Here is a 223,522-nt window from a genome sequence, read left to right on the forward strand (position 1 = left end):
CATCCGGGGACATATCCCCTCGGCCAGAGCGTCGCACGAATATGAGCCCCGCTGTCCCTCTCTTGCACCGTCTTCTCAGGCGCTTCTCCCGCGCCGATGATGGCGTGACCGCCGTCGAGTTCGCGATAGTGGGGCCGGTTTTCTTCGCCCTGCTGATCGGCATCTTCGAGACCGCCTTCTTCATGATGGCCAACCAGATGATCGAGACGGCGACGATCGATTCAAGCCGCCTCATCCTCACCGGTCAGGCCCAGGACGAAGGCTTCGATGCCGCGCGCTTCAAGGGCGAAGTGTGCGCCCGCGTGCCGTCGATGATCGACTGCAGCGGCAAGGTGTGGACCGATGTGCGCACGCTGAGCACCTTCGACGAAAGCGTCGCCATTCCGACCGACGACGACGGCAATTTCGATTCGACGCAACTCATCTACTCGGCGGGCGGCCCCGACGACATCGTCATGGTCCGTCTCTACTACAAATGGACCGGCGTCATAGCGGAGGCGGCGCGGAACGTCGGCCTCGATTTCGGGAACCAGCCCGACGGATCCACCCTCATGGTCGCCACCATGGTGTTCAGGAACGAGCCCTACCAATGATCGCTTCCACTCGGGCTTCCCGGCGTCCCCGCCGTTCGCTGCGCCGCTTCGGGCGCGACAGCCGTGCCATGGCCGCCGTCGAGTTCGCGCTCATCGCGCCGGTCATGTTCCTGCTTTATCTCGGTGGCACCGATCTGACCCAGGCGCTCGCCATCGACCGCAAGGTGAGCCTCGCGGCGCGCGTCGCCGCGGACCTGATCGCGCGCCAGTCCACGCAGACCCTGACCGATGCGACGCTCGCCTCGATCTGCCAGGGTACGGTCGCGATGATCGCGCCGCACGACCGCACCAAGATGACGGTGGTGGTGAGCAGCATCGCGACCGACACCTCGGGTGTCTCCAAGGTCGCCTGGAGCCGCAAGTTCGCCGGTGGAGACTGCACCGCTGGCGCCAGCGGCACCTCGACCGGTAGCGTCGTCAGCATGCCGGCGGGCATCACGGTCAACGGATCGACGCTGATCATGGGCGAGACGTCGTATGACTATAATACGATGTTCGATATCGTGGTGAAGACCGGCCTGATTCATCTCGACCAGATCGCCTATACCCGGCCGCGCCTGTTCGAGAAGATCTGCTACAAGTCCTGCTGAACTGTCGGAATGCCTCGACGGCGGCCGGGATTTGCCGGTGCGCTCTCAGCGCTCGAGCTCCAATACGCTGCCGCTGACCTCGAACCTCGCCAGCCGGCGCAGGAACGTCATGCCCAGAAGATTGATGCCCAGCGCGCCCGGGGCCGCGACCAGCGCGTCGACGTCGTTCACCGTCACCGGACCCACCTTCACGCTCGACAGCCGCACCAGCCGGGCGCGCGCCACGCCGTTCGCCGTGCCGACGCGCTGGTCGAACGCGTCCGAGGGCTTGATGAGCCCCATCTGCCGGGCGTCCTCATAGCGCAGCGCCACCATGGTGGCACCGGTGTCGACCACGGCGTCGACGGAACGCCCGTTAATGCGCGCGTCGACCAGGAAATGGCCCGAGCGGTCCGCCGCGACGCGGAACCGGTTGCCGATGGTCTTCAGGTCCGGCGCCGGCTCGGGAGCGCGCGCGGATGCGGCCCGCGGCGGGGCCGCACTGTCCGCTCCGCCGTCGGTTTCGCCAATGCCCTGCAGCGCCGTCGGCGCGACATAGGCGAAGGCGAGCATCGCGCCCGCGAAGATCAAGACGATGCGGATCATGCCGCGAGGATAGACGCGGCGGGTGAAGCAATGCTTGCGGCGGTCCGTGAAACCGACGGTAACGCGCAGGCGTCGAGGCTTAGCTGCCGCGTGGCTTGGCGCGCCGCGTCGGCTCGGCGCTGGCCGGATCCTCCGGCCAGGGGTGCTTCGGATAGCGCCCGCGCATGTCGGCGCGCACGTCGCGCCAGGAGCCGCGCCAGAAGGCGGGCAGGTCGCGGGTGAGCTGGATCGGCCGGTGCGCCGGCGAGAGCAGAGCGAGGGTGAGCGGCACCCGGCCCTGCGCGATCGCGGGATGGATGCCAAGCCCGAACAGTTCCTGCACCCGCACGGCGAGCAGCGGGCCACCCTCGGCGGCATAGTCGATCGGCAGGCGCGAGCCGGTCGGCACCTCGAAATGCGTCGGCGCCTCCTCGTCCAGCCGCCGCGCCAGCTCCCACGGCAAGAGCGCGGCGAGGGGGCGGCCGAGACGGTCGGCATCGATGGAGTCGAGCGAGGTGATCCCGTCCAGCGCCGGCGCGAGCCAGTCCTCGGGATGCGCGGCGAGCCACGCGTCGGACAGGTCTGGCCAGACGTCCGGCGCGCTCGTATGCAGAAAGCGTATGCGGTCGAGCCATTGCCGCTGTGCCGTCGAGAAGGGCAGCCGGTCGATGCCGCGTGCCGCCGCAGCGCGTGCCAGCACCGTGGCGGTGTCGACGCCCGGCTCGACCTTCGCCGGCCGCTCGCTCAGCACCAGCGCGCCGAGCCGGCGGACATGCCGCGCCCGCACCGCGCCGGCCACAGGGTCGAAGGCGGTCTCGACGCCGGAGGTGATCGCATCGGTGAAATGCCCGATCAATTCCTCCTCGCCGAGCTCGGCGGCCGAGAGGATGCGCGCCTCGTCCGCCGTGCCGGCAAGCTCGGCGACGGCGAGGAAGCGCGCGCGGGCGAGTGGCAGGGCCGGGTCCATCACCGCGCCTCGCCCGTTCGCCAGCACGAAGCGCCGACCGTCGCCGCGCGCGCGGGCGATCCGGTCGGGAAAGGCGAGGGCGAGCAGCAGGCCGGGCGAAGGCGCCCCCGCCCGATCCGCGGCCGCGCCGTCGCCAGTCTCGCGCGCCCAGCGCTCCGCCAGGCGCCGTGCCTCTTCGGCCCGCCGCGAACGGTCGCGGGCGAAATCGTCGAGCCGATGCGCGAGATCGACCGCATCCCCACCGAGCCCGCGCTCCGAGACCAGCACGGCGAGCCGCGCCGCCGCCCCGCCGGCGCCGAGCGCAGCGCCCTCGATCACCATGCGCGCGAGCCGGGGTTCCAGCGGCAGCCGCGCCATGCGCCGGCCGAGCGCCGTCACCCGCCCGTCGCCGTCGACCGCGCCGAGCGCCGTGAGCAGCACGCGTGCCTCCTTGCAGGCGGCCGCCGGCGGCGGATCGAGGAAGGCGAGGGCGCCAGGATCGCCGACGCCCCAGACCGCGAGGTCGAGCACCAGCCGCGAGAGGTCGGCGGCGAGGATTTCCGGCGTCGCATAGGCGGGCAGGCTCGCCGTTTCCGCCTCGTTCCACAGCCGCCAGCAGATGCCGGGCTCGGTGCGGCCGGCGCGGCCGCGCCGCTGGTCGGCCGCCGCGCGCGACACCCGCACCGTCTCAAGCCGCGTCAGCCCCACCGCCGGCTCGAAGCGCGGCACGCGGGCGAGACCGGAATCGACCACGATGCGCACGCCCTCGATGGTGAGGCTGGTCTCGGCGATGGAGGTGGCGAGCACCACCTTGCGCCGCCCGGCCGGCGCAGGAGTGATGGCGCGGTCCTGCTCGCGCGGCTCCATGGCGCCATAGAGCGGATCGATGTCAACGGCGGGATCGCTCACTGCCTCGCGCAAGAGCCGCTCGGTGCGGCGGATCTCCGCCGTGCCGGGCAGGAAGGCGAGCACGGACCCTCGATCCGCAGCAAGCGCGCGCAGCACGGCGTCGGCCATCTGCCGCTCGATCGGCGCGCGCGGGTCGCGCCCGAGATAGCGCGTCTCGACCGGAAAGGCGCGGCCCTCGCTTGCGATGACCGGCGCGTCGCCGAGCAGGCGCGCCACACGCGCCCCGTCGAGCGTCGCCGACATGACGAGGATGCGCAGCTCCTCGCGCAGCCCGCCTTGCGCGTCGAGCGCGAGGGCAAGGCCGAGATCGGCGTCGAGCGAGCGTTCGTGGAACTCGTCGAACAGCACGGCGGCGACACCAGAGAGCTCCGGGTCGTCGAGCACCATGCGGGTGAAGATGCCTTCGGTGATCAACTCGATACGGGTGCGCGGGCCGGTCTTCGAGCCGAAGCGCACGCGATAGCCGACTGTGCCGCCGGCCACCTCGCCCAGCTCCGAGGCCATGCGCTCGGCCGCCGCCCGCGCGGCGATGCGGCGGGGCTCCAGCACCAGGATGCGACGGCCCGCGACCCACGGCTCGTCGAGCAGCGCCAGCGGCACCCGCGTCGTCTTGCCCGCTCCCGGCGGCGCAACCAGCACGGCGTTCGGGCTGGAGGCGAGCGCGGCGCGCAGGGCGGGCAGGGCATCATCGATGGGGAGGGCGGAGGCGGCGCTCATGCGCCGTTGCTTACCGGCAGGCAGCGGCGATGGCCAGTCGCGGCCGATCGATCCACGATCGATCTACAACTTGAAGGAGATTTTGAATAGATATACAACTTAAAGAATATTCTAAGGCCGGCATGCGCGCGCCGCGCGAACGCCACCCCTCCGAACCCGCACCGGGAGGGGCGATGCGGTCGCGCGCGTGAATGCGGTCCCGGCCGGTTGTCGTCGAGGTTTCGCAAACAGGCGCCGCGACAGGGGGGAACAATGACCGACCGCGCCATCTACATCTGGAAATTGCAGCCGATCATCAACGCCGAGGGCAGCGTACCGAAGATCATCGAAAAGGCCCGCCGCGCCCGACTGAGCCAGCTCTGGGTCAAGATCGCCGACGGCGCGCAGAAATATGCGAACGTCACCGGTGCGACGGGCAACCGTTTTGCCGACCTCATCCAGCGAGCTCACGCAGCCAATATCCAGGTCTGGGGCTGGCACGTCCCTTATTGCGAGACCACGGCGGACGTGAACGCGGAAGTCGCGGTCGTCTCCGGCCTCGTCCAGCAATTCCCGCTCGACGGCCTCATCATGGATGCCGAAGGTGGTGCCGAGTTCTTCCGGGGCGATGCCACCCGCGCCGACCAATATGGGGACGCCATGCGCACCCTTGCCAATGCGAACAACATCCCGCTGGCGATATCGAGCAACGACATTCCGCAGAACATCGGCGGCTGGCTGCCGCGCTTCAACAAGATCGCGGCCCACGCCACGGTGAATTTTCCGCAGGTCTATTATGGTGGCAGCCCGAGCGTCGAGCACCGGCTCGATCGCGCCGTGGCCGGCAACGCGCATGTCACGATCCCGTTCTGTCCGGTCGGTGCGGCGTGGATCGGCGACGGCGGCGGCTGCGCGTCCGCCTCGGCCTCGGCCGAGCGGGCACGCCAGTTCATCCGGCTCGTCCACGATCGCGGCTATCCGTCCTACAGCTTCTGGCACTGGGCGGGCGCGCCGATGGCGTTCTGGGAAGTCCTTAACACGACGTCGCCGTGACGCGTGCCGGGCGAAGGACGGCGCGGGCTGGCCGCGGCGCGCCGTCCTTTGAGGCTCAGAAGATCTTGTCGAGCGTCCGGCCGATCTTCTCGACGATCTGGCCGATCTCGCTCTCGCTGACGATCAGCGGCGGCGAGACGGCGAAGGTGTCGCCGGCGGTGCGCACCATCATGCCTTCCTCGTGGAAGAGGTGCTCCATGCCGTCATAGGCGCGCCGGCCGACGCCGTCCTCGCGCGCGGCGAAGTCCACCGCGCCGACGAGGCCCACCGTGCGGATGTCCAGCACGCCCGGCTTGCCGCGCAGCGTGTGGAACGCGTCAGCCCAGACCGGCTCCATGGCGCGCGCCCGCTCGAACAGCCCTTCCTCGCGATAGAGGTCGAGCGTCGCCAGCGAGGCGGCGCAGGCCAGAGGATGCGCGGAATAGGTGTAACCGTGGAACAGGTCGATGATCGGCTCGTCGCTCTTCACGAAGGTGTCGTAGATGTGCTTGCGCACCAGCACGCCGCCCATCGGCACCGCGCCGGAGGTGACGCCCTTGGCGAAGGTGATCATGTCCGGAATGACGCCGTAGCGCTCGGCGGCGAAGGCGTAGCCAAGACGGCCGAAGCCGGTGATGACCTCGTCGAAGATCAGCAGGATGCCGTATTTGTCGCAGATCTCGCGCAGCTTCTTGAGATAGCCCTTTGGCGCGGGAATGGCGCCGGTGGAGCCCGACATCGGCTCGACGATCACCGCCGCGATGGTCGAGGCGTCGTGCAGCGCAACAAGGCCTTCCAGCGCGTCGGCGCGCTCGGCGCCCCACTCCGGCTCGCCCTTCGAGAAGGCCTGCTTCTCGCGATTGTAGGTGTGCGGCAGGTGGTCGACGCCCGGCAGCAGCGAGCCGAACATCTTGCGGTTCGGCGACATGCCGCCGACCGAGATGCCGCCGAAGCCGACGCCGTGATAGCCGCGCTCGCGGCCGATCAGGCGGGTGCGGGTCGCGTTGCCGCGGGTGGCGTGATAGGCGAGCGCGATCTTCAGCGCGGTGTCGCCGGCTTCCGAGCCGGAATTGCACAGGAACACATGGTCGAGATCGCCCGGCGCCAGCGCCGCGATGCGGGCGGAAACCGCGAACGACTTCGGGTGGCCGTACTGGAAGGGCGGGGCGAAATCCATTTCCGCCGCCTGCTTCTGGATCGCCTCGACGATCGGGTCGCGGTTATGGCCGGCATTGGCGCACCACAGGCCCGCGGTCGCGTCGAGGATCGGGCGACCCTCGGGCGTGTAATAGTGCATGTCCTTCGAGCGCGAGACCAGGCGCGGCCGCTTCTTGAAGGCGCGGTTCGGGGTGAAGGGAATCCAGAACGCTTCAAGGTCGTTCGGCACCGCGTCGGGGGCACCGCTGTGATCATAGGCGAGGGACATTCGGGTCTCCGGTCATCGTCGGAACGGGCAGGATGTGCTTTTAGTCATGTACAATAAAACGGCAGTTTCCGGCACGCGAGAAATTGTGATGATGTGATCACTTTCCCTTCTAACCCTACAGCGCAGCGCCGTTGGCATACCGGGGTCGGTCATCAACTCGCCCCAAGCGTGCTGCATTCCCCTTACGTCATCGGCTAGAATGACGATATGACAGCGCGGCACGGCGGCGTGCCGGAGCCCCGTCGGCCTAGGCAAGGCAGAGCAGGACGCGAGAGTGCCACAGAGCGACATCGTCGAGCGGGCTGAGACCGGTTCCGGCACGTCCGACGCAGCCGGGGAGGCCATCGCCCCGGAGGCGGTGCGCGAAGTGCTCGCGCGCGTGCTCGACGCCGATGAGCTGCGCTCGTCCCCGCAACTCTCCAACATACTGCGCTTCGTGGTCGAGGCGACGCTGGACGGGCGCCGCGAGGCGATTAAGGGCTACACCATCGCGGTGGAGGCGCTCGGCCGCGATCCTTCCTTCGATCCGCAGGCCGATCCGATCGTGCGCGTCGAGGCCACCCGGCTGCGCCGCGCGCTGGAGCGCTATTATGCCGGTGCCGGCGCCAATGACGAGATCGTCATCCTGGTGCCGCGTGGCAGCTATGTGCCGCAGTTCCGCCTGCGCCGCGACGGCTTGCCGCCGGTCGAGGAGAATGGCGAGGGCGCCGTCGATCCAGCGGTGGATTCGCCGCCTCTTCCCGCGCCAGACCGGCTGCCGGTTCTTCCCCCATCGGCGCATGCGGGAAGGCGCGTGCCACCATGGCTAATCGTCACGGCGCTCGCCCTGTTGGCGGTCGGGCTGCTGGCGGCAGGCCTGTTCGAGGGCTTCGGCACGGCGGCGCTGCGGGCTCTGGTCGCCGGCTCGGCGCTGCAGCCGGTCGAGCGCGCCGACCGGCTCGGCATCCCGATGATCGAGGTGCGTCCCTTCGAGCAGACCGGGGCCTCGCTGCACGCCGCCTCGGTAGGCAAGGCAGGCGGCGCCTCCGCCGATGCGGGCGCCGACACCGCCGAATTCGACCCGCTGGCGATCGAGGTGCGCGTGCGCGACGCGCTGGCCCGCTTCGATCTGCTCGACGTGCTGGCGACGCCCGATGTCCGCCCGGCCAGCGACTGCGGCGCGGGGACCGACCGCGTCTTCTCGGCCTTCTCGCTCGGCGGCCTCGTGGAGAACCACGAGGACGGAAGCGTCGCCGTGCTGCTGCGCCTGGTCGATGTGTGCGACGGCACCATCGTCTGGTCGCGCGAGTTCGAGAGCCTCAAGCGCAGCGGCGATCCGACCGCCACCGAGATTGCGCTGGTGCGCGACATCATGGCCGCCATCGCCGAGCCCTACGGCATCATCCAGGCCCGTGCCCGCGCGCGCATTGCAGCGGCCGGCGGTGGCACGGCGACGGCGGGCGCCTATGGCTGCGTGCTCGAGGCCTATGGCTACTGGCGCAGCTTCATTCCCGCCGAGCATGCGAGCGCCCGCGCCTGCCTGGAGCGGGCGGTGGCCGCCGATAGCGGCTTTGCGCTCGGCTACGCGCTGCTTGCGGAGCTCTATCTCGATGAGGTGCGCAACGGCGTGAACCCGCGCACCGATACCCCCGCGCTCAACCGCGCGCTCGCCGCCGCCGAGCAGGCGGTCGAGCTGGCGCCGACCAGCGCCTATGCCCGCCGGGCGCTGATGGACGTGCATTTCTTCCGCGGCGAGCGGGGCCAGGCCATCGCCGCCGGCGAGACCGCGCTGGAGCTGAACCCCTACGATGTCGAGGTGATCGCCGATGTCGGCGGCCGCCTGATCACGCTCGGCCAGGTCGAGCGCGGCGAGGCGATGCTGGCGAGCGTGCGGCAGGTCGCGCCGGGCATGCCGCCCTGGGTGGACTATCACCGCGTCATCGCCGCCTATCTCAAGGGCGACGCGCCGGCCGCCTCCGCCGCCGCCGACCATCTGATGGGCGAGGGCTATGCGCCCGGCCTGCTCGCCCGTGCGCTGGCGAGCCACCTTGCCGGCGAGGACGAGGCGGCGCGCGCCGACCTGCGCCGGCTGGTCGAGCTCTCGCCCGCCTGGGCGGAGCAGACCGACGCCATGGTGGCGCGCTTCTTCCCCGATCCGGCCATCGCGCGGCGCGTGCATGCCGATCTCGCCGCCGTCGGACTGCCCGAGCGCCGAGCGGCATCGGTGGCGACGCCCTGAGTCATTCCGCAGCCAGCTTCAACTCGGACGCGAGATGCTGTATTGGTACATCCGGTCGCCGGTAAATGGGTGTTGTCATGATGCGCCTGTCGATGATCGTGCTTGGCGTCTGCGTCAGCTTTGCCGGCGGTGCCGAGGCCAAGAACCAGGCCGCCAAGCCCATGAAAAACCGTTCGGCGGCCGATCAGGAAAAGCACGCGCGATGCGCGGCCGACGCCAAGGCGAAATATGGCGATATGCCGAGCGCCCGCGCGCAGCGCGACAAGGCGACCGCCGCCTGCGACGCGAAACCCTGAACGGGCATTGCCCCTCGTCTCCTACCTGCCGGTTCTTATGCCCGTCGCTCAGGCCAGGCCGTGGCGGCGAAGCACCTCGCGAGCTTTGGCTTCCAGCCCATCGCGGCCTCGGTTCCCTAGGCGCGCCGAACGCCTCGCTGTGGCGGTGCGCTCCGCTCCTGACAAACGCTCTGGAACGGACGCGTCCCGCGACCTATCTGAGCCGGCGGCCATCCAACGGAAGGGGAGAGACGATGAAGGCTGCCGTTCGGGAGTTGCGCGACTGGCTGGAGGCACAGGGCCTCAATGCCGCCGATTTCCGCCTGCGCGTCGAAGCGAAGACCATTGCCGCGCAGCGCGACGTGCTGCGGGCCTTCAAGGAGGAAGTCGAGCCGGCCCTGACGCCCGCCGCCGCGGGTCACCTCAAGCCGACGCTGGAGGGCATCGAACTGTCCATCGAAGGGCCGCTGCCGCGGTTCTAGCGCGGGACGGACGAGTACGGGTCTCCGCTCATCCGATGCCGTGGTGGCGCAGCACCTCGTGGACCTTGGCCTCCAGCTCGTCCTCGGCGCAGGAGAATTGCGCCGGGCGGCTCTCGCGCCACTCCGTATTGTCGGTGATCGCTTGCGCCGCCTTCGCGCCCTCGATCAGGTCCTTGATCTGCACCTGACCGGCGGCTTTCTCGTCCGAGCCCTGGATCACCACGCAGGGCGAGTTGCGGCGGTCGGCATATTTGAACTGGTTGCCGAGGTTCTTCGGATTGCCGAGATAGACCTCGGCGCCGAGCGGGATGTTCTCGCGCTGGAAATAGTCGCGCAGCCGCTGAGCCAGCTTCATGTAGTCGGCCGTGCGGTCGCGATCCATCACCAGAACGACGACGGGACCATAGGCCGGCGCGGCCTCCTCGGCCTTGAGGTGCGCCAGCGCTGCGGCGAGGCGCGATACGCCGATCGAGAAGCCGGTCGCCGGCACCGGCTCGGAACGGAAGCGCCCGACCAGCCCATCATAGCGCCCGCCGCCGCCCACCGAACCGAAGCGCACCGGGCGACCCTTCTCGTCCTTCACCTCGAATGTCAGCTCGGCCTCGAAGACCGGGCCGGTGTAATATTCGAGGCCGCGGACCACGGAGGGGTCGATGCGGATGCGGTCGGCGAAGTAGCCAACCTTTCCGGCGATCACCTGCAACTGCTCCAATTCCTCGAGGCCTTCCAGTGCTAGTGCATTGTCGAAAAACTGGTTCTTCAGTTTTTTAACAGTCCATGCGTTGTTGACCAGAAAGTCTCGACTGACTTCACCCCAATCCTGACCTAGCCAGCTTTCCTGATGCGTTTCCGTCCACGACGTAACATCACCGGTTTCGGCGTCGGTGCCGAAAGGATCATCTTCCCAAGCCGGAATGCCCGCGTCCACGTAGGCAAGCACGCGATCCGCCTGCTCCTTGACTAGCCCCGCACCCTTGGTGAAGTCGCCGCTCTTGGCCTCCGGGTTCTCCCAGCGGCCGGGACCGAGCAGGTCGCGCACGCCGTTGACGCCAACTTTGTCGAGTTTGTCGATCGCCCGCAGCACCGTCAGACGCCGCCCGGCGTTCTCCTCGCCGCCGAGGCCGATGGCCTCCAGCACGCCGTCGAGCACCTTGCGGTTGTTGACCTTGATCACATAGTCGCCGCGCTTGATGCCGAGCGCCTCCAGCGTGTCGGCGGCCATCATGCAGATCTCGGCATCGGCGGCTACCGTCGGAGCGCCCACCGTGTCGGCATCGAACTGCATGAACTGGCGGAAGCGGCCCGGCCCTGGCTTCTCGTTGCGGAACACCCAGCCGGCGCGATAGGAGCGGAACGGCTTGGGCAGCCGGTCGAAATGCTCGGCGACGTGGCGGGCAAGCGGCGCGGTGAGGTCGTAGCGCAGCGACAACCACTGCTCGTCGTCGTCCTGGAAGGAGAACACGCCCTCGTTCGGCCGGTCCTGGTCGGGCAGGAACTTGCCGAGCGCGTCGGTGTATTCGATGAACGGCGTCTCCAGCGCCTCGAAGCCGTAGCGCTCATAGACCTGCCGGATGGTCTCCAGCATGGTGCGCGTCGAGGCGAGCTCGACCGGGCCGCGATCGGCCAGCCCGCGCGGCAGGCGGGCCTTGAGTTTGCTGGGTTTGTCCTTGGCCATGGTGGCGCCGTTCCTGAAAGTGGTCCGGCGCGGTTTAGAGGAAGGGGCGCGGCGCGGCAATGGTGCGGGCGCGGAGGTTTGCCGAAGAGTCTTCGCTGGGTCCCGGATCGGCGCTCCGCCTTCGGCGTCGCTGGCCCGGGACACGCCCACCCTACGTTTCCCGGACAAGCGGCACGCAGTGCCGCGCCGATCCGGGACCCAGCGGAGACTCCGCCGAAGGCGACACTAGACTATTCTTTCAGCCCACGGCTGCATCCCTGCCGCCTGCCGCCTGCCGCCTGCCGCCTGCCGCCTGCCGCCTGCCGCCTGCCGCCTGCCTCGTTGGGTCCCTCAGGGTCGAAGCCCCGCTGCCAGCCTCGCCTCGATGGCGTCGAGTACCGGCAGCAGGTCGGCGACGCTGTCGATGACGAAATGCGCGCCGGCGCGGGCGAGCTTGTCGGTGGCGCGGGCGCGCAGGGCGGCGCGCTCGTCGGGGGCGAGCCCGTCGAGCTCGGCCTTGGAGAGGCCCGCCGCATTGCCGGACAGCGCGAGGCCGACCGTCCAGGTGCCGGCGGCGAGGCCCTCGGCGATGCCGGGCTCGGTGTCGTCGAGCTTCACGCAGGCCGACGCAGGCCACACGCCGAGATCGGCGAAGGTGCGGTACATCATCAGCGGGCTCGGCCGTCCGGCGGCGAGATCGCCGGCGCACACCACATTGTCCGGCCTGTAGCCGGCCGCAGCGGCGAGCGGCATCAGCCGCTCCATGATCGGGCGGGTATAGCCGGTGGTGGAGCCGATCTTCATGCCGCGCCGGCGCGCCTCGGCGATCACGTCGAGCAGACCGGGGATGAGGTCGGCATGCTGGGCGATCACCTCGACGTTCAGCGGCTCGAAGATGGCGAGCACATGGTCGATGTCGTCCTCGGTCGGCTCGCGCCCCTGCGCCGTCTGCCAGCGGGCGGAGATCGCCTCGTCGCGCATCAGCGCCGCGATGTGGTCGCGCTTGGGCAGGCCCATCGGCCCGCGCGCCTCCGCGATGCTGATCGTCACGCCGACGCGGGCGAACGCCTCGACGAAGGCGCCCATCGGCGCGCGTGAGCCGAAATCGACCGCTGTGCCAGCCCAGTCGAGGATGAGTGCCTTGAGCGCCATGCCGTTTTCCCCCTCTATGATTCGTTCAGTCGAACAGTTCGGCCACCGCTTCTTCGGCGATGGCAAATCCGGTGGAAGCGCCGGTGCCGCTCGTCACCACCACGAGGCGGATCGACGGGTCCGGGCGGTCGATGAAGGCGAGCCGGTCGGGCGCCGAGGCATAGGTGCCGGTCCAGCGCTCGACGATGCGTTCCGGGCGGGCGCCGAACACGGCGGCATATTCGTCGAGGATGAGATCGTCGACATGCTCCGGCGCGAAGGGATCCGGGGTCGCCGCATAGTGATGGCTGTCGCCGACCACCAGCGAGCCGTCGGCCGACTGCACGACGATGAGATGCACGCCATTGGCGAGATGGTCGCCCTGTTCGGCGGCGAGCAGTTTCTTCAACGGCGCCGCCTCGGGCAGCTCGGAATAGCCGAGATAGCGGCCGAGCGAGAGATCGCTCATCACCGAGCCCGGCAGCGTGCCGATCGAGGGGTCCATCACGCGCAGCATGTGCAGCTTGCAGCGAGTGAGATTGTAGGCCTTGAAGCGCTCGGGCAGCAGCGTGGCGAAATCGTCGCCCGGCGCCACCACGACGCGCGCCGCCTCGACGGTGCCGTCGGCGGTGTGCACGCGCCCCGGCTCGACGCCGGTGACCACGGTAGCGCGACGGAATTCGACCCCCTTCGCCTCTTCCAGCCAGCGCGCGAGCTTCGGGATCGCCTCGCGCGATTCGACCCGCATGTCGTGCGGGCTCCACAGCGCAGCGAGCTGGTTGCCGCCGAGCGCGGGTAGCCGCTCACGCGCCTGCTCGGCCGTGAGCAGGGCGCAGCCCTCGCCCATCTCGGTCTTCAGGAACGCCTCCAGCACCGCCACCGATTCCGGCCGGCGCACGCTGACGAGGAGGCCGCGATGGATCACCTCGATGCCGGCCTGCGGCGCCACCTCGGCCCAGATGTCGCGCGAGCGGCGGGCGCGGTTCCAGCATTCGCCGCGCTGCTGGCCGGTGACGGTGACGAAGCCGAAATTGCGCACCGAGGCACCGTTCGCCTGCGCGTCGCGGTCGATGACAACCACCTTCAGCCCGCGCCGCACGGCAGCCAGCGCATGGCCGAGCCCGACCACACCGGCGCCGACCACGGCGAGATCATAGCTGTGCGGCATGGGCGGCCCCGGCGGATATGAGGAAACGATGGGCTCATAGGCATGTTCCGCGAAAGTTGAAAGACTTTCGCGATGAGAACATGCCCGATGTACTGAAATAGAGCACTTTCTCGTCGATCAGGTGTTTCACCTGATCGGAAAGGGCTCTAGCCGGTTCGCGCGCCGCCCGCTAGCGCGACGATAAGCGGCTACGCCGCCTCCGCCCTCGTCCCGGCATCGAAGCCGTCGATCGCCCGCAGCGCCGGCACGACGAAGTCGATGAAGGCCCGGATCGCCGGCCGCATGAAGCGGACGGAAGGGAACACGAGGAACGCCTCGCTCGGCCGCATTTCGTGACGTGGCAGCACCCGCACCAGCCGCCCGTCGGCGAGCATGTCGGTGACGAGCAGTTGCTGCACCGGGCCGGCGGCGCGGCCGGACACAAGCGTCGCGGTGATCACCTCTGCATTGTTGGTCCTCAGAACCGGCCGGACCGGCACCTCGACCGTGCCGTTCGGGCCGTTGAGCGTCAGCATGTCGCGCGGCGCCAGCGCCGTCGTGGTGGTGACGAGAGGCACGTCCGTCAGATCGGCGGGCTCCAGCATCGCGCCATGCCGGGCCAGAAAATCCGGGCTGGCGACGACGATGCGCCGCACGGCGCCGAGCCGGCGAATGATCAGGTCCTGGCCCTCCGGCCGCCCATAGCGGAGCGCGAGGTCGAAATTCTCGTAGACGAGGTCGACGCCGCGATTCTCCAGGATGAGGTCGACCGTCACCGCCGGATAGCGCTCCTGAAAGGCGAGGATGATGGGGTGGATGTGGGAAGCGCCGATGCAGGACGGCGCATGGATGCGCAGCGGCCCTTCCACCGCGCCCATGTCGCGGCGCACGCCCTCGATCGCCGAATCGATGGTCGCCAGCGCGCCACGGCTGGCATCGTAGAGCGCCTGCCCCTGCGGCGTCGGGCGGACGATGCGGGCGGAACGCTCGAACAGCCGCGCGCCGACATGGCGTTCCAGGTTGCGCAGATGCTTGGTCACCGCAGGTTGCGACACGCCGAGATCGCGGGCCGCGGCGGTGATCGAACCGCGCTCGACCGTTCGCAAGAAAGCCCTGAGGGCGATGGCGAGGTCCATCCATTCCATCCGGTTATGATCTTGATTACTCCATAACATATGGAGGTCTTCGGTGCCAAAAGGCTCTATGCGGATCCGATCCACCGTTTCGAGCCAAGATCGTCGATGAGCCTCCACAGACGTGCGTTCCTTCTCGCCGCCCCGGCCGCGCTTGCTGGCTGCGCCGCCCGCCGAAGCACCGACTCCGCCGCAATAGCCGCGCCCGTCGCCACGGACCGCCACGCCGCGCTCTATGCGGCGGTGGAGGGCGAGCCCTTTCCGGTGCCAGCGGTCGACCTCGACGAGATCGACCCGAAATTCCTGCGCCGCGAGGTCGCCTATGCGACGCGCGAGCCCGCCGGCACGGTCGTCGTCGACCCGAGTGAGCGCTTCGCTTATCTGGTGCTGGAGAAGGGCCGGGCGCTGCGCTACGGCGTCGGGGTCGGCAAGGAGGAAGCGTTCAACTTCCGCGGACCGGCGGTGGTCGCGCGCAAGGCGGAGTGGCCGCGCTGGACGCCGACGCCCGCCATGATCCGCCGCGATCCGGAGCGTTACGCGAAATATGCCGGCGGCCTGCCGGGCGGGGAGGGCAATCCGCTCGGGCCGCGCGCCCTATATCTCTATCGCGACGGGCGCGACACGCTCTACCGGCTGCACGGCACGGTCGAGCCATGGACCATCGGCACCATGGTGTCCTCGGGCTGCGTGCGGCTGATCAACCAGGACATCATCGACCTCTACCGCCGCGTGCCGGTCGGCAGCCGCGTGGTGGTGCTGCCGGCCTGATGGGGTGACATCGGCCACTCCCTGCAAACCATGTCGCGCGGCGTGCATGGACCCCCGCACTGCCCTTTGGTAGAAGCCGGCACCATTTGCAGGAACCACCCGCGCGTGACCCTACCGCCCACCTTGCCTGCCGCCGCCCCGGCGCATGCCGAGGAACTGCTCGCGCTCTATGCGCGGGCCGGCTTCGCGCGCGTCGATCCGCCCTTGCTGCAGCCCGCCGACGCCTTCCTCGACCTCTCCGGCGAGGAGATGCGCCGGCTGATGTATCTGACCACCGACGCCGAGGGACGGGAGCTGTGTCTGCGGCCCGACCTCACCTTGCCGGTGTGCCGGCTCTATCTCGAATCCGGCGCGCGCACGCCGGCCGATTTCGCCTATCTCGGCCCGGTGTTCCGCTCCAACGAGCCGACCGGCGAGTTCCTGCAGGCCGGCGTCGAGTCCTTCGGTCGCGCCGACCGCGAGGCGGCCGATGCCGACCTGCTCTCGCTCGGGCTGGAGACGGCGGCGCTGTGGGGCATCATCGCGCCGACCATCCGCATCGGCGATGCCGGCCTGTTCGCCGCGCTGCTCGACGCGCTCGACCTGCCGCCCGGCTGGCGCCGGCGCCTGGTCAAGGATTTCGCCCGTGCCGGCAGCCTCGGGGCCGATCTCGCCGTGCTGAAGCAACGCCCGGAGGGCGGCGGCGTGTCCGATCATGCCGGCGTGCTCTCCGCGCTTGCGGGCTCCGACCCGGAGGCGGCGCATGCCCTCGTCACTGACCTTTTGTCCATCGCCGGCATCTCTACGGTTGGCGGGCGCACCGTGTCGGAGATCGCCGAGCGCTTCCTCGAGCAGGCGGCCTCGGGCGACGCCGAGGGCCTGCCGGCCGAGAAGGTCGCGGTGCTGGAACGCTATCTGGCGATCGAAGGCGATCCGGACGCGGCGGCGCGCGCCCTGCGTGCGCTGGCCGGCGATGCCGGGCTCGATCTTTCCGCCGCGCTCGACGCCTTCGAGGTGCGCACCAATTTCATCGCCGCGCAGGGCGTCGAGGTGGCCCGGCTGAACTTCGCCGCCGCCTTCGGCCGCCCGCTCGACTATTACACTGGCATGGTGTTCGAGCTGCACGAGAACGGTGGCCCGGTGCCGCTGGTGGCCGGCGGGCGCTATGACGGGCTGCTCGCCCGGCTCGGCGCACCGGAGCCGATCCCGGCGGTCGGTTTCGCGGTCTGGCCGGCCCGGCTCGATGCGCTGGAGGCCAGGCTATGAGCATGACCGCGAGCGCCCCGCTCATCCTCGCCGTCCCCTCCAAGGGCCGGCTGCAGGAGAACACCAGCGCCTTCTTCGCCCGCGCCGGCATGACGCTGACGCAGTCGCGCGGCTCGCGCGACTATCGCGGCGTGCTTTCCGGCGTCGAGGGGGTGGAGGTCGCCTTCCTCTCGGCCTCCGAGATCGCTGGCCAGCTCGCCTCCGGCGCCGTGCATCTCGGCGTTACCGGCGAGGATCTGGTGCGCGAGAGCATTCCCGACGCCGATTCCAAGGTGCTGCTGGTCGAAGGCCTCGGCTTCGGCCACGCCAATGTGGTGGTGGCGGTGCCGCAGGCCTGGATCGACGTGCGCACCATGCGCGACCTCGACGACGTGGCGACGCATTTCCATGCGAGCCGCGGCCGGCGGGTGCGGGTGGCGACCAAATATCTCAACCTCACCCGCGGTTTCTTCGATCGGCACGGCATCGTCGACTATCGCATCGTCGAAAGCCTGGGGGCCACCGAGGGCACGCCGGCGGCCGGCACGGCGGAGCTGATCGTCGACATCACCACCACCGGATCGACGCTGGCGGCCAACGCGCTGAAGGTGATCGACGACGGGGTGATCCTGCGCTCGGAGGCCAACCTCGTCGCCTCGCTCGGCGCGAGCTGGAGCGAGGCCGCGCGGGCCTCGGCGCGCGCGCTGCTCGACCGCATCACCGCGGCGCGCAGGGCGGCGACCATGCGCGAGGTGAAGACGCGCTTTTCCGCCTGCGACACGGCGGTGGTCCGGGAGGCCGTGGAGCGCTTCGGCGCGCTCGCCCCCTTCGGCGCGCCGACCTCCTCCGGCATGGTGACGCTGCACTGCCCGCCGGAGACGCTGCACGGCCTCGCCGTGTTCCTGCGCGAGCAGGGCGCGGCGACCGTCTCGGTCGGTCCGCTGGACTATGTCTTCGCCGCCGAGAACCCGCTCTACGAGAAGCTCGCTGCGCGGCTGGGGTGAGGCTTGGTAGCACCTGCGTGCTTCGAGGCTCGCTGGCGCTCGCACCTCAGCATGACGACGGTTGCAACAGATGAAGCCACGTCATCCTGAGGTGCCCGGCGCAAGCCGGGCCTCGAAGGACGCACAACGCCGCCGCCACACGCCGGCTTAGCTGCGGGCCGCCTGCGCGTCGCCGTCCGCGGCGGGCTCGGTCTCCGCCACCTCCACGGCCTCACCCATCGCCCAGCCGAACAGGATGAGACAGGGGCCGGTCACGCCGTCCTCGCTTGCGCGGGCGAGCCCGTCGGCGAGCGTCGCGACGGTGCCGAAGACGCGCTTCTCCTCCGGCCGCGTCGCGGAGAACACGGCAAGCGCCGGCGTCGCCCCGTCGAGCCCTACCGCCATCGCCTTCGCGGCGAGCTCGGCCCAGGTGCGCTGGGGCATGTAGACCACCGTGGTCGCCGCCGGATCGGCCAATGCCTGCCAGTCGAGGTCGCGCGGCAGCCTGCCGTCGCGGGCATGGGCGGTGATGAATTGCAGCCGCCGGGCGTGGTCGCGATGGGTGAGCGACACGCCGATGCGGCTTGCCGCGCCCTGCGCCGCCGAGATGCCGGGCACCAGCTCGACCGGGATGCCGGCCTCGCGCGCGGCGGTGATTTCCTCGCCGGCGCGCCCGAAGATCAGCGGGTCGCCGCCCTTGAGCCGCACCACGCGCTTGCCCTGTTTCGCCAGCGAGACCATCAGCGCGTTGATGTCGTCCTGCTTGCAGGAGGGCCGGTAGCCGGTCTTGCCGACCAGCATCTTCTTTGCCTCGCGCCGCGCCACGTCGAGCACGGCGGGGGCGACGAGGTCGTCATAGAGCACGACGTCGGCCGATTGCAGCACCCGCACGGCCTTCAGCGTCAGCAGCTCGGGATCGCCCGGCCCGGCGCCGACGAGGGCGACCGAGCCGCGATGAGCCTCGCCGCGCTCGCGCTCGGCCTGCACCAGGAGCTGGTCGCGCAGCGCCGAGGCGGGCGCCTCGTCCGGCGCCTCCAGCGCCCGCGCCGTGAAGCGCTCCCAGAAGCGCCGGCGGCCGTGATGGGAGAGGTCGAGCGCGGCGACCGAGGGGCGCCAACTGCGCGCCGCTTCCGCCCAGCGCTTGAAGCCCTGCGGGATCACCGCCTCGATCTTGGCGCGCACCGCCTGGCCGAACACCGGGGCGGCGCCGTCGGTCGAGATGCCGACGACCAGCGGCGAGCGGTTGACGATGGCGCCAAAGGCGAAGTCGCAATGCGCCGGCTTGTCGACCACGTTCACCGGCACGCCGGCGGTGCGGGCGGCCTCGGCGAAGCGAGCCGCCTCCTCGTCCGCCTCGAAATCCCCGATGGCGAGCGCGGCGCCGGCGAGGTCCGCGGCCGTCCAGTCGCGGGCGACGAGGGCGAGGGAACCACCCGGCGGGGCGTCAGCCAGAGCGAGGATGTCGGCGCATGGCGCGGCGGCGTAGAGCGCGACCTCGGCGCCGGCGGCCAGCAGCAGCTCGGCCTTCCACGCTGCGCCCGCCGAGCCGCCGGCCACCACCACGCGCCGGCCCTTCAGCGCGAAGAACACCGGCAGCCTGGCAAGCGGCTCCATGCGCGCCCCCGCGTGGTCGGCGGGGCGGCGCTCGAAATCGGCAGTGGAAGCGGGCTCGTTCTCGGGGCGCGCCATAGGGTTCTTCGATCCGGAATGCGTGAGTTTAGGAACCGCAGATCGGTCCGTCGCGCAAGGGGCAACCACCTAATAACGGAATTATTTCGTCATTTGAATATAAGGACATCAGGAATGTGGTTATTTAGGGTCCCGCGAGCCCCGCCGTCTCCGGTCGGCGGCAGTTATTTCAAAGATCGATAAAATTTTAACGTTTCGGTTAAGCGGCAGCGAACCAATGCCGGCCGATTCTGATCGGGTCGAATCACGGCTGATCGCATCGCCCGGCCCGTAGATTCGCAGCGTCGTCAAACAACGGGGAGACGCGCGAACAAGGTTCCGCGAACAAGGCGGCCTTCGCGCGCAGGTCACGAAACGAAAACATGAGTGTGCTCGATCGACGGGGGGCGTTGATGCTGCCTGCGCGACTGGTGGAACGCGTCGCCATTGCCTCGCACCGCTTCGCGTGCCGCTGCTTTCCACTGCTTCAGCCATGGGAGAGACTGACTCGCGAGCGGCGGACCTATCAGCTCGACGTGGCCGCCCACGGCATCTCGGCGCTTACCCCGCTCGACGTGGTGCTGCTTGCCGAGAAACTGCTGCCGGATTTCGCCCTCGTGCCCCGCGCGCCGGATGCGCGCCTCCTCGCCGAGCTGCAGGAGGCGGCGGTCACCGATGCCGGCACCTCGGCCGACGCCCGCCGGCGCTACCGCGCCCTGATCGAGGTCGGCATCAACCGCCTGCACCGGCAGATCGTCCACCGCGGCCGGCACGACGGCGCGCGAAGCGGCTGAGGCCGGCTTCGCGTGTGCTTCTCGGTCAGTGGTCGCCCTTGTCGGCGATGCGGTCCGACCATGCGAGCACGATGCCGGAGACCACGAACACGACATGGATGACGACCAGCCAGTAGAGCTGCTTCTCATCCACCCCCTTGTCGAGGTTCATGAAGGCTTTGAGCAGGGCGATCGCCGAGATGGCGATGATCGAGGCCAGCAGCTTCTGCTTGAGGCCGGAGAAATCGACCTTGGTCATCCATTCCGGCCAGTCCGGGTGGCCGGCGCCGTCGATCTTGGAGACGAAGTTCTCGTAGCCGGAAAAGATGACGATGATCACCAGGCTGCCGGTGAAGGTGAGGTCGATCAGCGCCAGAATGCCCAGAATGGTGTCGCTTTCGGTGAAGCTCGGCGCATAGGTCACAAAGTGCCAGAGCTCCCTGACGAATTTGAACAGGAGCACGCACAGCGCGACGATGAGCCCGACATAGAAGGGCGCCATCAGCCAGCGGCTGACCAGGATCAAGCGCTCGATCACTCGTTCAACAATCATCGCCGGCCCCGATGTTGCGCTGCAAAGGATAGCGCGATGGGTGCCACGGCGCGTGACGCAGGGCAAGCCCCGGCGAGGCGAGCGACGTCGCCTCGAGGGGTGAGGTGCGGTGCCGCACTCACCCGCTTCCTTGCCTGGCGATCCCCGGGGCGCACCCCGGGGATGAGAGAGGCGAGTGGAGGGTTGAGGAGCCTCAGGCGCTGACGGCGACGCCGACCGGGCAGGAGACGCCGGTGCCGCCGAGCCCGCAATAGCCCTGCGGGTTCTTGGCGAGATACTGCTGGTGGTAGGCTTCGGCGAAATAGAACTCCGGCGCCTCGACGATCTCGGTGGTGATCGTCGGGAAGCCCTTGGCCTTCAGCGCCGACCCATAGGCCGCCTTGCTCGCCTCGGCCGCCGCCCGCTGCGACGGGTCGGTCAGGTAGATACCGGAGCGGTACTGCGTGCCGACATCGTTGCCCTGGCGCATGCCCTGCGTCGGATCGTGGCTTTCCCAGAACAGCTTGAGCAGCTTCTCGTAGGAGACGACCTTCGGGTCGAACACCACCAGCACCGCCTCGGTGTGGCCGGTGCGGCCGGAGCAGACCTCCTCATAGGTCGGGTTCGGGGTCGGGCCGTTGATGTAGCCGACGGCGGTCGCCCATACGCCGGGCGCCTGCCAGAACTTGCGCTCGGCACCCCAGAAGCAGCCGAGCGCGAAGATCGCCGTCTCGAAGCCTTCCGGATAGGGTCCCTTGAGGGCATGGCCGTTGACGAAATGGCGCTCGGCGGTGGGGATCGGGGCGGCGCGGCCGGGGAGCGCCTCGTCGGCGGTGGGCAGATCGAGAGTCTTCTTGAAGAAGAACATGGTGCATCCCTTCGCTTTACACGCGCAGATATGGGGATTGCCCGCCCGATCCGCCAGCGCGCGACGCCGCGCGTTAGCGGCGCGACGGCCGCGAGGCGTGTTCAGCGATAGGACGGCTCGCGCCGGCGCCGGGCGCGGCCGAGCAGCAGCAGCAGGACCCCGGCGATACCCAGCACGGCGAACAGCGGCGCCGCAAGTAACGGCACGCCGAGCCGCTCCCAGACGTCGGCCGAGAGCTTCGTGGTGACGAGTTCCTGGAAGCGCGCCAGCGTGCCCGAGCTCACCGCGAACCACGCCTCGCCGAACGGCGTCATGACGATCTCGGACGAGGCGATTGAGCGGGTGCCGTCGACCACGAAGGCGACGAAGCCGCCAGCGAGCAGCCAAAGGCCGACAAAGCGCAACACGAACCGGATCATGCCTTCCCCATCCCCGTCCTGCCTCACGGTCTAGAGCCGTTTCCGATCGGGTGGAACCACCTGATCGATAAGAAAGTGCCCTCGATTCAAAATACTGGAGCATTCTCCGACCGCGAACGTCGGTCAACTTTCGCGAAAAAATGCTCCACGCGGGAGCGGCGGAGGGCGCAAGCGGGCCAGCCCGGCCGCGACGATTCGGAACTGGCGGCGGTGCGCTGCGCCGCCCCCTTCAGGACCCGTCACCGCGTGCCGGAACGCCGCCCCGCCGCCCGCGATGCCGCGGCGCGGATCGCGCGGCCACACGCCGCACCGCTCGCGGCTCCGTGAAGACGCGTAGGCTTGACGTGGATCAAGGCCCCGACCCGCCGCTGACCAGATGGTCCGCTCGAAACTGGAGCGATTTCAGATTACGGCCCGTGGCGTCTCGCGCGGGGCCGGGTCGGCGGGAGGACACCATGGCGCAACCGGGCAGCGGCACCGTCACATCGGGCGGCGCATCGAAGAAACTGAGCTTCGGGGAAGGCGGCATGGCCGGCGTCATGGCGCTGCTGACCATTCTGTCCATCACCGTGGCCGCCAAGGCGTTCACGGCGGAATACGCCTTCCATGCCTATCTCTTCGCGCTGGGAGCCATCGTCACCCTGTTCGCGGTGATCAACAACTATGTCGACCGCCCGGCCACGCTGCCGCCGCTCGAGATCGACGGCAAGCCGAACTACAATTTCGCGCCGGTGAAGTTCGCGACCATCGCGGCGCTGTTCTGGGGCATCGCCGGCTTCCTGGTCGGCGTCGTCATCGCCTTCCAGCTCGCCTTCCCGATGCTGAACTTCGACCTGCCCTGGATCGCCTTCGGCCGGCTGCGGCCGCTGCACACCTCGGCGGTGATCTTCGCCTTCGGCGGCAACGTGCTGCTCGCCACCTCCTTCTACGTCGTGCAGCGCACCTGCCGTGCCCGCCTCGCCGGCTATCTGGCGCCGTGGTTCGTCGTGCTCGGCTACAACTTCTTCATCGTCATCGCCGGCACCGGCTATCTGCTCGGCATCACCCAGTCCAAGGAATATGCCGAGCCCGAGTGGTACGCCGACCTGTGGCTCACCGTGGTGTGGGTGACCTATTTCCTGGTCTTCCTCGCCACCATCTGGCGCCGCAAGGAGCCGCACATCTACGTGGCGAACTGGTTCTATCTCGCCTTCATCGTCACCATCGCCGTGCTGCACCTCGGCAACAACGCGACCATCCCGGTCTCGCTGTTCTCGCCCAAGTCCTACATCGTCTGGTCGGGCGTGCAGGATGCCATGGTGCAGTGGTGGTACGGCCATAACGCGGTTGGCTTCTTCCTGACCGCCGGCTTCCTCGCCATCATGTACTACTTCATCCCGAAGCGGGTGAACCGGCCGGTCTATTCCTACCGGCTCTCGATCATCCACTTCTGGGCGCTGATCTTCCTCTACATCTGGGCCGGCCCGCATCACCTGCACTATACGGCGCTGCCGGACTGGGCACAGACGCTCGGCATGACCTTCTCGATCATGCTGTGGATGCCCTCCTGGGGCGGCATGATCAACGGCCTGATGACGCTCTCCGGCGCCTGGGACAAGCTGCGCACCGATCCGGTCGTCCGCATGATGGTGGTGTCGGTCGCCTTCTATGGCATGTCGACCTTCGAAGGGCCGATGATGTCGGTCAAGGCGGTGAACTCGCTCAGCCACTACACCGACTGGACCATCGGCCACGTGCATTCCGGCGCGCTCGGCTGGGTCGCCTACATCTCCTTCGGCGCCATCTACTGCCTGGTGCCGTGGCTGTGGAACAAGCGCGAGGTCTATTCGCTCAAGCTCGTCAACTGGCACTTCTGGATCTCGACGCTCGGCATCGTCTTCTACATCTCGTCGATGTGGGTCGCCGGCATCCTGCAGGGCCTGATGTGGCGCGCCTACACCTCGCTCGGCTTCCTCGAATATTCCTTCATCGAGACGGTCGAGGCGATGCACCCCTTCTACGTCATCCGCGCGATCGGCGGGGTGCTGTTCCTGGCGGGGGCCCTGCTCATGGCCTTCAACATCTGGATGACCATCCGCGAACCCGAGGCGGAGGAGGCCGGCGACCGCCTGGCCCCCGCCATGGCCCCGGCCCAGTGAGGACGCCCGATCATGGCTAGCGTTTCGACCGGCAGCGTCGCTGCAAAGAAGTCCCTCTGGTCCCGCCACGCCTTCTTCGAGAAGAACTCGATCTGGCTGGTGTTCGGAATCCTGATCGTCATCGCCATCGGCGGCCTCGTCGAGATCGTGCCGCTCTTCTACCTGAAGAGCACGATCGAGAAGGTCTCGGGCGTGCGGCCCTGGTCGCCGCTCGAGCTCGCCGGACGCAACATCTATGTGCGCGAGGGCTGCTACAACTGCCACTCGCAGATGATCCGCCCGCTGCGCGACGAGGTGGAGCGCTACGGCCACTACTCGCTCGCCGCCGAGAGCATGTATGACCGCCCGTTCCAGTGGGGCTCCAAGCGCACCGGGCCGGACCTCGCCCGCGTCGGCGGCAAGTATTCCGACGAGTGGCAGCGCCAGCACCTCGCCGATCCGCGCTCGGTGGTGCCGGGCTCGATCATGCCGGGCTACCCGTTCCTGGCGCAGACGCCGCTCGACGCCCAGCACATCGCCGACGACATGAAGGTCAACGCCACGCTCGGCGTACCCTATTCGGAGGCGATGATCGGCGATGCGAGCGCCGACCTGCACACCCAGGCGACCACCGACGCCGACGGCTCCAAGGCCTTCCTCGAGCGCTATCCCGGCGCCCAGATCCGCGACTTCGACGGCAATCCGGCGGTGATCAGCGAGGCCGACGCGCTCATCGCCTATCTGCAGGCGCTCGGCACCATGGTCGACTTCAAGCTCTACGACGACAAGGCGAACATCAGGTGAGGAGGGGACGATGAACGAGACCTATCGCGCCTTCGCGGAGTTCGCCCAGACCTGGGGCCTGCTCTACTTCGTCGGCATCTTCCTGTGCGTGCTCGTCTATGCGCTGTCGCCGAAGCGCAAGCGTGAATTCGACGAAGCCGCCCGCCTGCCTCTGAGCGAGGACTGAACCATGGCCGACACGACGCATCACACCGAGGTCGACGCCGTCAGCGGCGTCCCCACCACCGGCCATGAATGGGACGGCATCCGCGAGCTGAACAACCCGCTGCCGCGCTGGTGGCTATGGACCTTCTACGCCACCATCATCTGGTCGGTGGCCTATTGGGTCCTGTTCCCGGCCTGGCCGCTGGTGACCAGCTACACCTACGGCGTGCTCGGCTGGAAGTCGCGCGACGCGGTGCAGGTCGAGCTCGCCGCCCTGCGCGAGCAGCGCGCCGCCTTCGCCGGCAAGCTCGCGAGCGCCTCGCTTGCCGAGATCGAGCAGAACCCGGAGCTGCTGGCCTTCGCCCGCGCCCAGGGCCGCGCCGCCTTCGGCGACAATTGCGCGCCCTGCCACGGAGCCGGCGGCGGCGGCGCCAAGGGCTATCCGAACCTCAATGACGACGACTGGCTGTGGGGCGGCACGCTCGACCAGATCCACAACACGGTTCTGCATGGCGCCCGCTCGGCGGATGCCAAGGCGCATGTCGGCGACATGCCGGCCTTCGGACGTGACGGCATGCTGCAGCGGCCCGAGATCGTGGCGGCGGCGGATTATGTGCGCTCGCTCGCCGGCCTGCCGGCAACGCCCGACGCGCAGATCGAGAAGGGCAAGGAAGTGTTTGCCGCCAACTGCGCCGCCTGCCACGGCGAGGACGGCAAGGGCAACCAGGAGCTCGGCGCCCCCAACCTGACCGATGGCATCTGGCTCTACGGTCCCGACCGCGAGACCATCATCCAGGGCATCGTCAACGGCCGCGGCGCCGTCATGCCGGCTTGGGCGGGCCGTCTCGACGAAGGCACCGTCAAGGCGCTGACGGTCTATGTGCACACGCTCGGCGGCGGCCAGTAGGCCGCTGCCGACCTCTCCGTGCTGGGGGCGGAGAGGCGCCTGCGCCGGTTTCGTTCCCGGAGACGGGTGGGATCGCGCGGGCGGGTGAGGCGCGCGGCGCTGCGGGGCGCCGCGTGCCTTCGCCTAAGAGCATGTACTCATCGGCGAAAGTGACCACTTTCGCGATGAGAACATGCTCTAAGCTATTGAATGAGAGCACTTTCTTCTCGATCAGGTGATTCCACCTGATCGGAAAGGGCTCTGGCCGGGTCCCCGTCGGGGAGCCGGAAGGTGGCCTGTGCCCCGCTGCCGCATAAGCATTTTTCCGCCCGGCATGGACCGGATGAACGCGCGCATATTGCGGGGGTAGGAGTAACGAACGGGGCGCCGGCTGCTTGCATCGCCCCGCGAGGGAAAGTTCCGATGGACACCGCCGCCCGCCCGAGCCAGGTCGTCGAGGAGATCGCCGACGACACGCCGCTCTATGAAGCTCGCCGGAAGATCTATCCGATCGCCGTACACGGCACCTTCCGCCGCATCAAATGGGCGCTGCTGATCGTCACGCTGGGCATCTACTACCTGCTGCCCTTCGTGCGCTGGGACCGCGGCCCGAACGCCCCCTCGCAGGCGGTGCTGATCGATTTCCCCAATCGGCGCTTCTATTTCTTCTTCATCGAGATCTGGCCGCAGGAGATCTACTATCTCACCGGCCTGCTCATCCTCGCCGCGCTCGTCCTGTTCCTGATGAACGCGGTGGCCGGGCGCATCTGGTGCGGCTATCTCTGCCCGCAGACGGTGTGGACCGATCTGTTCCAGGCGATCGAGCGCATGGTCGAGGGCGACCCGCGCGAGCGCCGCGAGAAGCTCAAGCACGCCTCGAAGCTCCAGCGTGCCTTCGAATCGGCGGCCAAGCACGTGCTGTGGCTGATGGTGGCGTGGTGGACCGGCGGCGCCTGGGTGCTCTATTTCGCTGACGCGCCCACTCTCACCATGCAACTGCTGAAGGGCGAGGCGCCGCTGGTCGCCTATGCCTGGATCGGCATCCTCACCTTCACCACCTATGTACTCGCCGGCCACATGCGTGAGCAGGTCTGCACCTATATGTGCCCCTGGCCGCGCATCCAGGCGGCGCTGACCGACGAATACGCGCTCAACGTCACCTATCGCTACGACCGCGGCGAGCCGCGCGGCTCCTTCAAGAAGACCGAGGCGCTGAAGCTGCAGGGCCTGCCGGCCGGCGACTGCGTCGATTGCCATCAATGCGTCGCCGCCTGCCCGACCGGGGTCGACATCCGTGAGGGCCTGCAGCTTGGCTGTATCCAGTGCGGCCTGTGCATCGACGCCTGCGACACGGTAATGAAGAAGATCGGCCGGCCGGCCGCGCTCATCGCCTACGATACCGACATGAACGTGCGCGCCCGCATGGAGGGCAAGCCGGAGACGCGTCGCGTGCTGCGCCCGCGTACCATTCTCTATGCCGCGCTCATCGCCCTCGTCGGCGGCATCATGGTGGCCGCGCTGGTCGGCCGCGGCTCGGAGACGGTGTCGGTGATCCACGACCGCAACCCGCTCTTCGTCCGCCTGTCGGACGGCTCGATCCGTAACGCCTACACCGTGCGCATCGTGAACAAGCAGCTCGTGCCGCGCCGCTTCGCGATCACCGTCGAGGGCGTGCCGGATGCCGTCGTCGAGGTGGTTGGCGAGCCGCAGGCGGCCGGTAGCGCGCCGGTGATCCCGGTCGGGCCGGACCAGACCTACGAGGCGCGCGTGCTGGTCTCCACCCACGCCAAGCTGCCGCCGAGTGCCTCGCTCGGCGTGACCTTCCACATTGCCGATATCGAGGGTGGCGAGACCGCCACCGCGCCGGATCACTTCAAGGGACCGTAGGGAGGCGAGGGAGATGGACAGGACGCGTTCCGCCTATGCCGGCACGACCGTCGACGCGATCCCGCCGGGTGGCCGGCCGATCACCGGCCGCACCGTGCTGGTCTGGTTCGTCGGCTTCTTCGCCGTCGTCTTCGCCGCCAATTTCTTCCTGGTGCGGGCCGCCATCACCAGCTTCGGCGGTGTCGAGACGGAAAGCGCCTATCAGGCCGGCGTCGCCTTCAAGGGCGACGAGGCGGCCGCCGCCCGTCAGGCGAGCCTCAACTGGAACGTCACCGCCCACGTCACCCGCGACGTGCTGGAGGTCCGCGCGCTCGACGCCGACGGCGAGCCGCTAGCCGGGCTCGATCTCGTGGCCCGGCTGCACCACCCGACCGACCGCCGCTTCGACGTTGAGATCGAGACGCGCCGCACCGGTCCCGGCGAATGGCGCGGCGTGCCCTGGGCCGGCGCCGGGCAGTGGGAGCTGGTGATCGACCTGTCGCGCGACGGCGAGCGGCAGTTCCGCTCAATGAACCGCGTCGTCCTGAAGTGAGGCGGCGATGGAAGCGAACGCGCCCGCCCGCATCCCCGCCGCTTCCCGCAGCGCGGCGCGCGCGCCGCTGCCCGCGCCTCCGTCCGCCGACTATTCCAGTTTCCTGCACCGCGACGATGCCGGCCGCGCCGGCATGGACTTCGCGATCGAGGGCATCGACTGCGCCGCCTGCATCGACGAGATCGAGGACACCGTCGAGGCGCTGCCGGGCGTCGAGACCGGGCGGCTGAACTATTCGAGCCACCGCCTGCATGTCGGCTGGCGCGCCGGCGCCGAGGTGCGCCCCGAGGCGGTGGTGGCCGCGCTGGCGCGGGCCGGCTATCGCGCCCACGCCTTCGAGCTGAACCGCGCCGAGGCGCTGGAGGCCGAGCGGGCGCGGCACCTGCTGCGCTGCCTCGCGGTGGCCGGCTTCGCGGCGATGAACATCATGCTGCTCTCGGTCTCGGTGTGGTCGGGCAACATCACCGACATCACCCCCGAGACGCGCGACCTGTTCCACTGGGTCTCGGCGCTGATCGCGCTGCCGGCCTGCGCCTATGCCGGCCAGCCGTTTTTTAACAGTGCCCTGCGGGCGCTGAAATCCCGCGCCCTCAACATGGACGTGCCGATCTCGCTCGGCGTGCTGCTGGCGCTCGGCATCTCGGTGTTCGAGACGCTGAACCACGCCGAGCACGCCTATTTCGATTCGGCGGTGATGCTGCTCTTCTTCCTGCTCACCGGCCGCTATCTCGACCACGCCATGCGCCGGCGTACCCGCGTCGAGGCCTCGAACCTCGCGGCGCTGAAGGCGGAGATCGCCTATCGCATCGAGGCGGATGGCGAGGTGGTGGCGGTGCCCGCGAGCGCCGTGCACCCCGGCGAGGTGGTGCTGGTGCGCGCCGGCGAACGGGTGCCGGTCGACGGCACGGTGCGGGCGGGCCGCGCCTCGGTCGACGAGAGCCTGATCACCGGCGAGACGCTGCCGCGACCCTTCGCGGCGGGCGACGTCGTCCATGCCGGCAGCCTCGTGCATGACGGGGCGCTGCAGATCGTCACCACCGCGGCCGGCACCGGAACCTTCCTCGACGAGATCGAGCGCCTTTTGGAGCGCGCTTCCACCGCCCGATCCGGCTATGTGCGGCTCGCTGACCGTGCCGCGCGGATGTATGCGCCCGTCGTGCACGCAACCGCGCTGCTGTCGCTGGTCGGCTGGCTGGTCGCCGGGGCCTCGCTGCACCAGGCAGTGCTGATCGCCGTTGCCGTGCTGATCATCACCTGCCCCTGCGCGCTGGCGCTCGCCGTGCCGGCGGTGCAGGTCGTGGCGTCCGGCGCGCTGATGCGGGCGGGCGTGCTGATCAATTCCGGCGACGCTCTGGAGCGTCTCGCCGATATCGACACCGTGGTGTTCGACAAGACCGGCACGCTGACCCTGCCCGAGCCGAGCCTTGCCAATGCCGAGGCGGTGCCGCCGGATCTACTCGACATCGCCGCTCGCCTCGCCGTTTCGAGCGCGCATCCGCTCGCCCGCGCCGTGCGCGCGGCGCGCCCGGAGGCGGTGCCTTATGACGAGGTTCGCGAGTTTCCCGGACAGGGCGTCGAGGCGCAGCTCGGCGCTATGACCGCGCGGCTCGGCAGCCCGGCCTTCTGTCTCGCCGACGATCTCGCGCAGCAGGCGCTGACCGACGAAGCGATGGACGAGGCCTCTCTCGTCGCCGTGCGTTACGGCTCGCGCTGTGCCTTGCTGGTGGTGCGCCAGCGGCTGCGGCCGGACGCGGTGGAACTTGTTACGCGGTTGCGCGCGGCCGGCAGGCACATCGCCATTCTCTCCGGCGACCGCGCCGCCGCCGTCGCGCCGATCGCCGTCGCGCTCGGCATTGGCGATTGGCAGGCGGGCGTCACGCCGGCCGGAAAGATCGCCGCGCTGGAGGCCTACAAGGCGGAGGGGCGCCGGGTCCTGATGGTCGGCGACGGCGTCAATGACGCGCCCTCGCTGGCCGCCGCCTCCGTCTCCATGTCGCCGATCACCGCCGCCGAGGTGACGCAGGCGCAGGCCGACGCGGTGTTCCTCGGCGAGCGCCTCGCCCCGGTGGGCCGCGCGCTCGCCATCGCCGGCCGCGCCCGCGCGCTGATGCACCAGAACCTGTGGATCGCGGTTCTCTACAATCTCATCGCCGTGCCGCTGGCGATCGCCGGCTATGTCACGCCGCTGGTGGCGGCCCTCGCCATGTCCGGCTCCTCGGTGATCGTGACGCTGAATGCGCTGCGCGCCCGCCCGGCCGGCGGCGGGATGATGCCCGCCGCTCCGTCCGCCGATGCTGATGGTCCGCTTGCCGCGGAAGGAGCACCCGCATGACCGTGCTCGTCTATCTGCTGCCGATGGCGCTGCTGCTCGGGCTCTCCGGGCTCGCCGCCTTCCTGTGGTCGCTGCGCTCCGGCCAGTATGACGACATGGAGGGCGCGGCGCTCCGCGTGCTCAACGACGATGATATGAAGGAGTGACGCCGCCATGCTCGCCGAGGCGCGCCGCACTGCCGAGCTTCCCGACGCCGCCCGCGCCGGCCGGCTCGCCTGCGCCTGTCCGGAGGACGAGGCGCGGGTGCTGCGCCGCGCACCGGGCGAGGGGATGCTGCTCGGTGGCTTCGCGCTGGTGGTGCTGGCGCAGGCGCTGACGCTCGGCGCGCTGCCGCTGGCCGGCGCACTGCTCGCCGCGCGCCCCATGCAGGCGGCGTGGCCGATGACAGCCTTCCTGATCGGTGCGGCCCTCGCCAGCCTTCCCGCGAGCTTCCTGCTCGACGCCTTCGGCCGGCGCGCCGGCTTCGCGCTCGGCGCCGCGCTCGGCGTGGCGGGCGGGCTGCTCGCCGCCTATGGCCTCGTCGTCCGCGCCTTGCCGCTCCTGCTGATCGGGGCGCTGTGGCTCGGTGCTGCGCAGGGCTTCGGCCTGTTCTATCGCCATGCTGCCGCCTTCGGGGTGGGGGCGGTCGGCAGGGGAGGGGCCATCGGCCGGCTGGTCGCGGCCGGCGCGCTGGCCGGGCTGATTGGCCCGCTGGCGGCGGGCGCTGCCGAGGCCGCCTTCGCGCCCTATACGCTGGTCGGCACGCTCACCCTCGCCACGCTCGCCCAGCTCGGCGCGCTCGCCTTCGCGGTGGCGCTGCCGGAAGCGCGCTTCTCTCATGCGGACGTCGAAGCCGAGGTTGCAGCGCCGGTCCCGCTCGCTTGGCCTGCGCTGGTCCTGCCGACGCTGATTGGCGCGCTCGCCTGGGCCGCCATGACGGCGGCGATGGTCGGCGCGCCGCTGGCGCTGGCCGAATGCGGCGTCGCCGTTGCCGGCATTACCGGTGTCGTCGCCTGGCATGTGGTAGCGATGTATGCGCCGGCGCTCATCGGCGGCGCACTGGTGAACCGCGTCGGCGCCATCCCGCTCGCGATCGCGGGCGCCGTGCTCGCCGTCATCGCCGCCGTGCTCGCCCGCTATGCGGGAGAGGCGGTGCTGATCGGCGGTGCCTTCCTCGCGGTCGGCACCGGCTGGTCGTTGGCCCTCGTCGGCGCCACCGCGATGGTCCACCGCGCCGGCGCGCCTACCCGCCTCCAACTCGGTCTCCACGACGCCCTGCTCTTCGCCGCCGCGCTCATAGGCGCGGTGCTGGTCTGAGGTCTCGCTGCTCAATCGCCGAGCGGGCTATCGTCACCACGTCAGCCTGAGGTGCCCGGCGCAGACGGGCCTCGAAGGATGGTCCTAGAGGAGGCGCAAAACGAGCATCCTTCGAGGCCGGCTGTCGCCGACACCTCAGGATGACGGCGTGCCCGGGAGGGCGAGGAGACGCAATGACGATGGCGGCATGCTGGATTGCCGTTGACACGACTCGCGCGCTGTTTTATGTGAGTGATCGTTCACTTACATAAGCCGCCATGGAGCGGCGAGGAAAGCGCCCGATGTTCACCCGCCTGATGACCGCGCGACGCTTCGCGCCGCTGTTCTGGTGCCAGTTCTTCAGCGCCTTCAACGACAATTTCGTGAAGAACGCGCTCGCTCTGCTCATCCTCTACCAGCTCGGCGAGGAGCATGGCGGCGCCATGGTGACGCTCGCCGGCGGCGTGTTCATCCTGCCCTTCTTCCTGTTCTCCAGCTTAGGGGGCGAGCTCGCCGACCGCTACGACAAGGCGCTGATCGCCCGCCGGCTGAAGTTCATCGAGATGTGGGTGGTGCTGCTGGCGAGTGCCGGCTTCGTGCTGCACTCCATCGAGATGCTGTTCGTCGGCCTGTTCCTGATGGGCACGCTCGGTGCGCTGTTCGGGCCGCTGAAATACGGCATCCTGCCCGACCAGCTCGCCAGGGACGAGCTCGTCGCCGGCAATGCGCTGGTCGAGACCGCGACCTTCCTCGCCATCCTCGCCGGCACGGTGTTCGGCGGCATCGCGGTGGCGGAGGCGGGCGGCTGGGCGGTCGCCGCGCTTACCTTCGGCTTCGGCATCATCTCGTGGATCTCGGCGCGGCTTATCCCGCCGACCGGCGAGCGCGCTCCCGACCTCAGGATCGACCCGAACATCGCGCGCGGCACGGCGGCGCTGCTGCGCGAGCTCAAGGCCAACCGCGCCACCTGGGTCGGCTCGCTGATCGTCTCCTGGTTCTGGCTGGTCGGTGCGGTGATCCTGTCCCTGCTGCCGACGCTGGTGAAGGAGGACATCGGCGGCTCGGAGAGCGTCGTGACGCTGTTCCTCGCCCTTTTCACCATCGGCGTCGCGATCGGTTCGACGCTGGCGGCGAAGCTCTCGGAGGGCCGCATCATCCTCGCTCTGGTGCCCTTCGCCGGCGTGATGATGGGCGTGTTCGCCATCTATCTCGGCGGCGTGATGGGCACTGCCACCCCTCCGGCTGCGCCGGTCGGCTGGTACGAGGTGCTGACCTCGGGGCTCGGCGCGCACGCGCTCATCGGCCTCACCGGCCTCGCGGCGGCGGGCGGCATGTTCGTCGTGCCCACCTTCGCCTATGTGCAGGCGGAGGCCGGCGAGGACCGCCGCGCCCGCGTCATCGCCGGCAACAACGTGCTGAACGCCGCCTTCATGGTGGTCGGCGCGGTGATCATCGCGGCGCTGCAGATGGTGGGCTTCGGCGCCCCGGGGCTGCTTGCCGTCATCGGCGGCGCCTGCATCGTGGTGGCACTGCTGGTCGGGCACGCCTTCCAGGGCCATGTCCTGCGCGATCTCATCCGCCTCGTCTTCCGCGTCGCCTTCCGCGTCGAGGTGACCGGCGCCGAGCATCTGAAGGCGGCCGGCCCGCGCACCGTCGTCGCCATCAACCATGTGAGCTTCCTCGACGCGCCGCTGGTGATGGCGCTGCTCGACAACGACCCGATCTTCGCGGTCGATTCCGGCATCGCCCAGCGCTGGTGGGTGAGGCCGTTCCTGAAGCTGGTGCGCGCCTTCCCGCTCGACCCGACGAGACCGCTGGCGACCCGCGATCTCATCAAGCTGGTGAAGGACGGCGAGCAGCTGGTGATCTTCCCGGAGGGGCGCATCACCGTCACCGGCTCGATCATGAAGATCTATGACGGCTCGGCCCTCATCGCCGACAAGTCGGATGCGCAGGTCGTTCCCGTACGCATCGAGGGGCTGGAGCAGACCTATTTCTCGCGCCTCTCGCCGGACCAGACGCGCAAGCGCCTGTTCCCCAAGGTGCGCGTCACCATCCTGCCGCCGACCCGGCTGGAGGTCGATCCGGAGCTGTTCGGCCGCAAGCGCCGTCAGGCCGCCGGCGCCGCGCTCTACGACGTGATGAGCGACCTCGTCTTCGAGACCAGCCACACCGACCGCACGCTCTACCAGGCGGTCGACGAGACCGCGACGCGGCTCGGCCGCAGCCGGGTGATCGTCGAGGATCCGCTCGGCACCCAGCTCAGCTACCGCAAGCTGCTGATGGGCGCGACCGTGCTCGGCGAGAAGCTGGCGCATGAGACGCAGGAGGGCGAGACCGTCGGCGTGCTGCTGCCCAACGCCGCCGGCATCGCCGTCGTGCTGCTCGGCCTCATCCGCCACGGCCGCATTCCGGCGATGCTCAACTACACCGCCGGCAGTGCCAATCTGGTCGCCGCCTGCAAGCTGGCGCAGGTGAAGACCATCATCGCAAGCAAGACCTTCATCGAGAAGGCGCGGCTGGAGGACGAGGTCGCCGCCCTCGGCCAGCACGCCCGCATCCTGATGACGGAGGACATCCGCGCCGGCATCGGCACCATGGACAAGGCGAAGGCGCTGTTCGCCGGCAAGCCGGTCGCCGCCGATCCGGACAGCCCGGCGATCGTGCTGTTCACCTCCGGCTCGGAGGGCACGCCGAAGGGCGTCGTGCTCTCGCACCGGAACCTCTTGTCGAACGTCGCGCAGATTGCCGCCCGCATCGACTTCTCGCCGGCCGACATCGTCTTCAACGTGCTGCCGGTGTTCCATTCCTTCGGGCTCACCGGTGGGCTGGTGCTGCCGCTGGTCTCCGGCACCAAGACCTATCTCTACCCCTCGCCGCTGCACTACCGGATCATCCCGGAGCTGGTCTACGGCACCAACGCCACCGCCATCTTCGGCACCGACACCTTCCTCGCCGGCTATGCCCGCACCGCCAACCCCTACGACTTCCGCTCGCTGCGCTTCGTCGTCGCCGGCGCCGAGCCGGTGAAGGCCGAGACCCGCAAGGTGTGGATGGAGAAGTTCGGCCACCGCATCCTCGAGGGCTACGGCGTCACCGAATGCTCGCCGGTGGTGGCGGTGAACACGCCGATGTTTAACCGCGCCGGCACGGTCGGCCGGCTGCTGCCCGGCATCGCGCATCGCCTCGATCCGGTGCCCGGCATCGAGGAGGGCGGCCGTCTCGTGGTGCGCGGCCCCAACGTGATGCGCGGCTATCTGCGCGCCGAGGCGCCGGGCACCATCGAGCCGGCCGAGGACGGCTGGTACGACACCGGCGACATCGTCGCCATCGACGCCGACGGCTTCGTCGCCATCCGCGGGCGCGCCAAGCGCTTCGCCAAGGTGGCCGGCGAGATGGTCTCGCTCGCCGCGGTCGACGCCATGGTGGCAACGCTGCGTCCCGACGCCGCCCATGTCACCGTCGCGGTGCCGGACGCCAAGAAGGGCGAGCGGCTGATCCTGATGACCACCGCCAGCGATCTGACGCGCGCGGCGCTGCAGGCGCATGGCCGCGAGCTCGGCGCCACCGAGCTGATGATCCCGGCCGAGATCCTGCCGATGGACGCGCTGCCGCTGCTCGGCTCCGGCAAGGTCGACTTCATGGCGGCGCGCCGGCTGGCGCTGGAGGCGCTCGCCGCCCGCGCCACCGTGGCGGCGGGGAGCACCGCATGAGCGCGGCGGCACCGAAAGCGCGGCGCGGGCGCGACGGCGCCGAGACCCGCGCGCGCATCGAGCAGGAGGCGCTGCGCCTCTTCGCCGAGAAGGGCGTCGACGGCACCTCGGTGCGCGACATCGCCCAGGCGGTCGGCGTGGCGGAAGGGGCGCTCTACCGGCATTTCGCCTCCAAGGAGGCGCTGGCGCGCGACATCTTCCTCGCCCGCTATGCCGAGCTCGCGGCCGCCATCGGCGCCATCACGGCGCAGGTGCCGGACCTCGCCGGCCGCGTGCGCGCGCTGGTCGCCCACGCCTGCGCGCTGTTCGACGCCGAGCCGGCGCTGTTCGCCTATCTGCTCGTCACCCAGCACGACCACCTCACCGCGGTGGCGGCCGACCCCTCGGCCAATGTGGCGGAGGCGATCGCCGCGATGATGCGCGAGGCGATGGAGAAGGGCGAATTGCCGGCGCAGGACGTCTCGCTCGCAGCCGCGCTGGCGCTCGGCGCGGTGGTGCAGCCGGCAGTGTTCGTGCTCTATGGCCGCCTGCCGGCGCCGCTCGCCGCCTATGCCGGCCGCATCGCCGAGGCGGTGCTGGCCGCGCTCGGCGCCCGGGACGTCACAGCGGCAGGCTGCGCCGGTACTGAATGAAGCCGGAACGCTGGGCGACCTGCTCGTAGAGCCGGATCGCGGTCTCGTTGCTCTCGTGCGTCAGCCAGTAGACGCGGGCGCAGCCCTTTCGCTGCGCCTCGACATAGACATGCTGGATGAGCTTTCGCGCGATGCCGCCGCCGCGGGCTTCCGGCGACACGAACAGGTCCTGCAGGTAGCAATAGTCGCCCTCGGTCCAGGTCGAGCGGTGGAAGATGTGGTGCGCCAGCCCGACCGCCTCGCCGTCGCGCCATGCCAGCGTGCCGTGCATCGGTTCGACGGGGTCGAGCAGGCGGGAGAAGGTCAGCTCCGAGACCCGCGCCGGAATGTCGACCTTGTAGAACGCCTGATAGCCACGCCACAGCGGCAGCCATGCCTCATGGTCGCTCGCGGCGAGCGGGCGCAGCTCGATGGTGGCGTCGGTCATTGGAGGTCTGCTCCGTAGGGCCTTTTCCGACGACGTCATCCTGAGGTGCCCGGCGTAGCCGGGCCTCGAAGGATGCCGTCCGGGTGCACCAATCCGACATCCTTCGAGGCTCGACCTTCGGAAGAGCACCTCGGGATGACGTTGTCTTGCCGCCGCTTCCCGCGATCGAGGTCGACCACCTCAGAACAGCTTCAGCCCCGGCGGGATGGGCAGGCCGGCGGTGAGCGCCTGCGTCTTCTCCTGGATCACCCGCTCACCACGCGCACGCGCCTCGGCATGGGCGGCGATGATGAGGTCCTCCAGCATCTCGCCCTCGTCCGGGTTGAGCAGCGTCGGGTCGATGAAGAGCTTCCTCAGCGCGCCCTTGGCGGTGAGCGTCACCTTCACCATGTCGCCGCCGGCGGCGCCCTCGACCTCGGTGTCCTCCAGCTCCTGCTGGAGTTGCTCCATCTTGGCCTGCATCTCCTTCACCTTCGACATCATGCCGAGCAGGTCTTTCATGGATCGCTCTCCTCAAAACTCGATTTCGTCGTCCGGGCCGGGGCCGTCGTCCAGCGACGCCGCGAGACCCTCGATCTCCTCGGCCGACAGGGTCGGCGCCTCGTCGGCCTCGCGCGTGGTGACATTCACGATCTGCGCGCCGGGGAACTTCGCGAGCACGGCGGAGACCAGCGGGTCGGCGCGCAGGCCCGTCATCATCTCCTCGCGCTCGGCCTTGGCCTGATCGGCGAGCGTCGGCTCGCCGTCCTCGTGCGAGAGCGCGACCAGCCAGCGCCGGCCGGTCCATTCCGAGAGCTTGTTCTGCAGCTCCTGCACCAGCGCCGGCGAGGCGCCGGAGATGAGCGCGATTTCGATGCGGCCGTCCTCGAAGGCGACCGGGCGCACCTGCGTCTCCAGCGCGAATTTGAGCCTGAGGTCGCGCCGCGTGGCCGCCAGCGCCACCACTTCGGCGAAGCTCGCGAGACGCGGGCCGGCCGGTTCGGGCGCCGCCGGGCGTGGGGCCGGAGCGGCGGCCGGTCGCGGGCTTTCCGCCGCCAGCGCGAGCCGCGCGCCGGAAGACGAAGGGCGTGCGAGCGGCGCCGCCTGCGCCGTGGCGCCCGGGCCGCCCGAGGGCGCGGAAGCGGCCCCGCCGGTGCCGGCGCCGCTCTCCTCCAGCTCCTTCAGGCGCCGCAGCGCCTCGTCGGGGGTCGGCAGGTCCGCCGCATAGGCAAGGCGCACCAGCACCATCTCCGCCGCCTGCACCGGCTTGGCTGCCTGCTGCACCTCGGAAAGCCCGCGCAGCAGCATCTGCCAGGCGCGCGACAGCACGCGCATGGAGAGCCGGGAGGCCAGCTCGCCGCCCCGCACACGCTCGGCCTCGACGAGGGAGGCGTCGGCTGCGGTGTCCGGCAGGATTTTCAGCCTGGTGACGAAATGGGTGAATTCGGCGAGATCGGCGATGATCACCGCCGGGTCCGCCCCGGCGTCGTACTGGGCGCGCAGCTCGGTCAGGGCGGTGCCGACGTCGCCCTTCATCAGCGCCTCGAACAGGTCGATCACCCGCGCCCGGTCGGCGAGGCCGAGCAGGGAGCGCACCTCTTCCGCCGCGACGGCACCGCCGCTCGTGGAATGGCCGCCTGAATGCGCGATCGCCTGATCGAGGAGGGAGAGCGCGTCGCGCACCGAGCCTTCCGCCGCGCGGGCGACGAGGCCCAGCGCCTCGGCCTCCGCCGCCACGCCCTCGGCGTCGCAGATGCTCGACAGATGCCCGGCCAGCACGCCGGCATCGACGCGGCGCAGGTCGAAGCGCTGGCAGCGGGAGAGCACCGTCACCGGCACCTTGCGGATCTCGGTGGTGGCGAAGATGAACTTCACATGCTCGGGCGGCTCCTCCAGCGTCTTCAACAGGCCGTTGAAGGCGGCGGTGGAGAGCATGTGCACTTCGTCGATGATGAACACCTTGTAGCGCGCCAGCACCGGCTTGTAGCGCGCCGCCTCGATGATCTCGCGGATGTCGCCGATGCCGGTGTTCGACGCCGCGTCCATCTCCTGCACGTCGACATGGCGCGATTCGATGATGTCGCGGCAGTGCCGGCCGAGAGTGGGCATGTCGAGCGTCGGCGCGCCGCCACCGGGAGGGCCGTCCGCCGGCTCGTAGTTCAGCGCGCGGGCGAGGATGCGGGCGGTGGTGGTCTTTCCCACCCCGCGCACGCCGGTGAGGATATAGGCCTGCGCGATGCGCCCGGAGGCGAAGGCGTTCTTCAGCGTGCGGACCATCGCCTCCTGGCCGATCAGGTCGGCGAAGGTCTGCGGGCGGTATTTGCGGGCGAGCACGCGATAGGGCGCGGCATTGGCCGACCCGGCAGGCGCGGCGGGCGCCGCGCCGAGATCGAAGCCGGGCGTGGTGTCGGGCGTGTCGAAGCTGTCCGCGCTCATGGCCCCTTCATATCATCGCCGGGCGGCGGGGAGGCAATGCCCGTCCGCCCGCCTTCGGAAAAATCGACCGCCGAACCGAGCGCGCCGGCGCGCGGAGGGCCAACCGTCGCCGCCTGCTCTCGCGGTGGTGAAAGGCAGGAAAGCAGCCTAGAATTGCAATGAGGAAGAGAATGGGTGCGCCGCGACGGGAGCGTCCCTGCGCGGCGATCATTTCGCTGGGGAGGAAAGGCCGATGACCGCGTTCAATGTCGTGCGTTTTCGAGTGAAGCCCGGCCGCGATCAGGAATTTCTGGACGCCCACAAGACCGTGGAGGCGTCCTGGCCGGGCCTGAGGCACGCCAACATCATCAAGACCGGCGAGCGCTCCTATTGCATTATTGCCGAGTGGGGCGAGATGGAGGATTGCGTCGCGGCGCGGCCGAACATGATCGCCACCCTCGATACGTTTCGCGACACGCTCGAGGACCTCGGGAACGGCCTGGGCGTCACCGATCCGGTGGCCGGCCCGGTCGCCCTGGCGCTGAAGTAGCCGCCCTCCTGCGAGGGGCAGCACGACACATATGGGGGGAAGGTGGGAGGCTGACATGCGACCCGAGACGGGCTCGTTGGGGCTGCTTCCTTCCGGACCTGACCCGGTTGGCGAGTGGCTCGTCCACCGCCAACCTCCCGCCGCCTATATCGGGCAGATGCGCCGGCGATGCAAGGGGAAGCCGCCGGGCCGGCGATGCCCTCACGAAACGTGATGCGCCCGGAATGTCGCGCGGGCGCGGATCGGAGTAAGGTGGCGGCGGATTCCGTTCCCCGACTGTATCGTCCTCGGCGCCCGTCGCCCGAGGCCTTCCGCCTGAGGTTGCGTCATGCGAACCGTGCTTCTCGCCCTTCCCCTCGCCCTCATGGCCTCGGCGGCTTCCGCCCAGCCGATGCCGAACTCGCTCTCCATGAGCTGCGCCGGCGCGCGCGATCTGGTGAGCCGCAGCGGCGCCATCGTCATCGGCACCGGGCCGCATTTGTTCGACCGCTATGTGACGAACACCAGCTACTGCTCGATCACCCAGGTCACCGAACCCGCCTGGGTCGCCACCGCCGACGACCCGCAATGCCTGATCGGCAAGCTGTGCAAGGACCGACGGTACAACAAGCGGAACCGGTGAGGGGCGATATTCTAAGAGATATTGTCTAGACAAGGGTAGGGATGCCATGGAGGAAAATATATCTGACGAATCGAAGCTTGTTGCTGCCCTTGCTGATTTAGGGGGGCGTACAAATAATGCAAAATTGAGAGAAAAATTAGGCTGGTCGACTGAAGAGTACTTGCCGATCAGAAACTCAGCGAGAACAAAAGGCCTGATAGGTATCGGAATGGGTAGGGGAGGGGTAGTTTTTCTTATAGACGCCTCTCAACAAGTGCCGGAAGTGCAGCAGAATATCACTTCTGATGGGGATCAATTAGAAGAATCGACAGAATTCAAGAAGGAGTCGGTATATTACAATAGGATTTATAAAGTACTAAATGAGGCGTGGGTGGATAGCCAGGGCCTAGATGATTATTATATTGAGATAACTGCAAGTAAGAGAGTAAGAAATTCTGGAAGGTGGACTGTTCCAGATATCGTTGTGGTGGGAAGGACGATTTGGCAGTATGTTCCTGGATTTGAATATACGATTCAAACATTTGAGATAAAAAGGTATGAGGCATTGGATAATCTGGCTGTATTTGAAGCCCTGAATCATAAGAGATCCGCTAATTATAGCTATCTAGTGGTCGTAAATTCCCCCGTTCCTAATGATGCTGATAGTATGTTGTCAAAAGAATATAAGGACAAGATAAACCCAATTAAGCAACTGTGTGAAGAAAATAATATAGGATTGATAGTTATTGGGAGAGAAAGAGAGGAAGATTATGATTCTTGGAGGTTTATTTTTGACGAGGCTGTAAAAAATAATCCTGATCCAGAAAATATAGACGGATTCATCAAGCAGTATATTAGTAATAATGGCAAGGAGGTGATTTCAAAAATGATAAGATGAAAATTTGAATATTTAAGTATTTGGCTCACCCAAGCCCATCCGTCGCCCGGATCAGCCGGTCCAGTATCCCCGGCTCGGAATAGGCGTGGCCGGCGCCCTCGATGAGGTGGAACTCGGCCTCGGGCCACGCCTTGTGCAGCGCCCACGCATAATGCGCCGGGCAGGGCATGTCGTAGCGCCCGTGCACGATCACCCCCGGAATGCCCTTCAGCCTGTGCGCGTCGCGCAGAAGCTGGCCTTCCTCCAGCCAGGCATGGTGGAAGAAATAGTGGTTCTCGATGCGCGCGAAGGCGAGCGCGTAGTGGCCGTCGGCGAAGCCCGCGAGCAGCGCGGGATCGGGCAGCAGGGTGATGGTGCTGCCCTCCCAGATCGACCACGCCTTGGCGGCGGCGAGCTTTGCCGCCTCGTCCTCGCCGGTGAGCAGGCGCCGATAGGCGGAAACCGGGTCGGCGCGCTCCTCGGCGGTCTTCAGGGGGCTGAGGAAGCCTTCCCATTTGTCCGGGAACATCTGCGACACGCCGAAGCGGTAATACCAGTCGAGCTCTCCTTGAGTGAGCGTGTAGACGCCGCGCAGGATCAGCTCGGAGACCCGCTCGGGATGGGTTTCGGCATAGGCGAGCGCCAGCGTCGAGCCCCAGGAGCCGCCGAACACCTGCCATTTCGCATGGCCGAAGCGTTCGCGCAGCCGCTCGATGTCGGCGACGAGGTGCCAGGTGGTGTTGGCCTCGAGCCCGGCATGCGGCGTCGAGCGCCCGCAGCCGCGCTGGTCAAATAAAGTGACCTCGTAGCATGCGGGGTCGAACAGCCGCCGGTGGTTCGCCGAGAAGCCGCCGCCCGGCCCGCCATGCAGGAAGACCGCCGGCTTGCCCCCCGGCGTGCCGGAGCGCTCGAAATAGATCGCATGCCCGTCGCCGACATCGAGCATGCCGCTCTCGAAGGGCTCGATGGCGGGGTAGAGGCTGCGTAGCTCGGTCATGACGGGCGATTCCGGGAAGGGCGGGGAGGAGGGGGCGACTCAAGGCGCCCAGTCTAGCGCGCGCGGGCGCGGCGTCATTCGGCGACGGAAACAGGGTGCGCAGGCCGGCGCCGTCCGATAGGGTGCGGCCGCCCACCCGCCGGCCGACCGGCCAGATACAGCGTCATATTGCCCCCGTGTCCGATTTCCTGCTCGACCCCCGCCTCGAAGCCGACACGCTGCCCGTCGGCGATCTCGCGCTCAGCCGCGTCCTGCTGATGGACGATGCGCGCTTCCCCTGGCTCATACTGGTGCCCCGGCAGCCCGGCCTCGCCGAGCTGATCGACCTGCCCGAGGCGCAGCGCCTCGTGCTGACGCAGGAAATCGACCGCGCGGCGCGGTTCCTCAAGGAGCTGACCGGCGCCCACAAGCTCAACGTCGCGGCGCTCGGCAACATGGTGCGGCAGCTCCACGTGCATGTCATCGCGCGCTTCGAGACCGACGACGCCTGGCCCTCGCCGGTCTGGGGCCGGGGCGAGCGGCGGCCCTATGGCGCCGGGGACGGTGCGGCGATGGTGGCGCGGCTGCGCGCCGGCTTTGGATTCTGAACCGATGGCGACCACCACCCTCGGCCCCTGGCCGCATCTCGGCTATTCCGGCTTCCGGCTCGACCGGGTGAGCGAGCGGCGCAAGGAATACGGCGCCTTCCTCGCCGATCCGCGCGCCCGTGCCTGCCTCATCGCCGGCGACACGCTGGTGCTGCGGCGGCAGGGCTCAGGTCTCGACGCGCTGTTTTCCGTTTCGGATGCGCGCGCGCTCGGCGGCCTCACCGAAGGGTCCTGCCTGCTTGGCCTCGACGGCGAGGTGCCGCATGCCGTGCTGCCGCTCCACGCGGCCGCCGCCGGCCAGCTCACGGAGCGCGACGATCTCGTGCTGACCGACCTGCGTACGCTGGCGGTCGAGGGTCTGGTGCCTGCCGACCAGCTCGGCCTGCTCGCCTGTGCCAAGGCGATGCTCGCCTGGCACGCGCGGCGCACCTTCTGCTCCAATTGCGGCGGGCGCCTGCGCGCCGCCGAGGGCGGCTGGCGGCGCGACTGCCCCGAGTGCGGCGCCCAGCACTTCCCCCGCACCGATCCGGTGGTGATCATGCTGATCGTCGACGGCAACGATTGCCTGCTCGGCCGCTCGCCGCGCTTCGCGCCGAATGTCTGGTCGTGCCTCGCCGGCTTCGTCGAGCCGGGCGAGACCTTCGAGGCGGCGGTGCGGCGCGAGACGAAGGAGGAGGCGGGGATTGCGGTCGGCGCCGTGCGCTATCTCACCTCGCAGCCCTGGCCGTTCCCGATGTCGGTGATGATCGGCATGCACGGCGAGGCGCTCAGCCGCGACATCGTGATCGACGCCGTCGAGCTGGAAGGCGCCCGCTGGTTCTCGCGGGAGGAGGCGGGCGAGCTGCTCTCCCGCACCCATGCGCAGGGCCTGATCGCGCCGCCGCCCATGGCGATCGCGCACCACCTGATCCGAGCCTTCGTGGAAGGACGCGACCCGCCGGCGGGGTGATCCGCCGGATCAGGCCCAGGGCCGGAAGTGCTTCGACAGCTTCAGCCCCTGCGCCTGATAATTGGAGCCGAGGCCCTCGCCATAGAGCACCTGCGGGCGCTCCAGCATGCGCTCATAGATCAGCCGGCCGACGATCTGCCCGTCCTCGAGGATGAACGGCACCTCGCGCGAGCGCACTTCCAGCACCGCGCGCGCGCCGCGCCCGCCGGCCGCGTCATGGCCGAAGCCGGGGTCGAAGAAGCCGGCGTAATGCACGCGGAACTCGCCGACCAGCGGATCGAACGGCACCATCTCCGCCGCATAGTCCGGCGGCACGTGCACCGCTTCCTTGGAGGCGAGGATGTAGAAGGCGTCGGGATCGAGCACCAGCTCGCGCCGCCCGCGCGTCACCAGCGGCTCCCAGTAATCCTCGACGTCGCAGGCCGCGCGCTTGTCGACGTCGATCAGCCCGGTATGGCGCTTGGCGCGGAAGCCGAGCAGCCCGCCGAAGCCTTCGCCGGAGAGATCGACGCTGACCGCGATGCCGTTGCCCGCGACGTCCGCCCGCGAGGCCTCGACCAGCCGCTCACGGGCGTTCAGCGCGGTGAGCGCGACCTCGTCGAGCCGGGCGTCGCCACGGCGGAAGCGGATCTGCGAGAGCCGCGAACCCTTGCGCACCAGGATCGGGAAGGTGCGCGGGCTGATCTCCAGATAAAGCGGCCCGTTATAGCCCGGCGCGATGGTGTCGAAGGCGCGCGCGCGATCGGTGATGACGCGGGTGAACACGTCGAGCCGGCCGGTCGAGCTCTTCGGGTTTGCGGCCGCCGCGATGCCGGGCGGCAGAGCGAGGGCCTCCTGCAGCTCGACGAGATAGACGCAGCCGGTCTCCAGCACCTCGCCGTCGGTGAGGTCGAGCCGGTGCAGGGCCAGTTGGCCGAGCCGGTCCTCCACCGTCGAACCGGGGCCGGGCAGGAAGCTCGCGCGGATGCGCCAGGCGACCGTGCCGAGCCGCAGGTCGAGGCTCGCCGGCTGGATCTGGTCGCCGTCGAAGGCGTCGGCCGTGCGGATCGCCCCGGCACGGGCGAGCGCGGCAATGGCATGCCCGGGCAGGATGCCCTCGCCTTCCTTCGCCAGCCCTTCCACGGCCACGCCTCTCACGGTTACGCCCGCCTCCGCCAAATACCGGTCCGTCATGACGTTCGCGCAATGCGCATCTGCGTTCGGTTTAACGGACGCGCCTCTTGACGCCAAGCCGGGCGCGGGAGTAATCCCCGGCCGTCCCGTGGTCAATTTGAGCCGACCGGCTTGCCGCCACGCTAAACAAGGTTGCTAAAAGGTCGGGGCCGCGCAGCGTTCGCGCGATGGCGTCCCCGGTCCGTCCACAAGGTACCGGAGCCGCCGATGAACGCCCCCACGCCGAAGCTGCCTGAACCGAAGCTCTCGCCCGCCGAGATCGCCGGGCTCAGGCCCGACACCCGCCTCGTGCACGGCGGCATCCTGCGCTCGCCCTATGGCGAGACGGCGGAGGCGCTCTACCTCACCCAGGGCTATGTCTACGAGACCGCCGAGCAGGCGGAGGCCCGCTTCAAGGGCGACGATCCCGGCTTCATCTACACGCGCTATTCCAACCCGACCAACGCGATGTTCGAGGAGCGCCTCGCGCTGCTCGAAGGCGCGGAAGTGGCGCGCTCGACGGCCTCCGGCATGGCCGCGGTGACCGCCGCGCTGCTCTGCCAGCTCAGGGCCGGCGACCATGTGGTGGCGGCGCGCGCGCTGTTCGGTTCCTGCCGCTATGTGGTGGAGGAGCTGCTGCCGCGCTTCGGCATCGCCTCGACCCTCGTCGACGGCACCGATCTCGCCGCCTGGGAGGCGGCGGTGCGGCCGGAGACCAAGGTGTTCTTCCTCGAGAGCCCGACCAATCCGACGCTGGAGATCATCGACATCGCCGGTGTCGCCGCCATCTCGAAGGCGGCCGGCGCGCTGCTCGTCGTCGACAACGTGTTCGCGACGCCGATGCTGCAGAGCCCGCTCGCGCTCGGCGCCGACATCGTCGTCTATTCCGCCACCAAGCACATAGACGGGCAGGGCCGCTGCCTCGCCGGCGTGGTGCTGTGCTCGCAGCAGTTCCTGACCGACCATCTGCAGACCTTCCTGCGCCAGACCGGCCCCTCCTGCGCGCCGTTCAACGCATGGGTGATGCTGAAGGGGCTGGAGACGCTGCCGCTGCGCGTCGAGCGCATGCAGGCGAGCGCGGCGGCGCTGGCCGACCGGCTGGCGGGCGAAGAGAAGATCGCCAAGGTGATCTATCCCTTCCGCGACGACCACCCGCAGCATGCGCTTGCCAAGCGCCAGATGCGCGGTGGCGGCACGCTGGTGACCTTCGAGGTCGAAGGCGGCAAGGCGGGCGCGTTCCGCTTCCTCAACGCGCTGAAGGTGGCGCGCATCTCCAACAATCTCGGCGATGCCAAGAGCCTCGTCACCCATCCGGCGACCACCACCCATCAGCGCTTCACACCCGATGCGCGGGCCGAGATGGGCATCAGCGACGGCATGGTGCGGCTGTCGGTCGGGCTGGAGCATGTCGAGGACCTCGCCGACGACCTCACGCGGGCGCTGGCGGCGGTGTGACGCTCAAAGCGCTGCCCTGAAGCTGTTCGACGCCCGGGCGCCCTGAAGCGCCCGGGGGTCGAGGCTGTCAGAAGCTCAGCCCGCAGGCCTCGCGGATCGCGAGCTGTACCGGCGACGGCGGCAGGCCCGGATCGAACTCGCCGACCGGCAGCAGCGGCGGCTGCGCCAGGAAGCGCGGGTTGCTGCCGCGATGCGGCTGCGCGGCGTGGACAAGGAACGGATGGCACAGATAGACCGTGCCTGCCGCTCCCGTGGCGAGCTCGACCTCGCACTCCGCACTCGAGGCGAAGCCATCCGCCGAGAGCTGCCTCAGCGTCGTGCCCGCGCTGCCGAAGCGCAGCAATTCCCGCGCGATGACGGCGTGCGAGCGCTTGCGTATCCGAGTCGGGGCATCGTCCGGCCCGACGTCCGAGAGAAGGAAGAGCATCAGCAGGGCGCGCCCGCTGCTCGTCACATTGGCCCGCCACTCCATGAAATCCAGGCTGTCGCCGAAGCTCATATCGACGTGCCAGCCGTCGTCGCCGGGCGTTTCCGGCGCGGGGAAGCGGATCGGGAAGGTGCCGAGGCCGCCGGGAGCCAGCCAGCGGCCCTTGCCGACGAGCCGGTCATAGGCGGCGTGCAGCCGCCCGGTATTGGCCGCCTCGACGAAGGGAGCAGACGCCTTGAACCCCACCCGCACCACCGGCCGAACCCAGGCTTCGGGTGCATCGGGCGACAGGCCGATATCGGCCCACAGCTCGTCCCTGCATCGCCGGGCGAGATCAGCGCTGAAGGCATCTTCGATCCTGACAAAACCGTCGCGGATGAAGCTTCGCACCTGACCGTCGGTCAGGCCCGCATCGTCCATTTTGGACATTGCACATTCTCCGTTCGGCTGCCGCATGCGCGGAGCCGCATTCTGATCTGATGGCGCGATGGCGCCGCGGAACGACGAGACGTCGTTCAGATCAGCGGGAAGAATGTGGACATGAACATCATGCCCTGAACCTACAGCAGCTGGCCGCCAGATCAACCACCCGGCGCGGGCAAAGCGGGACGGCGCCGTCGCTCACCCCGACGCTCTTGCTCTTCGGTGTCGAAGCAGTTTCACTGACCACGCGCGAACGCGGAAGGTTTTGATGTACCGAGCGACCACCAGGGGCGTGCAGGTGACGGTGACGCCCCGCTTCGCGCCGGAGCGCTCGGATCCCGAGCGCGGCCAGTTCTTCTGGGCTTACACCGTCGAGATCGTCAATCTCGGCATCGAGACGGTGCAGCTCAAGACGCGGCACTGGATCATCACCGATGCGCTCGGCAGGGTGCAGGAGGTGCGCGGCGCCGGCGTCGTCGGCGAGCAGCCCATCCTGCCGCCGGGGGCGCATTTCGAATATACCAGCGGCGTGCCGCTGCCGACCGCAACCGGCATCATGGAAGGCAGCTACAGCCTCGTCACGCAGGCCGGCGAGATCTTCTCGGCCGAGGTGCCGGCCTTCTCGCTCGACGTGCCGGATCCCACCCGCACCCTGAACTGATCGGCCGCCCACAGGCGGCCGGCGCGGCGCTTCCGGCGGCGGCGCGAAGCGGTTATGGTCGGGCCAGCCTCCATGCCGAACCGCGCGGTTCCTATCCGTGATCGACCTTCGCCCGATCGCCGCCGTTCTCGGCGTCCTGCTTGCCATCCTCGGCACCACCATGATGATACCGGCGCTGGTCGATCTGGTGGCGGGCCAGCCGGATTTCGTCGTCTATGTCGCGGCCTCCGCCGTCACCATGTTCGTCGGCTTCTCGCTGTGGCTCGCCGGCCGCTCCAGCGAGGTCGAGCGGCTGGACCTCCGGCAGGCCTTCCTGCTCACCGCCGCGAGCTGGGTGGTGCTGTCCGCCTTCGCCTCCATCCCCTTCATGTGGTCGCAGACCCAGCTACCCTTCGCCGACGCCTATTTCGAGGCGATGTCCGGCCTCACCACCACCGGCGCGACGGTGATCTCCAACCTCGACACCCGCCCGCCGGGCATCCTGATCTGGCGCGCCTTCCTGCACTGGTATGGCGGCATCGGCATCATCGTCTTCGCCATCGCCTTCCTGCCCATGCTGCAGATCGGCGGCATGCAGCTCTTCCGCGCCGAATCGTCGGACAAGTCGGAGAAGCTGCTGCCGCGCGCCGCCCAGATGGCCAAGAGCATCCTTGGCACCTATCTCGTGCTCTCGCTCGCCTGCGCCATCGTCTACGCCATGTGCGGCATGAGCATCTTCGATGCGGTCGCCCACGCCATGGCGACCATCTCGACGGGGGGCTTCTCCACCCACGACGCCTCGATCGGCTATTTCCACAGCGCCGCCATCGACTACGCGGCGGTTGTCTTCATGATCGCCGGCTCGCTGCCCTTCGTGCTCTATGTGCGCGTGCTGGCCGGCGACTTCAGCCGTCTGGTCGCCAACACCGAGGTCCGGCTGTTCCTGGCCCTCGTCCTGCTGTTCACGCTGATCTCCTTCATCGAGCAGGTGCGCGGCAACATCGCCCAGGGCGAGACGGCGCTGCGCTACGCGCTGTTCAACGTCGTCTCGATCATGTCGACCACCGGCTTCGTCACCGTCGACTTCACCCATTGGGGGACGCCGACCGACACGCTCTATTTCATCCTGCTGTTTCTCGGCGCCTGCACCGGCTCGACCGCCGGCGGCCTGAAGACGTTCCGCCTCGCCATCGTGGGCTCGGCGCTGGTGCAGCACTTGAAGCGCATCGTCTATCCGAACGGGGTGTTCCCGGTGCGCTATGGCGGCGCCCCGATCGGCGACGACGTCGTCGCTTCGGTGCTGTCCTTCATCTTCCTCTATCTCGGCACCTTCGCGGTGCTGGCGCTGGTGATCAACGCCCTCGGCTTCGACATGGTCACCGCCTTCTCGGCGTCGGTGACGGCGGTCGCGAATGTCGGCCCCGGTCTCGGGCCGGTGATCGGTCCGGCCACGAATTTCGTCGCCCTGCCGGATTCGGTGATCTGGATCCTGTCCTTCGGCATGCTGATGGGGCGCCTCGAGCTGTTCACCGTGCTGGTGCTGTTCCTCCCCCGCTTCTGGATGCGCTGACGATCATGCGAGTCGCGGGCTTGGCGGTGCTGCGACGCACAACTATGCTCGGCGCAGGGATGGAGGACGCATGCTGACCCCGCGAACGAGCACCGAGGAAATGCTGGCCCGACTGGTCGCCTTCGACACGACCAGTCGCCGGTCCAACCTCGATCTCATCGGCTTCGTGCGCGACTATCTGAGCTCTTTCGGGATTGAGAGCGTCCTCGTCCCCAACGCGGAGGGCGACAAGGCCAGCCTGTTCGCCACCATCGGCCCGGGCGACCGGCCCGGCATCTGCCTGTCCGGCCACTCCGACGTGGTGCCGGTCGACGGACAGGTCTGGGCGAGCGAGCCTTTCGAGCTGACGCCGGTCGGCGACCGGCTCTATGGCCGCGGTAGCTGCGACATGAAGGGGTTCGTCGCCACCTGCCTCGCGATGGTGCCGGAGATGGTGGCGGCGCCTCTGGTGACGCCGGTCCACCTCCTCGTCTCCTATGACGAGGAAGTCGGCTGCGTCGGCGTGGTGCCGACCGTGCGCAGGCTCGGCGTCGATCTGCCGCTGCCACGCGCCTGCATCGTCGGCGAGCCGACCAGCATGCGGGTGGTCGACGCGCACAAGTCCGGCGTCGCCTACACGACGCGGGTGAAGGGCCGCGAGGCGCACGCCTCGATGCCGCATCTCGGCGCCAACGCCATCTTCGCCGCCTGCGAGCTGGTCGGCGAGCTCGACCGCTACCGGCAGGAGCTGATCGCCTTCGGCGACCCGACCGGCCGCTTCGATCCGCCCTTCACCAGCCTGCAGGTCACCGTCATGGAAGGCGGCACCGCCGGCAATATCGTTCCGAAGGACTGCGCCGTCCGCTGGAACATGCGCGGCCTGCCCGGCTTCGACGAAGAGGCGCTGCTGGCGCGCTTCGAGCGCTTCGCGCAGGAGGTGGTGCTGCCGAAGCTGCGGGAGACCGCGCCCGAGGCCTCGATCGTGAACGAGTTCATCTACAAGGTGCCCCCGCTCGCCCCGGAGCCGGGCTCGGAGGCCGAGACGCTGGCACTGAGGCTCGCCGGGCAGAACCGCACCTACACCGTCGCCTATGGCACGGAGGGCGGCCATTTCCAGGCCCAGGGCGTTCCCACCATCATCTGCGGGCCGGGCTCGATCGACCAGGCGCACAAGCCGGACGAGTTCATCGACGTGGAGCAGTTGCGCGCCTGCGAGCGCTTCCTGCGCGGGCTTGTCGCCGAATGCGCGGGTTAGGAGAAAACGTCATCCCGGCCGAGCGTCAGCGAGAGCCGGGATCGCTCTCCGATTGGCACGCGATCCCGGATCGGCCTACGGCCGTCCGGGATGACGCTTCAGTCATTGCGCGTCGGCGCCCTTGTCCTCCGGCCCGACGACCTCTTCGGCCTTGAACTCGTAGCTGCGCCCGCAGAACTCGCAGGTCACGGTGACCTTGCCGTCCTCGACGAGGTCGGCGCGCTCCTCCGGCCCGAAGCTCGCGAGCACGTTCATCACCCGCTCGCGCGAGCAGGAGCAGCGGGCCGCGATGGCCTCTGTGTCGAACACGCGCACGCCGCGCTCGTGGAACAGCCGGTAGAGCAGCCGCTCGCTGGACAGCTCGGCATCGACCAGTTCGAGGTCCTCGATCGTCCCCACCAGCGACTGCGCCTCGACCCAGGCGTCGTCCTCCGCCGTCTCGGGCAGCACCGTGCCCTCGGGCGCATCGCCCGGATCGAGATCGACCGGCGTGACGCGCCCGCCTTCGGTCGGCAGGAACTGCACCATCAGCCCGCCGGCACGCCAGGACGAGGCCGCGCCGCCCGGGCGCACCTCCTCGGCGACGGCCAGGCGCACCCGCGTCGGGATCTGCTCGGACTGGCGGAAATACTGGTGCGCCGCGTCCTCCAGCCCGCCGCCCTCGAGCGCGACGACGCCCTGATAGCGGTTAACGTGAACGCCCTGGTCGATGGTCATGGCGAGATGGCCGCGCCCGAGCAGGGCGCCGCTGTCATGCGCCTTCCCGTTGAGCGCGGCGAGGCGCTCGGCGTCGAAGCGGGCATAGGCGCGCACGTCGTGAGGGGCCGAGAAATCGACCACCAGCAGGTCGACCGGCCCGTCGGTCCGGGTCTGCAGGATGAAGCGCCCGGCGATCTTCAGCGTCGAGCCGAGCAGCACGGTGAGCGCCACCGCCTCGCCGAGCAGCCGTTTGACCGGCGCCGGATAGGCGTGATGCGCGAGGACGGCATCGAGCGAGGGGCCGAGCCGCACGACGCGGCCGCGCACGTCGAGCGCGTCGATGTGGAAGGGCATCACCCGGTCGTCGATCGCGTCGGCGCGGGGTGAGCGGGCGGTGAAATGTTCTGCTGTCATGATGGCTCCGCCGCCCATATAGGTGCGCCGCCCTCGATTGCGAGGGGCATGTGCGAGGGGCCTGTGAAGCCCCTCGTTTCAGATGCTGGCGCCTTCGAGGCACCAGGCGAGGATGCCCTTCTGCGCGTGGAGGCGGTTCTCCGCCTCGTCGAACACCACCGACTGCGGCCCGTCCATCACCTCGTCGGTGACCTCCTCGCCGCGATGCGCCGGCAGGCAGTGCATGAATATCGCCCCCGGCGCCGCGCGCTTCATCAGCGCCGCGTTGACCTGATAGGGCTTCAGCAGGTTGTGCCGCCGTTCCGCTTCCTCGTCCCCCATGGAAACCCATGTGTCGGTGATGACGCAGTCGGCGCCCGCGACCGCCGCATCGGCGTCATTGCCGAACTGCACGCGGGCGCCGGTCGCGCGCACCCAGTCGACCAGCGCGGGGCGCGGCGCCAGCTCCGGCGGCGTGGCGACGTTCAGCGCGAAGTCGAAGCGCTGCGCGGCCTGCACCCAGGAGGTCAGCACGTTGTTGGCGTCGCCCGTCCAGGCGACCGTGCGCCCCTCGATCGGCCCCTTGTGCTCCTCGAAGGTCATCAGGTCGGCCATGATCTGGCACGGATGCGAGTCGCGCGTCAGCCCGTTGATCACCGGCACGGTGGCGTGCTCGGCGAGCTCGGTCAGCGCCGCATGGTCGAGGATGCGGATCATGATCGCGTCGACATAGCGCGAGAGCACCTTCGCCGTGTCGGCGATGGTCTCGCCGCGCCCGAGCTGCATCTCGGCGCCGGTCAGCATGATCGTCTCGCCGCCGAGCTGGCGCATCGCCACGTCGAAGGAGATGCGGGTGCGGGTCGAGGGCTGATCGAAGATCATCGCCAGCACCTTGCCGGCGAAGGGCTTCGCGCTCGCCACCGCCTCGCGCCGGCTCTTGAGGTCGCGCGAGAGGTCGATGAGCTTGCGCAATTCGCCGGCAGGCAGGGCGTCGAGGTCGAGGAAGTGCTTCACGCCATTGACGCTCATGCGGCGGCTCCCTTGACCGCCTCGGGCTTCAGCGCCGCCTCGAGCTTCGCGCAGGCCGCGTCGATGCGCTCGAAGGCGCCGTCGATCTCCGCTTCGCCGATGTTGAGCGGCGGCAGCAGGCGCACGACATTGTCGGCTGCCGCCGGCGCCAGCATCCCCTCCGCGCGCATCGCCGCGATCAGCTCGCCATTGGGCACCAGCGTGCGCAGGCCGAGCAGCAGCCCTTCGCCGCGCACCTCGGCGATGATCGCCGGGTGGCGGTCCTTGAGCTCGGCGAGGCGCTGGCGCAGGCGCAGCGCGGTGTCGCGCACGCGTTCGAGGAAGCCGTCCTCCAGCACCACGTCGAGCACCGCATTGGCCACCGCCATGGCGAGCGGATTGCCGCCATAGGTCGAGCCGTGCGTGCCGGCGGTCATGCCCTTCGCCGCTTCCGCGGTGGCGAGGCAGGCGCCGACCGGGAAGCCGCCGCCGATGCCCTTGGCCACCGCCATGATGTCCGGCGTGATGCCGGCCCATTCATGGGCGAACAGCTTGCCGGTGCGCCCGACGCCGCACTGCACCTCGTCGAGCACCAGCAGCAGGCCGTGCTCGTCGGCGAGCGCGCGCAGCTCGCGCAGGAACGGCCACGACGCGCCGCGCACGCCGCCTTCGCCCTGCACCGGCTCGATGAGGATGGCCCCGGTCTCCGGCCCGATCGCCGCCTTCACGGCCGCGAGGTCGCCGAACGGCACCTGGTCGAAGCCGGGCATGGCCGGCCCGAAGCCTTCGAGATATTTCGGGTTGCCGCCGGCCGCGATGGTGGCGAGCGTGCGACCGTGGAACGCGCCCTCGAAGGTGATGATGCGGTAGCGCTCCGGCTGGCCGTTCGCCGAATGATATTTGCGCGCCATCTTGATCGCGCATTCGAGCGCCTCGGCCCCCGAATTCGTGAAGAACATCGTGTCCGCGAAGGTGGCGTCGGTCAGCCGCCTGGCGAGGCGCTCGCCGCCTTCGATGCGGAACAAATTGGACAGGTGCCAGAGCTTGCCGGCCTGCTCGGTCAGCGCCGCGACGAGATGGGGATGCGCATGGCCGAGCACGTTGACCGCGATGCCGGCCGTGAAGTCGAGATATCGCTTGCCATCCTTCGTGAAGAGCCAGGCGCCTTCGCCGCGCTCGAAAACGAGGTCAATCCGGTTGTAGGTCGGCAGGACGGGGTCGATCATATCCCCTCCCTTTCTCTGGCAGGCCAATGACGATGGCGTTGGGTGGCGGCGTGTCGGGATGGCAGGCTTACTCGGAACAGTAGGCGTAACGGCAGTCCAAAATGAAACGTGCCGCCCCGGCCGGGGCGGCACTCGATGGTCCGAATTTTATAGAATCGGCTTCGCCGGTCAATATTGAACGACCGGCGCCCGTGCGCGCCCGCAGATGGCGGTCCGGCGCCGTCCGCGCCCGGCCTACTCCTGCTCGTCCTCGAAGATCCAGAGTTCGAGGGTCGGCTGCGGCTTGCCGGCGACGTCGGTCATGCCGAGGAAGCCCGGCACGCGCCGCTTCTGCTCGGGGTTCAGCGCCGCGACCAGCGGCCTGGCGGCCGCGATGACCGTCTTGAGGTCCTGCGCCCGCGCCGCTTCGGCGTCGGCGAGGCGTTCCAGCACGACGAGGAAATCGCTCGCCGGCTCGGCCTTGGCGCGATCGGCGGCGCGGGTGGCGGCGTTCTTCGCCGCCTGCCGGATGGCGGCCTCCACCGGGTCCCACAGCTCCGCCTGGTCCGGTGTGAGGCCGATCACCGTCTTCAGGGCGATCAGGCGGGCATCCAGTACCGCCTGCGCGTCCTCGGCGGTGTAGATGTCGACGACCGGCGGCGGCGCGGGCGGCGTGGTCTGCGCGCGCGCCGGAGCGGCCAGCAGGGTGGCGGCGAGGGCGGACAGAAGGACGAGACTGCGTGTCATGACGGGGCTCCGCTCGGTCCGCATTCAGGGCTGATATCCGCCGCCGGGCAGCGGGCCGACATAGGGGGTGTCGCGGCAATGGCCCCAGGGTCCGCGCCAGAAGCCGGGCGGGCAGCCATTGCCGTAATAGACGGGCGCGCCCGAAGGCACGGCATAGCCACCGCCGGGCAGCGGCCCGACATAGGGGGTGTCGCGGCAGCCGCCCCACGGCCCGCGCCAGGCGCCGGGTCCGCAGCCCTGGGCGACGGGGGTCGCGATTGCGCCGGGCTCCGGCAGCGCCGGCGCGATCGGTGCCGCGGATGCCGGCAGGGCGAGGAAAGACAGGAAGGCAGCGAGAACGGTGCCGGCCAACAGGCGGCCGGCGGGGACGCGGAGGACAAAGGGGGTAAGGGCCTGGGGATGCGGCTTCATCAGCTTCTCCATCGGGGCTCGGATGACGCGGCGCCATGGATGCATGCCGCACCTCGCCTGAACATGCCCCTAAGGGGTAAGAAGCCTCTTTCAGAGCCGTTCCAAAGCGCAGGCCGGGGATCGCCGCACGCGGGCGGCGATTCAAGCCATTGATCCGACTCGTCTCCGCCCGCAAGTGTTGCGCCGCGGACTCTCAATTGGGGAAAACAATCGTTTCGGGGCCGAAGCTACTGGGCGGGAGTCAACGCATATTGTAGCCTCCGGTTCGTCAGATACGACATCTCGTGCGGCGGACCTATTTCCCAAGTGGCGTCGACGGTGAGTTAACCGGACGGGCTCGCTCGGCCGGCGGGAGAGGGATTCTGCCCTCGGTCGATGAGCTCAAGGAGGCACAGCGATGAACTGGACGGACGAGCGCGTCGAGCTTCTCAAGAAACTCTGGGCGGAGGGGCTGTCGGCCAGTCAGATCGCGGCCGAGCTCGGCAACGTCACGCGCAACGCGGTGATCGGCAAGGTCCACCGCCTCGGCCTGTCGGGCCGCGCGAAGACGGTGACGAGCGCCGCCCCGCGCCCGCGCAAGCCGCGCCCCGCCACCGTGCAGCCGGCGCGTCCGCGCCCCATGGTCCACGGCAACACCGCGCTCGCCCCGGCCTATGCGCCGGTTCCCGAGCCCGAGCCGGAGGACCTGCCGGATCCGGTCGCCAACGTGATCCCGATGGCGGAACGCTGCACCATCCTCGACCTCACCGAGTTCACCTGCCGCTGGCCGGTGGGCGATCCCGGCAAGCCGGACTTCTTCTATTGCGGCAGCCGGACCAAGACGGGCCTGCCTTATTGCGCCTATCACGCGCGCATCGCCTATCAGCCGGTGCACGACCGCCGGCGCGACCGCCGCGCCGTGCGGATTTGACCGGCGCGGGGACGATCGGGGGCGCATAAGCCGCGCAAAGGTCATCGTCCGATGGCAAAGTGGGGCGATTCCCGTTGAGTCGCCCCTGATGCTGTTTCGCGCGCGCCGCCCCACGCCCATCGATATCGACGGTCCGCTCGGCACCGATCGTTTCGTGCTGCGCATCGACGAGCGCGACGTCGTGGTCGGCCTGCGCCGCAACCCGCGCGCGACGCGCTACACGCTGCGTGTGCGCACCGCCGAGCGCGACGTGATGCTCACCATGCCGCCGCGCGGCTCGGTGAGCGAGGCCCGCGCCTTCGCGCTGCGCTATACGGGCTGGATCGCGCAGCGGCTCTCCCGGCTGCCGGACATCGTCGTCTTCGTGCCCGGCGCGCTGGTCCCGCTGCGTGGCGAGCCGCACCGCATCGTGCATCGGCCGGCGAGCCGGGGCACGGTGTGGTCCGAGGCGGGTCCTGATGCCGAAAGGCTGCTCTGCGTCGCCGGCGGGGGCGAGCATGTGGCGCGCCGCATCGGCGACTTCCTGAGGCGCGAGGCCCGCCGCGACCTTCTGGAGGCCTCGCGCCGGCACGCCGCCGCCCTCGGCGTGAGCATCGCCCGCGTCACCCTGCGCGACACCGCGAGCCGCTGGGGCTCCTGCGCGGCGAACGGCGCCCTGTCCTATTCCTGGCGGCTGATCCTGGCGCCGCCCTTCGTGCTCGACTATCTGGCCGCGCATGAGGTGGCGCATCGCCGCGAGATGAACCACGGCCCGCGCTTCTGGCAGACCGTCGACCGGCTGTTCCCGGAGCGCGAGCGGGCCGAGCGGTGGCTCAAGGTGCACGGCGCCAGCCTGCACCGCTACGGCGCGAAGAGCGACTGACCGGCCGAGATCAGGCTCAACGGCGGCCGAACAGCTTGTCCATCAGCCAGTTGTCGAGCCCGGCGCCACCGCTGTTGCCACCATTGTCCCCGCCGACATCCCCCGGCGGGCGCATATAGCCCGGCCCGCTGGTGACCACCGGCTCTTCCGGCACCTCGCCCTGCGGCGCCACGCTCGGCGCATAGTCGCTGCCCGCCAGCGGGGAGACCGGCACCCCCTCATGGGCGGTGCGCATCACCCGGCTCCAGATCTCCACCGGCAGCCCGGAGCCGGAGGCCTTTTTGGTCGGCGAGGAATCGTCGTTTCCGAGCCAGACGCTGGTGACGAAGCGGCTCGTATAGCCGACGAACCAGGCGTCGCGATAATCCTGGCTGGTGCCGGTCTTGCCGGCCGCCGGCCAGCCCGGAAGGTCGGCGCGCTTCGCCGTGCCGGTGATCAGCGTTTCCTGCAGCATGCGGTTCATCATCGCCACATGGGGCGGGGCGACGACCTGGCCGCGGCTCGGCTCGGCGAAGGAGTAGAGCACCTTGCCGCGCGCGTCGCGAACCTGCTGGACGATGTGCGGCGTCACCCCGTAGCCGCCATTGGCGAAGGGCGCATAGGCGCTCGCCATCTCCAGCGCCGAGACCTCCGACGTGCCGAGCGCGATCGAGGGGTTCGGGTCGAGCTTGGAATGGATGCCGAGCCGCTGCGCGGTCTTGGCGACCTCCGCCGGCCCGACCTCCAGCGCGAGGCGCACCGCCACCGTGTTGAGCGAGAGCGACAGGGCGGTCGTCAGCGTCACCGGCCCACGATACTCCTTCGAGAAGTTCTCGGGCTTCCAGCCCTTCAGCTTGATAGGTGCGTCGTCCCGCACGCTGTCCGGGGTGAGGCCGCGTTCCAGCGCGGTGAGGTAGACGAACGGTTTGAAGGACGAGCCCGGCTGGCGGCGCGCGGTCACCGCGCGGTTGTACTGGCTCTCCTCATAGGAGCGCCCGCCGACCAGCGCGCGCACCGCGCCGTTGGTGTCCATCACCACCAGCGCGCCCTGCTGGATACCGAACTTCTGCCCGTTGCGCGCCAGCGTCTCGGACAGCGTCTTCTCGGCGACGCCCTGCAGCCTGGTGTCGAGGCTGGTCTGCACCGTCACGTCGCTTTCGATCGGGCCGATCAGCGTGTCGAGCTGGTCCATGATCCAGTCGGCCGCGTAGCCGGCGGAATCGGTCTGCTTCTTGGTGAGCGTGGCAGGTCGGGCGAGGGCGGTGGTCTTCATCTCGCCGCTGATGAAGCCGGCATCCTGCATCGCCGCGAGCACGATCTCGGCACGGTCCTGGGCACCCTTGAGGTTGCGGGTCGGGGCGAGGGCGGAGGGCGACTTCACGAGGCCGGCCAGTATCGCCGCCTCCGAGAGCGTCACCTGCCGGGCGGACTTGCCGAAATAGCGCTGCGCCGCCGCCTCCACGCCATAGGCGCCGGCGCCGAAATAGACCCGGTTCACGTAAAGCTCGAGGATCTGGTTCTTGGAGAACTTGGCCTCCAGCCAGATCGCCAGGATCAGCTCCTGGATCTTGCGCGAGAGCGTGCGGTCCTGGGTGAGGAACAGGTTCTTGGCGAGCTGCTGGGTCAGCGTCGAGCCGCCCTCGCGCAGCCGGCCCGAGGTGAGATTGACGAAGACGGCGCGGCCGAGGCCGATGAGATCGATGCCGAAATGCTCGTTGAAGCGCCGGTCCTCGATCGCGATGAAGGCCTGCGGCAGATAGGGCGGCATGGCGCGCAGCGGGATCGCCGCCCCGCGCATGTCGCCGCGCGTGGCGATCGTCTTGCCGTCCTCGCTCTGGATGATGACGGTCGGCGGGCGCTCGGGGATGGCCAGATTCTGGATCGGCGGGAGCTGCGTCGCCTCGTAGCCGATCAGCCCGATGACGCCGACGACCGCCCACAGCCCGAGCACGAAGCACCAATAGACCAGCCGCCCGAGCAGCGAGCGGCGCGGCGGCTTGCGCCGGGACGAGCCCGAGCGCCCGCGCGAGGTGGTTTTCGCGGCGCGGCCGGAAGATTTGGAGCCGGAGGAACGGGCATAGGTCGGCCGGTCGTCAGGCCCGAGACGCAGATCGGCCGCGGCGCCGGACATGCCGAACACCGGCTCGCGCCGCCCCTCGCCCTTGCCCCAAGCTGCCATTCGCCGAATACCCCACGCCGACGCGGTAAACGAACGCTAAATCGTGGCGTTTAAGGGGGCGTAAATGGACGGATTTGGGCACGGAAGGCGGTTCTTGATGCTAACCCGCCCGCGCCGCGTCCGCCTCGTCGTCGGCGTCGAGCACGTGCAGCAGGGCCCGGCGGATGGCGGAATGGCGCGCCGCGCCGACGATCTTCGCGCCCATCAGGTCGGTGACGTAGAACACGTCGACCGCCCGCTCGCCGAAGGTCGCGACATGCGCGGAAGCGATGTTGAGGTTGAGGCGCGAGAGGGTCTGGGTGAGGCCGTAGAGCAGGCCCGGCCGGTCGAGGCCGGAGACCTCGATCACCGTATGCCGGTTCGACCAGGCATTGTTCAGCGTCACCTCGGACTCGACCGAGAAGGCGCGCGGGCGCTTCGGCACCTTGCGGGCGACCACTTCCGGCAGCTTGATCTCGCCGGAGAGCGACTTCTCGATCGCCCCGGAGATGCGGTCGGCCCGGCGCAGCTCGTCGGAATCCTGTTCGAAGGCGCGGGTGAGCGCGATGGTGTCGAGCGCCCAGCCGTCGGTGGTCGTGCTGATCTGCGCGTCGACGATATTGGCGCCGGCGGCCGCGCAGGAGCCGGCGATCACCGCCAGCAGCTTGGGATGGTCCGGCGCCAGCACGGTGAGCTCGGTGGCGCCGCGGGTGACGTCGGTGCGGCTCGCGGTGGCCAGCGCCCGGCCCTGCGCTTCCGCCTCGGCGATGAAGCGGGCATGTTCCAGCTTGTGGGCAAGGTCCACCCTCAGCCAGTAGGCCGGGTAGTGGCGCGCCATGTAGCGCTCGATCGCCTCGCCGCTCCATTCGGGGAGCGCGGCGCGGAACTCGGCCTGCGCCCGGGCGACGCGCTGCGCCCGGTTGCTCTCCGAGAAGCCGCCGGTGATCACCGGCTCGGTCTCGTGATAGAGCGTGCGCAGGAGTTGCGACTTCCAGTTGTTCCACACGCCCGGCCCCACCGCCCGGATGTCGGCGGTGGTGAGGATGAGCAGCAGCTTCATCCGCTCCAGGTTCTGCACCACCGCGGCGAAGTTCTCGATGGTCTTGCGGTCCGACAGGTCGCGCGACTGGGCGACGCTCGACATCGTCAGATGCTGCTCGATCAGCCATGCCACCGTGTCGGTGTCGGCCGCCGACAGGCCGAAGCGGGGGCACAGCTTGCGGGCGACGCGGGCGCCGGCGATCGAGTGGTCCTCCGGGCGTCCCTTGGCGATGTCGTGCAGGAATACCGCCACATAGAGCACCTGCCGGTTCTTGATCTGGCCGATCAGCTCGTTGGCGAGGCCGAGGTCGGCGCGCTGTCCCCGCTCGATCTCCGACAGCGCGCCGATCGAGCGGATCAGATGCTCGTCGACGGTGTAGGAGTGGTACATGTTGAACTGCATCATCGCCACGACATGCCCGAATTCGGGCACGAAGCGGCCGAGTACGCCGGCCTCGTTCATGTGGCGCAGCACGATGTCGGGCGTGCGCTTGGAGCACAGCATCTCGAGGAAGAGCCGGTTGGCCTCGGCGTCCTCGCGGACCCGCTGATCGATCAGCTTGAGCGAGCGTCGCGCCAGCCGCACCGCGTCAGGGTGCAGCGCCAGATCGTGCCGGTCGGCCAGATGGAACAGCCGGATGAGGTTCACCGGATCGCGGCCGAAGGCGCTGGAATCGGCGACGTTGAGCCGGTCGTGGTCGACGACGAAGTCCGGGCTTTCCTTCAGCGTGCGGCGCGGCGAGCGGCGCAGCCGCGCCATCATGCGGTTGAGCCGCGGCACCGGCTTCTCGTTGCGCTCCTCCAGCGCCGCCGAGACGATGGCGGTGAGGTCCCCGACATCCTTGGCGACAAGGAAGTAGTGCTTCATGAAGCGCTCGACATCCTTGAGGCCCGGATGCTCGGTGTAGCCGAGGCGCTCGGCCATCTCGCGCTGGAGATCGAAGGAAAGCCGCTCCTCGGCCTTGCCGGCGAGGAAATGCAGATGGCAGCGCACCGACCAGAGAAAATCCTCGCAGCGCTGGAAGACGACGGCTTCCTCGGCGGTGAACACGCCCGCGGCGATGAGCTGGCGGGTGTCGTGGACGCGATAGACATATTTCGCGATCCAGAACAGCGTGTGCAGATCGCGCAGGCCGCCCTTGCCGTCCTTGACGTTCGGTTCGACGAGATAACGCGACTGGCCGGCGCGCTTGAGGCGCTCCTCGCGTTCGGCGAGCTTGGCGGCGACGAATTCGGCGGCGGTACCCTCGACGACGTCGCGCTCGAACCGCACCGTCATTTCGTCGAACAGCGCGCGTTCCCCGACGATCAGCCGCGCCTCGAGCAGCGCGGTGCGGATCGTCATGTCCCCGCGGGCCTGCCGGATGCACTCGTCGACCGAGCGCGTGGCGTGACCGACCTTGAGGCCCATGTCCCACAGCACATAGAGGATGGCCTCGGCGACGCTCTCGCCCCAGGCGGTCTGCTTGTAGGGCAGTAGGAACAGGATGTCCGTGTCGGAGCCCGGCGCCATCAGGCCGCGGCCATAGCCGCCCACCGCGACGATCGCCATATGCTCGGCGGTCGAGGGATTGTCGGTCGGATAGAGAAGGGTCACCACGAGTTCGTGGATGACGGAGATGATCTCGTCCTGGAGGCGCGAGAGCCGCTCGGCGCAGCGGCGCCCGGAGCCGTCCTCCATGAGCCAGCGCTGCGCCGTCGCATGGCCTTCCGCATGGGCCTGCTTGAGACGCTTGGCGAGCGCCGTGCGTATGGCCGCTTCGCCCCCGGCGGTCGGGTCCGAGCGCAATGCGCGCACCAGCGTCGTGAGTTCGCCGCGCACGGCATCGATGTCGAACAGTTCCCGGAAGGGGAATTCGGAACGGCGGCGACGGCGAATCTCGTTCATGGGGCGGTCCGGCTCACAAGCTTCTCGCTTTAGCCGATCACGCGCCGCGCGTCATCGTGCGGCGCGCTCCTTCGAGCATCGAAGCGGCGCCGGAAACGAAACATGCCCGGCGCGAGGCCGGGCATGTTCCTGAGGGAGAAGGGGGCGGACGCCCATTCGTTCGCTTCTGCCTCGGAAGCGGGCTACTGCGTCTTCGCCGCCCCGGTCGTCGCGTCGGTCGCCGTGCGCGTGTCCGCCAGCGACTTGAATTCCGGCGCCTGGTTGAGATCTTCCTTCGTCATGGCGACGACGATCTTCGGTTCGCCGTCCGTCGGCGCGAGCGTGAGGGAGTCGAACGACACCGCCACCGGCTTGGCGCCGATGCCGAGGAAGCCGCCGACGTCGATCACCGCGGCGATCACGCGGCCGTCCTTTTCCATCACCACATCGCTGATCTCGCCCAGCGACTCGTCATTCGCCGTCACCACGTCGGTGCCGATCAGATCGCTGCCGAGCCACTGATCCGCACCCTGCGCGCTGACGAATTTCGGCGTCGCGGGCACGGTCGTGGTGGCCGCGTTGCCGGGCGCGGACGGCATCTTTTCCGCCGGCATGTTGGGCGCGGTGGTGTCCGGCGTCGCCGGGTCGGTGGCGGCCGGAGGCGTGGTCGGGGCCGGCGTCGGGCTCTGCGCAAGCGCCAGTGTCGGGCTGAGGGACAGAGCGGCGAGTGCCGTGAGCGTCACGAATTTATTGGTCATCACAAATCTCCCGGTGGAAGTTCTGGATAAATTCCGCAGCGTCACCGCTGTCTGCGGTAAGAACTCGCACCGGAAAGCATTGTTCCAATAATTTGATCAGCGCGCCGATACTGAGGTGGTAGTGCTATATCGAGCCTAATCTTGAATCATCGAAGAATCTGCTACGCAGATCGCGAACATCTCGCTGGAACGGCCGGACGTTACACCGCCGATGGAGGAGAGGCAGCCGCGCGGCATCACGTTTCCCGTGCTCGGCGCGCGCCGGCTCATGTCGTTGCCCTTGGCGGCGATCGTCGTCTCGGCATCGCTGCGAACATCCGCGAGCTGGGAGGCCCCCTCGCGACCCTTGAGCGTCAGGCGATCACCCTTCGCGGAGCGGTCCACCGGCGTGACGGTGATGCGCGGCGCCGCCGATGCGGGCGGTGCCGGAGCGGCTGTCGCAATCGGAGCTGGAAGGTCGATCGGGCGGCTGATGGCCAGCGTGCCGGTGAAGCCGATCAGCAGCGCGCAGGCGGCCGAGCCACAGACCATGCGCCGCGAGAACGGATATTTGGAACGGAGCACGCGCACCATGGTCAGTCTCCACGAGCTGCCGCACAGACGCCCGCGCCCCGGCGCCGGCGATCTCATCGCGGACGTTGACTGAAAGCTGCTCGGCTACCCCGGTAGCGGGAAGCGACAGCCGTAAACGTTCCGGCAGGAATTTGGTTCCGGAGGTTCGCCGCGCCTCAGCGGTTGGCGGTCAGGTGCTGCTCGGACATCTGGATGTGGCAGATCACGCCGTCCGGCGCGAAATCGAGCGAGACGTTGCCGTCGAGGGTGCGCGAGAGGTTGCGTTCGATGACGAGCGAGCCGAAGCCGCGCGCGTTCGGCTCCTCGACCCGCGGACCGCCGGCTTCCTGCCAGGTCAGCTCGATGCCCCCGCCGTCGGCCGCCAGCCGGCGCTTCCAGGCGATGTCGACATGGCCGCTGGGAACCGACAGGGCGCCGTATTTGGCGGCGTTGGTCGAAAGCTCGTGGAGCGCGAGCCCCAGATTCTGCGCGGCATCGGGCTTCAGCAGGATATCCGGCCCGGCGATGCTGACCTGGCTGTTCTCGCGGTCGAGATGGTGGCCGAGCTGCGAGCGCACGAGCTCGCCGAGCGAGGCGCCGTGCCAGCTCTCCTGGACCAGCAGGTCGTGCGAGCGCGCCAGCGCCTGCAGGCGCGCATTGAACTGCTCGACGAAATCGTCGGTCGTGCCCGCGTGGCGCGCGGTCTGGCGGGCCATGGCCTGGATGACCGCGAGCAGGTTCTTCGAGCGGTGGGTGAGCTCGCGCATCAGCAGGCGCAGATGTCGCTCGTTCTCCTTGCGCTCGGTGACGTCGACGGCGGCGCCGGTGAGGCCGACCGTATTGCCCGAGAGGTCGCGCAAGGGTTCGATGTGCAGGTCGTACCAGCGCGGCTCGCCGTCTTCGAGCACTTCCACCTCGCCCTTGCGGGTCTCGCTCGCCTCCAGCGCGGCACGCTTGAGCGCCTCGACCTGCGGCCACTGGTCCGCGCCCAGAAGCTGCCGGTCGCTGGAGCCGAGAACCTTGTCGATGGGAATGCCGAACAACGGCTTGCTGACCGAAGTGTAGCGCAGGTCCGGGTCCTGCGAGAAGATCGCGACATTGGAGCCGCGCAGCGCCATCTCGTAGCGCTGCAGGACGGTGGCCAGCTCCAGCGTCAGGCGCCGCTGCTCGCTGGCCACGTGGCCGGGCGAGGGCAGTTTCAGCAGCCAGTCGAAATTGTACCAGAGCACCACCGCGCCGCAGAGCGTGAGCGCGCTCACCGCGAGGCGCACGATCGACTGCAGCCATGACAGCCGACTGCCCGCCGGGTCGAGGATCACGAGGATCGACAGGATGCCTACCGCCATGACCAGCCCCGCCAGCAGCAGGGCGAGCCGGGAAGAGCGCCGGGACAGGTCCTTGCGCACATAGAGGAAGCGCACCAGGCCGAGGACGATCGCCAGCGAGGCGATTCCCGTAGCGAGGCGGGCCGCGTCATCCAGGCTGATCATGGCAGCGGGCATAGGTGCTGATCAGGCGGTCTTGCGCTGCTCCCGCGGCCGTGCCTTGCGCTCGAAGAATAGTGCCTGGCTGATGACCGCCGCCACTGTCGAAGGCTGGAAGGGCTTGGCGATGAGGAAGGCCGGCTCGGGGCGGACACCGGTCAGGAAGCGCTCAGGATAGGCGGTGATGAAGATGACGGGAAGCTCGATGCTTTCGATCAGCTCGTTCACGGCCTCGAGGCCGGAGCTGCCGTCGGCGAGCTGGATATCGGCGAGGACGAGGCCCGGCGTCTTGCTCTGCGCGAGGGCGATGGCCTCGTTGTGCGTGCGGGCGATGCCCGTCACGCGATGGCCGAGGCTCTCGACCAGCCCCTCCAGATCGAGCGCGATGAAGGGCTCGTCCTCGATGATCAGCACGTCGGTGGCGATCTCGTCGGCGAGCTCGCGGCCGGCCTGCTCGACCAGAGTGCGCAGGCGCTCGACATCCATGTCGAGGATGGTCGCGGCGTCGTCCTCTTCGAAGCCCTCGAGCGAAACCAGAAGGAACGCCTGCCGCGCCAGCGGCGTTATGTGGCCGAGTCTCTGTTCACCGCGCACGGCAACGGCACCGGGGTCCGTGTCGTTGTTGATGGAGACCGAGTTCCAGAGCTGTGTCAGCAGCTTGTACAGGGCCACGCGCGGTTCCACGTCGCGCGGCAACGCGGTCGGATCCTGGATCAGCGTCTCGAGAAGGGCGGCGACATAGGAATCGCCGGCGGACTGAGTGCCGCACAGGGCGCGGGCATAGCGACGAAGAAAGGGCAGATGCTGCGCAACGAGTTGCGATGTATTCACAGACGACTCCCCAATCTGCACATGAGCATGGGGCCTTAACGCAGGCGGGCACGACCGGGTTCCATCCAGATACCGGAAAAAACTTCGATAGTGTTCCCTTCGATTGGAACCGTTTGCCGATGAGGCGGTTAGTGTTCGCACCCGGCGATACGCGCGATGAGGCGGCGAGCGCTTGGAGGCTCGATGTCAGGAAGAAGACGAATGGAAGACGATCAGGCAGAAGCGGGGTCGGCGAGCACCGGCAACGAGGGCGGGGCCGCTGGGTCTGTCGTGCGGCCGCTTGGTCGCTCGGGATCGACGCTGGGCCGGGATGTGCAGACACGGATCGGACAGCATCTCCGTGCTATGTATGACGACGTCGTCCGGCAGGGCGTGCCGGACCGTTTCATGACGTTGCTCGCGCGGCTCGACGAGCGCGAAGAGGACGGCGGTGAAATCCGTGACAAGGGAATGGGCGGGTGAGCAAGGTCGATCCCAGCCTGCGCGACGAGATCATTGCCGCAATCCCGAATCTGCGGGCCTTTGCCATATCCTTAAGCGGCAGCGTGGATCGGGCGGATGATCTCGTGCAGGAGACGCTGCTGCGGGCATTCGCCAACATTGCGAGCTTCCGGCCGGGCACAAATCTCTCGGCGTGGCTGTTCACCATCCTGCGCAACCTGTTCCGCTCGGAATACCGCAAGCGCCGCCGCGAGGTGCCGGATTCCGACGGCCTCTTCGCTGCGACGCTGGCGACCAATCCCGACCAGACGACGCATCTCGACTTCGAGGATTTTCGCGCCGCGCTCGACCGGCTGCCGGCCGACCAGCGCGAGGCCCTCGTGCTCGTCGGCGCCTCCGGCTTCTCCTATGAGGAGACGGCCGAAATCTGCAATTGCGCGGTCGGCACGATCAAGAGCCGTGTGAACCGGGCGCGGCGCCGGCTCGGTGAGATGCTGGCGATCGAGACGGCCGAGGATTTCGGGCCGGACCAGCCGACCCGCGCCGCGCTGGGCGCCGGCCACACTTAAGCGTTCACCGAAGCGCGCCGAAATCAAAGGAAACGCCCCCGCGAGGGGGCGTTCTCGTTGTTGGCCGGCGTCGTCAGGGTGCGCCGCTCGATCGGCCGCGCAAGAGGCCCATGACGGCCGAGATGACGAACAGGATGATCGCGACGAAGAAGATGATCTTGGCGATCTCCATCGCCGTCCCCGCGATGCCGCCGAAACCGAGCACGGCGGCGATCAGCGCGACGACGAGAAAGGTGAGAGCCCAGTTGAGCATTTGCATGTCCTCCGTTTCGGCGGCGATGCCGCGCCCGGTGGACCAACGGTCGAGGACGAGGACAGGTTCCTTCCGGCGTTGCGGCTTTGCGCGCCGGCCTTCAGAATCGCCGGCTGAGCTCCGGCCCGAGCAGCCGCGCCTCGGCGACGAGCGCCGCCGTGATCGGCGTCATCGGCTCGCGATCCAGGACGACGAGGCCGATCTGGTGCAGCACTTCCGGCTCGACGATGGGAATCGAGCGGATGGTGCCCGGAAAGGCGAAGATGTCGGCCAGCGTCGTCGGCACCACGCTGGCCCATTGCCCGGTACGCACATGGGCGAGCAGAGCGATGGTCGAGTTGGATTCGAGCCGCGGCGAGACCGTGAGGCCCGTCGCCTGCAACTGACGGTCCACGATGCGCCGGTTCTGCATGTCGGGCGTCAGCAGGCACAGCGGCACCTCGCCGATCTCCGCCCAGGTCACGCTCTGCCGGTCGCCGAACGGCGCGCCGACCGAGGTGAGGAAGCGGTAACCCTCGCGGTAGAGCGGAACCGCCTTGACCTTTCCGAGGGGGTCATTGTCGAGATAGGTGACGCCGGCATCGATCTCGAGATTCTCGATCAGCCGCATCACCTCGTTCGACGTCGCCGAGGTGAGGGTGAAGCGCACATCGGCATGCTTCTGGCGGAACGGCGTCGTGATCTCGGACAGCATCGGCATGGCGGTCGGGATCGCCGCGATGCGCACATGGCCCGAGAGGCCGCGCCGGAGCGAAGCGATCTCCTGCCGCATGGCCCGCGCATCGCCGACGATGCGCCGCGCCCATTGCAGCGCCCGCTCACCCTCCGGCGTGAAGCCGATGAAGCGCGAGCCGCGTTCGACGAGACGCACGCCGAGCGTCTCCTCGAGCTGCTTCAACCCCGCGGAAAGAGTCGGCTGCGTCACGCCGCAGGCCTCGGCCGCGCGGCCGAAATGGCGTTCCTTGGCGAGCGCCAGCAGAAGTTCGAAACGGTCGAGCACGCAGACGCTTCCCGGCGCTTGTGACAATTAGGCTTTCTACCAGAAAGCGTTTTCCGCGATCGATTGCAATGATCGAAATTCCGGATCGTCTGATCGGAAAGCGGATATCGGGCACCGCGGCACCATCTGCGATGGGCAGCGGCGCTATTCCGCGGCGCCCCGCTCCAGTCCGAACGGAAAGCGCGGCGCGGCCTCGCTTTCGGCGGGGCCCGCCGGTGGCGTTCCGTCGAACTCGAGCGCGTCGATGCGGGCACCGCGCCGGGCGATCTTGTCGGCCGATATCAGCGCCTGTGCGACATCGTCGCCCACCTGCGCGAAATGCTTCTGCAGATTGCCGACGCGCTCGCGCAGCCGCACGACATCGGCGACCAGCGCGCCGCATTCGGCGCGGATCAGGTCGGCCTGCTCGCGCATGCGCGCATCCTTGACGATCGCCTGCACAACCTGGATCGCCAGCATCAGCAATGAAGGCGAGACCAGGATCACGCGGGCGCGGAAGGCGCGCTGGATGACGTCGTCGAAATGCTCGTGCAGCTCCGCATAGACCGACTCGGAGGGCACGAACATCAGCGCCACGTCCTGCGTCCGGCCGGCCACCAGATAGCGCTCGGCGATGTCGCCTATGTGCTTGCCGACATCCTGCTTAAGCCGCGCTTCGGCCTGCTTGCGCGCCTCGGCACTCGCCGACTCGCGGAAGGCGGTGACGGCCTCCAGTGGAAACTTGGAATCGACCAGCAGCGGCCGGTGGTCGCCGGGCAGGAAGATCGCGCAGTCCGCGCGCCGCCCGTTCTCCAGCGTGTGCTGGAAGGCGAAGCTGTCGCGCGGCAATCCGTCGGCGATGATCGCCTGCAGCCGGCCCTCGCCGAAGGCGCCCCGCGCCTGCTTGTTGGCGAGCGTCTCGCGCAGGCTCAGCACCTGCCCCGACAGCTCGCCGAGGCTGGCGCGCGCCTGATCGACCAGCGCGAGGCGCTCATTCAGCTTGGCGAGGTTCTCGTGCGTCGCCTCGCTGGCGCGGGCGAGGCTCTCGCCCATGCGGTGCGTCGAGGCGTCGAGCCGCTCGGCGACCGCCCGGGCGAGCTCGCCCTGCCGCTGCGCCAGCACCTCGGCCATGGACTGCACGCGGCCCGTCGTCTCCGACTGCACGCGTGCCAGATGCACCAGCCGTTCTTCGAGGTCGCGGGCGCGGCGGGCCTGTTCCTCCGCCTCCGCGGCCCGCTCGCGGGCGCCGCGCGAGACCGCCGACAGCAGCACCACGAGCAGCAGGATCACCAGCCCGGCGCCGGCGACGGCGAGGTGCAGGACGGTGACGGGCTGACCCCCGAGAATGAAGACGGCGTGCTCCATGCCGGAACTCTTAGCCTGATTCAGACATCGAGACGAACGAAAAGTGAACATCGCGATATTGGCGACGTTGACCCGCGCGCGGGGCTCGCTTATCTCGCAGGCATGTCCACGCGCCCGCTCGTCATTATCCCCGATTCGCGTCTGCGCCTCGTTTCCGATCCGGTCGGCCGGATCGACGCGAAGACGCGCGCGCTGGTCGAGGACATGTTCGAGACCATGTACGACGCCCCCGGCATCGGCCTCGCCGCGATCCAGATCGGCGTGCCCGAGCGCGTGGTGACCATCGATACCGCCCGCGAGGGCGAGGAGAAGCACCCGCTCGCGCTGATCAACCCGGAGATCGTCTCGGCCTCCGAGGAAATCTCCGTCTATCAGGAGGGCTGCCTCTCCATCCCCGAATATTACGAGGATGTGGAACGGCCGGCGCGGGTGCGCGTGCGCTATCTCGATCTCAACGGCGAGCCGCAGGAGATCGATGCCGACGGCCTGCTCGCCACCTGCGTGCAGCACGAGATCGACCATCTCAACGGCGTGCTCTTCATCGACCACATCTCCAAGCTCAAGCGCGACCGCGTGGTGAAGAAGTTCACCAAGGCGCTGCGCGAGAAGGAGCGCGACGGCAAGGCCTGACGCCGCCGCCGGGACGCCCAGCCGCCGAGAGGCCCTATGCGCATCGTCTTCATGGGCACGCCGGATTTCGCGGTGCCGACGCTGGCCGAGATCGTCGGGCGCGGCCACGAGGTCGTGGCCGTCTATACGCGCGCACCGGCGCCGGGCGGGCGGCGCGGCCTCGATCTGGTGCCCTCGCCCGTGCATCGCGCGGCTGAGCGCTTCGGCCTTGCCGTGCACCACCCGAAGACGCTGCGCAGCGAGGAGGCGGCCGCCCTCTTCGCCGGCCACGAGGCGGATGTCGCCGTGGTCGTCGCCTATGGCCTGATCCTGCCGCCGGTGATCCTTGCCGCGCCGCGGCTCGGTTGCCTCAATCTCCATGCCTCGCTGCTGCCGCGCTGGCGTGGCGCGGCGCCGATCCAGCGCGCCGTCATGGCCGGCGATGCCGAGAGCGGCGTCGCGGTGATGCAGATGGAGCAGGGGCTCGACACCGGCCCCGTCGGTCTCGTCGAGCGCGTGGCGATCGGGCCGGACATGACCGCCGGCGAGCTGCACGACCGGCTGATGGTGATCGGCGCCGATCTGATGGGGCGGGCGCTTTCGGCGCTGGAGCGCGGCGGCCTCGTCTTCACGCCGCAGCCGGCGGAGGGCGTCGTCTACGCCGCCAAGATCGACAAGACGGAGACTCGCATCGACTGGAGCCTGCCGGCCGCCGAGGTGCACGACCGCATACGCGGGCTTTCGCCTTTCCCCGGCGCCTGGTTCGAGCTCGACGGCGTGCGCGTGAAGGTGCTGCGCACCACCCGTGCCGAAGGCGCCGGCGCGCCGGGCGAGGTGCTGGACGATGCGCTGACCATCGCCTGCGGCACCGGCGCGGTTCGTCTGATCGAGGTTCAGCGGGCCGGTGCCAAGGCGATGGCGGCGGCCGAGTTCCTGCGCGGTAACGCGCTGGAAGCGGGCACCCGGCTCGCCTGAGCCGGCCGGGCGCCCCTTTTTTCGGTCCGTTACTTCGTCACGCCCGGCTGCGGGACGACGCGCAGATAGGGCTTCAGCGTCGTCCAGCCCTCCGGGAACTTCTCCTTCGCCGCCTCGTCGCTGACCGAGGGGACGATGATCACGTCCTCGCCCTGCGTCCAGTTCGCCGGGGTGGCGACGGAATGCTTGGCGGTGAGCTGCAGCGAGTCGATCACCCGCAGGATTTCGTCGAAGTTGCGCCCGGTGCTGGCCGGGTAGGTGAGCGATAGCTTCAGCTTCTTGTCCGGCCCGACGATGAACACCGAACGCACCGTCATGGTGTCGGAGGCGTTCGGGTGCACCATGTCGTAGAGGTCGGAGACGGTGCGGTCCTGGTCGGCGATCAGCGGGAAGTTCGGTGCGTAGCCCTGCGTCTCCGCGATGTCGGCCGACCATTTCGCGTGCGCGTCGAGCGGGTCGACCGAGAGGCCGATGACCTTGACGTTGCGCCGGTCGAATTCCGGCTTGAGCCGGGCGACCTGGCCGAGCTCGGTGGTGCAGACCGGAGTGAAGTTCTTCGGGTGGGAGAACAGCACGCCCCAAGAAGAGCCGAGCCATTCATGGAACTTGATCGGGCCTTCGGTCGTCTGGGCCTCGAAATCGGGCACGACATCGCCAAGACGGATAGCCATCGGAGTTCTCCGGTTTTTATCAACATCAAATTGATGTTATATATATCATAATACGCATTTTATTCCGTAGGAAGTGCGACGGACGGGCTCGCTGACCGGACGGAACCGGCGCAGGCCTCGGACGTTGTGCCGGCACGGCCGGAGGTTCCTCCGCGTCGCCCAACGGAGGAGAGACCGATGCTCAAGATCGTCGCCATTTCGGCAGTGGCCCTCAGCCTTGCGGCATGCACCACCACCGAGCGCCGGGCGGGCGCCGGAGCGCTGATCGGCGGCGGCACCGGTGCCGTCATTGGCGGCATCGCCGGGGGCGGCAGCGGTGCCGCCGTAGGCGCCGCCGTGGGCGCGGGCACCGGCGCGGTGATCGGCGCGGCGACTTCGCCGCGCGAATGCTACGCGCGCGACGCCTATGGCCGCACGGTCATCGTCCGCTGCTGATCCCGAAAACAGAAGAGGAGAGGGAAGGGCGGCCCGTCCGGGCCGCCTTTTTCATTGGCTCGCCCACAGGATGCGGGCGATAAAGGCGATCTCCGTCTGCTGCAGCGAGCGGTCGGGATGATCGGGGTTGAGCGAGCGCAGCTCGACCGTCTTGGCGGTGCGCCGCTTCAGCTCCTTGGCCAGCACCTCGCCCTCGCGGGTCTTCACGATGACGCGGTCGCCGCGGCGGATCGGCGCGGCGGGCGAGACCACCACCACGTCGCCGTCGCGATAGAGCGGCAGCATCGAATCCCCGGATATCTCCAGCGCATAGGCATGCCCGTCGGCAACATTGGGGAAGTCGATCTCCTCCCAGGAGCCGCCGACCGGGAAGCCGGCATCGTCGAAATAGCCGCCCCCGCCGGCCTGGGCGAGGCCGATGAGCGGGATATGGCCGCTCGGCCGCGTGCCTTCGACCAGATGCATGAAATCGTCGAGATTGGCGCCGGTCGCCGCCAGGATCTTCGCGACGCTCTCGGTCGAGGGCCAGCGCGCCCGCCCGTCCGACGTCACGCGCTTGGAGCGGTTGAAGGTAGTGGCGTCGAGCCCCGCGCGCTTGGCGAGCCCGGACGGGCTGAGGCCGTGGCGCTCGGCCAGTTGATCGATCGCCTTCCAGATCTGCGTGTGCGTCAGCATGGCGATTGGGATGGTGTGAATCAGAATTTTATCTGATAATAGGAATTATAACCTAAATCTTGTGCTGTCCAGCCCCTTATGCGCCAGTATCTTGCGCCGGAGGAAGGCGCCCCTTTAGAGCCCTTTCCGTTCGGATGGAAAAATCCGAACGACAAGAAAGTGCTCTCGAATTCAATATGCTGGAGCATTTCCTCTTCGATCAGATGATTCCATCTGATCGGGAAATGCTCTAGTGCTCCGCGCATGAGCACGCATCCGCATCCGGCCGTCGTCTACAAGATTTGCCCGCTCGCGCTCTGGCGGGCGGCGGAAGCCGAAGGGCGTTTCACCGGCGCGCCGGTCGATGTCGCCGATGGCTACATCCATTTCTCCACCGCCGCGCAGGTGAAGGAGACGGCGCGCCGGCATTTTCGCGGGCAGGACGATCTCCTGCTGATCGCCATCGACACGGTGAAGCTCGATCCGGTCGCCCTGCGCTGGGAAGTCTCGCGCGGCGGCGATCTGTTCCCGCACCTTTATTCCGATCTGCCGCTCGACAGCGTCGTCTGCATCCGCCCGCTGCCGCTCGGGCCGGACGGCGTCCATGTCTTTCCCGAACTGCCCTTCGCGGAGACGTCATCCCCGGAGCCGTCATGAGCGCGCTGCTCGACCTCGCGCTTCCCTTCGCGCGGCTGCTCGATCCCGAGACCGCGCACCGCCTTAGCATACGCGCGCTGGCCTGCCTGCCGCCTCGGCCGGCTCCGGCGGAAGATGCGCGCCTCGCGGTCGCGGCGTTCGGGCTCACCTTTCCGAATCCGGTTGGCCTCGCCGCCGGCTTCGACAAGGAGGCCGAGGTGCCCGACGCCATCCTCGGCGCCGACTTCGGCTTCGCGGAGGTCGGCACCATCACTCCGCGCCCGCAGCCCGGCAATCCGCGCCCGCGCAATTTCCGCCTCGCGGAAGATCGCGCGGTGATCAACCGCTACGGCTTCAACAGCGGCGGCCATGGCCCGGCCCGCGCGCGTCTCGCCGCCCGAAAGGGCCGGCCGGGCATCGTCGGGGTGAATGTCGGGGCGAACAAGGATTCGACCGACCGCGCCGCCGACTATGTGGCCGGCGTCAAAGCATTCGCCGGCCTCGCCAGCTACTTCACCGCGAACGTCTCCTCCCCCAACACGCCCGGCCTGCGCGACCTGCAGGAGGAGCGGGCGCTCGACGATCTGCTGGCCCGCGTGCTCGACGCGCGCGACAGGGCGGCGCCCGGCGTGCCGGTGCTCCTGAAGATCGCTCCCGATCTTGCCCTCGCGCATCTCGATGCGGTGGTCGGCGTTGCCCGGAGGCGGCAGATCGACGGCATGATCGTCTCCAACACCACAATCGGCCGGCCGGCGACCCTGCGCTCGCCGCACCGCACTGAATCCGGCGGCCTGTCCGGCCGACCGCTCTTCGCGCTCTCGACCCGCATGCTCGCCGAGACCTTCCTGCGGGTGGAAGGTGCCTTCCCGCTCGTCGGCGTCGGCGGCATCGACAGCGCGGAGACCGCGATTGCCAAGATCGAGGCCGGCGCGACGCTGGTGCAGCTCTATTCCGCACTGGTCTATGAGGGGCTCGGCCTCGTGCCGCGCATCAAGGCGGGTCTTCTCGCGCGGCTGGAGCGGGAAAGCACCACGCTCGCCTCGCTCATCGGCCGCGCCGCCGCGCGCCTTGCCGCCGAGCCGTTCCCGGCCTAGCCGAAGGTCTGGCGCATCAGCGCCGGCATGCGCAGCGCCAGGAACAGGCCGCGCCCGGCCATGAAGGCGAGATAGGCGCACCACAGGCCGAGATTGCCGAGCGGCAGCGTCAGCCACCAGACGATGAAGAAGGTGGCGACCGCCGGGATCATCAGGTTGCGCATGTCGCGCGACCAGGTCGAGCCGGCATAGATGCCGTCATAGGAGAAGGCCGCGACCCCGAGCAGCGGCGTCAGCGCGGCGAGCGGCAGGAAATGCCGCGCCACCTCCCGCACCGCCGGGTTGGCGGTGAGCACGTCGACCAGCGCGCCGCCTCCCGCCAGCAGGAGCAGCGTCGAGGGCAGGGCGAAACCGAAACCCCAGGCCAGCACCATGCGGACCGCGCGGCGGAAGCCGGTCCGGTCCCGCGCGCCGACGCTCTGGCCGCAGATCTGCTCGGCGGCGGTCGAGAAGCCGTCGAGGAAGAAGGCGGTCACCATCACCACGTTGTAGAGCACGGCATTGGCGGCGAGCGTGACATCGTCGGCGCGCGCGCCCTGCGCGGTGAAGAACAGCAGCACGCCCATCAACAGGCCGGTGCGGATCATGATGTCGCTGTTGACCGCCACCGTCTCGACGATCTTGGCGCGGTCGAGGACGGTGCGCCACGGCACGCGCCACTCCCGCCCCAGCAGCCGCGCCGCGATGGCGAGCCCGGCCAGCGTGCCGGCCGCCTCCGCCGCGAGATTGGCGAGCGCCGCGCCGGCGATGCCGAGGTCCCAATGCAGCACCAGGGCCAGCGTCAGCACGGCGTTCACCGCCGCGATCAGCACCTGCAGCCCGAGCCCGAGATCGGTGCGGGCGATGCCGACCAGCCAACCCAGCACGGCGAAATTGCCGATGGCGAAGGGGGCGGAGAGAATGCGGATCGAGAAATAGAGCGAGGCGGCCTCGCTCACCCCCGGGCTCGCGGCCATGGCAGCAAAGGCGAAGCGCGCGACCGGCACATGCACGGCGATGAGGCCGAGCCCGATCGCCGCCGCGATGGCCAGCGCGCGGAACAGCACGGCGCGGATCTCGATGCGGTCGTCGCGCCCCAGCGCCTGCGCGGTCAGCCCCGCCGTGCCCATGCGCAACGAGCCGAACACCCAGAAGGCGAAATCGAACAGCAGCGCGCCGACCGCCACCGCCCCGAGCAGCACCGCGTCGCCCAGCCGCCCCACCGCGCCGGTGGCGACGAGGCCGAGCAGCGGCGTCGTCATCTGCGCCAGCGTCGCCGGCAGCGCGATGGCGAGGAAGCGGCCATGCGTGACGCCGATGCGCCCGCCGGCGGCAGCGATGCTCATGGGTCTATCGGTTGCCGCGGGCGAAACGCAGGATGAGCCACAGCGGGATCACGATCACCGCGCCGAGCAGGAAATAGCGCCACAGCCGCTCGATCGCCTCGAAGGAGAAGCTGAACAGGTTGCGCACCAGCCGTTCCAGGCTCTGCAGGATGTTCAGCGGATCGAGGCCGAGCGCGCTCAGGATCACCCCGACCACCACCGACAGGATGACCAGCCGGATGAGCACCCAGGCGGGCGAGCCGCCCATGAAGCGGGTGAGCTGATTGTCGGACATGACGGCATGCACTCCAGTGGCGTCGGGGGCCTCATCTAGCACGCCGCGCCGCCGGCCGGGAGGCGTCTTCCGGCGCACCCAGCATGCGTTCCAGCGTCTCCAACCGGTCGGCCTCGCCCGGCGGCTTGTCCCAGCGCAGCCGGGCGATGCGCGGAAAGCGCATGGCGAGGCCGGAGCGGTGCCGGGTCGAGCGCGCCAGCCCCTCGAAGGCGACCTCCATCACGAGGCCTTCCTCCGGCGTGTGCGTCACCTCCCGCACCGGGCCGAAGCGGTTGACGGTGTTGCGCCGCACGAAGCGGTCGATCTCGGCGAGCTCGGCGTCGGTGAAGCCGAAATAGGCCTTGCCGACCGGCACCAGCTCGCCGTCCGGCGCCCAGACGCCGAAGGTGTAGTCGGAATAGAAGGAGGAGCGCTTGCCGTGCCCGCGCTGGGCATACATCAGCACGGCGTCGACCGTGTGCGGGTCGCGCTTCCACTTCCACCACGGTCCCTTCGGCCGGCCCGGTAGATAGGGGCTGTCGGCGCGCTTCAGCATCACCCCTTCTACCGCCTCGGCATCGGCGCCCGCGCCATGCGAGGCCGGGTCGGCGCGCGCGGCCGCCAGCTCCTCCCAGCTTGCGAAAGGCACCAGCGGCGACAGGTCGAAGCGCATGCCCGGATGCGCGGCGGCCAGCGCCTCCAGCCGCGCGCGCCGCGTGGTGAAGGGCAGGTCGCGCAGATCCTCGCCGGCCTCGATCAGCAGATCGTAGGCGCGGATATGCGCGGGGAACTCGGCGATCAGCTTCGGCGACACCGCCTTGCGGTTCAGCCGCTGCTGCAGGACGTTGAAGGACTGCACCCGCCCCTCGCGCAGGATCAGCAACTCGCCGTCCAGCGCGCCGTCGAAGCCGAGCGCCTCGGCGAGGTCGGGGAAGGCGGGCGAGATGTCCTCGCCGGTGCGGCTGTAGAGCCGCGTGACGTGCCGCCCGTCAGCGCCGGCCGCGCGCACCGCCTGCACGCGGATGCCGTCCCATTTCCATTCGGCGCGGAAATCGGCCGGGTCGAGCGCGGCGAAATCGGCGTCCTCGATGGCGTGCGCCAGCATCACCGGGCGGAACGGCGCCGGATCGTCGGTCTGCGGGCGCTCACCGCGCCCCTCCGCCCAGGCGAACAGCTCCTCATAGGGGGGCGCGAGGCCCGGCCACACCAGTTCCACCTCGTCGGGGGTGAGTGTGCCGAGCGATGCCACCGCCGTCTTGGCGAGCCGCGCCGAGACGCCAATGCGCAGCGAGCCGGTGATCAGCTTCAAGAGCGCCCAGCGCCCGGTTTCGTCCAGCCGGTCGAGCAGCGAGGCCAGCACCGCCGGCAATTCGCTGCGCCCCATGGTCGAAAAGGCGTCGACGATGACCGAGAGGGGCGGCGCAGCCATGTCGTTGCGCCCATGCGGCGCTGGCCACATCAGCGCGACCGTCTCCGAGAGGTCGCCGACATAATCGTAGGAGAGCGCGAACAGCACGGGATCGGTGCGCTCAGCGATCAGCTCGCGGATCAACCCGGCCTTGGCGTGGCGGAAGGTCAGCGCTCCGGTCATGGCGGCGAGCGCCCAGCCGCGCTCGGGGTCCGGCTCATGGCGGAAATAGTCGGCGATCAGCCGGATCTTGCCGTTGCGGCGCGGCTCATAGGCGAGGCGGTCGAGCAAAGCGGCGAAGCGGTTCATACGAGCCGCTCCGGAGCCGAAGGCTCGACTGCTACGTCTGCGCCTGTCTCCGCCTCCTCCTCGCCATAGCCGACCATGTGCAGCGGTCGGGCGCGCAGACCCGCGAGCAGCGCCCAGTGCACCAGCGCGTCCTCCTGGCCGTGTGTGACCCAGAGCTCGGAGCATCCGGTCGCCAGCACGGCGTCCTGAAGGTCGTCCCAGTCGGCATGGTCGGAGATGATCAGCGGCAGCTCGACGCCATGCTGGCGGGCCCGCGCGCGGATGCGCATCCAGCCCGAGGCAAAGGCGGTGACCGGGTCGGGGAATTTGCGCGCCCAGAGGTCGGTCATCGCGCTCGGCGGGCAGACGATGATAGCGCCGGCGAGATCGGCGGGCTTGGCCTCGCGGGCGAGCCGCACCTCGCCGAGCGCGATGCCCTGTGCCGCGTAATAGGCGGTGAGCCGCTCCATCGCGCCATGCACATAGATCGGCCGCTCGTGGCCGCCGGCGCGGGCGAGCGCGATCACCCGCTGCGCCTTGCCGAGCGCATAGGCGCCGACGAGATGCGCCCGCTCCGGGAACAGCGCGAGCGAATCGAGGAGCTTGCGCGTCTCTTCCGCCGGATCGGGATGGCGGAACACCGGCAGGCCGAAGGTCGCTTCCGAGATGAAGACGTCGCAGGCGACCGGCTCGAACGGCGCGCAGGTCGGGTCAGTGCCGGGCTTATAGTCGCCCGAGACGACGATGCGGCAGCCCTTATAGTCCAGCGCCACCTGCGCCGAGCCGAGGATATGGCCGGCCGGATGCAGCGTCACGCCGACGCCGTTCACCTCGATCCGCTCGCCATAGGGGAGCGCCTGCGTCGAACCCGCGAAGTCGTCGCCATAGCGGATCGCCATGATGTCGAGCGTCTCGCGCGTCGCCAGCACCGCGCCGTGGCCGGCGCGCGCGTGGTCCGAATGCCCGTGGGTGACGATGGCGCGCTTGACCGGCCGGGTCGGGTCGACATGAAAGTCGCCCACCGGCGAATAGAGCCCCTGAGGGGTGGAATGAAGCAGCTCTTCCGGGCGCATGTGACACGAGATATAGGGCCTGCGCGATAATGCGCGAGACGGGAAGAGGGTCGCGGACCAAGAATGAGCACGGGCCCTTTGCATCTGTCCTCCGGCGACCCGGCCATCGACCGCCGGCTCGAATGGGCGCGGGCACTGCTGGACGAGGGCAACGCCGCCGATGCCGTCGAACTGCTCGCCGAGGCGGTGAAGCGCGCGCCGCAATTCCTTTCCGGCTGGTTCCTGCTCGGCGAAGCGCGTGAGGCGATGGACGATCGGGCTGGCGCCGCCGCCGCCTATGAGCGGGCGCTGGCGCTCGATGGAGAGGATCGCCTCGGCGCCGGCGCGCGGCTTGCCCGGCTCGGCCAGCAGACCGGCATCGGGGGCAGGGCGGGACTCGGCGCCGGCTATGTGCGTACCCTGTTCGACCAATATGCCGCGCGCTTCGACGATGCGCTCGCCCGGCTCGGCTATCGCGGCCCGGAGCTGGTCGCCGGCGCGCTGGAGGCGGTCTGCGCGGCGCAAGGCCGCCCGTTCCACTTCGAGGCTGGCCTCGATCTCGGCTGCGGCACCGGCCTCGTCGGCGTGGCGCTCGCATCTCAAGTCGAGCGGCTGGAGGGGGTGGACCTCTCGCCCAACATGGTGGCGCTGGCGCAGGCGCGCGGCGTCTATGCGGCGCTGGAGGCCGGCGACATGGTGGATTTCCTCCGGGCGCGGGAGGGCGGCGTGGCCGATCTCGTCGTTGCGGGGGATGCTTTCTGCTATCTCGACGCGCTGGATCCGATCCTCACTGAAAGCCACCGCGTGCTGCGCGCCGGCGGGCTCGTCGCCTTCACCGTCGAGACCCATGGCGGCGAGGGCGTGATCCTGCGCGACACGCTCCGCTACGCTCATGGCGAAGCCTATGTGCGGGAGGCACTGGCCGAAGCCGGCCTCGCGCTTCGCCTGTGCGAGGCGCAATCGACCCGCATGGAAAAGAACGCGCCGGTGCCCGGCCTCATCGTGGTGGCGGAGAAGAGCTGAGCGTCATCCCGGCCGAAGCGCCATGGGCGCGCAGAGCCGGGATCGCGCGCCGACATTACTGGCCGATCCCGGATCGCCGCGGGGGCGGCGTCCGGGATGACGGCTCTCTCCGGCCACGACCCTCGCAATTCGCGCGCGACGCATTAGCTTCTCGCGGGTGTCCAGCAACGCACTCCTAACCGACGATCCACTTGCGCACGACCTGCCGCCGCGCTTCCGCGACTGGTTCGCCGCGCGCGGCTGGGCGCCGCGCCGGCATCAGCTCGAACTGCTGGAACGGGCGCGGGCGGGACGCTCGACATTGCTCATCGCTCCGACCGGCGCCGGCAAGACGCTGGCCGGCTTCCTGCCGACGCTGGTCGAGCTGTCGCGCACCCGCAACGAGCGGCGCTCCCTGCACACGCTCTACATCTCGCCGCTGAAGGCGCTGGCCGTCGACGTCGCGCGCAATCTGGAGCGTCCCGCCGCCGAGATGAACCTGCCGGTGCGCATCGAAACCCGCACCGGCGACACGCCGGCCTCGCGCCGCCAGCGCCAGCGCCGCGACCCGCCGGACATATTGCTCACCACGCCGGAGCAGATCGCGCTGCTGCTGGCCTCCGCCGATGCCGAGCATCTATTCAAGGGTCTGAGGCGCATCGTGCTCGACGAGCTGCACGCGCTGGCCGGCTCGAAGCGCGGTGATCTTCTCTCGCTCGGCCTCTCCCGCCTGCGCCGCATCGCGCCGGAGGTCCAGACGGTCGGCCTCTCCGCGACGGTGGCGGACCCGGACACGCTGCGCCGCTGGCTGGTGCCGCAGGACGGTACCGAGGAGGCGCTGGGCGATGTGGTGATCGCCGATCCCGGCGCGGCGCCCGATCTCTCCATGCTCGACAGCGCCGAGCGCCTGCCCTGGGCCGGGCACACGGCGCGCCATGCGCTCGGCGACATCTACCGGATGATCGGCGAGAACACGACGACGCTGGTCTTCGTCAACACCCGCATGCAGGCCGAGCTGCTGTTCCAGGAGCTGTGGAAGATCAACGACGACAACCTCCCCATCGCGCTGCACCACGGCTCGCTCGACGTCGGCCAGCGCCGGCGGGTCGAGGCGGCGATGGCGGAAGGGCGGCTGAAGGGCGTGGTCTGCACCTCCTCGCTCGACCTCGGCATCGACTGGGGGGCGGTCGACCTCGTCATCAATGTCGGCGCACCGAAGGGTTCCTCGCGCCTGATGCAGCGTATCGGCCGCGCCAATCACCGGCTCGACGAGCCCTCGCGGGCGGTGCTGGTGCCGGCGAACCGCTTCGAGGTGCTGGAATGCCGTGCCGCGCTGGAGGCGGTCGAGGCGGGGGCGCAGGATTCGAAAGTGGAGCGCTCCGGCGCGCTCGACGTGCTGGCCCAGCACGTGCTCGGCATGGCCTGCGCCGCGCCGTTCGCGGCCGACGATCTCTATCGCGAGGTCATCACCGCCGAGCCCTATGCGCAGCTCCCGCGCGCCGATTTCGACGATGTGGTCGATTTCGTCGCCACCGGCGGCTACGCGCTGCGCGCCTATGAGCGCTTCGCCCACATCCGCCGCATGAAGGACGGCCGCTGGCGGGTCACCAACCCCTTCGTCGCGCAGCAATATCGGCTGAACGTCGGCACCATCGTCGAGGCCACCATGCTGAAGGTCCGCCTCGTGAAGGCGGGCAAAGGCGGGCGCCCGCGCTTCGGCGGCCGGATGCTGGGCGAGGTGGAGGAATATTTCGTCGAGACCATGAGCCCCGGCGACACCTTCGTCTTCGCCGGCGAGGTGCTGGAATATCAGGCCATCGTCGAGGACGAGGTCTATGTCTCGCGCACCGCCTCGAACGACCCGAAGGTGCCGTCCTATGCCGGCGGCAAGTTCCCGCTCTCGACCTTCCTCGCTGCCGGCGTGCGCGCCATGCTGGCCTCGCCGGAGCGCTGGAAGAGCCTGCCCGGGCAGGTCGAGGACTGGCTCGCCATGCAGCGCCGCCGCTCGCGCCTGCCCGGCCGGGAGGACCTGCTGGTCGAGACCTTCCCGCGCGGCGGGCGCTACTACATGGTCGCCTATCCCTTCGAGGGGCGGCTCGCCCACCAGACGCTCGGCATGCTGCTCACCCGCCGGCTGGAGCGCGCCCGCCTGCGTCCGCTCGGCTTCGTCGCCAACGACTATGCGATTGCGGTCTATGGCATTTCCGACCTGTCGCTGGCGATCCGCCAGGGCCGGCTCTCGCTCGACGCGCTGTTCGATTCGGACATGCTGGGCGACGACCTGGAGGCGTGGCTCGCCGAATCCGCCCTGATGAAGCGCACCTTCCGGCAATGCGCCGTCATCGCCGGGCTGATCGAGCGCCGCTTCCCCGGCAAGGAGAAGAATTCCCGCCAGGTGACGATGTCGAGCGATCTCGTCTATGACGTGCTGCGCTCGCACGAGCCGGATCACGTGCTGCTGCGCGCCGCGCGGGCGGATGCGGCGACCGGCCTCTTGGACATTCGCCGGCTCTCCGACATGCTGATGCGCATCCGCGGGCGAATCGACCATGTCGCCCTCGACGGCGTCTCGCCGCTGGCGGTGCCGGCGATGCTGGAGATCGGCCGCGAGGCGGTGGCCGGCGAGGCGGCGGAGGCGCTGCTCGCCGAGGCCGAGGCGGAGCTGGTCAGGGAGGCCATGGGGTCAGGTGGAAGCGACGGAGGCCGGACAGTACATTGACGCCGACGAGATCGGCCTCGCCGGCGCGCGCCTCCTGCTCGACGCCGCCGGCGCCCTGTTCTGGCCCGCCGAGCGCATGCTGATCGTCGCCGACCTGCATCTGGAGAAGGGCTCCGCCTTCGCCGCGCGCGGCGTGCCGCTGCCGCCCTATGACAGCCGGACGACGCTCGCGCTGCTCGCCCGCCTCGTCGCGCGCTGGCGTCCGCGCACCGTGGTTGCGCTGGGCGACAGTCTGCACGACCGCGGCGCCGGCACCCGGCTGGGGAGCGAGGAGCGCGCGGCGCTGTCCGATCTCGGGCGCGGGCGGGAGATCGTCTGGGTCGCCGGCAACCATGACCCCGACCCGGTGCCGGAGCTCGGCGGTATGCACATGCACGAAGTCACGGTCGGCCCGCTGGTGCTGCGGCACGAGCCGGCCCCGCGCGGCGGGGAATGCGGTGCCGGCCGGCAAGCTCATGGTGAGATCGCCGGCCATTTCCATCCTGTCGCCCGCATCGTGCGGCGCGGGCGCGGCATCCGCCGCCGCTGCTTCGCCACCGACGGCATGCGCCTCGTGCTGCCGGCGCTCGGCGCCTATGCCGGCGGACTGAACGTGCGTGATCCCGCGCTGGCGGGCCTGTTCGCCGGGGCGTTCAACGCGCACCTCGTCGGCGCCGCCCGCACCTATCGCCTGCCGCACCACGTCTGCCTGCCGGATTGGTAGGGCCGGCTTTCGGCGTCGATCCGATCGTCTGTCAGCGAAGGGTTCGGCCAAAGACCATCTGTTTCAGCCCACCGTCCGCGCGCCTTGGGACGAACGTCCCGAAATGCAAATGGCCGGGTCATACCCGGCCATTGCGAAGCTGCGCGAAGGGACGTCGCCTCACGTCTTGGCGCCGGCCTTCTTCTTGGCGGCGGGGGCGTCGGGGCGGTCCCAGTCGGGATTGGCCAGCGCCACATTGGCGCGGTCGTCGCTCACCACCGGCATCCAGGTCTGCACCGCGAAGCGGATCGCCACCAGCGCCTTCTGGTCGAGCCGCGCGGCGATCTCGTCGCGCTTGCGCGCGGCGTCGCCGTCGCCCTGGCTGGCGGCCAGCGCGAACCATTTCCAGCTTTCCGCGAGGTCGGCCGAGACGCCGAGCCCGCGGGCATAGAGCACGCCGAGATTGTACTGGCTGTCGCGCAGGCCGCGCTCGGCCGCCTTGCGGAACCAGCCGGAAGCCGCCCGGTAGTCGGGCTGGCCGTCGACGCCCTCGGCGAGCAGCACGGCGAGATTGTGCATGGCGCGGATGTTGCCGGCCTCCGCCGCCCTCTCATAGAGCTGGCGGGCGCGCTCGACATTGCGCGGCAGCCCGTCGGCGCCGTTCTCGAGCAGCGCGGCGAGGCGGTACATGGCCGGGATCGAGCCCTTCGCCATCGCGAACTCGAACCAGCGGGCGGCGAGCGCCGGGCTCTGCGAGGGACCGCGCCCTTCCGCGAGCCGCGCGCCGACCTCGTAGGCGGCCGCCGGATCGCCGGCCACCGCCGCCGAGCGCAGGGCCGGGCCGCCGACGCTCGCCGGCAGATCGGCCGGCGGCGTGGTCGAGGAGGAGGACGAGGAACCGGGCGCCGAAATCGGCGCGGGGGCCGGTGTCGCGGCAGTGCCGGCGGGGGCGCCGATCGAGCCGGTGATGTCGGCGGCCGAGCCGGACGGATCGCCGCTCGCGCTCATGCCGGGCGCCAGCGGCTGCTCGGCGCCGACCACGCCGGAGGAGGGCACGTTCGGCACCGGGCCGGCCATGCTCGGCGACGGCGTCGGGCTGATCGAGGAATTGCCGGGCGCCTTGGTGGTCTCGCTCGCGGGCGTGGCCGCCGGCTTGGCCGTGCCGCCCAGCATGCGGGCGAGCTGGCCGTCGCGCATCGAGCCGGCGATCTGCCACGAGCCGAGCGCCAGCGCGGCGCCGCACACGCCGACCAGCAGCGTGACCCGGCTGCGCGGCGAGAGCAGGCGCTTGAGGCGCGAGCCCTTGCCCTTGGCGCTGGCCTCGCTGGTCTCCGGCTTGGCGGTGCCCTGCGCGGCGCGGCGGGCGGCGGCGATGAAGGCGGTGCGGCTCGGCACCTGCGCCTCGTCCTCCGTCTCGATCGGGGGCGCGCCATCGTCGGCGAGCGGCGAATCGAGGCGGCTTCCGCGCATCGGCGAGCCGGAGCCCGGCTCCAGCGGGAAGTCGTCCGGCAGCTCCGGCTCCTGCGGCACCGGCCGGTCGGCGGCGGAGATCGCCGGCGCGGCGGGCGCTTCCGCCTCCGGCTCGTCGATCAGCTCGAAGCCCGGCGCGGGCTCGAACGGCGCGTGATAGGCGCGCGCGGCATCGTCCTCGGCCGGCGTCGGCGCCTGGCCCAGCGCCTCCAGCGAGGCGATGCGCTCGACCATGCGCCCGAGCGTCTCGTTGACCGCCTCCAGCGTGTCGTAGGTGCGACGCTCGGTGGTGTCCTGCCGCGCCTCGAGATCGGCGAGGCCGCGCGTGATCGAGGCGACGCCCTCGCCCGGCGCGCCGGTGCCGGCGAATTCGGCGGCGGCGGCGCGGGCGCGCTCCTCGGCGGCGCTGATGGCGCTGGCGCGCGTCTCCTCGATCTGCACGAACAGGTCGCCGAGCGCCCGCTCGATGCCGGCGAGCTGGGTGAAGCGGCTGTCGGTGGCCTCGATCTTCTCGGCGATGCCGGCGACCTGCCGGCTGAGCGCCTCGATGGAACCGTCGCCGACGCCGCGCGGCATTATCCGCGCGATGCGCTCGACGAGGCCGTCGAACATCGCCTCCATGCCCTTCGGCGCGGCGTCGGCGGCGTCGGTGACGGCGACCTGCAGCTCGCCGAGGCGGCGGAGGATGTCGTTCGCCGGCGCCGGATCGGCCGGTTGGCGCAGCGTCGCGACGAGGCGGTCGCCGAGCGCGTCGAGCCGGTTCTCCAGCGCCGCGACGACCTCGCGCACCATCGGTTCGGGATCGGCGACCTGGTTGATCCGCTCAACCAGCAGCCCGACCTGTTCGGCCAGCATGCGGACCGCGTCGTTCGACAGCGCGCGGCCGAGCAGTTCGCGGATTTCCCCGGTCTGCGCCTGCAGGCGGGCGATGGTGGCGCCGTCGACCGTCTTGGCGCTGACCACGTCCAGCTTGCGCGACAGCGTCTCGACCTTGTCGACCAGTACCGCCGGGCTCTCCGGGGGGGTGAGCTCGCGCATGGTGTCGCGCAGCTCGGCGAGGCCGCGCACGATCTCGCCATTGACGCCGTCATCCTGCGAGAGGCGCTCGGTGAGCAGGCTGATGGCGCGCTCCAGTTCGGTGACGGCGCTGCGGGGGGCGAGCTCGCCGAGCGAACGCTTCATCTCGTCGAGATCGCGGCGCAGCGCGGTGACCGTCTCGCCCATCGGGGCGGCGCGGCGCAGCTCCTGCATCTGGTCGGAAATGATGTTGAGCTGGCGCTCCAGCCCGGAAAAGTCGAGCGAGGGCTCGCGGATCCGCTCCGCGGCCGGCGGCGGCGGCGCCACGCTGGCGGATGCCATGGCGGGAGGCGACACGAAGGGCGCCGCGGCGCGCGCCTCCGGGGCGGCGGCCGGGCCGGGCTGCGGACGCGCCGAGGCCGCCGCGAGATCGAGGCTGCGCTGGCGGGCGGCGATCTCCGCCACCACCGCGTCGAGCGGCGGCGGCGCGATCGGGCTGTGGCGCGGCTCGGGCGCCTTGGCCGCTGCCGGCTGGGGCGCGGGAGTGCGCGCCGCCTCGGGGGCGGCGACGCGCTCCAGCTTCTTGTTCAACGCCTCGACGGTGCGGGCGATGTCGCTGACGCGCCGGTCGAAGGTATCGGCCGGGCGCTGCTCGGCCCGCTTCTCGACGGTGAGCGCGTCGAGCCGGTCGTTCAGCCGGCGGATGGTGTCGTCGAGATGCGTCGCGGCTGCCGCCGTGCCCTTGTCGGGGTCCTGCAGCAGCTTGCCGATTCGCCCGTTCAGCGCGTCGAGCGCGGTGATCAGGTCGTCGCCGCGCGCCGAGACGGCGCGGCTGCCGCGATGCGGCGGCGGCGGCTCGCTGCTGGCCAGCCGGTCGATCTCGCCGGCGAGGTCCTGGACCTTGCGCTGCAGGTCGCCGACCATGCCGCTGCTGCTGCTCGTTCCGCCCGCCCGTGCAGGCGTCGCCGCGGCCGCTGGCGGCTGGGGCGAGTCGCGATAGGCGGCGCCGAGCAATGTCGTCCTGAGCCACTCATTGAGGGGGACGCCGGCCTCGCGTGCGGCTTCGCGCATCGCGGTCCACGCCTCGGCATCCACCTGTTCCGCATTGGATGGCGCGCCTTGCCTCACCTTCGTCTCCGTTGCGGTGGGCGCTGCGTCGGTTGTGGAAAGAATCACCGACGCAACGCGAAGTGGCTAATGAATGAACAGACTTTTGCTTTTCTTGGTAAACGCCGCGTTAACGAACTACCGCCGGTTAACCATGGCCGGAGCCGCCAGCGCCCTGCGTCGGGCTCGATCCGCACCCGCGGCGAGCGCGTTGGACGGCGGGCAGGCACTTAGCGGGGGCGGCGTCGGGGTGGCGCCACGGCTGAGGTAATCCGATACAAATAATTATATTTCAATAACTTGAACGCATTACGCAGCGTCATTTAACAGTAAGTTGCCCTAACGTCCGGTGCGACTTTCTCCCCTAGCGGCAACTGGTCAGCGACACTGGCTATCAAGGTCCCCTGACGGCCCTGCCCCTAGCCGGAGTTGACGACATGGATTTCACGACCTTCGAGGCCGACCGCGCTGCCGACGCGCCCACCCGCGGCGCGGGTGACACGCAGTTCTTCACCATCGGCGACCTCGCCCGCGAGTTCGGCGTCACGCTGCGCGCGCTTCGCTTCTACGAGGACAAGGGCCTTCTGGAGCCCCGCCGCGAGGGCCTGACCCGGCTCTACAGCGCGGTCGAGCGCTCGCGCCTCAGCACCATCCTCAAGGGCAAGAAGCTCGGCTTCACCCTCGCCGAGATCAAGAGCATGGTTGCCCTTCGCGAGGGCGGTCCGATGCCGAGCGGCGGCCTCGCCCTCACTCGCGAGAAGTGCGTTGAGCAGGTGAGCCTGCTCGAGCGGCAGAAGGCCGACATCGAGGAGGCCATCGCCGAGCTGCGCCAGATGGTGGCGGCGTTCCCGGCGCGCAGCGCGGCCTGAGCGCCGATCTTCATCTCCTGAGCGAACTGACCAGACGGCGCCCTCGCGGGCGCCGTTTCTGTTCGACGTCTGGGCCGATCGGACTTGGAGCGGGCGGCCGGCTCCGGTAACAAGGGCGCCATCCCTCCCGGCGCGTCGCGCCCGAGCCGATGGCCCATCCCATGCCCGACCAGTCCCGCACCATCGACTATTACTTCTCGATCCACAGCCCCTGGGCCTTTCTCGGCCATGCGCCGTTCAGCGCGCTGGCCGGGCGCTACGGGCTGAAGGTCAATTATCTGCCGGTGCTGCTCGGCGATCTGTTCGCCGAGACCGGTGGCCTGCCGCTTGCCCGCCGCCACCCGGCCCGGCAGCGCTACCGCACGGTGGAGCTGAAGCGCTGGCGCGAGGCGCGCGGCATCGACTTCCACCTGAAGCCGGCCCACTGGCCCTTCGACGTGGCGCTGGCGGACAAGACGGTGATTGCGGCGACGCTCGCCGGAGCCGATGCCGGGGCGCTGGCGGCGCGGCTCTTCGCCGGCGCCTGGCAGCGGCAGGAGAACATGGCCGATCCCGAGGCGCTGCTCGGCGCGCTGGCCGAGCTCGGCCTTTCCGGCGACCTCCTGGTGGAGGCGACCGGCGCGCGCATCGCCGATATCTATGTCGGCAACCGCGAGCGGGCGATCGCCGCCGACGTGTTCGGCTCGCCCTCCTATGTGCTCGACGGCGAGGTTTTCTGGGGGCAGGATCGGATCGATCTTCTGGAGGCGGCGTTGTCCTCCGGCCGGCCGCCCTTCACGTCGGAGTTCTGAGGCCGGCCGGCGGTTCGGCCGGGATCGCCGCCTTATCTCTCGCGCGATGGAGGTCGTGATGCGCAACCGTTTCCCGCTCGCCTCTGCGCTGCTCGCGGGCCTCGCGCTCGCACTGGCCGGCCTCGCGCCGGTAGCGGCCCAGCCGGCGCCCGGCACTCCGCCGACGGCTCCCGTACCGCGTGCCGGCACCACCGACGTGCCACGCTTCTCCATGCAGCCGGTCGAGGGCGGCCTCCTGCGCCTCGACGGGCGCACCGGGCAGCTTTCCTTCTGCTCCTCCGTCTCGGGGAGCTGGACCTGCCGGCTGGTGCCGGACGACCGCTCGGCCTATGAGCAGGAGATCGCCCGGCTGAACGACCGCATCGCCGCCCTCGAAGGGCGCTCGGGCGGGCGTGTGCCGGACATCATGGCGCCGCCCCAGACCACCCCGCCGCAATCGACCTCGCCCGACGGCAGCGTGCCGCAGGCGACGCCGTCGGTGCCCGACGCCGGCTCCCCGACCGATCCCAAGGACGAGGCCGGCCGCCTCGACCAGGCGATGCGCATGGCCGAGCAGGCCTTCCGCCGCTTCATGGACATGGTCGACCGGCTGCGCGAGGAACGCGGCACCGGCCAGCGGCAGGACGAGAAGCTTTAAGCTCCGGCCTGCTTTCGGGGCTCAGCGGAACGTCTTCTTCCGAATGAGCACCCGCGAAGCTCAGCTCGCGGCGATGAAATCGCAGATGCGCGCCAGCGCGGCGTCGGCCAGCGTGCCGGGGAAGCCGATGAAGACGTGGCAGCCGCCTGGATAGATGGCGATATCCGTCGGGTTGCCGGCGGCGAGCCAGCGCGGCGCCATGAACAGCGTGTCGTCGACGAGCGCATCGCGGGTGCCGACGGTGAACAGCGCCGGCGGCAGATTGGCGAGTTCGGCATAGAGCGGCGACACGTCCGGCGTGCCGACATCGCCGTTCTCGCGCAGGTAGTGGCCGACGAACACCCTGATGTCCCGCGTGTTGAGCACCAGCGGCTCGTCGCCCCAGCCCCGTGCGCTTGGGGTGAGGCCGAGATCGTAGCAGCCGGCGTTCAGGTTGGCGGCGCGGAACGGGGTGAGCCCGTGCTTGTCGCGCAGTCGGAGCAGCGTCGCCACCGAAAGATTGGCGCCCGCCGATTCGCCGCCGATGGCGTAGCGGTCTGTGCCGAAGCGGGTGGGCCCCTCCCGCAGCAGCCAGAGCGCGGCCGCCTCGCAGTCATCCGGCGCCTGCGGATAGGGGTTCTCCGGCGCCAGCCGGTAGTCCACCGACACCACCGCGAAGCCGGTGCGCTCGACGAAGCGGTGGTTCAGCCCGTCATTCTCGCGCGCCGAGCCGAGCGACCAGCCGCCGCCGTGCAGATGCAGATAGACGCCCTTCGGCGCCTCGGGCGGGGTGAGGATGCGCAGCGGCACCGGTCCGTGCGGGCCCTCGATCTCGATCACCTCCGCATAGGGGCTTTCCGGCGCCAGCGGGAAGGGGCCCTTGCCCTCTAGCCTGAGCTTGCGCAGCATCGCCATCGGGAAGATCCAGCGGTCCGGCACGGCGCCGAGCGCCTTGACGATGCCGGCATTGATGGCGCGGGTGTCGGCGCTCACCGCCTCGGCGGCGAACAGCTCCGGATCGATGGTAAGCGGCGTGAGGCCTGCGGCGCGCGCGGCGGTGGCCGTCGAAAGCGTGGTCGAGGTCATGGCAGGGCTCCGCTCCGCGATGGCGGTGTGAGGGCTGTCATCTGGGGCTGATCCGTCCTATCCAAACCCAGGCGGCCGGCTTCGTCCAGTCATGACCCAACGGAAGGTTGCCCTGCCATGCCCGATATTCGCCGCAGTGCACCACGCGAAACCCGCCTGACGCGGCGGGTGGCTGCGGTGCTCACCGTCGAGACGAAAGGCCGCGGCTTCACCGACCTCACCCGCGAGATCGCCGCCTTCCTGGCCGAGACCGGCGCCGGGCACGGCGAGGTGTCGCTGTTCTGCCGCCACACCTCGGCCTCGCTGACGATCCAGGAGAACGCCGATCCCGACGTCCGCACCGACCTCGTCACGGCGCTCGACCGCCTCGCCCCGGAGGATGCCGGCTGGGTCCACACGCTGGAAGGTCCGGACGACATGCCGGCGCATGTGAAGGCGATGCTGACCGGCATTTCGCTTGCCGTGCCGGTAATCGGCGGGCGCATGGCGCTCGGCACCTGGCAGGGCATCTATCTCGTCGAGCACCGCGCCAGTCCGCACCGGCGCGAGGTGGTGCTCGCCTTCACCGGCGACTGAGGCGGGCGATTCGCGCTCCGGAGCCGGCGCGGGCGCCGCTCATCCCGATACCGGCGGGACGGTAGCCGTGCAATCGGCGTTCAACTTCTGTGGAACTTAGTCTAAAGGTCATCTAAACGTCACTCCGGCTTGCGCCGGGCCTGCCGCCGACTGATGATCCGGCCGGGAGCAGGAAGGATAAGGGCGGGCAGCAGTGGTCTCGACGACGAGTTTCCGGTTGGTGATCGCGGACGATCACCCGCTGTTCCGGGGGGCGCTGAAGGAAGCGGTGGCGCGCCAGTTCCCGAATGCCGAGCTGTTCGAGGCCGGCGGCTTCGACGAGCTGCAGGCGCTTCTGGAGCGCGAGAGCGACGTCGATCTCGTGCTGCTCGACCTCACCATGCCCGGCGTGCGCGGCTTTTCCGGCCTCATGTATCTGCGCGCGCAATATCCCGGCATCCCGGTGGTGGTGGTCTCCGCCAATGACGATGCCGGCGTGATCCGCCACTGCATGGAGTTCGGCGCCTCCGGCTTCATCCCCAAGACCACCTCTGTGGACACCATGCGCGAGGCGGTCGCCGCGGTGCTCGAGGGCCAGACCTGGACGCCGCCGGGGGTCGATCTGTCGACCGCCGCTGACAAGGAGGTCAAGGCGCTGGTGACGCGCCTGTCGACCCTCACCCCGCAGCAGGTGCGGGTGCTGATGATGCTGTCCGAAGGGCTGCTCAACAAGCAGATCGCCTATGAGCTCGGCGTCTCCGAGGCGACGGTGAAGGCGCATGTCTCGGCGATCCTGCAGAAGCTCGGCGTCGAGAGCCGCACCCAGGCCGTGATCGCCGCCGCCAAGATCGAAGGCGGGCAGTGGTCGCAGGTGGCGGGGTGAGGTTCGTTCGCCGTCGGCGTCTGGGATAGAGCGGCCTGTCTTGGTCCGCCGTGAGGCCATGGAACGCGACACGCTCCTTCTGCTCGAACCCGGCTTCTCCGACCCTGCCTATCCGGGGAAGCTGTTCTATTGCTGGCACTGTGCCCTGCTTGAAGGCGTGTTGGCCTCCTTTCCCGGTCTCGCACAGCAGCTCGTCGTGCATCGGATCGCCTGGCCCCGCCCACGCCGGGCGGCGGTCGAGCTCGTCGGTGCCGAAAACCAGTCTCTGCCGCTGCTCGTACTGGCGGACGGGCGGACCTCGCCGCACCAGACCGGGGTCCATGCCGGGCGCGCCTTCATCGCCAGCAAGGATGCGATACTGGCCTATCTCTCCGGGCGATACGGCATTCCTCTTCCGCATCCTTGAGAACCTCTCGCGCCGTTCCGTACTCGCCGAACGACACCGCGCGCTACTCCGCCGCCGTGCGTGTCACCCGCCATTGCGCCAGCAGGGCGCGCAGCGCGGCCGGACGCACCGGCTTGTTGAGCACCTCCATGTCGGTGGCGCGGGCGGTGTCGCGCACCTTCTTGGTGCGGTCGGCGGTGATCAGCACCGCAGGCAGGGAGCGCCCGAGCTTCCAGCGCAGATGCTTGGCCGCCTCGATGCCGTCGCTCTCGTCGAGATGGAAGTCGACCAGCACGACATCCGGCGTCGCCTTCTGCTCGCGCAGCGCGGTCAGCGCGCCGGCGACGTCGGAGGCCTTCAGCACGCGGCAGCCCCATCCCGACAGCAGCGTCTCCATGCCGTCGAGTATGTTCGGCTCGTTGTCGATGCACAGTACGACGAGCCCTTCGAGCGCGGCGGAGGGCGCCGCAGTGGGCGGGGCGGGGCGGGCCTCGGCCGGGATCGGCGGGGCGGAGGGCACCTCGACCGCGAACATGCTGCCGCGTCCGGCGGCGGAGGTGAGCCTGATCGGGTGGTCGAGCACCCGCGAGATGCGCTCGACGATGGACAGCCCGAGGCCGAGCCCGCGCGCCGCCCGCGCGCCCTGGTCGAGCCGCTGGAATTCCTTGAAGATCAGCTTCTGCTTGGTCTGCGGAATGCCGAGCCCGGTGTCGAACACCTGGATGGAGAGCCTGCCGCGCCGGTGGCGTACGCCGATCAGCACGCGGCCCTTCGGCGTGTACTTGATCGCGTTGGAGACCAGGTTCTGCAGGAGCCGGCGCAGCAGCCGGCGATCCGAGCGCACCGCCGCCGAGCTCGCCACGAAGGTCAGCTTCAGCCCCTTCTCGGCGGCGAGCGGGGCGAAATCCACCTCGAGCTGGCGGAAGATCTCGTCGAGCCGGAACGGCGCGAGCTCCGGCTTCATCGCCCCGGTGTCGAGCCGTGAGATGTCGAGCAGGGCGCCGAGAATCTCCTCCACCGCCTCCAGCGAGGCGTCGACATTGCCGGCGAGCCGCGCCTCCTCGCCCGGCCCGGCGCGCTCGGCGAGGCTGGTGGCGTAGAGCCGCGCCGCGTTCAGCGGCTGCAGGATGTCGTGGCTGGCGGCGGCGAGGAAGCGGGTCTTGGAGATATTGGCGTCGTCGGCCTCGGACTTCGCCTGGGCAAGCTCGGCGTTGAGGTGTTCCAGCGCCTTGGTGCGCTCCTTCACCCGGCGCTCCAGCGTCTCGTTGGCGCGCTCCAGCGCCTCGGCGGCCTCCACAGAGGGGGTGATGTCGGTGAAGGTCACCACCACGCCGCCGTCCGGCATGGCGTTGACGCGCACCTCCATCACGACGCTGCGCGGGGCGAGGCGTTCGAGGAAGGTCGAGTTGCGCCGCGCATAGCGGCCGAGCCGCTCGCGCACGATCTCCTCGACCGGGCCGGGGCCGAACATGCCGGCGGTGGCGTTGAAGCGCAGCATCTCGTCGATGCCCACCCCGATGCGCACGATCTCCGGCGGCAGGTCGAGCATGTCGCCGAACTGCCGGTTCCAGCACACCAGCCTGAGGTCGCGGTCGAACACCGCGATGCCCTGGCGCACATGGTCGAGCGCGGTCTGCAGGATCTCGCGGTTGTATTGGATGGCGGCGGAGGCGTCGTCGAGCAGCTTCAGCGCCGCCTTGGTCGAGACGGTGCGCTTCCTCAGCAGCAGCGACAGCACGAGCCGCGAGGAGGCGGCGCCGATCGCCGAGGCGAGCAGGTGCTCGGCGTAGCGGATTAACTGGAAATCCGCCTCGCGGTGCGGATCGAGCGAGACGCCGCGCATCGCCGACACGCTCTCGAAGGAGGCGCGGGTGCGGTCCTCGCCGAGATAGCGGGCGACGGTGCCGATCAGCTCGCCCACCGTCACCGGCGAGCGCCACAGCCGGAAGCTCGGCGCCGAGGGCGCGCGGTCGGCCTCGACGAAGAGGCTCGCCTGCAGCCGCTCGATCGGCGCCGGCTGGGTGAGCAGCGATACCGCCACGAAGCAGATGACGTTGAGCGACAGACTCCAGAACACGCCGTGGGTGAGCGGCGCCGCATGCAGGCCGAGCAGCGACTGCGGCCGCAGCCATTCGAGGCCGAACGGCCCGACCGCCAGCAGCTCCCGCGAGGCGAGGCCGGCATCGGCGAGGTTGGGCAGCAGCAGCGTGTAGGCCCACAGCGCCACGCCGATGGCGATGCCGGCGATGGCGCCGAGCGCGGTCGCCCGCCGCCACAGCAGCCCAATGATGAAGGCCGGCCCGAACTGCGCCGCGGCGGCGAAGGACAGAAGCCCGATCTGCGCGAGCTGCGCCTCGCCGGTGGCGCGGTAGTAGAGATAGGCGAGGAACAGCACGGCGAAGATGGCGAGCCGGCGCACCGAGAGCAACAGGTGGCCCATGTCGCGGCCGTCGTCATTGCCTCCCCCGTTGCCGGCGGCGTCGGAGGAGGCCCGGCGCCAGCGCACCAGCAGCGGCATGAAGAGGTCGTTCGAGACCATGACGGCGAGCGCCACGGTCTCGACGATGACCATCGCGGTCGCCGCCGACAGGCCGCCGACGAAGGCGAGCAGCGCGAAGAAGCTGGAGCCGGCCGAGAGCGGCAGCGCCAGCACATACATGTCACCATCGACGAAGCCGGGCGGGAAGCTGATCATGCCGGCCATCGCGATCGGCACGACGAACAGGTTGATCAACACCAGATAGAGCGGGAACAGCCAGGACGCGGTGCGTACCTCGCGCTCCGAGGTGTTCTCGACGACGGCGACGTGGAACTGGCGCGGCAGCATGAAGATGGCGAAGGACGACAGCACCGTCATCGTCACCCAGCTTCCGAGCGAGAAATCCTTCGTCAGCACCGGCAGCACGTCTTTCGCGCGCGCCTGCGCGAACAGGTCGGCCGGTCCGGAGAACATGTAGAAGGTGACGAACAGCCCGACGCCGAGGAAGGCGACGAGCTTGACGATCGATTCCGTCGCGATCGCCAGCATCAGCCCTTCCTGATGCTCGGTGGCGTCGATGTGCCGGGTGCCGAACAGCACGGCGAACACCGCCATCGCCACGGTGACCATCATGGAGAGGTCGCCGATCACCGGGTAGTGCAGGCCGAGGCCCTCGAAATCGCCGAGCATGGCGACCAGCGAGGCGGACACCGCCTTGAGCTGCAGGGCGATGTAGGGCAGGGCGCCGAGGATCGCGACCAGCGCGACCAGGGCGGCGACGCCCTGGCTCTTGCCGTAGCGCGCCGCGATGAAATCGGCGATCGAGGTGATGTTCTGCGCCTTGGCGAGCCGGATGACGCGCAGCAGGAACGGCGTCGCCAGCAGGAACACCAGCATCGGGCCGATATAGATGGTGAGGAAGTTCAGCCCCTGGGTGGTGGCGAGGCCGACCGAGCCGAAGAAGGTCCAGGACGTGCAATAGACCGCCAGCGACAGCGCATAGATGATCGGCCGGCCGCCGGCTGTCTTGGCGCGCGGCCGCCAGCGGTCGCCGAGGCTCGCCACCGCGAACAGCGCGCCGATATAGGCGAGCGCGACGGCGATGATGGCCCAGCCTTGAAGCATTCGGTCTCCCCGCTTGCGGGTGATATTATAGCGACTGCTGCTAGAGTTCTGCCGATCAGTCGGAAATCACCCGATTGATAAGAAGTGCTCCAGATTTAGTAAGCCGGAGCATGTTCTCGTCGCGAATGTCTTTCAACCTTCGCGGAACATGCTCTAGCCTGCGTTTCGTTTCCGGTAGGCGATGGAGCGTCGTTCCTTCGCTTGCCGCCGACTTCGAGGTCGTGCCCCGCTGCGCGGAGTTTGGCTCCGGAACCGGACAGGACAAGGCGTAGTTCATTTCGTTCATTAGGGAAACTCGGGTCGTCGACGACCCGGGGGCAAGGGGCAGATCCATGGATCCGGCACTCGTAAAGCTGATAATCGAACTCATCTCGGGCGCGGTCGGCGGCAATCTCGCCGGCGCGGCGTCGAAGGACCTCAATCTCGGCACGCTGTGGAACTCGGTGGCCGGCATCGTGGGCGGCGGCCTCGGCGGGCAGATTCTCGGTGCCCTGCTCGGTGGCGGCGGGGAAGCGGCCGCCTCGCTCGACATCGGCTCCATCATCCAGCAGGTGGCGGGCGGCGGCCTCGGCGGCGCCATCCTCCTCGCGATTGTCGGCTTCATCAAGAACAAGCTGGCAAATTCGGCTTGAGCCTCGCCCTTGCGCGCTGCACAGTTCCGTCTCGACGCGATGCGTCGAGACGGAGTCGCAGCGGAGAAGGCTAGATGCTCAAGGAGTTCCGGGAATTTGCCATCAAGGGCAATGTCGTCGATCTCGCCATCGGCGTGATCATCGGCGCGGCCTTCGGGCGGATCGTCGAATCGATCGTCTCCGACCTGTTCATGCCGATCGTCGGCGCCATCCTCGGCGGCCTCGACTTCTCGAACTATTTCGTCGGCCTGTCGTCGAACGTCACCGCCAATTCGCTCGCTGCCGCGCGTGAGCAGGGCGCTGTGTTCGCCTATGGCAACTTCCTCACTGTGGTCATCAACTTCCTGATCATCGCCTGGATCCTGTTCATGGTGGTGAAGGGCATCAACCGGCTGCGCCGCAAGGCCGCCGAAACCCCGCCGCCGCCGGCGCCCCCCACCAAGGAGGAGGTGCTGCTGACCGACATCCGCGACATCCTCGCCAAGAAGGCGGCGGTCTGAGCGCGACAAAGCCCGGGGGCGCTTTCGATAGAGCGCCCCGACAAGGCACTGTCATCCCGAGGTGCCCGGCCAATGGCCGGGCCTCGAAGGATGTCCGTGGTGCGCGCCTGTCGATCATCCTTCGAGGCTCGCGGGCGCTCGTGCCTCAGGATGACGTTGCGCGGCGGTGAGCAGCCTCGGCCAAGGCCCCCACACCGGCTCCGGACGCCGTGTACGCGCCGCACGCCAGCACCCCGCCGAACCCATCATCGCCGCCGATTGGCGGCATGATGCCTTTTGATGAATATCCGCCGCATTCGGCGCTATGCTCGCGGGCTCTCTCCTGAGCCACCGAGCTTGTGCATGTCCGCCGAACCCGCCCGCTTCATCTCCCCGCCCTCGCTTCTCGACCATGTCCGCCCGCAGGCCCTCGCTTTGCCGGAGAGCGGCATCGTCGAGGTGATGAACTATGGCCGCGAGCGGCCCGGCATGATCCCGCTCTGGGCGGGCGAGGGTGACCTGCCGACCCCGAGCTTCATCAGCGAGGCGGCGACCCGCTCGCTCGCCGCCGGCGAGACCTTCTACACCTGGCAGCGCGGCATCCCCGAACTGCGCGCCGCCATCGCCCGCTACATGGCGCGGCTCTACGGCATCCCGGACGATCCCGAGCGCTTCTTCGTCACCGGCTCGGGCATGCAGGCGATCCAGATCGCGCTGGCGGCGACGCTGTCCGCCGGCGACGAGATCATCGTCCCGTCGCCCGCCTGGCCGAATGCCGCCGCCGCCGCCGAGGTGGTGGGCGCCCAGACGGTGTTCGTGCCCTTCGCCTATGATTCGGCACGCGGCTTCGCGCTCGACCTCGACCGGCTGGAGGACGCGGTCTCGCCGCGCACCCGGGTCATCTTCATCAACTCGCCGGCCAATCCGACCGGCTTCGTCGCCTCGCACGAGACGCTGCGCGGCGTGCTCGACATCGCCCGCCGCCACGGGCTGTGGATCGTCGCCGACGAGATCTATGGCCGCTTCTACTACGAGGGCGGCGAGAACGGGCTGGCACCGTCCTTCCACGACGTGATGGAGCCGGAGGACCGCGTCCTCTTTGTCCAGACCTTCTCCAAGAACTGGGCGATGACCGGCTGGCGCATGGGCTGGATCGAGGCGCATCCGGTGCTCGGCGACGTGCTGGAGAACCTCATCCAGTACTCGACCTCGGGGGTGGCCGCCTTCATGCAGCGCGCCGGCGTCGCCGCGCTCGACCGTGGCGAGAGCTTCGTCGCCCACCAGATAGAGCGGGCGCGGCGCGGGCGCGACATCGTCGCCGACGCGCTGCTGCCGACCAACCGCGTGCGCCTCGTGAAGCCGCCGGGTGCCCTCTACCTGTTCTTCGGCGTCGAGGGCGAGCGCGACATGCGCAGCCTCGCTTTGCGGCTCATCGACGAGGCCAATGTCGGCCTCGCGCCCGGCACCGCCTTCGGCCCCGGCGGCGAGGACTTCATCCGCCTGTGCTTCGCCCGCGGCGAGGTGCAGCTCGCCGAGGTTGCCGACCGGCTGGTGAGGTGGCTGAACCGGTAGCGAATAACCGCTTCTCGCGGCCGCTGGCGCTCTTGCCTCCCGCCCCGTCGCCGTCGCAGATTGCACGCATGCAGGATGCCAGCGACAAGGGTGCTCCGCCCCTACCCGACGCAAAGACCGCCGAGGCGACGCCGCCCACTGTGTCGGAGGCGCGCCTGCTCTCGGTGCTCGACACGGCGGCCGACGGCATCATCGTCATCGACGAGCGTGCCCGCATCCTGATCTTCAACAAGGCCTGCGAGAAGATGTTCGGCTTCCGCGCCGCCGACGTTCTGGGCGAGAACGTCAAGATGGTGATGCCGGGCGAATATGCGCGCGAGCACGACGAATATATCGGCAGCTACATCCGCACCGGGGTGAAGAAGATCATCGGCATCGGCCGCGAGGTGCGCGGCCGCCATTCCGACGGCACGGTGTTCCCGCTGGAGCTCTCGGTCGGCGAGGCGCAGACCCCGGAGGGGCGCCAGTTCATCGGCATCCTGCGCGACCTGCGCCCGCGCAAGGAGAGCGAGCAGCGCCTCGCCGAGCTGCAGAGCGAGCTGGTGCACCTCGCCCGCGTCTCGGCGATCGACGAGATGGGCGCCGCCATCGCGCACGAGCTGAACCAGCCGCTCACCGCGCTGATGCTCTATCTGCAGGCGATCCGCCGCGCCCACGCCAAGGGCGTCGACATCGCCGACCGGATCGGCGACGTGCTCGACAAGGCGGTGGGTGAGGCGGACCGCGCCGGCCATATCATCCAGCGCATGCGCCAGTTCGTGGAGAAGCGCGATCCGGAACGCCGGCTCTGCGACATCGAGCCGTTGATCGACGACGCCATCGACCTCACGCTGCTCGGCCAGCACCATCGCATCCGCATCGAGCGCCGCTCGACGCCGGCGCTGCCGCCGGTGATGGTTGATTCGGTGCAGGTGCAGCAGATCGTCGTCAATCTGGTGCGCAACGCCATCGAGGCGGCGACGCAGGCCTTGGAGCCGGTGATCCGCGTCGAGACCCGCCGCGACGGCAACAGCGTCGTGCTGGCGGTGCAGGACAACGGGCCGGGTATCGCGCCGGAGGCGATGGCGGGGCTGTTCCAGGCCTTCGCCAGTTCAAAACGTCGCGGCATGGGACTTGGCCTTGCGATTTCGCGGACGATCGCCCAGAACCACGGGGGGGACCTTATGGTGGATCCGGGCGGCAATGGGCGTGGCGCCTGCTTCTCGCTGGCGCTGCCCGTCGCGGCGGCCGATTCGGACGCCGAGTGAGGGAGCAGGCAGGACCATGGCGGCGCTGGGGGAAATCTTCGTCGTCGATGACGATGCGGCGGTGCGCGATGCGCTCGCGCTGGTGCTGAGCCTTGAGGGCTATCACGTCCGCGTCTTCTCGGACGGCAACGCCTTCCTCGCGACCGCCCGCGCTCGCGTGCCGGCCTGCGTCATCCTCGACGTGCACATGCCCGGCCGCTCCGGCCTCGACATCCTGCGCGAGCTGGAGGCCGACCGCTATCCGGCGCCGGTCTTCATCATTTCCGGACAGGGCGACATCCCGATGGCGGTCGACGCCATCCGCCACGGCGCGCTCGACTTCATCGAGAAGCCGTTCGACGCGGAGACGGTGGTCGAGCGTGTGCGCGATGCGATCGAGGCGCGCGAGCGCCGTGCCGCCGCATCGAACGAGGTGCTCGGCCAGCATTTCCCCGGCCACGACCAGCTCACCCCGCGCGAGCGTGAGGTGCTGGAGCAGATCACCCGCGGCGCCTCCAACAAGGAGGCCGGCCGCGTGCTCGGCATCAGCCCGCGCACCATCGAGGTGCACCGCGCCCGCATCATGGAGAAGCTCGGGGCGAAGAACGCCGCCGATCTCGTGCGCATCGTGCTGAAGGACATCCGGATCTGAGCCGGCGGCGACCCCTGCGCCTGTTGCCGGGGCGCCACGCGCGTTCGTGACGCTGCGGCATCTTCGCATTCCTACGCATTGCTCGGCCCTACGACTTTCCGCCAATTTCGAAGCATCGGCGGGAAGCAGGAGAGCGTTCGTGCGGGTTCACGTGGTGGAGGACGATGTCGGCGTGAGCGATTCGCTCGGCCTCATCCTCATGAATCTCGGCCACGAGGTGCTCTCCTATCCGAGCGCCGAGAAACTGTTCGCCGCGGCGCCGCCGACCGCGTCCGACGTGGTGATCGTCGATCTGAGCCTGCCGGGCATTCCGGGCGGGCAGGTCGTGCGCTGGCTGCAGCGGCTCGCCGCGCCGCCGCGCATCGTCGTCATCTCCGGCCAGTCGCAGGGCGCCATCGACCATCAACTGCGCGGGCTCGACCGCATCGTGCTGGTGCGCAAGCCGCTCGACGCCGACACCATCACCTCCGTGCTGGCGGCCGCCTAGAACCGAATTCCTCAAGGAGCTGGGGCGTTCGCCGATCCGCCGGCAACAGCGCCTGCTCCATCCGGCAGGGACGCACTCTAGGGAAAATCCTTACGCAGCGAACCGAACTGTGCGCTGCGCCACCCGTCTCTAAGCTTCCATTCATTGAAGAGTTGGAGGCACGCATGCGGCAGATCATCGAGGAACGGATCGGCAGCCATTCCCACCACATGCAGGCCGAGACGCCCGCCGCGCATCAGCGGGTGGCGCCGCATGTGACGCTGCTGCACGAGGGCGATCCCGCCCGTCGCATCATGGAGGTCGTCGAGGGCACGGTGATGCTCACCAAGCTGCTCCCCGACGGGCGCCGCCAGGTGGTCGAACTGCTCGGCCCCGGCGACATGTTCGGCTTCGCCAATGGCGAGACCTATGTCTGCTCGGCCGAGAGTCTCACCTCCTGCGTGCTGGTCGGCCACGACCGGGCGGCGCTGGAGCGCGACGCGGCGCTGGCCTCGCGGGTGCTGCGCCGCTTCGAGATCCAGCTCTGCGCCATGCATTCCCACGCGCTGGTGCTCGGCCGCATGTCGGCGCTTGAGCGCGTCGCCTTCTTCCTCATGCGGCTGATGCCCGAGGGCATGGTGTCCGGCTCGACCCTGCATCTCGCCATGACCCGGCAGGAGATCGCCGACTTCCTCGGCCTCACGCTGGAGACCGTCAGCCGCGCCTTCTCCGAACTGAAGCGGCGCGGCATCGTCGCGCTGGCCCGCGCCGACGAGGTGCGCATCCAGGATCGCGGCAGCGTCCGCCGCCTTGCCGGCGCCGCCTGATCGCGTTCCCATCCGCCGGCACACATCGTCCGCCGGAGGTCCCTGCGCGCCGCCTCACCTCGGGCGGCGCGCTTTCTTTTGTCCGGTCTACACCGCCGCCGAGTGCCGGGCATGGCCCTGATGCAGCCGCGCGTCGATCGCGGCGGCGGCGAGCCGCACGAAGGGGCGGCCGAGCGGCGTCATCGCGATGCGCCGGCCCTCGATGGTCAAGAGCCCGTCATGCTGCAGCGGCGTGAGACGCGGCCAGACGTCGTCGAGCCCCTCGGGCGCCAGATCCACCGCGAGATCGCACATCAGCCGCTCGATGAGCGCGCCGCGCCGTATATCCTCGTCGGTGAAGGCGATGCCGCGCACGGTGGCGAAGTCGCCGGCATCGATCGCCCGCTTGTAGGAGGCGGCGTCGGGCGCGTTCTGGCTGTAGCCGAACGGGAAGCGGCTGATCGACGACGCCCCGAGCCCGATCAGCGCGTCGGCCTGATCGACCGTATAGCCCTGGAAGTTGCGCTTGAGCCGGCCGGCTGACGCGGCCCGGGCCATCGCGTCGTCCGGTCGCGCGAAATGGTCGAGGCCGACCGCGACATAGCCGAGCCCGACGAGCGCCTCGCGCGCCTCCTCCGCCTGGTCCAGCCGCTCAGCGGGACCGGGGAGGTCGGCCTCGTCGATCCGCTTCTGATTCGGCCGCACCCACGGCACATGCGCATAGCCGAACAGTGCCAGCCGGTCCGGCCGCAGCAAGGCGGCCAGCGCCGCGGTGCGGCGCACGTCGCGCGTGGTCTGGCGCGGCAGTCCGTACATCAGGTCGAGATTGACCGAGGCGATGCCCGCCCGGCGCAGCAGCGAGACGACGTCCTCCACCGTGCCGAAGGACTGCACGCGCCCGATCGCCGCCTGCACATGCGCGCTGAAGTCCTGCACGCCGAGGCTCGCGCGCGTCACGCCGATCCGCGCCAGGGCGGCGACCATCTCCGGCGTCGTCTCACGCGGATCGAGCTCGATGGCGTGCTCGGTGAGCCGGCCGAGATCGAAGGCGTCCGCGATTCGCGCGTGAAGCCGCTCGATCAGCTCCGGGCCGAGCAGGCTCGGCGTGCCGCCGCCCCAGGCGATGTGCGTGACCGTCTTGCGCCCGGTCCGTGCGGCGGTGAGCACGATCTCCCGCTCCAGCCGCTCGGCATAGGCGATCACCGGCTCCACGCGCCGCGTCGCCTTGGTGGTGCAGCCGCAATAGAAGCAGAGCGACGAGCAGAACGGCACGTGCAGATAGAGCGAAAGGCTCGCATCCTCCGGCAGGGCGGCGAGCCAGCTCGCATGCCGGGACGGCCCGACCTCCTGCGAGAAGTGCGGGGCGGTGGGATAGGAGGTGTAGCGGGGAACCGCGCGCTCCGCGTGGATGAGAGCCTTGCTATGCATCCAAATAATTTGACCCGGACGCGTGTTCGTCGCATTGATCCGCCGCAAACCTCCTCGCGTCCGATGCCACTCAAGAAGTTCCTCAAGGGTCCGCTCGCCGTCTCGCCGAGGCTGCCCCGCTATGTCCTGACGTTCGCCCTCGCGGCCCTCGGCGGCGGCCTGTTCGCCTATGCCGGGATGCCGGCGGGCTGGCTGTCCGGCGCGCTGGTGGCGGTGGCGGTGGCGGCGCTGTTCGGCGTGCCGGTGGCGGTGCAGCGCCGGGTGCGCGAGGCGACCTTCATCGTGCTTGGCACCTCGATGGGCGCGGCGATCACGCCGGCCACGCTGCACAGCCTCGCCTCATGGCCGGCGACCATGGCGGTGCTGATGCTCTCCCTGCCGGTGATGATGGTGGCGGCGGTCTTCTATCTCGAGCGCGTCGCCGGCTGGGACCGGCGCACCGCCTTCTTCGCCGCCGCGCCGGGTGCGCTCTCGGCGGTGCTCGTGATGTCGGAATCGACCGGCGCCGACACGCGGCGCGTCGCCTTCAGCCAGTCTCTGCGGCTGTTCGTTCTGGTGGCGCTGCTGCCGCCCGCGCTGGGCGGGCTCGGCCACCAGCCGGCGGGCGTGCTGCCGGTGACGCCGGTGGTGAACGACGCGTGGAGCCTGCTGCTTTCGCTCGCGGTCGGCATTACCGGCGGCCTGCTGGCGATGCGGCTGCGCTTTCCCGGCGGGCCGATGGTCGGCTCCATGCTGGCGAGCGGGGTGGTGCATGGCAGCGGCCTGATCGAGGGGCGGCTGCCGGACCTGCTGCTCATCGCCGGCTTCGTCATCCTCGGCGCCAATACCGGGAGCCGCTTCGCCGGCACCAAGCTGGAGACGCTGAAGAGCTTCCTCGTCCATTCGCTGGCGTCCTTCGCCATCACCACCGCGGTGGCGCTGGCCTTTGCGGGGCTCGGCGCCTGCGCCTCGGGCGAACCCTACACCAAGGTGCTGATGAGCTATGTGCCGGGCGCGCTGGAGGCGATGACCATCATGGCCTTCGTGCTGGCGCTCGATCCCGCCTTCGTCGCCGCGCACCATCTGGCGCGCTTCCTCGGCCTGTCGCTGGCGATCCCGGTGGTGGTGCGCCTGTTCTTCGGCCGGGCGGCGGTGCCGTCCGAGCACGTGCCCGTTAACGACGAGGACGAGACGAAGGACTGAGCGCAGCGGTGCGACGCCGCATGGGAAGGCGGCCCTATTCGGCCGCCTCCGCGCGCTCGACGAAGGGCAGGCCGAGCCGGGCCCAGACATCGCTCAGCGCATGCGCGAGATGGGCGACCTGCGCGTCGTCGTGGAACGGGCCGGGGGTGATGCGCAGCCGCTCCGTGCCGCGCGGCACGGTCGGGTAGTTGATCGGCTGGATATAGATGCCGTGCTCGGCGAGCAGCATGTCGCTCGCCGCCTTGCAGGCCTCGGCGTCGCCGACCATCACCGGCACGATGTGGGTCTCGGTGACGAGCTGCGGCAGGCCGGCGGCGTCCAGCGCCCGCTTCACCTTGGCGACCTGCGCGTGCTGGCGCGTCCGTTCGGCACTCGATGCCTTCAGGTGGCGCACCGATGCGGCGGCCGCGGCGGCGACCGCCGGCGGCAGTGCGGTGGTGAAGATGAAACCCGGCGCATAGGAGCGCACCGCGTCGATGACGCTGCGCTTGCCGGTGATGTAGCCGCCGACCACGCCGATCGCCTTGCCCAGCGTGCCCTCGATGACGTCGACCCGGTGCATCACACCGTCACGCTCGGCGATGCCGCCGCCGCGCGCGCCATACATGCCGACCGCGTGCACCTCGTCGAGATAGGTCATGGCGCCGTAACGCCGCGCGAGGTCGCAGATCGCGCCGATGGGAGCGACGTCGCCGTCCATCGAATAGACGCTCTCGAACACGATCAGCTTCGGCCGGTTGCCGGCGCTCGCGAGCAGCTCTTCCAGATGGGCGAGGTCGTTGTGACGGAAGATCGCCTTGTCGCGCCCGCCATGGCGCACGCCGACGATCATCGAATTGTGGTTCAGCGCGTCCGACAGGACGAGACAGTCGGGGATCAGCCGCGCGAGGGTGGAGATGCCGGTCTCGTTCGAGATGTAGCCGGAGGTGAAGACGAGGCCCGCCTCCTTGCCGTGCAGGTCGGCGAGCTCGCGCTCCAGCGTGACGATGGCGTGGCTATTGCCCGAGATGTTGCGCGTGCCGCCCGCCCCGGCACCGGCCGTGCGCGCGGTCTCGCACATGGCGCCGACCACCGTCTCGTGGCAGCCCATGCCGAGATAGTCGTTCGAGCACCAGATGACGATCTCGCGCGGGCCATCGGGCGAGTGCCACGTGGCGCGGGGGAAATGCTCGGCGTCGCGCTCGATTTCCGCGAAGGAGCGGTAGCGCCGCTCGCGCTTCAGCGCGTCGATGGCGTCGTCGAAAAAGCGGGAATAATCCATGGCCTGCCCGATCCGGCCCGCGGGCACGAAGCTGGCGGGCAATATCGGAGGCAACATGAACTTTGGAGCGGTTCCGATCAAGCCGCACAAACCCTGACGCGGCGATCGGGCGCGGCTTCACGCGACCGTCCGCCTCACGTCTGCGCGAGCTTGCGCACCTCGGCGAGGCTGAGCGGGCGAGGGGCGGCGCCGTCGAAATAGACGAAACGCAGGCGCTTGCGGCGCGACACCATCTGGGCGGGGAGGGGATCGTAGCGGAACGATCCGCCGCCCAGATGCGGCATCACCGCGCCGACATCGGTCGTCTCGTCGCTCTCCACCCGCAGCAAGGTGAGGCGCGTGCCGGCGCCGTCGGTTGCCTCGAAGGGCACGTTGGCGAGGCGCAGGAAGCTGGTCGGGTCGCTGGCCGAGGCGAAACCCTCGACGAAGGCCTTCTCGACGAGGTCGAGATCGGGCTCCTCGTGGCTGTGCTCCTCCGGCGGGCGCTCCGGCAGATGCGGCGTCTGCCACTGCGCGGCGCGGCGCGGCCCGTGGCCGTGATTATGGCCGGGACCGTGCGAATGGTCATGCGGGTGGTGATGCTCGTGCGCGTGGTGGCCGTTTTGGCTGTGGCCGCCGGCGCCGTGATCATGGTGATGGTCGTGGCCGCGATGCATGGGTCGATCTCCTGCGTGCTTCGAGGCCGCCTGCGGCGGCACCTCAGCATGACGAGGTTCATTCGTGGTCGGGCTCGCCGTCATCCTGAGGTGCCCGGGCCATCGGCCCGGGCCTCGAAGGATGTTTCCGGGCGCGCCGCTCAGAAGCTCACCGGCTTGTCGATGATGTGCTTGTGCGCGCCGAGCTTGCCATGCGCCACCATCGAGCCGAGCGCCTCGACGACGACGCGCAGGCCGAACAGCGCGGTGATGTCGGAGGTGTCGTAGGGCGGCGAGACCTCCACCACCTCCAGCCCGCACAGCCCTTCGGCGGCGACGAGGCCAAGAATCTTCAAGGCCTCGCGCGGCAGGAAGCCGCCCGGCTCCGGCCAGCCGGTGCCCGGCACGAAGCCGCAGTCGATGCTGTCCACGTCGAACGAGATGTAGACCGCGTCGGCGTCTTTCCACGCCAGCTCCAGCGCGATCTCGGCGGTCTTCTCCAGCCCGATCTTCTCGATGTCGTCGATGGTCAGCACATTGGTGCCGCGCTTCCTCGCCTCCTGCACGCCGTAGCGCGGCACCTGCCAGCCACCGATGCCGAGCTGCACGAGATTGGTCGGGGAGACATTCGGCAGGTTGGTCGCCCAGTACCAGGGTGTGGTGTGCATGCGCTCGTCGAGATCCTTCTCCTGGATGTCGATGTGGCGGTCGAAATGGATGATGCCGATGCGCTTGGAGGTGCACTCGGCGATGCCGCGCACGCAGGGAAAGCCGATCGAATGGTCGCCGCCGAGCATGATCGGCAGCGCGCCGGAGGAGAAGACGTGGGAGACGCCCCGGCTGATCTGGTCAAAACTCTTTTCCAGGTTGGCGGGGATGGTAAAAACGTCGCCGACGTCGCACAGCGTCATCTGCTCGCGCAAATCGACGCCGAGTTCGTAATTGTAGGGCGTGTAGAGCGCCGAGATGCGGCGGATGCCCTGCGGCCCGAAGCGGGTGCCGGGGCGATAGGTGGTGCCGCTGTCGAACGGGATGCCGAGAACGGCGGCGTCGTACTTGCCGACGTCGCGGACATTCTCGACATAGGGCGCCTTCAGGAAGGTGTTGATGCCCGCGAAGTGGGGCAGCTCGCCGCGCGCAAACGTCGGGATCGACTTGTCGGTGATCGAATCGGCGCCAGGCAGGCCCATGTCGAGCGCCCATTGCTGTTCCTTGCGCCAGCCGGCCTCGGACAGGCCCTCCTCGGCCTCCAGCGCCTTCCAGCCCTGCATCCCCTTGATCTCGAAATTGGGATGGTGGCGCCGCGCGCGGCCTGGCGCGCCGGCAAGGCCGGCGAAGCGGGTGGAACGGGTGGGCATCTGGCGCATGGACATGTCTCCTTGGGCCTTCACTGATCGGCGTCGTCGCCGACGGATGGGAGCTGGTTCACAGGCTTCGAGAAGCCAAGAACCGGAACCGGGCCGTCCCGGGTCAGGTCGAGGTCGTAGGTGATGCGCGCGCCGAAGCGGTTCGGCGCCTGCGGGTCGATACGGCGCTTGTCGAAGGCTATGAGCCGCGTGCCGAGACCGAACGCCTCCTTCAGGTCGTGCGTGACCATGATCACCGTCATGCCGTGCTCCCGCCAGAGCGGGGTGATGAGCTGGTGCATCTGGGTGCGTGTGCCGGGGTCGAGCGCGCCGAACGGCTCGTCGAGCAGCAGCACCTTCGGCTCCTTGGCGAGCGCCTGCGCGATGGCGAGGCGCTGCTGCTGGCCGCCGGAGAGCGCGCTCGGATATTTTTCCGCATGCGGGCCGAGTCCCACCGCGTCGATCAGCGCCTTCGCCTTGGCCGAGGCGGTGCGGCGCTTCTCGCCGAACAGCTTGGCGAGGAAGGGGCTCTCGCCGAATTCATAGGCGGCGAGCACATTGCCGAGCACGGTGAGATGCGGGAACACCGAATAGCGCTGGAACACCACGCCGCGATCCGGCCCCGGTTCGGCCGGCAGCGGCGTGCTGTCGAGAGTGAGGGTGCCGCGCGTCGGGCTCTCCTGCCCGAGCACGAGGCGCAGGAAGGTGGACTTGCCGCAGCCCGAGGGGCCGACCACCGAGACGAAGGCGCCCGAGGCGATGTCGATGTCGATGCCTTCCAGCACGATCTGGTCGCCATATTCGACCCAGACGTCGCGCACGCGGATCGCGCTCATCAGCGGCGCTCCCCGACATAGGCCCAGGGGAAGGCCCACTGGCCGATCCGGGCGAGCACGAAGTCGAAGATGTAGGCGAGCAGGGTGATCCAGGCGACGTAAGGGATGATCACGTCCATGGCGAGATAGCGCCGCACCAGGAAGATGCGGTAGCCGAGCCCGTTCTCCGCCGCGATCGCCTCGGCCGAGATGAGGAACAGGAAGGCCGGGCCGAGCGCGAGGCGCAGGCAGTCGATCAGCCGCGGCATCACCTGCGGCAGCGCCACCCTGAGCGTCGCCTGCCAGGTCGAGGCGCCGAGCGTCTGCGCCTTGATGAACTGCTCGATCGGAATCTGCTGCGTGCGCAGCGCGAGGTCGCGCACGATCACCGGGGTAATGCCGATGACGATCAGCACCACCTTCGACACCTCGCCGAGCCCGAACACGATGAACAGGATCGGCAGCAGCGCCATCGGCGGCACCATGGAGATCACCGCGATCAGCGTGCCGAGCCCTGCGCCGACCAGCGGCAGCACGCCGAGCGCGAGGCCCAGCGTCAGCCCCGTGATGGTGGCGATGCCGAGCCCGAGCCCGAGCCGCTGCAGGCTCGCCGCGGTGTCGGCCCACAGCACGATGGTGCCGGTGCGCTTGTCCGGTTCGGTCGCCATGCGGGTGATGGTCGCCGCCATCTCGGAGACCGGCGGCAGCAGCTTGTCGTCGGGGTTGGCCGCCCGCCGCTCGGCCGAGCCGAACACGTAGAGAAAGGCGATCAGCACGAAGGGCAGCACCGCGAGCAGCACGCGCACGCCCGGCGTCGGCACGATGTTCATGGCACGGCGCATGTGGCGCTGATCCCCTTATCCCAACATCACACGGGCAACGTCATCCTGAGGTGCCGGGCATCGCCCGGCCTCGAAGGATGGTCGTCCCGTGCACCTTGATGAGCATCCTTCGAGGCTCGCTGCGCTCGCACCTCAGGATGACGGTGCGCGGCGGGCGGTTCCCTCGGGGAACCGCCCACCTGCGCTCGCCTCACAGCTTGCCGTCGGCGGCCATCTTCATGAAGCTGGCGTCGAAGCGCAGCTTCACATTGTCCTTGTTGCCGAGGACGGTGCCGCCGGCGAACGCCATGCCGACTGCGTCCTTGCTCTTGGCGCCGTCGCCGAGCAGGCCGTGCTCGAAGGAGAAGGTCCGCACCAGGTCCATGGTCTTGGGCAGGTCCTTGCTCTCGGTGAAGGCGACCGCTTCCTTCGGCGTGAAGAACATCTTGGTGGCGGCGAGCTGCGCGTCGTAGCCGGCGAGATCGGTGCCGGAGAGCTTGCCGAGCTCGGCGCGCACTTCCTTGCCCTTCTCGCCCTTGTCGGCGATCAGCGCCAGCGTCTCGTACCAGATGCCGACCAGCGCCTTGCCGAAGTCCGGGTTGTCCTTCAGCGTCTCGGTGCTGACACCCAGCATGTCGATGATCTCGCCGGGGATCTGCGAGGAATCGAACAGCTCCTTGGCGCCGGGCTCGGTCTTCACCTCGGCGAGCAGCGGGTTCCAGGTCACGACGGTGGTCACGTCCGCCGACTTGAAGGCGGCGACCATGTCGGCATCCGAGGTGTTGACGACCTTCACGTCCTTCTCGGCCAGCTTCGCCTTGTCGAGCGCGCGGGCCAGCAGATAGTGCGACACCGACAGCTCGACGAGGTTGATGCTGGTGCCCTTCAGCTCGGCCACCGTCTTCGCCTTCTTGGAGACGATGCCGTCATTGCCGTTCGAGAAGTCGCCGATGATCAGCGCGGTGGTGTCGACGCCGCCGGCGGCGGGAATGGTCAGCGCGTCCATGTTGGTCAGCGTCACGCCGTCGAACTTGCCGGCGGTGTATTGGTTGATCGACTCGACGTAGTCGTTGATCTGCGTGACCTCGATGGTGATGCCGTATTTGTCGGCCCACTTCTTCACGATGCCGGTCTGCGCCGCATAGGCCCAGGGCATCCAGCCGACATAGATCGTCCAGGCGATATTGAAGTCCTTCTTCGGCGCGGCATTGGCCGGCGCGAAGGAACCCGTGAGGGCGGCCGCGCAGGCGGCGCCGAGAACGAGGGCACGCAAGTTACGACGCATCGAGGCTCTCCCGTCTGGTCCGGGAACGGCTCACGCGCATGGCAGCTCTTGGAAGGTCTCGCAGGCATACGCCCAGAGGCCTTCGCTGCGACCATGTCGCACGAGCCTCCCGGGCTTTTATCCCGCCGTGGACCCGGCGAATGTCTCGCCACCGGGCTGCTCCTCTCGGTCCAGCCGCACCGCAATCCGGTACCGGAACCCTAGGAGCATGTTCAGACTAGCAGCGCGCCGCTGAAAATCGGAGCCCCGATTATCGGCAAAACGCACCAAACCGCGCCGAAAGTTTCGGCGCGGCGCTCAATGGACGTGCAATTTCCGCGTGTCGCGTCAGATGAGGCCGGTCAGCAGGCCGACGCCCGCCACAGCCACGACGGCGCCGAGCGCACGGGCGAGGCGCGGCGCGCGGGCTTCGCCGATGGTGCCGATGGCAAGGCCGAGACCGACGCCGGCGGCGTGCAGCAGCGTGGTGGCGGCGAGGAAGCCGGCCGCATAGGCCGCGCCGGAGACGTCCGCCGGCATCTCGGCGCCGTGCGCGTGGCCGTGGAAGATCGCGAAGGCGCCGACCAGTGCCATCGCCGCGCCGAGCGGCCAGCGGCGTTCGCCGAACGCGACGGCGGCGCCGATCACCACCACCGAGAGCGCGATGCCGATCTCGACGAAGGGCAGGGCGACGCCGGCCATGCCGAGCGCGCCGCCGAGCGCCATCACCGCGACGAAGCTCGCCGGCACCGCCCACACCGCGCGTCCGCCGAGCACCGCCGCGAACATGCCGACCGCCACCATGGCGAGCACATGGTCGATGCCGCCGATCGGGTGAAGGAAGCCGGCCGCGAGGCCGTGCTCATGCGCCATGCCGGTGGTGTGCGCGAAGGCCAGCGCGGGCGCCAGCGTGAAGGCACCGGCGAGACCGGCGCGAAGCAGGGCGCGGGCGGGACGACGGATATGGGAGGAGACGGCGTTCGGCATGACAACCCCTGTGGAACAGGCAGGCCGCCTTCGGGAGCACCCGGTGCGTACGTCTGCGTATGACGATTGAACGCAATCAGCTTACCGGGAGGCGGTCCCTCGTCAATCGCCTTTTCGCAGATGCGAAGAATTTTTCACCGGGAGTGAACGGGACGCTGCCTGGGAGGAGGGGGAGCAGGCCCGGCGTCTGTTCGGCCCTCGTCGTCCCGCAGGGTCGCGGACCGAAAGGAAGCCGAAGAGTCTCTGCTGGGTCCCGGATCGGCGCTACGCTACGCGCAGCTTGTCCGGGAAACAAAGGGTCCGTGTCCCGGACAAGTGACGCCGAAGGCGGAACGCCGATCCGGGACCCAGCGAAGACTCTTCGGCTTTCATCTCCCTGCGACGCACCTATGCCCACTGGTCTCAGCCGTGCCCATGCCCGTCGTCGTGCGAATGGCCGTGAGCATGGCCATGCTCATGCTCCCCGCTCTCCGGCAGCAGGTGCAGATGGCCGTAGCGCACGCCGCGCTGGGTCGTCACGCTGTCGGCGAGCGCCTTCACCTGCGCGGTCGGGCCGCGCAGCACGGCGACCTCGAGGCAGGTGTCGTGGTCGAGATGCACGTGCAGCGAGGCCACCGCGAGGTCGTGATGGCCGTGCTGCACCTCGGTGAGGCGGCGCGCCAGCTCGCGCTTCTCGTGGTCGTAGACATAGCTCAGCGTCGCATGGCACCGCGCGCCGTCGTCCGCCGCCGTCTCCGGCGTGCCGAGCGCCGAGCGCACGATGTCGCGCAACGCTTCCGAACGGCTGGCATAGCCGTGCCGCTCCCCATGCGCGTCGATGGCGGCGAGCAGGTCGTCGTCGATGGTGAGCGTCACGCGCTGCATCGGTATCTTTCCCTTGCCGTCATCCCGGACGGCCGACGGCCGATCCGGGATCGCTTGCCGCTCTTCCTTCACGCGATCCCGGCTCTGCGGCTGCGCCTTGGCCGGGATGACGACGCGCAATCGCTGGTGACGGCTACTTGGTGCCGAAGATGCGGTCGCCGGCATCCCCGATGCCCGGCACGATGTAGCCGTGGTCGTTGAGGTGGCTGTCGATCGCGGCGGTGTAGACCGGCACGTCCGGATGCGCCTCGTGGAAGGTGGCGAGCCCTTCCGGCGCGGCGATGAGGCAGACGAACTTGATCGACTGGCAGCCCGCCGACTTCACCTGCTCGACCGCCGCCGCCGCCGAATTGCCGGTCGCCAGCATCGGATCGAGCACGATGGCGGTGCGCTCGGAGATGTCGCGCGGCAGCTTGAGATAATATTCCACCGCCGCCAGCGAGACCGGGTCGCGATAGAGGCCGATATGGCCGACGCGGGCGGCGGGAAGAATCTCCAGCATGCCCTCCAATATGCCCCCGCCGGCGCGCAGCACCGAGACGAGGCAGAGCTTCTTGCCCGCCACCACCGGCGCCTTCATCGGCGCCAGCGGCGTCTCGATCTCGATCATCTCCAGCGGCATGTCGCGCGTCACCTCATAGGCGAGCAGCATCGAGATCTCGCGCAGCAGCAGCCGGAACTCGTTGGCCGGCGTGCGGGAGCGCCGCATCAGGGTGAGCTTGTGCTGGATCATCGGGTGGTCGACGAGGAAGGTCGGGCCGGGATCGTTCGGAGTTGTCATGAGGGCGTCGGCTCGCTCTGGAAGGATATGTTTGGGCGCGTCGGGAGCATGCCCGGGCGCCGCCTCTAGCCATAGCGTAATTCACGCGATCGGGCAGGGGGAATATGGCACCGGCACCGGCCGCCCATTGCGCCGGGCGGGAGGCATAACTACCTGAAAAACAACCCACTTGCGGAAGCGACGAAATCGCGCTCTCCTACGTTGCTTCCGGTTCCCGGCCATGATGCCGGGCGAGAAGCGAGCCGAACATGACCGTCAATGCCGGCAATGGCACCCGTTCCCGCAGCCACATCGTTCTCACCTCCCACGGCGCGCCGACCGGCGTCGCCGGCGCCGCGCCGGTCCTGAACTGGGGCGCGCCGACCGCCGCCGAGCGCGGACCTATCGTCGCCTCCTCCAGCGATCCCAAGCGGCGCAACGCCATCGGCAGCCATTCCGGCGGCTATTCGGTGTATCGCGCGCTCGCCATCGCCGCCGGCGCGCTGCCGGCCGATTTCCGCGCCGATCTCACCAACACCGCGCCTTCCGACATGATCGGCCCGCATCCGCAATGGGCCGACCCGAAGAAGATCGTCTCGCTCGATCCGTGGGGCCATCTGGTCGGCGAGGTGTTCGCGGACGAGATCGCCGCCGGGCTGGACGTGCGTCCGACCATCGCGGTGACCCGCGCCCATATCGACATGCCGGAAATCCGCGACGCCATCCGCGCCGGGCGGCTCAAGGTGGACGGCGACATCATCGGCCCGAAGGGCGACGTGCGCGTCACCAAGGCGGCGATCGACCCGGTCTGGTACCTGCCCGGCATCGCCGAGCGCTTCGGCGTGAGCGAGGGCGCGCTGCGCCGCTCGCTGTTCGAGCACACCGGCGGCATGTTCCCCGAACTCGTCACCCGCGGCGATCTCAAGGTGTTCCTGCCCCCCATCGGCGGCATGACGCTCTACATGTTCGGCGACCCGGCCAAGATCGGCGACGGCGTCACCCCGCTCGCCTGCCGCGTGCACGACGAATGCAACGGCTCGGATGTGTTCTCCTCCGACATCTGTACCTGCCGGCCCTATCTCGCCCACGGCATCGAGCTCTGCGTGGAGATGGCGCAGAAGGGCGGCGTCGGCCTCGTGGTCTACAACCGCAAGGAAGGCCGCGCGCTCGGCGAGGTGACCAAGTTCCTCGTCTACAATGCCCGCAAGCGGCAGGAGGGCGGTGACCTGCCGGAGACCTATTTCAAGCGCACCGAATGCGTCGCCGGTGTGCAGGACATGCGCTTCCAGGAGCTGATGCCGGACGTATTCCATTGGCTCGGCGTCACCCGCATCGACCGCTTCGCCTCGATGAGCGACATGAAGTTCAACGCGCTGGCCCGCGCCGGCATCGAGGTGATCGAGCGCGTGCCGATCCCTGACGAGCTTATCCCGCAGGATGCGCGCGTGGAGATGGAAGCCAAGGTCTCGGCCGGCTATTACGGCACCGGCTTCCAGAGCCAGTACGACGCCACGCAGGGGCGCGGGCTCAAGGATTGACCGACACGACGATCGAGGCCCGGTCGGCTTGAGGCCGAACGGGGCCGCATTCCATTGATACGGGTAAGAGCATGGCCGACGACGATTATGTGTATGACGAGGCGACCGGCGAATGGCGGCCGGCCTCCGAGATGGCGGCGGAAGCGGCGGCGGCCAATGCGGTGCGCGACGCATCCGGCAACCTGCTCAGCGACGGGGATTCCGTCGTGCTGGTCAAGGACCTGAAGGTGAAGGGCGCCGGCCAGACGCTGAAGCAGGGCACCGTCATCCGGTCGATCCGCCTCACCGACAATCCGGAGGAGATCGACTGCCGCCACGAGAGCATCAAGGGCCTCGTGCTGCGTACCGAATTCGTGCGCAAGCGGTGAAGGGTCCCATGACTCCGCCTGAACTTCTCGCGCTTCGCACGCCGGGCGCCGTCCGTGCCCGATCGCACCGCGTGCTCGACTGGGTGCGCGGCGGACGCTCGCCGCACTTCGTCGTCAATGAGGGCGCGCTCGGCCTCGTCGCCGACTACGTGGTCGAGGTCACGCGCCAGTCCTATCCGGCGCTCGACATCCCCTATCACAGCCGCTGGCGGCACTTCGAGGCGGGCGGCGTCGACCGCTGGGCGGCGCTGGAGAAGAAGCTCGTCGGCCGCGATCCGCTGGCCAAGGCGCGGGTGATGGTTGATCTCGCGGTGGTGAGCGTGCTGCTCGATGCCGGCGCCGGCGATGCGTGGCGCTACCGCGAGGCGGAGACCGGCCTGCTCGTCGGCCGCTCCGAAGGGCTCGCCGTGGCGAGCCTCGCCATGTTCGCCGCCGGCGGCTTCTCCTCCGATCCCGCCGATCCGCTGCGCGCCGACGCGGTGGCGCTGATCGGCATCGACGCCGCCGCGCTCTCGAAGTTCTTCCAGGTGACCCCGGACAATCCTCTGGTCGGCGTCGAGGGCCGCGTCCTGCTGCTCAACCGGCTTGGCGAGGCGCTCGCCGCGCGGCCGGACCTGTTCGGCGCCGATCCAGCGCGCCCCGGCGGCCTTGTCGACGCGCTGCTGCCGCCGGCGAAGGACGGCCGCCTGCCGGCCGCACGCATCCTCGAGGCGCTGCTCGACGGGCTCTCCGTCATCTGGCCCTCGGGCCTCACGGTCGAGGGCGTCGCGCTGGGCGATGTCGGCCGCCATCCGGCCGCCGTCACCTCGGACCGCTCCAACGGTCTGGTGCCGTTCCACAAGCTCTCGCAGTGGCTGACCTACTCGCTGCTGGAGCCGTTCGAGGCGGCCGGCCTGACGGTGACCGGCCTCGACGAGCTCACGGCGCTGCCCGAATACCGCAATGGCGGCCTGCTGATCGATCTCGGCCTGATCGTGCCGCGCGAGCCGCTCGACCCGGCGGTGCGCCATCCCGTCGACGGCGAGATGGTGGTGGAATGGCGCGCGCTCACCGTCGCGCTGATGGACCGGCTCGCCGACGTCGTGCGCGGACGCCTCGGCCTCGATGCCGAGGCCTTCCCGCTCGCCCGCCTGCTGCAGGGCGGCACCTGGACCGCCGGCCGCCGCGTCGCTGCCGAGCGCCGTCCGCCGTCCGGCGGCCCGCCGCTGTCGATCGACGCCGACGGCACAGTGTTCTGAAAACAAATGGCCGGGACGAGCCCGGCCATGACGTTTCTGGAGGGGTAACGCCCGCTCAGTCGATCTGCGCGCCGGAGGCCTTCACGATGGGCGCCCACTTGTCGCGCTCGGCCTTCACATGGGCGCCGAGCTCTTCCGGCGTCGAGCCGACCACGGTGGCGCTGAAGTCGGCGAGGCGGCTCTGCACATTCGGGTCCTGCAGCGACTTGTTGGCGGCGGCGTTGAGCTTGGCGACCACCGCTGGCGGCGTGCCGGCCGGCGCGAACAGCGCGTTCCACGTATAGGTCTCGTAGCCCGGCAGCGTCTCGGCGATGGCCGGCACGTCCGGGAAGGAGGGCGCGCGCTTGGCCGTCGTCACCCCGAGCGCCCTGAGCTTGCCGCTCTTGATGTGGCCGGCGGAGGAGGGGAGGTTGTCGAACATGATCGGCACCTGGTTGGCCAGCACGTCGTTCAGCGCAGGGCCGGCCCCCTGATAGGGGATGTGCTGCATGTTCACGCCCGCCATGGTCTTGAACAGCTCGCCGGAAAGGTGCAGCGGCGTGCCGTTGCCGGAGGAGGCGTAGCTGTACTTGTCCGGGTTGGCTTTGAGCAGCGCGATCAGCTCGGCCACCGTCTTCGCCTCGAAGTTCGGGTTCACCACCAGCACGTTCGGCACGATGACCAGCAGCGAGACCGGCGCGAAGCTGGTCACCGGGTCATAGGGCATCTTCTTGTAGAGCGCCGGGTTGATCGCATGGGTAGCGACCGTGCCCATGAGCAGGGTGTAGCCGTCCGGATTCGCTTTGGCGACCGCCGCCGCACCGGTGTTGCCGCCGGCGCCGGCGCGGTTCTCCACCACCACCGTCTGGCCGAGCTCCTGGCTCATGCGCTGGGCGATGAGGCGTCCGACGAGGTCGGTCGAGCCGCCCGCCGCGAAGGGGATGACGAGCGTGATGGGCCGAGTCGGGAAATCCTGCGCGCCGGCGGAGCCGGCCGGAGCGGCGAGGGCGAGCACGGCGCCGAGCGTGGCGGCGAGCATGGAACGAAGCATGGCGTTTCTCCCAGGGGGTCGGCGGGCGGGGGTATTTTGTTTGTAGGCACCGTTGCCCAAAGGTGAGTGATATTGCCGGCTCGCTCAATGCCTGTCGCGGCGGTCTTCGACCAATGGATGGGGTGCCCATCGCGATTGGATACAATCATTGGAGTGATTGGGTCCGATCTGGGTGCATTTCGGGGCGAATTGCCCAAAAGCTGGGCGCGCCCCACCGGTGATCATGATTGAATTGCCGGCTGGAGCGGCTTCCGCAACTGGCATGTGGATTGCGAGTGGGCTTGCGAGTGCACAGCCGCGCCAGCGTCGCCAACCGGAGGGTCGTCGAACCGATGAGCAAGGCCGCCGACATCGAGCTGATCGACGTCACCAAGCGCTATGGCGCCGCCCTCGCGGTGGACCACGTCTCGCTGAGGATACCGGCGGGCACCTATTGCTGCCTGCTCGGCCCCTCGGGCTGCGGCAAGTCGACGACGCTGCGCATGATCGCCGGGCACGAGAGCATCTCGGAAGGCGACATCCGCCTCGGCCCGACCGTGGTCACCGACCTGCCGCCGGCGCGGCGCGGCACCGCGATGATGTTCCAGAGCTACGCGCTGTTCCCGCATCTCGACATCGTCGACAACGTCGCCTTCAGCCTCAAGATGAAGGGCGCGGAGAAGACCGCCCGCCGCGCCCGCGCGATGGAGATGCTGAAGCTGGTCCACATGGATCATCTCGCCGAGCGGCGCCCGGCGCAGCTCTCCGGCGGCCAGCAGCAGCGCGTCGCGCTCGCCCGCGCGCTGATCACCGATCCGCAGGTGCTGCTGCTCGACGAGCCGCTCTCCGCGCTCGACCCGTTCCTCAAGATCAAGGTGCGCCAGGAGCTGAAGCGCCTGCAATTGCAGCTCGGCATCTCCTTCATCCACGTCACCCATAGCCAGGAGGAGGCGATGGCGCTTTCCGATCTGGTGGTGGTGATGAATGCCGGGCGCATCGAGCAGGCGGCCACCCCGCGCGAGGTCTTCAACCGCCCCTCGACCGCCTTCGTCGCCCGCTTCATGGGCGACCACAACGTGATCGCCGGCCGCGTGACCTCGGTCGACGACGGCACGGTGAAGTTCGAGGTGCCGGGCGGCTCTTCCTTCGCCGCACCGGCCGAGGGCAGGGCGCTGGAGCCCGGCGAGCCGGTGGAGATCGCCGTGCGCACCGACCGCGTGCGCGTCGCCGACGCGGTGCTGCCCGGCTGCGGCCTCACCGGCCTCGTCCAGAACATCGAGTATCACGGCCAGAAGGTGCAGGTGGCGCTCGCCGCGCCGGGCGTCGACGAGTTCTCGGTGCAGGTGCCCGAGGCGAGCTTCTTCGACGCCCCGCTCGCCATTGGCGACGCCGTGCCGCTCGCCTGGACGCCGCAGGACGTCCACCTCCTCGCAGCCTCGCCCGCCGCCTGACGGCACGCGGAAACCAACACGACAAACTCGGGAGACAGCCATGAGCAGGAAGATCGAGACGGGAGCACGCGGCAAGGCGGGCCTCAGCCGCCGCCAGCTCCTGAAGGGCGCGGCCGCCGCGGGCGGTCTCGTCGCCGGCGGCGGCGCGGTGACGGGCTTCCCCACCATCTGGGCGCAGAACCCGATCACGCTGCGCCAGTTCGGCACCGGGGTGTCGAACCTCAACGCCATCGCCGAGAAGTGCAAGGCCGACCTCGGCATCACCCTGCAGATGACCGCGCTCGATTCCGACGCCGTCTCCCAGCGCGTGGTGACGCAGGCGAACAGCTTTGACATCGCCGACATCGAGTACTGGATCTGCAAGAAGGTGTTCCCGGCCGGCACGCTGCAGCCGATGGACGTGAAGAAGATCAAGTATTTCGATCAGATCGTGCCGATCTTCGTCACCGGCAAGCTGACCCCGGAATCGAAGATCGCGCAGGGCACCGCGCCCCATACGGTGAGCTTCGTCGAGGGGCCGGACTCCAAGAAGTTCGCTCCCACGCCCACCGAGTGGATGACCCTCATCCCGACTATCTACAACGCCGACACGCTCGGGATCCGCCCCGACCTCGTCGGCCGGCCGATCAAGAACTGGAAGGACATCCTCGACCCCGCCTTCAAGGGCAAGACCTCGATCCTGAACATCCCGTCCATCGGCATCATGGACGCCGCGATGATCTGCGAGAGCGCCGGCATCGTGAAATATGGCGACAAGGGCAACATGACCAAGGCGGAGATCGACGCCACCATCGATTTCCTGATCAAGACCAAGAAGGCCGGCCAGTTCCGCGCCTTCTGGAAGACCTTCGACGAGAGCGTGAACCTGATGGCCTCGGGCGAGGTGGTGATCCAGTCCATGTGGTCGCCGGCGGTGGCGGCGGTGCGCTCCAAGGGCATTCCCTGCGTCTACCAGCCGCTCGAGGAGGGCTATCGCGCCTGGGGCGGCGGCCTCGGCATCGCCAAGCATCTCAAGGGCGCGCAGCTCGACGCCGCCTATGAGTACATCAATTGGTACCTGTCCGGCTGGGTCGGCGCCTACCTCAACCGGCAGGGCTACTACTCGGCCGTGCTCTCCACCGCCGAGAAGAACATGACGCCCGAGGAGTGGGGCTTCTGGATGCTCGGCCAGCCGGCCAAGGCCGACATCCTCTCGCCCGAGGGCAAGGTGATGTACACGGCCGGCGCGGTGCGCGACGGCGGCTCCTTCAAGGAACGCATGGGCGCGGTCGCCTGCTGGAACTCGGTGATGGACGAGGACCGCTACATGGTCCGCCGCTGGAACGAGTTCATCGCGGCGTGAGGCTGTGAATGCGGCGAGCGCCTGCGTGCTTCGAGGCTCGCTGACGCTCGCACCTCAGCATGACGGACGTGGGGGAACCGCTTCCCCGATATGCAACGTCATCCTGAGGTGCCCGGGCGCAGCCCGGGCCTCGAAGAATGGTCATCTTGCCTTCTTGCCGAAGCGCCGTGCCTTCGATCGTGACCCGGAAAGCCCCGCATGACGCTCTCACGCTACGCCCCCTATCTTCAGGCGACGCCGCTGGCGGTGATCCTCGCGGCCTTCCTCGTGCTGCCGATCGCCACCATCGTGATGGTGAGCTTTTGGGACTACGACTCGATCCAGATCTTCCCGGCCTTCGTCTTCACCAATTACGAGGAGACGATCACCTCGCCGGTGACCTGGAACACCTATCTCAACACGCTGAAATACACCGTCATCGTGTGGGCGCTGACGCTCTTCATCGGCTTCTGGGTCGCCTATTACCTCGCCTTTCACATCCGTTCGGCGACCACGCAGATGGTGCTATTCCTCGTCTGCACCGTGCCGTTCCTGACCTCGAACATCATCCGCATGATCTCGTGGATCCCGTTCCTCGGGCGCAACGGGCTGCTGAACCAGACGCTGATGGGCCTCGGCCTCATCGATCAACCGCTGGAATTCCTGCTGTTCTCGGACTTCGCGGTGGTGCTCGCCATGGTGCACCTCTACACGCTGTTCATGGTCACCCCGATCTTCAACACGCTGATGCGCATCGACCGCGCATTGATCGAGGCCGCGCGCGACGCCGGCGCGAATGCCTGGCAGATATTGACCAACGTCATCATCCCGCTGGCCAAGCCGGGCATCGCCATCGGCTCGATCTTCGTCGTGACGCTGGTGATGGGCGACTTCATCACCGTGCGCTTCATGTCCGGTGGGCAGTCGGCCTCGGTCGGCCTGATGATGGCGAATCAGATCGCGCTACTGCAGTACCCCGCCGCCGCGGCGAACGCGGTGATCCTGCTGATCATCGTGCTGATGCTGGTCGCCGGCATCCTGCGCGTCGTCAACATCCGCAAGGAGCTGTGAGATGGCGGGGACGTACGGGGTGAGCATCCTTCGAGGCCCGGGCTTCGCCCAGGCACCTCAGGATGACGGCGCTATGTTTGAGCAAGGCTCCGTCATGCTGAGGTGCTGGCCGCAGGCCAGCCTCGAAGCACGCAGGCCGATCGCCGCAGGAGGGATTGCAGGATGAACTCCGAAAAGCGCGGCCCCGGCTTTTATGTGCTCACGGCCTTCTTCGTGCTGTTCGTGCTGTTCCTCTATGGGCCGCTGACGACCATCTTCATCCTGTCGTTCCAGGGGCCCAATGGCGGCCTCACCTTCCCGATGAACGGCACCTCGCTGCGCTGGTTCGAGAACCTCCTGTTCGAGCAGCAGGCGGTCGGCGATTTCGGCGGCGCCTTCTCGCGTTCGCTGGTGCTCGGCATCATGACCATGGTGGCGACCGTGGTGGTGGCGCTGCTCGCCGGCCTCGCCTTCCGCCGCCGCTTCCTCGGCTCCGGACCGCTCTTCTATCTCACCATCGCTAGCCTGATCGTACCCTCGATCCTGATCTCGCTCGGCATCGGCCTCGCCTTCCAGGTGTTCGGGCTGGAGCCGGCCTGGTACTCCTCCGCCTTCGGCGCGCATCTCACCTGGACGCTGCCCTTCGGCCTCTTGATCATGTTCGCGGTCTTCAACCGCTTCAATCCGGCCTATGAGGAGGCTGCGCGCGATCTCGGCGCCACCCCGTGGCAGACCTTCGCCCATGTCGTGCTGCCGATCATCCTGCCGAGCCTGATCGGCGTCGGCCTGTTCGGCTTCACGCTCTCCTATGACGAGTTCGCCCGTACGCTGATGACCTCCGGCACCTTCAACACGCTGCCGCTGGAGATCTACGGCATGACTACCAACGTCACCACGCCGGTGCTCTACGCGCTCGGCACCGTGACCACGGTGTTCTCGATGGCGATCATCCTGATCGCGCTTGCCGCCATCGCGGTGCTGCGCATGCGCCGCGCCCGCCGCATCGCCGGCTGAGCGCGCGCCGCCCTCCTGCCGTCCGTAGGAACCCGGTACCCGGCCGGCACGTTGCCGTGTACAGTTTTCGCGCGGACGAGGACGGGAGGAACGCCATGAACATCTGTACCAGTAACCGCACCATCTGCGACCTGCTGCACGAGGTTGCCAAGGACGATCGCAAGCACGCTCTGACCATCAAGCTGCGCAGCGGCGACACCATCACCGCCTACGGCCCGATCGAGGTGGCCGACCGCTTCATGCTGTGCCGGCTGCACGACGGCAATTATCAGGGCTCGCAGCTCATCGCCCTCGACACCATCGAGTTCATCCGCTGAGCCGATTATGGGCGCCTTCGCGCAGGGCGCGGTTGACGGCCCTCGCTGATATGCATTAGCCAGCATCGGCTCCAGCGTGGAGCGTGCCGGGGGGCGCATGGATATTACCGAAGCAGCGCTGATCATGGCGGCTTGCCGCGCGCGGGGCGTCTCCAAGGAGACCGCGCCCGACGACGAGATGTGGCAGCACGGCAGCCCATGGTACTGGTGGGTCGGCGAGAGCGGGCTCGGCTGCATTCTCTCCGCGATGTCCCAGTCGGCGGCGACGCGCGAGGTCAAGCGCGTGCTCGACCTGCCCTGCGGCCATGGCCGCGTCGGGCGCTGGCTGAAGGCCGCCTTCCCGCAGGCCGAGGTCTATGGCTGCGACCTCAACCGCAGCGGCGTCGATTTCTGCGCCTCGACCCTCGGCCTGATCCCGGTCTATTCGCATGAGGAGCTGACCAGCGCCGAGCTGCCGCGCGACCTCGACGTGATCTGGGTCGGCTCGCTGTTCACCCATGTCGACGAGGCCCGCACCACGCGCTGGATGCGCTATCTCATTGACCATCTGGCGCCGGGTGGCCTCCTGGTCGCCACCTTCCACGGCCTCTTCCCGCGCGCCTCGCACGAGACCATGCCGCTCATCAACACGCAGTCGTGGCAGACCATCGTCGCCGGCTACGAGGAGAAGGGCTACGGCTATGCGCGTTACACCGAGATGGATCTCGGCGACTATGGCGTCTCGGTCTCCAAGCCCTCGCGCATCCTCGACATCGCCGGGACCTTCGAGGGCACGCGGGTGATCGCCTATATGGAGCGCGCCTGGGCCGACAATCACGACGTGCTCGCCATCGCCCGCACCGACCGCTACCTGCGCTGGAAGATGCCGCACGAATAGGCGGCGCTCAGTACGTCACCACTGAGACCGGCATGTCGCGCAGCTTGCGGTAGAGCCGGATGTTCTCGACATAGGGCCACCACTCGAACAGCAGCAGCTCGATCGGCCGCCACAGCCCGACCCAGCCGGCGATGATCGCGCCCTCGACCAGCAGCCGGCTCAGCAGGCTGTCCTCCGGCACCAGCCGCTCGATGCCGGCGGCGAGGCCAAGGCAGAGCGCCAGGAACACGACGCCGACGATCAGCGCGCGCCGGCCGTTCTGCCACACCTCGCCGAGCTGGCGCTCGGTGTGCTGGATGTGCCGGTCGCAATAGCTCGCCAGCGCCTGCGGAATGCGCGGCACCAGCGCGTCGCTCTCGGGAGAGGACGGCACCTCGATGCGGGTTGCTACCGGCCGGTGCCTCCAGCCGCGCTGGATGCGCACCGTCTCCATCACAAGGTCGACGCCGGACATGTCGATGTCCTCGCCCGCGAACGGGTCGACATCGGGAACGGCGAAGAAATTGCGCAGATCGTGCAGCCGCACGACGACGTCGATGGTGTCGATCGCCATGACGAACTCCGACGAACTTCCTGGCCCCAGGCTGGGATAACAGCCGGGCGGAACGCTGGCGACGGAAAATCGTTCCCGTCACGGCCGGCGCGAGGGCGAACCGGCATTAGCGTTAATGCCTTGCGACTGAACCGCAATTTCGGAAAGCTCGGCGCGGCTGCCGATGCTTCGTCCGGGGGAGCGCGCGGAATCCGGCGTTCACTCCTCGGCGCCGGAGGCGAGGCGGCTCGGCAGCAGCGCGCCGCTGCGCTCCAGCACCGGATAGGCCGCCGCCGCGACGATGTGCGAGTTCACCAGCTTGATGTCGCGCAGAAGGTCGAGATGCAATGCGCTCGCCTGCGCATCCTCCAGCCGCGACGAGCGGAGCCGGTCGAAATGCGACAGCGTCGCCTTCGACTCGGCGTCGCGGAACGCCACCTTCTCGTCGGCGAGCAGCCGCGCCGCGCGCGGATCCTCGGTCATGAACAGCGAGGCGGCGGCGCCCAGATTGGCCAGCAGGCGGTCGATCATGCCGGCGAGTTCGGCCTGGTCGTCCTTCGGCAGGGCGCCGGTCCGCTTCAGGCGCTTGGACAGGTGCGGCAGCAGGTTGCGGTCCACCACGTCGCCGGCCTGCTCCATGTTCATGGTGAAGGTGAGGATCTCGGTGAGGCGCCGGTCGTCCTCGGTGCTCAGCTCGTCGGGGTCGAGCGTCGAGAGATAGGCCTTGATCTCCGTGTTGAGTCGGTCAAGCACGTCGTCGCGCCGCTTGATCTCGGCGATCGCCCTGCGGTCGCCATTGGCGAGCGCGCCGCGCGCGCCGGTCAGCATCTCGGCCAGAACGTCGGACAGGCGCAGCGCCTCGCGGGCCGCACCGCCGAGTGCGACGATGGGGGTCTCCTTGGCCGCCGCATCGAGATAGCGCGGCCGCGACGGGTCGGCCGGGTCGACCCTGTCCGGGAACCAGCGGCGCAGCAGGCTTGCATAGGGCGTCAGCAGCGGCAGGAAGAGCGCCGCCAGCGCCAGATTGAAGAACATGTGGAAGTCGGCGACGGCGCGGCCATTGTCCGGCTGGAAGGTCACCATGAGGTGCCCGATCGGCGCCAGCGCGGCGAGCGCGATGATGACGCCCACCAGCCGCGTGCACAGATTGCCGATGGGCAGCCGCCGCGCCGCCGGGTCGTCGCCGGCCGGCCCTTCCAGCACCGGGTTGATCGCGGTGCCGAGATTGGCGCCGAGCACCATGGCGAAGGCGGCGTTGGGCGGCACCGCGCCGTTCGCCGCCAGCGACATGATGAGCAGCACGATGGCGACGCTGGAATGCGCCGCCCAGGTGAGCCCGGCGGCGATGAACATGGCGAGCACCGGCATGGTCGACACCGCGCCGAGCAGGACGCGCAGGCTCGGCGTGTCCTCGAAATCGGTCAGCAGGCCGAGCAACTGGTGCAGCGCGAGCAGCATGAGCCCGAGCCCGATGAAGACCCTCCCGAGATCGTGCGTGTGGCTGGTGGCGTCGCGCCGGAACATCACCACGCCGACGAGGATCAGCGCCGGCGAAAGCGCCGAGACGTCGAAGGACAGCACCTGGACGATCAGCGTCGTGCCGACATTGGCGCCGAGCATGACGGCGAGCGCCGGCGCCAGCTCGACGAGGCCGCCGGCGGCGAAGCCAGCGGTCATCAGGCCGGTGGCGGTGCTGCTCTGCAGGATCGCGGTGACGCCGAGCCCCGCGAGGAAGGCGCGCAGCCGGGTGCGCAGCGCGCGGCCGAGGAAGGCACGCAGGTGATGACCCAGCGCCCGCTGCACGCCGGTCTGGACCATGTGCGTGCCCCACAGCAGCAGGGCGATGGCGCCGCCGAGGTCGATCAGTGAGGGAGGAAAGGTCATCGCATCTCGCCGCATGTGCCGCTTGGCACTTCTCCCGGAAGCATCGGGCGTGCCGTTCCGCCCATGCGCGTCGGGAGCGCAATTACCACCCAGTTTGCTGGACTATGCGGCCGGCATCCCGGCTCTTCAACCCCCGGACGGCATTCCGGGGAAAGCCGGGCTATTCGCCCTCGTCCGCCCCGCCGGCGTCGGGCACATAGGGATCGGCCAGCGCCGCGTCGGGACGGCTGACCTCGATCTTGCCGGAGGTCAGCGCCGCCAGCTTCTGCGGGCCGACCTTACGCAGCATGTCGCGGAAGGCGGGGTTCATGCCGCCGTCGACATAGGTCGCCAGCGCGGGCGGCATCGTCTCCGACAGGCGGATGACCGCCTCCTCGTCCCGCGCGCGCCGTTCGGCGACCAGCGCGTCGAGCTGCGGCGCCGGCGCCGCCTGAGGGCAGGGGGCCAGCGGATCGGCCGGCATGTCGGCGTCCGGTGCTCCGGTGAAGCGGTAGCGACCGCCGCAGGCGGAGACGACCGGCGGCTGCTTCGTCACCGCGAACAGGTCCGTGCCTTCCTTGAGGTTGCGCCAGAACGGCATGTTCGGGTCGTTGCGGTGGGCCGCGAGATTGCGCGGCGTCATGCGGAAGGGCAGCGACTGCACCTGGAAGCTCGGCTGGCCGCCGGCCAGCGCCTCGCGCGCCACCGCGTAGATCTCGGAGATGCCGTCATTGGTCATGGCGTAGCAGCCGGCCGAGGTGCAGGCGCCGTGCACCATCAGCGCGCTGCCGGAATAGCCGAGCGCCCGCTCGAGCTGGTTCGGATAGCCGAGATTGAACGACAGGTAGAATTGCGAGCGCGGATTGAGCTGCGCGCGCGAGACCGAGTAGAAGCCCTCGGGCGCCTGCCGGTCGCCTTCCTGCGTCTTCGGGCCGAGCTTGCCGGACCAGCGGCACAGCGGATAGGTCTTGAGCAGCGCGTAGCGCCCGGAGCTGTTGCGCTTCCACAGCTCGAGCTCGCTCTCCTTCTTGTAGATGCGCACCATGATCGGGTCGTCCGGGCTCATGCCCTTGGCCGACATCTCCGAGACGAGCTTGGCCGGGATCGGCACCGAGCCGCGTTCGTCCACGTCGCCACCGGCGCAGCCGGCGAGCAGCGCGACCACGCCGAACAGGAGGAGGGTGCGAAGCATCTTCATGGCGATCCAGCCGGTCGATGGAGCCTTTGAACCGCCGTCCGGCCATGTGGACGGGCGGCGCGATCGTTCTGAGGCGGACTATGTCTCGCAATTTATGAAAAATGTCGGAGTCCCCGCTCGCGAAGGCTCATGGCGTCTTCACGAGGCGCCGCAGCTTGGCGAGCTGGGTCTCCACCGGCTCGTGCTGGTCGAGGGTGATGACGAACCTCCCGTCCGCACCCATCAGGAACACCACGGCCGTATGGTCCATGGTGTAGCTCTCCCCACTCGGCACCTTGCGGTAATAGGCCTTGTAGTTCCTCACCATCCGGTCGATCGCGGCGCCGTCCCCCGTCAGCGCCACGATGCGCGGGTCGAAGGAGGACATGTAGGTGGTGAGCGCCTCCGCCGTGTCGCGCTCGGGATCGACGGTGACGAACAGCACCTTGAGCCTGTCGGCATCCGGGCCGAGCGCCTGCATAAGCTGGGTCAGCCCGAACAGCGTCGTCGGGCAGACGTCCGGGCAATGGGTGAAGCCGAAGAAGACAGCATGCGGGCGCCCCGCCACATCCTTTTCGGTGAAGGTCGCGCCGCGCTGGTCGGTGAGGGTGAACGGCCCGCCGATCGCGCCCGCGTCGGTGCCGGCCGACGGCTGCCGGGGCGGTGGATCGCCACGGAGCGCCAGCGCGACATAGGCGATGGCCGCGGCGGCGGCGGCCAGCCACAGCGCGATACGGAGGAGGCGAAGCGTCTGCACGGGAGCTCTCTGCGATCAGCTCTCGTGGCTAAAGCCGATGCCCTCGCGAAGCGCAAATCACGCTCGCGCCAGATCGCGTGCAGGGTAGGCCACCCTTCGCGCGGCTTGGCAGGATCGGAAGATCGGAAATCGGCGGATCGCCCGGGTGCCGGAACGGCTCACCCGACGCCGGCGTAAAAGACCGAATCGCCGACGACGAAGACTTCGATCCCCGTCGCGAGCACGGACTGATCGGGAAAATGGATCGAGTAGAAGCCGGCCGCGTAGGAGACGGAGGCGTCGCTGGCCGAACGCCCCTCGAAATAGAGCGTGTCGTAGCCCTCGCCGCCGAACACGATGTCCGTGCCGGTCGAGGTCGGTGCGAAATGGAAGACGTCGTTGCCCGTGCCGCCGAACAGGGCGGTCTGGCCGGGGCCGTCATGCAGCGTGTCGGAGCCGGCGCCTCCGAACAGGAAGTCGTTGCCGGGGCCGGCCGCGAGCGTGTCGTTGCCGGCGAAGCTGAACACCAGGTTGTTGCCGCTTTCCGCGACGATGCCATCGTCATACGGGCTGCCGAAGGTCGTGTTGCCATAGGTCGCCAGCCCGCCGGTCGCTGCCGACGTGCTAGCGGGAACCCCGGTCTCGGACGTTGTCGCGGCACGGGACTCCGTGCGCTCGGGGACGCCTGCATGATTCCCGCTGAACTCACCCATAGGCCCACCTCCCTTCCCAATTGTCACGTGAATCGGCGTCGCTCCGCGACGCCGCCGGCTTCGGGTTATCTATAAGAGCACGCATGAAAAGCCGTCGTGTCAAGCACGAGTGCGGCGCTCCGGTTGTGGCGCAGCATGGTACCGGTCGTGGGCTTGGTGGTTTCCCAAGCGGCCTTATTCATCGCAAGACCCGCTGACCGGCGAGGCTGCCGCATCGATTCCACCGGACCAGCAGCGCATAGAGGAGACCCTTTTCGGGCGCCGAGCCGGGCAGAAGCGGCCGGATTCGGACATGGATCACCGCGAACGCCGGTCCTGCGGCGACCTTGAAGCCGTTGGTGAAGAGCGCGCCATTGGAGTCCGGGAGGTGAAGCGCGGTCCAGATGCGATCGACGCCAAGCTCCCGCAGCACAGGCCTGGTCCACAGCTTCACCAGGCGCTGGAGCCCCCGCGCTCGGTGACGATGCCGAATCGGTTGGCGAGACCCAGCAGGAGGAAGTTGACCGCCAGCGCGACCAGGCCCGCCAGCAGCGCTCTCGAGTAAGTGGCAAGCGCCATCGTTCCCCCTCAAGCCTCGCTGCGGATCTGGCGGCGTACCTCGTCCGCCAGCGGGTGCAGCCGGTCCGGGGCCACCGCGCCGACGAGGCTGTAGCCGAGGCCGCGGTCCGCCCAGGCGAGGCCGTTGAGATCGCCCTGCGCGTGGGGCGCCATCGGTATGTCGCCATCGCTCCGCATGGGACGCGCCAGCATGACGAGGCGGGTGCCGCGGTCGTCGTCATACATGAACAGCGCGGCGGGTCCGTGCTCGGTCGGCACCACGCGCCCGCCCATGAGCCGGTAGCCTGCAGCCGTCAGGTCCGGAATGCCGACCGGACGGCCGACGCGTTTGGTGGTCCAGGCAGCGAGCACGTCGCGGTCGCTTGCGCGGATTTCGACCGGGCGCACCAGATCGGGCGCATAGGTCGCATAGCTGGCTGCGGCCTCGCGGGCGAGCGCCTGCACGCCCTCGTAGGAGGCGGGCGCCATCCCGCGCAGCGACCAGCCACCGATGCCGCCAGCGCAGAGGAGGAGCGCGGCCGCCGCGGCCATCGCCCAGCGCGGTGCCGGCCGCGGGCGGTGGCGCTCCGCAATCATGCGGGAAAGGTCGAGTTCCGTCGGCACCGGCTCCTCGATCACCCGGGCGAAGGCATCGCGCAACGCGTCTCGCTGCTCACTATGGAGGGCGATGCGGCGGGCGACGTCCGGATGGGCGTCGAGATAGGCGCTCACCTCGATCCGACGATCGGGGTCGAGCGTGCCGTCGATGAGGCCGTTGAGATCGTCTTCGGTAATGGGGCGAGAGCTCATTTCACGCTCCGGAGATAAGGCGGCGAGGGGATCGCCCGCGGTTCGACGGACATCAGCCGGGCAAGGCGTTCGCGGGCACGCGACAGGCGCGACATCACCGTGCCGATGGGTATGTCGAGCACCCGAGCCGCATCGGCATAGGAGAGTTCCTCGACGGTGACCAGCAGCAGCACGGTGCGCTGCTCGTCGGGCAGTTGCGCCAGCGCGTCGAGCAGGTCGCGGTGGCGCAACCCGTCCTCCTGCGGCGCGGCGGATGACAGCTTCGCCGCCTCGGCATCGTCGAACGTCACGTGAACCGGGCGCTGCGCCGCGCGGCGCAGCCGCGTCATGGCGAGATTGTGCAGGATGGTGAAGATCCAGGCCCGCGCGTCGTCGTTCGCACGCCGCTGGTGCCAGCGGCTGATAGCGCGCTCCAGGCAGTCCTGCACCAGATCATCCGCCGCCGCCCGCTCGCGCATCAGCGCACGGGCATAGCGCCGCAAGGCGGGGATCAGCGGCTCGATGAGGCGCACCATCTCGTGGTTCATGGCGTCTCCTTTACGGGAGCGGCGAGCCTCCGCCGTGAGCTGATCTCGCGGCGGAGGCAAAGGCTGCGTCAATCCACTGTCTGGCGCTGCACGACGGTGCCGGGCTGCGACGTCGTTCCCTCGGCGATGACGAGATAGCGGCGCTGAGCCGTCACGTCACTTTGCACGATCTGGCGGATCGGTCCGGTGGCGTTGACGATAGCCGAGCCGGCCGGATTGGTCATAAAGGCCGAGAGCGGTTCCAACGCGCCCTTGCCGTCGAGCCGGTCCGACAGCGCCAGCACATAGGGCTTCTTCGGCTGAAGGCCGGTGACGGAGGCCTGCAGGACCTGGATCAGCCCCTGGTCGAACAGCGAAATGCTGGTCGGCGCCTTGTCCGCGGCCTTGCCGTCCCCGGCGAGGCTGAGATGGGCCGCCTGCCCGGCGACGCCGAGCGGCTGCAGGTTCGAGGTGCCGTCGCCCTCCGGTACCGCACCGGGGACGTAGTTGACCGCCTGCGGCGCCTGGCCGATCGGGATGGTGGCGATCACCTTGTTGCTGAGCGTGTCGATGGCGGCGAGCGCGTCAGCGTTCTCCAGCCCGACATAGACCCGCGCGCCGTCGCCCGACGGCCAGATGCCGTGCGGCAGCTTGCCGACGGGAATCGTCGCCACCTGCGCGAAGTCGTCGGTGCGGAACACCTTCACCTCGTTGAGCCCGCCGACCGTTACATAGGCGAAGCTGCCCTTGGCGTTGCGGGCGAAGTTGACGTGGTTGGTGATCGGGCCGGTGTCGAGCGTCTTGATGACCTCGAAGGGCGGCTGCGCGTTGAACACCTGCGTCTTGCCGATGTCCTTCAGCGTGAACCAGACCTGCTTGCCGTCCGGCGTTGCGGCGATGTTCGGGCAGAACGGGCTTTCCTGCTTCACATGGCCGACGATCTCGTGGTCGGCGACCGAGATCACCACCGTCTCCGGCATGAAGGAGGAGCAGACATAGCCATATTTCCCGTCGGGCGAGAAAATCTGCATGCCCGGGCCGTTCGGCACCTTGATGCGGGTCTTCTCCTCATAGGTCGCCCCGTCAAGCACGGCGATGTAGTCCTCGCCGCGCACCGTCACCCAGATTTCCTTGCCGTCCGGCGTGAAGAACGCCTCGTGCGGCGAGCGGCCGACATAGGTGGTGTGCTTCACCTGATTGGTCGCGGTATCGATGAAGGTGACGGAGTTCGAGCCGATCGACACCACGGCGAGCGTCTTGCGGTCGGGCGAGAAGCCCATGCCGTGCACCAGCACCTGCCCCTTGTAGAGCGGGCTGAAGTTCATCGGCTGCGGGTCGCCGAGCTTGATGACGCCGACCAGCTTGTTGGTGGCGGGGTCGGTGACCGAGACGGTGTTGGAGAACTGCTCGGCGGCATAGACGCGGTCGCGGCTGCTGATGGCAATTTCCGGCGCCGAGGCGGCGAAGGGCGCTTCGCCGGCGCAGGCGGGGGCAGCGCAGGCGAGGGCGGTGCCGGCGAGCAGACCGGCCAGGATACGGTTTTTCATCATCAGTGGTCCTATTGTGCCGGCGGGGCCGGCTGCATCGCCATGGCGTCATGCGCCATTGCGGAATGGTCGTGGGCGGGGGACGGTTGAAGCGCGGCCGGCGCGACGGCATCCGGTTGCGTCGGCGCCGGTGCCGAGGGCGGCGGCGTCTGGCCAAGCGCGAGCCGCATTGCAGCGATCTCCTGCTGCTGCTCGACGACGATCTCCTGCGCGAGGCGGCGCAGTTGCGGATTGGTGCCGTAGCGCAGATAGGCGACCGCCATGTCGATCGCGCCTTGGTGATGCGGGATCATCATCGCCGTGAAATCGGCATCGATGTCACCGGTCGGCTTCACCTCCATCTCCGCCATCATCTTGTCCATGGCGGCGGTGTTCTCGGCGAGGAAGGGCGCCTCGTCGCTGGTGGCGGAGGCGGTCGTGTCGCCATGGCCGTGGTCATGCGCCTGAGCGCCGGCGCCGGCGAGGCATGCCGCCAGCACTACCCCGACGCAGGCAAGATGTCGTTGTCGCATGGGCTGTTCTCCTTCGGCGCGATGGCGCCTTCAGGAGGTTGGACACGCGAGGAGCCCGATTATTCCGGCGCGGCACGGATTTTTCTCCGGCGCGTCGCCGTCCCGAGATGAAAATTCGCGATTTCGGGCCCGGTCCTGCGGAATAAACCGGCGGTGCGGGAGTCTGCGCTTGTGCAGGTCACATCAGGAGACACCCGCACATGCGCCTTCCCATCTTTGCCACCAGCCTCGCCCTCCTCGCCGCCTCCGGCTCCGCCGCCCTGGCGGGACCCGCGGAAGACCTCGCCAGGTCCCGCATCGACGCCATCGCCGGCGGCGACCTTGCCGCCGTCGCCTCCGCCTATGCCCCGGCCGCGACCCTGCATTGGGTCGGCGGCCCACTCGACGGCAGCTACAGCCAGTCCGACAAGATCAGGGAGGTCTGGTCGAAGTTCTTCGCGGCCCAGGGCACGCAAAAGGCGGCCATCGCCGCGACGACCGAGGGCGCCAATCCCAAGGGTGGCACGGTGACGGTGGACGTCACCTTCGCCGGCAAGAACACCGTCAAGGTGCGCTACGTGCTGCTCTATCGCGACGGCAAGCTCGTCGACGAGATCTGGCAGGTCAATCCGGCCGCGACGTACTGAGCATCAATCCTGCGGGGGCGGCCGCCATACCGCCTCCGTGGGGGTGAACGATCTAGGGGCCCCGACAGGTTCTCACTTCCCATAGTTGGCCACGCGAGATGTCGCGCTGGTCATTATGACCGGGATCGTCAATACCATGCTCGTCTTGGGTCAATGGCCGCACGAGCCGATTTCACCTTATCAGCGCCTGCTCGACATCAAGATCGTCCTCATCTTCGCCATGACCGGCCTTGCGGTTCTCAACCGCTATGTCTTCGTGCCGCGCCTTCGCACACACCCCGACCGCGCCATCGCAAGCATCCAAACCGGGACCCTTGTCGAGGTCATTCTCGGCATCGGGGTGCTGGCATTGGTCGCCATCTTCGGTCTGATGGACCCAAACTGACGCATTCGCTGCATGGACACACCCGTGGCCTCGCGAGGGCCTCGCGGGAAGCGTCAAGCTCCATGGCCTAAAAATATAGTTTAGGTTTCAGAGGCGGTAGCGGCGTAGCGCTCGAAGGCGTCCCTAAGCGCGCCCATCGCCTGGCCGATAGTTGGCGTGCGCCGTGCGGCCAGTCCAATCGGAACCGTCGGCAGCTCGGCATCGGTGCGAATAAGGCGGAGCGCGCCGGAGTTCAGGTCATCTTTTGCCGTCGATCTTAAGGCGGCGGTGATGCCCAGGCCTGCTTTGACATAGTTGATGACGGCCGGGATGTTGACCGACTCGATCACCGGTTCGGGCGGAATAGCGCCGGCCTGAAGGCATGCGCGCTGGACAGTCAAACGCAGAGTGAAGGTCTGCGGCGGCATGATCCAGTCGGCGGTCGCCAAGTCGGGCCAGGAAACGCGCCTTCCTGCCCAGGGGTGACGTGGGGAGCAGACGATGATCACGCGCTCCGAATGGATTTGGTCCAGCAGGAATTCGGCCCGCCCCAGCACCTGAAGCGCTTCCGGCGTCATCACCGTGAGGATGGCGTCCAGATCGCCGTTCAGCAGTTGATCGGCCAGCGGGATGATCCGACCCTCGACCAGGTGGATGCGGAGCCGCGCATCCGCGGCCCTCAATCGTTCGATGACGCTCGGCATGATGCGCCACGCGACGAAGGGCGCCGTGCCGAGGCGCAGCAGCGCCCGCTCCGAGCCCAGCGTCTCCGGCTTGATGTGCCGCAGCGCGTCGAGCCCGTGCAGCAGCAGGCGCGCCTGCCGGGCGACCTCGCTCCCCAGCGGCGTCGGGGCGACACCGCGGGAACTGCGGATGAAGAGCTCGTGGCCAATGAGCGTCTCGACCTCCCGCAGGCTCTTGCTCAGTGCCGGCGCTGTCACGTTCATCAGGCCCGCCGTCGTGCGCAGGCTGCCAGTGTCCGCCAGCAGGCGAACCATCTCCAGTTGCCGGAAACGCAACTGCTGGAAGGCGTTACGTCCAGTATCCGATTGCATGTTAGCCGTAGGTTTACACGGGAGAACGAAAAGAAAATAGATGCTTTCAAATCAAGTCCATAGCATCTCCTTCAGTGTCCATGCCGTCGAAAAGAACGGCAGGCTGTTTACCAGGAGGAAGCGATGAAGGGTCTAGGCCGCCTGCATACGGTAATCATATCGGCAGTTCTATCGCTGGGAGTCGGTCATGCCTCGGCGGCCGATTCCTATCCGACGCGTCCAATCACCATGATCGTGCCGTTTGCCGCCGGCGGGAACAACGACGTTTCCGGGCGCGTGCTCGCAACCAAACTGGGCGAGATCCTCGGCCAGCCGGTCGTGGTGGAAAACCGCACCGGTGCGGGCGGCGCCATAGGTGCGGGAGCCGTCGCCAAAGCCGCACCCGACGGCTACACGCTCGGCTTCCTCAGCAGCGGTCCGCTCGCGGCGAATGTGAGCATCTCGAAGCTCTCCTACGATCCCAGGAAGGACTTCGCGGCCATCGCGCGCTTCACGGTCAGCCCCAGCGTGCTGGTGGTGGCTCCCTCGTTCCCTGCCCGGACGCTCGAGGCCTTTATCGCCTACGGCAAGCAGAAGCCCGGCGAGCTGAATTACGGAACGGCTGGGCAGGGCTCCTCTCCCCATCTCGCAGGAGCACTGTTCGAATCCATGTCGGGTGTCACCATGGCGCCGATCGCGTACAAGGGCGGCGCGCCCGCGCTCACCGACGTCATGGGCGGACAGATAGAGGCGGCGTTCAATCCGATCCTCGAAGTCATGCCGCAGGTCAATGCCGGCAAGCTGAAGGCTCTCGCGGTCACCACCAAGACGCGTTCCTCGCTCCTGCCCGATGTCCCGTCCATCAGCGAGCAGCTACCCGGCTTCGAGGTGCTGACGTGGAACGGCCTGGTCGGGCCCGCCGGCCTGCCGCCCGCTATCGTCGAGAAGCTGAATTCTGCCGTACGGGAAGCAATCAAGGATCCCTCCGTGCTGGCACGGCTGAAAGAGCTCGGGCTGGAAGTCGCCGTGTCCTCGCCGACCGAGTTCCAGGCCTATATCGACGAGCAGATCGAGCACTTCGCCAAGCTGGCCCGCATCGCGAAGGTCGAGATCAACTGACGCCGCCAAAACAACCTGACGCAGCACATCAGCGGACCTCGTCGCGCCGCATCGCCGCCTCTTGCCCTGCATGGAGACAGGAATGCCCAAGATCTTCCAGCCTTCCGAGATTGCCGGCATCCTGCCGCCGCTTCTGACGCCGCTCTCCGACGACGAGACGATCGACATCTCCTCGCTGCGCGAACTCTCCCGCTTCATGCTCCGGCAGGGCGTTCATGGCTTGGTCGTCGGCGGCAGCTCAGGAGAGGGGTTCAATCTCTCGGTGGATGAACTGCGCACGATGACTGGCGTCGTCGGCGAGGAACTGGGCGAGAGCGGGCCGCTTATCGCTGGCGTCATCGCCAACAGCACACGCGACGCCATCGAGCGGGCGCGCGCCATCTCCGACCTCGGCGTGTCCGCGCTCCAGCTGACGCCGGTTCACTACATCTACAAGACTGACGAGGAGGCGATGATCCGCCATTTCCGGGAGGTCTACGATGCCGTGGGCATTCCGATCATCGTCTACAATGTCATTCCCTGGAACTATCTGACACCCAGCCTCCTGCTGCGCATGATGCGCGAGGAGCATGGCGTGATCGGCGTCAAGCAGAGCGCCGGGGATCTCAAACTCCTTGCCGACCTGCTGCTCGAGGCTGGTCCTAAGGATCGCATCTTCGCGGCGATTGATGCGCTTCTGTATCCCTCAATGGCGCTCGGCGCCCATGGCGTGATTTCCATGCTTGCGGCGGCGGCCCCGCGTCAGTGCCTCGAGCTGTGGGAAGCCGTGCGGCGGGGCGACCATGCAACTGCGCTCGGCCTGCACAGGAAGATGCTGCGCCTGTGGAATGCGATCTTCGCCGACAACCGCATCGCAACCTCGAAATTCGCTCTTTCGCTTCAAGGCGCCCCGCTGGGAATTAGCCGGCGGCCGACTCCCGCGGTTACGCCTCAGCAGCAGGCGGCCATTCGGTCGGCAGTCGCCGATCTGAACGCTCCCGTCGCGAATGTCGCTTAGGTCACGCGGGGATCCAAATCCGTAAAGATGTTTCGGTTGTTGCGCAGTCCGGCGCAGCAGTTCGGGTTGTCCGAGACGCAGGGCATCGCCAAGGCGTTCTTGCGCAGGGACGACGCTCGTCTTCTTCGCTTAAGCAGAAGTTCCGCTAGCGGTGCGTAAGCGATCCGCACAGACCCGCAACGTTTCTTCATTTTCAGTGGACCACCACCGAGTGGAGAAAATCTCGATCTCGGCGTAACCCTCGAAACCGGTCGCGTTGACCTGATTGGTCATTGCCGAAAGATCAATGACACCATCGCCGATCATGCCGCGATCCATCAAAAGGTCGGTGGTTGGTACCAGCCAATCGCAGATATGAAAGGCGTTGAGACGACGCTCGCTCCCGGCGCGCCTGATGCCTGCGGCGAGGTCCGGGTCCCACCAGACATGATAGGCGTCGATTGCGACGCCGATGCCCCCGGCATGGTCGGGGTCGAGCCGGGCGCACATGTCGAGTGCCTGCGCCAGCGTGTTCACGCAGCAGCGATCGGCCGCATACATCGGATGCAGCGGCTCGATGGCAATGGACACGCCGAGCGTGCGCGCGTCGACCAGCAGGCGAGCGAGCCCTTCTTCTACCTGAGCACGAGCATCGCCGATGTCGCGGCTCGCCCGGGGGAGCCCACCAGCGACGATAACGAAGCAGGCGGCGCCCAATGTTGCAGCGTCCGCCAGCGCCCGCCGGTTCTCCTGGTATTGAGCCTCCCGTGTCGCGGCGCTGTCGGTAGGGATGGGCGAGCTGCGGCAATAGCCTGAGACCGAAAGGCCCGCCTCGCGTATCTGCCGGGCAATCGCGACGACATCGCCGCCCTCGACCTCGCGGCGCCATGGCGCGATGGCGCCGAAGCCGTGGCGGGCCACCTGCTCGATCACCTTGCTGATCGGCTCCTTGTAGCCGAGCGTCGCGGTGTTGATTGAGCAGCGTGCGGGCGTCAGCATCAGGCAGGTCCCAGCCCGAAGAAGTCGCAGATCGCGTCGACCTGACCTTCCAGCATGTGGACGCCGGCATGGGTGGTGCAGCCGAGCCGGGCGGCCTCGGCAAGCAGCGGCGTGACCGCCGGCTTGAGCACGATGTCCACCACCAGCGTCCGGGCTTCGAGACGGTCGATCAGGACAGGAAACGGATCGCCCGGCTTCATGCCGATCGAGGTGCAGTTCACGACAACCCCGAATCCGGAAGGATCAGGTGCGCCGACATCCACGCCGATGCTGTCGTCGGTCTGCATGAGCTCGTCGGCGACGGCCTGTGCACGGGCCGTATCGACGTCGAAGAGGCGGATATGTGCCGGTCGCGCGTCGAGGACTGCGTGCGCGACGGCTCGTCCCGCCCCTCCGGCACCGATGATGAGCACCCGGCGGCCGGCCAATGCGTGACCCTTGGTCTGCACGCCCCGCACGAAGCCGATGCCATCGAAATTGTCGCCTACAAGCCGTCCGCCGCTCTTGCGGATGACATTCACCGCGCCGATGCGGCGCCCCATCGGCGCAATGTCATCGATCAGTTCCGAAATCCCGATCTTGTGCGGGACAGTGACGACGAGGCCGTCGAAGTTCCGGGTGCTGCGGAACATGCGGACCAGGTCGGCAAGATCGGCGGGCGCCACGTGAAGCGGCACAAGAACGGCTTCGACGCCGCGGCGTCGGAAAGCCGTATTGAACAAGCCGGGCGAGCCGGCCTGCGCAATCGGGTCCCCGACGATGGCATAGAGTCGCGTGGCTCCCGAGAGGGGAAGCGGCAGGCCGGCGATATCGGGCAACGGCGACGAGTTCACGCCTCCACCCCGCGCACCGCCAGCACCGCGCGCATGCGGCGCGCCGCTCGCTCCGGGTTACTCAGGAGGCCAGTCGCGTCCGCCATCCGGAATATCTCGGCAAGATGGAGCGTCGAGCGCGCGCTCTCCAGTCCGCCGGCCATGGTGAAATGGTCCTGATGGCCGTTCAGATAGGCCATGAAAACAACGCCGGTCTTGTAGAACTGGGTGGGCGCGGCGAAGAGGTGCCGGGAGAGTGCCTCGGTGGGCTTCAACAGGGTGCGATAGCCCTCGACATCGTTCGCCGCGAGGCGGCCGAGCGCGGCCGACGCCACCGGGGCGATGGCGTCAAACGCGCCGAGAAGCGCGTGCGAATGACGCTGGCCGTGGCCCTCGATCAGCTCGACATAATTGAAGTCGTCGCCGGTATACATCCGCACGCCGTCCGGCAGGCGATCGCGCAGCGCGACCTCGTGTGCCGCGTCGAGCAGCGAGATCTTGATGCCGTCGACCTTCGCGGCGTGCTCGGCGATGATCCCGGCGACGACATCCATGGCCGCGCCGATGTCGGACGATCCCCAGTAGCCGGCCAAAGCGGGGTCGAACATGTCGCCGAGCCAGTGCAGCACCACCGGTCGGTCGACTTGCCGCAACAGGCGTCCATAGACGGCGAAATAATCGTCCGGTCCCTTGGCCACGCGGGCCAGCGCGCGCGACGCCATGAGGACGAGACGACTGCCGGCAGCCTGGATCGCCTCGATCTGCTCCTCATAGGCGCGCACGACGTCGTCGAGCGAGCGCGCGTCGGAGGGTGCGAGCTGGTCCGTGCCGCACCCGGAGACAACGAGGTGATTGGGACCGGCGGCCGCGCTGGTCCGCCGGATCAGTTCCAGCGAGGTCGGCCAGTCGACGCCCATGCCGCGCTGGGCCGTGTCCATCGCCTCAGCGATGCCGAGTCCCAGGCTCCATAGATGCTCGCGAAAGGCGAGCGTGCGGTCCCAGTCCACCACGGAATTCATCCACGGATCGCAGGGGGCGAGCGGATCGACCACGACGTGACCCGCCGCATAGGCGATGCGCGTGAAGGGGCGTTCCGGCGTGGTGGCAACGACCGGTGTGCCGACGAGGCGATAGGCCTCCAGCACGCCATCAACGCGAGGGAGCGAGAGGGAGAGGTCGGAAGAGCCCGTCGTGGTCGATGTCATGACGTTTTCCCTGCTGGAACTTCAGGATGCGGCGCGCAGCCGTTCGTGCACGCGCCATTCGCCGGCCATCTCGGCGGCGATGCCCATCGGCTCGGGGCGGAACAGGCGCGCATCCATGCGTTTCAGCTCCGGGGCGATCCGAGGCCGGAAGGCCATCTGGCCGAGCACGTCGCGCTCGAGGTCGATGCCGGGGGCGATCTCGATCAGTTCGAGTCCGTTCTCGCCGGTGCGGAACACAGCGCGCTCGGTGACGAAAAGCGTGGTCTGCCCGCGCGAACGGCCATAGGGGCCGCTATAGGCGACCTGCTCGACGGTCTCGACGAATTTGCGGTGCTTGCCCTCGTTGAGGATGACGAGCTCGCCATTCTCCGCCTGCACCTTCAGCCCGCCGGCGGTGAAGGTGCCGCCGAACACCATGGTGTGGGCGTTCTGGCTGATGTTGACGAAGCCGCCAATGCCGACGACCCGGCCGGCGAAGCGGCTGATGTTCACATTGCCGGCGCAGTCAACCTCGACGGCCGAGAGGAAGGCGATGTCGAGGCCGCCGCCGTCATAGAAATCGAACTGATAGGGCTGGTCGATCATCGCCCAGTAGTTACGTGAGGCGCCGGCATCGAGGCCGGAGGCCGGCGCACCGCCGATCAGCCCCTGCTCATTGGTCAGCACCACCTCGTCGAGCAGTCCTTCCTCCGCGCCGACGAGGCCGATGCCGGTACAGATCCCAGAGCCGATGTTGCAGATCGCGCCGCGCCGCAGCTCCATGGCGCAGCGGCGGGCCACGATCTTGCGCTCGTCGAGCGGCAGCTTGGGAAAGCCGTGGAGCGGCATGCGTAGTTGGCCGGCGAAGGCAGGGTCGAAGAAGGTCTGGTAGGTCTGCTTCTGCTCGGCGTCGACGACCACGGCATCGACCATCATGCCGGGGATTTTCACGCTCTTGCCGGGCAGGGTTCCGCGACGGGCGAGGCGCTTTACCTGCACGACGACGAGACCGCCGCAGCGGCGCGTCGCCTGCGCCATGGACAGCATTTCGCCGAAGATCGCCTCGTCCTCCATGGAGACGTTGCCGTCCTCGTCGGCGGTGGTGCCGCGCAGGAAGGCGACATCGACATGGAAGGGCTTGTAGAACAGCCACTCGCGGTCCTTCAGCGTCACCAGCTCGACCAGATCCTCGGAGCAGGCCTTGCTCTGCTTGCCGCCGGCGAGGCGCGGATCGACGAAGGTGTGCAGCCCGACATGCGTCACGAGGCCCGGCCGGCCCGCCGCAATCTCGCGGATGAGCTGGGAGAGCGCACCCTGGGGGAGAGTGTAGCATTCGATGGCGTCGCGGCTCGCCATCTCGGCTATCGGGGGCGCGTCGACGACGGTGCCGCAGACCACGCGGCGGATGAGCCCTTCATGACCGAAGCGCGACGCGCCGGCTTCCCCGCGATTGCCGAGACCGACCGGATGGATCGTGGTGAGCGCCCTGGGCTGCTGCTCGGCGAGGAAGCGCTGCTCAACCGCGGCGATCAGCGCCTCGGGCACCGCATGACCCGAGCCGGAACCGCCGATGAGTATCGTGTCGCCATCGCGCACGAGCGCGGCTGCGGCCGACGCCGTGAGGACCTTCATCCTGAGACTCCAGAAGGATGGGGGCGCCCGGCGCCCATAAACTTACTTATCAGTAAGTCAGAGTCTGGCCGTTCGCAAGCCCTGCTTTGGCCGCGGGCGCGGTTGTCGCTACGCGAGGCGGAGCGGTTTCGTGGCGATGGCGAGGGGGCGACGCGGTCTCTAGTGGGCGGCGATCGCGACCGCGCCGGCAGGAGCGTAGGCGGAGAGCATCACCCGCGAGAAGGCTTCGAAGAACTGTTCGAGCCGCTCGAAATTGCCGGCATCCTGAGTGAAGACGGAGGAGCTGTTGACGATGTTCACCAGCAGGAAGGCGATGTCGTCCAGTGGGGCGTCGGCAACGAGCTCTCCCCGGTCATAGGCGATTTGCACAGCGACCCGGACCGAGGCCTGGACATTGTCGGTGAAGGAGGCGAGCGATTCGCGCGCGCCGGGACTGAGCACCTCACCCTCAAGTCGCAGGCGTCCGATGAGGCTCCACGGCTGGCCGCTCTTGCGGCCGCGATTGAAGGCCTTGTAGCGGGTCTGGTTGAAGGCGGCGACATCCATCAGCTTCTGCGGCAGCGAGCGGTCAGGGTTCTCCCAGATTTCCTTGTGCTTGGCGCAGGTGCTGGTGACGTAATCGCGCACGACCTCCTCGACCAGCTTCTCCTTGTTACCGAAGTGGTAGTGGATGTTGGTCGTGGTGATGTCGAGCCGGTCGGCAATATGGCGGAAGCTGGTGCCATGATAGCCGTGGCGGATCAGGAGTTCGGTCGCCACCTTCTTGATGTTGTCGCGCATCGACAGGCGGCTCGCCGCAGGTTCTCCGTCGGATTTGCGCGCCATCGACTGGTGACTCCCCAAACGCGGATCGCTCGCGTGAAGCGAACAGATGAGCAAGCTGCGGCAATCGGTCAAGCCGATGCCGTGGCCTCCGGCGTCCGCCCGCCCATCATCAACAGCGTCTGGCCTTCCTGCACGACCGTTCCGTCCTGGTTCAGCACCTTGACCTCGAAGGTGACGATCCCCCGGTCGTCCCGGCGCGTGGGACGCTTGGCGTGCACCTCGAAGCGGGCGGCGATGCGGTCGCCGATGAGGATGGGCGCCCTGAACGACCAATTCCAGCCGAGCGTCGCTATACCCAGAAGCCGCACCGGGCAGCGGGTCTTCAGCCCGTCGGTCAGTGCGAGGCCGAGAAGTCCATGGGCGATGCGTGCAGGAAAGCCCTGTTCGCGCGCGAACTCGTCGTCCATGTGCACATCGAACAGATCGCCGGAGATGCCGGCATAGCCGACGACATGCGCCTCCGTGACGGTGACGCCGGAGGTGAGAAAGAACGCTCCCTCGGTCAGGTCGTCATAGCCATAAAGGCCGGGGGGCAGCGCGCCGGGCGAAGGCAGTGTCGTTGCGTCAGCGGTCATGGCCTACTCGTCATCAAACTTACTTATCGATAAGTAACTTCGCATTGACCGCGTCCAAGGTCAATGCTAGCTCTCTGGACGAGCGTCAGCCTTCCGAAGGCACAAGAGGCGCAATGGAAGCGCAGTGCCGCGCCTGCCTCGGGTGGCGGACCCAAGATCGTGAGACCCTCTTCATGGCATCGGTGACCATCCGCGACGTCCACAAGAAGTTCGGGGAGGCCCACATCCTGCGGGGTGTGTCGGTCGACATCGCGGATGGGGAATTCGTCATACTCGTCGGCCCTTCCGGCTGCGGAAAGTCGACCCTGCTCCGCACCATTGCGGGGCTGGAAAGGACGACGGCGGGCGAGATCCGCATCGGCGAGCGGGTCGTGAACGACGTCTCGCCGAAGGACCGCGACATCGCCATGGTGTTCCAGAGCTATGCGCTCTACCCGCACATGTCGATCTACGAGAACATGGCCTTCGCGCTGTCGCTGCGCGGCGAGCCGAAGGAGGAGGTCCGCCAGCGGGTGGAGAGGGCCGCGCAGATCCTTGGCCTCATGCCGCTGCTGGAGCGGTATCCGCGGCAGCTTTCCGGTGGGCAGCGCCAGCGTGTGGCCATGGGGCGCGCCATCGTGCGGGACCCGCAAGTGTTCCTTTTCGACGAGCCGCTATCCAACCTCGACGCGAAGCTGCGCGTGGCCATGCGAGCGGAGATCAAGGAGTTGCAGCAGCGGCTCCAGACCACGACCGTCTACGTCACGCACGACCAGATCGAGGCTATGACGATGGCGGACAAGATCGTCGTGATGCGGGATGGCGTCATCGAACAGATCGGCGCGCCGCTCGATCTTTACGACAGGCCCGACAATCAGTTCGTCGCCGGCTTCATCGGCTCACCGAGCATGAACTTCCTCGAAGGCCGCTTCGAGAACGGCGCGTTTCGCGCCGGCGAGGGAGTGGTGTTGCCGGCGGGCAAGCAGTGGAAGGCGACGCCGGAAGGCGATGCGGTCTACGGCGTACGCCCCGAACATTTCCGCATCGATGAGGCGGGCATCGAGGTCACCGCGGTCGTCGTCGAGCCGACTGGATCGGAGACGGAGGTGCTGGTCCGGGTCGGCGGTGCTGAGTTCAACTGCCTGTTCCGCAGTCGGGTTCCGGTCCGGGCGGGGGAGCGGATCCGCGTGTTGCCGGATGCCGACCAGGTGCATCTGTTCGACCGGACGACCGGCCGCCGCGTGAGCTGACACGGCCGCTCGATCGACGTTTGCGCCGCCCGAAATTGACTTATCGATAAGTAAGTTTAGACTACACCGGCATAAGGCGCGACAAGCGATGGGCCGCACCCTTGCCGCGTATTCGAAGCGTCTCGAGAAACGTGGACGCGAGAGCGAACCCGGCCCAGCAACGGAGGAAATGACAATGACGCTTTCCCTGCCGCGTCGCGCCCTGCTCATGGGCGCGGGTGCGCTTGCGCTGGCCTGCGGTGTGCTCCATCCCTTCGCCACGCCGGCGGTGGCCCAGGAAACGCTGGTGATCAATACCGATCGCAGCGGCGCCGGCCAGAAGGCGGCGATGAACAAGATCGTCGCCGATTTCGAGGCCGCCAATCCCGGCGTCAAGGTCACCGTCAATTACAGTGACGTCGAATCCTACAAGACGTCGATCCGCAATTTCCTGGTCGCCAGCCCGCCGGACGTCGCCTTCTGGTTCACCGGCGCGCGCATGCGCGCCTTCACCAAGCGCGACCTGTTCGCCGACATGAGCGGCTTCTACGAGCAGAACAAGCTTGAGAAGCCGATGCAGCCGTTTCTTGCCGCCGTCACCGACAACGGCAAGCAGTACATGATGCCCACCAACTTCAACACCTGGGGCTTCTTCTACAACAAGGAGGTGTTCTCCAAGCTCGGGGTCGAGCCGCCCAAGACATGGGATGAGCTGATGGCCATTGCCGAAAAGGCCAAGGCAGCCGGCATCGTGCCGTTCACCATCGGCACGCGCGACCTGTGGGCCAATGCCCTGTGGTTCGACTACCTCACCAAACGCATCAATGGCCTGGACTTCTACATGGGCCTGATGAACGGCACGGAAAGCTACACCGATCCGCGCATCAAGAAGGTGTTCGATACCTGGCGCGTACCGATCGAGAAGGGCTATTTCCTCGACAATGCCTCCTCCTATGGCTGGCAGGAAGCGATCCCGTTCCTGGCACAAGGCAAGGCGGCGATGTATCTGCTCGGCCCCTACGTTCTCACGTCGCTCCCTGAAGAGGCGCGCAAGAATATCGGCTTCTTCCCGTTCCCGACGGTGGATCCCTCGGTTCCCAATATCGAGCAGGTCTCGATCAATGGCGTGGGCATCCCGAAGGGCGCGAAGAACAAGGAGCTGGCGCTGAAGTTCCTTGCCTTCCTGGCCCAACCGGAGAACCTGTCGGCCTTCGCCAAAGGCGGCTCGGTCGTGCCGGCCCGTACCGACATCCAGATCGACCCGAACGACTTCGCCTCGGTGCAGATGGAGCAGGTGCGCAACTCGGCGGGCTCGTCGCAGTTCTATGACCGCGACACCGATCCCGAGATGGCACAGCAGGGCATGAAGGGCTTCCAGGAGTTCCTCGCCAAGCCCGACCGCGAGGACGCGATCCTGCAGCGCCTCGATGCCACGCGTAAGCGCATCTTCAACTGACGCGGCCGGGGCCCGCCATGGTGGGCCCCGATGTCGACGGGGCCATCCCGACCCCTCCATCGACCCGAGGTTTCCATGCTGCGCATCTGGCGCCAAAACCAGTCCTGGCTGACGCCGCTCGTCCTGCTGTTCCTGCCGCTCGCCTTGTTCCTGATGATGATCGTCTGGCCGATCATCCAGAGCATCGTCATCAGCTTCTACGAGTGGGACGGTACGGGCCCGGCTACCTTTATCGGGCTGGACAATTATCGCGAGCTGTTCGCCGATCCGCAGTTCTTTACCTCGCTGAAGAACAACATCATCTGGATCGCTCTGTTCCTGCTCGCGCCGGTATTCGGGCTAGGTCTCGCGCTGTTCCTGAACCAGCCGCTGGGCGAAATGCGCATCGTCAAGTCGGTGTTCTTCATTCCGCTGGTGCTGGCGAACGTCATCATCGGCGTGGTGTTCACCTGGTTCTATGATCCGACCTTCGGCATCCTCGCCATCGTTATGCGGTTCTTCGGCTTCGAACCCTTCGCCATCCTCTCGGACGAGCACTTTGTCACGTTCGGCATCGTCTTCGCCGCGCTGTGGGCGCAGACGGCCTTCTGCCTTGTGCTGTTCCTTGCCGGACTGTCGCAGCTCGATGGCGAGCTTATCGCCGCGGGGCGTATCGACGGAGCCTCGGGCTGGACCTTGCTGCGCCACATCGTGCTGCCGCAGCTGCGCGCGGTATCTTTTGTGGCGACCATCATTACGGTGATCGGCTCGCTCCGAAACTTCGACCTCATCGCGGTGATGACGCAGGGAGGGCCGTATGGCAGCTCGACCGTCCTCGCCTATCAGATGTACGACGCCACGATCTTCAGCTACCGGGCCGGCTATGGCGCGGCGATCGCCACGGTGCTGTTCCTCATCATGAGCATCTACATCGCCTTCTTCCTGCGGCACACGCTGCGTCGCGAACAGAGGGGCGCCTGATGTATCCCACGCCCGTCACGGAACGTTCGCCTGCCGTCCGGCTGAGCTACCGGCTCGCGCTCTACGCGGCGATGCTGGTGTGGATGCTGCCGCTCGTGGCCATCATGATGACGGCCATCCGCTCGCAGTCCGACCTGCTTGCCGGCAATTACTGGGGAGCGCCGTCGCGTTTCTCGCTGCTCGACAATTACCGCGAGGTGTTCGCGACGTCGCCCATGTGGGGCTTCTTCCTGAACAGCGTGACGGTCACCGGGACGACGGTCATCCTCGTGCTCATCCTCGCCACGATGGCGGCGGTGGCGCTCGCGAAATACCGCATCCCGGGCAGCACGCTGCTGTTCGCCATGTTTATCGGCGGCAACTTCATTCCCTACCAGATCCTGATGATCCCGGTGCGCAACATGGTTCTCGGCGTCGGGCTTTACGACACGGTCTGGGGTCTGGTGCTGTTCCATACCGCGTTCCAGACCGGCTTTGCGACGCTGTTCCTGCGCAACTTCATCATCTCGCTGCCGAACGAACTCTTCGAGGCCGCTCGCATCGAGGGCGCCACCGAACTGCAGATCCTGCGCCGCATCGTGCTGCCGCTGCTTCGCCCGGCACTGGCAGGGCTGGCCGTGCTGATCTTCACCTTCGTCTGGAACGACTATTTCTGGGCGCTGGTGCTGGTGCAGAGCGATTCCGCCAAGCCCCTGACACTCGGCATTGCCGGCCTCAAGGGTGAATGGCTCACTGCCTGGAACCTGATCTCGTCAGCGGCACTCTTCGCGGCCCTGCCGCCGGTGTGCCTTTTCTTCCTGATGCAGAAGCACTTCGTGGCGGGCCTGACGGCGGGAGCGGTGAAAGCGTAGTTCGTTCACCAGCGAATGCGGCCGTGTCGCACCAAGAGCAGAAATGGATCGTCGTCCGATAGCGGACATTCGGCTTCGCGCCCCGATCTCGGTCATTGATCGGGCAACGGCCTCGGCCCAAAAGCGGACATCAGCGGGTTGGGGCACGTCGGCACATTTGCGCCAAAGAGCAGTCGTTGAGACAAATCTGGAAACCGGACATTTGCAGCGCGGGCCATGCAAGGTTCCGAGTCTCACTGAAGAACCAACCTGAAGGGAAATTGTACGTCGACACTTCGCCGCCGGCCTTGGACCGCCGCTGCCGGCCTTTGTACGCCTCTAAGCTCCGCCCTGCGCAATCGAATCGACAGTGTCGCTCGGCCGCCGTGCTCCGCCGGTTCTCACCACCGATTGAGCGCGCTGCAGCTCCGGTACGACGAGGTAGACGAACTCCTCGAAGCAGCCAGGCGTATAGGTGGCGATTAGCGTGAACCCGTTGGCATCGCCCTCGCCGAGGAAGGTCTCCAGCCTGTCGGCGATGTCCGCCGGCGTGCCGCCCAGCACCGGCATGCCCATGCCCTGCGCATAGATGAGCGCCGCCTCGCGGATGGTGACCGGGGCGCCGTCGCGTATAGACGATTGATTCGAACGGGCCCTGAATGCCGGGCACCTCGATGTTCTGGATGTATTCGTCAAGGTCGCAATTTGAGAAGTCGAGGCGGAAATGGCCGCCTCAGTTATTCGCCAGTCTCTTCAGCGCCGCATCATAGAAGGAACGGTCGATCCACTTGTCGTAGTCGACCTTGCCCTTGAGCAGGCCCGCCTCGGCCATGAAGGTTTCCTCCGCCTGGAGCGCCCGCACCGCCTCGTTGGTAATCTTCGGGTCCTGCCAGAACTTGCCCTCGTTGTAGGTGGAGCGCACCGCCTTCTCGCTGCTGCCCGTCTCCTTCACGAAGATCTGGATCGTCTCTTCCGGGTGCGCATCGGCCCAGCGGGCGGTCTTGATGTCGATGGCGAGCAGCCGCGCGACGATCTCGGGGTAGGTGCGGGCAAAGGTGCCGTTCACGCTGAGGACGTGCGGCACGGCCCATTCGCGCTTGCCGGAAACGCCGGCGTCGAAGATCACGCGCGCGCCGCCGGCTTCCACCAGCTTCTGCGCCGGACCCGTGCTCTCCACGATGGCGTCGATGTCGCCACGCGCCAGCGCCGGCCCCGAGCTTTCGATGCCGATGTTGAGCAGCTCGACCTCCTTGACGGAGACGCCGGCCTCCTTCAGCGCCTTCGCGAAGGTCGAGTGCCGTACGGTGCCGGTGAGCACCGCGACTTTCTTGCCCTTCAGCTCGGCGATGGTCTTGAGTGGGGAATCCGGGCGGACGACGATGAGCGTTTCGTTGGACGGCACCCAGCTCGACAGGCCGATGGCCTTCACGTCCGCCCCGGCGGCGCCGAGGCGCAGCGACGGGTTGTTGCCGATATAGGTGAACTCGATGGCGCCCGAACCGAGGGCGACCGATGCCGGCCCGCCGCCATCGAAGGTCGCCAGCTCAACGCGGATGCCGTCCTTGGCGAATTCCTGTTCCAGCAGTTTCTCGTTGCGGTACAGGATGAATTTGAGGTGCCCCGGCGCGGTCGAGCCAATGCGGATCACCTCCGGCTTGTCAGCGGCGCGGGCGGGGAGGATGCCGGCGAACGGAGCAACGGCGACGAGGCCGAGCCCCTGGACGATTTGCCGGCGCGAGGGGGAGAAGGGACAAGGAGCCATGGCCGGTGCCTTTCGGGAGAGGGGGTGAAGGGGGACGGCGCCGTCAGACGGCGCCCTTGTCATCAGAGATGCGCCAGCGCGTCGTCCGGGCCTCGAAGGCCACGAGGCCGTAATTCAGCAGGAAGCCGATGATGGTGAGCGTCAGGATGCCCGCATACATGCGGTCCGTTTCCAGCATTAGCGACGAGTTCTGGATCAGGAAGCCGATGCCCGACTGGGCGGCCAGCATCTCGGCGGCGATCACCGAAAAGAGCGAGCTCTTCACCCCGAGCCGCGCGCCCGCGACGATGGAGGGCACGGCGGAGGGCAGGATGACCTTGCGGAAGAGGTCCCAGTCCGATGTGCCCATGGAGCGCGCCGCCTTGATGTGCAGCGGATCGACCGACTTGACGCCGACGATGGTGTTGACGAGCAGGAAGAAGACCGCAGCGTAGAAGGTGATGGCGATCTTCGAGGCCTCGCCGATGCCGAGTACGAGGATGAAGACCGGCAGCAGCGCGAACTGGGACGTGTTGCGCAGCATCTGCACCAGGAAATCGCTGAGCTTCTCGAACCGCGCGTAGCGGCCCATCAGCAGCCCGAGCGGAATGGCGACGACGACCGCCAACCCAAAGCCGATGGCCGCGCGCTGCAGGCTGATGCCGATATGCTCGAAGAGCAGGCCGCTGGTGATCATGTCGCCGAGCGTCGCCAGCACCTGGCTCAGCGGCGGGAAGAAGATCGCGTTCATCCAGCCGAGCCGCGGCGCAAGCTCCCACAGGAGAGCCAGCACGAGCAGCGCCGGCAGGCCGAGGCCGACGGTGTGGACGGTCTGCCGCACGGAGGAGGGCGAGGGCAGGAAGGCCGGCCGGCTCCAGAAGACGCGCGGGGGAACATCAGTCGACTTGTCGGTGGCGAGGGTCATCGTCCTGTCCTCAGTCGTTGTAGGCGGAGGCAAGGGCCCAGTCGCGCTGCGCCTTGCGCACCTCTTCCCGCAGGGCGCCCCACACGCGGGCGCGATAGGCGTTGAAGGTGTCGCCGTTGCGGATCTCGCTGTCGCGCGGGCGGGGTAGGTCGACCTCGACGCTCTCCTTCACGCGGGCGGGGCGCGCCGTCATGACGACGATCCGGTCGGCTAGGAAGATGGCCTCGTCGATGGAGTGGGTAATGAAGACGACCGTCGTCTTGATCTGCTCCCAGATGCGCAGCAACTCGCTTTGCAGGATGTCGCGCGTCTGCGCGTCGAGCGCCGCAAAAGGCTCGTCCATCAGCAGCACCCGCGGGTCGGTCGCCAGCGCGCGGGCGATGGCCACGCGCTGCTGCATCCCGCCTGAGAGCTGTGACGGGTAGCGATCCTCGAAGCCCCTCAGGCCGAACAGGTTGAGGAAATGCTGCGCCCGCTCGCGACGGGCCACACGGCCGACCCCTCGGACCTCCAGCGGATATTCGATGTTCTGCAGCGCCGTGCGCCAGGGGAAGAGGGCGTATTGCTGGAACACATAGGCCGTCTCCGGGTGCGGGCGGACCACCTTGCGGCCGTCGATGGCGGCAAAGCCGGCGGTCGGCTCCGTCAGCCCGGCGATGATGTCGAGCAGGACCGACTTGCCGCTGCCCGAAGGCCCGACGATGGTGACGAACTCGCCCTGCCGGATATCGAGGTCGACGCCCGATAGCACGGGGATGCGGTCGCTCACCTTGCCGTCCAGCGTCACGCTCTGGCCCGGCTTGAGCTGGAAGGTCTTGCGCACGTCGCTGATAGCGATGCGGCTGGTGGCCGCGCCGCTCGCGGACGGTGTTATGGAAGCTGGCGTGCTCATGGTGCTGTGCTCTTCGTTCTGGCCGGCGCCCCGGTCAGCGAGGCCTGGCGAAGCCGGTGGGTAGGGTCGCGATCGGCACCGCCTTCGCGGCCCTTCCTCCAGCCGAGCGCTCGCGCATAGCTGCCGAACAGGCCGGCCTCGACGACCGTGCTCTCGGTGATGCCGGTGACGTGCTCAGGATCGGTCGCGACATAGAGCGCATCGACCGGGCAGTAGATCTCGCAGAGGAAGCAGGTCTGGCAGTCCTCCTGCCGGGCGATCGCCGGCACGTGGCCGGGCACGGCATCGAACACATTGGCGGGGCACGCCTTCACGCAGACATTGCAGGATGTGCAACGGGTCTCGGACAGGACCTCGATCATGACGCCGCGGCCTCGGCGGGCTGGATGTCGAAGCCGAGCAAGGGCTGGTCGACGCCGGCCATGGAGATGCGGCGCATCTGGGTGGGGTCGCTTCCGGCGGTGTCGAGGCGCCGGTGCATGCCGCGCGTCTCGGTCCGCAGCATCGCCGCACGGTAGGCCCAGCGGCTGGAGGCAAGGAGCGCGGCGGCTTCGCGCAGGCGGAAGGCGGTGGCGCCGCTGCCCTGCGCATGGTCGCGGATCGTCCCCCAGGCTGCGTCGAGGCGCGCAAGCGAGCCGTCGAGCTTCGGTCCGCTGCGGAAGAAATTGCGATCCAGCGGCAGCATCTCCTCGCGCACCAGCGCGACTGCTTCCGCCGGATCGACGGCGTGCGCGGCGGCTGCGGGCCGCAGCCCCGCCTGCCCGACCGGCCGCACCGTCCGCTCGTGCGCCCGGCTGCCGAGGCCCAGGGCGAAAGCGGCGGCTCCATTGCCGGACCAGACGCCGGTGGCGATCGCCCAGGAGGCGTTCGGGCCGCCGCCGCCCGTGGCCGCACCCGCGATGTCCTGGCGCTCCAGCGCATCGCCGGCGGCGAAGAGGCCGGGAGGGCCGACGTTGCAATCGTCGTCGGTGCGCCGCAGGCCCCCCGTGCCGCGCACCGTGCCTTCCGAACGCAGGGCGATGGGAAAGGCGTCGTTGAACGGATCTATGCCGGCGCGATCGAAGGGCAGGAAACAGTTGGGCTGGCCGCGACGCAGCGCATCGGGAAGGGCGCCAGTCGCCCGGTCGAGGCGCGCATAGATCGGGCCTTCCAGCGATTCCCGCGCCAGCACCGGAAAGCGCTGGCCGGGCGGGATGTCAATGGCCGAACCGTCCGTCCGGTAGAAGCTCGCCCAGAAATAGGGGAGCCCCTTGTTAACGGAGGAGTGCAGCGGGACGATGCCGTACTGGTTGGAGAACTCCATGCCGGAGAGGCTCGCGCCGAGCTCAGCGGCCATGAGCTGGCCGTCGCCGGTGAGCCCGGTGGCGCCGAGGATGCGCGAGCCGAAGGCGCAGCCGCCGGTGGCGATCACCACGGCGCCGGCCCGTGCCTCCCAGTTGCGGTCGAGTTGCCGGGCGTAGCCGGCGGCGCCCGCCACCACCCCGCCGGCCACAAGGAGCTCAAGCGCGGGATGATGGTCGCGGATCGTCACGCCGGCGCGCACGAGCTGCGTCCGAAGGAACCGCATGTAGTCCGGCCCCCGCAGATTGGCGATGTAGAGATCGCCCTCGTCGTCGCGCGGGAAGGGGTAGCCGCGCTCGGCGAGGAGGTTGAGGTGCTGCGTGGCGGCATCGATGACGCGCCCCATCTGCCGCACATCGGCCAGCCCCTCGGCCTGCTTCACGCGTTCGGCGACGAGACGGGCTCGCCGCTCCGGCGTGGTGGCGAACCAGGTTCCAGTGTTGGAGGGCGCGGTAGCGCCGCTCGTGCCGACATAACCCTTGTCTACGAGCACGACGCTGCACCCGGCCTCGCGCGCCGCAAGCGCGGCCCAGCAGGCCGCCGGCCCGCCGCCGATGACAAGTACGTCGAAGTGAAGCCGGACGACGTCAGTCATGGCGCTCTACCCGGCCAGAGACCATGGCCGGATGCCGCGTCCCGGCCTCCGGCCGCGTGGCTGAAGGCTGAACGACGTCCGATGCAAGCGCGCCAAAGGTGGGGAGCAGCATAAACGCTCCATTTATATATTTAGTCTATAGATAACATCTATTAAGTAGCATACGTCAAGTCAGTTCGAGCCCTGTCAGACGAAGCGCTCGAAATCGTGCGCCATGGGGAGGCAGTGCCCGCAATTGAATGCGAAGGGCAGCGGCCTGATGCCAGCGGCCCTATGCTGCTGGGAATCGTGCCGCTCGATCGCCTAGCTTCACCACGCTGGCAGGATCGCGCCCTTGAATGTCGACCTGAGCAGGCTAACCAAGCGCGTCAGGGATGCAGCCCGCGAGCCGGAACTTCTGAAAACAGATGCTTGTCGGCGACAGGCATTCGGACCGAGCATCTGGGAGGCCCGCTAGCTTATCGAGCGAAGCCTCCCTCCCTGCCCGACGAGTCCTCAGCTCCAGGCGTGGAGCGGGGGCTTTTCGCCGTTCAGGGCGTAGTTGCCGAGGATTGCATATTTCCACCGCACCGGGTCGTGCAGCGTATGGGTCCGCGCATTACGCCAATGGCGGTCGAGATTATGCTCGGCGAGCGTCGAGCGGGTGCCGGCCAGTTCGAACAGCTTGTTGGTCGCGGCAATCGCTACCTCGGTGGAAAGGATCTTCGCCTCCGCCGTCGCGATCTGGGCCCTTGCTACGGTCTCGGCGTTCGGGTTCTCCACCGCCTCGTCGATGGCCCAGCCGGCCTTGTCCTGCAGGGCCTGTGCCGCGTGCAGGCGCAGGCTCAAATCGCCGACCGCCTGGATGGTGTAGGGGTCCTGCCAGGCATGGTCGAGGCCGCTATCGATCCAGGGCCGTGACTTGCCGCGCACGAAGCGCACCGTTTCATCGATGGCGGCCTTCGCTATGCCGGTATCCACGGCGACCTGGATGATCTGGAAGATGGCGCCGTCGGCGGTCGGGCGCTCATAACCCTTGTAGCCGGGCACGAGATGGGTCTTGGGCACTTTCACATTGTCGATCAGCACCGTGCCGGAAAGCGTGGTGCGCTGGCCGAAGCTCGACCAGTCGTCGATCACGGTCAGGCCGGGCGCGTTCCTGTCGGCAATCGCGTACCAGGCGCGCCCTTCCTCATCGAGGGCGACGATCGGCACCAGATGAGCAAGGATGGCGCCGGTCGAATAGAACTTCCGGCCGGTTACCACCACATGGTCGCCGGCATCGGTGAAGCGGGTCTCAAAATCTGCCGCGCGCTTCGAGCCGAACTCGGAGAAGGCGTTGCCGAAACGCGTGCCCTTCAACACCTCGGCAAAGAGCAGCTTCTGTTGATCGGGATCCGAGACGGTGCGGATGGCGGCGACGACGCCGAGGTGGTTCTGCGAGATCTGGCCGATCGAGGAGTCGGCCGCGGAGATGATCTCCACCACCTTGGCAAGGGTGGCGTAGGAGACCTCCGGCCCGCCGAACGCCTTCGGCACGTTGATCGACCACAGGCCGCTCTGCGAGAAGGCATCGAGCTCGGCGAGCGGCCAGATGCGTTCGCGATCGCGCTTGCCGGCTTCCTTCTCGAATTCCACCGCGAGTTTCTCGGCGACTGCGATGGCCTCCGCGTCGCCGGAGATGATGTGGGCGGGCGTATCGGGACGCGCGACGCCGGGAATGGCTGCGCCGGCGTTCTCGACGCTGGTGTAGATCTTCGGAACGGTCATGGCGGTATCCTCTGATGGAACGGGTGGGGTCAGGCCGCGGAGCGGGAGCTGCCGGCCGGCAGGCCTTCCCGATGGGGTGTGCCGAGCCCGAGATAGAAGGCCTTGATGTCCTCGCGCGCCCGCAATTCGGCGGCCGGTCCCTCAAGCACCGCTCGGCCGTTCTCGAGGACAGTGGCCCCATCAGCGTAGCGCAGCGCGACGGTCGAGTTCTGCTCGGCGACGAGGATGGTCAGACCCTCGTTCTCGTTGAGCTTCTTCAGGGTCTGGAAGATGGATTCCACCACCAGCGGGGCGAGCCCCATCGAGGGTTCGTCGAGCACGAGAAGCCGCGGGCGGGCCATCAGCGCGCGGCCGATGGCGGTCATCTGCTGTTCACCGCCTGAGGTCAGGCCGGCGCTGGCGCGGCGCTTCTCCTTCAGGCGGGGGAAGAAGGCATAGACCTTCTCGAGGTCCGCCTGCGCCTCCGCGCGGCTGGAACTGCGCCCCAGCGCGCCGGTGAGCAGGTTCTCCTCCACGGTAAGCGAGCGGAAGCAGTGCCGTCCTTCCAGCACCTGCACGAGGCCGCGACGGACGAGGTCGGCCGGGCTGGTCTGCTCGACGATCTCGCCGTCGAAGCGGACATGGCCGCGGGTGATCTGCCCGCGCTCGGCGGGGAGCAGGTGGGACACCGCCTTGAGGGTGGTGGTCTTGCCCGCGCCATTGGCGCCGAGCAGCGCGCGGATCTCGCCGCGGCGGACCGACAGGCTTACCCCGCGCAGCGCGACGATGGCGTGGTTGTAGGTCGCCTCCACCTCATCGAGGATGAGCAGCGGAGCGTCGAGCGCGGATGTCGGACTGGTCATGGCGGAAGCCCAAGGGAGAGAGCGCGCGGCTCGATCGCCGCGCGCTCGGTTTCAGTTGGTCACCTTGTCGGCGTCGTCGGCGGTGCGCAGCGTGATGCCGTGCTCCTTGGCATAGGCCTCGGACGACTTCTCAATGATCGGCCGCAGCAGCGCCCAGTCCGGGGCGATCCAGTCGGAGACGACCTTCCACTTCGTCCCATCCCACTGCTGGAAGGTCACGAGGCCATCGCCCTCATGGTTGTCCCAGGTGACGTTGATCGAGTGGAACAGGCCCTTGGCGCCCAACGCCTCGACGCGCGCGGGATCGAGCTTGAGGTGTTCGAGGCCCCAGCGGACCTCGTCGCCGGTCAGGGTGCGCTTGCCGAACTTCTCCTGCGCGATGCGGATCGCCTCGACATTGAGGATGCCGTTCACCACGCCGAGATTGTGATAGACGCTGCCGATGCGCTTCTGGTCTTCCAGATTGCCCTTGCCGCCGCCATAGACGACCTTCTGGATCTCCTGCAGCACCGGATATTCCGTGCCGGAGGCCTGGGTGGTGATGGCGGTGTAGCCCTTGGCGGCGTCACCGGCGGGGATGACGTCTTCCTCGGAGTTCGACCAGACATTGCCGATGATGCGGTCGGCCGGGAAGCCGGTCTTCTGCGCGGTCTTCAGCGCCACCGGATTCATCACGCCCCAGCCGCGCAGCACCACGTAGTCGGGCTTGGCGCGGCGGATGGTGAGCCACTGCGCCTGCTGCTCGTTGCCGGGGTGCGGCACTTCGATCTGCTGCACCTCGAAACCGTATTTCTTGGCCAGCAGCTCGTAGATCGGGATCGTCTCCTTGCCATAGGGCGAGCCGTGATAGAGGACGACGATCTTCTTGCCCTTCAGCTTGTCGAGGCCGCCTTCCTTGGCGGCGACGTAGTTCACGATGCCGGAGGTCTCGCTGTAGGGATTCAGCAGCAGCGGGAAGATGTACTTGAACACGCGCCCGTCGGTGGAATCGGTGCGGCCGTGGTTGATGGTCAGCAACGGCACCTTGTCGGCGCTTACGCGGTCGATCAGCGCATAGGCGATGCCGACCGAGAGCGGGTTCCAGGTGGCGATGCCAGGACGGTTCTTGAACCGCTCATAGACCTCGACGCCCTTCTCGACCTCGTACTGGGTCTCGCCTTCGTCCCAGGTCAGCTTGACGCCGTTCACGCCGCCGTCGCGGATGTTGATGAGGTTGAGATAGTCGATGAAGCCGCCGAAGAAGCCGGTGCCGCCGGCGGCATAAGGGCCGACGCGGTAACTCTGCAGCGGGAAGAACTGCTCATCGGCGAACGCCGAAGAGGCCAAAGGCACGAGGGCGAGCGCGGCGGAGACCGCAGTCGCCTTGAGAAGACGTGAAATGCTCATGGAAAGCCCCATTGAGTCTCGGTTGAAATGACAGGGGAAGCGCTCAGGCAAGGCCGCAGCCGGCGATGCGACGCGCGATGCGGCGGCCGAGTTCGGCGAGGCCTTTCGGCTCAGCGATCAGGAACAGGATGATCAGCGCGCCAATGACGATGCGCTGGCTCATCTCGACGGTGCCGGAATCGACGATGCCGCCGAGCAGCTCGCCGCCGAGTCGCGACAACAGCAGCGGGAACACCACGATGAAGCCGGCGCCGAGAAAGGCGCCGCGGATCGAGGCCAGCCCGCCGATGATGATGATGAAGAGGATCTGGAACGAGCGGTCGAGATTGAAGCCCGCGGGTTCCACCGTGCGCAGATAGGCGAAGGCCCAGAGCACGCCGGCGATGCCGATGATGAAGGAGGAGATCGAGAAGGCGAACAGCTTGGTGCGCAGCACCGGCACGCCGATCACCCGCGCCGCGGTCTGGTTGTCGCGCACGGCGACGAAGTTGCGTCCGGTCTGCGAGCGGGCGAGCCGCCAGGCGAGGAAAGTCAGCACCGTTACGATGCTGAGCGAGAACAGATAACGTCCCGCAGCGCTGTCGAAGGAGAAGCCGGCGAGCACCAGCGGCGGAGCGTTGATGACGCCGGACGGATTGTCGTTCGAGAACCAGCCGAACTTGGTCAGCGCCCATTGCACGAAGAACTGCGCGGCGAGCGTGGAAACGGCGAGATAGAAGCCGCGCAGCCGCAGGCTCGGAAGGCCGAAGAACAGCCCGACCGCCGCCGCCGTCAGCCCCGCCAGCACGATGGATACGAGAAAGGGCAGCTCTGGAATGCGCAGGTTGAAGTTGTAGGCGCCGAAAGCCCCCACCGCCATGAAGGCGGCCGAGCCGAGCGAGACCTGCCCGCCATAGCCGGTGAGGAGGTTGAGCCCGACCCCGGCCAGCGCCAATGCGAGGAACGGCGTCAATATCGCCTCGAACAGATAGTCCGAGCCGATCGCGGGCAGCACGCCGAAGGCGACGACGAGGATCGCCGCGATGGCGAGCCGGCCCGTGATCACATGCGGGGCGCTGCGATCGAATGGAGATGTCGCGGTGATGGACATGGCTCAGACCCGCTCCACCAGCCTCTGGCCGAACAGGCCGGAGGGGCGCACGAGGAGGAAGGCAAGGGCGATGACATAGGCGAACCAGCTCTCGATGCCGCCGCCAAGGAAGGGGCCGATATAGACCTCGGCAAGCTTCTCGGCGGCGCCGACGATGAGCCCGCCGACGATGGCGCCGGCGATGGAATCGAAGCCGCCCAGCACCAGCACGGGCAGCGCCTTGAGCACCACGAGGGATAGCGAGAACTGCACGCCGAGCCGTGCTCCCCAGAGCAGCCCGGCCACCAGCGCAACAACACCGGATGCGGTCCAGACGATGGCCCAGATGCGGGTGAGCCGCAGCCCGACCGCGAGCGCGGCGAACTGATCATCGGCCACGGCGCGGAAGGCGAGGCCGACACGGGTGTAGCGGAAGAACAGCGTGATCAGCGTCACCATCAGGGCCGCGGTGGCGGCGGCGAACAGGTCGAAGCTGGAGATGAAGACGCCGCCGACCTCGAAGGGGATGTCTTCAATGCCGAGGTCGAGCCCGTGGACCTGCGTCCCCCAGAGCAACTGCGCGCCGCCCTCGATGACGTAGGACAGGCCGAGCGTGGCGAGGAACAGCGTGATCGGCGGCTGGTTGACCAACGGGCGCAGCACCACGCGCTCGATCAGCGTGCCGAGGATCGCGAGCAGCACCAGAGTGAGCCCGATGGACGCCCAGAAGGGCACGCCACGCTCGTGCAGGCTGACGAAGGTGAGCGCCGCGAACAGCAGCAGCGCGCCCTGCGCGAAATTGAGGACGCCGGAGGTCTTGTAGATCAGCACGAAACCGATGGCGACGAGGGAATACATCACCCCCGAGAGCAGGCCGCCAACGAGAACTTCGAGGAAGAACTGAAACTCTTCCATCACACGGTCTCCACGGCTGCGAGGTCGGGGGCGTCGAAGTCATGGGCGACGCCGAGATAGGCATCGATGACGCGGGGATCGACGGCGATCTGCTGCGGAGTGCCGTCGGCGATCTTGCGCCCGTAATCGAGCACGGCGACCCGATCGGAGAGGCCCATCACCACCCCGATATCGTGCTCGATCAGCACGATGGTGGTGCCGTAGGCATCGCGCGCCTCGCGGATGAAGCCGGCGAGTTCCTGCTTCTCGCTCGCGGTCATCCCGGCCATCGGCTCGTCGAGCAGCAGCAGGCGCGGGCGGGCGACCAGCGCGCGGGCAAGCTCGACACGCTTCTGCAGCCCGTAGGACAGCGTGCCGGCGGCGCGCCCGGCGACATGGGAAAGATGCAGGAACTCCACCACAGCTTCGGCCCTGGCACGGTTGGCCGCTTGCTCGCGGCGCGCGCGGGGCAGGCCGAGCACCTGCCCGAGCGGGCCGGAACGCACCGTTGAGGTCAGCCCCATGGCTACGTTCTCGACGACGCTGAGGCCTGCAAACAGGGCGAGGTTCTGGAAAGTGCGGGCGATGCCGAGCCGGGCGAGCCGGTCGGTCGGCACGCTGGAGAACTCCTTGCCGCCGATGCGCACGCGCCCTGTGCTCGGGCGGTAGAGGCCGCTGATGACGTTGATCAGCGAGCTCTTGCCGGCGCCATTCGGCCCGATGACGGCGCGAATCTCGCCCGACGCCACAGTGAGATCGACGTCGGCGAGCGCGGTCACGCCCCCGAAGGCGAGTGAGACGCCCTCTATGGCAAGGACGGGCTCGCATGGGCTGGTCACGCCGTGTCCGGCGAGCTCTTGCGCCCGCGGGTTCGGCTGGGGCGCGGCCGCAGCACGCGCCTCATCCGCGCTGTCGAAAGACAAGAATTCTGCTGCCGGGGCGAAGGCCCCGGTCGTCGCCGGTGACATCGAATGGTTCTCCAAGGGCCGGCGGCACTTTCGTGGGCTGCCGCCGGCAGCAAGTCTCAGGCTGCAGCGTCGGCGGGCTGGCGGGCCTTCGCCCGCTTCGCCTCAAGGTCGCGGACGAGGGGAATGATGCGCTTGCCGAAGAACTCCACCTCTTCTTGGAAATGCAGGAAGCCTAGCAGGATCAGATCGGCACCGGCATCCTTGAGAGCGAGGATGCGCTCGGCGATCTGCTGCGGCGTGCCGATCAGGTTGGAGCGGAAACCGTCATTGTACTGGACGAGATCATCGAAGGTCGATTTCGCCCAGTTGCCCTCGCCCTCGGGCGAAGCCTTGCCGGCATTCTTCACCTCGTGGCCGAACGCGTTGACGGCTTCCGGATTGGCCTTCTCGATGATCTCGGCGAGCACGGCCTTGGCCTCGGCCTCGGTCTCCCGGGCGATGGCAAACGCGTTCACGCCCACCTTCACGTGGTGACCGTTCTGCACCGCCTTGGCACGGATGTCCTCGACCTGCTTGCGGATCTCGTCGGGCGTGTTGCCGTTGGTGAAGTACCAGTCGGACACCCGGGAGGCCATGTCGCGGGCGGCACGCGAGGAGCCGCCCTGGAAGATCTCCGGCAGAGGGTCAAGCGGCTTCGGCTTCAGCGAGTAGTTGCTGAAACGGTAGAAATCGCCGCGGAAGGTGAAGTCGTCCTCGGTCCAGATGCCGCGCAGCGCGCGGATGAACTCCTCGGAGCGGCGGTAGCGCTCGTCATGGTCGAGCCACGGCTCGCCGATGGCCGCGAACTCACCGCGGAACCAGCCGCTGACGATGTTCACGGCGACGCGGCCGGCGGTGAGATGGTTGATGGTGGCGATCTGCTTGGCTGCCAGCGCCGGATTCCACGGACCGGGCAGGATGGCTGCGATCACCTTCAGCCGCTCGGTGGCGGCGAGCAGGGCATGACTGAACGACACCGATTCATGCTGGAACTCGGCGCCATAGCCCGCCGTGAAGCGAATCTGGCTCAGCGCGTAGTCGAAGCCATTCGCTTCCGCGATCTGCGCGAGCTTGCGGTTGTAATCGATGTCCCAGCTCGTACGCTGCTCGATATTGCTGATGACGAGGCCGCCCGACACGTTGGGGACCCAATAGGCGAACTTCACGGCGTCTTCGCCGGTCACGTGTCCTGCCTCATTGCTCATCGACGTCTCTCCTCAGGAATCTGGATTTGTCAGGCGGCCACACTGGCCGCGGATTCTTGCTCGCCGTGCCACACGCCCTCGATCAGGCGGCCGGCCTCCTCGATGACGCGCGAGATGCGGCCTTCCAGTGCCGGGCTGGCGACGCGATGGTTCTCGAAGTCGGTCTCGACCGCATAGAGCGGCGTCGGCAGCACAAGGCTGCGGAAGAACGCGAAGAGCGGCCGAAGCTGGTGATCGGGCACGAGGCCGTGGAGCGGCGTACCGCCGGTCGCGACGAGCACGACCGGTTTGCTGGCCAGCCGGTCGTAGCCGACAAGATCGAACAGATGCTTGAGCGCACCCGAATAGGAGGCGCGATAGACCGGCGAGCCCACCACGAGCACGTCGGCGGCTTCGAGCGACCGGATCAGGGCGGTGCCTTCCTCGTCGAGCTGCGCGGCTGTCAGCGCGCGGAACAGGACAGGGGCCGCGTCCACCAGCTCGATGACGTGCTCACCTGCTCCGAGGCAATCCGCGAGGCGGTGCGTGACTTCGCTCACGAGCGCCGCGGTTCGCGAGGGCCGCTTCACATTACCGGAGATGCCGAAGACCAAACGCGCGGACATTATTTTCCTCACTCGGGGAATGGGTCTCGGAAATGAAAACCATATTTTCTATCGAAAAGATAGACTGATTCATTGTGCACGTCTCGACATTCGGCGACGCCAGCTGGCGGGCCTACCTTTACCGTTCCCAGGTCGGATATGTTCGCTGCTCCATCAGGAGAAAAACGATCGGGCGGGCGGTGTCACACGTCGTTCGCGCGACGAGATCTGCCCCAAGTTGGTGAGTTGCGGGAGGGAAACACCGACGCAGATCGCCTCGCAATATTGAGAGCCGCGCATGTGGCCAGCTGAAGCAAAGGCGCGGAGTAGAGGTAGGCGCACCGTAGATAGGCGGGTCACTCGACGAGATACGTCACCGATCGGTAGACGGGCTCCGGTGCAAGCTTGCCTTGCCGCTCAGGGCGGCTTGGGCGCTCGGGATTAGGTGAGGCTTCTTAATGGTGGCCGCAAGTTTGGGAGAAGCAGTCCTGCTGTTCGACGCAGCGACGTCCTTTTATGCCGAGAACGAGCAAACTTAGCCACTGGCAAGCCGGGTCTGCCTGCCCGTTTCGCCGACGTGCTGGAAGTGATCGGCGACAAGGCTGCGTCCGCCAAACAGACTTTTCTCAGATCACCTAAGGGTCATGAGCTTCCCTCTTTGAAAACCTCCGCACGGCGGCTTTGTATGCCGGGAACCAGGGTTATAAGCAGCAGCCCGGCCGCCGCCAGCAGCAACGTCAGACTGATCGGCTTGTCGATGAAGGTCATGGCGTCGCCATGGGCGACCCGCATGGCGCGGCGGAAATTTTCCTCCAGCATCGGCCCGATGATGAAGGCGAGCAGCAGCGGCGTCGGCTCGCAGTCGAGGCGCGAGAGCACGTAGCCGAACAGCCCGGCGGCGAACAGCACCACGACATCGAAGGTGGAGTTGTTCACGCTGTAGGCGCCGATGCAGCAGAACAGGATGATCGCCGGCACCAGGCGGCGGTAGGGGATGCGCAGGATCGACACCCAGATGGCGATCAGCGGCAGGTTGATGATCAAGAGCATCGCATTGCCGATCCACATGGAGCAGACCACGCCCCAGAACAGCTCGGGGCGCTGCGTGACCACCTGCGGCCCCGGCGAAATGCCGTGGATGGTCATGGCGCCGATCATCAGCGCGGTGACCGCGCCCGAGGGCATGCCCAGCGTCAGCATCGGCACGAAGGAGGTCTGCGCGGCGGCGTTATTGGCGCTCTCCGGCGCCGCGAGGCCCTCGATGGCGCCCTTGCCGAAGCGCTCCGGCGTGCGCGAAATCCTCTTCTCCAGCATATAGGCGGAGAAGGAGGCGAGCAGCGTGCCGCTGCCCGGCAATATGCCGAGCACGGTGCCGACCCCGGTGCCGCGCAGGATCGGCAGCGCCGAGGCCTTCAGGTCCGCCCATTTCGGCCAGAGCCCGGAGATGCGGCTCTTGATGACGTCGCCGTTCCCCGGCGTCTCCAGCGTGCGTAAGATCTCCGAGATGCCGAACAGGCCCATGGCCAGCGGGATGAAGTCGATGCCGTCGCGCAGCTCGGCGATGCCGAAGGTGTAGCGCGCCTTGCTGGTCTCGACGTCGGTGCCGATCAGCCCGAGCGCGAGGCCGATCAGCACCATGGCGAGCGAGTTCAGCACCGAGCCCTTGCCCATCACCATCACCGCGACGATGGCGAGCACCATCAGCGCGACATTCTCCGCCGGCCCGAACATCAGCCCGAGTTCGGAAAGCGTTCCGGCCGATCCGGCGATGAAGAAGGTCGACACCGTGCCAGCGAACAGCGAGCCGATGGCGGCGATGCCGAGTGCCACCCCGGCGCGGCCCTGCCTCGCCATTTGGTGGCCGTCGAGCGCGGTGATGATGCCGGAGGATTCGCCCGGCATGTTGACGAGGATCGCCGTGGTCGAGCCGCCATATTGCGCGCCGTAATAAATGCCGGCCAGCATGATGAGCGCGCCCACCGCCGGCAGGTCGAAGGTGATCGGCAGCAATATGGCGATGGTGGTGGCGGGACCGATGCCCGGCAGCACGCCGACCAGCGTGCCGAGCAGGGCGCCGATGAGGCAGAACAGCAGGTTCTGCCAGGTGAGCGCGACCTCGAAGCCGAGGCCGAGGTGACCGAGAAGTTCCATCACGAGAGAGTCGGGAGCATGGGCAGCGGCAGGCCGAGCGCGACGGAGAAGACGAGGCCGGCCACCCCGGCCAGCCCGCCGGCGAGCACCACCCGCTCGGGCAGCCCCTCGCCCTGCTGCGCGAGCGAGGAGACGAACACCGTCACCATGGCGCTGGCGATGAGACCGACCGGCTGGATCAGCGCCGCGAAGGCGAGGATGCCGATGCCGATGCTCGCCGCCCCGCGCCACTGGATCGGCGCCTCGGCGGGCTGGTCGGCGCGGCGGGCGGGGTAGGAGACGAGCCCGCGCGCGATGATGCCGGCGGCCACCAGAAGCAGGCCGATCGCCACCGCCCGCGGCACGAAGCCCGGCCCCATGCGCACCGCGGTGCCGGGTGAAAGATGATTGCCGAAGAGAAGCAGCACGGCGCCGAAGACGGCGACGATGCCGCCGGTGAGAAGATCGCGAAGGGGCATGGGGAATTCACTCCGGTATTTAGTATATTTTTCCTATAGACAATTATGATTGTCAATTTAGGATGCCCGCGATTTTCGGAGACATCCCCATGAAAGCTTTCCTGTCGCGCCGCGCCGCCCTCGTTCTCGCCGGCGCCGCATTCACCCTCTCCCTCGCGCCCGCCTCGGCGGAGGAGATCGACGTCTCGAAATATCCGCAGGGGACGGTGCGCATCGTCGTCACCTCCTCGGCCGGCGCGAGCGCCGACGCCCTCGCCCGCACCGTCGCCCGCGAGCTCGGCAAGATCTGGGGCAAGGACCCGGTGGTGGAGAACGTGCCAGGCTCGAACGGCAATATCGGCCTGGAGCAGGTCGCCAATTCGAAGCCCGACGGGCTGACCATCGCGGTCGGCGGTGACAAGGTGCCGCTCAACGCGATCTTCTATGGGCCGGAGCTCAAGACCGACCTCATCAAGGACCTGTCGACGGTCACCAAGGCGGTCGCCAACCCGCAGATCATCGTCGTACGGCCCTCGCTCGGCGTGAAGAACCTCGACGAATATCTGAAGCTCGCCAAGGAGAAGGACGGCGCGCTCACCGTCGGCACGCCCTCGAACGGCGGCGCCCACCACATCGGGCATCTGCTGCTGGGGGAGAAGACCAACACCAAATACACATTCATCCCCTACAAGGGCGGCGCCCCGGCGGTGACCGACTTGCTCGGCGGTCATATCGACGCGGTGATCATCACGCTCGCCGCCGTCACCGAACATGTGCGCGCCGGCCGCCTGGTCGCCATCGGCGTGTCGACCGCCGCCCGCTCCCCTGCCCTGCCGGACGTGCCGACCTTCCAGGAGCAGGGCATCAAGGATTTCGACGTCTCGACCTGGCAGGGTTTCCATGTCTCCGCCAAGACGCCGCGCCCGCTGGTCGAGAAGATCAACCGCGACTTCGTGAAGGCGCTGACCGCGCCGGAGGTGAAGAGCTTCCTCGAAGGTCAAGGCTTCTCGGTGGTCGCCTCCACCGCCGAGCAAGGCGACGCCACGGTGCGTTCCGATTTCGAACGCTATGGCGCGGTGATCAAGGCCGCCAACATCAAGCTCGACTGAGGCGCCGCGTCATGAACAGCGACAGCCGCATCCACCTCAACGTCTTCGTGCCGACCACCGGCCACCACGAGGCGTCCTGGCTCTATCCCGAGACGCAGCCGGAGCGCGTCACCGAGGTCGGCTATTATCGCGAGGTGGCGGCGATCGCTGAGCGCGGCAAGTTCGACTCGCTGTTCCTCGCCGACCAGCTCGCGCTCGGCCGCAGCGTGCGGCACGTCGCGCAGGGCCGGCTGGAACCGCTGACGCTGCTTTCCGCGCTGTCGGGCTCGACCGAGCGCATCGGGCTCATCGGCACCGCCTCCACCACCTATTCCGAACCCTACAACCTCGCCCGGCAGTTCGCCTCGCTGGACCATATCAGCGGCGGCCGGGCGGGCTGGAACATCGTCACCTCCTGGTCGGCCGAGGCGGCCGGCAATTTCGGCCTTGCCCAGCGCAACTCGCATTCCGACCGCTACCGCCGCGCCACCGAATATGTCGAGGTGGTGCGCAAGCTGTGGGACAGTTGGGAGGACGACGCCCGCGTCTTCGACCGCGCGCGCGGCATCTATGCCGACACCGACCGCATCCATCCCATCGACCATGAGGGCGAGGAATTCCGGGTGCGCGGTCCGCTCGACCTGCCGCGCCCGCCGCAGGGCAACCCGGTGCTGGTGCAGGCCGGCTCCTCCGATGAGGGGCGGACCTTCGCAGCGCGCTACGCCGAGGCGATCTTCACCGCGCAGCAGGAGCTCGCCGACGCGCAGGACTTCTATGCCGACGTGAAGCGCCGGGCGATCGCCTTCGGCCGCGGCCCGGACGGCGTGAAGATCCTGCCGGGCCTCTCGCCCATCATCGGCTCGACGCAGGCCGAGGCAGACGCGCTGGAGGAGCGGCTCAACGACCTCACCTTGCCGGTGGTCGGGCTGAAGCATCTCTCGCAGCGTTTCGACGGCTTCGATTTCAGCGGTTTCCCGCTCGACGAGCCGATCCCGGTCGAGGCGTTCCCGAAGCCGGAGACGGTGCAGGGCGCGCAGAGCCGCTCGCAGGTGATCCTCAACCTCGTCGAGCGCGAGCGCCCGACCCTGCGCCAGCTCCTGCGCCGTCTCGCCGGCGGGCGCGGCCACAAGGTGCTGGCCGGCACGCCCGCGGCAATCGCCGACCACATCGAGAGCTGGGTCGCGAACCGCGCCGCCGACGGCTTCAACATCATGCCGGCCTTCATGCCCGGCGGGCTGTCCGCCTTCGTCGACGAGGTGGTGCCGCTCCTCCAGCGGCGCGGGCTGTTCCGTACCGACTATGCCGGGCGGACGCTGCGCGAGCACTACGGGCTGGCGCGGCCGGAGAGCCGCTACGCCCGCTCGGCCTGACCGCACTCGTCGCACTGACCACGCATTTCACTGCACCGACCGTACGGAGCCTTTCGTGTCGTCCTCCACCGCCCTCCGCCATCCCGCCACCGAGCCGACGACCGCCGAACGGCCCCGGCTGGAGCTGCGCGCCCTACGCAAGCAGCTCGGCGACACGGCGGCGGTGAACGGCATCGACCTCAGGGTCGCGCCGGGAGAAAGCGTCGTTCTTCTGGGGCCCAGCGGCTGCGGCAAGACCACGACGCTGCGCATGGTGGCCGGCTTCCTGCAGCCCGACGGCGGCGAGATCCATCTCAACGGTGCGCTCGCCTCCAATGCGGGCTTCTCGCTGCCGCCCGAGAAGCGGCGCCTCGGCATGGTGTTCCAGACCTATGCCGTGTGGCCGCACCGGACGGTTGCCGAGAATGTCGGCTACGGGCTTGAAGTCGCCGGCAAAAAGAGAGGCGAAGTGGAGGCCGTGGTGGCCGCCGTGCTCGATCTGGTGCAGCTCGGCAGCCTCGCCAGGCGCTACCCGGCGGAGCTGTCCGGGGGCCAGCAGCAGCGTGTCGCGCTGGCCCGCGCGCTGGCGACCAAGCCCTCTCTGCTGCTGCTCGACGAGCCGCTCTCGAATCTGGACGCCTCGCTGCGCGAGGAGATGCGCTTCGAGCTGCGCGCGCTGCAGAAGGACATCGGCCTGACGACGCTTTACGTCACCCATGATCAGGACGAGGCGCTGGTCCTCGCCGACCGCATCGTGGTGATGAACAAGGGCCGCATCGAGCAGATCGGCACGCCCGAGGAGGTCTACCGCACGCCGGCCAGCCGCTTCGTCGGTGGGTTCATCGGCATCGCCAACCTGCTCGAGGGCGAGGTCGAGACCGTCGACCGCGCCGGCGGGCGGGTGCGCGTTGCGCTCGATGCCGGCGACCGCATCTGGTCGGCCTCCACCGACCGCTGGCTCGCCGGCGCGGTTCCCGGCACCCGTGCGACGGTGCTGCTGCGCCCGGAGGACATCCGTCTCGACCGGCCGGAAGCCCCGGATCAGGAACAGGGAATCGAGGTCTCCTTCGGCTCGGAATCGTTCCTCGGCAGCCACTACGAGCTGAAGCTGCGTGCCGGCGGCCTGACTCCGGATGGCATCTTATTGCGCGTCCAGTCCCGCCTGCGCGGCACCTTCGTCGACGGGCGCACTCGTCTTTGGGCGCGGCCGGGCAGCGCCTGGGTGGTAGCGTGAGGGCGGCGTCATGAGCGAGATCGCAGCCCCCGACCACCTCGCCGCGTCCCGAGGGACCGGCTTCGTCGACTCGCTGCTACGCCGACTGGCCGCGCTGCAGCCCGTGCGCTTCCTCGTCATCGGCCTGTCGATCGCGGTGCTGCTGGCGCTGATCGCCTATCCGCTGGTGCTGCTGACCGGCTACAGCCTCGTCGATGCGCAGGGGAACCTGACCTTCGAGACCTTCGAAAAAGCCTTCGCTCGCCGCGGCATGTGGCAGGCGACGGTCAATTCCGGCTGGCTGGTGCTGTTCGTGACGCTCGGAAGCTGCGCCCTCGGTATCCCGCTGGCTTGGATCGTCGCACGCACCGACGCCCCGGGGAAAACGCTCGTCACCCTCGCCGCCGGCGTCTCCTTCGTGATCCCGACCTTCATCTCGGTGATTTCGTGGATCTTTCTCGCCGCGCCGAACTCCGGCTACCTCAACAAGCTGGCTATCGAGCTGTTCGGCTTCGAGAAGGCGCCGTTCAACATCATGAGCTTCGGCGGCCTCGTCTTCATCGAGATCGTCGGCGTCTACCCGCTGGTGTTCTTCGCGGTGAACGCGGCGCTGAACAATGTCGACGCCAGCCATGAGCAGGCTGCGCGCATCCTCGGCGCCGGCCGGCTGCGCACCACCCTCACCATCACCCTGCCGCTGGTGCGCCCGGCGATCCTCTCCGCGGTGATCCTAGTGATGCTCGACGCGCTCTCCTCCTTCGGCGCGCCGTCGGCCATCGGCACCATGGCCAATTTCTCGGTCATCACCACGAAGATCTACGACCTTTTGAAGTTCCCGCCGCAGTTCAACTACGCGGCGGCGGTCGCCATGCCGATCATGATCTTCACGGCAATCAGCCTGCTGATCCAGAAATACGCGATCCGGGCGGAGAACTTCCGCACCCTCACCGGCAAGGCGACGCCGGGGCAGATCCTCGCGCTCGGGCGCTGGCGTTGGGTGGCGGGCGGCTTCTGCCTGATCGTCGCGCTCGTCACCGCCGTGCTGCCGGTCGGCGCGCTGCTGCTGCTCTCGGTGCTGTCCTCCTTCGGCGCCGACATCCGGCTCGATAACCTCGTCGGCAAGCACTACGCGCTGATCTTCGACGAGAACTTCGCCGCCCGCGCCTCGATCCTGCACAGCCTCTTGCTGGCGCTGGCGACCGCCACCGTCTGCGCCACGCTTGGCCTCGTGCTGGGCTGGGTGGTGGAGCGGTTCCGCTTTTTCGGCCGCGAGCTGATCGGCTTCCTCGTGATGATCGCCTACGGCTTTCCCTCCATTGCCTACGCGGTGGGGATCCTGATGGGCTATGTCGACCTGTTCTACGGCACGCTCACGCTCATCCTCATCGCCTATGCCGGCAAGCTGCTGCCCATCGCCTTCGTGCTGGTGAGGAACGGCATCCAGCAGCTCTCGACCGACCTCGAGGAAGCCGCGCGCATCTCCGGCGCCGGCTGGCTGCGCTCGATCAAGGACGTCACCTTCCCGCTGGTGCGCGGGGCGGTGGGCATCGCTTGGGTGCTCGTCTTCTCGCTGAGCCTGCGCGAGCTCTCCATGTCGGCGATCCTCGCCCAGTCGGACACGCAGGTGATGCCGACCGTGGTGCTGCAGTTCATCGAGGACGGCGCGGTCGAGCTCGCCGCCGCGCTGGCGGTGGTCATCGTCGTCGTCAGTCTCTCCATGCTCGGCCTCATCCGCCTGTTCACTGCCAAGAAGACGGCGGCCGTCAGCTAGCTGGAACCGTTCCCATGACCGTTCACACCCTTCCGCCCGACCGTTTCGACGAGGTCTGGGACGTCCTCGTCATCGGCTTCGGCTTCGCCGGAGGCGCCTCCGCCATCGCCGCGCACGATGCCGGCGCGCGCGTGCTGCTGATCGAGAAGCAGCCCGATCCCGGCGGCATCTCGATCTGCGCCGGCGGCGGCATCCGCACCATCGTCGAGCCGGAGGGCGCGCGCGCCTATCTGCGCGAGGCGGTCGGCCCCGACGTGCCGGAAGACGTGCTCGAAGCGGTCGCGTCCGGCATGGCGGAGCTGGAGCCTTATTTTCGCAACCTCGCGACGGCGAACGGCGCCGAGATCGCCGTGCACCGGCGCGTCGCCAACTATCCCTTCTCTGGCCATGACGCCTTCGGCACGGTGGAGGTGCTCTTCATCCCCGGCTTCGATCCGCGCGCGGAATATCCGCATGTGCGCGGCCGGTTGCGCGGGCCGAACGTGTTCAAGCTGGTGCACGACAATATCCGCGCCCGCGGCATCGAGGTGCGGCTAAACACGGCGGCCGAAAGGTTGGTCCTCGGCGAGGGCGGCGCCGTGCTCGGCGCCGAGCTGCGGCACGAGGGCAGGCTGACACGCGTCGCCGCCCGGCGCGGCGTCATCCTCGCCTCTGGCGGCTTCGAGGCCGCGCCCGAGCTGCAGCGCAAATACTGGCAGATCCGCCCGGTATTGCCGGTGGCTACGCGCGGAAATACCGGCGACGGCATCCGCATGGCGCAGGCCGCCGGCGCCGACCTCTGGCACATGTGGCACTTCCACGGCTCCTATGGCTTCCGCCACACCGACCCGGCCTATCCCTATGGCCTGCGCGTCAAGAAGCTGCCTGACTGGACGCCGCAGCTGCAGGAGCCCGACGTGCGCATGTCCTGGATCGTGCTCGATCGCCAGGGCCGGCGCTTCATGAACGAGTACCAGCCCTACATCCAAGACACCGGCCACCGGCCGCTCGACCAGTACGACGCGCAGTCGCAGCGCTTCCCACGCATCCCGGCCTTCCTCGTGGTCGACGAGGAGGGGCGCAAGCTCTACCCGCTCGGCCAGACCGTGCTGAACGACCGTTCGGTCGAGCCTTATGAGTGGAGCAGCGACAACCTCAAGGAGGTCGGCAACGGCATCCTGAAGCGCGCCAACAGCGTCGAGGAACTGGCGAGCCTCATCGGTGCCGATCTGGCCGCCGTGGCGCAGAGCCTCGATCGCTGGAACGCAGCGGTCGAGGCCGGGCAGGACGGCGACCATAATCGTCCGTCCGGCTCGCTCTTCCCGGTGAAGAACCCGCCCTTCTATGTTGGCGAGCTCTGGCCGGTGGTCAGCAACACCCAGGGCGGCCCGGCGCATGATGCGCAGCAGCGGGTGATCAACGCCCATGGCGCGCCGATCCCGCGCCTCTACGAGGCCGGCGAGATCGGCTCCATCTGGGGCTTCCTGTATCTCGGCGCCGGCAATCTCGCGGAGTGCTTCGTCACCGGCCAGATCGCTGGCCGCGAGGCCGCCGCGCAGCCCACCTGGGCGACCACGCCGGAACTGACGGCCGCCTGAACAGCCAGGATTTCAAGGAAGAATAAGATGACTTCGCAACGCAGGCAGATGGCACTCGGCGCCTTCCTCTACCCCACGGGCCACCATGCGGCCGCCTGGCGCCATCCGGCCGCGCAGGCCGATGCCGGCGTCAACTTCAGGCATTATGCGCAAATCGCCCAGGCAGCCGAGGCGGCCAAGTTCGACATGCTGTTCCTCGCCGACAGCGCCGGTGCACGGGGCGAGGACTGGGGAGCGCTAGCGCGCTTCTCGACCCACTATGTCGCGCAGTTCGAACCGCTGACCCTGCTTAGCGCGCTGGCGGCAGTGACCGAGCGCATCGGCCTCGTCGCTACCGCGTCGACCACCTACAACGAGCCCTATGTGCTCGCACGCAAATTCGCCTCCATCGACCACATCAGCGGCGGGCGCGCGGCATGGAACCTCGTCACCTCCGCCAACGAGGCGGAGGCGCAGAATTTCGGCCGCGACCGGCTGCTCGACCATGACGAGCGCTACCGCCGCGCCACCGAATTCCTCGCCGTGGCGCAGGGGCTGTGGGATTCGTGGGAGGACGACGCCTTCATCCGCGACAAGGAGAGCGGCGTCTTCTTCGATCCCGAGAAGGCCTATCGCCTCGACCATCGCGGCGAGTTCTTCGGCGTGCGTGGGCCGCTCAACATCCCGCGCTCGCCGCAGGGCTGGCCGGTGCTGGTGCAAGCCGGCTCGTCCGACGCCGGCAAGGAACTCGCCGGCGCCTCGGCCGAGGTGGTGTTCACCGCCCAGCAGACGCTGCCCCTCGCGCAGGCCTTCTACCGCGACGTGAAGGCCCGCGCCGTCGCCCATGGCCGCTCGCCGGACGATGTGAAGATCATGCCCGGCATTTTCCCCGTGGTCGGCCGCACCGAGGCGGAGGCCAGGGCCAAGTTCGACGAGTTGCAGAACCTCATCCACCCGGATGTGGCGCTGTCGATCCTGGAGCACCGGCTCGGCATCCCTCTGCGCCATCTCTCGTTCGACGGGCCGCTGCCGAAGGACATCCCGCTCACCAATGCGGCGCAGAGCCGGCAGGCGCTGCTGCTGGAGCTCGCCGAGCGCGAGGGCCTGTCGATCCTCCAGCTTGGCCTGCGCGTCGCTGGAGCACGCGGCCATTGGCAGGTGGTCGGCACGCCCGAGCAGATCGCCGACGTCATGGAGGAGCGCTTCCTCAACGAGGGTGCCGACGGCTTCAACGTCATGCCGCCCTATCTGCCGGGCGGACTGATCGACTTCATCGAGCTGGTCATCCCCGAGCTGCGCCGGCGCGGGCTGTTCCGCACAGAGTACGAAGGCCGGACCCTGCGCGAGCATCTTGGCCTCAAGCGTCCCGGGCGTCATCACAAGCATCACAGGGCAACCGAGGGCGCGACGCACAGCGACGCCGCACCGGCGGCAGCCTGATCAACCAAGCGATATTTTGCGGAGATTTCACATGCTCATCGACAAGCGCAGCCTTTTGAAGGGCGCTGCGACCCTTACCCTGATCGTCGGCGTCGCTGCGCCGCTCGTCCCCGCCCGCGCCGACACGCTGCCCGAGCGTTTCGCCAGCCTCTACGAGGCGGCGAAGAAGGAAGGGCAGGTGGTGTTCTATACCTCCTACCGTCAGGAGACGAGCACGGCGGTGCTGGAGTTCTGGCGCAAGACCTTCCCGGACGTGAAGCTCAACATCGTTCAGAAGCAGACGCTCGACCTCATCCCCACCATCGAGGCGGAGAAGGCGGCGGGCCGTACCAATGCGGACGTGGTCTTCATCAGCCAACGCTTCATCCTCGACGACTGGAAGAAGCGCGGCTACCTCGTCCCCTACAAAGTGCGCGACTTCGACCAGATCGGCGGCAACTACAAGGACCCGGAGGGCAACTACATCGCCACCGCGGCGACGCTGCTCTCGGCCGCCTACAATCCGAAGGTCTTTCCGGATCCGTCGGTGCTGCCGAAGAAGATCGCCGACTTCCTCGACCCGAAGTGGAAGGGCAAGATCGTCTTCTCCGATCCGCGCACGGCGGCCTCCCAGCTCACCTGGTTCCAGACGCTGCTGGCGCACAAGATCATCACCTGGGACACCATTAAGGGCTTCGCGAGCCAAGACTTCCTGCTGACCCGCGGCAATGCGGAATCGGTGCGCCTCTTGGTGGCTGGCGAGCGTGACCTCTCGCCGCTGATCTCCTCGCAGAACGTCATCACCGCCCGCGAGCGCGGCCAGAGCATCGAGGCCTACATCCTCGACGAGGGCGTGGTCACCAACGAGAACTACCTCGCCATCTTCAAGGGCGGCCCGAACCCCGCCGCCGCCAAGCTGCTGATCGAGGTGCTGACCAGCCCCGAGGGCCAGGAGATCGTGGCGAACGCCGGCTCCTACATCCCGACCCATCCGGACGCGAAGATCCCGGCCGGTCTGCCGAAGCTCTCCGACCTGAAGATCATTGTGGCGGACCAGGACATCGGCGGCGACGCCTCGCAGAAGTTCCTCGAGCAGTTCGACGCGGTGTTCAACCGCCAGTGACGCGGCACCGGCCCTCCGCCCGGCGCGGAGGGTCGCCTTCTCTTACGGGTTTCAGACATGAGCACCGAATTTGCGCGCATCGGCGCGGCGGCCCTGCGCGAGCGACTGCGCGAGGGCGGCGAGATCGCCCTTCTCGACGTCCGCGAGGAGGGCGTGTTCGCCGCGCGCCACATATTGGCGGCCTCCAACGCCCCGACCAGCCGGCTGGAGCGCATCGTGCCGGAGCTGGTGCCGCGCAAGGCGACCCCCATCGTTCTCGTCGATGACGATGAACGCCTCGCCGCGCGGGCAGGCAAGGTCCTCGCCGCCGCCGGCTATGGTGACATCTCCATCCTCGGTGGCGGCGTGCCGGCCTGGGCGGTGGCCGGCTTCGAACTCTTTGCCGGCGTCTATGTGCCGAGCAAGGCCTTCGCCGAGGTGGTCGAGGTGACCCAACACACGCCGCATATCGACGCGCATGAGCTGGAGGCGCGCCGCGCCAACGGCGAGAAGATCGTGCTGCTCGATAGCCGGCCCTTCGACGAGTACAACTGGATCACCATTCCCGGCTCGATCGACTGCCCGAGCGGGGAACTGGTACTGCGCGCGCGTGAGAGCGTACCGGACGAGGACACTCTCGTCGTGGTAAATTGCGGCGGGCGCACGCGCTCGATCATCGGGGCGCAGATCCTCATAGATGCCGGCCTGCCCAACAAGGTGGTGTCGCTGAAGAACGGCACGCAGGGTTGGCACCTCGCCGGCCTCGACGTGCAGCGCGGCGCGACCCGCGTGGCGCCGCTGCCCTCCCCGCCTGCGCATGACTGGGCGCGGCAAGCGGCCGGCCGGCTGGCGGAGCGCTTCGGCGCGCCGACCATCGACGCGGCGACGCTCGCCCGCTACGAGGCCGAGCAGGACCAGACCACGCTCTACCGCTTCGACGTGCGCGACCCGGTCGAATATCGCGCCGGCCACCGCGCCGGCTTCCGCTCCGCGCCGGGCGGCCAACTGGTGCAGGCGACCGACACCTTCATTGCGGTGCGCGACGCGCGCATCGTGCTGGCCGACAGCGACGGCGTACGGGCGCACACCACCGCCGCGTGGCTGCGGCGCATGGGCTTCGACCATGTCGGCGTGGTCGACGAGAACGTACCCGCCAAGCTGGAGACCGGCGAAGCTCTGGAGACGGTCATCGGCCTCGACGCGGTGTCGGCGGAGAGCGTCAGCCCGGCCGAGCTCGCCGGCCTGATCGAGCGCCATGAGGCGGTCGTGGTCGACGTCGCCACCAGCCGCGAATACCGCGCCGGGCACATCCCCGGCGCCTGGTTCGCCATACGCGGCCGGCTGGCTGAGGATGCGTCGAAGCTCCCGGCCGCGCCCCTCTATGTGCTCACCTCGTCCGACGGCATCATCGCCCTCCTCGCCGCTGCCGAGCTGGCGGAAGCGACCGGCCGACCGGTGAAAACCCTCGCCGGCGGCACCGCCGCCTGGCGTGGCGCCGGGCGGCCGGTCGAAGCCGGCAAGGAGAACCTCGCCTCGGCCACCGACGACGTGCTGCTCAAGGCGTTCGAGCGCCGCGACAAGCGCGAGGACGCGATGCGCGAATATCTGCAATGGGAGCTCGACCTCGTCGAGCAGGTGCGCCGTGACGGCACCATCCAGTTCCGCCTCTGACCCTCGAGAGACACAGCATGACAAGCTCCAACTGGCCGCTCTCCGGCAAGGTCGCCCTCGTCACCGGCTCCGCCCGCCGCATCGGCCGCGAGAGCGCGCTGCTGCTGGCGCGCGAGGGCGCCCATGTCGTCGTCCACGCCCGGTCCTCGCGCGACGAGATCGAGGCGGTGGCCGGCGAGATCCGCGCCGAGGGCGGCACCGCCACGGCGCTGCTCGCCGACATCACGGTGGAGGCGGAAGCCCGTCGCCTGGTCGAGACCATCGTCGGCGAGACCGGCCGGTTCGATATCCTCGTCAACAACGCCGCCGTGCGCGGCGAGCGCTCCTTCGCCGAGCTCGACATCGCCACCTTCCGGGCGGTCTATTCGGTAATCGTCGAGGGCGCGTTTTTCCTCAGCCAGACGGCCGTGCCGCACATGGTGAGGGGCGGCTTCGGCCGGATCATCTCCATCGGCGGCGTCGCCGCCCATGCCGGGGTCTCGCACCGGGTGCACGTCGCCACCGCCAAGGCGGCGCTGGTCGGCTTCACCAAGGCGCTGGCCATCGAGTTCGGCGAGCAGGGCATCACCGCCAATCTCGTGGTGCCGGGCAAGATCGGCGGCGCACGCTCGGCGACCTCCGGCGCAGGCGGCGCTTTCCCCGGCGGGGGCTACCTGCCGGTCGGCCACGAGGGCACGCCGCGCAACGTGGCGGAGATCGTGCGCGTCCTCGCTTTGCCGAGCGGCGACTTCATCACTGGCCAGACGCTGCATGTGAGCGGTGGCATGTACCTGCCCTGATCGACCGGTCGCGCCCTAGCTACGCTCGGCCCATCCGACGAAGAGGCGCTCGACGAGGCGCACGCCGCATTCGAGCGCGAAGGCGACGCCGGCGATGACGAGGATGCCGGCGACCACCACGTCGGTGGCGAGGAAGTTGGCCGCCGACTGGATCATGAAGCCGACGCCGCGCGTCGCCGCCACCAGCTCGGCGGCGACCAGTGTCGACCAGCCGGCGCCAAGCGCGATGCGCGTGCCGGTGAGGATCGAGGGCAGGGTGGAGGGCAGCACCACGAGGCGCAGCACCTGCGCGGGGGTGGCGCCCAGCGCGCGGGCGACGTTGAGGCGGTTCGGCTCGACGTTCCGCGCCCCGGCGGCGGTGGCGATGATGATCGGCGGCAGCATGGCGAGGCCGATCACCAGCACCTTGGCGGTCTCGCCGATGCCGGCCCAGATGATGACGAGCGGCAGATAGGCGAGCGGCGGGATCGGCCGCAGGAACTCGACGATGGGGTCGAGGATGCCGCGTCCCACCGTCGAGAGGCCGATGGCGAGCCCCGCCGGGACGCCGATGGCGATGGCGGCGATCAAAGCGAGGAAGACGCGCAGCAGGCTGGCGCCGAGATGCTGGGCGAGGGTGGCGTCGACGAAGCCTTCGGTCGCTATGCGCCAGAGCCGGGCCAGCACCGCCTCGGGCGAGGGCAGGAACAGCTTGGGCACGGCGCCGGACGCGCTCGACGGTCACGGACGATGATCGCTTCGCGGTGGGTCGCCGGCTCAAGGAGGACTTCGACAACGGTCGCCACTACTACGAGATGCATGGCGCAGCCTTGCGGTCACCGGGACGGGAGGCGCCGTCGCCATCTCCGGCAGCGTCGGAGTGGCATCGTACGAGCCGTTCTCTTGGCTAAAGTGGCGTTCGCCCCCAAGATTCGGCGATCTTCAAGCCTCAAGCAGACAAGAACGCTGTTGCCGACAAGCAGACCTTCCCAACGGAAGCGATGGGTCAGTTCCGGCCTCGGGCATTCATCGGCGATATGTCTGCTTCTCATTTGAAGTTCCCAATAGCGGAAAGTCTGCTTCCGGCCCCAACCGTCCATTCGTCCTCGCCACAACGAGCTTCCAATTCTGGCGCTAACAATTAAGTTGCCGGCTGCAGCGTTCACAGTTGAAGTGGTGTCTTCGTAATATGGTCGGTCACGACGGTTATGAAGGCCCGCAGCCGCTGAAGGCGCCGGATGTCCCGGTGATAGCCCATCCAGATATCGCGTGAGGGCGGCTCTACTGGCAAGTTGAGCTGGCGGAGGCCTGCTATTTGGCTGCCGACCACTTGCGGCAGCACGGCGATGCCAATGCCCTGGCGGGACATCCGCCCCTGCACGTTGCGATTGTTGGATCGGAGGAGCGGCTTCGCGTTCGGAAAGCTCTCCGCGAGCCACGCAATATCCGGGAATTGGCCGGTCGACGTGTCGTGGGTGATGAGCCGGAAGCCGGCGCCATCACCATACACCGGCTCGGGTGAGCCCGCCGCGACGTAGACGCCGTAGGGTAGGTGGACTAGCCGTCGCTGCACGACGTCGGGGTTGTCGAATGGCACGATCCGGAAAGCGATATCGGCCTCCCGCTGCGCGAGGCTGAACAGGCGGGTGCCGGTGAGAATCTCCAGATCAACGTGCGGATAGGCCTTCGCATAATCGTCGATGATCGGCGGCAGGACATAGGCGCCGAACCAATCGGCTGAGGATATGCGCAAGGTGCCCTGAAGGGCTTGCTCCTGTCCAGCGAGCCGCCGCTCGATGGCCAGAGCGCCTTCCTCCATCTGCTCGGCCAGAGCGATGACGGCGTTGCCTTCTTCCGTCGGAACGAAACCGTCGGCCGTCCTCTGGAACAGCGTCTGGCCCGTGGCCTGCTCGAGTGCACGAAGGCGGCGTCCGACCGTGGGATGACTCAGATGAAGCGCGCGGGCGGCAGCGCCCAGAGTGCCGGTGCGGGCTATGGCCAGAAAAATCCGGACGTCGCTCCATTCCATCGCCACACCCACAGAAATGAACAGAGACCGTACGATACTGTCAGTTATCGAACAAATCCAACCACCTACATTCGCCACATCCAAGGCGGCGCGCGCACCGGTTGTTGATGGCGTCGGTTTCCGCGGCGCCCCGCCCCGATGAAGGAGAATGTGATGAAAACCTGGCTGATCACGGGATGCTCGTCGGGCCTGGGCCGGCAGCTTGCCGAGGCCGTAGCCGCGCGAGGCGATCGACTCGTCGCCACCGCCCGTTCGGCGGAGAGCTTGGCCTCGCTGTGCGAGCGCTATCCCGAGACGGTGCGCAGCATCGCCTTCGACGTCACCCGCGCCGGCGATGCCGCAAAGGCCGTGGCCCTGGCCGAAAGCGCGTTCGGCGGGCTCGACGTGCTCGTCAACAATGCCGGCTTCGGCTTCATCGGCGCCATCGAAGAGGCAGAGCCCGACGAATATCGGCCGATGTTCGAGGTGAACGTCTTCGGCCTCGTCGAGACGACCCGCGCCGCGCTGCCGGCGCTGCGCAAACGTGCCGGCGCCCGCATCGTCAATCTCTCCTCCGGTGCCGGGATCGCCGGCTCCGCGGGCTTCGGCTTCTACAATGCGACGAAGTTTGCCGTCGAAGGCCTATCCGAGGCGCTCGCACAGGAGCTTCGTCCGCTCGGTGTGCACGTGATCATCGTCGAGCCCGGCCCCTTCCGCACCGAGTTTCTCGGCCGCTCGATGATCACTGCAGCACGGGAGATCGCCGCCTATGCCGAGACGGTGCCGGCGAGACGCCGTTACCGTCAGACCAATAACGGCCGGCAGGCGGGCGACCCGGCCAAAGCCGTCGCCGTGATGCTGCAGGCCGTCGATGCCGCGCATCCGCCGCTGCACCTGCCGATCGGGCCGCGCGCCCACGCGATAGCGGAGCAGAAGCTGGACTCCTTCCGCGCCGACATAGCCGCCTGGCGCGACATCTCCATCGCAACCGATTTCGACGCTGCCTGAGCCGATCAGCGGCCGCGAAGTTCAGTTTCCAGAACGGACATACACTCATGAGCGCGACAACATGTGAAGCCGCGGCCCTCAAGGCCGTCATTGCGCGGGACGGTGACGCCCTGCTCGAGCCGCGGCGCTGGACGATGTTCGTGATCCTGCTGGTCGGCGCGTTCCTGCCGCCGCTCGACTTCTTCATCGTCAATGTTGCGCTCCCCTCGATCCGCGGGGAATTGGGCGTCTCCTCCTCCGCCGAGCAACTCGTCATTTCTTCCTATGCCGCGCTCTATGCCGTGACGCTGACGACCGGTGGGCGGCTTGGGGATCTGTTCGGTCGCGGCCGCGTTTTCTTCCTTGGCCTGGTCGGCTTTGCCGCCGCCTCGACGCTGTGCGGCTTCGCCGGCTCGCCCTGGGTGCTGGTGGCCGGGCGCGCCTTGCAGGGCGTGACGGCCGCCGTGATGGCGCCCCAGGCGCTCGCGTCTGTGCAGGCGATTTTCCCGGAGAGGGAGAAGCCGCTCGCCCTCAGCATCTATGGTGCGGTCTTCGGCATGGCCGCGGTGGTCGGGCAGGCATTGGGCGGCGTCCTGATCTCGCTGGATTTTATGAGGCTGGGGTGGCGGGCGATCTTCCTGATCAACCTGCCGGTGGCGATGCTCGTCCTGCTGTTCGGCATTCCTCTGTTGAAAGAGACGCGCGCGCAGGGCGCGCGTCGGCTGGATCTCGGCGGCGTGGCGCTGTCGATGCTGGCGCTCGGCGGGCTGATCGTGCCGCTGATCGAGGGGCGCGAAGCCGGATGGCCGGTGTGGTTCTGGCTGTCGCTCGTCGCGGTGCCGCTGCTGGCGTGGCTCTTCTGGCGTTATGAGACCCGGCTGGCAGGTGCGGGCGGCGCCCCTCTGCTCGACCCCGGCGCCTTGCGGGCACCGGGACTGGGCCGCGCGCTGCTGATCGCGCTTTTGTTCTATTCGATCGGCAGCTTTTTCCTGCTGTTCTCTATCTATTTGCAGGACGCGCTGCATTTGACCGCACTGCAGGCGGGCCTCGTCTTCCTGCCGTTTGGTGCCGGATTCCTGCTCGGGCCGTTGTCGACGCCCTTTCTCCGACAGTTCTGCGGCGCCTATGTCAATCCGATCGGCATGGGGCTGGAGGTCGTCGGGCTCCTGGGTCTCGCCGGGCTCATCGCGGCGACACTGAGCGGCGTGCATCCCCCACCGATGCCGCTTGCCGCCCTCCTGTTCGTCATCGGTTTCGGGCAGGGCCTCGCCCTGCCGACCCTGATGCGGATGGTGACAGGCCGGGTCGCGCCCGCCTTTTCCGGCATGATCGCCGGCATCGCCAGCTCGACCCTCCAGGTCAGCACCGCGCTCAGCGTCGCCGTGATCGGTGGGATCTTCTACGAGGTGCTGGGTACGCGAACCGATCCGGCCGCCATCACGCAGGCGCTCATCGTCGCCATCCTCTGCATCGCCTTCTGCCTCGCTGGCGGCGTGGCTCTGAGCATCACCCTTGTCCGGCGGGTGCCTCCTGCGCACGGCGAGGCAGAGGGTGAGGTTTGAGACCCCTCGCCGACACATGCCCAGAGGCGCCTATCGCCTATTAGGCGGCTCCATCGGAGCCGAGGACGGGCGCACGCCCGTACAACCCGCGACGCCCGTCGACCGGGATCATCTATCGCGCCAGATCAGAAAGCAGGACAACCTTCATGTTTGGAATCTCGCCCCTCGGCTGGGTGCATACGCTTGGCAGCCTGCCTGCGATCCCGCTCGCCATCTACATGTTTGCCCGCTACGGAAGGATCGTACCGCGATCCGTGCCCGGCGCCCTTTATTTGGTTTCGATGCTGATCGGCGCGACAACGGTGTTTCTGGTGGCCCGTGAGACAGTTAGCTACGGCATCGGCGCGGCGACGATCCTGCTGCTGCTGGCCGGATATAGCATCGGCCACTTCCCGCAATTCGGCCGCGCCGGCGCCTATTTCGAGACGATTTTCCTCACCCTGACGGCGTTTCTTTTGATGGTGCCGAGCGTCAGCGAAACGCTTCGTCGCGTCCCGGATGGCCATCCTCTGGTCACCGATCCGAAGTCGCCGCTCCTCCTGGGAGCCCTGGCCAGCCTCTTCGTCACGCTCGTCGTCGGACTGACCGCTCAGATCATCTATTTGCGCGAGCAGGGCTGGCGCATGGCTGGGGTTTTGCCAAGCAGGAAGGCCGGCGACTGAATGGGCAAACGGACGATGCGCGGCGGAGGAGCACGGCGAGCGGACGCGAGCAATCGCGGTCCGCACTGCTGCTGGCAGAGCGGACGGAAATCTGAAGCTCGGCGGTCATCCGCGGTAGTCGGATGGCCGCTTTGACTCGCGGAACAGCGTGCCGTCTGGGCCACTAAGGGGTGGATAGGGTCCGTCAGGTAGCGAGCTGTCAACGTCAGCTTGCGCCAGGAAGGGGACCTTCGGTGGCTCCTTAGCTCCGACAACCATAGCCTTCAGGTTGTAGGAGCGGAAATCGGAGAAGCTCTAGATCACCGTTGGGGACAGCACCACGGAAGCAATTCGTGGGCTCAGAACGATGATGCTCCGGCTTCGAAGGGCGTCCAGAGATCGAGCTCCGAGCCAATGGTTTACGCGAGCCCACGAGCGAACAAATTGTAGTGTCAGCCGATCCTTGACATTCGTTCGCTACCTTGCGATATTTGCAAGGTAGCGAACGAACTAATAGGGCCTTCGCGGTATGCAGGACGAACATCTGACTGTCGGAGCATGGACAAAGCGATGCTACTTTGCGGGACGGGCCCTGATGGACGCGACACTGCGACCATACGATCTGGGTTCGACGCAGTGGTACGTTCTCTGGCATCTCGCAAATTCTGGTCCGACGGTGCAGCGCGATCTCGGGCGAGCGCTTGAGCTGGAACGGGCGACATTAAGCGGGATCATCGCCACGCTCGTCCGTAAGGATTTGGTCCAGCAGACCTCGGACGGAGAAGACCAGCGCCAGCGTCTTCTGACCCTAACGAGTTCAGGCGAGGCCCTGTGGCGCGAACTCCCAGACCTCTCGTTTATTCACCAAGCTGCTTTTGACGGCATCGCCGAGACTGATCTGGCCACGACGATCCGCGTCCTTCGATTGGCGACCGAGCGTCTACAGACCCTCTCACGAAAGGCATGAGTTAATGACGATCCTGATAACTGGAGCGACAGGTCTTGTCGGCGAGCGGCTTGTTCCGCGGCTGGTGGAAGCAGGTCTTGATTGCCGGCTGCTGCTGCGGACAGGGAAAACCTGCCCCCCGGACGCAACGGCCGTGACTGGCGATATTCTCGACCCTTCGACGCTGTCGGAAGCTGTTTGGGGTGTTTCGGCGATTGTGCACCTAGCCGCCGTCTTTCGCAGCCCGGATACGGATTTGATCTGGAGGAGTAACCTGGAGGGCACCCGCAATCTGATCGCCGCCGTGCAAGCTGATGCACCTGACGCTCGCTTCATCATGGCGAGCACGTCGAATGTCTATAACAGGAACTCCACCCAGCCCGGCCGGGAGACAGATAGCGTCGAGCCGGAACAAGCCTACCCCGCCAGCAAGGTCGCAGCCGAGAAACTGCTGCTCGAGAGTGGCTTGAACTGGTCGATCTTACGGTTCCCGTTCGTTTATGGCGACGGCGACGGCCACCTGGAGATGCTGCCAAAGCATCTGGTCGCCGCCGGCTTCCATCCAGCCAATCGGATGAGCATGATACACCATCGCGATATTGCAACGGCGATTAGAATGGCGCTGGCAGGCAGCTTCGATGGCTGCATCGCCAACATCTCCGACGAAGCGCCGACGACGGTCTATGAACTGGCAGGACTTGTGGGCCACCAGATGGAACCCTCAGCCGAGGCAATGCAAAATCCCTGGTATCTCCATGTCGATGCATCGCTCGCGCGGAGCCTTGGTTTCCGGCCGACCGTGAGGACGGTTTATCAGGCCGCAGAGCAAGGAATGATGTGAGGACAGCCCAATGGACCAAGCCAGACTGCCCCTCATCTACAGCGATTATATCGCCTGCCTCAACGAGCGCGACTGGACGAAGCTTGGCGAGTTCGTCGACAGCGATGTTGTCCACAATGGCCTTAAACTCGGATTGGCCGGTTACCGGGGCATGCTCGAACGGAACGTCCGAGACATCCCCGATCTGCGTTTTGAAACGGAGTTGCTGGTAGTTCAACCGCCGCAGATCGGCAGCCGTTTGAAGTTTGATTGCAGGCCAATTAGGTGGTTCTTTGACCTGCCGATCAATGGTCGCCGCGTGATCTTTTACGAGAATGTCTTCTATCGTTTCGATCGGGGCCGCATCGTCCAAGTGTGGTCGATTGTGGACAAAGCAGCGATTGAAGCTCAGCTTGGGGCGTGACAGCGGCTGCGTGAGAGCTCCTCTCCGGCCTTGGGATGCCCGCGCCACATCACACTGCGCCAGGCCATCCCGAGCTAAGTCGACCGGCTGCTCAGGCCGAGAAGCTGCCATGGCCCCAGTGAGGCGTGAATGGCCGCGATGGGTTCGGGTGCAGAAGGGCAGCTACACGGCATTCGCTACCCAATAGCGGACCGTCCGGAGACGGCCCCGTAACAGCCGCGGAAAGTCATTTCCTCGATGGGTGCGTGTGGATTGTGCCAACGGCCACACTGGGGTGGAAAGCGGTCAATCAGGCTTTGGCAGGAAGCACAACGGGAGCTGCTATTCACGGGAGCATCCCTTCGTGGGTTGGCGGGTTCAGAACGTGCCCACTAACTGATCCGCTTTACTGTCTTTCGCAGATGGCGACGGCGGCGCCCAGCGCTGGGCGCCGCCCGTTCGCAGGGTTCAGAGGTCCGGGAAAATGCCCTGAACCGGACTCACGCTCTCCAGGAGCGAAGCCACGTGCAGGATCGTGGACTCTGCCTGCCACGCCCCCACGACCTGCACGTTTATCGGCAACCCTTCCCTGCTCGTTCCAAACCGCATTGCCAGACCGGGCAGTCCGGTGACGTTGAGGGGCACGGTCGCACCCTGCAGGTAGGTCGCGTCCACCGTCTGGCCGTCGATGGCGAACTCCTCGACCCCGTGCTTGTGCGCCGGGATCGGCAGTACGTGGGTGATCAGGGCATCGAAGCGGGCAAAGTAGTCGGCGTAGCCGTCGCGCAGCCTCTCGGCCGCCTGCTCGGCGTCGATGAAGTCGGACATCGATGTGTCGGGCAGCGACAGCATGGTCCGCGACATCTTGTACATCTCTGCTTCGTGGCCGCTCGTCGCCTCACGGAAGGCGGGCTTCATTTCCATGACATGAAGGCGGTTGAACACGTCGAGGGCGAAGTCGCGCTCCAGCGCCGGAATTCCCACGTGCTCGACATGGATGCCAAGGTCCTTCAAGGCCTCCGCTGCGGCCTTGACGGTCGCCGCGACCTCGGGATCGACGGGACCGAAGCCGGGACCGACCATCCAGCCGACCCGGAGCGGGCGCTCCGGATTGAGCCCGATATCCGCATCGAACTGGCCGAAGATGGTCGCAAACGCGTCCTGGCCGTCCGGTCCGGCGAGTTGCGAAAAGGCCAACGCGACGTCGCGCACCGAACGCGCCATCGGCCCGACATGCCAGAAGCGGCGCGGCGCCCGTGGCCAGATACCCGTCATGGGCACGCGGCCATGCGTCGCCTTCATAGAGGTGATCCCGGTCTGCGCGGCCGGGCCGCGCACGGAGATGGCAAGGTCGGTGCCTAGGCCAAGCGGGGACATGCCCGCTGCGATCGCGGCCGACTCGCCGCCGCTGGAGCCGCCCGGTGTGCGGGTCACGTCCCACGGGTTGTTCGACCGGCCGGACAGGAGATTGTCGCTTTCGATCCAGTAGGAGAACTCGGGCAGGTTGGTCTTCGCCAGGAGGATGCCGCCGGCCTTCTTCATGCGGGCGACGCTCGTGGCATCCTGATCGGGCGTCCGTCCTCGGAAGATCGGCGAGCCGCGCTGCGTGAGCACGCCTGCAGTGTCGATCGAGTCCTTCACGGTGAAGGGGACGCCGTGCAGCGGGCCGAGTTCCTCGCCGGCCATAACAGCCGCTTCCGCAGCCTTGGCCGCGTCGCGCGAGCCTTCAGCGATCGTGACGATCGCGTTGATCGTCGGGTCGATGGCCTCGATGCGATCGAGGTGCGCTTGCATGACCTCAACGGGCGATATCTCGCGGGTGCGGATGAGCTCCGCCAGCTTCGTTGCGTCGAAACGTGTGATCTGATGTGTCATCTGCGCCCCTACCTGTCACTTGATAGGCAACCTCTAGGCCTTCCCAAGGCGAGCGTCAACGTCTATCTGTCACTTGGTAGGCAATTATGGAGTGAAGGTCGGCAATGGGCTCAAACGTGAGAGAAGACATTCTGACGGCTGCAAAGCGTGCGGCGCAGGCGCATGGCTACAGCGGCCTGAACTTCCGGGAGCTCGCGGCCGAGGTCGGCATCAAGGGCGCGAGCATCCACTACCATTTCCCGACGAAGGCCGCCCTCGGCGCGGCCGTAGCCAAGCGCTATTGGGAAGACTCGGAGACCGTTCTGGAGGAGCTGTGGAACGGCGGGGCGGATCCCGTCCGCGCCCTTGCGGAGTATCCGAACACGTTCCGCCGGTCGCTGGAAAACGGCAACCGAATCTGCCTGTGCAGCTTCATGTCCGCCGAGCACGACGACCTGCCGGATCCGGTGAAGCAGGAGGTGTCAAACTTCGCCGAGATCAATGTGGCATGGCTGGCAAAGGTTCTGTCGGTGACGACCGACATGGAAGCAACCGCGTGCGAGCGACGTGCCCGCGCCATATTCGCGGCCGTTGCCGGCGCCCAGCTCATGGCCCGCAGCCGTTCGGACGTCTCCGTGTTCGACGCGCTGATCGAAGGCTATCGCGAGGTGGGTCTACTGCCAGTTTAACGCAGCCGCCGAGGACGCGGCAGTTACACGTGCAACACTACACGGCCGTGTAAGGCCAGGGCACCCCGTCACGGGGCTCCGCTAGCACTCACCTTCGAGCAGCATCGAACGTCCGCTCCTGGGAGTGTCCTTTGCGTGATCGAACGGCCTCTAGGGGGTCGGCAGCAGAACGGCGGCCATCTGCACAGCGGCAGCCAAGACCAGCCAGTCCGCTCTCGGTCCCCTCTCGGACGCTTGACTCGCATCATCAACCTACTCGGAAGCGGCCCTTCTAATGCCCGCAAAGGGGTCAAAAGTGGACGCTTGATCTGGTCTCGCGAATAAATGACGTCACCAACATCAGTAATGCCAGAGCCAGCAGCGTTGCACTCAGCGGATCGTGCAGGAAAATGATGGGGTCGCCGCCTCCCATCAGCAGCGAGCGCCGGTAATTGGCTTCGATCATAGGTCCGAGCACCGCGCCGAGCACCATCGGCAGCAAGGGGAAGCTGAGTGCTCGGAGGATGAAGCCGAGCGCGCCGATGCCAAGCACCAGACCGAGGTCGAAGGTGCTGTTGTTGACCGAATAGACGCCCGACATGATCAGGATGAAGATGCCGCCCTGCAGATAGGGCTTGGGCTGGTTCACCAGCCAGATAATCGGCGACAGCAGGATCACGCCGAGCACCAGCATCGCGAAATTGGCGACGAAGAGCCCGCCGAACAGTCCATAAACGACCTCCGGGTGGCGCGCGAACAGCAGCGGCCCCGGCTGCAGGCCGTGGATCAGCAGTGCGCCGAGCAGCACCGCCGTCGAGTTCGAGCCGGGGATGCCGAAGCTCAACGTCGGGATCAGTGCGGTCGAGGCGACCACGTTGTTCGCCGTCTCCGGCGCGATGACGCCTTCCTCCGAGCCATGCCCGAACTTCTCCGGTTCCTTCGACCAGCGTCTGGCCTCGTTGTACGACATGAAGGAAGCGATGGAGCCACCGCCGCCGGGCGTCAGACCCTCGATGAGGCCGAGTACCCAGGCGATCACCTGCGGCACCCGCAGCCGCCACAGCGTCTTTAGGCTCGGCAGCACAAGTCGGGTCGAGCGTCGCGCCTCGGGAGCGGCGGCCATATCAGGCTGGCCGGCCTGCATCATCTGTTCGCTGAGTGCGAAAAGGCCCATCATGATCAGGATGATGCTGATGCCCTCCAGCAGGTCGGCCTGTCCATAGATGAAGCGTCCAATGCCGGAAATCGGATCGGTGCCGATGGTGGCGATCATCAGGCCGAGAATGCCGGCGATGACGCCCTTGACCATCGCGCCCGAGGATACGGACGCCACCACGCTGATGCCGAGAATGCCCAGCGCGGCGTAGGCCGGCGGGGTGAACAGCAACGCAAGCTGGGCGACGGTCTCGGTGGCGGTGGCCAGAACGACGAGCCCGACCAGCCCTCCAATGGTGCCGCCGACCAGCGACAGGCCGAGCGCTTCGCCGCTGCGCCCCTGCCGGTGCATTTCGTAGCCGTCGAACACGGTGGCCGCCGCCGAACCCGAGGCCGGCGTCCGGATCAGGATCGCGGGGATCGATCCGCCATATTCCGCCCCGACATAGACCGAGGCCAGCAGCACCATGGCGGTCGAGGGATTGAGATCGAACGTGAACGGCAGAAGCAGCGCCATCGCGATCGAGGTGCTGATGCCTGGCAGCGAGCCGCCCATCATGCCCCAGAGGCAGCCGGCGAAGGCCGCGAAGATGATGGAGGGGGAAACCATCGCCTCCAGCACATAGAGAAAGTCCTGCATGCTGCGCTCCGAAAGCGTGTATCGCCGCCGCGTCTAGCGACCGAAGAGATCCGGCCAGATGCCCTGCGGCATCGGCACGCCGAGCAGCTTCTGGAAGAGGAGGTAGAAGATCACAGCGCCGGCTATGGCGAAGGCCAGCAAACGCAGGGAGGGGCGGCGCCCGTAATACATGCCGATCGTGGTGAGCGCTGCCGCCACCGCGACCGGATAGCCCGCCCATGGCAGCACCAGAACGAAGCCCGCTCCGATGCACCAGAAGCCGACAGCCCGGAGAATCTCGGTCCGGCTCGGAAGGTCGTCACGCTTCTGCTGCCGGATTCTCGGGCTGGCGAGGATCGACTGGAGGATCAGCAGGCAAGACATGAAGCCGAGAGCCACTCCCAGCAGCTTCGGTAGGCCATCCGCACCAATCGAGCCGCCCAGCGCGCTGCGCGGGAGCGCGTCAGCCTGCAGCCAGTAGACAATGGCCAGACAGAGCAGGACGAGGCCTGCCCAGCCTTCGACGCCGATAATGGCCAGTCGGCTTCGCATGGTGAGACTCCTCTCGTCTGGTGCCGGTGGGGAGACTGCTGTCGGACGCGCGTGACCACACGCGCGCATCTGCTGACAGGATCAGGGGTGTACGGTTTCGGTGAACCACTCGCCGGGCAGCTCACGTCCGGCTCCGGCCGCGCGCGCCTTGGCGTAGAGGACCGCGCCCGTCGCCGCGAACTGGTAGCCCACGCCGTGATAGTTCAGGAAACAGGTGATCTCGTCGGGGCGGCTGCGGCCCGGCACCTTGCCGGCGACGAGTTCGGCCAGCGAAGGAGCGCGGGCGAGCGCCGCGAGCTCGGGATCGGTGACGATTTCCTTGGTGCCTTCCCGATATTCGACACCTTTCGCGATCACCAGGTGATCGCTGCCCATGTTGTCGGGGTCATGGATGATGACCCGATCGACCGCCTTCAACACCTCGGGCGGCAGCTCCCGATCGCGGATCGAGCCGACATGCATGCCCGGCTCCAGCCATTCCCGGCGCAGCACCGGCTGCAGGCTGTTGGTCGCGCACAGTACCACGTCGGCCCCCTTGACCGCCGCTTCGGGCGAAGCGGCCGGCACCACGCGGACGCCGAGCTGCGCCGTCATTTCCTGCGCGAAGCGGGATCGGCTCTCGGGATTGGGGCTGTAGCAGCGGATCTCATCGAGCGGCCGGGCCACCGCCACCGCCATCGCCTGCGCGCCCGCCTGCCATCCCGTGCCGATGATCGCCGCGACCCGCGCATCCTCGCGCGCGAGGTGCCGAACCGCGAGGCCGCTTGCGCCCCCGACCCGGAAGCGCTGGACCACGCCGTCCGGAAAGATCGCCAACGGCTCTCCCGTCTCCGTGCTGAACAGCAGGACCAACCCGACCCAGCGCTCGCCCGGTGCCGCCGGCACCTTCACCTTGCGCCGCTTACCGTCGGTTTCGGGAAAGGTGAGGATGTCGGAGTTCAGCCGCAGCGAACCAATGCCGAGGCTCGGCACCACTCCGCCCACGAGCTTTAGGCAATAGACCGCGTCCGGCCGCACCGTCCGCGTCAGCATGTCGGAACGACGGCCGTTGAGCGCCGCGCCCTCCGCAGCGTCGCGATAGGCGGTGGCGAGCGCATCCATGCACTCGCGCATCGATAGAAGGCGCTCCGCGTCTTCGTTGGACAAGACAAGCAAGCCGTTTCCTCCCGTTGGGTGAGCACCTTACGGCACTCCGTGGCGTCTCTTGCGTCACTAATCTATCTTATATAAGATATGAGTTAGTCGACAAGCCCTCTCGGGGAGAGAAATGCCCAACAAGAAGAACCCGCCGGCCTCAGTGGCGGCCGACCCTTTTGCTTTTTCCTTCATACGCATGGCGCCCCGTCCTGCCCGGCCGCGCGAAAGCGGGCTGACGATCATCGGAGACCGGGGCGTTGGCCTCGCCCGAACCGCCGATCTCATTGAATCGGCCGGCGATCACATCGACTTCTTCAAGTTCGGGATGGGCACCTATCGGGTGATGCGACCGGACTTCATCCGCCGCAAAGTGGCGATGCTGAAGGAGGCAGGCATCCGCGTCTTCTTCGCCGGCGACATCACCGAGGCCGCGTTCATGCAGGGTGTTTCGAAGCGCTTCTACGCCGAGGTGAAGGCATTCGGGGCCGATGCCGTGGAGGTATCGAGCGCGCAGGTGGCGATGCCGCTCGAGGACAAGTGCCGTCTCATCGGCATGGCGCGCGACGCCGGCCTCGAGGTCGTGGCCGAAGCCGGCCAGAAGGGCGCCGAGGACTGGACCAGGAGCGTCGCCTACATCGCCCGCCAGATCGAGGCCTATCAGAAGGCCGGCGCCTGGAAGGTGCTGGTGCAGGCCGACGGCATCAGCGAGGACGTCGAGACAAGCCGCTGGGATGTCATCCTCAACATCGCCGCGCGCTTCGACATCAAGGATCTGATCTTCCAGGCCAAGGATAGCGCCGCCCAGAAATGGTACGTCGGGACGCTCGGCAATGCCGTGAACCTCGACGTGGAGGACCATCAGGTCATCGAACTCGAACTCGCCCGCCGCGGTATCCGCGGACGTCATATTTTCGGCCTCGTCGGCAGCCTGGAGACCAACTGACATGTCACACGCCACAGCAACCGACGAGGCCGTCGGCTTCCAGGGCACCGCGCTCGCCGAGGAGATCTCCGCCGTCCTGACGCGCCTCACGCTCGCCGACATCGCGCCGAAGGCCCAGGACACGGCGATCAACGACCTGATCGACATGACCGGCCTGTGTGTGGCCGCCCGCAACACCGACTACATCCGCTCGCTGATGGAGGGCTGGGACGGCGAAGGCGAATGCACCGCCATAGGTCACGCCCGCCCGCTCGACGCCGCCGGCGCGGCGCTGATCAACGGTACTGCGACCCACGGCGAGGATTTCGACGACACGCTCGAAGGCGCCCCGATCCGTGTCGGCGCCATGGTGCTGCCCGCCGTGCTTGCCGCCACTGAGCGCTTCCATCGCTCCGGCGAGGACGCGCTGCGCGGCATGATCGCCGGCATGGAGATGGTCTGCCGGTTCAACCACGTGGTGCCGGGCGCCATCCACAAGGCCGGCTTCCACCCCGTCGGCATCATCGGCGCGCTCGGTGCGACCGCCGGTGCCGGCGTCGCGCTTGGCCTCGACGCCCGTCAGCTCACCCTCGCCTTCGGCATATCCGGGAGCTTCGCCTCCGGCATCGGCGAATTCCTGACCGAGGGCGCCTGGACCAAGCGCATCCATCCGGGATGGGCTGCGCAGTCCGGCTACCGTGCCGCATTGCTCGGCCGGTCCGGCTATTTCGGCCCGCGCACCGTCTTCGAGGGCGCCCGCAACATATTCCGGGTCTTCGGTCGCGACGCCAAGCCGAACTACGAACCGCTCCTCAAGGGCCTCGGCGAGGAGTGGCTAATGGAGAAGATCGCCTTCAAGCCCTATGCCTGCGGAACGATGATCCACCCGTTCATCGACTGCATGATTCGCTTCCGCAAGGAAGGCATCGCGCCGGAACGCATCGTCTCGATCGAATGCGAGACCGGCGAAGGGCTCGTCGACCGGCTCTGGGAGCCGCTGGCGGCGAAGCACCGCCCGCCCTCGGGCTACGCGGCGAAGTTCAGCATGCCCTTCTGCATGGCGGTCGCCTATTTCGACGGGGACGCCGGACTTGAGCAGTTTACCGACGCCAAGGCGAAGGACCCGCGCATTCTCGCGCTGGCGCGCAAGATCCGCTACGTCATCGACCCGAACAACGAATACCCGCGCAACTACAGCGGCCACGTCAAGGCGACGCTGGACGACGGCAGCGTCGTCGAATACCGGCAGCCGCATTTCCGCGGCGGCGCCCGCGAACCGCTGACGCGCGACGAACTCATCGCCAAGGCGCGCGGCAACGTCGCCTATGGCGGGCTCTCGCCGCAGTTCGCCGAAAGCCTGCTTGGTTTCTGTCTCGACCTGCCGCGCTGTCCCGACATGGGTCTGCTCGGTCAGTTCCGCGTCTGACCTTCGCCTCCGGGACGTCGAAACAACTCCAGTGACGGTGTGTGATGCTATGACAGAATCGCTTGGTCGAATCTGACCGCAGAGGAATGTTGGACGCGGTATGAGCCAGCACGCATCCCAGAACCGCCCGGGCGCACTCCTTCCGGAGTCGATGCCGCTCTATGTGCAGATCAAGAATCTGCTGATCGCGCGCGTCATCAAGGGCGAATGGGGACCGGGCGAGCTGCTGCCCAGCGAGATGCGCCTTGCGGCCGAATACGGTGTGCATCAGGGCACCGTCCGCAAGGCGCTGGACGAGATGGCCGCGCAGAATCTGGTCGTGCGCCAGCAGGGCAAGGGCACGTTCGTCAACGCGTCCTCCATGCGGCACAGCACCTACCACTTCTTCCGCGTGCTGCCGAAGGCCGGTGGCTCGATGGAGGCGCCGACCACCGAATTCGTGTCTGTCGAGACGGTGCCGGCGACCGCGGTTGAGCATGACCGCCTGAACATGCCGGACGAGCAGCGCGACGTGGTGCGTTCGGTGCGCGTGCGACGCTTCGCAGGCGTGCCGAAGATCATCGAACGGGTTTCGCAGCCTGCCTATCTGTTTCCGGGGCTGGCGGAGCTGTATCGGGAGCTGCAGCCCGAGACGACATATGGCCTGATCGAACGCCGCTACCGCGTGCTGGTGGTCAAGGTTGTTGAGCGCTTGACGGCCGTAGCCGCGTCGGCAGACGACGCTGCTCTTCTCGAGATTGCCGCCGGCACACCGATGCTGGAGATCGACCGTATCGCCGAGGCCATCGACGGCCAGTTCGTCGAATGGCGCGTGAGCCGCTGCCTAACGGACGCTCACGAATATGTTGTCGAACTGACCTGACGCAGGCGCAAACCTTCTTGATACGAACTCATGAAATCTATCTTATATAAGATATAAATCGCGAGAAACGCGAACACCCTGGGAGAGAGACATGCCATCGAAGATCGCATTGGGATTTGTCGCGTCGCTCGCGCTGCTGTGCGCGGGAAGCGCGTCCGCACAGACCAACAAATACGACTATCCCGTCACCACGGTGACCCTGACCACGCATTCGAAGCCCGGCTCGGGCTCCGACCTGTTCCTGCGCAAGCTCAGCAAGGCGCTGAGCAAGGAGATGGGCATCAATTTCGTCGTCGACTACTGGGCCGGCGGCAGTGGAGCCAAGGCGATGGCGCAGCTCGCAAAGGCGAAACCGGACGGATCGGTCTTCTACGCCACCACGCCGACCCACGTCACCACATCGCTGCTCAGCGCACCGCCGGTCACCTACAAGGACATCGACTATGCGGTGAACGTCTTCTTCGATCCGGAGATCATCTATGCGCTGTCGAACAGCCCCTTCAGCACGATGAAGGACGCCGTGGCGTGGTCTAAGGCCAACCCCGGCAAGGCAAGGTGGGGCGGCTCGACGGCCGGCTCGCTCGAGCGCCAGATCCTGGAGCGGATCAACAGCGCGAGCGATGCAAAGGCTACGGTCATCCCGCAGGACGACGGCGCCGCGCTGCTGATCAACGTGCTCGGCGGCAGCGTCGATCTCGGTGTCGGCGAGCTGCAGGAGCTCAACAGCTATATCGAGGCCGGCAAGGTGAAGGTGCTCGGCGTCTATTATCCGGACCGCCTCGCCGCCCTGCCGAACGCGACGACGATCCAGGAACAGGGGCTCGACAAGGACGTAATCCGCAAGTTCCGCGGCCTCGCCGCGCCCAAGGGCGTGCCGCCCGCGACCATCGCCAAGCTCGAAAAAGCCGTGCAGGCCATCCTCGCCGACCCCGAATTCAAGAAGGAGTACGAGGCCGACGCGCTGGTGGCAGGTTATATGAGCCAGGCGGACTATCGCGCCTTCATGGCGAACTTCGTCAAGGAGCAGGAAGGATTCCTGAAGCAGTTCGGCGTGACGCAGAACTGATTGGTCTCGGCATCTGGCTGGACGGCGCCAGCCGGGTGCCCTTCTATTCCCTAGCGGTTGAACGTCTCGAACGTATGGATGGCCGTGAGCGCGTAGTCGATGGTGTCGGGGGAATAACCCCCGCTGTCCGCCAGCCAGATCCGGTAGCGGTGCTTCAGGCGTTCGTTTCCAGCATTGTGGTTCGTCATGGGGCAGCCTCGCCCGTGAAAGCACTGTTAGCGGGGGAGGGGGCAGGCATTCTAATCGGCCGGATACCAACGCCCCTCGCTGGACGGCACTGGATAGGGAAGCACCCGAAAGCCCTGCGGTTGCTGGCTTTCTCGGGTCATCTCGGACTGTGTTGGATGGGGAAATGGTGCCCAGGGGCGGAATCGAACCACCGACACTGCGATTTTCAGTCGCATGCTCTACCAACTGAGCTACCTGGGCGTAGCCGGCAACGGCGCAAGGCCGTGCGGAGCGGGCGGTTTATAGAGTCTCGATCCCCCCATGTCCATATGGCGACGGCGGGAATTTGCCGGCTTTCCCCTGCCGCGCGGCAGGGACGGATGCGCGGGCGATCCGGCCAATGCGATACGTGTTGGCCCGATCAGCATGCTCGGGCGCGCCTGCCGGCGGCCACGCCGGCCCGTCGATGATTCCATCCTTCGAGGCGGCCTGCGGCGGGGCCCGCCACGACCTCTCGTCAGGAAGAAGACGGGCGACACCCGAAATACCGGCGCGGGCTGCGGCGTCCGCGCAACCGCCGGCCGCGCTCACCGCTCCTTCGGCGCGTCCGGGGCGAGAGGGGCGGCGTCGTCCTCGTCGTCCTCCTCGCTCGCCGGAATGGCGTAGGCGCCGCTCAGCCAGCGGTGCAGGTCAACATCGGCGCAGCGGCTGGAGCAGAACGGCTTGTAGGTCTCCACCGCCGGCTTGCCGCAGATCGGGCAGGCGGTGCCGGGCAGAGGCTTTCCGGGGGATGTGTCTCGTGGCGTCTTCATCGCTCCCTCATCTGGGGTTGCCCCAGTGGAAATGCACGGGGTAGCCCTCGCCGGAGAGCAGCGCCACGGTCTCGGTCAGCGGCAGGCCGACCACATTGGTGTAGGAGCCGACCAGCTTCACCACGAAGCAGCCGGCGAGGCCCTGTATGGCATAGCCGCCCGCCTTGCCGCGCCACTCGCCGGAAGCGAGATAAGCGCGCATGTCCTCGCTTGAGAGGCGCTTGAAGCGCAGGCGGCTCTCCACGAGGCGGGTGCGCACGGCGCCCTTGGGGGTCACCAGCGCGATGCCGGTATAGACGCGATGGGCGCGGCCCGAGAGCAGGCGCAGACAGTCCGCCGCCTCCTCGGAGAGCTCGGGCTTGGGCAGGATGCGGCGGCCGACCGCCACCACCGTGTCGGCGGCCAGGAGATAGGCGCCGGCATGCTCGCCGGCCTTCTCGCAGCGGGCCTTGGCGGCCTCGGCCTTCTGGCGGGCGAGGCGCAGCGCCAGCCGACGGGGCAACTCGCCGCGCTCCGGGGTCTCGTCGATTTCCGCGGGCAGCAGCGCATCGGGCTCGAGGCCGGCCTGCGCCAGCAGGGCAAGCCGGCGCGGGGAACCCGAGGCCAGCACCAGGGTAGGGCGGCCGCTCAACTCTCAAAACTCCATGTCAGGCCGGCAGCAAGGCGGCAGGGAAGCGGCGCGCACGCTACTTGAAAGCTTTGCTCCTGTGAACGCCGAAGCGCCCGAATGGCGGGTTCTCGAATGTCACCCCGCACGAAACCGCGCGCGGATGCGCATCTCCAGCTCGTCGCGCACCGCGCGGTAGGCGTCGAGCTGCTGGTTGCGGTTGCCGGTGACGAGGGTCGGGTCGGTGGTCGGCCAGTATTCGACGGCGATGGCGTTGGTGCGCGTCAGCTCCAGCGCGCGGTGATGCGCGTCGGGGGAGAGCGAGATGACGAGATCGAAGGCGAGGCCCTCGTTCTCCTCCAGCTCCTCCAGCGTCTGCGGGCGGTGACGGTGGATGTCGAGACCGATCTCCTCCAGCACCACCTGCACGAAGGGATCGATCTCGCCCTTCATCACCCCGGCCGAGCCGACATAGAGCGAGCGGCCGAACAGGTGGCGGGCGAGCGCCGCCGCCATGGCGGAGCGCACCACGTTCTGCCCGCACATGAAGAGCACGGATTGGGGGCGCCTTCCCGGCGCGGCCGGCAGCTCGGTCGCGGGCGCCGCGCTCATCTCACCCTTTCCAGTGGAGCGCGCATACGAGGGTGAAGAGCCGGCGCGCGGTGCCGAAGTCGAGCGCGATCTTGTCCTTCAGCCGCTCGCGCAAGAGCTCGGAGCCCTCGTTGTGCAGGCCGCGCCGGCCCATGTCGATGGCCTCGATCTGCGAGGGCGTGGCGGTGCGGATGGCGGCGTAGTAGCTCTCGCAGACGAGGAAATAGTCCTTCACCACGCGGCGCAGCGGAGTGAGCGAGAGATAATGCGAGACCACCGGCGCGCCGCCCGGCCGCGTGACCTCGAGCACCAGCCGCCCGTCGGCGAGGCCGATGCCGAGCGCGTAGGGGCCGGGCTCCGGATCGCCGTGCGGACGGAAGCTGTTCTCCTCGAGCAGGTCGTAAATGGCGATCGCGCGCTCATGCTCGACGTCGCGGCCGGCATGGCCGATGGAAGCCTCGTCGAGCGTCACCGCCACCAGGCGGCGCGTCGCGGCATGCGGATCGTCCCTGGCCGGATCTTCGCTCATCGCCGGGTGTCACAGGTTGAGCCGCACGGCGACCGAACGGGCATGGGCATCGAGCCCCTCCGCCGTGCCGAGCGCGATGGCGGCCGGAGCGAGCGCGCGAAGCTGCTCCGGCCCGCATTTCAGGATCGAGGTGCGCTTCATGAAGTCGAGCACGCCGAGGCCCGACGAGAAGCGGGCCGAGCGCGCGGTCGGCAGCACGTGGTTCGAGCCGCCGACATAGTCGCCGATCGCCTCCGGCGTGTAGGGGCCGAGGAAGATCGCCCCGGCGTGGCGCACTTTGGCCCCGAGCGCCTCGGCATCGGCGCAGAGGATTTCCAGATGCTCGGGCGCGATGCGGTCGGCCAGCGCCGGCGCCTCGTCGAGCGAGGCCAGCAGGATGACGGCGCCATAGTCGCGCCAACTTGCGGCGGCGATGGCCTCGCGCGGCAGGATCGCAAGCTGGCGCTCCACCGCCGCGGTCACGGCGTCGGCGAGAGCCGCGTCGTCGGTCATCAGGATGGACTGGGCGGCGGTGTCGTGCTCGGCCTGGGCGAGAAGGTCGGCGGCGATCCAGTCCGGATTCTGCTCGCCATCGGCGATCACCAGCACCTCGGAGGGGCCGGCCACCATGTCGATCCCGACCGCGCCGAACACCTGCCGCTTGGCGGCGGCGACATAGGCGTTGCCCGGCCCGACGATCTTCGCCACCGGCGCGATGGTCTGCGTGCCATAGGCGAGCGCGGCGACCGCCTGCGCGCCGCCGACGCGGTAGACCTCGTTCACCCCGGCGAGCCGCGCCGCCGCCAGCACCAGTGGGTTGATGACGCCGTCCGGCGCCGGCACCACCATGGCGAGGCGCGGAACCCCCGCGACCTTGGCCGGCACGGCGTTCATCAGCACCGAGGAGGGATAGGCGGCGGTGCCGCCCGGCACATAGAGCCCGACAGCGTCGACCGCCGTCCAGCGATGGCCGAGCTCGACGCCGAGCGGGTCGGTGTAGCGGCCGCTCTCGGGAAGCTGGCGGGCGTGATGGGAGCGGATGCGCTCGTGGGCGAATTTGAGGGCGTCGAGCGTCGCCGGCTCGGCCTGCGCCAGCGCCGCGTCGATCTCGGCCTCGGTCACGCGGATGCCGAGCGTGGCGAGGTCGACCCGGTCGAAGCGGGCGGAAAGCTCGATCAGCGCGGCGTCGCCGAGCGCGCGCACATCCTCGATGATGCGGGCCACCACCTCGGCGACATCCGCCGAGACCTCGCGCTTGGTGCCGAGAAACGCCGCGAAGGCGGCGGCGAAGTCCGGCGAGCGGGTATCGAGACGAAGCGGCATGCGAAAGTCCTGCTGGCGGCGTCGGTCGCGGCCGACTTTGGTCGGAGATATCCGACCCGCGTCCTATCGCAACCGCCGCCGCTTATGACAAGAGCGGTGGGCGCGCGCGGCGGGCGCTCCCGGCCCGATCGACATCGCCGCACCATGTCGTGCCCGGGCTTGCCCCGGCCATTCATGTCTTATCATGGTCCCGGAAAGGCGTGTGCCCGGCCCATGGCCGGGCATGACCGAAGTTCGGTGAAATGATCACTCGGCCGCGTCGTGGCAGGGCGTGCCCTTGGCGTCCCAGGCGGGACCGAGATCCTCGAAGCCGATCTCCATGCACTCCACCGAGAGCTCCACCTCGCCGCCGCCGGAGAACAGGAAAGTGAGCTTGCCGGAGGGCGCGTCGGTGGCGGTGAAGTTGAGCGCCAGCAGGTTCAGCACCGCCGTCTTGTCGGCAAGGTCGATGCCGCGCAGCCGGGCGCCGAGCACCCGCTCGATATGCATGCCGGCGCGGCGGCGCACGCAGGGATTCTTGCCGTTCGGGCCGGTGATGTTCCGGCCCTCGGCTTCCGCCTTGACCGCCGCCTCCCAGTCGAAACGGTTCGCCAGCAGGGCGAAGCGCCGCTCGCGCGGCAGATAGGCCATCTCGCCGACCGTCACCACCGCATCCTGCAGGTGCGCGGACAGTATCGCGAGATCCTCCTCGTCGAGGGCGATGAGTTTCAGGCAGCCCATGACACAAGCCTCCGACGGTCGGCACCCTCCAAGGGTGCAGGCCAGCTCAATTCACAGATGACTAGAGTGCGATTCACCCTTCCCGCGCAAGCGTGAAGCCTGCGCGCAGCGAACGACTCCAGCCGTTCCCTGCGCAGATGGGATACCTCCGTCCGAAAGCAAGGGCGCGGCGGCGCTTCAGCCCGCCAGACGCTCGATCTGCGCGCCGCAGCGCGAGAGCTTCTCCTCCAGCCGCTCGAAGCCGCGGTCGAGGTGGTAGACGCGGTGGATCATGCTCTCGCCTTCCGCGGCGAGGGCGCCGATTACCAGCGAGACCGAGGCGCGCAGGTCGGTCGCCATCACCGGCGCGCCGGTGAGCCGCTCGACGCCCTCGATGGTCGCGGTGTCGCCGTCGAGATGGATCCTCGCGCCGAGGCGGGCGAGCTCCTGCACATGCATGAAGCGGTTCTCGAAGATCGTCTCGGTGATCTGCGATGTGCCGCGGGCGCGCGTCGTCAGCGCCATGAGCTGCGCCTGCAGGTCGGTCGGGAAGCCGGGGAAGGGCTCGGTCGTCACGGTCACCGGAGCGATGCCGGCGCCGTTGCGCTTCACCCTCAGCCCCTCGTTGGAGACGGTGATCTCCGCCCCCGCCTCGCGCAGCGTGTCGAGCGCGGATTCGAGCAGGTCGGCGCGGGCGCCGGAGAGCATCACCTCGCCCCCCGTCATGGCGACCGCCATCGCATAGGTGCCGGTCTCGATGCGGTCGGGCAGCACGGCATGGCGGGCCCCGCGCAGGCGCGGCACGCCGACGATGCGGATGGTAGCGCTGCCCTGGCCCTCGATACGCCCGCCCATCGCGTTGATGCAGTCGGCGACGTCGACGATCTCAGGTTCGCGGGCGGCGTTCTCGATGATGGTCTCGCCATCGGCGAGGCTTGCCGCCATGATCGCGGTGTGGGTGGCGCCGACCGAGACCTTCGGGAAGACGATGCGACCGCCCTTCAACCCCTTCGGCGCGCGGGCGATGACATAGCCCGCGTCGATCTCGATCTCGGCGCCGAGCGCGCGCAGCGCGTCGAGATGGAAGTCGACCGGCCGGGTACCGATGGCGCAGCCGCCTGGCAGCGAGACCTTCGCCTCGCCCATGCGCGCGACCAGCGGGCCGATCACCCAGAAGCTCGCGCGCATTTTGGAGACCAACTCGTAGGGCGCGGTGGTGTCGACGATGACGCGGGCGTCGATCTCCAGCGTCTGGCCGGCATAGGCGTCGTCGCCGCGGCGCTTGCCGTTCACCGTGATGTCGATGCCGTGATTGCCGAGGATGCGCTGCAACTGGGCGACGTCGGCGAGGCGCGGCACGTTCTCGAGGACCAGCTTCTCCTCGGTGAGCAGGCCGGCGATCATCAGCGGCAGGGCGGCGTTCTTGGCGCCGGAAATCGGGATGGTGCCTTCGAGCGGATTGCCGCCGACGATGCGGATGCGGTCCATGATGCTCAACGCCTCCTTGGGGCAGCAGGTCCCGGACGGCGGGACCATGGGGCAGACGGGCCGTCCGCGCACCGTCACGGGTTCCCTCGGCCGGTGGCACGTCGCCAGCGTCGGCGATTCGTCGCGGCTGCGCACGAAATCATTCGTCTATCGCTTGTGAGCCGGCGGCACAATGCGACCGGCGGTGGAGTCCGGCGGGTTCCCGGCCTCGGGTGTCGTCGCGGCAACAGGCACGGTATTCGCCTCCGGCGGGGCAGCGGGCGCCGGGTCCGGGCGGTCGGCAGGTCGGCTATCGGAGCGACGCTCCTTTGCCTGCGCCTTGCGGCGGCGCAGATTCTCGCGCAACGCCGCTGCCAGCCGCGCGGCTCTTTCGTCGGCGTTGCCCGGATCAGCCGCCATGTTGCCTTGAAACCCCGTCGTCCCAAACCCGCTGCCGCGCAGGCTTAAGACCGGTTACCGCCGACGGCAAGCGCGAGCCCGGCGGCTCCCGAGCGACGACGTCGAGGCGCGGCGGGCTTGCGCCGGCCGGCCCGCTGTGGCAAAGGACGCCGCGCTTCAGCGAGCAACGCTCCGAAGCCCGACGCTGCGGTAGCTCAGTGGTAGAGCACTCCCTTGGTAAGGGAGAGGTCGAGAGTTCAATCCTCTCTCGCAGCACCATCCCATGTCTTGGAAATCGCTAGTTATAGGGGTTGGGGCCTCCCCACGACGATCGGTTTGCCTCGCGCGTCTTCCTCGACATGTGCCACGGGTCGATCGGAAGGTGGCGTTATTCGGAAGCGCCGCGCTGTGGCGCGGCGGTAAGTTGTTAGGCATCGTCCCGCCCGTCCCTTGGTGCTATGCTCTTGCTCATGAAACCGAGCGTCGAAGAAATTGCTCGTGTGATCTGTGCTGGGGACCTGCGCGAAGCCGGTGTCCCGACGGATATTCTGGCCGATGCGGTCGAACGCCTCTGGCCGGTCGTCGCTGCCCGCATCGGCCAGGGTGACAGCGCCGGTTTCGCCTCGCTGCCGACCGACCTCAAGCAGCGCGAGCATGAATATGCTCGGCTCACGGGGCCCAAGCTCGAAGCGGAAAATAATCATTTCTGATTGGACGTTAGATGGAACGCCCACGGCCCGACGGCGTTTAGCCAGATCGGTGCGTGCCTTGGGGCGAGGGTGCGCCCTTTGCCGAGGCTCGGGTTCGTGTCATGCGTATGGTCGCCATGCTCGCGGGGAACGGGTGGCTGCATCCCCGCGGGTCGATAGCCTATACCGTCAAATATCGGCTTGAAATCTCGCGCCGCCTTACCGGCCCGCTGGCGGGCGAGGTCGTCGGCCGCGGCACGGTGGATGCCGAGAGCTATGCCCTTGCCGATGCGCGGCGGGCAGGGCGCGCGACGCTGACGATCGCGAACGGCGACAGCTTCGCGGTGGATGTCTCCGGCGATGCGTCGCGCAGTGCCGACATTACCGTGGTCGGCCGGATATCGGGATTTTGAGGGGGGCGGATCACGCCCCCGCCATGGCTCGGCACGAAGGGCGTGGGAGGCCCCGGCGCGGGAGGCGTGGCGGCGTTACTTGCGTGAGAGACTAGGCTTGGCGGGGGCAGCCGTTTCCTTCGCGAGGCGGGCTTCCCGTAGGCGAGCCGTCTTGGCATCGCGCAGAGCGGCGTCGTGATCGATGATCGCCTTCGCAGCCCGGTAGATGGCGTCCGTCTTGTTCTCCGCCGGCTTGGCCTTCGGCTTGAACAGCGTCTCTCGTGTCATCTTGGGCATGTGCGTATCCCTCAAAACGAAAAAGGCCGGGTTGCCCCGACCTCTCCCAATCGCCTCAACGGCCAGTGCCAGTACATCCGTGGTCAAAGACCGGAGGCAATAATTCACACCGCCTGAAGGCTGCCGGCGGACGACTTGCCGGAGCGGCGGTCAGTCTCGACCTCGTAGGAGATCTTCTGACCGTCACGCAGGCCGGTGAGGCCGGCGCGTTCCACGGCCGAGATGTGCACGAACACATCCTGTCCGCCGGTGTCCGGCTGAATGAAGCCGAAGCCCTTCTGGGAGTTGAACCACTTTACAGTTCCCGTCGCCATTGCGATTTCCTTTCGTATAGACGCAGGTTCTCATTGCTCACCCAAAAGAGTGAGCTCCAAGATCGATAATGAGAGGAATTTCGCAGGCGCCGAGCGCAAAACAAAGTTCAACGTGCAAGATCGATCCAGAGAAATTAGGCTGCCATTGTGTTTATTGCAAGGCTGAAACAGCCTTACCTTTCAAAGCACCTATTTCGGGCGGGTTCCTTTCGCGTCAACAGCGCGTTTTTTCGGCGCCGGCAGCAGGCCTTCACGCTGTGCCTGCTTGCGGGCCGCCTTGCGAGCCCTGCGGACCGCTTCCGCCGCTTCGCGTATCCGCCGTTCCGAGGGCTTCTCGTAGGCGCGGCGGGCCTTCATTTCACGGAACACACCCTCACGCTGCAGCTTCCTTTTCAGCGCGCGAAGGGCCTGATCGACGTTGTTCTCTCGAACGAGTACCTGCAATTCGTCTCCTGACATGCGCTCTCATTCGGTGAGAGCAATGCGGCCGGCCAGGTTGGCGGGCCTGAGGACCACACCCTAGCGAGAATGGCCTCTGAGAACAAATCCCGACCGGCGGCTCACGCTTCATGTACAACTTGAAATGGGTTGTGAGCACCGGCCGGGTCCGTGTTATCGTGCGATTCATGGACGAAATCGAAGGTCGCGCCCGAGCGATATGCGAGATCGGACTTCAGGCGAGCGGGGTCACCGCTGGCTCTGAGCTGAGGGCTGCCGTGGATCGGTACTGGCCGGTTTTTGCGGTTGAATTGAAAGCCGGCGTGATCAATCTGGATCGCCGCCCCTCTCTCGCAAATCTTGAGACCGCCCTCACGGCCTATCGGGCCTGGGAAGCGCGGAGAGCGTGAACCGGCCCTGGCCACCTCGGCCATCCACAACGGCCAGGCGAGGCGCGGAGGGTTCAGGCTCACCACCGCAGCAGGCGGCGCCCGATCAGGTAGCCAAGGCTCGCGACGATCAGGATGCCGAGCGTGTACCAGGTGGCGACGAAGAGCGGGCTGTCGTCCGGGCAGTGCCACGCATAGAGCGCGCCGCCGATGGCGCCGGCCGCCAGTCCGGCGGCTGCCCCGGCCAGCCCCGGATCACGCGGAGCTCCCTCGCGCATTGCCCACAGGATGCCGAGCAGGGGAGCGAGCGACAGCACCGGGATGAAGAAGACGCAGAAGGCCGCGTGCGCGCCCTCCCAGCTCGCCGCCCACGCCTCCTCTGGCAGCACGGCGAGCTCGACGGCCACGGCGGCTACCAGAGACGCGAGCGGCAGCAACAGCAGCAGGGCCGGCCGGCGCGCTGAGGCGTCGGGACGGCCGATACGTGCCGCCAGCAGCGTCGCGACCCCGGCCAGCAGCAGCGTGAAGCCGATCTTGAACAGCACGCGCGCGGTCTCGAACACGCTGACGAGATTGTGGCGCAGCCCGACGGTGCCGATCAGCAGAACCGCCGAGATCACCACGCCGACCACCAGCGCCACCGCAAGCGCCTGGCCGAGACGCCGGCGCACCGGAGCGTCCACGCTCAGCAGGCTGATCAGCTCATCGGTCTTCACGCACGTCACTCCGATAGAGGGCGGCGAGCGCCTTCAGCGCCCGATGGAGGGCGACCCGCACGGCGCCCTCGCTCATCTTCAACCGCTCGGCGGTTTCCTTCACGCCGGCACCTTCCAGCGATATGGCACGCACGATATCGCGCTGCGGCGGCTTGAGCCGGTCGACGAGCTGCTCGGCGTCGAGCCTGTCGGTCGCGTCGGTGCGCTCGTCGGCCGCCAATATCTCCATCACGTCCTCGATCGGCACGCTCCCATGCCGTCCGCGCCGGCGCAGCGTGTCGATGAGCTTGTTGCGCACAATGGCGGACAGCCACGGACCTATCGGGCGGGACATGTCCCATGTGCCGCGCTTCAGGTGCACCGCGAGCAACACCTCCTGCACTATGTCCTCCGCGTCGCTGGCGGGCGCGCCCATTTCCCTGCATCGGCGGACCGCCAGAAGGCGAAGCTGGGGCGTCACTCCGGTCAGGAACCGATGATAGGCCTGAGTGTCGCCGTCCATCGCGCGGCGCATCCACTCAGACCATTGCTGTTCGCGACGCTGGCGATCCACCCGATGAAACCCTCTACGCGGACGCGCACGACTTTGTTACAGCACCGCCGCAAATATATGTCGGATCGCGCAGAACATTCATGGCCGGTCTTTTTCCGCCCCGCATCCTCCGCCGGCAAGAGCTGCCGCTGAAATTTCTCGCCGGCGCCCTGTAACGTTTCCCAGCCCGTCTCCGTACCCCGACGTGCCAGCCGCTTCCAGGCTGGCATCAACGGAGACCTTCCCATGAAGAACAGCGTCATCACGCTCGCGCTGGCCGGTTCGCTCGCCTCGGCGCTCGCCACCATCGCTGCGCCCGCCGCTCACGCGCAGGAAAAGGAGAAGTGCTACGGCGTCGCCATGAAAGGGCAGAACGACTGCGCCGCCGGGCCGGGTACTACCTGCGCCGGCACGTCCAAGGTGGACTACCAGAAGAACGCCTGGAAGCTGGTGCCCGCCGGCACCTGCGAGAAGATGAAGACGCCGGGCGGCTTCGGCTCGCTCAAGCAGGGGCCGGCGCCGACCTGATCGCGCGGCACGCATGTGGGCGGCACGCATGGCCGTGCCGCCCGCCAATCCCGGTCGTCGCGGAGACACGTCATGAACCCATCGCATCTGCCGCGCCGTGCCGGCGTCGGCTTCAAGCCCGAGCATTTCACGGCCATCGATCAGGCGCGCCAGCCCGTCGGCTTCTTCGAGGTCCACGCCGAGAACTATATGGGCGCGGGCGGGCCGCCGCACGCGCAACTCTCGCGCCTGAGGGCCGACTATGCGCTCTCGATCCACGGCGTCGGCCTGTCGATCGGCGCGATGCAGCCGCTGGACCGCGACCACCTCGCGCGGCTCCGGGCGCTCTGCGGGCGCTACGAGCCCGAGAGCTTCTCCGAACATCTCGCATGGTCCAGCCACGACACGGTGTTCCTGAACGACCTGCTGCCGCTGCCCTATACCGGGCAGACGCTCGCCCGCGTCGCCGAGCATGTCGACGAGGTGCAGACGGCGCTCGGGCGCCAGATGCTGCTGGAGAACCCGGCGACCTATCTCCTCTTCGAGGAAAGCACGATCGAGGAGACGGACTTCCTCGCCGAGGTGGCCCGGCGCACAGGCTGCGGGCTGCTGCTCGACGTCAACAACGTGTTCGTCGCCGCCACCAACCATCGCCTCGATCCGAGGGCCTATCTCGCCCGCTTCCCGCTGGAGCGGGTGCGCGAAATCCACCTGAGCGGCCATTCCGAGACCGTGGACGACCATGGGGCGCCACTGCTGATCGACAGCCACGACACGCCGGTGAAGGACCCCGTCTGGGCGCTCTACGAGACGGTGATCGAACGTACCGGCCCTGTCGCCACGCTGATCGAATGGGACAATGACGTGCCCGACTGGCCTGTGCTGCGGGCGGAGGCGGAGGCTGCCGAAGCCCTGTTGCAGCGTGCCGCCTCGCGACGAGCGGCGTGAGCACCGCCATGTCGATGCTCACCCAAGCCGGTTTCGCCGCCGCCCTGCGGGACGGCGCGTCGCCCACTCCCCGCGGCCTTGCCGCCTGGAACGGACCGCGACCGGACCGCCGCTTCGCGGTCTACCGCAACAACGTCGCCATCGGCCTTCGGCAGGCGCTCGCTTCACGCTATCCCGCCACCGAGCGCATCGTCGGCGAGGCGTTCTTCGCCGCGATGGCCGATGCCTATGTGGTGGAACATCCGCCGCGCTCGCCGGTGCTGCTCGCCTACGGAGAGGACTTCGCGGCGTTCGTGGCCGGCTTCGAGCCGGCCCGGGAGCTCGCCTATCTGCCTGATGTCGCGCGGCTGGAAGCGGCGCGCGGCAGGGCTTATCACGCCGCCGACGTGATTCCGCTCGAACCGGCGAAGCTGGCCGGCATCGCCCCCGATCTGCTGGGCGCGACCACGCTCCTTCCGCACCCCTCCATGAGCGTGCTGCGCTCGCCCCACCCCGTGGTGACGATCTGGGCGATGAACGCGGGAGAGGCCGAACCCGAACCGATTCTCGATTGGAATGGCGAGGATGCCCTCGTGGTGCGTCCACGCATGACCGTCGAGGTGCATCGGCTCGGCCCCGGCGGCGCGACGTTCCTCACGACGCTCGCGCAGGGCGCGACGCTGGGCGAGGCAATGCTCGCCGCGGCTGCGGACGATGACAACTTCGACCTCGCCGCCAATCTCGCTTTGGTGCTCGCCAGCGGCGCCTTCACCGCCATCCGTTCACCGGGAGGCCACCATGACTGAGAACGTCACCTTCGCCGACGCACGCCCCTCGCTTCAGGGCCGTATCCTGTCGCTGTACGGGCTGCTCGACCGCATCCCCCACGACCTGATCGCGCTTCTCGCCCGCGTCTCCATCGCCGCCGTGTTCTGGCAGTCCGGCCAGACCAAGGTCGAGGGCTGGCACGTCACCGACAATGCGATCTACCTGTTCGAGAACGAGTACCGCCTGCCGCTGATCGACCCATGGTGGGGCGCGCATCTCGCCGCCCTGGCCGAGCACCTGTTTCCGGTGCTGCTCGTCATCGGCCTCGCAAGCCGCCTGTCGGCGCTGGCGTTGCTCGGCATGACGCTGGTAATCGAGATCTTCGTCTATCCCGACGCCTGGCCGACCCACGGCACATGGGCAGCCTGTCTCCTCCTCATCGTCGCGCGTGGACCGGGGCGGATGTCGCTGGATCACCTGATCGACAGACGCAGCCATTGCCCGACACGGGATGGGCGGCGTTGATGCAGGCGATGCGCGGGACGCTGTCGCGCGCCCCTCATGTGTCAGGCGGCTGAAGGCGCGGACGTGTCCGAGGTCGCGGCCTGCACGAGCGCCTCCAGCGTCGGGCGGGAGGGAGCGAAGAAGGTGGCGCCGGTGTGCGGGGTCGAGAAGTCCAGCAGCCTGTCATAGGCACCCGGCGGGTCGCCCACATACATGCGCTGCAGCATCTTCTCGATCACCCACAGATAGCGGCAATAGCCGATGAAGTAGGTGCCGAACTCCTGATGGCCCGGTCGCCCGAAGGGCATATTGTCCCGCAGGATGTCGTGTTCGACCCCGGCATCGTCCACGATGGTGGCCAGGGACTTGTGGGACTTGCGCGGCGCCGCGTCGTCGTCGATCTCGATGTTGTCGACCTTGGTGCGCCCGATGATGGCTTCCTGGGTGGGCGTGGGAACCCGCTTCCACGCATCGAGATCGTGAAGATATTTCTGCACGACGACATAGCTGCCACCCGCGAAGTCGGGATCTTCGTCGCCGACAAGCGAGGATGCGGGCAGATCGAAGCCGCTCGGGTTCGCCGTGCCGTCGACGAAGCCCAGCAGGTCGCGTGCGTCGAAATAGCGGAAGCCCGAAACCTCGTCCACGACGGTGACGCTGGTGCCGAGGCTGTCGAGCAGCAGGCGCTCCAGCTCAAAGCACATGTCCGGGCGCTCGGCACGGATATGGAAGAGCAGGTCGCCCGGCGTGGCCGGCGCTGAATGGACAGGCCCCGTGATCGGCGCGAATGGCCTCAATTCCAGCGGTCGCGGGTTGAACCTGAGGCGATCCCACAGGTCGCGGCCGATTCCGACGATGCAGGACAGGCGGCCGGCGAGGTCGCGAAACCCGACGGTCTTGACGAGGTCGTCGAGGCCGTCGAGCGCCGAGCAGACTTTGGCGAGATCACCCTGCTCGTTTCCGACGGTGACCACGAGGAAGATGGCGGCTCGCGACAGCGGCGCATCGATGCTCTGCGCCTCGATCGGTACCCTGTCCCAGCTCTTGCCCGCCATCCCGAGTCCCCTGTTTCTCAGAATGGTTATAAGCGGCACAGGTGCGGCCGATCCAGTAGGCACCGAAGCCGACGCTCAGGACAGACAGATTCGGCCGACGCCGGCGAACGAGGCGTTCGGCGACCCGGAAGGCTGTTCGCTACGCCGGCGCACTGTCTTGCAGTGCCCGCCACTTGGAAGGCGAGATACCGGCCCAGCGCTGGAACGCATGATCGAAGGCGCTGTTCGTCGAATAGGAAAGCGACTCTCCGATGCTCCCCACCGGCATGTGGGTGAGCGCGAGGAGTTCGCGCGCGACGTTGAAGCGGACCTGGTCCTTGATGAGTTCGAAGCTCGTTCCGGCAGCCTTGAGGCGCCGCGACAGCGTGCGCGATTCGTAGCCGAGGTCCCGGGCGACGCGATCGCGCGTCGCCTCGCCGATCATCAGCCGCGGCCGCAGCGAATGCCGGACGCGGGCGGCGATGCTCTCTTCGCCATTGTCCATCGCCGCCGCGATCAGCTGCCGCAACTGAAGCCGCTCAGCCGCGTCTGCCCGCGGGAGCGGCACATTCATGTCGTCCTCCGCAAGGACGATGCAGGTCTCTTCCTGATCGAAGGAGATGGCGGTCCTTGTCGCCGTCCGGTAACGATCGGGCTTGTCGGGGACGGCGCAGCATTGCAGCACGCGCAGGGGGCGCACGCGGCCCTCGGTCAGACTCCGGATGAAGTTGCAGCCGAGTGCGATGACCAGATCGTAGACCTGACGGCCGGCAACCGCGCCCGCATCATAGAGGCCGTAGCCGAGGCGATATTCATTGCCGATGCGGTGCAGATAGACGACGGCGCCGCGCGAATAGCCCATCTGCACGCCGACATAGTCGCGAAGCGCATCGCCGAGCGTGGGGGCGCGGCTCATCATCTGGCCGACGGCCCCGAGGCAGCGGTGGTCCTGGCGCGATCCCAGCAGCAGGCCGAGATGCGGGCAGTCGGCCAGCTTCGCCGCCCGTTCGAGAAGCGCGATCAGATCCGCCAACGGATAACGAGCGTCGGGCATAAGCTGTTCGGGCGCGAGTCCGAAGCCGGCAAACACGGAATCGTGAGGTATGCCCAGTTCGGTCAGCAGGGCTGGCAATGCCGCGGCCGGACCGACTCTCTGGCATGTTGTCCGTTGCAAATCCGTCGCCCCCTGTCCTCAAATGGCAAGTGCCGGCGGTGATCATAAGCTATCGAATTGCCCGCCGGGCAAGGGCTTAGTCGGAGGCTGGCCGCGCGCTGCCGCAGCAGAAGCGCCGACGGTTGCCGATCGGACGAAACGCCGCTTCGCCCGACAACAGGTCGTTCATAGACCTTCAGCTTACGCTGCAAGGTCAGCCCAGGGGGGTCACCGTGAATATCTCGCGCCGCAATCTCATGCTTGCCGGAGCAACGCTGTCGGCTGCCGCCTTTAGTAGAACGGCTTCTGCGTGGGACGGTCCTCTTCTCGATCTCGTCGAGAACACCGAAGAATTCGGGATCGCATCGGACGCCTATGTCTACGGCTATCCCCTCGTCACCATGGAGATGACGCGGCGGGTCATCACCAATGTCGCCAAGCCCGAAGGCTCGCGCGGGCCGATGGGCACGATGATCAAGCTCCGCAGCTATCCGGACGCCTCGTTCCGCGATGTGACGGCCCCCAACGCCGATACGCTCTACACGACATCCTTCTTCGATGTCGGCGACGAGCCATGGGTGCTCAGCGTGCCCGACATGAAGGGGCGCTATTTCCTGCTGCCGTTCCTCAGCGGCTGGACCGACGTTTTCCAGGTCCCGGGATTGCGCACCACCGGCTCCAAGGCGCAGACCTACCTGATCTCGGGCCCGAACTGGACCGGCAAGGTTCCGGACGGCATGGTGCAGCTCAAGTCGCCGACCAGCATCGTCTGGCTGCTCGGTCGCATCTACTGCACCGGCACGAAAGAGGACTACGCCGAGGTCCATGCTCTGCAGGACCAGTTCAAGCTGTTCCCTCTCAGCTCCCTGGGCAAGGACTACACGCCTCCGGCCGGCAAGGTCGACCCGGCCATCGACATGAAGACGGCGGTGCGCGAGCAGGTCAATGCGCTGAGCGCCGTGGAATATTTCACGCTGCTCGCCGAGTTGATGAAGCGCAATCCGCCGGCGGCGGCGGATGCTCCGGCGCTGGAGCGGTTCAAGAAGATCGGCCTCGTTGCCGGCCAGGATTTCGATCCCAAGGCGCTCGACGAGCGCTGGGCCCGGCGGCTGCCCGGCCTGTCCTATGACCGGATCATGCTGCACTTCAAATTCAGCGACGGCGACGTGAAGAACAAGAACGGCTGGGGCTACACCACCAAGACCGGCCTCTACGGCATCGACTATCTGCAGCGGGCGCTTGTCACCGCCATCGGCCTCGGTGCCAACCGTCCGCAGGACGCGGTGTATCCGACCTCGCTGAAGACCGCTGACGGCGATACCTATCAGGGATCGAACAAATATGTGCTGCGGTTCCCCGCCGGCCAGTTGCCGCCGGTGAAGGGGTTCTGGTCGCTCACCATGTACGACCAGAACATGTTCTTCGTGGCGAACCCCATCAACCGCTACTCGATCAGCATCCGCACCAATCCGAAATACGAGCCGGACGGGTCGCTGCTGATCTACATCCAGAACGAGAGCCCCGGCCCCGACAAGGAAGCCAACTGGCTGCCCGCGCCGAAGGAGCGGTTCAACCTCATGATGCGGCTCTACTGGCCGGACGAGAATGCGCCGTCGATCCTCGACGGCTCGTGGGTGATCCCGGCGGTGACCAAGGCTGGCTGAGCGCCCGCCTCACCGCTATGGCGTCGTCATGATCCGGGGCGTACCGCAGGAACCCGGCGGGCAGGTTGAGCTTCCACCGAAGCTCGGAGACAGCGGCGGGGGCGTGGGGCGAGGCGCGATCGGCGGAGGCGTCGGCTGAAAGGTCGGCGTCGGCTGCGACGCCGATGGATTCTGCAACACGGGATTCCCGGTCGGGGGCGACAGGGAGCCCGGCGAGTTGATGGCGCCCGGATCGGGCTGAGCCACGGCGACGCTTGCCGAAGCGGCGATGAAGGCGGCCGCCGTGAGAGCGCGAAGGGACATGATCACCTCCCTGGCTGGAGCATTAACGCCGGCAGACTGATCGTGTTCCCACAATAACGCCAGCCGCAGCGTCCTTCCGACCGGGCAGAAGCCCGTCCCGAAGGCCGCAGCGACCGGCATCGCTATCGCGGATCGCACTCTCAGCGCTTTATCGGGATCGTGTCGTCCCACGCCATCGGCACGTTGCCGGGGTCGACTACAACCAGATCCTCCGGTGCGAGAAAGGCGACCTCTCCGTTCACCACAACTTCACATTGACTGGATGATTCCACCGGGCGCGCATTGGTCACCACACCCAGTTCACCGATCAAATCCCAGTCGTCGGCAAGCACACGCACATAATCACCGCGTTTCATGGCAGCCCTCCATTTGGTTTGACAACGTCGGAGGGCGGCGGCGGTTCCTGTTCAACCCGAAATGACGATCCTATCCTCGGCTATAGCCAGTCGCCGCCGGCGAGGCGGTCGGTGCTTCGCGAACGCCCTTCTGCATCAGCGGTGTTCGCCTCGATAGCGGGCAATACGGTCGTGCAGGCCCTCGGGTTCGAGCGAGCGCACCAGATCGGCAAGATCGGCGTCACCCGTATCGGCCGTCGTCAGGCTCAGGAGGCGAGCGGTGGCGACGGAAGACAGGCCTTGATGTCCATCCAGCAGCCGCTCGGCGGTGGCCAGAAGATCGCCCTCGTCGACCAGATGCGTCAGCAGGCCGATATCGAGGGCCTCCTCCGCGCCGATCGTGCGGTTCTGGAGCAGGATGGCGCGCGCCGCCTCGACACCCGTCACGGCCGCGAGGCGGCGGGTGCCGAGGGCCACGCCGAAGCGGAAGCCGGGGAAGCGGAACTTCGCCTTCGCCGTTCCGATGCGATAGGTGCAGGCCGTGACGAGGTCGGCCGCCGCGCCATAGGCCGCGCCGTCCACCAGCGCGAAGGAGGCGACCGGCGCCATGCCCACCGCATTGAGCAGCATCTCGATGCGCACGAAGCGGAGCAGCAGGTCGCCCTCGCTGTGCTCGTTCACGCCGGTGAAGTCGAACCCGCCGGAGAAAGCCCGCCCTTCGCCCATGAAGGCGATGGGGAGGCCGTCGGACACTGCGGCGTCCACGCCGGCGGTCAGCGCGACGACCGTCGCGGCGTCGAACGCGTTGGCCTTCTCCGGACGCGCGAGGGTCAGCAGGCGAAGCCGCCCCCCGGCGCCCGAGGCAACCTTCACAGGGCTTTCGCGAAATGGCGTTGCGTCCATTCCCGGTAGACCTCCTCGTTGTGCTCGCCGAGCTCGGGCGGGCGGCGCTCGATCTCGAAAGTGTAGCCGGTCATGGCGATGGGAAAACCGACGGTCTCCGCCTCCGCGCCGTTGGGCATCGTCATGGTCTGCACCCAGCCCATGCCGCGCACGTGAGGGTCCGCCAGGATCTCGGCGAAATCGTTGATCGGCGCGCAGGGCACGCCCTTGGCGTCGAACTCGGCCAGCCATTCGGCCGCCGTGCGCGTCGAGAAGACCGGCTGCAGGATGGCCGCGAGCGCGTCCTGATTCAGCGCGCGCAGCGATTGGGTGCGGAAACGCGGATCGTCCGGCAGCTCCGGCAGCCCGACGATGGCGCAGGTGTCGCGCCACAGCTTGTCATTGCCGGCCGCGATGGTGAACGGCTTGTCGGACGCTTCGAAGCCCGCATAGGGCGCGTTGCGCGGGTGCGCGGAACCGAGCCGGCGCGGTGCCTTGCCGGTACCGAAATACTCGCTGGTCTGAAGCGCGGCGATGCCGAGCAGCGAGCCCAGGATCGAGCAGTCAACATGGGCGCCGCGACCGGTGGCGCGCGCCTGCATCACCGCCGCGAGGATCACATAGCCGGCATAGAGACCGGTCACGAAATCGCCGACCGGCACGCCGCATTTCACCGGCGGCCCGTCGGGTTCCCCCGTCACGCTCATGACGCCGCTCATCGCCTGCACGGTGACGTCGAAAGCGCCTTTCTGGGCATAGGGGCCGGTCTGGCCGTAGCCGGTGATGGAGCAATAGACGAGGCGCGGATTGCGCGCCTTCAGGTCCTCATAGGCGAGGCCCGATCGTGCTAGCGCGCCGGGACGGAAGTTCTCGATGAAGATGTCGGCGTGCTCCGCCAGCTCGTACAGCCGGGCAAGGTCGGCCTTGTCCTTGATGTCGAGGGCGACGGAACGCTTGTTGCGGTTCAGCGAGGAGAAGTTGCCGCTGAACACGTCGGCGGGGTCCTCATCGCTCGCGTGCAGCGGCGGCCAGCCGCGCATGCCGTCGCCGCCGTCGGGCCGCTCGACCTTGACGACGTCGGCGCCGAGATCGGCGAGCAGGCAGCCGGTGAAGGGACCGGCCGCGATCTGCGCGAATTCCAGTACGCGAAGGCCGGCGAGGGGCTTCGGCAGGGAAGGGTGCTGCGTGCTCACGCGACCATCCTTTCGCGTTCCAGCGCGGCATAGGCGCCGCGGTGATAGAGCAGCGGCTCGCCGCCGAAGACATGCACCTGATCTACCGCGCCGATGATGATGGTGTGATCGCCGCCGGGGCAGATCTCGGACACCGAGCACTCCGCCGCCGCGACGACGCCCTCGATGAGCGGGCTGCCGTGCCGCCCGGGGCGATGGGGCACCGCCGCGAACTTGTCCTCCTGCTTGGACGCGAAGACGCGGGAGATCTCGGTCTGCTCGCGGGCGAGAAAATGCAGGCCGAAGTGCCGGCTCGCCAGCAGGGCGCCGAGCGTGTTGGAGCGATGATCGAGGCAGATCAGGAACAGCGGCGGCGTCAGCGACAGCGAGGTGACCGCATTGATGGTCACGCCGTGGAACTGGCCGTCCGGATGGGTGGTGGTGACCACCGCGACGCCGGTGGCGAAATGGCCGGCGAAGGCGCGCAGTTCGCCCGGTGCGATGGCCGGATCTGCGGATAGAATGGTTTCGGACATGATGGCCTCCTCAAATCGTCCGGCTCAGGCCGCGGCGGCGAGCGGCGTGTCGAGCCGCAATCCGGCCTCGCGCATCAGCGGCAGCACGCGGGCGCCGAAGAATTCGAGATCGGGAATGAAGTCGTAGAAATTGACCTGCACGCCGTCGCAGCCGGCGCGCTTGAGCCGCTGGAAGCCCTCGACCACCTGCGCGGGCGTGCCGACGATGTGGACATTGCCGCCGATCGTCCATTGCTCGCGCGTCGCCGCCTTCCACGAGGTCTGGTCGCCGCCGGTGAAGGTCCGGTAGAAGTTCTCCGCCGCCACCGCGTCCTGATGCTTCAATATCGCGTCGTACTGCGCCCAGGCTTCCGCCTCGGTCTCGCGGCAGATGACGTGCGGGTTTATGAGGGTGCGTATGTCGCGCCCCTGCGCCGCCGCGGCATCCTTGATCTGCCGGTTGTGCGCCGGCAAAGCTTCGCATGCCCTGTCGAGGTTTGCGCCGGCCGGGCTGGTCACGAAGATCAGGTCGGAGTGCTTCACCGCATAGGCGAGGCCGGCGCCGGACGACGAGGCGTTCACCAGCAGGCATCTGCCGCCGGCCGGCTTGGGCGCGACGAAGGCGTTCTTCATCTTCCAGAACTGGCCGTCGACGGAGAGGTTCTCGTCTTCGGACCAGAGTTGCTTCATCATGGTCACGAACTCGTCGGCCATGACGTAGCGATGGTCGTGCTCGATCTGCTCGAGCCCGAACATCTCGAACTCGCTCTTCTTGTAGCCGGTGACCATGTTGAGGCCCCAGCGCCCGCCGCTCATCTCGGACAGGGTGGCGCCGAACTTGGCGAGGTGCAGAGGGTGCCAGCCGTAGAGGATGTGCACCGTCGAGACCAGCAGGATGCGCTCGGTGAGCGCGGCGAGGCCGGCGGTGACGAGCAGCGGGTCGGTCGCCATCTCGCGGAACTTCATCTCCCCGCCATAGCCGCCCTTGCCCATCCACTGGGCGAGGCCGAAGACGAGGTCGAAGCCGAGCTTTTCGGCCATGATCGTGCAGCGGGCGTTGTAGTCGAAGGTCCATGAGGTGCTGCGCGGGGCCAGCGACGGGCTCCACGCGCCCGACTGGATGGGGAGGAAAAGTCCCAGCATGAGGGGATGCCGCTTGGCGGCCTCGACCGGCGACATCTGGGAGGTTTCCGGGGTCTTGTGCGGCATGGCGTTGGTCTCCCGTGTTTTCGGGTAGTCGTGATGGCCGATTTCGAGACGAAATATCCGACCAATCCCGATATTCGGAATGCTAAGCGTCGAATATTTCGATTGAAAGCGAGAGTTTTCGATGGGGAATATTCGATATATTCGATGGTGCCATCGAAAGAAGAAGGCCGGGTCAAGCGAAAGCATCGCTGCCCCGGCCTCAGTTCGGCTCAGGTTCAGGCCGAAGGCGATGCGATGCTTGCGGATACCGTGCCGCGGTCCTCGCGGACCCAGCCCTCATTGGTGGAATAGTCGTCCTGCGAGCGGTCGCGCAGGAACAAGGCCGAGGTGAAGCTGATGGCCGCGATCACGGCGATGTAGGTGCTGATCGCCGTCGACGTGCCGTAGGTGTGCAGCAGCCAGGCCGCGATCATCGGGGCGGGGCCGCCGGAGGTGATCGAGGCGAGCTGATAGCCGATGGACGATCCCGAATAGCGCACGCTCGGCGGGAAGCTTTCGGCGATGAACGCCGCCTGCGGAGCGTATTGCATGTCGTGGATCGGCAGCGACAGCAGGATGGCGAGGACGACGAGGAAGGGGATTTTCGAGTCCAGCATCCAGAAATAGGGGAAGGCGAAGGCCAGCATCATGAAGGCGCCGATGAGATACATGCGCTTGCGGCCGATGCGGTCCGACAGATAGCCGAACAGCGGCGTGGTGAAGAGCGACAGCGCCGCCGCCGCCAGCACGCAGTTGAACAGGAAGGAGCGCTCCAGGCCGAGATTCTTCGTGCCATAGGCCAGCAGGAAAGTAGTGAAGAGCACGAAGGGCGCCTGCTGCCCGGTGCGGATGAGGCAGGTGAGGACGATCTCCCGCCAATAGCCGCGCACCGCTTCGAGCACCGGGGTGCGTGCGATCTGCTTCTTCTCCTGGATCTGCTGGAACACCGGCGTCTCCAGCACGCCGAGCCGGATGTACAGGCCAACGACGATGAGGACCGCGCTGATCAGGAAGGGGATGCGCCAGCCGATCGTCTCGAACCATTCCGGCGACCCGGCCCAGGAGGTGAGGGTCAGCGCGGCGACCGCGAGCAGCATGCCGAGCGGGGAGCCGAATTGCGGCCAACTGGCCGCGAGGCCGCGGCGCTTGTCGAACTTCGACCATTCGGTGGCCACCGCGATGGCGCCGCCCCATTCGCCGCCGACGCCGATGCCTTGCAGCATGCGCAGGACGGTGAGCGCCACGGCACCCCAGATGCCGATGCTCTCATAGGTCGGCACGAGCCCGATCAGCACCGTGCTGATGCCCATCAGCAGCAGCGTCGCGACCAGCGTACCCTTGCGGCCGATGCGATCGCCGAAATGGCCGAAGATCATGGCGCCGACCGGGCGCGCGACGAAGCCGAGGAAGAAGGTCGAGAAGGCGAGCAGCGTCGCCGAATAGGGGTCCTGCGAGGGAAAATAGAGCTTTCCGAAGACCAGCGCGGCGACCAGGCCGTACAGGTAGAAATCGTACCATTCGATCATCGTGCCGACGGTCGAGGCGATAACGGCGCGGCGTGCGTGGCGCGCGATGTCGGCGTCGCTCAAGGGCGACGTCCCCGCATGTGAGGCCATCTGTTCCTCCTGGGCATCCCCTGTGCGGGGAGCATGTTTCACATCCCTCACCGCGCGCCGGGTTTGCCCGGTCTTCGGCCTTCCAAGCATAGATCGGCCCGAGCCCGCCGTCCGCACCCGGACGACGCGCTTCGTGACGTCACGCGGCGCTATTTCCGTTGTTGTTGTGTAGACGAGGCGTCTGCCGCCCCATCCAAACGCAGCCTAGGCTCAGGATTTTTTGATTGAAAACGATTGTTTTCGATCGATACTGTGCAAGATAGTCGATGAGTAGGGTGCCTCAGTTCAATGAACTTCCGTCAGTTGGAGACTTTTGTTGAGATCGTGAGGCTCGGAAGCTTCGCAGCCGCAGCAAACAAGCTTCACGCGACGCAATCGACCATTTCCGCGCGTATTCAGGAGCTTGAGAGCGATCTCGGGGTCGTGCTGTTCGACCGCAGCCAGCGCAAGGCTACCGTGACTGCGAAGGGACGTGAGCTCGTCGGCTATGCGGAGCGCGCGCTGACGCTCCAGGAGGAAATCCGCCAGCACATCGCGCCGCGCGAGACGCTGTCCGGCGTCGTCCGCGTCGGCGTCGCGGAGCTGGTGGCGGTGACCTGGCTTCCGCAGTTGGCGGCAACCCTCCACGAGCGCTATCCGAACATCAGCCTCGAGCTCGATATCTCGCTCACCGCCCCGCTGCGCAGCCGGCTGATGTCCGGCGAGCTGGACATCGCCTTCATCCCGGGCGAGGCCTTCGATCCCTCGCTGGTGGTGCATCCGCTTGGCGCGGTGACCTTCCGGTGGATGGCCGGGCCGGAGGTGAACCTGCCGGACAGAGCGCTGGTGGCGGCGGACTTCGCCGGCCTGCGCATCCTCTCGCTGGGCGAGAATTCGATCCACTACCAGACCACATCGGCCTGGCTCGATGCCAGCGGTTCGACGCAGCGGCCGGATCTGTGCAACAGCATGAATGTGCTCTCCACCCTCACGGCGGCCAATGTCGGCGTCAGCCTCCTGCCGCCAAGCTGCTACGCGCAGGAGGTCGGGCAGGGGCGCCTGCGTGTCCTCTCCGTGGATCCCGAGCCGGCGCCGGTGCATTTCTGCGCCGTCTACAAGCAGCGGCGGCTCGCCACGCTGCAGGAGATCATCGCCGAGACCGCCCGCGAGGTGAGCACCTTCGAATAGCGCGGCTATCGCCCCGCGGCTCCGGCGTCCGGACCGAGCACTGTGTCCACCGCGTCGAGGAAGGGCCGCAGGGCCTTCTTCGCCATGCGGCGGGGATTGACCGCGGCGGCGAGCGAGACGCGGAGCTCCGGCTCGAACGGGCGCACGGCGAGCCCGCGCATGTCGACGCCCACCATGGTGAACTCGTCGACCACGGTGAGCCCCGCGCCCTGCCGGACGAGGTTGACCGCGATGGTGTAGCGGTTGGTCTCGGTCGCCGATTGCAGGCGGCGCCGGAAGTCCGGTATGCCGGCCTCCAGCAGCGCGACCAGCCGCGCATCGGTCGTGATGTAGATGAACTCCGCCGGATCGACCTGCTCCCACCGGATCGTCGGTGAAGAGGCCAGCTTATGATCGGCCGGAAGCACGCAGACGATCCGTCCGCGCCGGATGGCGGACAGGGTCTCCGTCTCGTCCGAGGAGGGTACGACCGCGAAGCCGAGGTCGTATTGGCCACGCTCCACCACGCCGGCGATCTCGTGGTTGAGATGCATGTCGAGCACCAGCCCGTAGTCGGGGAGGGCGCGCCGGAAGATGCGGGCCGCCAGCGGCAGCATGGTCAGCGCGAGCGCGGGCGTCGCCGCGACGCGGAGCTGTCCGGCGCGGAGATGGCGCACATTGTCGAGGTAACGGTCGAAGCGCGACAGCTCCTCCTCGATGCGCATGGCTTCTTCCAGCACCAGCAATGCCTCGGCGGTGGGCGTCAGCCGGCCCCGCACGCGGTCGAACAGGCGGAAGCCGAGCCGGTGTTCGGTCAGGGCGATCGCCTTGCTCACCGAGGGCTGCGCCATGCCCAGCGCCGATGCGGCCGCGGTGACGGATCCGAGGCGCATCACCGTGGTGAAGATCGCCATCTCGCGTCGATCCATACCCATTCCCTCAGGCTATGAATTTCTAAAAAATCGGTATTGGACAGAATATATGCCGATCGCCAGTTTAGGGCCATAAGCCGAACGGCAACCGGTGCGGCCCAGCCGCCCGATCATCCAGAGCAGAGGACGGAATAGTCATGCGGATCCTTCAGCCGCTGGTGCGGCGTCTCCTGCCGGCTGCGGTCGCGCTCGCGGCCGCGACCGGCGCGATGGCCCAGGACAAGAGCGACCTTCAGAAGATCGTCGACGCCAAGGTGGTGCGGGTCGGCGCCGTGCAGGCGCCGCCATGGTACGAGAAGGACCTCGCGACCGGCGCGTGGGGCGGGCTCGTGCCGGAGGTGATGGAGGCGATGTTCTCCAAGGTCGGGGTGAAGATCGATTATGTCGAGACGCAGTGGGGCACGGCGGTCGCCGGCCTCCAGTCCGACCGCTTCGACCTGCTCGGCGCCTATAACGCGACACCCGAACGCGAGAAGGCGATCGACTTCACCAAGCCGATGGGCGCGCTGAAATTCGCCATCCTCACCCTGAAGGGGCCGGCGGACGCCTATGCCACCTGGGACAAGATCGACGATCCGGCGATCAGGCTCGCCGCCATCGACGGCGCCGGCGCCACCCGCGCGCTGCAGCCGCTGCTGCCCAAGACGGCGTGGTCGGTCGTGCAGTCGAGCGACAACATGTATCTGGAGCTGGAGAGCGGGCGGGCGGATGCCCTCGTCACCAGCGACGTGCAGATCGGCCAGTATCTCAAGGCGCGCAGCCGGGGCACCATGGTGATCCCGACGCCGGTGCGCTCGCAGCCGACCAATATCGGCCTGCGCAAGAGCGAGGACCACAAGCTGCGCGACTGGCTGAACGAACAGCTCGACATCCTCCAGAAGGACGGCACGCTCGATCGCATCTGGGCGAAATACGTTCCCCAGAAGTGACGGCATATCCGACCGGAGATCGCGCCATGACGAGCGAGGTCGAAACCGTTCCGCCGCTGCTCGTCGTCGAGGGCCTGCGCAAGTCCTTCGGCGCGGTGGAGGTGCTCAAGGGCGTCTCGCTCGCCGTGCGGCCCTCGCAGGTCGTGGGCCTGCTCGGGCGCAGCGGTTCGGGCAAGTCCACGTTGCTGCGCTGCCTTAATGTGCTGGAGGTGCCGAGCGCCGGGCGCATCCTGCTCGACGGTGAGGAGATCGGCTTCGAGACGAATTCGGCCGGAAGGCGCCGTCCGCTCTCCGCCGCGCGCCTCGCCCGCCAGCGGGCGGCGATGTCCATGGTGTTCCAGCACTTCAACCTGTGGCCGCACCGCACCGTGCTCGGCAATGTCGTCGAAGGTCCGGTGCAGGTGCTCGGCATGGACCGCGCCGAAGCGGAGGCGCGCGGCCTCGATCTGCTCGACCGGGTGGGGCTGAAGGGGAAGGCGGACAGCTATCCGATCCGGCTCTCCGGCGGCCAGCAGCAGCGCGTCGCCATCGCCCGCGCGCTCGCCATGCAGCCCAAGATCATGCTGTTCGACGAGCCGACATCGGCGCTCGACCCGGAACTGGTCGGCGAGGTGCTGCAGGTGATGCTCGATCTGGCGAGGAGCGGCACCACCATGGTGGTCGTCACCCACGAGATGTCCTTCGCGCGCAACGCGTGCGACGAGGTCGTACTGCTGGAGGGCGGCGAGATCGTCGAGCGCGGCTCGCCGGATTTCGTCATGGCGCAATCGGAAAACGAGCGCTGCCGACAGTTCTTCGCCAGCCACCGGCAGGTGCAGGCGGGAGCCTCCGCATGACCTATCAATGGGACTTCTCGCTGTTCTACCAGTATCGCGGCCTGATGCTGAACGCCGCGCTGGTGACCTTCCAGCTCGTCGCCCTGTCGGTGGTGCTTGGCATTCTCGTCGGCCTCGCGCTGGCGCCGCTGCGCATGGCGGAGCGCCGCCTGCTGCGCTACCCCGCGACGGCGGTGATCGAGGTGGTCCGCTCGGTGCCGCCGCTGGTGCTGGTGGTGTGGAGCTATTACTGCCTGCCCATCCTCACCGGCCTCGCTTTGCCGGCCTTCTGGACCTGCGTCTTCGCCATCGCGCTCTATTCCGGCGTGTTCTATGCCGAGATCTTCCGTGCTGGCGTGCAGGCGGTGGATCGCGGCCTCGTCGAGGCGGGGCTTTCGGTCGGCATGCGCCCGACCACGGTGATGATGCGCATCACCGGCCCGCTCGCCTTCCTCAGGGTGCTGCCGCCCTTCACCAGCCAGTGCGTGATGGCGATCAAGAACTCCGTTCTCGGCAGCTACATCGCGGTGGGCGAGATCCTCTATGAGGGCCAGCGGCTGTCGATCCACACCTTCCGCCCGCTGGAGGTGCTCACCCTCGTGGCCGCCTTCTTCGTCGCCGTCATCCTGCCGCTGACGCTGACCGCAGGCGCCATCGAGCGGCGGATATTCCTCAAATATTTCCGGCGTTGAGACCTCCCCGCCGGCCTCAGTTCGCGTGTGATCCGAGATGAGCAGTATCGCCCCGTCCGAGGCATCGGCGCATACCGCCCGGACAACCGGCAACATCACCGATGCGGTCGCCGCCTTCGCGGCGGGCCTTGCCTTCGAGGCCGTGCCGGAGCGGGTCGTTCACCGCATCAGGCTCCACCTGATCGACACGCTGGGCTGTGCGGTGGCCGGCCGGGATGTGGACCTGTCGGGGCAGGCGCGTGCGGTTGCCAGCCGCATGGGTGGTGCCGGCACCGCCCGTGTCTTCGGTAGCGAAGGGCGCTTCAGCCCGACCGCGGCCGCCTTCGCCAATGCGGTGATCGCCAATGCGCTGGATTTCGACGACGGTTTCGAGATCGCCGGCAAGGGCATGGGCCATCCCGGCTCCAGCCTCGTGCCGGCCGCGCTCGCTGCTCTCGGGCCAGAGGTGGTGAGCGGCCGTGATTTCCTGCTCGCCCTTGTCGCCGCCTATGAGGTGAACAACCGCCTCATCCTCGCGATGCAGCCGAGCGCGGAACGCTTCGAGCAGGTCTACGGCATCGCCCAGCATCAGGCGATCGGCGCCGCCCTGGCGCATGGGCGGCTTTCCGGGCTCGACGGCCGGCGGATGCGCAACGCGCTGGGCCTTGCCGGCGCGCTGACGCCGCTGCCGAGCCTGCACAAATACAACTGGCTCACCCGACCCATCATCTCGTTGAAGGACGGCGTCGCGCCCGCCGCGCAGGCCGGCGTGCAGGCGGTGATGATGAGCGAGGCGGGCTTCGTCGGCAGCGTCGATATGCTCGACGGCCCGCAGGGCTACTGGCGGATGATCGGTTCCGACCGCTTCGACGCTTCCGTCGTGACCGGCGGCCTCGGCGCGGAATGGTTCGCCGCGCGCGGCAGCTTCAAGCTCTACCCCGCCTGCCGCTGGCTCGCGCCGGCACTCGAAGCGTTCGAGGCCGCCTTCGCGGCGGCGGGGCGGCCCTGCGAGGCCATCGCATCGGTCGACGTCGCGTCCTTCGGGGTCATCGCCGACAAGCTGATGGAGTGCCGCCCGGCGAATGCCGTCGATGCGCAGTTCAGCCTGCCCTTCACCATCGCGGCGCTGGCGACCGGCCGTGCTCCGGGGCCGGAGTGGTTCGCGCCAGCGGCCTTCGCCGATCCCGCGATGCGCGATGTCGCGACGAAGGTGAGGGCGACGGTCGATCCCGAGATGGACCGGCTGATGAATGGCGAGACCCGCCTGCCATCTGCCCGCGTGGCGATCACCTTCGCCGATGGCTCCGTGTTCGCGCACCATGTCGGCGCGCCGCTCGGCGGAGAGGCGCGCGCGGCGCCGGATTCCGCGATCCTCGACAAGGCGGCGCGCAATCTTCATGGGCTGGACGTTCCGGCGGACCGGATCGTGCGAAGGCTGCTTGCGCTGGAGGCGGAGCCGGATGTGCGGCCGCTGATGGACGACATTTTCACTGCCGCCGTGCGGCCCGCGTGACGCTGTCCGGATCGGCGCCATCGGCCGGCAGTGGTTCCAAATTCTTTTGCAAAATGGCTCTTAGGTGCCACTCACCCTGCTTGTATTCCGAAAGGACGGTGGTCCTTCAAGCAGGAAGAACAATGAACGACATGAGCAGTACTTCGCAAGCCGCTGCGCCAAGCGACCGGACGCGGCTTCGTCGTTACAACTGGCTCGCCAAGTATGATCGCGACACCATAAACGCGATCATCGATGCCGGCATCGTATGTCAGGTCGGTTACGTCATTGACGGCATGCCTTATGTCACGCCGACCAATCACTGGCGGATCGATGACTATGTCTATTGGCACGGTTCATCGGCGAGCCGGATGCTGAAGGCTCAGCAGAAGGGTATTCCGGTCTGCTTCACCGTCACCCATCTCGACGGAATCGTGTTCTCCCGTGCCGCCTTCAACCACAACATCCAGTACCGTTCCGTCATGGCTTTCGGCGAGGCCGAGCTGTGCGAGGAAGACGTCAAGCGCGAGGCGCTAGCGACCTTCACCGATCGGCTCGCGCCCGGCCTGTGGGCCTATGCCCGCCCGCCGGCGGAGCAGGAGTGGAAGGCGACCAAGGTGATCCGCATGCGGCTCGACGAGGTGTCGGCCAAGGTGGCCGACGGCCTGCCCGACGAGGATGCGGACGACTATGCCTCGGACCGCTGGGCGGGATCGGTCGCGCTCAAGCTCGTCCAGCTCCCGCCGGAGCCCGATCCGAAGCTGAGCCCCGGAATCGAGATGCCCCCTTTCGTGAAGGATTTCCGCTACGTCGGCGTGAAATGAGCTGGCGGGGGCGCTGCCCCGCCTCCGATCGCGTTTCGCGCGCCGCCCTTTCGTCACAAGCAATGAACCCGGCCCGGGGTCGTCCCGGGCACGGTCGCATTCGCCAAGGTGGACGGCCGCCCCGTGACGGTCTCCCCGGAGGACATCGCATGCCTGCCTTCCATCATGAGCGCGTGCTCAGCGTTCATCACTGGACAGATCGGCTGTTCAGCTTCACCACCACGCGTGACCCCGCTTTGCGCTTCTCCAACGGGCATTTCGCCATGATCGGTCTGGAGAGCGAGGGGCGCCCGCTCCTGCGCGCCTATTCCATCGCCAGCGCCAATCACGCCGATCATCTGGAGTTCCTGAGCATCAAGGTCGAGAACGGCCCGCTCACTTCGAAGCTGCAGCACATCCGGCCGGGCGACGAGCTGATCGTCGGAAAGAAGCCGACCGGCACGCTGCTGATCGACTATCTCCGCCCTGGCCGGCGGCTCTACCTTCTGGCGACCGGCACGGGCCTCGCGCCGTTCCTGGCCATCGTCCGCGACCCGGAGACCTATGAGCGTTTCGAGCAGATTATCCTCGTCCATGGCGTGCGCGAGGCGAAGGAGCTCGCCTATCACGACTATCTCGCTGATGACCTGCCGGACGATCCGGCGATCGGCGAATTGGTGCGCGGCCAGTTGCTCTATTATCCGACCGTCACCCGCGAACCGTTCCGCCATCAGGGTCGCATCACCGCCCTGATCGACGAGGGCAGGCTGTTCGCCGATCTCGGCCTGCCGGCACTGGATCGCGCGCTGGATCGCGTCATGCTCTGCGGCAGCCCCGACATGCTGGCGGAACTGAAGACGATGCTGGAGGCGCGCGGCTTCGAGGAGGGCAACACCTCCATCCCCGGCGATTTCGTGATCGAGCGCGCCTTCGTCGCCAAGTAAGTGGACGGTGGTCCCGAGGAAAGGCCGCTCCCATCGGGGGCGGCCTTTTTTGTCAACCCAGCAATGGTGGGCGCCTCAGATGCAGAGGCCGGCGAAGCTCGATGGCGCGCGCCGCCCGCAGCACGTCCGCCTCGCCGCCCATGGGGCCGATGATCTGCACGCCGACCGGGAGCCCGGCTTCGGTGAAGCCGATGGGCACGGAGGCCGCCGGCTGTCCGGTCATGTTCCACGGGTAGGTGTAGGGGCACCAGCTCCAGTCTTCGTTGGCATAGCCCTCGGGCACGTCGCGCAGCACCGAATAGGGCGGAACCGGCATCACCGG

221 protein-coding genes, 2 tRNA genes, 1 other RNA gene, 1 pseudogene and 2 riboswitches (1 of these 227 only partly in view) are annotated in these 223,522 nt (G+C 67.9%); of the genes and pseudogenes, 109 read left to right on the forward strand and 116 right to left on the reverse strand.

Annotated elements, in window-relative coordinates; translation table 11 throughout:
- Positions 1–104: 104 nt before the first annotated feature.
- Complete coding sequence (locus tag U742_RS0104690; RefSeq protein ID WP_051660864.1) at positions 105–593, forward strand: TadE/TadG family type IV pilus assembly protein; 489 nt, start codon at positions 105–107, stop codon at positions 591–593.
- Positions 590–1,183: a TadE/TadG family type IV pilus assembly protein gene (locus U742_RS0104695; protein WP_029350538.1), complete on the forward strand. Its 594-nt coding sequence runs from the start codon at positions 590–592 to the stop codon at positions 1,181–1,183. Before U742_RS0104690 ends, U742_RS0104695 begins: the two co-directional genes overlap by 4 nt.
- Before the next feature lie 45 nt (positions 1,184–1,228).
- Here the strand turns inward: U742_RS0104695 and U742_RS0104700 are convergent, their stop codons facing one another.
- A complete protein-coding gene (locus U742_RS0104700; RefSeq protein WP_051660865.1) occupies positions 1,229–1,768 on the reverse strand; it encodes a retropepsin-like aspartic protease family protein in 540 nt (179 codons plus the stop codon).
- Positions 1,769–1,847: 79 nt separating this feature from the next.
- Positions 1,848–4,319: an ATP-dependent helicase HrpB gene (hrpB, locus tag U742_RS0104705; protein ID WP_029350540.1), complete on the reverse strand. Its 2,472-nt coding sequence runs from the start codon at positions 4,317–4,319 to the stop codon at positions 1,848–1,850.
- A gap of 252 nt (positions 4,320–4,571) precedes the next feature.
- Between hrpB and U742_RS0104710 the strand changes: the two genes are divergently transcribed.
- Positions 4,572–5,351 (forward strand): hypothetical protein, encoded by a 780-nt coding sequence (locus U742_RS0104710; protein ID WP_029350542.1) that lies wholly within the window; start codon positions 4,572–4,574, stop codon positions 5,349–5,351.
- A gap of 55 nt (positions 5,352–5,406) precedes the next feature.
- On the opposite strand, the gene U742_RS0104715 is transcribed toward U742_RS0104710, so the two are convergent.
- Positions 5,407–6,756, reverse strand: a complete 1,350-nt coding sequence (locus U742_RS0104715) for an omega-aminotransferase AptA (protein WP_029350543.1) — start codon at positions 6,754–6,756, stop codon at positions 5,407–5,409.
- A gap of 274 nt (positions 6,757–7,030) precedes the next feature.
- On the opposite strand from U742_RS0104715, the gene U742_RS0104720 reads away from it, so the two are divergent.
- The 3 genes from U742_RS0104720 (at position 7,031) to U742_RS0104730 (ending at position 9,731) form a co-directional block, all read left to right on the forward strand.
- On the forward strand, positions 7,031–8,974 hold the full coding sequence (locus U742_RS0104720) for a tetratricopeptide repeat protein (RefSeq protein ID WP_029350545.1): 1,944 nt from the start codon (positions 7,031–7,033) through the stop codon (positions 8,972–8,974).
- A 77-nt stretch (positions 8,975–9,051) separates the two neighbouring features.
- Entirely contained in the window at positions 9,052–9,270 is a 219-nt protein-coding gene (locus U742_RS0104725) for a hypothetical protein (protein WP_156034128.1), read from the forward strand.
- A 233-nt stretch (positions 9,271–9,503) separates the two neighbouring features.
- On the forward strand, positions 9,504–9,731 hold the full coding sequence (locus tag U742_RS0104730; protein ID WP_029350551.1) for a hypothetical protein: 228 nt from the start codon (positions 9,504–9,506) through the stop codon (positions 9,729–9,731).
- A 28-nt stretch (positions 9,732–9,759) separates the two neighbouring features.
- On the opposite strand, the gene U742_RS0104735 is transcribed toward U742_RS0104730, so the two are convergent.
- The 4 genes from U742_RS0104735 to U742_RS0104750 all read right to left on the reverse strand — a co-directional run bounded on the left by U742_RS0104735 (position 9,760) and on the right by U742_RS0104750 (position 14,799).
- The gene (locus tag U742_RS0104735; RefSeq protein WP_029350553.1) at positions 9,760–11,406 is read right to left on the reverse strand and encodes a histidine--tRNA ligase; all 1,647 of its coding nucleotides are present in this window, start codon (positions 11,404–11,406) and stop codon (positions 9,760–9,762) included.
- A 330-nt stretch (positions 11,407–11,736) separates the two neighbouring features.
- Entirely contained in the window at positions 11,737–12,537 is an 801-nt protein-coding gene (gene phnX / locus U742_RS0104740; protein ID WP_029350555.1) for a phosphonoacetaldehyde hydrolase, read from the reverse strand.
- Positions 12,538–12,562: 25 nt separating this feature from the next.
- Positions 12,563–13,684 carry a TIGR03364 family FAD-dependent oxidoreductase gene (locus U742_RS0104745; protein WP_029350557.1) on the reverse strand — a complete coding sequence of 374 codons (1,122 nt, stop codon included), beginning with the start codon at positions 13,682–13,684 and terminating at the stop codon, positions 12,563–12,565.
- Between the two features lie 188 nt (positions 13,685–13,872).
- On the reverse strand, positions 13,873–14,799 hold the full coding sequence (locus U742_RS0104750) for a LysR family transcriptional regulator (RefSeq protein WP_029350559.1): 927 nt from the start codon (positions 14,797–14,799) through the stop codon (positions 13,873–13,875).
- 105 nt (positions 14,800–14,904) lie between these two features.
- On the opposite strand from U742_RS0104750, the gene U742_RS0104755 reads away from it, so the two are divergent.
- From U742_RS0104755 to hisG, 3 genes are all read left to right on the forward strand, one after another.
- A complete protein-coding gene (locus U742_RS0104755) occupies positions 14,905–15,564 on the forward strand; it encodes a L,D-transpeptidase (protein WP_029350561.1) in 660 nt (219 codons plus the stop codon).
- Between the two features lie 123 nt (positions 15,565–15,687).
- Positions 15,688–16,809, forward strand: coding sequence for an ATP phosphoribosyltransferase regulatory subunit (locus U742_RS0104760; protein ID WP_029350562.1), 1,122 nt, complete (start codon positions 15,688–15,690; stop codon positions 16,807–16,809).
- On the forward strand, positions 16,806–17,792 hold the full coding sequence (gene hisG / locus U742_RS0104765; protein WP_029350564.1) for an ATP phosphoribosyltransferase: 987 nt from the start codon (positions 16,806–16,808) through the stop codon (positions 17,790–17,792). The genes U742_RS0104760 and hisG overlap by 4 nt, the downstream gene beginning before the upstream one ends.
- A gap of 147 nt (positions 17,793–17,939) precedes the next feature.
- On the opposite strand, the gene cysG is transcribed toward hisG, so the two are convergent.
- On the reverse strand, positions 17,940–19,385 hold the full coding sequence (gene cysG, locus U742_RS0104770) for a siroheme synthase CysG (protein ID WP_038360690.1): 1,446 nt from the start codon (positions 19,383–19,385) through the stop codon (positions 17,940–17,942).
- Between the two features lie 437 nt (positions 19,386–19,822).
- Here cysG and U742_RS0104775 point away from each other — a divergent pair, with 437 nt between their 5' ends.
- Complete coding sequence (locus tag U742_RS0104775; RefSeq protein WP_156034129.1) at positions 19,823–20,233, forward strand: hypothetical protein; 411 nt, start codon at positions 19,823–19,825, stop codon at positions 20,231–20,233.
- Positions 20,234–20,258: 25 nt separating this feature from the next.
- On the opposite strand, the gene U742_RS0104780 is transcribed toward U742_RS0104775, so the two are convergent.
- From U742_RS0104780 to U742_RS0104790, 3 genes are all read right to left on the reverse strand, one after another.
- Positions 20,259–20,765, reverse strand: a complete 507-nt coding sequence (locus U742_RS0104780; RefSeq protein ID WP_029350570.1) for a TIGR00645 family protein — start codon at positions 20,763–20,765, stop codon at positions 20,259–20,261.
- Between the two features lie 193 nt (positions 20,766–20,958).
- A complete protein-coding gene (gene msrA, locus U742_RS0104785; protein ID WP_029350572.1) occupies positions 20,959–21,612 on the reverse strand; it encodes a peptide-methionine (S)-S-oxide reductase MsrA in 654 nt (217 codons plus the stop codon).
- 101 nt (positions 21,613–21,713) lie between these two features.
- The gene (locus U742_RS0104790) at positions 21,714–22,031 is read right to left on the reverse strand and encodes a hypothetical protein (RefSeq protein ID WP_029350574.1); all 318 of its coding nucleotides are present in this window, start codon (positions 22,029–22,031) and stop codon (positions 21,714–21,716) included.
- A 455-nt stretch (positions 22,032–22,486) separates the two neighbouring features.
- On the opposite strand from U742_RS0104790, the gene ccoN reads away from it, so the two are divergent.
- From ccoN to U742_RS0104845, 11 genes are all read left to right on the forward strand, one after another.
- The gene (gene ccoN / locus U742_RS0104795) at positions 22,487–24,169 is read left to right on the forward strand and encodes a cytochrome-c oxidase, cbb3-type subunit I (RefSeq protein WP_051660866.1); all 1,683 of its coding nucleotides are present in this window, start codon (positions 22,487–22,489) and stop codon (positions 24,167–24,169) included.
- Positions 24,170–24,181: 12 nt separating this feature from the next.
- Positions 24,182–24,952 (forward strand): cytochrome-c oxidase, cbb3-type subunit II, encoded by a 771-nt coding sequence (ccoO, locus tag U742_RS0104800; RefSeq protein WP_029350579.1) that lies wholly within the window; start codon positions 24,182–24,184, stop codon positions 24,950–24,952.
- A 10-nt stretch (positions 24,953–24,962) separates the two neighbouring features.
- Positions 24,963–25,118 carry a CcoQ/FixQ family Cbb3-type cytochrome c oxidase assembly chaperone gene (locus tag U742_RS0104805; RefSeq protein ID WP_029350581.1) on the forward strand — a complete coding sequence of 52 codons (156 nt, stop codon included), beginning with the start codon at positions 24,963–24,965 and terminating at the stop codon, positions 25,116–25,118.
- Between the two features lie 3 nt (positions 25,119–25,121).
- Positions 25,122–26,003, forward strand: a complete 882-nt coding sequence (ccoP, locus tag U742_RS0104810; protein ID WP_029350585.1) for a cytochrome-c oxidase, cbb3-type subunit III — start codon at positions 25,122–25,124, stop codon at positions 26,001–26,003.
- A 402-nt stretch (positions 26,004–26,405) separates the two neighbouring features.
- A complete protein-coding gene (gene ccoG, locus U742_RS0104815) occupies positions 26,406–27,869 on the forward strand; it encodes a cytochrome c oxidase accessory protein CcoG (protein ID WP_029350587.1) in 1,464 nt (487 codons plus the stop codon).
- Positions 27,870–27,882: 13 nt separating this feature from the next.
- Positions 27,883–28,401 carry a FixH family protein gene (locus tag U742_RS0104820; RefSeq protein WP_051660867.1) on the forward strand — a complete coding sequence of 173 codons (519 nt, stop codon included), beginning with the start codon at positions 27,883–27,885 and terminating at the stop codon, positions 28,399–28,401.
- Between the two features lie 133 nt (positions 28,402–28,534).
- Positions 28,535–30,733, forward strand: coding sequence for a heavy metal translocating P-type ATPase (locus U742_RS0104825; protein WP_051660914.1), 2,199 nt, complete (start codon positions 28,535–28,537; stop codon positions 30,731–30,733).
- Complete coding sequence (gene ccoS / locus U742_RS22820; RefSeq protein WP_081852828.1) at positions 30,730–30,879, forward strand: cbb3-type cytochrome oxidase assembly protein CcoS; 150 nt, start codon at positions 30,730–30,732, stop codon at positions 30,877–30,879. The genes U742_RS0104825 and ccoS overlap by 4 nt, the downstream gene beginning before the upstream one ends.
- 7 nt (positions 30,880–30,886) lie before the next feature.
- Complete coding sequence (locus U742_RS0104835) at positions 30,887–32,029, forward strand: MFS transporter (RefSeq protein ID WP_029350593.1); 1,143 nt, start codon at positions 30,887–30,889, stop codon at positions 32,027–32,029.
- 281 nt (positions 32,030–32,310) lie between these two features.
- Positions 32,311–35,721, forward strand: coding sequence for an acyl-[ACP]--phospholipid O-acyltransferase (locus U742_RS0104840; RefSeq protein ID WP_029350594.1), 3,411 nt, complete (start codon positions 32,311–32,313; stop codon positions 35,719–35,721).
- Complete coding sequence (locus U742_RS0104845) at positions 35,718–36,353, forward strand: TetR/AcrR family transcriptional regulator (RefSeq protein WP_051660868.1); 636 nt, start codon at positions 35,718–35,720, stop codon at positions 36,351–36,353. Before U742_RS0104840 ends, U742_RS0104845 begins: the two co-directional genes overlap by 4 nt.
- On the opposite strand, the gene U742_RS0104850 is transcribed toward U742_RS0104845, so the two are convergent.
- From U742_RS0104850 to U742_RS0104860, 3 genes are all read right to left on the reverse strand, one after another.
- Positions 36,322–36,780 carry a GNAT family N-acetyltransferase gene (locus tag U742_RS0104850; RefSeq protein ID WP_029350598.1) on the reverse strand — a complete coding sequence of 153 codons (459 nt, stop codon included), beginning with the start codon at positions 36,778–36,780 and terminating at the stop codon, positions 36,322–36,324. The two genes, U742_RS0104845 and U742_RS0104850, sit on opposite strands and share 32 nt — an antisense overlap.
- A 180-nt stretch (positions 36,781–36,960) precedes the next feature.
- Positions 36,961–37,281 (reverse strand): YbaB/EbfC family nucleoid-associated protein, encoded by a 321-nt coding sequence (locus U742_RS0104855; protein WP_029350600.1) that lies wholly within the window; start codon positions 37,279–37,281, stop codon positions 36,961–36,963.
- 12 nt (positions 37,282–37,293) lie between these two features.
- The gene (locus U742_RS0104860) at positions 37,294–39,195 is read right to left on the reverse strand and encodes a DNA polymerase III subunit gamma/tau (protein WP_029350602.1); all 1,902 of its coding nucleotides are present in this window, start codon (positions 39,193–39,195) and stop codon (positions 37,294–37,296) included.
- Positions 39,196–39,427: 232 nt separating this feature from the next.
- Here U742_RS0104860 and U742_RS0104865 point away from each other — a divergent pair, with 232 nt between their 5' ends.
- Complete coding sequence (locus U742_RS0104865) at positions 39,428–39,724, forward strand: hypothetical protein (protein ID WP_029350604.1); 297 nt, start codon at positions 39,428–39,430, stop codon at positions 39,722–39,724.
- A gap of 42 nt (positions 39,725–39,766) precedes the next feature.
- Here the strand turns inward: U742_RS0104865 and ffs are convergent.
- Positions 39,767–39,862: signal recognition particle sRNA small type (gene ffs / locus U742_RS22825), an RNA gene on the reverse strand.
- 190 nt (positions 39,863–40,052) lie between these two features.
- On the opposite strand from ffs, the gene U742_RS0104870 reads away from it, so the two are divergent.
- Together U742_RS0104870 and U742_RS23120 are read left to right on the forward strand one after the other, a co-directional pair.
- Entirely contained in the window at positions 40,053–40,346 is a 294-nt protein-coding gene (locus tag U742_RS0104870; protein ID WP_029350606.1) for a hypothetical protein, read from the forward strand.
- A 46-nt stretch (positions 40,347–40,392) separates the two neighbouring features.
- Positions 40,393–41,223, forward strand: coding sequence for a hypothetical protein (locus U742_RS23120; protein ID WP_156034130.1), 831 nt, complete (start codon positions 40,393–40,395; stop codon positions 41,221–41,223).
- A 25-nt stretch (positions 41,224–41,248) separates the two neighbouring features.
- Here U742_RS23120 and pip read toward each other — a convergent pair whose 3' ends face one another.
- Positions 41,249–42,199, reverse strand: a complete 951-nt coding sequence (gene pip, locus U742_RS0104875; protein WP_029350607.1) for a prolyl aminopeptidase — start codon at positions 42,197–42,199, stop codon at positions 41,249–41,251.
- A 176-nt stretch (positions 42,200–42,375) separates the two neighbouring features.
- Here pip and U742_RS0104880 point away from each other — a divergent pair, with 176 nt between their 5' ends.
- Both U742_RS0104880 and nudC read left to right on the forward strand, forming a co-directional pair.
- Positions 42,376–42,786, forward strand: a complete 411-nt coding sequence (locus U742_RS0104880; protein WP_029350610.1) for an HIT domain-containing protein — start codon at positions 42,376–42,378, stop codon at positions 42,784–42,786.
- Between the two features lie 4 nt (positions 42,787–42,790).
- On the forward strand, positions 42,791–43,735 hold the full coding sequence (gene nudC, locus U742_RS0104885) for an NAD(+) diphosphatase (protein ID WP_029350612.1): 945 nt from the start codon (positions 42,791–42,793) through the stop codon (positions 43,733–43,735).
- A gap of 9 nt (positions 43,736–43,744) precedes the next feature.
- Here the strand turns inward: nudC and U742_RS0104890 are convergent, their stop codons facing one another.
- Positions 43,745–44,908, reverse strand: a complete 1,164-nt coding sequence (locus U742_RS0104890; protein ID WP_081852829.1) for a 2'-deoxycytidine 5'-triphosphate deaminase — start codon at positions 44,906–44,908, stop codon at positions 43,745–43,747.
- A gap of 78 nt (positions 44,909–44,986) precedes the next feature.
- A riboswitch (SAM riboswitch) is annotated at positions 44,987–45,067 on the forward strand.
- A gap of 48 nt (positions 45,068–45,115) precedes the next feature.
- Between U742_RS0104890 and U742_RS0104895 the strand changes: the two genes are divergently transcribed.
- The gene (locus tag U742_RS0104895) at positions 45,116–46,342 is read left to right on the forward strand and encodes an O-succinylhomoserine sulfhydrylase (protein WP_029350615.1); all 1,227 of its coding nucleotides are present in this window, start codon (positions 45,116–45,118) and stop codon (positions 46,340–46,342) included.
- A gap of 67 nt (positions 46,343–46,409) precedes the next feature.
- On the opposite strand, the gene U742_RS0104900 is transcribed toward U742_RS0104895, so the two are convergent.
- Positions 46,410–47,198: a phytanoyl-CoA dioxygenase family protein gene (locus U742_RS0104900; protein WP_029350618.1), complete on the reverse strand. Its 789-nt coding sequence runs from the start codon at positions 47,196–47,198 to the stop codon at positions 46,410–46,412.
- Positions 47,199–47,460: 262 nt separating this feature from the next.
- Here U742_RS0104900 and apaG point away from each other — a divergent pair, with 262 nt between their 5' ends.
- The 3 genes from apaG (at position 47,461) to argE (ending at position 50,636) form a co-directional block, all read left to right on the forward strand.
- Positions 47,461–47,853: a Co2+/Mg2+ efflux protein ApaG gene (apaG, locus tag U742_RS0104905; protein ID WP_029350619.1), complete on the forward strand. Its 393-nt coding sequence runs from the start codon at positions 47,461–47,463 to the stop codon at positions 47,851–47,853.
- A 97-nt stretch (positions 47,854–47,950) separates the two neighbouring features.
- A complete protein-coding gene (locus tag U742_RS0104910; RefSeq protein WP_029350621.1) occupies positions 47,951–49,402 on the forward strand; it encodes a TrkH family potassium uptake protein in 1,452 nt (483 codons plus the stop codon).
- Positions 49,403–49,472: 70 nt separating this feature from the next.
- Positions 49,473–50,636, forward strand: a complete 1,164-nt coding sequence (argE, locus tag U742_RS0104915) for an acetylornithine deacetylase (protein WP_029350623.1) — start codon at positions 49,473–49,475, stop codon at positions 50,634–50,636.
- 102 nt (positions 50,637–50,738) lie between these two features.
- Here argE and U742_RS0104920 read toward each other — a convergent pair whose 3' ends face one another.
- The 5 genes from U742_RS0104920 to U742_RS0104940 all read right to left on the reverse strand — a co-directional run bounded on the left by U742_RS0104920 (position 50,739) and on the right by U742_RS0104940 (position 55,099).
- Positions 50,739–51,749 (reverse strand): Hsp33 family molecular chaperone, encoded by a 1,011-nt coding sequence (locus tag U742_RS0104920; protein ID WP_029350626.1) that lies wholly within the window; start codon positions 51,747–51,749, stop codon positions 50,739–50,741.
- 78 nt (positions 51,750–51,827) lie between these two features.
- Positions 51,828–52,757 (reverse strand): ornithine carbamoyltransferase, encoded by a 930-nt coding sequence (gene argF, locus U742_RS0104925; RefSeq protein WP_029350628.1) that lies wholly within the window; start codon positions 52,755–52,757, stop codon positions 51,828–51,830.
- A complete protein-coding gene (locus U742_RS0104930) occupies positions 52,754–53,962 on the reverse strand; it encodes an aspartate aminotransferase family protein (protein WP_029350630.1) in 1,209 nt (402 codons plus the stop codon). The genes argF and U742_RS0104930 overlap by 4 nt, the downstream gene beginning before the upstream one ends.
- 234 nt (positions 53,963–54,196) lie before the next feature.
- Positions 54,197–54,688 (reverse strand): Spy/CpxP family protein refolding chaperone, encoded by a 492-nt coding sequence (locus U742_RS0104935; RefSeq protein ID WP_029350633.1) that lies wholly within the window; start codon positions 54,686–54,688, stop codon positions 54,197–54,199.
- A gap of 24 nt (positions 54,689–54,712) precedes the next feature.
- Positions 54,713–55,099 carry a GCG_CRPN prefix-to-repeats domain-containing protein gene (locus U742_RS0104940; protein WP_248310260.1) on the reverse strand — a complete coding sequence of 129 codons (387 nt, stop codon included), beginning with the start codon at positions 55,097–55,099 and terminating at the stop codon, positions 54,713–54,715.
- Positions 55,100–55,496: 397 nt separating this feature from the next.
- Between U742_RS0104940 and U742_RS0104945 the strand changes: the two genes are divergently transcribed.
- Positions 55,497–56,009, forward strand: coding sequence for a GcrA family cell cycle regulator (locus tag U742_RS0104945; RefSeq protein WP_029350637.1), 513 nt, complete (start codon positions 55,497–55,499; stop codon positions 56,007–56,009).
- Between the two features lie 88 nt (positions 56,010–56,097).
- Positions 56,098–56,871: a M48 family metallopeptidase gene (locus U742_RS0104950; RefSeq protein WP_029350638.1), complete on the forward strand. Its 774-nt coding sequence runs from the start codon at positions 56,098–56,100 to the stop codon at positions 56,869–56,871.
- 16 nt (positions 56,872–56,887) lie between these two features.
- On the opposite strand, the gene U742_RS0104955 is transcribed toward U742_RS0104950, so the two are convergent.
- From U742_RS0104955 to U742_RS0104980, 6 genes are all read right to left on the reverse strand, one after another.
- Positions 56,888–59,029 (reverse strand): transglycosylase domain-containing protein, encoded by a 2,142-nt coding sequence (locus U742_RS0104955; protein ID WP_029350640.1) that lies wholly within the window; start codon positions 59,027–59,029, stop codon positions 56,888–56,890.
- Between the two features lie 100 nt (positions 59,030–59,129).
- Positions 59,130–61,937 (reverse strand): [protein-PII] uridylyltransferase, encoded by a 2,808-nt coding sequence (locus tag U742_RS0104960; RefSeq protein WP_029350643.1) that lies wholly within the window; start codon positions 61,935–61,937, stop codon positions 59,130–59,132.
- A 182-nt stretch (positions 61,938–62,119) separates the two neighbouring features.
- Positions 62,120–62,719: a PRC-barrel domain-containing protein gene (locus tag U742_RS0104965; RefSeq protein ID WP_248310261.1), complete on the reverse strand. Its 600-nt coding sequence runs from the start codon at positions 62,717–62,719 to the stop codon at positions 62,120–62,122.
- Positions 62,720–62,809: 90 nt separating this feature from the next.
- Entirely contained in the window at positions 62,810–63,247 is a 438-nt protein-coding gene (locus tag U742_RS0104970; protein ID WP_029350647.1) for a hypothetical protein, read from the reverse strand.
- Between the two features lie 155 nt (positions 63,248–63,402).
- Positions 63,403–64,716: an HWE histidine kinase domain-containing protein gene (locus U742_RS0104975; RefSeq protein WP_248310262.1), complete on the reverse strand. Its 1,314-nt coding sequence runs from the start codon at positions 64,714–64,716 to the stop codon at positions 63,403–63,405.
- Positions 64,717–64,737: 21 nt separating this feature from the next.
- On the reverse strand, positions 64,738–65,541 hold the full coding sequence (locus U742_RS0104980; RefSeq protein WP_029350651.1) for a response regulator: 804 nt from the start codon (positions 65,539–65,541) through the stop codon (positions 64,738–64,740).
- Positions 65,542–65,742: 201 nt separating this feature from the next.
- Here U742_RS0104980 and U742_RS0104985 point away from each other — a divergent pair, with 201 nt between their 5' ends.
- Positions 65,743–66,003 (forward strand): NepR family anti-sigma factor, encoded by a 261-nt coding sequence (locus U742_RS0104985; RefSeq protein ID WP_029350653.1) that lies wholly within the window; start codon positions 65,743–65,745, stop codon positions 66,001–66,003.
- Positions 66,000–66,551, forward strand: a complete 552-nt coding sequence (locus tag U742_RS0104990) for a sigma-70 family RNA polymerase sigma factor (protein WP_029350655.1) — start codon at positions 66,000–66,002, stop codon at positions 66,549–66,551. The genes U742_RS0104985 and U742_RS0104990 overlap by 4 nt, the downstream gene beginning before the upstream one ends.
- Before the next feature lie 73 nt (positions 66,552–66,624).
- Here U742_RS0104990 and U742_RS0104995 read toward each other — a convergent pair whose 3' ends face one another.
- The 3 genes from U742_RS0104995 to rmuC all read right to left on the reverse strand — a co-directional run bounded on the left by U742_RS0104995 (position 66,625) and on the right by rmuC (position 69,148).
- Positions 66,625–66,804, reverse strand: a complete 180-nt coding sequence (locus U742_RS0104995; RefSeq protein ID WP_029350657.1) for a DUF1328 domain-containing protein — start codon at positions 66,802–66,804, stop codon at positions 66,625–66,627.
- A 100-nt stretch (positions 66,805–66,904) separates the two neighbouring features.
- Positions 66,905–67,804: a LysR family transcriptional regulator gene (locus U742_RS0105000; protein WP_029350659.1), complete on the reverse strand. Its 900-nt coding sequence runs from the start codon at positions 67,802–67,804 to the stop codon at positions 66,905–66,907.
- Positions 67,805–67,948: 144 nt separating this feature from the next.
- Positions 67,949–69,148 carry a DNA recombination protein RmuC gene (gene rmuC, locus U742_RS0105005; RefSeq protein ID WP_029350661.1) on the reverse strand — a complete coding sequence of 400 codons (1,200 nt, stop codon included), beginning with the start codon at positions 69,146–69,148 and terminating at the stop codon, positions 67,949–67,951.
- A gap of 102 nt (positions 69,149–69,250) precedes the next feature.
- Here rmuC and def point away from each other — a divergent pair, with 102 nt between their 5' ends.
- Positions 69,251–69,778 (forward strand): peptide deformylase, encoded by a 528-nt coding sequence (gene def, locus U742_RS0105010; protein ID WP_029350663.1) that lies wholly within the window; start codon positions 69,251–69,253, stop codon positions 69,776–69,778.
- 36 nt (positions 69,779–69,814) lie between these two features.
- A complete protein-coding gene (gene fmt / locus U742_RS0105015) occupies positions 69,815–70,732 on the forward strand; it encodes a methionyl-tRNA formyltransferase (RefSeq protein ID WP_029350665.1) in 918 nt (305 codons plus the stop codon).
- Between the two features lie 29 nt (positions 70,733–70,761).
- Here the strand turns inward: fmt and U742_RS0105020 are convergent, their stop codons facing one another.
- A complete protein-coding gene (locus U742_RS0105020) occupies positions 70,762–71,403 on the reverse strand; it encodes a peroxiredoxin (protein WP_029350667.1) in 642 nt (213 codons plus the stop codon).
- A gap of 177 nt (positions 71,404–71,580) precedes the next feature.
- Here U742_RS0105020 and U742_RS0105030 point away from each other — a divergent pair, with 177 nt between their 5' ends.
- Positions 71,581–71,838, forward strand: a complete 258-nt coding sequence (locus U742_RS0105030; RefSeq protein ID WP_029350669.1) for a glycine zipper domain-containing protein — start codon at positions 71,581–71,583, stop codon at positions 71,836–71,838.
- 51 nt (positions 71,839–71,889) lie between these two features.
- Here the strand turns inward: U742_RS0105030 and U742_RS0105035 are convergent, their stop codons facing one another.
- Positions 71,890–72,513, reverse strand: a complete 624-nt coding sequence (locus tag U742_RS0105035; RefSeq protein WP_029350671.1) for a S24 family peptidase — start codon at positions 72,511–72,513, stop codon at positions 71,890–71,892.
- Between the two features lie 243 nt (positions 72,514–72,756).
- On the opposite strand from U742_RS0105035, the gene U742_RS0105040 reads away from it, so the two are divergent.
- On the forward strand, positions 72,757–73,149 hold the full coding sequence (locus tag U742_RS0105040) for a DUF952 domain-containing protein (protein WP_029350672.1): 393 nt from the start codon (positions 72,757–72,759) through the stop codon (positions 73,147–73,149).
- Positions 73,146–74,222: a quinone-dependent dihydroorotate dehydrogenase gene (locus tag U742_RS0105045; protein WP_029350675.1), complete on the forward strand. Its 1,077-nt coding sequence runs from the start codon at positions 73,146–73,148 to the stop codon at positions 74,220–74,222. The genes U742_RS0105040 and U742_RS0105045 overlap by 4 nt, the downstream gene beginning before the upstream one ends.
- Here the strand turns inward: U742_RS0105045 and U742_RS0105050 are convergent.
- Genes U742_RS0105050 through U742_RS0105065 form a run of 4 tightly spaced genes read right to left on the reverse strand, consistent with a single transcriptional unit; the run spans position 74,219 to position 78,569 of the window.
- On the reverse strand, positions 74,219–75,547 hold the full coding sequence (locus U742_RS0105050; protein WP_029350677.1) for an MATE family efflux transporter: 1,329 nt from the start codon (positions 75,545–75,547) through the stop codon (positions 74,219–74,221). The two genes, U742_RS0105045 and U742_RS0105050, sit on opposite strands and share 4 nt — an antisense overlap.
- 4 nt (positions 75,548–75,551) lie before the next feature.
- The gene (locus tag U742_RS0105055; protein WP_029350679.1) at positions 75,552–75,821 is read right to left on the reverse strand and encodes a DUF6460 domain-containing protein; all 270 of its coding nucleotides are present in this window, start codon (positions 75,819–75,821) and stop codon (positions 75,552–75,554) included.
- 31 nt (positions 75,822–75,852) lie between these two features.
- Positions 75,853–77,517: a cisplatin damage response ATP-dependent DNA ligase gene (locus U742_RS0105060; RefSeq protein WP_029350681.1), complete on the reverse strand. Its 1,665-nt coding sequence runs from the start codon at positions 77,515–77,517 to the stop codon at positions 75,853–75,855.
- Positions 77,514–78,569: a ligase-associated DNA damage response exonuclease gene (locus tag U742_RS0105065; RefSeq protein WP_029350683.1), complete on the reverse strand. Its 1,056-nt coding sequence runs from the start codon at positions 78,567–78,569 to the stop codon at positions 77,514–77,516. Before U742_RS0105065 ends, U742_RS0105060 begins: the two co-directional genes overlap by 4 nt.
- 63 nt (positions 78,570–78,632) lie before the next feature.
- Between U742_RS0105065 and U742_RS0105070 the strand changes: the two genes are divergently transcribed.
- The 3 genes from U742_RS0105070 to pdeM all read left to right on the forward strand — a co-directional run bounded on the left by U742_RS0105070 (position 78,633) and on the right by pdeM (position 82,972).
- The gene (locus tag U742_RS0105070; protein WP_029350685.1) at positions 78,633–79,571 is read left to right on the forward strand and encodes a class I SAM-dependent DNA methyltransferase; all 939 of its coding nucleotides are present in this window, start codon (positions 78,633–78,635) and stop codon (positions 79,569–79,571) included.
- 157 nt (positions 79,572–79,728) lie between these two features.
- Entirely contained in the window at positions 79,729–82,269 is a 2,541-nt protein-coding gene (locus tag U742_RS0105075; protein WP_051660869.1) for a ligase-associated DNA damage response DEXH box helicase, read from the forward strand.
- Entirely contained in the window at positions 82,238–82,972 is a 735-nt protein-coding gene (gene pdeM / locus U742_RS0105080) for a ligase-associated DNA damage response endonuclease PdeM (RefSeq protein WP_038360432.1), read from the forward strand. The genes U742_RS0105075 and pdeM overlap by 32 nt, the downstream gene beginning before the upstream one ends.
- A 159-nt stretch (positions 82,973–83,131) precedes the next feature.
- Here the strand turns inward: pdeM and U742_RS0105085 are convergent, their stop codons facing one another.
- A complete protein-coding gene (locus U742_RS0105085; protein ID WP_197028174.1) occupies positions 83,132–86,566 on the reverse strand; it encodes a tetratricopeptide repeat protein in 3,435 nt (1,144 codons plus the stop codon).
- Between the two features lie 416 nt (positions 86,567–86,982).
- Between U742_RS0105085 and U742_RS0105090 the strand changes: the two genes are divergently transcribed.
- From U742_RS0105090 to U742_RS0105100, 3 genes are all read left to right on the forward strand, one after another.
- Entirely contained in the window at positions 86,983–87,414 is a 432-nt protein-coding gene (locus U742_RS0105090; protein ID WP_029350694.1) for a MerR family transcriptional regulator, read from the forward strand.
- A gap of 161 nt (positions 87,415–87,575) precedes the next feature.
- On the forward strand, positions 87,576–88,205 hold the full coding sequence (locus U742_RS0105095; RefSeq protein WP_038360434.1) for a 2-hydroxychromene-2-carboxylate isomerase: 630 nt from the start codon (positions 87,576–87,578) through the stop codon (positions 88,203–88,205).
- A 58-nt stretch (positions 88,206–88,263) separates the two neighbouring features.
- Entirely contained in the window at positions 88,264–88,842 is a 579-nt protein-coding gene (locus tag U742_RS0105100) for a hypothetical protein (protein ID WP_038360709.1), read from the forward strand.
- 60 nt (positions 88,843–88,902) lie between these two features.
- On the opposite strand, the gene U742_RS0105105 is transcribed toward U742_RS0105100, so the two are convergent.
- Positions 88,903–89,907 (reverse strand): alpha/beta hydrolase, encoded by a 1,005-nt coding sequence (locus U742_RS0105105; RefSeq protein WP_029350700.1) that lies wholly within the window; start codon positions 89,905–89,907, stop codon positions 88,903–88,905.
- A 117-nt stretch (positions 89,908–90,024) separates the two neighbouring features.
- Here U742_RS0105105 and U742_RS0105110 point away from each other — a divergent pair, with 117 nt between their 5' ends.
- The 3 genes from U742_RS0105110 to U742_RS0105120 all read left to right on the forward strand — a co-directional run bounded on the left by U742_RS0105110 (position 90,025) and on the right by U742_RS0105120 (position 91,751).
- Complete coding sequence (locus U742_RS0105110; protein WP_029350702.1) at positions 90,025–90,483, forward strand: secondary thiamine-phosphate synthase enzyme YjbQ; 459 nt, start codon at positions 90,025–90,027, stop codon at positions 90,481–90,483.
- A gap of 193 nt (positions 90,484–90,676) precedes the next feature.
- Positions 90,677–91,345 carry a response regulator transcription factor gene (locus U742_RS0105115; protein WP_029350703.1) on the forward strand — a complete coding sequence of 223 codons (669 nt, stop codon included), beginning with the start codon at positions 90,677–90,679 and terminating at the stop codon, positions 91,343–91,345.
- A 58-nt stretch (positions 91,346–91,403) separates the two neighbouring features.
- The gene (locus tag U742_RS0105120; RefSeq protein ID WP_029350705.1) at positions 91,404–91,751 is read left to right on the forward strand and encodes a DUF3088 domain-containing protein; all 348 of its coding nucleotides are present in this window, start codon (positions 91,404–91,406) and stop codon (positions 91,749–91,751) included.
- A gap of 43 nt (positions 91,752–91,794) precedes the next feature.
- Here the strand turns inward: U742_RS0105120 and U742_RS0105125 are convergent, their stop codons facing one another.
- Entirely contained in the window at positions 91,795–95,334 is a 3,540-nt protein-coding gene (locus U742_RS0105125) for a PAS domain-containing hybrid sensor histidine kinase/response regulator (RefSeq protein WP_029350707.1), read from the reverse strand.
- Between the two features lie 332 nt (positions 95,335–95,666).
- Between U742_RS0105125 and U742_RS0105130 the strand changes: the two genes are divergently transcribed.
- The 7 genes from U742_RS0105130 to U742_RS0105160 all read left to right on the forward strand — a co-directional run bounded on the left by U742_RS0105130 (position 95,667) and on the right by U742_RS0105160 (position 101,188).
- Positions 95,667–95,966 carry a hypothetical protein gene (locus U742_RS0105130; protein ID WP_029350709.1) on the forward strand — a complete coding sequence of 100 codons (300 nt, stop codon included), beginning with the start codon at positions 95,667–95,669 and terminating at the stop codon, positions 95,964–95,966.
- A 74-nt stretch (positions 95,967–96,040) separates the two neighbouring features.
- Complete coding sequence (gene mscL / locus U742_RS0105135) at positions 96,041–96,466, forward strand: large conductance mechanosensitive channel protein MscL (protein ID WP_029350711.1); 426 nt, start codon at positions 96,041–96,043, stop codon at positions 96,464–96,466.
- Between the two features lie 342 nt (positions 96,467–96,808).
- Positions 96,809–98,017 carry a pyridoxal phosphate-dependent aminotransferase gene (locus U742_RS0105140; protein WP_038360436.1) on the forward strand — a complete coding sequence of 403 codons (1,209 nt, stop codon included), beginning with the start codon at positions 96,809–96,811 and terminating at the stop codon, positions 98,015–98,017.
- A gap of 68 nt (positions 98,018–98,085) precedes the next feature.
- On the forward strand, positions 98,086–99,264 hold the full coding sequence (locus tag U742_RS0105145) for a two-component system sensor histidine kinase NtrB (protein ID WP_029350714.1): 1,179 nt from the start codon (positions 98,086–98,088) through the stop codon (positions 99,262–99,264).
- 16 nt (positions 99,265–99,280) lie between these two features.
- Positions 99,281–99,895, forward strand: coding sequence for a response regulator transcription factor (locus U742_RS0105150; RefSeq protein ID WP_029350716.1), 615 nt, complete (start codon positions 99,281–99,283; stop codon positions 99,893–99,895).
- Positions 99,896–100,034: 139 nt separating this feature from the next.
- Entirely contained in the window at positions 100,035–100,382 is a 348-nt protein-coding gene (locus U742_RS0105155) for a response regulator (protein WP_029350717.1), read from the forward strand.
- Between the two features lie 164 nt (positions 100,383–100,546).
- Positions 100,547–101,188, forward strand: a complete 642-nt coding sequence (locus tag U742_RS0105160; RefSeq protein WP_029350719.1) for a Crp/Fnr family transcriptional regulator — start codon at positions 100,547–100,549, stop codon at positions 101,186–101,188.
- An 87-nt stretch (positions 101,189–101,275) separates the two neighbouring features.
- On the opposite strand, the gene hemN is transcribed toward U742_RS0105160, so the two are convergent.
- A complete protein-coding gene (gene hemN, locus U742_RS0105165; protein WP_029350721.1) occupies positions 101,276–102,595 on the reverse strand; it encodes an oxygen-independent coproporphyrinogen III oxidase in 1,320 nt (439 codons plus the stop codon).
- Positions 102,596–102,658: 63 nt separating this feature from the next.
- Between hemN and U742_RS0105170 the strand changes: the two genes are divergently transcribed.
- Positions 102,659–103,777 carry an AbrB family transcriptional regulator gene (locus U742_RS0105170; protein WP_029350722.1) on the forward strand — a complete coding sequence of 373 codons (1,119 nt, stop codon included), beginning with the start codon at positions 102,659–102,661 and terminating at the stop codon, positions 103,775–103,777.
- A 34-nt stretch (positions 103,778–103,811) separates the two neighbouring features.
- On the opposite strand, the gene hemA is transcribed toward U742_RS0105170, so the two are convergent.
- The 9 genes from hemA to upp form a co-directional block, all read right to left on the reverse strand.
- On the reverse strand, positions 103,812–105,038 hold the full coding sequence (hemA, locus tag U742_RS0105175) for a 5-aminolevulinate synthase (protein ID WP_029350723.1): 1,227 nt from the start codon (positions 105,036–105,038) through the stop codon (positions 103,812–103,814).
- Positions 105,039–105,172: 134 nt separating this feature from the next.
- The gene (locus tag U742_RS0105185; protein WP_029350724.1) at positions 105,173–105,694 is read right to left on the reverse strand and encodes a hypothetical protein; all 522 of its coding nucleotides are present in this window, start codon (positions 105,692–105,694) and stop codon (positions 105,173–105,175) included.
- A gap of 140 nt (positions 105,695–105,834) precedes the next feature.
- Positions 105,835–107,046 carry an agmatinase family protein gene (locus tag U742_RS0105190; RefSeq protein WP_038360440.1) on the reverse strand — a complete coding sequence of 404 codons (1,212 nt, stop codon included), beginning with the start codon at positions 107,044–107,046 and terminating at the stop codon, positions 105,835–105,837.
- Positions 107,047–107,060: 14 nt separating this feature from the next.
- Entirely contained in the window at positions 107,061–107,855 is a 795-nt protein-coding gene (locus tag U742_RS0105195; protein WP_029350726.1) for an ABC transporter ATP-binding protein, read from the reverse strand.
- Positions 107,855–108,676: an ABC transporter permease gene (locus tag U742_RS0105200; protein WP_029350728.1), complete on the reverse strand. Its 822-nt coding sequence runs from the start codon at positions 108,674–108,676 to the stop codon at positions 107,855–107,857. The genes U742_RS0105195 and U742_RS0105200 overlap by 1 nt, the downstream gene beginning before the upstream one ends.
- Before the next feature lie 190 nt (positions 108,677–108,866).
- Positions 108,867–109,940 carry a putative urea ABC transporter substrate-binding protein gene (locus U742_RS0105205; RefSeq protein WP_029350731.1) on the reverse strand — a complete coding sequence of 358 codons (1,074 nt, stop codon included), beginning with the start codon at positions 109,938–109,940 and terminating at the stop codon, positions 108,867–108,869.
- Between the two features lie 104 nt (positions 109,941–110,044).
- Positions 110,045–110,155, reverse strand: a riboswitch (guanidine-I (ykkC/yxkD leader).
- A gap of 112 nt (positions 110,156–110,267) precedes the next feature.
- Positions 110,268–110,906 (reverse strand): HupE/UreJ family protein, encoded by a 639-nt coding sequence (locus U742_RS0105210; RefSeq protein WP_051660870.1) that lies wholly within the window; start codon positions 110,904–110,906, stop codon positions 110,268–110,270.
- Positions 110,907–111,308: 402 nt separating this feature from the next.
- The gene (gene nikR / locus U742_RS0105215) at positions 111,309–111,770 is read right to left on the reverse strand and encodes a nickel-responsive transcriptional regulator NikR (RefSeq protein WP_029350734.1); all 462 of its coding nucleotides are present in this window, start codon (positions 111,768–111,770) and stop codon (positions 111,309–111,311) included.
- Positions 111,771–111,903: 133 nt separating this feature from the next.
- Entirely contained in the window at positions 111,904–112,551 is a 648-nt protein-coding gene (gene upp / locus U742_RS0105220; protein ID WP_029350736.1) for a uracil phosphoribosyltransferase, read from the reverse strand.
- 248 nt (positions 112,552–112,799) lie between these two features.
- Here upp and U742_RS0105225 point away from each other — a divergent pair, with 248 nt between their 5' ends.
- The 3 genes from U742_RS0105225 (at position 112,800) to U742_RS0105235 (ending at position 115,674) form a co-directional block, all read left to right on the forward strand.
- Entirely contained in the window at positions 112,800–114,068 is a 1,269-nt protein-coding gene (locus tag U742_RS0105225; RefSeq protein ID WP_038360442.1) for a GTP cyclohydrolase II, read from the forward strand.
- A 71-nt stretch (positions 114,069–114,139) separates the two neighbouring features.
- Positions 114,140–114,436 carry an alkylphosphonate utilization protein gene (locus U742_RS0105230; protein WP_029350740.1) on the forward strand — a complete coding sequence of 99 codons (297 nt, stop codon included), beginning with the start codon at positions 114,140–114,142 and terminating at the stop codon, positions 114,434–114,436.
- Positions 114,437–114,444: 8 nt separating this feature from the next.
- Positions 114,445–115,674 carry a URC4/urg3 family protein gene (locus U742_RS0105235; RefSeq protein ID WP_029350742.1) on the forward strand — a complete coding sequence of 410 codons (1,230 nt, stop codon included), beginning with the start codon at positions 114,445–114,447 and terminating at the stop codon, positions 115,672–115,674.
- 55 nt (positions 115,675–115,729) lie between these two features.
- Here U742_RS0105235 and U742_RS0105240 read toward each other — a convergent pair whose 3' ends face one another.
- Complete coding sequence (locus U742_RS0105240; RefSeq protein ID WP_029350744.1) at positions 115,730–116,704, reverse strand: Bug family tripartite tricarboxylate transporter substrate binding protein; 975 nt, start codon at positions 116,702–116,704, stop codon at positions 115,730–115,732.
- Positions 116,705–117,036: 332 nt separating this feature from the next.
- On the opposite strand from U742_RS0105240, the gene U742_RS0105245 reads away from it, so the two are divergent.
- The 6 genes from U742_RS0105245 to U742_RS0105270 all read left to right on the forward strand — a co-directional run bounded on the left by U742_RS0105245 (position 117,037) and on the right by U742_RS0105270 (position 122,713).
- Complete coding sequence (locus U742_RS0105245) at positions 117,037–118,134, forward strand: ABC transporter ATP-binding protein (RefSeq protein ID WP_029350746.1); 1,098 nt, start codon at positions 117,037–117,039, stop codon at positions 118,132–118,134.
- A 40-nt stretch (positions 118,135–118,174) separates the two neighbouring features.
- Positions 118,175–119,476: an ABC transporter substrate-binding protein gene (locus U742_RS0105250; protein WP_029350748.1), complete on the forward strand. Its 1,302-nt coding sequence runs from the start codon at positions 118,175–118,177 to the stop codon at positions 119,474–119,476.
- A 198-nt stretch (positions 119,477–119,674) separates the two neighbouring features.
- Positions 119,675–120,526, forward strand: a complete 852-nt coding sequence (locus tag U742_RS0105255) for an ABC transporter permease (RefSeq protein WP_029350750.1) — start codon at positions 119,675–119,677, stop codon at positions 120,524–120,526.
- A 162-nt stretch (positions 120,527–120,688) separates the two neighbouring features.
- The gene (locus tag U742_RS0105260) at positions 120,689–121,519 is read left to right on the forward strand and encodes an ABC transporter permease (protein ID WP_029350751.1); all 831 of its coding nucleotides are present in this window, start codon (positions 120,689–120,691) and stop codon (positions 121,517–121,519) included.
- Between the two features lie 95 nt (positions 121,520–121,614).
- Positions 121,615–121,836 (forward strand): hypothetical protein, encoded by a 222-nt coding sequence (locus tag U742_RS0105265; protein ID WP_029350753.1) that lies wholly within the window; start codon positions 121,615–121,617, stop codon positions 121,834–121,836.
- 97 nt (positions 121,837–121,933) lie between these two features.
- Entirely contained in the window at positions 121,934–122,713 is a 780-nt protein-coding gene (locus U742_RS0105270) for a class I SAM-dependent methyltransferase (RefSeq protein WP_029350754.1), read from the forward strand.
- A 7-nt stretch (positions 122,714–122,720) separates the two neighbouring features.
- Here the strand turns inward: U742_RS0105270 and U742_RS22440 are convergent, their stop codons facing one another.
- The 11 genes from U742_RS22440 to U742_RS0105325 all read right to left on the reverse strand — a co-directional run bounded on the left by U742_RS22440 (position 122,721) and on the right by U742_RS0105325 (position 131,646).
- Positions 122,721–123,266, reverse strand: a complete 546-nt coding sequence (locus U742_RS22440; RefSeq protein ID WP_051660871.1) for a hypothetical protein — start codon at positions 123,264–123,266, stop codon at positions 122,721–122,723.
- A gap of 198 nt (positions 123,267–123,464) precedes the next feature.
- Entirely contained in the window at positions 123,465–125,129 is a 1,665-nt protein-coding gene (locus tag U742_RS0105280) for a Na/Pi cotransporter family protein (RefSeq protein WP_029350758.1), read from the reverse strand.
- 160 nt (positions 125,130–125,289) lie between these two features.
- Positions 125,290–126,306: a L,D-transpeptidase family protein gene (locus tag U742_RS0105285; protein WP_029350760.1), complete on the reverse strand. Its 1,017-nt coding sequence runs from the start codon at positions 126,304–126,306 to the stop codon at positions 125,290–125,292.
- A 127-nt stretch (positions 126,307–126,433) separates the two neighbouring features.
- Positions 126,434–127,042, reverse strand: a complete 609-nt coding sequence (locus U742_RS0105290; RefSeq protein ID WP_029350761.1) for an SCO family protein — start codon at positions 127,040–127,042, stop codon at positions 126,434–126,436.
- A gap of 158 nt (positions 127,043–127,200) precedes the next feature.
- Positions 127,201–127,734 (reverse strand): calcium-binding protein, encoded by a 534-nt coding sequence (locus tag U742_RS22445; protein WP_051660872.1) that lies wholly within the window; start codon positions 127,732–127,734, stop codon positions 127,201–127,203.
- A 178-nt stretch (positions 127,735–127,912) separates the two neighbouring features.
- Entirely contained in the window at positions 127,913–128,167 is a 255-nt protein-coding gene (locus U742_RS0105300; RefSeq protein ID WP_156034132.1) for a hypothetical protein, read from the reverse strand.
- The gene (locus U742_RS23695; protein ID WP_282568315.1) at positions 128,164–128,292 is read right to left on the reverse strand and encodes a hypothetical protein; all 129 of its coding nucleotides are present in this window, start codon (positions 128,290–128,292) and stop codon (positions 128,164–128,166) included. The genes U742_RS0105300 and U742_RS23695 overlap by 4 nt, the downstream gene beginning before the upstream one ends.
- Positions 128,293–128,301: 9 nt before the next feature.
- Positions 128,302–129,081, reverse strand: coding sequence for an anti-sigma factor family protein (locus tag U742_RS0105310; RefSeq protein ID WP_029350764.1), 780 nt, complete (start codon positions 129,079–129,081; stop codon positions 128,302–128,304).
- Complete coding sequence (locus U742_RS0105315; RefSeq protein WP_248310263.1) at positions 129,078–129,608, reverse strand: RNA polymerase sigma factor; 531 nt, start codon at positions 129,606–129,608, stop codon at positions 129,078–129,080. The genes U742_RS0105310 and U742_RS0105315 overlap by 4 nt, the downstream gene beginning before the upstream one ends.
- A 68-nt stretch (positions 129,609–129,676) precedes the next feature.
- On the reverse strand, positions 129,677–131,134 hold the full coding sequence (locus U742_RS0105320) for a YncE family protein (RefSeq protein ID WP_029350768.1): 1,458 nt from the start codon (positions 131,132–131,134) through the stop codon (positions 129,677–129,679).
- 11 nt (positions 131,135–131,145) lie between these two features.
- The gene (locus tag U742_RS0105325) at positions 131,146–131,646 is read right to left on the reverse strand and encodes a DUF305 domain-containing protein (protein WP_029350770.1); all 501 of its coding nucleotides are present in this window, start codon (positions 131,644–131,646) and stop codon (positions 131,146–131,148) included.
- 200 nt (positions 131,647–131,846) lie between these two features.
- Between U742_RS0105325 and U742_RS0105330 the strand changes: the two genes are divergently transcribed.
- Complete coding sequence (locus U742_RS0105330; RefSeq protein ID WP_029350771.1) at positions 131,847–132,272, forward strand: nuclear transport factor 2 family protein; 426 nt, start codon at positions 131,847–131,849, stop codon at positions 132,270–132,272.
- A gap of 85 nt (positions 132,273–132,357) precedes the next feature.
- Entirely contained in the window at positions 132,358–132,657 is a 300-nt protein-coding gene (locus U742_RS0105335) for a CopD family protein (protein ID WP_282568316.1), read from the forward strand.
- 80 nt (positions 132,658–132,737) lie between these two features.
- Here U742_RS0105335 and U742_RS0105340 read toward each other — a convergent pair whose 3' ends face one another.
- Positions 132,738–133,691: a LysR family transcriptional regulator gene (locus U742_RS0105340; RefSeq protein ID WP_029350775.1), complete on the reverse strand. Its 954-nt coding sequence runs from the start codon at positions 133,689–133,691 to the stop codon at positions 132,738–132,740.
- Positions 133,692–133,814: 123 nt separating this feature from the next.
- On the opposite strand from U742_RS0105340, the gene U742_RS0105345 reads away from it, so the two are divergent.
- Positions 133,815–134,789 carry a Bug family tripartite tricarboxylate transporter substrate binding protein gene (locus U742_RS0105345; protein ID WP_038360446.1) on the forward strand — a complete coding sequence of 325 codons (975 nt, stop codon included), beginning with the start codon at positions 133,815–133,817 and terminating at the stop codon, positions 134,787–134,789.
- An 82-nt stretch (positions 134,790–134,871) separates the two neighbouring features.
- Entirely contained in the window at positions 134,872–135,786 is a 915-nt protein-coding gene (locus tag U742_RS0105350; protein ID WP_029350779.1) for a dihydrodipicolinate synthase family protein, read from the forward strand.
- Between the two features lie 129 nt (positions 135,787–135,915).
- Here U742_RS0105350 and U742_RS0105355 read toward each other — a convergent pair whose 3' ends face one another.
- The 6 genes from U742_RS0105355 to U742_RS0105380 all read right to left on the reverse strand — a co-directional run bounded on the left by U742_RS0105355 (position 135,916) and on the right by U742_RS0105380 (position 141,792).
- Positions 135,916–136,764 (reverse strand): sugar phosphate isomerase/epimerase family protein, encoded by an 849-nt coding sequence (locus U742_RS0105355; RefSeq protein WP_029350781.1) that lies wholly within the window; start codon positions 136,762–136,764, stop codon positions 135,916–135,918.
- A complete protein-coding gene (locus tag U742_RS0105360; RefSeq protein WP_081852831.1) occupies positions 136,764–137,597 on the reverse strand; it encodes a shikimate dehydrogenase family protein in 834 nt (277 codons plus the stop codon). The genes U742_RS0105355 and U742_RS0105360 overlap by 1 nt, the downstream gene beginning before the upstream one ends.
- Positions 137,594–138,781 carry a dihydrodipicolinate synthase family protein gene (locus tag U742_RS0105365; protein WP_029350785.1) on the reverse strand — a complete coding sequence of 396 codons (1,188 nt, stop codon included), beginning with the start codon at positions 138,779–138,781 and terminating at the stop codon, positions 137,594–137,596. Before U742_RS0105365 ends, U742_RS0105360 begins: the two co-directional genes overlap by 4 nt.
- Before the next feature lie 21 nt (positions 138,782–138,802).
- On the reverse strand, positions 138,803–140,392 hold the full coding sequence (locus tag U742_RS0105370; RefSeq protein WP_029350786.1) for an acyl CoA:acetate/3-ketoacid CoA transferase: 1,590 nt from the start codon (positions 140,390–140,392) through the stop codon (positions 138,803–138,805).
- 159 nt (positions 140,393–140,551) lie between these two features.
- A complete protein-coding gene (locus tag U742_RS0105375; protein ID WP_197028176.1) occupies positions 140,552–141,217 on the reverse strand; it encodes a TetR/AcrR family transcriptional regulator in 666 nt (221 codons plus the stop codon).
- Positions 141,218–141,285: 68 nt separating this feature from the next.
- Positions 141,286–141,792 (reverse strand): MaoC family dehydratase, encoded by a 507-nt coding sequence (locus U742_RS0105380; RefSeq protein ID WP_051660874.1) that lies wholly within the window; start codon positions 141,790–141,792, stop codon positions 141,286–141,288.
- A 173-nt stretch (positions 141,793–141,965) separates the two neighbouring features.
- Here U742_RS0105380 and ugpC point away from each other — a divergent pair, with 173 nt between their 5' ends.
- The 4 genes from ugpC (at position 141,966) to U742_RS0105400 (ending at position 146,267) form a co-directional block, all read left to right on the forward strand.
- Positions 141,966–143,021, forward strand: coding sequence for an ABC transporter ATP-binding protein (gene ugpC / locus U742_RS0105385; RefSeq protein WP_029350792.1), 1,056 nt, complete (start codon positions 141,966–141,968; stop codon positions 143,019–143,021).
- Between the two features lie 175 nt (positions 143,022–143,196).
- Positions 143,197–144,456 (forward strand): ABC transporter substrate-binding protein, encoded by a 1,260-nt coding sequence (locus U742_RS0105390; protein ID WP_038360449.1) that lies wholly within the window; start codon positions 143,197–143,199, stop codon positions 144,454–144,456.
- Positions 144,457–144,531: 75 nt separating this feature from the next.
- Entirely contained in the window at positions 144,532–145,416 is an 885-nt protein-coding gene (locus tag U742_RS0105395) for a carbohydrate ABC transporter permease (protein ID WP_029350796.1), read from the forward strand.
- Positions 145,416–146,267 (forward strand): carbohydrate ABC transporter permease, encoded by an 852-nt coding sequence (locus tag U742_RS0105400; RefSeq protein WP_029350798.1) that lies wholly within the window; start codon positions 145,416–145,418, stop codon positions 146,265–146,267. The genes U742_RS0105395 and U742_RS0105400 overlap by 1 nt, the downstream gene beginning before the upstream one ends.
- A 318-nt stretch (positions 146,268–146,585) precedes the next feature.
- On the opposite strand, the gene U742_RS23505 is transcribed toward U742_RS0105400, so the two are convergent.
- The 16 genes from U742_RS23505 to U742_RS0105480 all read right to left on the reverse strand — a co-directional run bounded on the left by U742_RS23505 (position 146,586) and on the right by U742_RS0105480 (position 163,025).
- Positions 146,586–146,816, reverse strand: coding sequence for a hypothetical protein (locus U742_RS23505; RefSeq protein ID WP_248310264.1), 231 nt, complete (start codon positions 146,814–146,816; stop codon positions 146,586–146,588).
- 163 nt (positions 146,817–146,979) lie between these two features.
- Positions 146,980–148,008, reverse strand: a complete 1,029-nt coding sequence (locus U742_RS0105410) for an aliphatic sulfonate ABC transporter substrate-binding protein (RefSeq protein ID WP_029350802.1) — start codon at positions 148,006–148,008, stop codon at positions 146,980–146,982.
- 43 nt (positions 148,009–148,051) lie between these two features.
- Positions 148,052–148,912: an ABC transporter permease gene (locus U742_RS0105415; RefSeq protein WP_029350803.1), complete on the reverse strand. Its 861-nt coding sequence runs from the start codon at positions 148,910–148,912 to the stop codon at positions 148,052–148,054.
- 10 nt (positions 148,913–148,922) lie between these two features.
- Positions 148,923–149,804, reverse strand: coding sequence for an ABC transporter ATP-binding protein (locus tag U742_RS0105420; protein ID WP_051660875.1), 882 nt, complete (start codon positions 149,802–149,804; stop codon positions 148,923–148,925).
- Complete coding sequence (locus tag U742_RS0105425) at positions 149,801–150,166, reverse strand: 4Fe-4S dicluster domain-containing protein (protein ID WP_051660876.1); 366 nt, start codon at positions 150,164–150,166, stop codon at positions 149,801–149,803. The genes U742_RS0105420 and U742_RS0105425 overlap by 4 nt, the downstream gene beginning before the upstream one ends.
- A complete protein-coding gene (locus tag U742_RS0105430) occupies positions 150,163–151,740 on the reverse strand; it encodes an FAD-dependent oxidoreductase (protein WP_029350809.1) in 1,578 nt (525 codons plus the stop codon). Before U742_RS0105430 ends, U742_RS0105425 begins: the two co-directional genes overlap by 4 nt.
- Positions 151,741–152,235: 495 nt before the next feature.
- Positions 152,236–153,489: an SfnB family sulfur acquisition oxidoreductase gene (locus U742_RS0105435; RefSeq protein WP_029350811.1), complete on the reverse strand. Its 1,254-nt coding sequence runs from the start codon at positions 153,487–153,489 to the stop codon at positions 152,236–152,238.
- 29 nt (positions 153,490–153,518) lie between these two features.
- Complete coding sequence (locus tag U742_RS0105440) at positions 153,519–154,331, reverse strand: ABC transporter ATP-binding protein (protein WP_029350812.1); 813 nt, start codon at positions 154,329–154,331, stop codon at positions 153,519–153,521.
- 51 nt (positions 154,332–154,382) lie between these two features.
- A complete protein-coding gene (locus U742_RS0105445; RefSeq protein WP_029350815.1) occupies positions 154,383–155,717 on the reverse strand; it encodes an ABC transporter substrate-binding protein in 1,335 nt (444 codons plus the stop codon).
- Between the two features lie 43 nt (positions 155,718–155,760).
- A complete protein-coding gene (locus U742_RS0105450; protein ID WP_038360451.1) occupies positions 155,761–156,807 on the reverse strand; it encodes a branched-chain amino acid ABC transporter permease in 1,047 nt (348 codons plus the stop codon).
- Between the two features lie 3 nt (positions 156,808–156,810).
- Entirely contained in the window at positions 156,811–157,701 is an 891-nt protein-coding gene (locus tag U742_RS0105455) for a branched-chain amino acid ABC transporter permease (protein WP_029350819.1), read from the reverse strand.
- Positions 157,701–158,519 (reverse strand): ATP-binding cassette domain-containing protein, encoded by an 819-nt coding sequence (locus U742_RS0105460; RefSeq protein ID WP_029350821.1) that lies wholly within the window; start codon positions 158,517–158,519, stop codon positions 157,701–157,703. The genes U742_RS0105455 and U742_RS0105460 overlap by 1 nt, the downstream gene beginning before the upstream one ends.
- Positions 158,520–158,704: 185 nt before the next feature.
- Entirely contained in the window at positions 158,705–159,832 is a 1,128-nt protein-coding gene (gene sfnG / locus U742_RS0105465; RefSeq protein WP_029350823.1) for a dimethylsulfone monooxygenase SfnG, read from the reverse strand.
- A 29-nt stretch (positions 159,833–159,861) separates the two neighbouring features.
- Positions 159,862–160,437, reverse strand: coding sequence for an NAD(P)H-dependent oxidoreductase (locus tag U742_RS0105470; RefSeq protein ID WP_051660877.1), 576 nt, complete (start codon positions 160,435–160,437; stop codon positions 159,862–159,864).
- A 621-nt stretch (positions 160,438–161,058) separates the two neighbouring features.
- On the reverse strand, positions 161,059–162,567 hold the full coding sequence (locus U742_RS0105475; protein ID WP_029350827.1) for a tripartite tricarboxylate transporter permease: 1,509 nt from the start codon (positions 162,565–162,567) through the stop codon (positions 161,059–161,061).
- Positions 162,567–163,025 carry a tripartite tricarboxylate transporter TctB family protein gene (locus U742_RS0105480; protein WP_029350830.1) on the reverse strand — a complete coding sequence of 153 codons (459 nt, stop codon included), beginning with the start codon at positions 163,023–163,025 and terminating at the stop codon, positions 162,567–162,569. Before U742_RS0105480 ends, U742_RS0105475 begins: the two co-directional genes overlap by 1 nt.
- 89 nt (positions 163,026–163,114) lie before the next feature.
- Between U742_RS0105480 and U742_RS0105485 the strand changes: the two genes are divergently transcribed.
- Genes U742_RS0105485 through U742_RS0105525 form a run of 9 tightly spaced genes read left to right on the forward strand, consistent with a single transcriptional unit; the run spans position 163,115 to position 174,952 of the window.
- Complete coding sequence (locus U742_RS0105485; RefSeq protein WP_029350832.1) at positions 163,115–164,113, forward strand: Bug family tripartite tricarboxylate transporter substrate binding protein; 999 nt, start codon at positions 163,115–163,117, stop codon at positions 164,111–164,113.
- 11 nt (positions 164,114–164,124) lie between these two features.
- On the forward strand, positions 164,125–165,462 hold the full coding sequence (locus U742_RS0105490) for an LLM class flavin-dependent oxidoreductase (RefSeq protein WP_029350835.1): 1,338 nt from the start codon (positions 164,125–164,127) through the stop codon (positions 165,460–165,462).
- A 55-nt stretch (positions 165,463–165,517) separates the two neighbouring features.
- On the forward strand, positions 165,518–166,675 hold the full coding sequence (locus U742_RS0105495) for an ABC transporter ATP-binding protein (protein WP_029350837.1): 1,158 nt from the start codon (positions 165,518–165,520) through the stop codon (positions 166,673–166,675).
- Positions 166,676–166,685: 10 nt separating this feature from the next.
- Positions 166,686–168,425, forward strand: coding sequence for an ABC transporter permease (locus U742_RS0105500; protein WP_051660878.1), 1,740 nt, complete (start codon positions 166,686–166,688; stop codon positions 168,423–168,425).
- A 14-nt stretch (positions 168,426–168,439) separates the two neighbouring features.
- The gene (locus U742_RS0105505; protein WP_029350840.1) at positions 168,440–170,002 is read left to right on the forward strand and encodes an FAD-dependent oxidoreductase; all 1,563 of its coding nucleotides are present in this window, start codon (positions 168,440–168,442) and stop codon (positions 170,000–170,002) included.
- A 27-nt stretch (positions 170,003–170,029) separates the two neighbouring features.
- Positions 170,030–171,421, forward strand: coding sequence for an LLM class flavin-dependent oxidoreductase (locus tag U742_RS0105510; protein ID WP_029350842.1), 1,392 nt, complete (start codon positions 170,030–170,032; stop codon positions 171,419–171,421).
- A gap of 31 nt (positions 171,422–171,452) precedes the next feature.
- Positions 171,453–172,523 carry an ABC transporter substrate-binding protein gene (locus U742_RS0105515; protein ID WP_029350843.1) on the forward strand — a complete coding sequence of 357 codons (1,071 nt, stop codon included), beginning with the start codon at positions 171,453–171,455 and terminating at the stop codon, positions 172,521–172,523.
- A gap of 57 nt (positions 172,524–172,580) precedes the next feature.
- A complete protein-coding gene (locus U742_RS0105520) occupies positions 172,581–174,173 on the forward strand; it encodes a rhodanese-like domain-containing protein (RefSeq protein WP_029350844.1) in 1,593 nt (530 codons plus the stop codon).
- A gap of 17 nt (positions 174,174–174,190) precedes the next feature.
- The gene (locus U742_RS0105525; protein ID WP_029350846.1) at positions 174,191–174,952 is read left to right on the forward strand and encodes an SDR family NAD(P)-dependent oxidoreductase; all 762 of its coding nucleotides are present in this window, start codon (positions 174,191–174,193) and stop codon (positions 174,950–174,952) included.
- 15 nt (positions 174,953–174,967) lie between these two features.
- On the opposite strand, the pseudogene U742_RS0105530 reads toward U742_RS0105525, so the two are convergent.
- Together U742_RS0105530 and U742_RS0105535 are read right to left on the reverse strand one after the other, a co-directional pair.
- Positions 174,968–175,642 (reverse strand): annotated as a pseudogene (locus tag U742_RS0105530) (ABC transporter permease subunit); the annotation flags it as partial.
- A gap of 451 nt (positions 175,643–176,093) precedes the next feature.
- Complete coding sequence (locus U742_RS0105535; protein WP_029350850.1) at positions 176,094–176,960, reverse strand: LysR family transcriptional regulator; 867 nt, start codon at positions 176,958–176,960, stop codon at positions 176,094–176,096.
- 153 nt (positions 176,961–177,113) lie between these two features.
- Here U742_RS0105535 and U742_RS0105540 point away from each other — a divergent pair, with 153 nt between their 5' ends.
- The 6 genes from U742_RS0105540 to U742_RS0105565 all read left to right on the forward strand — a co-directional run bounded on the left by U742_RS0105540 (position 177,114) and on the right by U742_RS0105565 (position 182,319).
- Positions 177,114–177,947: an oxidoreductase gene (locus U742_RS0105540; protein ID WP_029350853.1), complete on the forward strand. Its 834-nt coding sequence runs from the start codon at positions 177,114–177,116 to the stop codon at positions 177,945–177,947.
- A gap of 47 nt (positions 177,948–177,994) precedes the next feature.
- On the forward strand, positions 177,995–179,488 hold the full coding sequence (locus U742_RS0105545; protein WP_197028177.1) for an MFS transporter: 1,494 nt from the start codon (positions 177,995–177,997) through the stop codon (positions 179,486–179,488).
- 146 nt (positions 179,489–179,634) lie between these two features.
- Positions 179,635–180,150 (forward strand): hypothetical protein, encoded by a 516-nt coding sequence (locus U742_RS0105550; protein WP_029350858.1) that lies wholly within the window; start codon positions 179,635–179,637, stop codon positions 180,148–180,150.
- Positions 180,151–180,724: 574 nt separating this feature from the next.
- Complete coding sequence (locus U742_RS0105555) at positions 180,725–181,096, forward strand: MarR family winged helix-turn-helix transcriptional regulator (RefSeq protein WP_197028178.1); 372 nt, start codon at positions 180,725–180,727, stop codon at positions 181,094–181,096.
- 4 nt (positions 181,097–181,100) lie between these two features.
- Entirely contained in the window at positions 181,101–181,916 is an 816-nt protein-coding gene (locus U742_RS0105560) for an NAD-dependent epimerase/dehydratase family protein (RefSeq protein WP_029350862.1), read from the forward strand.
- 10 nt (positions 181,917–181,926) lie between these two features.
- Entirely contained in the window at positions 181,927–182,319 is a 393-nt protein-coding gene (locus U742_RS0105565) for an ester cyclase (protein ID WP_029350863.1), read from the forward strand.
- Between the two features lie 447 nt (positions 182,320–182,766).
- On the opposite strand, the gene U742_RS0105570 is transcribed toward U742_RS0105565, so the two are convergent.
- Complete coding sequence (locus U742_RS0105570) at positions 182,767–184,173, reverse strand: amidase (RefSeq protein WP_029350865.1); 1,407 nt, start codon at positions 184,171–184,173, stop codon at positions 182,767–182,769.
- Between the two features lie 104 nt (positions 184,174–184,277).
- On the opposite strand from U742_RS0105570, the gene U742_RS0105575 reads away from it, so the two are divergent.
- Positions 184,278–184,841, forward strand: coding sequence for a TetR/AcrR family transcriptional regulator (locus U742_RS0105575; RefSeq protein ID WP_029350867.1), 564 nt, complete (start codon positions 184,278–184,280; stop codon positions 184,839–184,841).
- A gap of 289 nt (positions 184,842–185,130) precedes the next feature.
- On the opposite strand, the gene U742_RS0105580 is transcribed toward U742_RS0105575, so the two are convergent.
- The 3 genes from U742_RS0105580 to U742_RS0105590 form a co-directional block, all read right to left on the reverse strand.
- Positions 185,131–186,615 carry a tripartite tricarboxylate transporter permease gene (locus U742_RS0105580; protein WP_029350869.1) on the reverse strand — a complete coding sequence of 495 codons (1,485 nt, stop codon included), beginning with the start codon at positions 186,613–186,615 and terminating at the stop codon, positions 185,131–185,133.
- A gap of 33 nt (positions 186,616–186,648) precedes the next feature.
- Positions 186,649–187,146 (reverse strand): tripartite tricarboxylate transporter TctB family protein, encoded by a 498-nt coding sequence (locus U742_RS22450; protein WP_029350871.1) that lies wholly within the window; start codon positions 187,144–187,146, stop codon positions 186,649–186,651.
- Between the two features lie 81 nt (positions 187,147–187,227).
- Positions 187,228–188,247, reverse strand: a complete 1,020-nt coding sequence (locus U742_RS0105590) for an ornithine cyclodeaminase family protein (protein ID WP_197028179.1) — start codon at positions 188,245–188,247, stop codon at positions 187,228–187,230.
- Positions 188,248–188,413: 166 nt separating this feature from the next.
- Here U742_RS0105590 and U742_RS0105595 point away from each other — a divergent pair, with 166 nt between their 5' ends.
- The 4 genes from U742_RS0105595 (at position 188,414) to U742_RS0105610 (ending at position 192,559) form a co-directional block, all read left to right on the forward strand.
- Positions 188,414–189,226: a phosphosulfolactate synthase gene (locus tag U742_RS0105595; protein ID WP_029350875.1), complete on the forward strand. Its 813-nt coding sequence runs from the start codon at positions 188,414–188,416 to the stop codon at positions 189,224–189,226.
- Position 189,227: 1 nt separating this feature from the next.
- Positions 189,228–190,631 (forward strand): MmgE/PrpD family protein, encoded by a 1,404-nt coding sequence (locus U742_RS0105600; RefSeq protein ID WP_051660880.1) that lies wholly within the window; start codon positions 189,228–189,230, stop codon positions 190,629–190,631.
- 100 nt (positions 190,632–190,731) lie between these two features.
- The gene (locus U742_RS0105605) at positions 190,732–191,493 is read left to right on the forward strand and encodes a GntR family transcriptional regulator (RefSeq protein WP_051660881.1); all 762 of its coding nucleotides are present in this window, start codon (positions 190,732–190,734) and stop codon (positions 191,491–191,493) included.
- A 91-nt stretch (positions 191,494–191,584) separates the two neighbouring features.
- Complete coding sequence (locus U742_RS0105610; RefSeq protein ID WP_029350881.1) at positions 191,585–192,559, forward strand: Bug family tripartite tricarboxylate transporter substrate binding protein; 975 nt, start codon at positions 191,585–191,587, stop codon at positions 192,557–192,559.
- Positions 192,560–192,609: 50 nt separating this feature from the next.
- On the opposite strand, the gene U742_RS23130 is transcribed toward U742_RS0105610, so the two are convergent.
- From U742_RS23130 to murA, 9 genes are all read right to left on the reverse strand, one after another.
- Positions 192,610–192,747, reverse strand: coding sequence for a hypothetical protein (locus U742_RS23130; RefSeq protein WP_156034133.1), 138 nt, complete (start codon positions 192,745–192,747; stop codon positions 192,610–192,612).
- Positions 192,748–192,912: 165 nt separating this feature from the next.
- Positions 192,913–192,988, reverse strand: a tRNA-Phe gene (locus U742_RS0105620).
- Between the two features lie 326 nt (positions 192,989–193,314).
- Positions 193,315–193,539 (reverse strand): DNA gyrase inhibitor YacG, encoded by a 225-nt coding sequence (yacG, locus tag U742_RS0105625; protein WP_038360452.1) that lies wholly within the window; start codon positions 193,537–193,539, stop codon positions 193,315–193,317.
- Positions 193,540–193,546: 7 nt separating this feature from the next.
- On the reverse strand, positions 193,547–194,170 hold the full coding sequence (locus tag U742_RS0105630) for a Maf-like protein (RefSeq protein WP_029350884.1): 624 nt from the start codon (positions 194,168–194,170) through the stop codon (positions 193,547–193,549).
- A gap of 114 nt (positions 194,171–194,284) precedes the next feature.
- Positions 194,285–194,758, reverse strand: coding sequence for an arsenate-mycothiol transferase ArsC (locus tag U742_RS0105635; protein ID WP_029350886.1), 474 nt, complete (start codon positions 194,756–194,758; stop codon positions 194,285–194,287).
- 1 nt (position 194,759) lies between these two features.
- The gene (locus tag U742_RS0105640; protein ID WP_029350888.1) at positions 194,760–195,266 is read right to left on the reverse strand and encodes a UPF0262 family protein; all 507 of its coding nucleotides are present in this window, start codon (positions 195,264–195,266) and stop codon (positions 194,760–194,762) included.
- Positions 195,267–195,275: 9 nt separating this feature from the next.
- The gene (gene hisD / locus U742_RS0105645; protein ID WP_029350890.1) at positions 195,276–196,568 is read right to left on the reverse strand and encodes a histidinol dehydrogenase; all 1,293 of its coding nucleotides are present in this window, start codon (positions 196,566–196,568) and stop codon (positions 195,276–195,278) included.
- Positions 196,569–196,814: 246 nt separating this feature from the next.
- Complete coding sequence (locus tag U742_RS0105650; RefSeq protein WP_029350892.1) at positions 196,815–197,288, reverse strand: DUF2948 family protein; 474 nt, start codon at positions 197,286–197,288, stop codon at positions 196,815–196,817.
- Positions 197,289–197,465: 177 nt separating this feature from the next.
- Entirely contained in the window at positions 197,466–198,755 is a 1,290-nt protein-coding gene (murA, locus tag U742_RS0105655; RefSeq protein ID WP_029350894.1) for a UDP-N-acetylglucosamine 1-carboxyvinyltransferase, read from the reverse strand.
- Between murA and U742_RS23135 the strand changes: the two genes are divergently transcribed.
- From U742_RS23135 to U742_RS0105675, 4 genes are all read left to right on the forward strand, one after another.
- Entirely contained in the window at positions 198,754–198,915 is a 162-nt protein-coding gene (locus tag U742_RS23135) for a hypothetical protein (protein WP_156034134.1), read from the forward strand. The two genes, murA and U742_RS23135, sit on opposite strands and share 2 nt — an antisense overlap.
- 422 nt (positions 198,916–199,337) lie before the next feature.
- Positions 199,338–199,412 (forward strand) — tRNA-Thr (locus U742_RS0105665).
- A 191-nt stretch (positions 199,413–199,603) separates the two neighbouring features.
- Positions 199,604–199,843 (forward strand): hypothetical protein, encoded by a 240-nt coding sequence (locus U742_RS0105670; RefSeq protein ID WP_156034135.1) that lies wholly within the window; start codon positions 199,604–199,606, stop codon positions 199,841–199,843.
- Between the two features lie 101 nt (positions 199,844–199,944).
- The gene (locus U742_RS0105675) at positions 199,945–200,235 is read left to right on the forward strand and encodes a hypothetical protein (protein WP_156034136.1); all 291 of its coding nucleotides are present in this window, start codon (positions 199,945–199,947) and stop codon (positions 200,233–200,235) included.
- Between the two features lie 75 nt (positions 200,236–200,310).
- Here the strand turns inward: U742_RS0105675 and U742_RS0105680 are convergent, their stop codons facing one another.
- The 5 genes from U742_RS0105680 to U742_RS0105700 form a co-directional block, all read right to left on the reverse strand.
- Entirely contained in the window at positions 200,311–200,511 is a 201-nt protein-coding gene (locus U742_RS0105680; RefSeq protein ID WP_029350900.1) for a hypothetical protein, read from the reverse strand.
- Between the two features lie 104 nt (positions 200,512–200,615).
- Positions 200,616–200,825: a cold-shock protein gene (locus tag U742_RS0105685; RefSeq protein ID WP_029350902.1), complete on the reverse strand. Its 210-nt coding sequence runs from the start codon at positions 200,823–200,825 to the stop codon at positions 200,616–200,618.
- A gap of 189 nt (positions 200,826–201,014) precedes the next feature.
- Positions 201,015–201,269 (reverse strand): 30S ribosomal protein S21, encoded by a 255-nt coding sequence (gene rpsU / locus U742_RS22835; RefSeq protein ID WP_197028203.1) that lies wholly within the window; start codon positions 201,267–201,269, stop codon positions 201,015–201,017.
- Positions 201,270–201,732: 463 nt separating this feature from the next.
- Positions 201,733–202,368, reverse strand: coding sequence for an NrsF family protein (locus U742_RS0105695; RefSeq protein WP_029350906.1), 636 nt, complete (start codon positions 202,366–202,368; stop codon positions 201,733–201,735).
- A complete protein-coding gene (locus U742_RS0105700; protein ID WP_029350908.1) occupies positions 202,355–202,921 on the reverse strand; it encodes a sigma-70 family RNA polymerase sigma factor in 567 nt (188 codons plus the stop codon). Before U742_RS0105700 ends, U742_RS0105695 begins: the two co-directional genes overlap by 14 nt.
- A 225-nt stretch (positions 202,922–203,146) precedes the next feature.
- On the opposite strand from U742_RS0105700, the gene U742_RS0105705 reads away from it, so the two are divergent.
- The 4 genes from U742_RS0105705 to U742_RS0105720 all read left to right on the forward strand — a co-directional run bounded on the left by U742_RS0105705 (position 203,147) and on the right by U742_RS0105720 (position 205,627).
- Entirely contained in the window at positions 203,147–203,428 is a 282-nt protein-coding gene (locus U742_RS0105705; RefSeq protein ID WP_029350910.1) for a BufA1 family periplasmic bufferin-type metallophore, read from the forward strand.
- Positions 203,429–203,500: 72 nt separating this feature from the next.
- A complete protein-coding gene (locus U742_RS0105710) occupies positions 203,501–204,355 on the forward strand; it encodes an MNIO family bufferin maturase (protein ID WP_029350912.1) in 855 nt (284 codons plus the stop codon).
- An 8-nt stretch (positions 204,356–204,363) separates the two neighbouring features.
- Positions 204,364–205,140 (forward strand): HvfC/BufC N-terminal domain-containing protein, encoded by a 777-nt coding sequence (locus tag U742_RS0105715; RefSeq protein WP_029350914.1) that lies wholly within the window; start codon positions 204,364–204,366, stop codon positions 205,138–205,140.
- Positions 205,133–205,627 (forward strand): DoxX family protein, encoded by a 495-nt coding sequence (locus U742_RS0105720; protein ID WP_038360457.1) that lies wholly within the window; start codon positions 205,133–205,135, stop codon positions 205,625–205,627. Before U742_RS0105715 ends, U742_RS0105720 begins: the two co-directional genes overlap by 8 nt.
- Before the next feature lie 41 nt (positions 205,628–205,668).
- On the opposite strand, the gene U742_RS0105725 is transcribed toward U742_RS0105720, so the two are convergent.
- Together U742_RS0105725 and U742_RS0105730 are read right to left on the reverse strand one after the other, a co-directional pair.
- Positions 205,669–206,661: a Dyp-type peroxidase gene (locus U742_RS0105725; protein WP_029350918.1), complete on the reverse strand. Its 993-nt coding sequence runs from the start codon at positions 206,659–206,661 to the stop codon at positions 205,669–205,671.
- A 139-nt stretch (positions 206,662–206,800) separates the two neighbouring features.
- Complete coding sequence (locus U742_RS0105730; RefSeq protein WP_197028180.1) at positions 206,801–207,772, reverse strand: AraC family transcriptional regulator; 972 nt, start codon at positions 207,770–207,772, stop codon at positions 206,801–206,803.
- Positions 207,773–208,026: 254 nt separating this feature from the next.
- On the opposite strand from U742_RS0105730, the gene U742_RS0105735 reads away from it, so the two are divergent.
- Positions 208,027–209,457, forward strand: a complete 1,431-nt coding sequence (locus U742_RS0105735; RefSeq protein ID WP_029350922.1) for a DUF1254 domain-containing protein — start codon at positions 208,027–208,029, stop codon at positions 209,455–209,457.
- A gap of 443 nt (positions 209,458–209,900) precedes the next feature.
- On the opposite strand, the gene U742_RS0105740 is transcribed toward U742_RS0105735, so the two are convergent.
- From U742_RS0105740 to U742_RS0105765, 6 genes are all read right to left on the reverse strand, one after another.
- Positions 209,901–210,116 carry a hypothetical protein gene (locus U742_RS0105740; RefSeq protein ID WP_029350924.1) on the reverse strand — a complete coding sequence of 72 codons (216 nt, stop codon included), beginning with the start codon at positions 210,114–210,116 and terminating at the stop codon, positions 209,901–209,903.
- Positions 210,117–210,251: 135 nt separating this feature from the next.
- Positions 210,252–210,968: an enoyl-CoA hydratase/isomerase family protein gene (locus U742_RS0105745; RefSeq protein ID WP_029350926.1), complete on the reverse strand. Its 717-nt coding sequence runs from the start codon at positions 210,966–210,968 to the stop codon at positions 210,252–210,254.
- Positions 210,965–212,170: a CaiB/BaiF CoA transferase family protein gene (locus U742_RS0105750; protein ID WP_248310266.1), complete on the reverse strand. Its 1,206-nt coding sequence runs from the start codon at positions 212,168–212,170 to the stop codon at positions 210,965–210,967. Before U742_RS0105750 ends, U742_RS0105745 begins: the two co-directional genes overlap by 4 nt.
- A complete protein-coding gene (locus U742_RS0105755; protein WP_029350929.1) occupies positions 212,167–212,685 on the reverse strand; it encodes a flavin reductase family protein in 519 nt (172 codons plus the stop codon). Before U742_RS0105755 ends, U742_RS0105750 begins: the two co-directional genes overlap by 4 nt.
- Positions 212,686–212,709: 24 nt before the next feature.
- Positions 212,710–213,873 carry an LLM class flavin-dependent oxidoreductase gene (locus U742_RS0105760; RefSeq protein ID WP_029350931.1) on the reverse strand — a complete coding sequence of 388 codons (1,164 nt, stop codon included), beginning with the start codon at positions 213,871–213,873 and terminating at the stop codon, positions 212,710–212,712.
- A 215-nt stretch (positions 213,874–214,088) separates the two neighbouring features.
- On the reverse strand, positions 214,089–215,441 hold the full coding sequence (locus U742_RS0105765) for an MFS transporter (protein ID WP_248310267.1): 1,353 nt from the start codon (positions 215,439–215,441) through the stop codon (positions 214,089–214,091).
- A gap of 315 nt (positions 215,442–215,756) precedes the next feature.
- Between U742_RS0105765 and U742_RS0105770 the strand changes: the two genes are divergently transcribed.
- Complete coding sequence (locus U742_RS0105770; RefSeq protein ID WP_081852840.1) at positions 215,757–216,635, forward strand: LysR family transcriptional regulator; 879 nt, start codon at positions 215,757–215,759, stop codon at positions 216,633–216,635.
- Positions 216,636–216,640: 5 nt separating this feature from the next.
- Here the strand turns inward: U742_RS0105770 and U742_RS0105775 are convergent, their stop codons facing one another.
- On the reverse strand, positions 216,641–217,543 hold the full coding sequence (locus U742_RS0105775; protein WP_051660883.1) for a LysR family transcriptional regulator: 903 nt from the start codon (positions 217,541–217,543) through the stop codon (positions 216,641–216,643).
- A gap of 140 nt (positions 217,544–217,683) precedes the next feature.
- Between U742_RS0105775 and U742_RS0105780 the strand changes: the two genes are divergently transcribed.
- The 6 genes from U742_RS0105780 to U742_RS0105805 all read left to right on the forward strand — a co-directional run bounded on the left by U742_RS0105780 (position 217,684) and on the right by U742_RS0105805 (position 223,200).
- Complete coding sequence (locus tag U742_RS0105780; RefSeq protein WP_081852842.1) at positions 217,684–218,475, forward strand: transporter substrate-binding domain-containing protein; 792 nt, start codon at positions 217,684–217,686, stop codon at positions 218,473–218,475.
- Positions 218,476–218,501: 26 nt separating this feature from the next.
- Positions 218,502–219,311 (forward strand): amino acid ABC transporter ATP-binding protein, encoded by an 810-nt coding sequence (locus U742_RS0105785; protein ID WP_029350944.1) that lies wholly within the window; start codon positions 218,502–218,504, stop codon positions 219,309–219,311.
- A complete protein-coding gene (locus U742_RS0105790; protein ID WP_029350946.1) occupies positions 219,308–219,982 on the forward strand; it encodes an amino acid ABC transporter permease in 675 nt (224 codons plus the stop codon). Before U742_RS0105785 ends, U742_RS0105790 begins: the two co-directional genes overlap by 4 nt.
- 37 nt (positions 219,983–220,019) lie before the next feature.
- Entirely contained in the window at positions 220,020–221,474 is a 1,455-nt protein-coding gene (locus tag U742_RS0105795) for an MmgE/PrpD family protein (RefSeq protein WP_051660884.1), read from the forward strand.
- A gap of 131 nt (positions 221,475–221,605) precedes the next feature.
- Positions 221,606–222,277, forward strand: coding sequence for a pyridoxamine 5'-phosphate oxidase family protein (locus U742_RS0105800; RefSeq protein ID WP_051660917.1), 672 nt, complete (start codon positions 221,606–221,608; stop codon positions 222,275–222,277).
- A gap of 149 nt (positions 222,278–222,426) precedes the next feature.
- Positions 222,427–223,200 (forward strand): ferredoxin--NADP reductase, encoded by a 774-nt coding sequence (locus U742_RS0105805; RefSeq protein ID WP_029350952.1) that lies wholly within the window; start codon positions 222,427–222,429, stop codon positions 223,198–223,200.
- A gap of 52 nt (positions 223,201–223,252) precedes the next feature.
- On the opposite strand, the gene U742_RS0105810 is transcribed toward U742_RS0105805, so the two are convergent.
- A protein-coding gene (locus U742_RS0105810; protein WP_197028182.1) for an amidase family protein crosses the window boundary here: on the reverse strand, positions 223,253–223,522 show its end. It continues 1,158 nt past the right edge of the window; 270 of the gene's 1,428 nt are visible here — the last part of the coding sequence; the start codon falls outside the window, past its right edge; the stop codon is at positions 223,253–223,255.

Origin of the sequence: Allobosea sp. 117 (assembly GCF_000702305.1) — a bacterium.
GTDB lineage: Bacteria > Pseudomonadota > Alphaproteobacteria > Rhizobiales > Xanthobacteraceae > Ancylobacter.

Bases quoted from the DNA above. Each gene is read 5' to 3' on its own strand.
- phnX (WP_029350555.1), bottom strand. From the start codon at position 12,537: ATGGCGCTCAAGGCACTCATCCTCGACTGGGCTGGCACAGCGGTCGAT.
- U742_RS0105800 (WP_051660917.1), top strand. From the start codon at position 221,606: ATGAGCAGTACTTCGCAAGCCGCTGCGCCAAGCGACCGGACGCGGCTT.
- U742_RS0105740 (WP_029350924.1), bottom strand. From the start codon at position 210,116: ATGAAACGCGGTGATTATGTGCGTGTGCTTGCCGACGACTGGGATTTG.
- U742_RS0104900 (WP_029350618.1), bottom strand. From the start codon at position 47,198: ATGTCCAAAATGGACGATGCGGGCCTGACCGACGGTCAGGTGCGAAGC.
- U742_RS0105565 (WP_029350863.1), top strand. From the start codon at position 181,927: ATGGACCAAGCCAGACTGCCCCTCATCTACAGCGATTATATCGCCTGC.
- U742_RS0105110 (WP_029350702.1), top strand. From the start codon at position 90,025: ATGCCCGATATTCGCCGCAGTGCACCACGCGAAACCCGCCTGACGCGG.
- U742_RS0105675 (WP_156034136.1), top strand. From the start codon at position 199,945: ATGCGTATGGTCGCCATGCTCGCGGGGAACGGGTGGCTGCATCCCCGC.
- U742_RS0105480 (WP_029350830.1), bottom strand. From the start codon at position 163,025: ATGCCCCTTCGCGATCTTCTCACCGGCGGCATCGTCGCCGTCTTCGGC.
- U742_RS0105790 (WP_029350946.1), top strand. From the start codon at position 219,308: ATGACCTATCAATGGGACTTCTCGCTGTTCTACCAGTATCGCGGCCTG.
- U742_RS0105370 (WP_029350786.1), bottom strand. From the start codon at position 140,392: ATGAAGGTCCTCACGGCGTCGGCCGCAGCCGCGCTCGTGCGCGATGGC.
- U742_RS0104860 (WP_029350602.1), bottom strand. From the start codon at position 39,195: ATGAGCGCGGACAGCTTCGACACGCCCGACACCACGCCCGGCTTCGAT.
- U742_RS0105795 (WP_051660884.1), top strand. From the start codon at position 220,020: ATGAGCAGTATCGCCCCGTCCGAGGCATCGGCGCATACCGCCCGGACA.
- U742_RS0105330 (WP_029350771.1), top strand. From the start codon at position 131,847: ATGCGCCTTCCCATCTTTGCCACCAGCCTCGCCCTCCTCGCCGCCTCC.
- mscL (WP_029350711.1), top strand. From the start codon at position 96,041: ATGCTCAAGGAGTTCCGGGAATTTGCCATCAAGGGCAATGTCGTCGAT.
- U742_RS0105680 (WP_029350900.1), bottom strand. From the start codon at position 200,511: ATGCCCAAGATGACACGAGAGACGCTGTTCAAGCCGAAGGCCAAGCCG.
- ugpC (WP_029350792.1), top strand. From the start codon at position 141,966: ATGGCATCGGTGACCATCCGCGACGTCCACAAGAAGTTCGGGGAGGCC.
- U742_RS0104735 (WP_029350553.1), bottom strand. From the start codon at position 11,406: ATGGCCAAGGACAAACCCAGCAAACTCAAGGCCCGCCTGCCGCGCGGG.
- U742_RS0105235 (WP_029350742.1), top strand. From the start codon at position 114,445: ATGACTCCGCCTGAACTTCTCGCGCTTCGCACGCCGGGCGCCGTCCGT.
- U742_RS0104975 (WP_248310262.1), bottom strand. From the start codon at position 64,716: ATGATCAGCCTGGATGACGCGGCCCGCCTCGCTACGGGAATCGCCTCG.
- U742_RS0105240 (WP_029350744.1), bottom strand. From the start codon at position 116,704: ATGCTTCGTTCCATGCTCGCCGCCACGCTCGGCGCCGTGCTCGCCCTC.
- U742_RS0104725 (WP_156034128.1), top strand. From the start codon at position 9,052: ATGATGCGCCTGTCGATGATCGTGCTTGGCGTCTGCGTCAGCTTTGCC.
- U742_RS0105805 (WP_029350952.1), top strand. From the start codon at position 222,427: ATGCCTGCCTTCCATCATGAGCGCGTGCTCAGCGTTCATCACTGGACA.
- U742_RS0105260 (WP_029350751.1), top strand. From the start codon at position 120,689: ATGAACTCCGAAAAGCGCGGCCCCGGCTTTTATGTGCTCACGGCCTTC.
- U742_RS0105395 (WP_029350796.1), top strand. From the start codon at position 144,532: ATGCTGCGCATCTGGCGCCAAAACCAGTCCTGGCTGACGCCGCTCGTC.
- U742_RS0105280 (WP_029350758.1), bottom strand. From the start codon at position 125,129: ATGACCTTTCCTCCCTCACTGATCGACCTCGGCGGCGCCATCGCCCTG.
- U742_RS0105125 (WP_029350707.1), bottom strand. From the start codon at position 95,334: ATGCTTCAAGGCTGGGCCATCATCGCCGTCGCGCTCGCCTATATCGGC.
- U742_RS0105710 (WP_029350912.1), top strand. From the start codon at position 203,501: ATGAACCCATCGCATCTGCCGCGCCGTGCCGGCGTCGGCTTCAAGCCC.
- U742_RS0105605 (WP_051660881.1), top strand. From the start codon at position 190,732: ATGAGCCAGCACGCATCCCAGAACCGCCCGGGCGCACTCCTTCCGGAG.
- U742_RS0105525 (WP_029350846.1), top strand. From the start codon at position 174,191: ATGACAAGCTCCAACTGGCCGCTCTCCGGCAAGGTCGCCCTCGTCACC.
- U742_RS0105650 (WP_029350892.1), bottom strand. From the start codon at position 197,288: ATGGGCTGCCTGAAACTCATCGCCCTCGACGAGGAGGATCTCGCGATA.
- U742_RS0105455 (WP_029350819.1), bottom strand. From the start codon at position 157,701: ATGGAAGAGTTTCAGTTCTTCCTCGAAGTTCTCGTTGGCGGCCTGCTC.
- ccoN (WP_051660866.1), top strand. From the start codon at position 22,487: ATGGCGCAACCGGGCAGCGGCACCGTCACATCGGGCGGCGCATCGAAG.
- U742_RS0105265 (WP_029350753.1), top strand. From the start codon at position 121,615: ATGAACATCTGTACCAGTAACCGCACCATCTGCGACCTGCTGCACGAG.
- hemA (WP_029350723.1), bottom strand. From the start codon at position 105,038: ATGGATTATTCCCGCTTTTTCGACGACGCCATCGACGCGCTGAAGCGC.
- U742_RS0104835 (WP_029350593.1), top strand. From the start codon at position 30,887: ATGCTCGCCGAGGCGCGCCGCACTGCCGAGCTTCCCGACGCCGCCCGC.
- U742_RS23120 (WP_156034130.1), top strand. From the start codon at position 40,393: ATGGAGGAAAATATATCTGACGAATCGAAGCTTGTTGCTGCCCTTGCT.
- U742_RS0105500 (WP_051660878.1), top strand. From the start codon at position 166,686: ATGAGCGAGATCGCAGCCCCCGACCACCTCGCCGCGTCCCGAGGGACC.
- U742_RS0104955 (WP_029350640.1), bottom strand. From the start codon at position 59,029: ATGGCAGCTTGGGGCAAGGGCGAGGGGCGGCGCGAGCCGGTGTTCGGC.
- U742_RS0104865 (WP_029350604.1), top strand. From the start codon at position 39,428: ATGACCGCGTTCAATGTCGTGCGTTTTCGAGTGAAGCCCGGCCGCGAT.
- U742_RS0105195 (WP_029350726.1), bottom strand. From the start codon at position 107,855: ATGAGCGCGATCCGCGTGCGCGACGTCTGGGTCGAATATGGCGACCAG.
- U742_RS0105575 (WP_029350867.1), top strand. From the start codon at position 184,278: ATGGGCTCAAACGTGAGAGAAGACATTCTGACGGCTGCAAAGCGTGCG.
- U742_RS0104755 (WP_029350561.1), top strand. From the start codon at position 14,905: ATGAGCCTCCACAGACGTGCGTTCCTTCTCGCCGCCCCGGCCGCGCTT.
- U742_RS0105410 (WP_029350802.1), bottom strand. From the start codon at position 148,008: ATGGCTCCTTGTCCCTTCTCCCCCTCGCGCCGGCAAATCGTCCAGGGG.
- U742_RS0105445 (WP_029350815.1), bottom strand. From the start codon at position 155,717: ATGAGCATTTCACGTCTTCTCAAGGCGACTGCGGTCTCCGCCGCGCTC.
- U742_RS0104805 (WP_029350581.1), top strand. From the start codon at position 24,963: ATGAACGAGACCTATCGCGCCTTCGCGGAGTTCGCCCAGACCTGGGGC.
- U742_RS0105205 (WP_029350731.1), bottom strand. From the start codon at position 109,940: ATGCGTCGTAACTTGCGTGCCCTCGTTCTCGGCGCCGCCTGCGCGGCC.
- argF (WP_029350628.1), bottom strand. From the start codon at position 52,757: ATGAGCGTCAATGGCGTGAAGCACTTCCTCGACCTCGACGCCCTGCCT.
- U742_RS0105185 (WP_029350724.1), bottom strand. From the start codon at position 105,694: ATGCATCGCGGCCACGACCATCACCATGATCACGGCGCCGGCGGCCAC.
- U742_RS0105590 (WP_197028179.1), bottom strand. From the start codon at position 188,247: ATGGATGCGCTCGCCACCGCCTATCGCGACGCTGCGGAGGGCGCGGCG.
- U742_RS0105355 (WP_029350781.1), bottom strand. From the start codon at position 136,764: ATGCTGACGCCCGCACGCTGCTCAATCAACACCGCGACGCTCGGCTAC.
- U742_RS0104940 (WP_248310260.1), bottom strand. From the start codon at position 55,099: ATGAAGCCGCATCCCCAGGCCCTTACCCCCTTTGTCCTCCGCGTCCCC.
- U742_RS0104790 (WP_029350574.1), bottom strand. From the start codon at position 22,031: ATGATCCGGTTCGTGTTGCGCTTTGTCGGCCTTTGGCTGCTCGCTGGC.
- U742_RS0105375 (WP_197028176.1), bottom strand. From the start codon at position 141,217: ATGGCGCGCAAATCCGACGGAGAACCTGCGGCGAGCCGCCTGTCGATG.
- hrpB (WP_029350540.1), bottom strand. From the start codon at position 4,319: ATGAGCGCCGCCTCCGCCCTCCCCATCGATGATGCCCTGCCCGCCCTG.
- ccoS (WP_081852828.1), top strand. From the start codon at position 30,730: ATGACCGTGCTCGTCTATCTGCTGCCGATGGCGCTGCTGCTCGGGCTC.
- U742_RS0105020 (WP_029350667.1), bottom strand. From the start codon at position 71,403: ATGGCTATCCGTCTTGGCGATGTCGTGCCCGATTTCGAGGCCCAGACG.
- U742_RS0105030 (WP_029350669.1), top strand. From the start codon at position 71,581: ATGCTCAAGATCGTCGCCATTTCGGCAGTGGCCCTCAGCCTTGCGGCA.
- U742_RS0105450 (WP_038360451.1), bottom strand. From the start codon at position 156,807: ATGTCCATCACCGCGACATCTCCATTCGATCGCAGCGCCCCGCATGTG.
- U742_RS0105070 (WP_029350685.1), top strand. From the start codon at position 78,633: ATGAGCACGGGCCCTTTGCATCTGTCCTCCGGCGACCCGGCCATCGAC.
- U742_RS0105595 (WP_029350875.1), top strand. From the start codon at position 188,414: ATGCCCAACAAGAAGAACCCGCCGGCCTCAGTGGCGGCCGACCCTTTT.
- hisG (WP_029350564.1), top strand. From the start codon at position 16,806: ATGAGCATGACCGCGAGCGCCCCGCTCATCCTCGCCGTCCCCTCCAAG.
- U742_RS0105225 (WP_038360442.1), top strand. From the start codon at position 112,800: ATGACCGTCAATGCCGGCAATGGCACCCGTTCCCGCAGCCACATCGTT.
- hisD (WP_029350890.1), bottom strand. From the start codon at position 196,568: ATGCCGCTTCGTCTCGATACCCGCTCGCCGGACTTCGCCGCCGCCTTC.
- U742_RS0105055 (WP_029350679.1), bottom strand. From the start codon at position 75,821: ATGTCCGACAATCAGCTCACCCGCTTCATGGGCGGCTCGCCCGCCTGG.
- nikR (WP_029350734.1), bottom strand. From the start codon at position 111,770: ATGCAGCGCGTGACGCTCACCATCGACGACGACCTGCTCGCCGCCATC.
- U742_RS0105140 (WP_038360436.1), top strand. From the start codon at position 96,809: ATGTCCGCCGAACCCGCCCGCTTCATCTCCCCGCCCTCGCTTCTCGAC.
- U742_RS0105040 (WP_029350672.1), top strand. From the start codon at position 72,757: ATGAGCACGCATCCGCATCCGGCCGTCGTCTACAAGATTTGCCCGCTC.
- U742_RS0105430 (WP_029350809.1), bottom strand. From the start codon at position 151,740: ATGACTGACGTCGTCCGGCTTCACTTCGACGTACTTGTCATCGGCGGC.
- U742_RS0105350 (WP_029350779.1), top strand. From the start codon at position 134,872: ATGCCCAAGATCTTCCAGCCTTCCGAGATTGCCGGCATCCTGCCGCCG.
- U742_RS0105535 (WP_029350850.1), bottom strand. From the start codon at position 176,960: ATGGAATGGAGCGACGTCCGGATTTTTCTGGCCATAGCCCGCACCGGC.
- upp (WP_029350736.1), bottom strand. From the start codon at position 112,551: ATGACAACTCCGAACGATCCCGGCCCGACCTTCCTCGTCGACCACCCG.
- U742_RS0104780 (WP_029350570.1), bottom strand. From the start codon at position 20,765: ATGATTGTTGAACGAGTGATCGAGCGCTTGATCCTGGTCAGCCGCTGG.
- U742_RS0105775 (WP_051660883.1), bottom strand. From the start codon at position 217,543: ATGGATCGACGCGAGATGGCGATCTTCACCACGGTGATGCGCCTCGGA.
- U742_RS0105365 (WP_029350785.1), bottom strand. From the start codon at position 138,781: ATGACATCGACCACGACGGGCTCTTCCGACCTCTCCCTCTCGCTCCCT.
- U742_RS0105325 (WP_029350770.1), bottom strand. From the start codon at position 131,646: ATGCGACAACGACATCTTGCCTGCGTCGGGGTAGTGCTGGCGGCATGC.
- U742_RS0105580 (WP_029350869.1), bottom strand. From the start codon at position 186,615: ATGCAGGACTTTCTCTATGTGCTGGAGGCGATGGTTTCCCCCTCCATC.
- U742_RS22440 (WP_051660871.1), bottom strand. From the start codon at position 123,266: ATGGCGATCGACACCATCGACGTCGTCGTGCGGCTGCACGATCTGCGC.
- U742_RS0105555 (WP_197028178.1), top strand. From the start codon at position 180,725: ATGGACGCGACACTGCGACCATACGATCTGGGTTCGACGCAGTGGTAC.
- U742_RS0105635 (WP_029350886.1), bottom strand. From the start codon at position 194,758: ATGAGCGCGGCGCCCGCGACCGAGCTGCCGGCCGCGCCGGGAAGGCGC.
- nudC (WP_029350612.1), top strand. From the start codon at position 42,791: ATGGCGACCACCACCCTCGGCCCCTGGCCGCATCTCGGCTATTCCGGC.
- U742_RS0105045 (WP_029350675.1), top strand. From the start codon at position 73,146: ATGAGCGCGCTGCTCGACCTCGCGCTTCCCTTCGCGCGGCTGCTCGAT.
- U742_RS0105200 (WP_029350728.1), bottom strand. From the start codon at position 108,676: ATGCGCCGTGCCATGAACATCGTGCCGACGCCGGGCGTGCGCGTGCTG.
- U742_RS0105705 (WP_029350910.1), top strand. From the start codon at position 203,147: ATGAAGAACAGCGTCATCACGCTCGCGCTGGCCGGTTCGCTCGCCTCG.
- U742_RS0105475 (WP_029350827.1), bottom strand. From the start codon at position 162,567: ATGGAACTTCTCGGTCACCTCGGCCTCGGCTTCGAGGTCGCGCTCACC.
- U742_RS0104820 (WP_051660867.1), top strand. From the start codon at position 27,883: ATGGACAGGACGCGTTCCGCCTATGCCGGCACGACCGTCGACGCGATC.
- def (WP_029350663.1), top strand. From the start codon at position 69,251: ATGTCCACGCGCCCGCTCGTCATTATCCCCGATTCGCGTCTGCGCCTC.
- U742_RS0105435 (WP_029350811.1), bottom strand. From the start codon at position 153,489: ATGACCGTTCCGAAGATCTACACCAGCGTCGAGAACGCCGGCGCAGCC.
- U742_RS0105130 (WP_029350709.1), top strand. From the start codon at position 95,667: ATGGATCCGGCACTCGTAAAGCTGATAATCGAACTCATCTCGGGCGCG.
- U742_RS0105390 (WP_038360449.1), top strand. From the start codon at position 143,197: ATGACGCTTTCCCTGCCGCGTCGCGCCCTGCTCATGGGCGCGGGTGCG.
- U742_RS0105425 (WP_051660876.1), bottom strand. From the start codon at position 150,166: ATGATCGAGGTCCTGTCCGAGACCCGTTGCACATCCTGCAATGTCTGC.
- U742_RS0105440 (WP_029350812.1), bottom strand. From the start codon at position 154,331: ATGACCAGTCCGACATCCGCGCTCGACGCTCCGCTGCTCATCCTCGAT.
- U742_RS0105315 (WP_248310263.1), bottom strand. From the start codon at position 129,608: ATGAACCACGAGATGGTGCGCCTCATCGAGCCGCTGATCCCCGCCTTG.
- U742_RS0104895 (WP_029350615.1), top strand. From the start codon at position 45,116: ATGAACGCCCCCACGCCGAAGCTGCCTGAACCGAAGCTCTCGCCCGCC.
- U742_RS0105095 (WP_038360434.1), top strand. From the start codon at position 87,576: ATGCCCGACCAGTCCCGCACCATCGACTATTACTTCTCGATCCACAGC.
- U742_RS0104855 (WP_029350600.1), bottom strand. From the start codon at position 37,281: ATGAAAGACCTGCTCGGCATGATGTCGAAGGTGAAGGAGATGCAGGCC.
- U742_RS0105035 (WP_029350671.1), bottom strand. From the start codon at position 72,513: ATGCTGACGCACACGCAGATCTGGAAGGCGATCGATCAACTGGCCGAG.
- U742_RS0105685 (WP_029350902.1), bottom strand. From the start codon at position 200,825: ATGGCGACGGGAACTGTAAAGTGGTTCAACTCCCAGAAGGGCTTCGGC.
- U742_RS22445 (WP_051660872.1), bottom strand. From the start codon at position 127,734: ATGGGTGAGTTCAGCGGGAATCATGCAGGCGTCCCCGAGCGCACGGAG.
- U742_RS0105610 (WP_029350881.1), top strand. From the start codon at position 191,585: ATGCCATCGAAGATCGCATTGGGATTTGTCGCGTCGCTCGCGCTGCTG.
- U742_RS0104730 (WP_029350551.1), top strand. From the start codon at position 9,504: ATGAAGGCTGCCGTTCGGGAGTTGCGCGACTGGCTGGAGGCACAGGGC.
- U742_RS0105550 (WP_029350858.1), top strand. From the start codon at position 179,635: ATGTTTGGAATCTCGCCCCTCGGCTGGGTGCATACGCTTGGCAGCCTG.
- U742_RS0105540 (WP_029350853.1), top strand. From the start codon at position 177,114: ATGAAAACCTGGCTGATCACGGGATGCTCGTCGGGCCTGGGCCGGCAG.
- apaG (WP_029350619.1), top strand. From the start codon at position 47,461: ATGTACCGAGCGACCACCAGGGGCGTGCAGGTGACGGTGACGCCCCGC.
- U742_RS23135 (WP_156034134.1), top strand. From the start codon at position 198,754: ATGATGCTCAACGCCTCCTTGGGGCAGCAGGTCCCGGACGGCGGGACC.
- U742_RS0105050 (WP_029350677.1), bottom strand. From the start codon at position 75,547: ATGAGCATCGCTGCCGCCGGCGGGCGCATCGGCGTCACGCATGGCCGC.
- pip (WP_029350607.1), bottom strand. From the start codon at position 42,199: ATGACCGAGCTACGCAGCCTCTACCCCGCCATCGAGCCCTTCGAGAGC.
- U742_RS0105190 (WP_038360440.1), bottom strand. From the start codon at position 107,046: ATGTCCATGCGCCAGATGCCCACCCGTTCCACCCGCTTCGCCGGCCTT.
- U742_RS0105340 (WP_029350775.1), bottom strand. From the start codon at position 133,691: ATGCAATCGGATACTGGACGTAACGCCTTCCAGCAGTTGCGTTTCCGG.
- U742_RS0105755 (WP_029350929.1), bottom strand. From the start codon at position 212,685: ATGTCCGAAACCATTCTATCCGCAGATCCGGCCATCGCACCGGGCGAA.
- hemN (WP_029350721.1), bottom strand. From the start codon at position 102,595: ATGCATAGCAAGGCTCTCATCCACGCGGAGCGCGCGGTTCCCCGCTAC.
- U742_RS0104890 (WP_081852829.1), bottom strand. From the start codon at position 44,908: ATGACGGACCGGTATTTGGCGGAGGCGGGCGTAACCGTGAGAGGCGTG.
- U742_RS0104995 (WP_029350657.1), bottom strand. From the start codon at position 66,804: ATGCTCAACTGGGCTCTCACCTTTCTCGTCGTCGCGCTGATCGCCGCC.
- U742_RS0104750 (WP_029350559.1), bottom strand. From the start codon at position 14,799: ATGGACCTCGCCATCGCCCTCAGGGCTTTCTTGCGAACGGTCGAGCGC.
- ccoP (WP_029350585.1), top strand. From the start codon at position 25,122: ATGGCCGACACGACGCATCACACCGAGGTCGACGCCGTCAGCGGCGTC.
- U742_RS0105520 (WP_029350844.1), top strand. From the start codon at position 172,581: ATGAGCACCGAATTTGCGCGCATCGGCGCGGCGGCCCTGCGCGAGCGA.
- U742_RS0104920 (WP_029350626.1), bottom strand. From the start codon at position 51,749: ATGACAGCAGAACATTTCACCGCCCGCTCACCCCGCGCCGACGCGATC.
- U742_RS0104775 (WP_156034129.1), top strand. From the start codon at position 19,823: ATGAGTGTGCTCGATCGACGGGGGGCGTTGATGCTGCCTGCGCGACTG.
- U742_RS0105230 (WP_029350740.1), top strand. From the start codon at position 114,140: ATGGCCGACGACGATTATGTGTATGACGAGGCGACCGGCGAATGGCGG.
- U742_RS0105105 (WP_029350700.1), bottom strand. From the start codon at position 89,907: ATGACCTCGACCACGCTTTCGACGGCCACCGCCGCGCGCGCCGCAGGC.
- argE (WP_029350623.1), top strand. From the start codon at position 49,473: ATGCTGACCCCGCGAACGAGCACCGAGGAAATGCTGGCCCGACTGGTC.
- U742_RS0105485 (WP_029350832.1), top strand. From the start codon at position 163,115: ATGAAAGCTTTCCTGTCGCGCCGCGCCGCCCTCGTTCTCGCCGGCGCC.
- U742_RS0104950 (WP_029350638.1), top strand. From the start codon at position 56,098: ATGCTGTTTCGCGCGCGCCGCCCCACGCCCATCGATATCGACGGTCCG.
- U742_RS0105400 (WP_029350798.1), top strand. From the start codon at position 145,416: ATGTATCCCACGCCCGTCACGGAACGTTCGCCTGCCGTCCGGCTGAGC.
- U742_RS0105120 (WP_029350705.1), top strand. From the start codon at position 91,404: ATGGAACGCGACACGCTCCTTCTGCTCGAACCCGGCTTCTCCGACCCT.
- ccoO (WP_029350579.1), top strand. From the start codon at position 24,182: ATGGCTAGCGTTTCGACCGGCAGCGTCGCTGCAAAGAAGTCCCTCTGG.
- ccoG (WP_029350587.1), top strand. From the start codon at position 26,406: ATGGACACCGCCGCCCGCCCGAGCCAGGTCGTCGAGGAGATCGCCGAC.
- U742_RS0105420 (WP_051660875.1), bottom strand. From the start codon at position 149,804: ATGAGCACGCCAGCTTCCATAACACCGTCCGCGAGCGGCGCGGCCACC.
- U742_RS0105600 (WP_051660880.1), top strand. From the start codon at position 189,228: ATGTCACACGCCACAGCAACCGACGAGGCCGTCGGCTTCCAGGGCACC.
- U742_RS0105515 (WP_029350843.1), top strand. From the start codon at position 171,453: ATGCTCATCGACAAGCGCAGCCTTTTGAAGGGCGCTGCGACCCTTACC.
- U742_RS0105150 (WP_029350716.1), top strand. From the start codon at position 99,281: ATGGCGGCGCTGGGGGAAATCTTCGTCGTCGATGACGATGCGGCGGTG.
- U742_RS0105470 (WP_051660877.1), bottom strand. From the start codon at position 160,437: ATGTCCGCGCGTTTGGTCTTCGGCATCTCCGGTAATGTGAAGCGGCCC.
- U742_RS0105490 (WP_029350835.1), top strand. From the start codon at position 164,125: ATGAACAGCGACAGCCGCATCCACCTCAACGTCTTCGTGCCGACCACC.
- U742_RS0105505 (WP_029350840.1), top strand. From the start codon at position 168,440: ATGACCGTTCACACCCTTCCGCCCGACCGTTTCGACGAGGTCTGGGAC.
- msrA (WP_029350572.1), bottom strand. From the start codon at position 21,612: ATGTTCTTCTTCAAGAAGACTCTCGATCTGCCCACCGCCGACGAGGCG.
- U742_RS0104850 (WP_029350598.1), bottom strand. From the start codon at position 36,780: ATGACCGACGCCACCATCGAGCTGCGCCCGCTCGCCGCGAGCGACCAT.
- U742_RS0104710 (WP_029350542.1), top strand. From the start codon at position 4,572: ATGACCGACCGCGCCATCTACATCTGGAAATTGCAGCCGATCATCAAC.
- yacG (WP_038360452.1), bottom strand. From the start codon at position 193,539: ATGAAGACGCCACGAGACACATCCCCCGGAAAGCCTCTGCCCGGCACC.
- U742_RS0105770 (WP_081852840.1), top strand. From the start codon at position 215,757: ATGAACTTCCGTCAGTTGGAGACTTTTGTTGAGATCGTGAGGCTCGGA.
- U742_RS0104745 (WP_029350557.1), bottom strand. From the start codon at position 13,684: ATGCCGCACAGCTATGATCTCGCCGTGGTCGGCGCCGGTGTGGTCGGG.
- U742_RS0105090 (WP_029350694.1), top strand. From the start codon at position 86,983: ATGGATTTCACGACCTTCGAGGCCGACCGCGCTGCCGACGCGCCCACC.
- U742_RS0105060 (WP_029350681.1), bottom strand. From the start codon at position 77,517: ATGAACCGCTTCGCCGCTTTGCTCGACCGCCTCGCCTATGAGCCGCGC.
- U742_RS0105720 (WP_038360457.1), top strand. From the start codon at position 205,133: ATGACTGAGAACGTCACCTTCGCCGACGCACGCCCCTCGCTTCAGGGC.
- U742_RS0104840 (WP_029350594.1), top strand. From the start codon at position 32,311: ATGTTCACCCGCCTGATGACCGCGCGACGCTTCGCGCCGCTGTTCTGG.
- U742_RS0105570 (WP_029350865.1), bottom strand. From the start codon at position 184,173: ATGACACATCAGATCACACGTTTCGACGCAACGAAGCTGGCGGAGCTC.
- U742_RS0105345 (WP_038360446.1), top strand. From the start codon at position 133,815: ATGAAGGGTCTAGGCCGCCTGCATACGGTAATCATATCGGCAGTTCTA.
- U742_RS23130 (WP_156034133.1), bottom strand. From the start codon at position 192,747: ATGACGAACCACAATGCTGGAAACGAACGCCTGAAGCACCGCTACCGG.
- U742_RS0104870 (WP_029350606.1), top strand. From the start codon at position 40,053: ATGCGAACCGTGCTTCTCGCCCTTCCCCTCGCCCTCATGGCCTCGGCG.
- U742_RS0105245 (WP_029350746.1), top strand. From the start codon at position 117,037: ATGAGCAAGGCCGCCGACATCGAGCTGATCGACGTCACCAAGCGCTAT.
- U742_RS0104970 (WP_029350647.1), bottom strand. From the start codon at position 63,247: ATGGTGCGCGTGCTCCGTTCCAAATATCCGTTCTCGCGGCGCATGGTC.
- U742_RS0105065 (WP_029350683.1), bottom strand. From the start codon at position 78,569: ATGCGCCCGGAAGAGCTGCTTCATTCCACCCCTCAGGGGCTCTATTCG.
- U742_RS23695 (WP_282568315.1), bottom strand. From the start codon at position 128,292: ATGGCGCTTGCCACTTACTCGAGAGCGCTGCTGGCGGGCCTGGTCGCG.
- U742_RS0105255 (WP_029350750.1), top strand. From the start codon at position 119,675: ATGACGCTCTCACGCTACGCCCCCTATCTTCAGGCGACGCCGCTGGCG.
- U742_RS0105415 (WP_029350803.1), bottom strand. From the start codon at position 148,912: ATGACCCTCGCCACCGACAAGTCGACTGATGTTCCCCCGCGCGTCTTC.
- U742_RS0105670 (WP_156034135.1), top strand. From the start codon at position 199,604: ATGAAACCGAGCGTCGAAGAAATTGCTCGTGTGATCTGTGCTGGGGAC.
- U742_RS0105545 (WP_197028177.1), top strand. From the start codon at position 177,995: ATGAGCGCGACAACATGTGAAGCCGCGGCCCTCAAGGCCGTCATTGCG.
- U742_RS0105785 (WP_029350944.1), top strand. From the start codon at position 218,502: ATGACGAGCGAGGTCGAAACCGTTCCGCCGCTGCTCGTCGTCGAGGGC.
- U742_RS0105780 (WP_081852842.1), top strand. From the start codon at position 217,684: ATGCGGATCCTTCAGCCGCTGGTGCGGCGTCTCCTGCCGGCTGCGGTC.
- U742_RS0104715 (WP_029350543.1), bottom strand. From the start codon at position 6,756: ATGTCCCTCGCCTATGATCACAGCGGTGCCCCCGACGCGGTGCCGAAC.
- U742_RS22450 (WP_029350871.1), bottom strand. From the start codon at position 187,146: ATGCGAAGCCGACTGGCCATTATCGGCGTCGAAGGCTGGGCAGGCCTC.
- rmuC (WP_029350661.1), bottom strand. From the start codon at position 69,148: ATGGAGCACGCCGTCTTCATTCTCGGGGGTCAGCCCGTCACCGTCCTG.
- U742_RS0105100 (WP_038360709.1), top strand. From the start codon at position 88,264: ATGCGCAACCGTTTCCCGCTCGCCTCTGCGCTGCTCGCGGGCCTCGCG.
- sfnG (WP_029350823.1), bottom strand. From the start codon at position 159,832: ATGAGCAATGAGGCAGGACACGTGACCGGCGAAGACGCCGTGAAGTTC.
- U742_RS0105145 (WP_029350714.1), top strand. From the start codon at position 98,086: ATGCAGGATGCCAGCGACAAGGGTGCTCCGCCCCTACCCGACGCAAAG.
- U742_RS0104935 (WP_029350633.1), bottom strand. From the start codon at position 54,688: ATGACACGCAGTCTCGTCCTTCTGTCCGCCCTCGCCGCCACCCTGCTG.
- U742_RS0105510 (WP_029350842.1), top strand. From the start codon at position 170,030: ATGACTTCGCAACGCAGGCAGATGGCACTCGGCGCCTTCCTCTACCCC.
- U742_RS0105560 (WP_029350862.1), top strand. From the start codon at position 181,101: ATGACGATCCTGATAACTGGAGCGACAGGTCTTGTCGGCGAGCGGCTT.
- U742_RS0105760 (WP_029350931.1), bottom strand. From the start codon at position 213,873: ATGCCGCACAAGACCCCGGAAACCTCCCAGATGTCGCCGGTCGAGGCC.
- murA (WP_029350894.1), bottom strand. From the start codon at position 198,755: ATGGACCGCATCCGCATCGTCGGCGGCAATCCGCTCGAAGGCACCATC.
- U742_RS0104945 (WP_029350637.1), top strand. From the start codon at position 55,497: ATGAACTGGACGGACGAGCGCGTCGAGCTTCTCAAGAAACTCTGGGCG.
- U742_RS0105725 (WP_029350918.1), bottom strand. From the start codon at position 206,661: ATGGCGGGCAAGAGCTGGGACAGGGTACCGATCGAGGCGCAGAGCATC.
- U742_RS0105210 (WP_051660870.1), bottom strand. From the start codon at position 110,906: ATGCCGAACGCCGTCTCCTCCCATATCCGTCGTCCCGCCCGCGCCCTG.
- U742_RS0105270 (WP_029350754.1), top strand. From the start codon at position 121,934: ATGGATATTACCGAAGCAGCGCTGATCATGGCGGCTTGCCGCGCGCGG.
- U742_RS0104845 (WP_051660868.1), top strand. From the start codon at position 35,718: ATGAGCGCGGCGGCACCGAAAGCGCGGCGCGGGCGCGACGGCGCCGAG.
- U742_RS23505 (WP_248310264.1), bottom strand. From the start codon at position 146,816: ATGCCGGTGCTGGGCGGCACGCCGGCGGACATCGCCGACAGGCTGGAG.
- U742_RS0105285 (WP_029350760.1), bottom strand. From the start codon at position 126,306: ATGAAGATGCTTCGCACCCTCCTCCTGTTCGGCGTGGTCGCGCTGCTC.
- U742_RS0105310 (WP_029350764.1), bottom strand. From the start codon at position 129,081: ATGAGCTCTCGCCCCATTACCGAAGACGATCTCAACGGCCTCATCGAC.
- U742_RS0105320 (WP_029350768.1), bottom strand. From the start codon at position 131,134: ATGAAAAACCGTATCCTGGCCGGTCTGCTCGCCGGCACCGCCCTCGCC.
- U742_RS0105160 (WP_029350719.1), top strand. From the start codon at position 100,547: ATGCGGCAGATCATCGAGGAACGGATCGGCAGCCATTCCCACCACATG.
- U742_RS0104930 (WP_029350630.1), bottom strand. From the start codon at position 53,962: ATGATCGACCCCGTCCTGCCGACCTACAACCGGATTGACCTCGTTTTC.
- U742_RS0104825 (WP_051660914.1), top strand. From the start codon at position 28,535: ATGGACTTCGCGATCGAGGGCATCGACTGCGCCGCCTGCATCGACGAG.
- U742_RS0104960 (WP_029350643.1), bottom strand. From the start codon at position 61,937: ATGAACGAGATTCGCCGTCGCCGCCGTTCCGAATTCCCCTTCCGGGAA.
- U742_RS0104695 (WP_029350538.1), top strand. From the start codon at position 590: ATGATCGCTTCCACTCGGGCTTCCCGGCGTCCCCGCCGTTCGCTGCGC.
- U742_RS0104700 (WP_051660865.1), bottom strand. From the start codon at position 1,768: ATGATCCGCATCGTCTTGATCTTCGCGGGCGCGATGCTCGCCTTCGCC.
- U742_RS0105170 (WP_029350722.1), top strand. From the start codon at position 102,659: ATGCCACTCAAGAAGTTCCTCAAGGGTCCGCTCGCCGTCTCGCCGAGG.
- U742_RS0105250 (WP_029350748.1), top strand. From the start codon at position 118,175: ATGAGCAGGAAGATCGAGACGGGAGCACGCGGCAAGGCGGGCCTCAGC.
- cysG (WP_038360690.1), bottom strand. From the start codon at position 19,385: ATGGAGCCGCTTGCCAGGCTGCCGGTGTTCTTCGCGCTGAAGGGCCGG.
- U742_RS0105640 (WP_029350888.1), bottom strand. From the start codon at position 195,266: ATGAGCGAAGATCCGGCCAGGGACGATCCGCATGCCGCGACGCGCCGC.
- U742_RS0105715 (WP_029350914.1), top strand. From the start codon at position 204,364: ATGTCGATGCTCACCCAAGCCGGTTTCGCCGCCGCCCTGCGGGACGGC.
- U742_RS0105380 (WP_051660874.1), bottom strand. From the start codon at position 141,792: ATGACCGCTGACGCAACGACACTGCCTTCGCCCGGCGCGCTGCCCCCC.
- fmt (WP_029350665.1), top strand. From the start codon at position 69,815: ATGCGCATCGTCTTCATGGGCACGCCGGATTTCGCGGTGCCGACGCTG.
- U742_RS0104985 (WP_029350653.1), top strand. From the start codon at position 65,743: ATGGAAGACGATCAGGCAGAAGCGGGGTCGGCGAGCACCGGCAACGAG.